This is a genomic window from Chiayiivirga flava (genome assembly GCF_014202825.1).
Classification (GTDB): domain Bacteria; phylum Pseudomonadota; class Gammaproteobacteria; order Xanthomonadales; family Xanthomonadaceae; genus Chiayiivirga; species Chiayiivirga flava.
Window position 1 is genome coordinate 314,915 of sequence record NZ_JACHHP010000003.1, and the last position, 230,686, is coordinate 545,600.

General features: G+C 69.3%; 195 protein-coding genes, 1 other RNA gene and 1 pseudogene (2 of these 197 cut by a window edge). 107 read left to right on the forward strand and 90 right to left on the reverse strand.

Going from position 1 to position 230,686, the window contains the following annotated elements; translation table 11 throughout:
- The 3 genes in view from HNQ52_RS09870 to HNQ52_RS09880 are tightly spaced (at most 31 nt apart) and all read right to left on the reverse strand, a layout consistent with a single transcriptional unit that may run on beyond the window.
- Positions 1-317 carry the start of a DUF72 domain-containing protein gene (locus HNQ52_RS09870; RefSeq protein WP_183961184.1) on the reverse strand. The gene continues 463 nt to the left of window position 1, outside the view, so only the first 317 of its 780 coding nucleotides appear in the window; the start codon lies at positions 315-317; its stop codon lies beyond the left edge, outside the window.
- 31 nt (positions 318-348) lie between these two features.
- A complete protein-coding gene (locus HNQ52_RS09875) occupies positions 349-1,644 on the reverse strand; it encodes a lipopolysaccharide biosynthesis protein (RefSeq protein ID WP_183960967.1) in 1,296 nt (431 codons plus the stop codon).
- Entirely contained in the window at positions 1,634-2,590 is a 957-nt protein-coding gene (locus HNQ52_RS09880) for an NAD-dependent epimerase/dehydratase family protein (protein WP_183960968.1), read from the reverse strand. Before HNQ52_RS09880 ends, HNQ52_RS09875 begins: the two co-directional genes overlap by 11 nt.
- 170 nt (positions 2,591-2,760) lie before the next feature.
- Here HNQ52_RS09880 and gmd point away from each other — a divergent pair, with 170 nt between their 5' ends.
- Positions 2,761-3,822: a GDP-mannose 4,6-dehydratase gene (gene gmd / locus HNQ52_RS09885; RefSeq protein WP_183960969.1), complete on the forward strand. Its 1,062-nt coding sequence runs from the start codon at positions 2,761-2,763 to the stop codon at positions 3,820-3,822.
- Between the two features lie 293 nt (positions 3,823-4,115).
- Here gmd and HNQ52_RS09890 read toward each other — a convergent pair whose 3' ends face one another.
- Positions 4,116-5,279, reverse strand: a complete 1,164-nt coding sequence (locus HNQ52_RS09890; RefSeq protein ID WP_183960970.1) for a glycosyltransferase — start codon at positions 5,277-5,279, stop codon at positions 4,116-4,118.
- Positions 5,280-5,335: 56 nt separating this feature from the next.
- Here HNQ52_RS09890 and HNQ52_RS09895 point away from each other — a divergent pair, with 56 nt between their 5' ends.
- Complete coding sequence (locus HNQ52_RS09895; RefSeq protein ID WP_183960971.1) at positions 5,336-6,517, forward strand: glycosyltransferase family 4 protein; 1,182 nt, start codon at positions 5,336-5,338, stop codon at positions 6,515-6,517.
- 22 nt (positions 6,518-6,539) lie between these two features.
- Here HNQ52_RS09895 and HNQ52_RS17165 read toward each other — a convergent pair whose 3' ends face one another.
- From HNQ52_RS17165 to HNQ52_RS09920, 5 genes are all read right to left on the reverse strand, one after another.
- Positions 6,540-8,366 carry an O-antigen ligase family protein gene (locus HNQ52_RS17165; RefSeq protein WP_183960972.1) on the reverse strand — a complete coding sequence of 609 codons (1,827 nt, stop codon included), beginning with the start codon at positions 8,364-8,366 and terminating at the stop codon, positions 6,540-6,542.
- Positions 8,356-9,780, reverse strand: a complete 1,425-nt coding sequence (locus HNQ52_RS09905; protein ID WP_183960973.1) for an FG-GAP repeat domain-containing protein — start codon at positions 9,778-9,780, stop codon at positions 8,356-8,358. The genes HNQ52_RS17165 and HNQ52_RS09905 overlap by 11 nt, the downstream gene beginning before the upstream one ends.
- 7 nt (positions 9,781-9,787) lie before the next feature.
- The gene (locus HNQ52_RS09910; protein ID WP_183960974.1) at positions 9,788-13,282 is read right to left on the reverse strand and encodes an Ig domain-containing protein; all 3,495 of its coding nucleotides are present in this window, start codon (positions 13,280-13,282) and stop codon (positions 9,788-9,790) included.
- 14 nt (positions 13,283-13,296) lie between these two features.
- Positions 13,297-14,517 carry a hypothetical protein gene (locus HNQ52_RS09915; RefSeq protein WP_183960975.1) on the reverse strand — a complete coding sequence of 407 codons (1,221 nt, stop codon included), beginning with the start codon at positions 14,515-14,517 and terminating at the stop codon, positions 13,297-13,299.
- A 152-nt stretch (positions 14,518-14,669) separates the two neighbouring features.
- Positions 14,670-16,271 carry a diguanylate cyclase domain-containing protein gene (locus HNQ52_RS09920; RefSeq protein WP_183960976.1) on the reverse strand — a complete coding sequence of 534 codons (1,602 nt, stop codon included), beginning with the start codon at positions 16,269-16,271 and terminating at the stop codon, positions 14,670-14,672.
- Between the two features lie 214 nt (positions 16,272-16,485).
- Here HNQ52_RS09920 and HNQ52_RS09925 point away from each other — a divergent pair, with 214 nt between their 5' ends.
- From HNQ52_RS09925 to HNQ52_RS09935, 3 genes are read left to right on the forward strand one after another with little or no spacing between them, the layout of a single operon-like run.
- Positions 16,486-17,292, forward strand: a complete 807-nt coding sequence (locus tag HNQ52_RS09925) for an SAM-dependent methyltransferase (RefSeq protein WP_183960977.1) — start codon at positions 16,486-16,488, stop codon at positions 17,290-17,292.
- A 53-nt stretch (positions 17,293-17,345) separates the two neighbouring features.
- The gene (locus tag HNQ52_RS09930) at positions 17,346-17,624 is read left to right on the forward strand and encodes a hypothetical protein (protein ID WP_183960978.1); all 279 of its coding nucleotides are present in this window, start codon (positions 17,346-17,348) and stop codon (positions 17,622-17,624) included.
- 20 nt (positions 17,625-17,644) lie between these two features.
- The gene (locus HNQ52_RS09935; RefSeq protein ID WP_183960979.1) at positions 17,645-19,447 is read left to right on the forward strand and encodes a GGDEF domain-containing protein; all 1,803 of its coding nucleotides are present in this window, start codon (positions 17,645-17,647) and stop codon (positions 19,445-19,447) included.
- A gap of 34 nt (positions 19,448-19,481) precedes the next feature.
- Here HNQ52_RS09935 and purU read toward each other — a convergent pair whose 3' ends face one another.
- Entirely contained in the window at positions 19,482-20,336 is an 855-nt protein-coding gene (purU, locus tag HNQ52_RS09940; protein ID WP_183960980.1) for a formyltetrahydrofolate deformylase, read from the reverse strand.
- Positions 20,337-20,527: 191 nt separating this feature from the next.
- Here purU and HNQ52_RS09945 point away from each other — a divergent pair, with 191 nt between their 5' ends.
- From HNQ52_RS09945 to HNQ52_RS09965, 5 genes are all read left to right on the forward strand, one after another.
- Positions 20,528-21,247 carry a YebC/PmpR family DNA-binding transcriptional regulator gene (locus HNQ52_RS09945; protein WP_183960981.1) on the forward strand — a complete coding sequence of 240 codons (720 nt, stop codon included), beginning with the start codon at positions 20,528-20,530 and terminating at the stop codon, positions 21,245-21,247.
- Positions 21,248-21,342: 95 nt separating this feature from the next.
- Positions 21,343-22,266, forward strand: a complete 924-nt coding sequence (locus tag HNQ52_RS09950) for a DUF808 domain-containing protein (protein ID WP_183960982.1) — start codon at positions 21,343-21,345, stop codon at positions 22,264-22,266.
- A gap of 123 nt (positions 22,267-22,389) precedes the next feature.
- Positions 22,390-23,148, forward strand: a complete 759-nt coding sequence (locus HNQ52_RS09955; protein ID WP_183960983.1) for a CsgG/HfaB family protein — start codon at positions 22,390-22,392, stop codon at positions 23,146-23,148.
- Positions 23,145-24,173 (forward strand): hypothetical protein, encoded by a 1,029-nt coding sequence (locus HNQ52_RS09960; protein WP_183960984.1) that lies wholly within the window; start codon positions 23,145-23,147, stop codon positions 24,171-24,173. Before HNQ52_RS09955 ends, HNQ52_RS09960 begins: the two co-directional genes overlap by 4 nt.
- Positions 24,174-24,278: 105 nt before the next feature.
- A complete protein-coding gene (locus HNQ52_RS09965) occupies positions 24,279-26,612 on the forward strand; it encodes a TonB-dependent receptor plug domain-containing protein (protein ID WP_183960985.1) in 2,334 nt (777 codons plus the stop codon).
- Positions 26,613-26,655: 43 nt separating this feature from the next.
- On the opposite strand, the gene HNQ52_RS17170 is transcribed toward HNQ52_RS09965, so the two are convergent.
- Positions 26,656-27,003 (reverse strand): YkgJ family cysteine cluster protein, encoded by a 348-nt coding sequence (locus HNQ52_RS17170; protein ID WP_343059296.1) that lies wholly within the window; start codon positions 27,001-27,003, stop codon positions 26,656-26,658.
- 298 nt (positions 27,004-27,301) lie between these two features.
- On the opposite strand from HNQ52_RS17170, the gene HNQ52_RS09975 reads away from it, so the two are divergent.
- The 11 genes from HNQ52_RS09975 (at position 27,302) to HNQ52_RS10020 (ending at position 35,986) form a co-directional block, all read left to right on the forward strand.
- Positions 27,302-27,790: an NUDIX hydrolase gene (locus tag HNQ52_RS09975; protein WP_183960987.1), complete on the forward strand. Its 489-nt coding sequence runs from the start codon at positions 27,302-27,304 to the stop codon at positions 27,788-27,790.
- A gap of 35 nt (positions 27,791-27,825) precedes the next feature.
- Positions 27,826-28,218 (forward strand): VOC family protein, encoded by a 393-nt coding sequence (locus HNQ52_RS09980; protein ID WP_183960988.1) that lies wholly within the window; start codon positions 27,826-27,828, stop codon positions 28,216-28,218.
- A 74-nt stretch (positions 28,219-28,292) separates the two neighbouring features.
- The gene (locus HNQ52_RS09985) at positions 28,293-29,042 is read left to right on the forward strand and encodes a hypothetical protein (RefSeq protein ID WP_183960989.1); all 750 of its coding nucleotides are present in this window, start codon (positions 28,293-28,295) and stop codon (positions 29,040-29,042) included.
- A 145-nt stretch (positions 29,043-29,187) separates the two neighbouring features.
- On the forward strand, positions 29,188-30,645 hold the full coding sequence (locus tag HNQ52_RS09990) for a transglutaminase-like domain-containing protein (protein ID WP_183960990.1): 1,458 nt from the start codon (positions 29,188-29,190) through the stop codon (positions 30,643-30,645).
- Positions 30,642-31,559, forward strand: a complete 918-nt coding sequence (locus HNQ52_RS09995; protein WP_183960991.1) for an SdiA-regulated/phytase-like domain-containing protein — start codon at positions 30,642-30,644, stop codon at positions 31,557-31,559. The genes HNQ52_RS09990 and HNQ52_RS09995 overlap by 4 nt, the downstream gene beginning before the upstream one ends.
- Before the next feature lie 703 nt (positions 31,560-32,262).
- Positions 32,263-33,126, forward strand: a complete 864-nt coding sequence (locus tag HNQ52_RS10000) for an SPFH domain-containing protein (RefSeq protein WP_183960992.1) — start codon at positions 32,263-32,265, stop codon at positions 33,124-33,126.
- A 25-nt stretch (positions 33,127-33,151) separates the two neighbouring features.
- Entirely contained in the window at positions 33,152-33,334 is a 183-nt protein-coding gene (locus HNQ52_RS10005; RefSeq protein ID WP_183960993.1) for a type II toxin-antitoxin system antitoxin, read from the forward strand.
- Positions 33,334-33,513, forward strand: a complete 180-nt coding sequence (locus HNQ52_RS10010; protein WP_183960994.1) for a DUF4177 domain-containing protein — start codon at positions 33,334-33,336, stop codon at positions 33,511-33,513. Before HNQ52_RS10005 ends, HNQ52_RS10010 begins: the two co-directional genes overlap by 1 nt.
- A 24-nt stretch (positions 33,514-33,537) precedes the next feature.
- On the forward strand, positions 33,538-34,920 hold the full coding sequence (locus tag HNQ52_RS10015) for an alpha/beta hydrolase (RefSeq protein WP_183960995.1): 1,383 nt from the start codon (positions 33,538-33,540) through the stop codon (positions 34,918-34,920).
- Positions 34,921-34,955: 35 nt separating this feature from the next.
- Positions 34,956-35,078, forward strand: a complete 123-nt coding sequence (locus HNQ52_RS17440) for a hypothetical protein (RefSeq protein ID WP_281378002.1) — start codon at positions 34,956-34,958, stop codon at positions 35,076-35,078.
- Positions 35,079-35,149: 71 nt separating this feature from the next.
- Positions 35,150-35,986, forward strand: a complete 837-nt coding sequence (locus HNQ52_RS10020) for a M15 family metallopeptidase (protein ID WP_183960996.1) — start codon at positions 35,150-35,152, stop codon at positions 35,984-35,986.
- A gap of 255 nt (positions 35,987-36,241) precedes the next feature.
- Here the strand turns inward: HNQ52_RS10020 and HNQ52_RS10025 are convergent, their stop codons facing one another.
- From HNQ52_RS10025 to cysZ, 15 genes are all read right to left on the reverse strand, one after another.
- Positions 36,242-37,201, reverse strand: a complete 960-nt coding sequence (locus HNQ52_RS10025) for an acetyl-CoA carboxylase carboxyltransferase subunit alpha (RefSeq protein ID WP_183960997.1) — start codon at positions 37,199-37,201, stop codon at positions 36,242-36,244.
- 46 nt (positions 37,202-37,247) lie between these two features.
- Positions 37,248-37,634: a PIN domain-containing protein gene (locus HNQ52_RS10030; protein WP_183960998.1), complete on the reverse strand. Its 387-nt coding sequence runs from the start codon at positions 37,632-37,634 to the stop codon at positions 37,248-37,250.
- Positions 37,631-37,879 carry a type II toxin-antitoxin system Phd/YefM family antitoxin gene (locus HNQ52_RS10035; RefSeq protein ID WP_183960999.1) on the reverse strand — a complete coding sequence of 83 codons (249 nt, stop codon included), beginning with the start codon at positions 37,877-37,879 and terminating at the stop codon, positions 37,631-37,633. The genes HNQ52_RS10030 and HNQ52_RS10035 overlap by 4 nt, the downstream gene beginning before the upstream one ends.
- 43 nt (positions 37,880-37,922) lie before the next feature.
- Complete coding sequence (dnaE, locus tag HNQ52_RS10040; RefSeq protein WP_183961000.1) at positions 37,923-41,462, reverse strand: DNA polymerase III subunit alpha; 3,540 nt, start codon at positions 41,460-41,462, stop codon at positions 37,923-37,925.
- 141 nt (positions 41,463-41,603) lie between these two features.
- Positions 41,604-42,185 (reverse strand): YkvA family protein, encoded by a 582-nt coding sequence (locus tag HNQ52_RS10045; RefSeq protein WP_183961001.1) that lies wholly within the window; start codon positions 42,183-42,185, stop codon positions 41,604-41,606.
- Between the two features lie 167 nt (positions 42,186-42,352).
- On the reverse strand, positions 42,353-43,000 hold the full coding sequence (locus tag HNQ52_RS10050) for a ribonuclease HII (RefSeq protein ID WP_183961002.1): 648 nt from the start codon (positions 42,998-43,000) through the stop codon (positions 42,353-42,355).
- Complete coding sequence (lpxB, locus tag HNQ52_RS10055) at positions 42,987-44,282, reverse strand: lipid-A-disaccharide synthase (RefSeq protein WP_183961003.1); 1,296 nt, start codon at positions 44,280-44,282, stop codon at positions 42,987-42,989. Before lpxB ends, HNQ52_RS10050 begins: the two co-directional genes overlap by 14 nt.
- 17 nt (positions 44,283-44,299) lie before the next feature.
- On the reverse strand, positions 44,300-45,085 hold the full coding sequence (lpxA, locus tag HNQ52_RS10060; protein WP_183961004.1) for an acyl-ACP--UDP-N-acetylglucosamine O-acyltransferase: 786 nt from the start codon (positions 45,083-45,085) through the stop codon (positions 44,300-44,302).
- Positions 45,085-45,561, reverse strand: coding sequence for a 3-hydroxyacyl-ACP dehydratase FabZ (gene fabZ / locus HNQ52_RS10065; RefSeq protein WP_183961005.1), 477 nt, complete (start codon positions 45,559-45,561; stop codon positions 45,085-45,087). The genes lpxA and fabZ overlap by 1 nt, the downstream gene beginning before the upstream one ends.
- Before the next feature lie 131 nt (positions 45,562-45,692).
- Positions 45,693-47,327 (reverse strand): serine hydrolase, encoded by a 1,635-nt coding sequence (locus tag HNQ52_RS10070; RefSeq protein WP_183961006.1) that lies wholly within the window; start codon positions 47,325-47,327, stop codon positions 45,693-45,695.
- Between the two features lie 165 nt (positions 47,328-47,492).
- Positions 47,493-48,233, reverse strand: coding sequence for an acetoacetyl-CoA reductase (phbB, locus tag HNQ52_RS10075; RefSeq protein WP_183961007.1), 741 nt, complete (start codon positions 48,231-48,233; stop codon positions 47,493-47,495).
- A gap of 97 nt (positions 48,234-48,330) precedes the next feature.
- Positions 48,331-48,816, reverse strand: a complete 486-nt coding sequence (phaR, locus tag HNQ52_RS10080) for a polyhydroxyalkanoate synthesis repressor PhaR (protein ID WP_183961008.1) — start codon at positions 48,814-48,816, stop codon at positions 48,331-48,333.
- Positions 48,817-49,166: 350 nt separating this feature from the next.
- The gene (gene phbB / locus HNQ52_RS10085; protein ID WP_183961009.1) at positions 49,167-49,907 is read right to left on the reverse strand and encodes an acetoacetyl-CoA reductase; all 741 of its coding nucleotides are present in this window, start codon (positions 49,905-49,907) and stop codon (positions 49,167-49,169) included.
- An 86-nt stretch (positions 49,908-49,993) separates the two neighbouring features.
- Entirely contained in the window at positions 49,994-50,872 is an 879-nt protein-coding gene (gluQRS, locus tag HNQ52_RS10090) for a tRNA glutamyl-Q(34) synthetase GluQRS (RefSeq protein WP_183961010.1), read from the reverse strand.
- Positions 50,869-51,693 carry a sulfate transporter CysZ gene (cysZ, locus tag HNQ52_RS17175; protein WP_183961011.1) on the reverse strand — a complete coding sequence of 275 codons (825 nt, stop codon included), beginning with the start codon at positions 51,691-51,693 and terminating at the stop codon, positions 50,869-50,871. Before cysZ ends, gluQRS begins: the two co-directional genes overlap by 4 nt.
- Positions 51,694-51,774: 81 nt before the next feature.
- Between cysZ and htpX the strand changes: the two genes are divergently transcribed.
- The 4 genes from htpX to HNQ52_RS10115 all read left to right on the forward strand — a co-directional run bounded on the left by htpX (position 51,775) and on the right by HNQ52_RS10115 (position 56,116).
- Entirely contained in the window at positions 51,775-52,647 is an 873-nt protein-coding gene (gene htpX, locus HNQ52_RS10100) for a protease HtpX (RefSeq protein ID WP_183961012.1), read from the forward strand.
- 161 nt (positions 52,648-52,808) lie between these two features.
- A complete protein-coding gene (locus tag HNQ52_RS10105; RefSeq protein WP_183961013.1) occupies positions 52,809-54,170 on the forward strand; it encodes a sensor histidine kinase in 1,362 nt (453 codons plus the stop codon).
- Positions 54,171-54,230: 60 nt separating this feature from the next.
- A complete protein-coding gene (locus tag HNQ52_RS10110) occupies positions 54,231-55,175 on the forward strand; it encodes a hypothetical protein (protein WP_183961014.1) in 945 nt (314 codons plus the stop codon).
- A 134-nt stretch (positions 55,176-55,309) separates the two neighbouring features.
- Positions 55,310-56,116 (forward strand): hypothetical protein, encoded by an 807-nt coding sequence (locus HNQ52_RS10115; protein WP_183961015.1) that lies wholly within the window; start codon positions 55,310-55,312, stop codon positions 56,114-56,116.
- Positions 56,117-56,374: 258 nt separating this feature from the next.
- On the opposite strand, the gene HNQ52_RS10120 is transcribed toward HNQ52_RS10115, so the two are convergent.
- Positions 56,375-57,364 carry an LLM class flavin-dependent oxidoreductase gene (locus HNQ52_RS10120; protein ID WP_183961016.1) on the reverse strand — a complete coding sequence of 330 codons (990 nt, stop codon included), beginning with the start codon at positions 57,362-57,364 and terminating at the stop codon, positions 56,375-56,377.
- 96 nt (positions 57,365-57,460) lie between these two features.
- On the opposite strand from HNQ52_RS10120, the gene HNQ52_RS10125 reads away from it, so the two are divergent.
- Complete coding sequence (locus HNQ52_RS10125; RefSeq protein WP_183961017.1) at positions 57,461-57,739, forward strand: GNAT family N-acetyltransferase; 279 nt, start codon at positions 57,461-57,463, stop codon at positions 57,737-57,739.
- A gap of 330 nt (positions 57,740-58,069) precedes the next feature.
- Here the strand turns inward: HNQ52_RS10125 and hflD are convergent, their stop codons facing one another.
- From hflD to HNQ52_RS10140, 3 genes are read right to left on the reverse strand one after another with little or no spacing between them, the layout of a single operon-like run.
- On the reverse strand, positions 58,070-58,681 hold the full coding sequence (gene hflD, locus HNQ52_RS10130; RefSeq protein WP_183961018.1) for a high frequency lysogenization protein HflD: 612 nt from the start codon (positions 58,679-58,681) through the stop codon (positions 58,070-58,072).
- Positions 58,678-59,793: a tRNA 2-thiouridine(34) synthase MnmA gene (gene mnmA / locus HNQ52_RS10135; protein WP_183961019.1), complete on the reverse strand. Its 1,116-nt coding sequence runs from the start codon at positions 59,791-59,793 to the stop codon at positions 58,678-58,680. The genes hflD and mnmA overlap by 4 nt, the downstream gene beginning before the upstream one ends.
- A gap of 8 nt (positions 59,794-59,801) precedes the next feature.
- Positions 59,802-60,272 carry an NUDIX hydrolase gene (locus HNQ52_RS10140; protein ID WP_183961020.1) on the reverse strand — a complete coding sequence of 157 codons (471 nt, stop codon included), beginning with the start codon at positions 60,270-60,272 and terminating at the stop codon, positions 59,802-59,804.
- A gap of 140 nt (positions 60,273-60,412) precedes the next feature.
- On the opposite strand from HNQ52_RS10140, the gene clpS reads away from it, so the two are divergent.
- From clpS to HNQ52_RS10170, 6 genes are all read left to right on the forward strand, one after another.
- Positions 60,413-60,745, forward strand: coding sequence for an ATP-dependent Clp protease adapter ClpS (gene clpS / locus HNQ52_RS10145; RefSeq protein WP_183961021.1), 333 nt, complete (start codon positions 60,413-60,415; stop codon positions 60,743-60,745).
- Positions 60,746-60,879: 134 nt separating this feature from the next.
- The gene (clpA, locus tag HNQ52_RS10150; RefSeq protein ID WP_183961022.1) at positions 60,880-63,159 is read left to right on the forward strand and encodes an ATP-dependent Clp protease ATP-binding subunit ClpA; all 2,280 of its coding nucleotides are present in this window, start codon (positions 60,880-60,882) and stop codon (positions 63,157-63,159) included.
- 178 nt (positions 63,160-63,337) lie between these two features.
- A complete protein-coding gene (locus HNQ52_RS10155; RefSeq protein ID WP_183961023.1) occupies positions 63,338-65,245 on the forward strand; it encodes a hypothetical protein in 1,908 nt (635 codons plus the stop codon).
- A gap of 214 nt (positions 65,246-65,459) precedes the next feature.
- Positions 65,460-67,430, forward strand: a complete 1,971-nt coding sequence (locus HNQ52_RS10160) for a hypothetical protein (RefSeq protein WP_183961024.1) — start codon at positions 65,460-65,462, stop codon at positions 67,428-67,430.
- A gap of 91 nt (positions 67,431-67,521) precedes the next feature.
- Entirely contained in the window at positions 67,522-70,548 is a 3,027-nt protein-coding gene (locus HNQ52_RS10165; protein ID WP_183961025.1) for a hypothetical protein, read from the forward strand.
- A 301-nt stretch (positions 70,549-70,849) separates the two neighbouring features.
- A complete protein-coding gene (locus tag HNQ52_RS10170) occupies positions 70,850-72,838 on the forward strand; it encodes an SDR family oxidoreductase (RefSeq protein ID WP_183961026.1) in 1,989 nt (662 codons plus the stop codon).
- A gap of 174 nt (positions 72,839-73,012) precedes the next feature.
- Here HNQ52_RS10170 and HNQ52_RS10175 read toward each other — a convergent pair whose 3' ends face one another.
- Positions 73,013-73,504 carry a hypothetical protein gene (locus HNQ52_RS10175; protein ID WP_246387762.1) on the reverse strand — a complete coding sequence of 164 codons (492 nt, stop codon included), beginning with the start codon at positions 73,502-73,504 and terminating at the stop codon, positions 73,013-73,015.
- Between the two features lie 131 nt (positions 73,505-73,635).
- Here HNQ52_RS10175 and HNQ52_RS10180 point away from each other — a divergent pair, with 131 nt between their 5' ends.
- The 12 genes from HNQ52_RS10180 (at position 73,636) to HNQ52_RS10235 (ending at position 88,642) form a co-directional block, all read left to right on the forward strand.
- Entirely contained in the window at positions 73,636-75,801 is a 2,166-nt protein-coding gene (locus HNQ52_RS10180; RefSeq protein ID WP_183961027.1) for a hypothetical protein, read from the forward strand.
- Between the two features lie 40 nt (positions 75,802-75,841).
- The gene (locus HNQ52_RS10185) at positions 75,842-77,746 is read left to right on the forward strand and encodes an ATP-binding cassette domain-containing protein (protein WP_183961028.1); all 1,905 of its coding nucleotides are present in this window, start codon (positions 75,842-75,844) and stop codon (positions 77,744-77,746) included.
- Between the two features lie 445 nt (positions 77,747-78,191).
- Positions 78,192-79,511, forward strand: a complete 1,320-nt coding sequence (gene aroA / locus HNQ52_RS10190) for a 3-phosphoshikimate 1-carboxyvinyltransferase (protein WP_183961029.1) — start codon at positions 78,192-78,194, stop codon at positions 79,509-79,511.
- Positions 79,512-79,529: 18 nt separating this feature from the next.
- A complete protein-coding gene (cmk, locus tag HNQ52_RS10195; RefSeq protein ID WP_183961030.1) occupies positions 79,530-80,213 on the forward strand; it encodes a (d)CMP kinase in 684 nt (227 codons plus the stop codon).
- A 381-nt stretch (positions 80,214-80,594) separates the two neighbouring features.
- Positions 80,595-82,271 carry a 30S ribosomal protein S1 gene (gene rpsA / locus HNQ52_RS10200; protein WP_183961031.1) on the forward strand — a complete coding sequence of 559 codons (1,677 nt, stop codon included), beginning with the start codon at positions 80,595-80,597 and terminating at the stop codon, positions 82,269-82,271.
- 145 nt (positions 82,272-82,416) lie between these two features.
- Entirely contained in the window at positions 82,417-82,722 is a 306-nt protein-coding gene (locus tag HNQ52_RS10205; RefSeq protein ID WP_183961032.1) for an integration host factor subunit beta, read from the forward strand.
- Positions 82,723-82,898: 176 nt separating this feature from the next.
- Complete coding sequence (locus HNQ52_RS10210) at positions 82,899-83,210, forward strand: lipopolysaccharide assembly protein LapA domain-containing protein (RefSeq protein ID WP_183961033.1); 312 nt, start codon at positions 82,899-82,901, stop codon at positions 83,208-83,210.
- A gap of 19 nt (positions 83,211-83,229) precedes the next feature.
- The gene (lapB, locus tag HNQ52_RS10215; RefSeq protein WP_183961034.1) at positions 83,230-84,402 is read left to right on the forward strand and encodes a lipopolysaccharide assembly protein LapB; all 1,173 of its coding nucleotides are present in this window, start codon (positions 83,230-83,232) and stop codon (positions 84,400-84,402) included.
- Positions 84,403-84,409: 7 nt separating this feature from the next.
- A complete protein-coding gene (locus HNQ52_RS10220; RefSeq protein WP_183961035.1) occupies positions 84,410-85,429 on the forward strand; it encodes an MraY family glycosyltransferase in 1,020 nt (339 codons plus the stop codon).
- Positions 85,429-87,315, forward strand: a complete 1,887-nt coding sequence (locus HNQ52_RS10225; protein WP_183961036.1) for a polysaccharide biosynthesis protein — start codon at positions 85,429-85,431, stop codon at positions 87,313-87,315. The genes HNQ52_RS10220 and HNQ52_RS10225 overlap by 1 nt, the downstream gene beginning before the upstream one ends.
- A gap of 78 nt (positions 87,316-87,393) precedes the next feature.
- Entirely contained in the window at positions 87,394-88,278 is an 885-nt protein-coding gene (gene galU, locus HNQ52_RS10230) for a UTP--glucose-1-phosphate uridylyltransferase GalU (RefSeq protein ID WP_183961037.1), read from the forward strand.
- Positions 88,279-88,288: 10 nt separating this feature from the next.
- Complete coding sequence (locus HNQ52_RS10235; protein ID WP_183961038.1) at positions 88,289-88,642, forward strand: tRNA-binding protein; 354 nt, start codon at positions 88,289-88,291, stop codon at positions 88,640-88,642.
- A 319-nt stretch (positions 88,643-88,961) separates the two neighbouring features.
- Here HNQ52_RS10235 and HNQ52_RS10240 read toward each other — a convergent pair whose 3' ends face one another.
- From HNQ52_RS10240 to HNQ52_RS10250, 3 genes are all read right to left on the reverse strand, one after another.
- Positions 88,962-90,155 (reverse strand): acetyl-CoA C-acyltransferase, encoded by a 1,194-nt coding sequence (locus tag HNQ52_RS10240; protein ID WP_183961039.1) that lies wholly within the window; start codon positions 90,153-90,155, stop codon positions 88,962-88,964.
- 140 nt (positions 90,156-90,295) lie between these two features.
- Entirely contained in the window at positions 90,296-92,662 is a 2,367-nt protein-coding gene (locus HNQ52_RS10245; RefSeq protein WP_183961040.1) for a 3-hydroxyacyl-CoA dehydrogenase/enoyl-CoA hydratase family protein, read from the reverse strand.
- 228 nt (positions 92,663-92,890) lie between these two features.
- Positions 92,891-93,511, reverse strand: coding sequence for a TetR/AcrR family transcriptional regulator (locus tag HNQ52_RS10250; RefSeq protein ID WP_183961041.1), 621 nt, complete (start codon positions 93,509-93,511; stop codon positions 92,891-92,893).
- Positions 93,512-93,749: 238 nt separating this feature from the next.
- Between HNQ52_RS10250 and ndk the strand changes: the two genes are divergently transcribed.
- The 10 genes from ndk (at position 93,750) to moeB (ending at position 103,810) form a co-directional block, all read left to right on the forward strand.
- Positions 93,750-94,175, forward strand: a complete 426-nt coding sequence (ndk, locus tag HNQ52_RS10255; protein ID WP_183961042.1) for a nucleoside-diphosphate kinase — start codon at positions 93,750-93,752, stop codon at positions 94,173-94,175.
- 21 nt (positions 94,176-94,196) lie between these two features.
- Entirely contained in the window at positions 94,197-95,393 is a 1,197-nt protein-coding gene (rlmN, locus tag HNQ52_RS10260) for a dual-specificity RNA methyltransferase RlmN (protein ID WP_183961043.1), read from the forward strand.
- The gene (gene pilW / locus HNQ52_RS10265) at positions 95,380-96,153 is read left to right on the forward strand and encodes a type IV pilus biogenesis/stability protein PilW (RefSeq protein ID WP_183961044.1); all 774 of its coding nucleotides are present in this window, start codon (positions 95,380-95,382) and stop codon (positions 96,151-96,153) included. The genes rlmN and pilW overlap by 14 nt, the downstream gene beginning before the upstream one ends.
- Positions 96,150-97,148 (forward strand): RodZ domain-containing protein, encoded by a 999-nt coding sequence (locus tag HNQ52_RS10270; RefSeq protein WP_183961045.1) that lies wholly within the window; start codon positions 96,150-96,152, stop codon positions 97,146-97,148. The genes pilW and HNQ52_RS10270 overlap by 4 nt, the downstream gene beginning before the upstream one ends.
- Positions 97,149-97,251: 103 nt before the next feature.
- A complete protein-coding gene (locus HNQ52_RS10275; RefSeq protein ID WP_183961046.1) occupies positions 97,252-97,908 on the forward strand; it encodes a YfgM family protein in 657 nt (218 codons plus the stop codon).
- 3 nt (positions 97,909-97,911) lie between these two features.
- Positions 97,912-99,069, forward strand: a complete 1,158-nt coding sequence (bamB, locus tag HNQ52_RS10280) for an outer membrane protein assembly factor BamB (RefSeq protein ID WP_183961047.1) — start codon at positions 97,912-97,914, stop codon at positions 99,067-99,069.
- 350 nt (positions 99,070-99,419) lie between these two features.
- On the forward strand, positions 99,420-100,826 hold the full coding sequence (gene der / locus HNQ52_RS10285; protein WP_183961048.1) for a ribosome biogenesis GTPase Der: 1,407 nt from the start codon (positions 99,420-99,422) through the stop codon (positions 100,824-100,826).
- On the forward strand, positions 100,823-101,443 hold the full coding sequence (locus HNQ52_RS10290) for an NTP transferase domain-containing protein (RefSeq protein WP_183961049.1): 621 nt from the start codon (positions 100,823-100,825) through the stop codon (positions 101,441-101,443). Before der ends, HNQ52_RS10290 begins: the two co-directional genes overlap by 4 nt.
- A complete protein-coding gene (locus tag HNQ52_RS10295) occupies positions 101,440-102,672 on the forward strand; it encodes a molybdopterin molybdotransferase MoeA (RefSeq protein WP_183961050.1) in 1,233 nt (410 codons plus the stop codon). The genes HNQ52_RS10290 and HNQ52_RS10295 overlap by 4 nt, the downstream gene beginning before the upstream one ends.
- Positions 102,673-102,676: 4 nt before the next feature.
- Positions 102,677-103,810 (forward strand): molybdopterin-synthase adenylyltransferase MoeB, encoded by a 1,134-nt coding sequence (gene moeB / locus HNQ52_RS10300; RefSeq protein WP_183961051.1) that lies wholly within the window; start codon positions 102,677-102,679, stop codon positions 103,808-103,810.
- Positions 103,811-104,096: 286 nt separating this feature from the next.
- Here moeB and HNQ52_RS10305 read toward each other — a convergent pair whose 3' ends face one another.
- Positions 104,097-104,396: a DUF1244 domain-containing protein gene (locus HNQ52_RS10305; RefSeq protein ID WP_183961052.1), complete on the reverse strand. Its 300-nt coding sequence runs from the start codon at positions 104,394-104,396 to the stop codon at positions 104,097-104,099.
- Positions 104,397-104,449: 53 nt separating this feature from the next.
- Between HNQ52_RS10305 and folD the strand changes: the two genes are divergently transcribed.
- The 3 genes from folD (at position 104,450) to guaA (ending at position 108,748) form a co-directional block, all read left to right on the forward strand.
- Entirely contained in the window at positions 104,450-105,313 is an 864-nt protein-coding gene (gene folD / locus HNQ52_RS10310; protein ID WP_183961053.1) for a bifunctional methylenetetrahydrofolate dehydrogenase/methenyltetrahydrofolate cyclohydrolase FolD, read from the forward strand.
- A 233-nt stretch (positions 105,314-105,546) separates the two neighbouring features.
- The gene (guaB, locus tag HNQ52_RS10315; RefSeq protein ID WP_183961054.1) at positions 105,547-107,004 is read left to right on the forward strand and encodes an IMP dehydrogenase; all 1,458 of its coding nucleotides are present in this window, start codon (positions 105,547-105,549) and stop codon (positions 107,002-107,004) included.
- Positions 107,005-107,179: 175 nt separating this feature from the next.
- A complete protein-coding gene (gene guaA / locus HNQ52_RS10320; RefSeq protein ID WP_183961055.1) occupies positions 107,180-108,748 on the forward strand; it encodes a glutamine-hydrolyzing GMP synthase in 1,569 nt (522 codons plus the stop codon).
- A 156-nt stretch (positions 108,749-108,904) separates the two neighbouring features.
- On the opposite strand, the gene tsf is transcribed toward guaA, so the two are convergent.
- Both tsf and rpsB read right to left on the reverse strand, forming a co-directional pair.
- Positions 108,905-109,777 carry a translation elongation factor Ts gene (gene tsf / locus HNQ52_RS10325; RefSeq protein WP_183961056.1) on the reverse strand — a complete coding sequence of 291 codons (873 nt, stop codon included), beginning with the start codon at positions 109,775-109,777 and terminating at the stop codon, positions 108,905-108,907.
- A gap of 204 nt (positions 109,778-109,981) precedes the next feature.
- On the reverse strand, positions 109,982-110,944 hold the full coding sequence (rpsB, locus tag HNQ52_RS10330) for a 30S ribosomal protein S2 (protein ID WP_183961057.1): 963 nt from the start codon (positions 110,942-110,944) through the stop codon (positions 109,982-109,984).
- A 433-nt stretch (positions 110,945-111,377) separates the two neighbouring features.
- Here rpsB and map point away from each other — a divergent pair, with 433 nt between their 5' ends.
- The 5 genes from map to dapE are packed head-to-tail and all read left to right on the forward strand — an operon-like array spanning position 111,378 to position 117,359.
- Complete coding sequence (gene map / locus HNQ52_RS10335; protein WP_183961058.1) at positions 111,378-112,169, forward strand: type I methionyl aminopeptidase; 792 nt, start codon at positions 111,378-111,380, stop codon at positions 112,167-112,169.
- Complete coding sequence (glnD, locus tag HNQ52_RS17180; protein WP_343059309.1) at positions 112,166-114,787, forward strand: [protein-PII] uridylyltransferase; 2,622 nt, start codon at positions 112,166-112,168, stop codon at positions 114,785-114,787. The genes map and glnD overlap by 4 nt, the downstream gene beginning before the upstream one ends.
- The gene (dapD, locus tag HNQ52_RS17185; protein ID WP_343059310.1) at positions 114,739-115,749 is read left to right on the forward strand and encodes a 2,3,4,5-tetrahydropyridine-2,6-dicarboxylate N-succinyltransferase; all 1,011 of its coding nucleotides are present in this window, start codon (positions 114,739-114,741) and stop codon (positions 115,747-115,749) included. The genes glnD and dapD overlap by 49 nt, the downstream gene beginning before the upstream one ends.
- 4 nt (positions 115,750-115,753) lie before the next feature.
- On the forward strand, positions 115,754-116,131 hold the full coding sequence (locus HNQ52_RS10345; protein ID WP_183961059.1) for a Spx/MgsR family RNA polymerase-binding regulatory protein: 378 nt from the start codon (positions 115,754-115,756) through the stop codon (positions 116,129-116,131).
- Positions 116,132-116,183: 52 nt separating this feature from the next.
- Entirely contained in the window at positions 116,184-117,359 is a 1,176-nt protein-coding gene (gene dapE, locus HNQ52_RS10350) for a succinyl-diaminopimelate desuccinylase (protein ID WP_183961060.1), read from the forward strand.
- Between the two features lie 52 nt (positions 117,360-117,411).
- On the opposite strand, the gene HNQ52_RS10355 is transcribed toward dapE, so the two are convergent.
- The 6 genes from HNQ52_RS10355 to HNQ52_RS10380 form a co-directional block, all read right to left on the reverse strand.
- Positions 117,412-117,834, reverse strand: coding sequence for a hypothetical protein (locus HNQ52_RS10355; protein WP_183961061.1), 423 nt, complete (start codon positions 117,832-117,834; stop codon positions 117,412-117,414).
- Positions 117,835-118,173: 339 nt separating this feature from the next.
- Positions 118,174-120,423 carry a DNA topoisomerase IV subunit A gene (gene parC, locus HNQ52_RS10360; RefSeq protein ID WP_183961062.1) on the reverse strand — a complete coding sequence of 750 codons (2,250 nt, stop codon included), beginning with the start codon at positions 120,421-120,423 and terminating at the stop codon, positions 118,174-118,176.
- A gap of 135 nt (positions 120,424-120,558) precedes the next feature.
- Complete coding sequence (locus HNQ52_RS10365; protein ID WP_183961063.1) at positions 120,559-122,574, reverse strand: alpha/beta hydrolase family protein; 2,016 nt, start codon at positions 122,572-122,574, stop codon at positions 120,559-120,561.
- A gap of 121 nt (positions 122,575-122,695) precedes the next feature.
- A complete protein-coding gene (locus HNQ52_RS10370) occupies positions 122,696-123,754 on the reverse strand; it encodes a lipase secretion chaperone (protein WP_183961064.1) in 1,059 nt (352 codons plus the stop codon).
- A 19-nt stretch (positions 123,755-123,773) separates the two neighbouring features.
- Entirely contained in the window at positions 123,774-124,706 is a 933-nt protein-coding gene (locus HNQ52_RS10375) for a lipase family alpha/beta hydrolase (RefSeq protein WP_183961065.1), read from the reverse strand.
- A 466-nt stretch (positions 124,707-125,172) separates the two neighbouring features.
- The gene (locus HNQ52_RS10380; RefSeq protein WP_183961066.1) at positions 125,173-126,489 is read right to left on the reverse strand and encodes a metal-dependent hydrolase family protein; all 1,317 of its coding nucleotides are present in this window, start codon (positions 126,487-126,489) and stop codon (positions 125,173-125,175) included.
- A 249-nt stretch (positions 126,490-126,738) separates the two neighbouring features.
- On the opposite strand from HNQ52_RS10380, the gene kdpA reads away from it, so the two are divergent.
- From kdpA to HNQ52_RS10460, 15 genes are all read left to right on the forward strand, one after another.
- Positions 126,739-128,448: a potassium-transporting ATPase subunit KdpA gene (kdpA, locus tag HNQ52_RS10390; protein WP_183961068.1), complete on the forward strand. Its 1,710-nt coding sequence runs from the start codon at positions 126,739-126,741 to the stop codon at positions 128,446-128,448.
- A gap of 38 nt (positions 128,449-128,486) precedes the next feature.
- Positions 128,487-130,526 (forward strand): potassium-transporting ATPase subunit KdpB, encoded by a 2,040-nt coding sequence (kdpB, locus tag HNQ52_RS10395; protein WP_183961187.1) that lies wholly within the window; start codon positions 128,487-128,489, stop codon positions 130,524-130,526.
- Positions 130,527-130,553: 27 nt separating this feature from the next.
- Positions 130,554-131,159, forward strand: a complete 606-nt coding sequence (kdpC, locus tag HNQ52_RS10400; protein ID WP_425486490.1) for a potassium-transporting ATPase subunit KdpC — start codon at positions 130,554-130,556, stop codon at positions 131,157-131,159.
- A 313-nt stretch (positions 131,160-131,472) separates the two neighbouring features.
- Complete coding sequence (locus HNQ52_RS10405) at positions 131,473-134,151, forward strand: sensor histidine kinase (RefSeq protein ID WP_183961070.1); 2,679 nt, start codon at positions 131,473-131,475, stop codon at positions 134,149-134,151.
- A gap of 6 nt (positions 134,152-134,157) precedes the next feature.
- A complete protein-coding gene (locus HNQ52_RS10410; protein WP_183961071.1) occupies positions 134,158-134,844 on the forward strand; it encodes a response regulator in 687 nt (228 codons plus the stop codon).
- Positions 134,845-134,921: 77 nt separating this feature from the next.
- Positions 134,922-137,639, forward strand: a complete 2,718-nt coding sequence (gene leuS, locus HNQ52_RS10415) for a leucine--tRNA ligase (protein WP_183961072.1) — start codon at positions 134,922-134,924, stop codon at positions 137,637-137,639.
- A 53-nt stretch (positions 137,640-137,692) separates the two neighbouring features.
- Positions 137,693-138,331, forward strand: coding sequence for a glutathione S-transferase family protein (locus HNQ52_RS10420; RefSeq protein WP_183961073.1), 639 nt, complete (start codon positions 137,693-137,695; stop codon positions 138,329-138,331).
- 196 nt (positions 138,332-138,527) lie between these two features.
- Entirely contained in the window at positions 138,528-139,025 is a 498-nt protein-coding gene (locus tag HNQ52_RS10425) for an LPS-assembly lipoprotein LptE (RefSeq protein ID WP_183961074.1), read from the forward strand.
- Between the two features lie 16 nt (positions 139,026-139,041).
- Complete coding sequence (holA, locus tag HNQ52_RS10430) at positions 139,042-140,061, forward strand: DNA polymerase III subunit delta (protein ID WP_183961075.1); 1,020 nt, start codon at positions 139,042-139,044, stop codon at positions 140,059-140,061.
- A 4-nt stretch (positions 140,062-140,065) separates the two neighbouring features.
- On the forward strand, positions 140,066-140,704 hold the full coding sequence (gene nadD / locus HNQ52_RS10435) for a nicotinate-nucleotide adenylyltransferase (protein ID WP_183961076.1): 639 nt from the start codon (positions 140,066-140,068) through the stop codon (positions 140,702-140,704).
- Between the two features lie 134 nt (positions 140,705-140,838).
- Positions 140,839-141,231 carry a ribosome silencing factor gene (gene rsfS / locus HNQ52_RS10440; RefSeq protein ID WP_425486492.1) on the forward strand — a complete coding sequence of 131 codons (393 nt, stop codon included), beginning with the start codon at positions 140,839-140,841 and terminating at the stop codon, positions 141,229-141,231.
- A 112-nt stretch (positions 141,232-141,343) separates the two neighbouring features.
- Positions 141,344-141,814, forward strand: a complete 471-nt coding sequence (gene rlmH, locus HNQ52_RS10445; RefSeq protein ID WP_183961078.1) for a 23S rRNA (pseudouridine(1915)-N(3))-methyltransferase RlmH — start codon at positions 141,344-141,346, stop codon at positions 141,812-141,814.
- A 98-nt stretch (positions 141,815-141,912) separates the two neighbouring features.
- A complete protein-coding gene (locus HNQ52_RS10450) occupies positions 141,913-142,488 on the forward strand; it encodes a Maf family protein (RefSeq protein WP_183961079.1) in 576 nt (191 codons plus the stop codon).
- A gap of 72 nt (positions 142,489-142,560) precedes the next feature.
- Positions 142,561-144,042, forward strand: a complete 1,482-nt coding sequence (rng, locus tag HNQ52_RS10455; RefSeq protein WP_183961080.1) for a ribonuclease G — start codon at positions 142,561-142,563, stop codon at positions 144,040-144,042.
- Between the two features lie 30 nt (positions 144,043-144,072).
- Positions 144,073-147,951, forward strand: coding sequence for a YhdP family protein (locus tag HNQ52_RS10460; RefSeq protein ID WP_183961081.1), 3,879 nt, complete (start codon positions 144,073-144,075; stop codon positions 147,949-147,951).
- Between the two features lie 12 nt (positions 147,952-147,963).
- On the opposite strand, the gene HNQ52_RS10465 is transcribed toward HNQ52_RS10460, so the two are convergent.
- Positions 147,964-149,733, reverse strand: a complete 1,770-nt coding sequence (locus tag HNQ52_RS10465; protein ID WP_183961082.1) for a M14 family zinc carboxypeptidase — start codon at positions 149,731-149,733, stop codon at positions 147,964-147,966.
- A 148-nt stretch (positions 149,734-149,881) separates the two neighbouring features.
- Between HNQ52_RS10465 and HNQ52_RS10470 the strand changes: the two genes are divergently transcribed.
- A complete protein-coding gene (locus HNQ52_RS10470) occupies positions 149,882-151,333 on the forward strand; it encodes a delta-60 repeat domain-containing protein (RefSeq protein WP_183961083.1) in 1,452 nt (483 codons plus the stop codon).
- Between the two features lie 37 nt (positions 151,334-151,370).
- Here HNQ52_RS10470 and HNQ52_RS10475 read toward each other — a convergent pair whose 3' ends face one another.
- The 10 genes from HNQ52_RS10475 to ssrA form a co-directional block, all read right to left on the reverse strand.
- Positions 151,371-152,807: an aldehyde dehydrogenase family protein gene (locus tag HNQ52_RS10475; RefSeq protein ID WP_183961084.1), complete on the reverse strand. Its 1,437-nt coding sequence runs from the start codon at positions 152,805-152,807 to the stop codon at positions 151,371-151,373.
- A gap of 79 nt (positions 152,808-152,886) precedes the next feature.
- Positions 152,887-154,527: an acetolactate synthase large subunit gene (locus HNQ52_RS10480; protein ID WP_183961085.1), complete on the reverse strand. Its 1,641-nt coding sequence runs from the start codon at positions 154,525-154,527 to the stop codon at positions 152,887-152,889.
- An 84-nt stretch (positions 154,528-154,611) separates the two neighbouring features.
- A complete protein-coding gene (locus HNQ52_RS10485) occupies positions 154,612-156,204 on the reverse strand; it encodes a hypothetical protein (RefSeq protein ID WP_183961086.1) in 1,593 nt (530 codons plus the stop codon).
- A gap of 113 nt (positions 156,205-156,317) precedes the next feature.
- Positions 156,318-157,925: a hypothetical protein gene (locus HNQ52_RS10490; RefSeq protein WP_183961087.1), complete on the reverse strand. Its 1,608-nt coding sequence runs from the start codon at positions 157,923-157,925 to the stop codon at positions 156,318-156,320.
- Between the two features lie 187 nt (positions 157,926-158,112).
- The gene (gene thrC / locus HNQ52_RS10495) at positions 158,113-159,408 is read right to left on the reverse strand and encodes a threonine synthase (protein ID WP_183961088.1); all 1,296 of its coding nucleotides are present in this window, start codon (positions 159,406-159,408) and stop codon (positions 158,113-158,115) included.
- The gene (locus HNQ52_RS10500; protein ID WP_183961089.1) at positions 159,408-160,328 is read right to left on the reverse strand and encodes a homoserine kinase; all 921 of its coding nucleotides are present in this window, start codon (positions 160,326-160,328) and stop codon (positions 159,408-159,410) included. The genes thrC and HNQ52_RS10500 overlap by 1 nt, the downstream gene beginning before the upstream one ends.
- A gap of 261 nt (positions 160,329-160,589) precedes the next feature.
- Positions 160,590-163,097, reverse strand: a complete 2,508-nt coding sequence (thrA, locus tag HNQ52_RS10505) for a bifunctional aspartate kinase/homoserine dehydrogenase I (RefSeq protein WP_183961090.1) — start codon at positions 163,095-163,097, stop codon at positions 160,590-160,592.
- A 284-nt stretch (positions 163,098-163,381) separates the two neighbouring features.
- A complete protein-coding gene (locus tag HNQ52_RS10510) occupies positions 163,382-163,744 on the reverse strand; it encodes a VOC family protein (RefSeq protein ID WP_183961091.1) in 363 nt (120 codons plus the stop codon).
- Between the two features lie 81 nt (positions 163,745-163,825).
- Positions 163,826-164,137, reverse strand: a complete 312-nt coding sequence (locus HNQ52_RS10515) for a hypothetical protein (protein ID WP_183961092.1) — start codon at positions 164,135-164,137, stop codon at positions 163,826-163,828.
- A gap of 205 nt (positions 164,138-164,342) precedes the next feature.
- Positions 164,343-164,696: a transfer-messenger RNA gene (gene ssrA / locus HNQ52_RS10520) on the reverse strand.
- A gap of 140 nt (positions 164,697-164,836) precedes the next feature.
- Here ssrA and HNQ52_RS10525 point away from each other — a divergent pair.
- Positions 164,837-165,676 carry a sulfotransferase domain-containing protein gene (locus HNQ52_RS10525; protein WP_183961093.1) on the forward strand — a complete coding sequence of 280 codons (840 nt, stop codon included), beginning with the start codon at positions 164,837-164,839 and terminating at the stop codon, positions 165,674-165,676.
- A gap of 19 nt (positions 165,677-165,695) precedes the next feature.
- Here the strand turns inward: HNQ52_RS10525 and smpB are convergent, their stop codons facing one another.
- Positions 165,696-166,199 carry an SsrA-binding protein SmpB gene (gene smpB / locus HNQ52_RS10530; protein ID WP_183961094.1) on the reverse strand — a complete coding sequence of 168 codons (504 nt, stop codon included), beginning with the start codon at positions 166,197-166,199 and terminating at the stop codon, positions 165,696-165,698.
- Positions 166,200-166,270: 71 nt separating this feature from the next.
- Between smpB and HNQ52_RS10535 the strand changes: the two genes are divergently transcribed.
- Both HNQ52_RS10535 and HNQ52_RS10540 read left to right on the forward strand, forming a co-directional pair.
- Positions 166,271-166,702 carry a type II toxin-antitoxin system RatA family toxin gene (locus tag HNQ52_RS10535; RefSeq protein WP_183961095.1) on the forward strand — a complete coding sequence of 144 codons (432 nt, stop codon included), beginning with the start codon at positions 166,271-166,273 and terminating at the stop codon, positions 166,700-166,702.
- Positions 166,689-166,982 carry an RnfH family protein gene (locus tag HNQ52_RS10540; RefSeq protein ID WP_183961096.1) on the forward strand — a complete coding sequence of 98 codons (294 nt, stop codon included), beginning with the start codon at positions 166,689-166,691 and terminating at the stop codon, positions 166,980-166,982. The genes HNQ52_RS10535 and HNQ52_RS10540 overlap by 14 nt, the downstream gene beginning before the upstream one ends.
- Here the strand turns inward: HNQ52_RS10540 and HNQ52_RS10545 are convergent.
- The gene (locus HNQ52_RS10545) at positions 166,979-167,380 is read right to left on the reverse strand and encodes an outer membrane protein assembly factor BamE (RefSeq protein WP_183961097.1); all 402 of its coding nucleotides are present in this window, start codon (positions 167,378-167,380) and stop codon (positions 166,979-166,981) included. The genes HNQ52_RS10540 and HNQ52_RS10545 overlap by 4 nt on opposite strands.
- A gap of 209 nt (positions 167,381-167,589) precedes the next feature.
- Between HNQ52_RS10545 and fur the strand changes: the two genes are divergently transcribed.
- Positions 167,590-168,003 (forward strand): ferric iron uptake transcriptional regulator, encoded by a 414-nt coding sequence (fur, locus tag HNQ52_RS10550; protein ID WP_183961098.1) that lies wholly within the window; start codon positions 167,590-167,592, stop codon positions 168,001-168,003.
- Between the two features lies 1 nt (position 168,004).
- Entirely contained in the window at positions 168,005-168,526 is a 522-nt protein-coding gene (gene tadA / locus HNQ52_RS10555) for a tRNA adenosine(34) deaminase TadA (protein WP_183961099.1), read from the forward strand.
- Between the two features lie 17 nt (positions 168,527-168,543).
- Here tadA and HNQ52_RS10560 read toward each other — a convergent pair whose 3' ends face one another.
- From HNQ52_RS10560 to HNQ52_RS16905, 4 genes and pseudogenes are all read right to left on the reverse strand, one after another.
- The gene (locus HNQ52_RS10560; protein ID WP_183961100.1) at positions 168,544-169,056 is read right to left on the reverse strand and encodes a DUF2306 domain-containing protein; all 513 of its coding nucleotides are present in this window, start codon (positions 169,054-169,056) and stop codon (positions 168,544-168,546) included.
- 247 nt (positions 169,057-169,303) lie between these two features.
- The gene (gene arsB, locus HNQ52_RS10565; protein WP_183961188.1) at positions 169,304-170,347 is read right to left on the reverse strand and encodes an ACR3 family arsenite efflux transporter; all 1,044 of its coding nucleotides are present in this window, start codon (positions 170,345-170,347) and stop codon (positions 169,304-169,306) included.
- A gap of 22 nt (positions 170,348-170,369) precedes the next feature.
- Positions 170,370-170,879 (reverse strand): arsenate reductase ArsC, encoded by a 510-nt coding sequence (locus tag HNQ52_RS16900; protein WP_221282040.1) that lies wholly within the window; start codon positions 170,877-170,879, stop codon positions 170,370-170,372.
- A gap of 45 nt (positions 170,880-170,924) precedes the next feature.
- A pseudogene (locus HNQ52_RS16905) lies at positions 170,925-171,236 on the reverse strand (ArsR/SmtB family transcription factor); the annotation flags it as partial.
- Between HNQ52_RS16905 and arsH the strand changes: the two are divergent.
- Together arsH and arsN2 are read left to right on the forward strand one after the other, a co-directional pair.
- On the forward strand, positions 171,222-172,076 hold the full coding sequence (gene arsH, locus HNQ52_RS10575; RefSeq protein WP_183961102.1) for an arsenical resistance protein ArsH: 855 nt from the start codon (positions 171,222-171,224) through the stop codon (positions 172,074-172,076). The pseudogene HNQ52_RS16905 and the gene arsH sit on opposite strands and share 15 nt — an antisense overlap.
- On the forward strand, positions 172,034-172,543 hold the full coding sequence (gene arsN2 / locus HNQ52_RS10580) for an arsenic resistance N-acetyltransferase ArsN2 (protein WP_221282023.1): 510 nt from the start codon (positions 172,034-172,036) through the stop codon (positions 172,541-172,543). Before arsH ends, arsN2 begins: the two co-directional genes overlap by 43 nt.
- A gap of 68 nt (positions 172,544-172,611) precedes the next feature.
- Here arsN2 and HNQ52_RS10585 read toward each other — a convergent pair whose 3' ends face one another.
- On the reverse strand, positions 172,612-174,432 hold the full coding sequence (locus HNQ52_RS10585) for a sensor domain-containing diguanylate cyclase (protein WP_183961103.1): 1,821 nt from the start codon (positions 174,430-174,432) through the stop codon (positions 172,612-172,614).
- A gap of 189 nt (positions 174,433-174,621) precedes the next feature.
- Here HNQ52_RS10585 and HNQ52_RS10590 point away from each other — a divergent pair, with 189 nt between their 5' ends.
- The 9 genes from HNQ52_RS10590 (at position 174,622) to hisIE (ending at position 182,245) form a co-directional block, all read left to right on the forward strand.
- A complete protein-coding gene (locus HNQ52_RS10590) occupies positions 174,622-174,969 on the forward strand; it encodes a YerC/YecD family TrpR-related protein (RefSeq protein ID WP_183961104.1) in 348 nt (115 codons plus the stop codon).
- On the forward strand, positions 174,966-175,874 hold the full coding sequence (gene hisG, locus HNQ52_RS10595) for an ATP phosphoribosyltransferase (RefSeq protein ID WP_183961105.1): 909 nt from the start codon (positions 174,966-174,968) through the stop codon (positions 175,872-175,874). The genes HNQ52_RS10590 and hisG overlap by 4 nt, the downstream gene beginning before the upstream one ends.
- Before the next feature lie 146 nt (positions 175,875-176,020).
- Complete coding sequence (hisD, locus tag HNQ52_RS10600) at positions 176,021-177,331, forward strand: histidinol dehydrogenase (RefSeq protein ID WP_183961106.1); 1,311 nt, start codon at positions 176,021-176,023, stop codon at positions 177,329-177,331.
- Complete coding sequence (hisC, locus tag HNQ52_RS10605) at positions 177,328-178,407, forward strand: histidinol-phosphate transaminase (RefSeq protein WP_183961107.1); 1,080 nt, start codon at positions 177,328-177,330, stop codon at positions 178,405-178,407. Before hisD ends, hisC begins: the two co-directional genes overlap by 4 nt.
- Entirely contained in the window at positions 178,404-179,519 is a 1,116-nt protein-coding gene (hisB, locus tag HNQ52_RS10610; RefSeq protein ID WP_183961108.1) for a bifunctional histidinol-phosphatase/imidazoleglycerol-phosphate dehydratase HisB, read from the forward strand. Before hisC ends, hisB begins: the two co-directional genes overlap by 4 nt.
- Complete coding sequence (gene hisH, locus HNQ52_RS10615) at positions 179,516-180,142, forward strand: imidazole glycerol phosphate synthase subunit HisH (protein WP_183961109.1); 627 nt, start codon at positions 179,516-179,518, stop codon at positions 180,140-180,142. Before hisB ends, hisH begins: the two co-directional genes overlap by 4 nt.
- Positions 180,139-180,873, forward strand: coding sequence for a 1-(5-phosphoribosyl)-5-[(5-phosphoribosylamino)methylideneamino]imidazole-4-carboxamide isomerase (gene hisA / locus HNQ52_RS10620; protein ID WP_183961110.1), 735 nt, complete (start codon positions 180,139-180,141; stop codon positions 180,871-180,873). The genes hisH and hisA overlap by 4 nt, the downstream gene beginning before the upstream one ends.
- Complete coding sequence (hisF, locus tag HNQ52_RS10625; protein ID WP_183961111.1) at positions 180,867-181,637, forward strand: imidazole glycerol phosphate synthase subunit HisF; 771 nt, start codon at positions 180,867-180,869, stop codon at positions 181,635-181,637. Before hisA ends, hisF begins: the two co-directional genes overlap by 7 nt.
- Positions 181,634-182,245 carry a bifunctional phosphoribosyl-AMP cyclohydrolase/phosphoribosyl-ATP diphosphatase HisIE gene (gene hisIE / locus HNQ52_RS10630; RefSeq protein WP_183961112.1) on the forward strand — a complete coding sequence of 204 codons (612 nt, stop codon included), beginning with the start codon at positions 181,634-181,636 and terminating at the stop codon, positions 182,243-182,245. The genes hisF and hisIE overlap by 4 nt, the downstream gene beginning before the upstream one ends.
- A 140-nt stretch (positions 182,246-182,385) precedes the next feature.
- Here the strand turns inward: hisIE and HNQ52_RS17445 are convergent, their stop codons facing one another.
- The 6 genes from HNQ52_RS17445 to HNQ52_RS10660 form a co-directional block, all read right to left on the reverse strand.
- Positions 182,386-185,049: a hypothetical protein gene (locus HNQ52_RS17445; protein ID WP_221282024.1), complete on the reverse strand. Its 2,664-nt coding sequence runs from the start codon at positions 185,047-185,049 to the stop codon at positions 182,386-182,388.
- Complete coding sequence (locus HNQ52_RS10640) at positions 185,046-185,372, reverse strand: hypothetical protein (protein ID WP_183961113.1); 327 nt, start codon at positions 185,370-185,372, stop codon at positions 185,046-185,048. The genes HNQ52_RS17445 and HNQ52_RS10640 overlap by 4 nt, the downstream gene beginning before the upstream one ends.
- Before the next feature lie 599 nt (positions 185,373-185,971).
- Entirely contained in the window at positions 185,972-187,687 is a 1,716-nt protein-coding gene (locus tag HNQ52_RS10645) for a phosphate ABC transporter substrate-binding/OmpA family protein (protein ID WP_183961114.1), read from the reverse strand.
- Entirely contained in the window at positions 187,684-188,544 is an 861-nt protein-coding gene (locus HNQ52_RS10650; RefSeq protein ID WP_183961115.1) for a hypothetical protein, read from the reverse strand. The genes HNQ52_RS10645 and HNQ52_RS10650 overlap by 4 nt, the downstream gene beginning before the upstream one ends.
- Positions 188,541-190,187 (reverse strand): AAA family ATPase, encoded by a 1,647-nt coding sequence (locus tag HNQ52_RS10655; protein ID WP_183961116.1) that lies wholly within the window; start codon positions 190,185-190,187, stop codon positions 188,541-188,543. Before HNQ52_RS10655 ends, HNQ52_RS10650 begins: the two co-directional genes overlap by 4 nt.
- A 358-nt stretch (positions 190,188-190,545) precedes the next feature.
- A complete protein-coding gene (locus HNQ52_RS10660; protein ID WP_183961117.1) occupies positions 190,546-191,304 on the reverse strand; it encodes a PspA/IM30 family protein in 759 nt (252 codons plus the stop codon).
- Between the two features lie 279 nt (positions 191,305-191,583).
- Here HNQ52_RS10660 and HNQ52_RS10665 point away from each other — a divergent pair, with 279 nt between their 5' ends.
- Both HNQ52_RS10665 and HNQ52_RS10670 read left to right on the forward strand, forming a co-directional pair.
- Positions 191,584-192,036, forward strand: a complete 453-nt coding sequence (locus HNQ52_RS10665; RefSeq protein WP_183961118.1) for an Lcl domain-containing protein — start codon at positions 191,584-191,586, stop codon at positions 192,034-192,036.
- 96 nt (positions 192,037-192,132) lie between these two features.
- Positions 192,133-192,774, forward strand: a complete 642-nt coding sequence (locus HNQ52_RS10670) for a response regulator (protein WP_183961119.1) — start codon at positions 192,133-192,135, stop codon at positions 192,772-192,774.
- Between the two features lie 135 nt (positions 192,775-192,909).
- Here the strand turns inward: HNQ52_RS10670 and HNQ52_RS10675 are convergent, their stop codons facing one another.
- Positions 192,910-196,602, reverse strand: coding sequence for an Rne/Rng family ribonuclease (locus tag HNQ52_RS10675; protein WP_183961120.1), 3,693 nt, complete (start codon positions 196,600-196,602; stop codon positions 192,910-192,912).
- Between the two features lie 431 nt (positions 196,603-197,033).
- Here HNQ52_RS10675 and HNQ52_RS10680 point away from each other — a divergent pair, with 431 nt between their 5' ends.
- The gene (locus tag HNQ52_RS10680) at positions 197,034-197,993 is read left to right on the forward strand and encodes an RluA family pseudouridine synthase (RefSeq protein ID WP_246387763.1); all 960 of its coding nucleotides are present in this window, start codon (positions 197,034-197,036) and stop codon (positions 197,991-197,993) included.
- Between the two features lie 20 nt (positions 197,994-198,013).
- On the opposite strand, the gene HNQ52_RS10685 is transcribed toward HNQ52_RS10680, so the two are convergent.
- Positions 198,014-199,495, reverse strand: coding sequence for a CPBP family glutamic-type intramembrane protease (locus HNQ52_RS10685; RefSeq protein WP_183961122.1), 1,482 nt, complete (start codon positions 199,493-199,495; stop codon positions 198,014-198,016).
- Positions 199,492-199,830 (reverse strand): 4a-hydroxytetrahydrobiopterin dehydratase, encoded by a 339-nt coding sequence (locus tag HNQ52_RS10690; RefSeq protein WP_183961123.1) that lies wholly within the window; start codon positions 199,828-199,830, stop codon positions 199,492-199,494. The genes HNQ52_RS10685 and HNQ52_RS10690 overlap by 4 nt, the downstream gene beginning before the upstream one ends.
- A 93-nt stretch (positions 199,831-199,923) precedes the next feature.
- Here HNQ52_RS10690 and HNQ52_RS10695 point away from each other — a divergent pair, with 93 nt between their 5' ends.
- The 3 genes from HNQ52_RS10695 (at position 199,924) to HNQ52_RS10705 (ending at position 202,035) form a co-directional block, all read left to right on the forward strand.
- Positions 199,924-200,511 (forward strand): NfuA family Fe-S biogenesis protein, encoded by a 588-nt coding sequence (locus HNQ52_RS10695; RefSeq protein WP_183961124.1) that lies wholly within the window; start codon positions 199,924-199,926, stop codon positions 200,509-200,511.
- 22 nt (positions 200,512-200,533) lie between these two features.
- Positions 200,534-200,971 (forward strand): nucleoside deaminase, encoded by a 438-nt coding sequence (locus HNQ52_RS10700; protein WP_183961125.1) that lies wholly within the window; start codon positions 200,534-200,536, stop codon positions 200,969-200,971.
- Positions 200,972-201,135: 164 nt separating this feature from the next.
- Positions 201,136-202,035: a hypothetical protein gene (locus tag HNQ52_RS10705; protein WP_183961126.1), complete on the forward strand. Its 900-nt coding sequence runs from the start codon at positions 201,136-201,138 to the stop codon at positions 202,033-202,035.
- Positions 202,036-202,150: 115 nt separating this feature from the next.
- Here HNQ52_RS10705 and HNQ52_RS10710 read toward each other — a convergent pair whose 3' ends face one another.
- Positions 202,151-202,504 carry a c-type cytochrome gene (locus tag HNQ52_RS10710; protein WP_183961127.1) on the reverse strand — a complete coding sequence of 118 codons (354 nt, stop codon included), beginning with the start codon at positions 202,502-202,504 and terminating at the stop codon, positions 202,151-202,153.
- Between the two features lie 14 nt (positions 202,505-202,518).
- Complete coding sequence (locus HNQ52_RS10715; RefSeq protein WP_183961191.1) at positions 202,519-202,866, reverse strand: c-type cytochrome; 348 nt, start codon at positions 202,864-202,866, stop codon at positions 202,519-202,521.
- Between the two features lie 388 nt (positions 202,867-203,254).
- On the opposite strand from HNQ52_RS10715, the gene HNQ52_RS10720 reads away from it, so the two are divergent.
- The 3 genes from HNQ52_RS10720 to HNQ52_RS10730 are packed head-to-tail and all read left to right on the forward strand — an operon-like array spanning position 203,255 to position 210,977.
- Complete coding sequence (locus HNQ52_RS10720) at positions 203,255-204,424, forward strand: efflux RND transporter periplasmic adaptor subunit (protein WP_183961128.1); 1,170 nt, start codon at positions 203,255-203,257, stop codon at positions 204,422-204,424.
- Positions 204,421-207,885, forward strand: a complete 3,465-nt coding sequence (locus HNQ52_RS10725) for an efflux RND transporter permease subunit (RefSeq protein ID WP_183961129.1) — start codon at positions 204,421-204,423, stop codon at positions 207,883-207,885. The genes HNQ52_RS10720 and HNQ52_RS10725 overlap by 4 nt, the downstream gene beginning before the upstream one ends.
- On the forward strand, positions 207,882-210,977 hold the full coding sequence (locus HNQ52_RS10730) for an efflux RND transporter permease subunit (protein WP_183961130.1): 3,096 nt from the start codon (positions 207,882-207,884) through the stop codon (positions 210,975-210,977). The genes HNQ52_RS10725 and HNQ52_RS10730 overlap by 4 nt, the downstream gene beginning before the upstream one ends.
- A 408-nt stretch (positions 210,978-211,385) precedes the next feature.
- On the opposite strand, the gene HNQ52_RS10735 is transcribed toward HNQ52_RS10730, so the two are convergent.
- The 17 genes from HNQ52_RS10735 to asnS form a co-directional block, all read right to left on the reverse strand.
- Positions 211,386-212,735 (reverse strand): FAD-dependent oxidoreductase, encoded by a 1,350-nt coding sequence (locus HNQ52_RS10735; RefSeq protein ID WP_183961131.1) that lies wholly within the window; start codon positions 212,733-212,735, stop codon positions 211,386-211,388.
- Positions 212,725-213,984: a kynureninase gene (gene kynU, locus HNQ52_RS10740; RefSeq protein WP_425486493.1), complete on the reverse strand. Its 1,260-nt coding sequence runs from the start codon at positions 213,982-213,984 to the stop codon at positions 212,725-212,727. The genes HNQ52_RS10735 and kynU overlap by 11 nt, the downstream gene beginning before the upstream one ends.
- 99 nt (positions 213,985-214,083) lie before the next feature.
- Positions 214,084-214,386: a GIY-YIG nuclease family protein gene (locus HNQ52_RS10745; protein WP_246387764.1), complete on the reverse strand. Its 303-nt coding sequence runs from the start codon at positions 214,384-214,386 to the stop codon at positions 214,084-214,086.
- 79 nt (positions 214,387-214,465) lie between these two features.
- A complete protein-coding gene (locus HNQ52_RS10750) occupies positions 214,466-215,476 on the reverse strand; it encodes an amidohydrolase family protein (protein WP_183961132.1) in 1,011 nt (336 codons plus the stop codon).
- A gap of 280 nt (positions 215,477-215,756) precedes the next feature.
- Positions 215,757-216,287 carry a 3-hydroxyanthranilate 3,4-dioxygenase gene (locus HNQ52_RS10755; protein ID WP_183961133.1) on the reverse strand — a complete coding sequence of 177 codons (531 nt, stop codon included), beginning with the start codon at positions 216,285-216,287 and terminating at the stop codon, positions 215,757-215,759.
- A gap of 4 nt (positions 216,288-216,291) precedes the next feature.
- Positions 216,292-216,726, reverse strand: coding sequence for a Rid family hydrolase (locus tag HNQ52_RS10760; RefSeq protein WP_183961134.1), 435 nt, complete (start codon positions 216,724-216,726; stop codon positions 216,292-216,294).
- Positions 216,723-217,400: a carbonate dehydratase gene (gene can / locus HNQ52_RS10765; RefSeq protein WP_183961135.1), complete on the reverse strand. Its 678-nt coding sequence runs from the start codon at positions 217,398-217,400 to the stop codon at positions 216,723-216,725. Before can ends, HNQ52_RS10760 begins: the two co-directional genes overlap by 4 nt.
- On the reverse strand, positions 217,400-217,681 hold the full coding sequence (locus tag HNQ52_RS10770) for a hypothetical protein (protein ID WP_183961136.1): 282 nt from the start codon (positions 217,679-217,681) through the stop codon (positions 217,400-217,402). Before HNQ52_RS10770 ends, can begins: the two co-directional genes overlap by 1 nt.
- 3 nt (positions 217,682-217,684) lie before the next feature.
- The gene (locus tag HNQ52_RS10775; protein WP_183961137.1) at positions 217,685-219,142 is read right to left on the reverse strand and encodes an aldehyde dehydrogenase; all 1,458 of its coding nucleotides are present in this window, start codon (positions 219,140-219,142) and stop codon (positions 217,685-217,687) included.
- A 394-nt stretch (positions 219,143-219,536) separates the two neighbouring features.
- A complete protein-coding gene (nei, locus tag HNQ52_RS10780; RefSeq protein ID WP_183961138.1) occupies positions 219,537-220,337 on the reverse strand; it encodes an endonuclease VIII in 801 nt (266 codons plus the stop codon).
- 7 nt (positions 220,338-220,344) lie between these two features.
- Positions 220,345-221,133 carry an SDR family oxidoreductase gene (locus HNQ52_RS10785; RefSeq protein ID WP_183961139.1) on the reverse strand — a complete coding sequence of 263 codons (789 nt, stop codon included), beginning with the start codon at positions 221,131-221,133 and terminating at the stop codon, positions 220,345-220,347.
- Between the two features lie 4 nt (positions 221,134-221,137).
- Positions 221,138-221,881, reverse strand: a complete 744-nt coding sequence (locus tag HNQ52_RS10790; RefSeq protein ID WP_183961140.1) for a sulfurtransferase — start codon at positions 221,879-221,881, stop codon at positions 221,138-221,140.
- A 7-nt stretch (positions 221,882-221,888) separates the two neighbouring features.
- The gene (locus HNQ52_RS10795) at positions 221,889-222,251 is read right to left on the reverse strand and encodes a DUF6164 family protein (RefSeq protein ID WP_183961141.1); all 363 of its coding nucleotides are present in this window, start codon (positions 222,249-222,251) and stop codon (positions 221,889-221,891) included.
- 287 nt (positions 222,252-222,538) lie between these two features.
- Entirely contained in the window at positions 222,539-223,174 is a 636-nt protein-coding gene (locus HNQ52_RS10800; protein ID WP_183961142.1) for an FMN-binding negative transcriptional regulator, read from the reverse strand.
- A 113-nt stretch (positions 223,175-223,287) separates the two neighbouring features.
- Positions 223,288-223,593, reverse strand: a complete 306-nt coding sequence (locus HNQ52_RS10805) for a hypothetical protein (protein ID WP_183961143.1) — start codon at positions 223,591-223,593, stop codon at positions 223,288-223,290.
- A gap of 13 nt (positions 223,594-223,606) precedes the next feature.
- Positions 223,607-223,909 (reverse strand): hypothetical protein, encoded by a 303-nt coding sequence (locus HNQ52_RS10810; protein ID WP_183961144.1) that lies wholly within the window; start codon positions 223,907-223,909, stop codon positions 223,607-223,609.
- Between the two features lie 6 nt (positions 223,910-223,915).
- A complete protein-coding gene (asnS, locus tag HNQ52_RS10815; RefSeq protein WP_183961145.1) occupies positions 223,916-225,316 on the reverse strand; it encodes an asparagine--tRNA ligase in 1,401 nt (466 codons plus the stop codon).
- Between the two features lie 294 nt (positions 225,317-225,610).
- Here asnS and HNQ52_RS10820 point away from each other — a divergent pair, with 294 nt between their 5' ends.
- The gene (locus tag HNQ52_RS10820) at positions 225,611-226,363 is read left to right on the forward strand and encodes a DUF8198 family protein (RefSeq protein WP_183961146.1); all 753 of its coding nucleotides are present in this window, start codon (positions 225,611-225,613) and stop codon (positions 226,361-226,363) included.
- Here HNQ52_RS10820 and HNQ52_RS10825 read toward each other — a convergent pair.
- Positions 226,333-226,608: a polyhydroxyalkanoic acid system family protein gene (locus HNQ52_RS10825; protein ID WP_183961147.1), complete on the reverse strand. Its 276-nt coding sequence runs from the start codon at positions 226,606-226,608 to the stop codon at positions 226,333-226,335. The genes HNQ52_RS10820 and HNQ52_RS10825 overlap by 31 nt on opposite strands.
- Before the next feature lie 176 nt (positions 226,609-226,784).
- Between HNQ52_RS10825 and HNQ52_RS10830 the strand changes: the two genes are divergently transcribed.
- The 3 genes in view from HNQ52_RS10830 to HNQ52_RS10840 are tightly spaced (at most 4 nt apart) and all read left to right on the forward strand, a layout consistent with a single transcriptional unit that may run on beyond the window.
- Positions 226,785-227,429, forward strand: coding sequence for a cupredoxin domain-containing protein (locus HNQ52_RS10830; RefSeq protein WP_183961148.1), 645 nt, complete (start codon positions 226,785-226,787; stop codon positions 227,427-227,429).
- Positions 227,430-227,433: 4 nt separating this feature from the next.
- The gene (locus tag HNQ52_RS10835) at positions 227,434-230,070 is read left to right on the forward strand and encodes a protein kinase domain-containing protein (protein ID WP_183961149.1); all 2,637 of its coding nucleotides are present in this window, start codon (positions 227,434-227,436) and stop codon (positions 230,068-230,070) included.
- Positions 230,067-230,686, forward strand: partial view of a hypothetical protein gene (locus HNQ52_RS10840; RefSeq protein WP_183961150.1) — the 5' portion only. Its footprint extends 496 nt past the window's final position; 620 of the gene's 1,116 nt are visible here — the first part of the coding sequence; it begins with the start codon at positions 230,067-230,069; its stop codon lies beyond the right edge, outside the window. The genes HNQ52_RS10835 and HNQ52_RS10840 overlap by 4 nt, the downstream gene beginning before the upstream one ends.

Below are 230,686 nucleotides of genomic sequence, written 5' to 3' on the forward strand. Positions count from 1 at the left end.
TCGAAGAAGCGATCGAGGGCGGCGCCGCAGCCGCGCAGCCCGGCCTCGTGCGTGATCGCACGCGGCAGTTTCACGCTGAAGCGGAACGTGTCCGGGACACTCCGCGCCCAGCGCGCATAGGTGTCGCGGCGGTGGCTGCGATAGAACGAGGAATTGACCTCGACGCAGTCGAAGAGCGTCGCATACCGTGTCAGCACGCTGTCGCCCGCGCCGAACAGCGCGCGATGCCGCGCGCCGATGGCCCATCCGGCGCAACCGATGCGGACGATGGCCGGAGCGCGCCTGGGCGATGTCGATGCTTGCGTTGGCGTGCCCAGGTGCGCTCCGGCGGTCGGTCGATGTCCGACGCTATCGCACGGTCGATGAATCCGACCGCACCGCCGCGCGCCGCAGGATGACGCCACCGGCCGCCAGCTGCACCGCACCGCCGACCAGCCATGCCAGCCCACCCGCGGCGGCACCCCAGCGCGGCGCCAGCGTCAGCAGCACCAGCAGTTGCGCGATGAACGTGCAGCCCTGGATCGCCGCGAGCGCGCGGTAGCGACGCTGCGCGAGCAGCAGGGCGCCAGCCGGACCGGACAGCGCGAACAGCGCGGCGGCCGACAGCATGAGCTGCAGCGTCGGCGCGCCCGCGGCGGCGAGGCCCGCATCGCGCAGCCAGATCCGCAGCAGCGCTTCGGCCCACGGCACCGCGGCGATGCACGGCAGCGCGAGCAGCAGCGTGGTCGCCAACAGCATCGTCCAGGCCGCGCGGTGCGGATCGGCGGCGATCGCGATGCGCGGCAGGAAGGTGCGCTGCAACGGCATCTGCAGGTGCAGCACCGCGAGCAGCACGCTGCCGAGCAGGAAGTACAGGCCGTAGTCGTCGGCCGCCAGCTGCCGCGCGAGCACGATGCGATCGATCTGCGCCCCGGCGATGGCGAGCGCCGTCACCGTCGCGACGCCGGCGACCCCGCGCCAGCCGTCGTGGTCGGCGTCGACCGCGTGCGGTTCGGATGCCGGTGCGGGTTCCCGACGCCGGCGCCGCCGGTTCAGCGCGAACTCGACCGCGCTCACCGCCGCGAACGGCAGGAAATACGCCACCGCCGTCGCCTGCCAGTGCAACACCAGCAGCAACGCGAGCGCGTGCTTGAGCAGCGCGAATCCGGCCAGGCGCAGGTTGGCGAAGCGTTGTCGCCGCAGCGCGTGCCACACGCCGATCGCGGCGTTGTTGGCGAACTGGAACAGGAACTGCACCAGCGCCAGACGCAGCGCGGTCGTCGCGCCGCCGGGCAGCGGATCCAGCCACGACAGCGCCCACTGTCCCGCGACGAAGATCGCGAGCGCCGCCGCGCCGTACACGCGCAGGAAGCGCCGTTCGGCCAGATGCAACCGACCTGCCGCGGCGGCGCGCGCCGCATCGCGCAGCAGCAGCGGCGCGAGCGCGGCATCGAGTGCGAACAGCACGCCCTGCAGCGTGAGGCACCACGCCACCGTGCCCCACGCGACCGGGCCGAGCGCATGCACGTAGATCGGCACCAGCACCAGCGTGACCAGCGCCGCGAAGCCGAGGTAGGCGTAGCCCGATGCGAGATTGTCGAGCAGCGGCAACAGGCGCCACGCCCGTGCGGGCGGCGGCGCACCGTGCCCGGGCTCAGCGCGCATCGGGCAGCAGGCTCGCGATGGTGCGCGCCAGGGCCTCGTCGAACGGCACCGGTGCGCGGAAGCCGAGACGCTGCAGCGCCTCGGTGGCCAGCGTGGTCTCGGCGCAGAAGCGCCGGACGCGCGCGCGTGACAGCGCGGACGGGCGCCCGCGCACGCCGGCGATCGCGTCGAGCAGCGCCGCGCCGGCCAGCGCGACCGGCAGCGGCACGCGCGGCGGCGGCGGCAGCGACAGCTGCAGGCGAATCGCCTCGACCATGTCCGCGGTGCGAAGGTCGGGCGGATCGGCGTAATTGACCGTGTGCACGCCCGCAGCCAGGTCGAGCCTGCCGGCGACGAATGCGACGAGGTTGCCGACATAACCCATCGACTTCCGGTTGTCGCCGCGCCCGGGCAGCACGAAGCGCCGCCGCCGCAGATGGTCGATGAGGGTGAAGACGTTGCCGCGGTTGCCCTCGCCGAAGACCACCGCCGGCCGCAGCACGAGCAACGAGCGCGCGGAGTCCTGCGCGGCCCACGCTGCGTACACCGCCTCGGCATCGGCCTTGCTGCGCCCGTAGTCGGACGCGGGCCGCGGCGGCGCGGATTCGTCCGGGCGCGAGCGGCCCGGCCCGTAGACCGCGGCCGAACTCGCGAACACGATGCGCGGCACGCCGTGCAGCGCGGCCGCCGCCGCGATGTTGCGCGCGCCGCCGACGTTGACCTGCGCGTACAGCGAGCACGGCCGCACATCGTCGCGGTGTTCGGCGGCCAGATCGATCGCGCAGTCGCAGTGTGCGAGCGCGGCTGCCACGGCGGCGGCGTCGCGCACGTCGCCGTGCCGTAGCAACTCCGGATGCGCGAGGCTGGGCGCCTTGTCGAAGATACGCACCTCGTGGCCGGCGTCCCGCAGCGCGCGGACAAGACGCGTGCCGATGAATCCGCTGCCGCCGATGACGGTGATACGCATGCGCTGCCGCCGTTCCGGATGAACCCGCCGCGGCGCGCGTTGACAGCGGCGGCGCGCTCTGCAATCGTCGAAAATTCCCCGTCGCATCTTAACCGGGTTGCCATGATCGCGTGCGCCACGGCGGCGATGCCTGCCGCCTCCGTTGTCCGCTTCGCGCAGGCGCACGCCGCGTGAGCCGCACCGCGCTTGTCACCGGCATCACCGGCCAGGACGGTTCGTACCTGGCCGAGCTGCTGTTGCAGAAGGGGTACGCGGTGCATGGTGTGACCCGGCACGCGTCCTCGCTCAATCGCGCGCGGCTCGGGCATCTGACCGGAACCGCACTGACGCTGCACCACGGCGACCTCACCGATGCGCCGACCCTGCAGCGCCTGGTGCAGCAGGTGCGGCCGGACGAGATCTACAACCTCGCCGCGCAAAGCCATGTCGGCGTGTCGTTCGAGCTGCCCGGCTACACGATGGACTGCAACGCGCTCGGTACGCTGCGGTTGCTCGAAGCGGTGCGCACACTCGGGCTCGGCGGCACGACGCGCTTCTACCAGGCGTCGACCTCGGAAATGTTCGGCACGGCGGCGACGTCCCCGCAGACCGAATCGACGCCCTTCGAACCGCGCTCACCGTACGGCGTGGCCAAGCTCGCCGCGCACTGGATCGCGCGCAACTACCGCGAGGCGTACGGTGTGTTCGCGTGCTGCGGCATCCTGTTCAATCACGAATCGCCGCGGCGCGGCGAGAGTTTCGTGTCGCGCAAGATCACGCGCGCGTTGGCCCGCATGCACCTGGGCCTGCAGGACGTGCTGGAGCTCGGCAATCTCGACGCGGAACGCGACTGGGGCCACGCGCGCGACTACGTCGAGGCGCAGTGGCTGATGCTGCAGCAGCCGCAGCCCGACGACTACGTGATCGCCACCGGCAAGCGGCACTCGGTGCGCGAATTCGTGGTGGCCGCCGCCGCGGCGCTGGATCTTGGCCTGCGCTGGGAAGGCGAGGGCGCCGACGAGCGTGCCGTGGCCGACATCGTGCCGTCGGGCAGCGGCATCCGTTCCGGCCAGACGGTGGTGCGGCTGGATCCGCGCCACGTGCGCCCGATCGACGTACCCGCCCTGTGCGGCGATGCCGGCAAGGCGCGCCACGTGCTCGGCTGGACGCCACGCACCGGATTCGATGCACTCGTGCGCGAGATGGTGGCGAGCGATCTCGCGCTGGCGCAGCGGGAGGCGCGCGCCGGCTGATGTGAGGGTGGGGCGACGACGGAGGGTGATCGGTTTCCGCGGCGCTTGCCCCCTTCCGCCTGCCGGCACCTTCCCCCGCAAGCGGGAGAAGGATTCCTTCGTTGCTGGACCGGATCGCCCATCGGTTGTCTGCCTGCCCGGGCGTCGGTCGACGTGTTCCTGCACCGCAACCGGGGGCTGGTCGACGTGATCCCTCCCGCAACAGGGGCGCTGGCTGGAATCTCCCTTCTCCCGCTTGCGGGGGAAGGTGCCGGCAGGCGGAAGGGGGCGGCTCTCGGCAGCAGGCTCCCCCACTACGCGCGCTCGGCCGCCGCGCGGTAGACAGCGACAAGTTCCGCCGTGAGCACGGCGCTGTCGTGCATCCGCCGCAAGTAGTCGCTGCCATTGCCCACCAGCGCCGTACCGAGCGAAGGATCGCCGGCAAGCAATCCGACGGCCGCGACCGTGGCTTCCGGCGTATCGGCGATCAGCAGCTCCCGCCCCGAAACGACCTGGAGCCCGGCTGCCGCCGTCGACGTGGCGATCACCGGCAACCCCCGGGCAAACGCTTCGAGGATCCGCATGCGGATGCCCGAGCCGATGTGCAGCGGCACGAGCGCGATCGCGCCGGCCGGAAATGCGGTACGCGCGTCGGCCGGGGCGCGATGCCACACGACGCCACGAGCGGCGACCAGCGTACCGCCGAACACGTGCAGGCGCGCGTCGGACACCGCCGCATGCAGCAGCGGTGCGACGTGCTGCACGCACCAGCGCGTGCCCTGCCTGTTCGGCCACCAGCCGGCGCTGCCGGCGACGGCGAGCGCGGGCGCGCCGGGCCGGGGTGCGCCTGCATCGAGCGTGGCGGGAAACGGCGGGGGAATGGCGACGATGCGCGCGCCCGGTGCCAGCGCACGCAGCGCATGCGCATCGCGCTGCGTGAGCGCCACCGTGCAGGCGCATGCGGCCAGCGCGCGTGCCTCGTCGCGACGCAGGCGCGCCGCCTCGAACCGCAGCGGCGCGAAGCGCCATCGCGCGCGTCCGACCTGTGCCCACAGGTCCGACTCCACGTTCTGCATGCGCAGCACCACCGGCACGCCGGCGGCATGCGCAGCGTCGCAATGTGCCAGCGCCTGCAACTGCTCGGCATGCACCACGTCCGGCCGATCGTCGCGCAGTGCGGCTTCGACCGCCGCGCTCACCCGTGCGTGGCGGTGCCTTGCGACCGTGAGCGAGGTGCGCTGCCGCAGCGCGCCTGCCGCGGCGCGCGCCCAGCTGCGTTGCGGCACGTGCACCGGCTGCGGTTCGCAGACGCTGCGCAAGGTGGCGAGATCTGCCGCGTCCGGCGGCGCATGCACCGGCGCGATCAGCCGCACGCGGTGACCCGCCGCGGCAAGTCCCTGCAACGTCAGCCACAGCGCCAGGCGCCCGCCGTCGTCCGGTGGCCAGGGCAGTTTGGTGGCGACGCAGAGGATCTTCACGATGGGGCGCGAGTGTAGTCGACAGCGCACGGGCCTGCGGTCAGACTCGCGCGGCCATGCGCGTGCTGTTCGCCACCAATCGATTGCCCGGCGCGCTCACGCGCGGCGACCAGCTGCGGGCGTTCGAGCACATCCGGCATCTGTCGCGGCGGCATGCGATCACGCTGCTGTGTTTCGACCGCGCCGCACCCGACGCGACCGCGCTCGCGGCACTGCGCCCGCACTGCGAAGGCGTGCTGCTCGCGCCGCGCGGCCTGCCGGGCATGCTGGCGCGCGGCGCGGCGGCGCTGTTCGGCGGACGGCCGCTGCAGGTGGCGCTGCACGACGGCGTGCCGCGCACGGTCGATCTGCCGCGCCTGTGCGCGACGTCGCGGTTCGACCTCGCCCATGTCCAGCTCGCGCGCCTCGGCGGTCTCGTCCGACGTCTCGCGCCGCTGCCCTGCGTGGTCGATCTGGTCGACGCACTGTCGCTCAACATGCTGCGGCGCGCGACGTACGACCGCAGTCCGCTGCGTCACGCCGCGCGGCTCGAGGCCGCCCGCCTCGCGCGCTTCGAGCGCGTCGTCTGCGCGCAGGCGCGGGCCGCGACGGTCTGCAGCGTCGCCGACCGCGCGGCCATCGGCGCGCCGGCGAACCTGCACCTCGTCGGCAACGGCGTCGATCCGCAGGCGTTCGCATTCCGTGCGCCGGAACGGCGCGCCGCGCGGATCGTGTTCGTCGGCAATCTCGGTTATTTCCCGAACGTCGACGCAGCCGTGTGGTTCGCGACACAGGTGCTGCCGGCGGTGCGCGCGCGCGTGCCGGAGGCGACGCTGCAGCTGGTCGGCGCCCGTCCCGCTGCAGCCTTGGCGCGGCTGGCACGCGAATGCGCCGGGGTCGAGCTCGTCGGCGCCGTGCCGGACGTGCTGCCGCACCTGCACAGCGCCGCCGTGGCCGCGGTTCCGCTGCGCGCGGGTTCGGGCCAGCAGCTCAAACTGCTCGAAGCGATGGCGGCCGGGACGCCGGTCGTCGCGACCTCGCCATCGGCCGCGGCCATCGATGCGCGCGACGGCGTTCATTTGCGCGCCGCCGACGACGCGGCGGCGATGGCGGACGCCGTGGTGCAGCTGCTCGGCGACGCTGACTTGCGCATGCGTCTGGCCGGCGCCGCGCGGGCGCATGTCGAGGCCTGCTGGACGTGGGCGCGGTCGGCGGATGCCCTCGAACGGGTGTGGCACCACGCCGTCGACGCGCGCTAGCCATCTGTCGAAAGCAGCGCTGCTAGCGCAGCGGCGGCGGCGCCTGCAGCCGGCCGGCACGCAATTGCGATTCGAGCCGCGCGACGCGCGCCGAAAGATCTGCGCGCATCGTCGCGGGCAGCGTCGCGAGCGCCAGCGGGCTGGCCCACGCGGTGCGCAGATAGGCCGCGTCGGCGCCGGCGCTGTCGCCGAGCACGGTGCGGGCGCGTCCGAGGTTGAGCGTGAGTTCGGCGCGTTCTCCGCGCGCGATCGCCCGCTCGAGCACGCGACTCGCGTCGTCGCCGCGCTGTTGCAGGATCAGCGCGATGCCGAGCAGCAGCGCCGCGCGATTGTCGTCGGTCGCGGCTGCCGCAGCGCGTGCCAGACGCTCAGCCTCCGCCACGGCGGCGTTGGCCGCGCTGCCGCGTTCGCGGCCGCGCAACACCGCTTCGAGTTGCGCGCTCGCGGCGGCGATCTGCCACTCGGCGCGGTAGCGGCCGGACTGCGGCCACAGCAGCGCAAGCACGAGCCCCGTTGCGACGACACGCAGCGCGATCGACGCGTGCGGAGCGGCGTCACGCGTGGCCGCGGCTGCCTGCGGTCCACGCGCCACCAACCGCCAAGCGCGCCCGCACGCGAGCAGCAGCAGCACGGCGGTGCAGGGGATCTGCAGCGGAAACCACGCCAGCGCGGCGACCGCGCCGGCGCTGAGCACCGCGAGCAGCAGCAATGGTTCGACCGCGCCGGGCGACTGCGCCAGGCGCAGCAGCGGCGCCCAGACCGCGGCGAAGGCGAGCAGTGCGAGCGCCAGCGCAGGCCAGCCCGCTTCGGCCGCGAGCTGCAGATAGTCCTGGTGCGCATGCGCGAAACCGGTGGCGGTCGACGGCGGCGGCAGGCGCGTGCCCAGTCGAATCTCTGCCGCAAAACGATGTGTCTGTGCCTGCGCCGCGAAGCGGCCGGGTCCGACGCCGGTGAGCGGATGCATACGCGCCATCTCCAGCGCCGCGGCCCAGGCCCCGAGGCGGTCGGTGGTGAGGCGCTGGTAGGTGGCCACGTCGGCGACGGCGCCGAAGGTCGGTGCGCGCAGCGCAGGCACGGCGGCCATGGTGGCGCCGAGCAGCACCGCCAGCGCTGCGGCACCCGCCAGCCGGCGCGCGCGCAGGCGCAGCGCGCCGAGCACGAGCAGCGCCGCGCCGAGCGCCATCGCGCTTGTGGCCTGCCGGTTGACCGCGATGCCCGCGCAGCAGACCAGCAGCATGGTCAGTGCGAGATGGCGAAGGCGCACGCTCCGCGTATTGAGCGCGACGGCGGCCGCCGCCGCGCCGAGCAGCGCGCTCGCCAGCGCGACGTACCCTTCGTTGCCGAGCAGCGCCCCGCCCGGCAGGCGACCGCCCAGATGCGAAACCGGCAGCGGCAACGTCCAGCCGCCGGCCTGCAGCAGCGACACGACGATGTTGAGGCCCACGGCGACGACGGCGACGCCGAACAGACGCACGCCGCCGACTCCATCGAGCGCGGAACTGGCACCAAGCGGCAGCAGCAGCGCAAACGGCAGCATGCCGCGCAGCCCGTGCCAGGCGGCGTCCGGGGCATCGGACGCCAGCGTCGCAACGCACAGCCACACGCCGAGCGCGGCGGCCGCGCCTGCGGCTATGCGTGCAGAACGCGACCACGGCTGCGTTGCATCGACGCGACTCCACAGCAGCGCGATCGCCCCGACACACGCACCGAGCGCGGCGGCGAGCCGCTGCGGCGCATCGAAGGCGGCGTCCGCGGCCGGGTCGACGAGCACGGCACTGCCGAGCAGCGCGAACGCGATCGACCACCGGACGACGCGCTCGCTGCCGCTGCGCCTGACGTCAGCGGCCACCCAGGGTCCAGGCCATGAAACCGCCGCCAAGCGTGCAGCCGCTCCGTCGCGCACCGGGCGTGTCGCCCGCGTAGCTTGCGAGAAGGTCTTGCTGCCCGTCGCCATCGAGGTCGGCCAGGGCGAGGTCGAAGATGTCGCAGCCGCGCATGGCCTCGGGCACCGGCAGCACCAGATCGCGGCTGAAGCCGTCTGCGCGTCCCGCGAACAGCAGGATCTCGCCGTTCTGGCGCGCCGCAACGAGGTCGGCGCGGCCGTCGCCGTCGATATCGGCACTCGCGAGCGCAACCACCGGCGTGCGCGAGCGCTCGCTCCACAGCGCGAGCGGGGTTTCGTTGCCGTCGGCATCGAACGCCACGTGCTGCAGCAAACTGCAGAATCGTCCGTCCTCGACCGCGCGCGTGGCGGTCACCGCGTCATCGCGGCCGTCGCCATCGAAATCGTGCAGTGCCACCGCAGTCACCGCAGCGTCCAGCGGCAGCGAGCGCAGTTCGCGCGAGCGCATCGTCGTGCCGCTGCCCATCTGCAGCACGAGGCGCGCGCCGCCGACCTGCGAGCCGAGCAGTGCATCCGGATGGCCGTTGCCGTCGACATCGCCGACGGCCAGGTCGTCGCCGAAGCCGCGCACGGCATTGGGGACCGCGGCTCGCTCCCAGTAACCGCCGCGATGCAGATAGAGCGCGACGGCCTCGGTCGACGGCATCTGCACGAACTGCGCCGGCCCTTCGTTGAGGGCAAGGATGTCGGTGTGGCCGTCGCCGTCCCAGTCGGCGAGCGCGAGACTGCGCGAAGTGAAGTCCGCACCGTCCGGGCCGGGTTCGCGCAGCCGCAGGCCTTCGCCCCACGGTGCGTAGTGGCCGCCTGCTTCGTTGATGAGCACCACCATGCCGCGCAGGTGCGAGGTCAGCACGAAATCCATGCGTCCGTCGCCGTTGAAATCGGTGGCGCGCACGTCGCCGTAGTCGTACGGCAGCGGCGGAAAATGCGCCTCGCGCCACGGCGCGAAGCGGCCGTGTCCGTCGCCGCGGTAGATCACCGGCAATGCGCGCCCCTTGCGCGGCGGACCGTGCAGCAGATCGACGTTGCCGTCGCCGTCCATGTCCGCAAGATCGAAGCCGTCGCGCCACTGGCCGCCGGTCGGAAGTCCGGTGGGCAGCGGCGTGGCGGCGAACAACGACGATGCCGGCAGCGTTGCCGCAGCGCAGACCGATTGCGCATCGGCGATGCGTTGCGCGGCGGGCGAGACCGGCGCGCCGGCACAGCCGGCGAGCAGCGGCAACGCGACTGCAATCGCGATCAGGCGTGCGACGAACCGCCGTCGCCGTGCGGCTGCACTGGGTGTCCGCATCGGTGCCAATGCCGCGCCGCCGCCATTGACGGCGGCGACGCGGAAGCGAACCCGCTCCGGTTCGCGCATGCGTCCGTCAGCGGCGCCGCAGCATCACGAACGCGACGCTGCCGAGCGCGAGCAGCAGCAGCATCAGACTCCAGCCCGACGCGGCCGGGATCACCGCGGGCACGGCCTGCGGCGTGCCCGGCACCACCACGATGCCGTACGCCTGCTGCGCGGTGAAACCGTTCGCATCGGTCACTTCCAGCGTGAACACGTAGTTGCCCGGCGCGGTCGGTCCGCCGGTCAGCAGGCCGTCGGCCGACAGCGTGAGGCCCGGCGGCAGGGCGCCGTCGACGAGCGCGAACGTGTACGGCGCAAGCCCGCCCGAGGCCGTGAAGATCACCTCGTACGCCTGGCCGGTCGAGCCGTCCGGCAGCGTGCCCGGGGCGATGGCGATCGCCGGCCCGCTCACGGTGACGGTGTAGGCGCGCGCGCCGGTGAAGGCATTGGCGTCGGTCGCCTCGATGGTGAACCCGAACGTGCCGGCCGCCGTCGGCGTGCCCTCGAGCGTGCCGTCCGGCGCCAGCGTCAGGCCGTCGGGCAGGGCGCCGTCGACGAGCGCGAACGTGTACGGCGCGGTGCCACCGCTGGCGGTGATCGTCTGGCTGTACGCCACGCCGCCGTCGGCATCGGGCAGGGTGGCCGGCGCCACGTCGATCAACGCCGCGTCGATCACCAGCGAGTAGTCGCGCGTGCCGGTGAAGCCGTTGGCATCGGTGGCTTCGACCGTGATCGCGAACGTGCCCGCCACGGTCGGCGTGCCGGACAGCGTGCCGTCGGCCGCCAGCGTCAGGCCGGCCGGCAGCGTGCCCGCGCTCAGCGCAAACGTGTGCGGCGCGGTGCCGCCGGTGGCGCTGAAGATCTCGCTGTACGGCACGCCGGCGTCGCCGTCCGGCAGCGTCATCGGGCCGAGTTCGATCACCGGCGCGATCACCTGCAACACATAATCCCGGGTGCCGGAGAAGCTGTTCGAATCGGTCGCCTGGATCGTGATCGCGAAGGCGCCGGCTTCGGTCGGGGTACCGGACAGCGTGCCGTCGGGCGCGAGCGCCAGTCCGGCCGGCAACGTTCCGCTCAGCACGAGGAAGCTGTACGGACCGATGCCGCCGCTGGCAGTCACGACCTGCGCGTACGGCACGCCGCCGTCGGCGTCGGGCAGCGTGGCCGGCTGCAGCACGATGACGGGCACGCTGCCGGTCGGCGTGTATTCGACATCGTCCCAGGCGCTCTCGCAGCCGGCATCGGCCGGGTAGTCGCTGGCGCCGTCGCCGTCGTTGTCGATGCCGTCCGAGCAGGCACGCGTGGTGGCGTTGGCGAGCTCGTTGTAGTCGTCCGCGCCGGCACAGCCCGGATCGCTGCCGTTGTCGGCGAGGCCGTCGAAGTCGTTGTCGAAACCGCCGTCGCTGCAGTCAGGACCCTCGAAATCGTCGTTGGCCGCGGTGCAGCCCGGCGAAAGCGGGAAGTCGGCGAGGCCGTCGCCGTCGTTGTCGATTCCGTCGCTGCACTGCGCCAGCGGCGGCGCGAATTCCGATGTGCCCGCCGCCGACTGGCAGCTCGGATCGGCCGGGAAATCGATCAGCGTGTCGCCGTCGTTGTCGATGCCGTCGCTGCAGGCCGTGGTTTCCGTCGGGAACGAGGCTGCGGCGCAGCTGTTGTCGGCGGGGAAATCGGTGTTGCCGTCGCCGTCGTTGTCGATGCCGTCGTTGCAGGCCGGCGCCTCGGTGTTGGCCCCCGCGTTGGCGCAGCCGACGTCGTCCGGGAAGTCGGTGAAGCCGTCGCCGTCGTTGTCGATGCCGTCGCTGCAGACCGGATCGGTTTCGTCGTTGTCGTTGGGTGCGAAGCAACCCATGTCGTCGGGGAAATCGGTGAAGCCGTCGCCGTCGTTGTCGATGCCGTCCGAGCACAGGCCCGCGTATTCGGTACTGTCGCCCGGGTTGAAGCAGTCGGGATCGCCGGCGCCGGGCACGAAGTCGACGAGGCCGTCGCCGTCGTTGTCGATGCCGTCGCTGCACTGGTTGTTGAAGTCGGCCTCGAACTGGTCCGCGGGCGACACGCAGAAGGTGTCGCTGCCGAAGTCGATCTGGGTGTCGCCGTCGTTGTCGGCGCCGTCGCTGCATTCGGGCGCTTCCAGCTGCGAGTACGGCGCGACGCAGCCGGCGTCGGCCGGATGGTCGGTGTTGCCGTCGCCGTCGTTGTCGATGCCGTCGCTGCATTCGGTCGATTCGAACTGGAATTCAGCCGTGGGGCAGGTGGTGTCGTCGGGGAAGTCGATGTCGCCGTCGCCGTCGTTGTCGATGCCGTCCGAGCACTGCGGGAACGTGAATCCGTTGGCGGGCGACTGATTGAAACGCGAGGTGATCGGACCGATGGCGCGCGCGCTGGTCTGGCCGGTGCCGCCGAAGTTGGCGGTGTAGACGTGGCTGACGAAGGCCTGGTTGCGGTTCTCGAACAGCGGATCGGCGCCGCTCACGTACAGGTTGTAGGCCACGAAGCCGGCGCCGAACGGAATCGCCGCCTGCGACGGGTTGCCCAGGTCGATCGACTGGGTGGCATACGGTGCGAACGTCGCCTGTGCGGTCTGGGAGAACTGTTCCTGCTGGTCGAACGCGAGCAGCGGCGGGCTGCCCAGATCGGGCGGCGGCGAACCGCACGCGAACGGCGCCACGGCGCCCGGATCGCGCCACACCTGCGCAGTGGTGCCGACGATCGCGTCCTGCAGCGAGTAGCGGCCGACGTACGCGCCCGGCAAACCTTCGCGGTTGTCGGCGCCGCTCGCGCCGACGAGGCGGCCGTAGAACGTGTAGTCGACGAGCGGCGGATTGCCGGGATTCGGGTCCGGCGTCGGGGTGCCGTCGGTGGCCGGCGCGGTGGCGCTGGCTTCGATGTGCACCAGGGTGTCGCCGTAGGCGACGCCGGACGCCGGCTCGATGGTGGCCTGTTCGCCCCACAGCACGTTGTCGTTGCGTGCGATGCCGTTGCCGCCGAGCACGAAGTATCCGGCATCGCCCGGCACCGCGGTGCCGCAGCTGCCGACCACGTCGATGGTGGCGTAGCCGCGCGCGCGACCGTCGCCGTGCGACGTGCCGCCGCACTGGCCGCCGAGCAGGCTCGATGCCGCGCCGGTGTGCGCATTGCGCAACCCGGTGAGCTGCGCGCCGGCAACCGGCGCGGGCGGCAGCGTGGCCGCGCACGATGCGAACCCGCCGGCGCTCGACGCCGGCAGCGTGCCGTCGGCAAACAGCGCATGCAGGTCGATCTCGGTGACGCCGTAACCGGGCAGGCGCACGTCGAACGAGTACGTCGCCACGCCGCGGTCGGTCCACAGGGTCACGTGCGCCAGCTGCTCGGTCGGTGAGGCGTTGCCGAGCGTGACGACGGTCCGGCGCCCGTTCGGCGCGGTATCGATCTCGAAGTAGGGCAGCAGCAGCGTGGCGGCCGGCACGTTGTCCAGCGCGTCGATGGCGGCGGGCGCGGCGGGTGCGCAGGCCAGCAGCGCCAGGCCGAGGAGTTTCGCGAACGTCTTCATGGTCTGTCCTCGGCTCACGGAATGACGGGGCTGTCGTCGTAGGCGGCGTTGCCCAACTGGATGCCGGGGACCGAATAGGTCATGCCGCCGCCCGCGGGGTAGCCGCGCGGCGACTGTCGCAACATCAGCCACGACTGCCGGATGCCGCCAAGTGCGTCTGGCGGCGCGGAGGCCGGCAGGTTCAGATTGGCGAACAGCCAGCCGAGCGGGGCCGTGACGCCCAGTTCGCCGCCGGCGACCGTGCCGGACGCGAACGGGAACAGGTCGCCGGCCGGCGACGCCGTCGGCGCTCCGGCGTCGGTGAACACGAGGGCCTGGCGCTGGCCGCTCGGCAGTCCGGCGGGCAGGCCGCCGCACGCGAACGGTGCGGTGACCACGCCCGGATCGCGCCAGTAGTCGACCGTCGTGCGGTCGGCGGCGGCGCGTCCGGCCCAGGCCGTGGGCAGCGGTTCGCGGTGGTCGGCCGCGGTGAAGCCCACGAAGCGGCCGTAGAAGGTCTGCTTGTCGACGCCGTCGTCGGTGATCGGATTGCCGAAGCTGCTTTCGATGTGCACCGCCGACTCGGTGAACGCGACGCCGGTGTCCGGATGCACGATGGTGTAGTCGCCGAGCATCGTGTTCTGGCGCGTGGCGATGCCGTCGGCGAAATAGCCCGGCGAGGTCGGGTTGGCGCGGGTGCACTGGTTGATCGTGTCGACGGTCACGTAGCCGCGTGCGATGCCGTCGCCCAGATCGCGCGAGCCGCACAGCCCGCCGAAGTAGTCGGCCGAGGCCTGCCCGCTGTGTGCGCCGACGATGTCGCGGCTGAGGATGCTGCCGCTCTGGTAGTTCGGCAGCCTGCCGTTGCAGCTGGCGAAGTTGATGTCCTGCGAATACGGGCCCTGCGGCGAGATCGTGTCGTGCGGGTCCTGGCCGGCCGAGCCCGTGGTGGGCAGCACGCGCCGGAACAGATCGCCGAGGGCGATGTCCTCGGCGTCGTAGCCGGTGAGATAGATGTTGAAGTTGGCGGTGGGCAGGCCGAGGTCGGTCCACAGCGTCACGTTCAACAGCATCGCGGTGGCGCTGGCGTTCTGCAGCGTCAGGATGGTGTCGACGCCCTGCTCGGACGACGTATCGACCTCGAAGTGGGGGAACAGCAGCGTGGCGGCCGGCACGTTGTCGATGGTGCCGATCTCGGCCGACGCCGGCGCGCAGGCACAGGCGCACAGCAGCAAGGCAAGCAGTCGTGAAATCATGGATTGTTCCCCGAAAAGCGCAGCAAGGTCGAAATGCCCCGGACGCGATCGCCGCCCTCGAGGCGATGCCGGCGCAGCATACCACCCGGCAGCGCGGGCGATTGTGTCGAACCTGTGACGATCCGGTGCCGACCGCCACCGGGCGAGGGCACTCAGGCCGAGCGCTGGTTGCCGCGCCGCTCGCCGCGGTGTCGGTACAGCGCCGCGTCGGCGCGGGCGATGGTGTCGTCGAGCGCCTCGCCGTCCTCGCGCGCGGCCCAGCCGATCGACATCGCACACGGCGCGCCGGGCGCGGCGTCGAGCAGCTGCTGCGCAGCCGCGGACATGTCCTGCGCCGACTGCTCCTGCAGCAACAGCATGAACTCGTCGCCGCCCAGCCGCACCACCACGTCGTCGCGCCGCGCGTGCGCCTGCAGGAAACGCACGAATTCCACCAGGATCTCGTCGCCGCGCCGATGTCCCTCGCGATCGTTGATCGCCTTGAAGCCGTCGAGGTCGATCACGATGCAGCCCCAGTGCGCCGGTGCCCGGCGCTCGAACTGCGCGAGGAAGCGCCGGTTGCGTGCACCGGTGAGCGGATCGGTGAGGCTGGCGGTGTGCAGCGCCTCCTCGCGCCGCAGCACCTCGGTCACGTCCTGCGCGTGGCCGAGCACGAACGGCGCGCGCCCCGGCTCGGTGTGGAGCCGGTTCTGGAAGCGCAGTGCACGCCAGCGCTGGTCGCGCGTGGCAATGGTCATCACGCCTTCGAAGTGGCCATCGCGTTCGATCTGGGCAAGGTACAGGTCCACCGTGGCGGCGAACGGGTCGGGCACCAGATCGTGCAGCCGTTGCCCGACGAGCTCGGCCGGCGCGTAGCCCAGCGCATGCGCCGCAGCCGGGTTGATCGTTATGAGATGGCCGGCGAGGTCGTGCTCGCACAGCAGGCCCGGGCTGAGCTCGAACATCTCGCGGAAGCGCCGTTCGCTGGCGCGCAGCGCCTCCAGCGCGCGCTGCGAATCGGTGACGTCGCGTGCGATGACCATCGTCGCGGCACCGCGCCGATACGCGATGGGGTGGGCGCTGATGCACACATGCAGCAGGCGGCCCTCGCCGTCGCGCTGGCGCCACACGCGGGCGCCGTCCGCGTCGCGGCCGGCCGCGAGCGCGGCGCGCAGGTCGGCCTCGTCCTCGTCGGGCAGCAGTTCCGGCAGGCGCATGCGCAGCAGCGCCGCGCGCGGCCGCGCCGCGTGGCGCACCGCGGCGTCGTTCGCATCGAGGATGGCAAGGCTCGCCGCCTCGACGATCCAGATCGGATACGGGTTGTGCGCGAACAGCGCGCGATGTTCGGACTCGCTGTCGCGCAGGGTCCGCTCCAGCCGCACCCGCAGCACCGCGTGGCGCAGCACGCGCGCCAGTTCGTCCGGCCCGACCTTGCCCTTGCGCAGGAACTCCTGCGCGCCGCCGATCACCGACGCGATCGCGCTGTCGTCGTCGTCGAGCGCGGTCTTCACCACAACCGCCACGTCGGGATGGCGCGCGGTCATCGCACGCACCGACGCCACGCCGTCGGCATCCGGCAGGCCCAGGTCGAGCAGCACCACGTCGAGCGGCGGCGTCGCGTCGAGCCGCTGCAGCGCGTCGGCGAAGCCGGTCACGTGCACCACATCGAAGGGCACTCCGCAGCGCCGGCTGGCCTCGGCCAGCATGGCCTGGCTCACGAGCGCATCGCCGCGGCTGTCCTCCACCAGCAGCACGCGCAGCCGTTCCTCCCTCACGTCCGCCTCCGTGCGCCCCATGCCCGCGGCGCCGCGTTTGTGTCGGCCCCAAGCATACCGCCGCCCGACCGCCGCCGCGCCCGACGCGGGACGGACCGAACGGGCCGTCGCGGCGGTCGTGCGCCGCGCCCGCTGCCCGTGCACCTTGCACACGACTTGGCAAGTGCGCCGTCCGCCCGATAGATTGACGGTCTTACTTCGCGCGTGTGGCGGCATGACTCAGGGGCGGTTGGTCTGCGTGGGACTGGGCATGATGCTCGGCGCGCACGTGAGTCCGCGTTCGCGCGGCGAGATCGAAGCGGCGGACGTGGTGTTCGCGGCGGTGTCCGATCCGCTGGTCGAGCTGTGGCTGCAGTCCATGCATCGCGATGTGCGCAGCCTGCAGCCGCTGTACGCGCCGGACAAGTCGCGTGCCGACACCTATCGCGAGATGGTCGCCACGCTGCTGGACGAAGTGCGCGCCGGCCGCCGCGTCTGCGGCGTGTTCTACGGCCACCCCGGCGTGTTCGCGCAGGCCCCGCACCGCGCCCTCGCGCAGGCGCGCGACGAAGGCTTCGAGGCGCACATGGAACCGGGCATTTCCGCCGAGGACTGCCTCTACGCGGACCTGGGCATCGACCCGGGCACGTTCGGCTGCCAGCACCACGAAGCCACCCAGTTCATGCTGTACGAGCGCCGCATCGATCCGTCGGCCTACCTCGTGCTGTGGCAGGTCGGCATCGCCGGCGACCGCAGCCTGCGCCGCCGCGTCACGGCGCCCGCGTACCTCGCCCTGCTGGTCGAGCGCCTGCTGCGCGACTACCCGCCGGAGCACGCGGTGATCGTTTACGAAGCTGCTACCCTACCGATCGCGACGGCGCGCATCGAGGGGATGGCGCTGTCGCGCCTGGTCGATGCCCGCCTGAACCTGCAATCCACGCTGGTGATCCCACCGGCGCAGGCCATGCGGGGCGACCCGGCCATGCTCGAACGGCTGGACCTGCTCGATCGCGACATCGCGCAAGCGCAGGCACCGCGTTGAGAGCGTGGTTGCATGAGTGCGGTTTTTTTCTTTCATCAAACAGGGGTCATGCCATGTCCAATATCATCGGGTTTCTCGAATCCATCGGCCGCACGCGGCTGTCCGAGGCGCAGTACGCCGCCGCCGTCGCCACGCTCGACATCGACGCCGCGCAGCGCGACGCGCTGCTGCGCCGCGACGCGGGTGCGCTCAACGATCTGCTCGGCGGTCGCGCCACGCAGATGATGATGATGCTGTTCCCGGTCGAAGAGCCGCGGAAGCAGGACGACGAGCCGGCCGACGACGATCGCAAGGATCGCGACGAGCCGTCGGAGTCGATCCGCCGCCACTGATCTGGCGACGGAGGTCCGTCATGCGCGTGCGGTGGGTCCGGCTCGGACTGACGATGCTCTGCGCGCTGCTGCTGGCCGGGCCGATGCAAGGCAGCGCTTCGGACGACATCGAAGCGCTGCTGCAGCAGGCAGAATCGGTGCGCAGCGCCGATCCTGCCGCCTTCGCCGATCTGCTGCACCGCGCCAACGCGCAGGGCGACCGCGCCACGCCGCGGCAGCGCGAGCAGCTGACCTATCTCAACGCCTACGCCGAAGGCTTTGCCGGCCGCTACGACGCCGCGATCGAGGCCGCCCGCGGCCTGCTCGACAGCGCCGACGTCGAGATGCGCTTTCGCGCCGGCGCCTTCATCATCAACAGTTACGCGGTCACGCTGCGTTTCACCGAAGGCCTGCGCCAGCTGGAACAGACGCTCGCGCTGCTGCCGCAGATCGCCGATCCGCAGTTGCGGCAGCACGGCCTGGTGGTGGCCGGCGTGCTCTACAACCAGATCGGCCAGTACGAACTGGGCCTGCACTACGCCGACCTGATCCTGGCCGAGGCCGACGCGGCGCCCGGCCGCACGCTGTGTTTTGCCGACCAGCTGCGCGTGGAAGCGCTGCAGGGCCTGGGCCGGCTGCCGGGCGACGACGCCCTGATGGAACACGCCATCGAACGCTGTGCGGCGGAGGGCGAGCTCGTCGTGGCGACCTCGGTGCGCGCCACGCTGGCACGCAAATGGGCTGCCCAGGGCAAACGCGAGCAGGCCATCACCTACCTGCAGAAGCACCTGCCGGACGTACGCGCGACGCGTTATCCGCGCGTGATCGGCGAAGTCAACTCGCTGCTCGGCGAACTGCTGTTCGCGCACGGCGACCTGATCCAGGCCGAACGCCACGCGCGCGCCGCCGTCGCGCAGAGCGCCGGCATGGGGTATTCGCTGCCGCTGGTGGCGGCCTACCGCACGCTCTACGAGGTGGCGGACCGGCGCGGCGATCCGGTGGCGGCACTGAATCACTACCGGAACTTCGCCGAAGCCGACAAGGCCTACCTCAACGACGTCAACCAGCGCGAGGTGGCCTACCAGATCGTGCGCCAGGAAACCGAGCTCAAGACGCGCCAGATCGAACTGCTCGATCGCCAGAACCAGGTGCTGCAGCTCGAACAGAAGGTCGATCGGCAGGGGGTGCAGAACACCCGGCTCGTGGCCGCGCTGCTGGCGGTGATGCTGGTGTCGATCGGCTATTGGGCCTACAAGATCAAACGCGTGCAGCTCTCGCTCAAGCGCTCGGCCGAGACCGACGCGCTGACCGGCGTGCTCAATCGCCGCCATTTCAGCACGCTCTCGGAGCAGAGCCTCGCGGCATGCGAAAAGTCCGGCGACTGGGCGGCGCTGGTGATGTTCGACCTCGACCACTTCAAGGCGATCAACGACAGTTTCGGCCACATCGCCGGCGACTGGGTGCTGCAGCGCGTGACCGAGATCTGCGCGCCGTTCTGCCGGCCGATCGACCACTTCGGCCGCCTCGGCGGCGAGGAATTCGCCATCCTGCTGCACGGCGCGGACCTGCGCCAGGCCACGCGCCTGGCCGAAGACTGCCGCGTCCGCATCTCGCTGATCGACACCGCGCCGAGCGGTCACGACTTCCGTGTCACCGCAAGCTTCGGCGTCGCCAGCGTGGCGACCGCCGGCTATTCGCTGCAGCGGCTGCTCTCGCAATCGGACGAAGCGCTGTATCGCGCCAAGCACGACAACCGCAACTGCGTGCGCGTGCACACCGGCGACGCGCCTGCGACTGCCGCGCCGCTCGCGCCTGTCGCCAGCGCCGGCCTGCCGCTGCGCTGACGACCGCCGACGGGACGCGCGCGTTCGGCCACCCTCAGCGAAACACCACCGTCCGATGCCCGTTGAGCAGGATGCGGTGCTCCACGTGGCGGCGCACGGCGCGGGCCAGCACGAGCGATTCGGTGTCGCTGCCCACGCGCACCAGTTCGCGCGGGGTCATGGCGTGGTCCACGCGGGCGACGTCCTGTTCGATGATCGGACCTTCGTCGAGGTCGGCCGTCACGTAGTGCGCGGTGGCGCCGATGATCTTCACCCCGCGCGCGTGCGCCTGGTGGTAGGGGCGCGCGCCCTTGAAGCTCGGCAGGAAGCTGTGGTGGATGTTGATCGCGCGGCCGGCGAGCGCGCCGCACAGCGCCGGCGAGAGGATCTGCATGTAGCGCGCCAGCACCACGAGGTCGATGTCCTCGCGTTCGATCAGCGCGAGGATGCGCGCTTCCTGCGCGGCCCGGGTCGCGGCCGTCACCGGCAGGTGGTGGAACGCGATGCCGTACGACTGCGCGAGCGGCGCGAAATCGTCGTGGTTCGAGGCCACCGCGGCGATGTCCACCGGCAGCTGGCCGCTGTGGGCGCGGAACAGCAGATCGTTGAGGCAGTGGCCCTGGCGGCTGACGAGCACGAGCAGACGCGCGCGGCGACGGGCGTCGTGCAGTTGCCAGTCCATCGCGAAGGCGTCGCCGAGCGTTGCGATGCGTTCCCGCAGCGCGTCGCCCGGGATGGCCGGCGGCAGGTCGAAATGCACGCGCAGGAAGAAGCGCCCGGATTCCTCGTCGCCGAACTGCTGCGCATCGAGGATGTTGCAGCCAAGCTCGAACAGCAGGCCCGAGACGCGGAACACGATGCCGGGACGGTCCGGGCAGGCGAGGGTGAGGATCCAGTCGTTGTGCGGCATGCGGCGCGGTCTGCGGAGGGCGGTCGGCGGCCCGCGAGTGTGGCCCGGAAACGGCGTCCCGCCTAGCCGTTCGCCCGTCGCGCCGCGCCGCGGGCGTCGTCAACCGGCGCGTCATCCTCTACCATCGTCGACCCGGCCGGCCCGCGACGCGGTGCCCGGCGTTCCACCCCGACACACGAGCAGGAATCCGTATGGGCAGAGGCCCCAGCATCGAAGGCCGCAAGAACGCGGAAGACGCCAAGCGCGGCAAACTCTTCACCAAGCTGATCCGCGAGATCACCGTGGCCGCGCGCGGCGGCGCGGACCCCGCCACCAACGCGCGCCTGCGCGTGGGCATCGACAAGGCGCTCGCGGCCAACATGACCAAGGACACGATCGAGCGCGCCGTGCGCCGCGGGTCCGGCGCCGACGGCGCGGACGACATGCAGGAGCTGCGCTACGAAGGCTACGGCCCGGGCGGCGTGGCGCTGATCATCGATGCGATGACCGACAACCCGGTCCGCACCGTGGCCGAAGTGCGCCACGCGCTGAGCAAGAACGGCGGCAACCTCGGCACCAGCGGCTCGGTCGCGTTCCAGTTCGCGCGCGTGGGCGAGATCGTGGTCGCGACGCCGGACACGGCAAGCGAGGACAGGCTGGTCGAGGTTGCGCTCGATGCCGGCGCCGACGACGTGGTGGCCGACGCCGGGCACAGCACGGTGCTGTGCGCGCCGGACCAGACCGAGGCGGTGACCGCGGCCATCCGCGGCGCCGGATTCGCACCCGAACGCAGCGACGTGGTCATGCGCCCCGGCAATCGCGTGGCGGTGGACGCGGACACGGCCGAGACGCTGACCGATCTGCTCGAGTGGCTCGAAGAACTCGACGACGTGCAGGACGTCTACCACAACGCGGACCTGCCGCAGACCTGATCCGCGCCCGTGCCGGCCCGGCGGCCGGCATCGCCGCTTGCGTTACGCGGCACCCGGGATGCGAGAATCGCGATCCGACTCCACGCGACCCGACCATGGCCTCCAGTCTCCTCGCCCTCATCGACGACATCGCGACCCTGCTCGACGATGTGTCGATCCTGACCAAGGTGGCGGCGAAGAAGACTGCCGGCGTGCTCGGCGACGATCTCGCGCTCAACGCGCAGCAGGTCGCCGGCGTGAACGCAGACCGCGAGCTGCCCGTGGTGTGGGCGGTGGCCAAGGGCTCGTTCGTCAACAAGCTCATCCTGGTGCCCGCGGCGCTGCTGATCAGCTGGCTCGCACCGTGGGCGGTGACGCCGCTGATGATGATCGGCGGCGCCTTCCTGTGTTTCGAGGGCGTGGAAAAACTCGTGCACAAGTTCCTTCACAGGCAAGACGACGCGGCCGAGCACGCGAAGCGACTGCAGGCCGTGGCCGATCCGGCGGTCGACATGGTCCAGTTCGAGAAGGACAAGATCCGCGGCGCGATCCGCACCGATTTCATCCTCTCGGCCGAAATCATCGTGATCACGCTGGGCACCGTCGCCACCGCGGACATCGCGCAGCGCATCGGCACGCTGTCGGCCATCGCGCTGATCATGACGGTGGGGGTGTACGGCCTCGTCGCCGGCATCGTCAAGCTCGACGACGGCGGGCTCTACCTGAGCCGGCGGCAGGGCGAGGGCGGGCTGGCGCGGCTGCAGCGCGCGCTCGGGCGCGGCATCATCGCGAGCGCGCCGTACCTGATGAAATTCCTGTCCATCGCCGGCACCGCGGCGATGTTCCTCGTCGGCGGAAGCATCCTCGCGCACGGCGTGCCGGCCGTCGGCCACGCGCTGGAGGCGATGGTGCCGGACGGCGTGGCGGGCACGCTGCTGATGATGCTCGGCGAGGCGGCGATCGGCATTGTCGTCGGCATCGTCGTGGTGGCGGCGGTGGAAGGCGTCCGCAGGCTGCGCGGCAAGCCGGCCGCGCATTGAGGTTGCATGGCATTCGGGCGGGCGCGGCGCCGCTGAAACGTTCGCGCGCGCTTTCGCGTTCCTGAAGACATGGTCCCGATCCGTCTCCCCATCCTTTCCCGCGTCCGTGCTCGCCGGCATCCCGTGCGTCAGGCGCTGGTGCTGGCCGCGCTATTGTCCGCCGCCAGCGCGGCGGCGCAGGCCCCGGCCGAACGCGATACCGCCAAACCCGTGCTCGGCGTGCTCAAGCTGCAGGACGAAACCGGCGCGATGCCGTTCCAGGGCGGTGTCGGCCGCGTGCTGACCAACATCCTCACCAACGAACTGGCCGCGCGGCCGGCCTTCACCGTGGTCGAGCGCCGGCGGCTCATGGCGATCCTCGAAGAGCAGGACCTCGCCGCGTCGGGCCGCCTCGCGCCCGGCGACGGTCCGAAGATCGGCCAGCTCACCGGCGCCGACTATCTCGTGATGGGCACGGTCACCGCGTTCCAGCGCGGGGTCGAAACCCGGTCCGGCAAGGCCAGGCTGTTCGGTGTCGGCGGCGGCAAGGCCTCGAGCACGGCCTATCTTGCGATCGATCTGCGCGTGGTCGACACCACCAGCGGCGAGATCGCGTTCGCGCGCACGATCGAAGGCCGCACCACGTCCACGCGCACCTCGGCCGGCATCTCGCTCGGCGCGGTCGACGCGGGCTACGAATCGTTCAAGAGCGAGGCGGACGCCAAGGTGGTGCGCGCCGCCATCGTGCAGATCACCGACTACCTCGAATGCGCAATGGTCCGACGCGACGGTTGCCTCGCGCAATTCGCCGACGAGGAAAAGCGCCGCGTCGACCGCACGCGCGGCGCCATCGAGATCGACGCCGATCCGGCGTCGTCGAGAACCAGGGATCGACGCCGATGAACATCGCCCGCACCGCGCTCCTGTCCGCATTCGCGCTCGCGACCGGCAGCGCCACCGCCGCCACCGTGCTCGAATACGACACCACCGGCACCTGCGCCACCGAGTTCGACCGCATGCGCTTCGATGGCCTGTACGCACGCATCGACCAGACCATGCAGGACACGCGCATGTCGACGATCTTCGACGACGGCGAGCAACTCATGCACATGCTGATGCACGACTCGCGCAACGTCATGACGATGGAATCGGACGACGACGCGATCGAATTCCAGAGCGATGTCGGCAAGAGCACGCTGTTTTTCGCCGCCAACCAGACACGGGCGCTGACCGGCATGGACACCAACCAGCTGATGGAACAGGCGCGCGCGACGCAGGCCGCGGCCTGCCCGGAACTGGCGCAGATGGGATTTGCCGATCCGGACTATGCCGACGCCGCCGCGCGCTGCGCGCAGACGATGCAGAGCGCCGCCGCCGACGGTGGCGCCAACCGCGCCGACAGCATCGGTGCGTTGATCGCGCAGGGCGGCCGCGAGCGCGATGCCGCCGGCCGCGCCGCGCCGCCGCCCGCCGCAGGCACGGCCTGGAGCACCACCCGCGTCGAACGCGACGGCCGCAGCGAGACCATCGCCGGCATCGACTGCGAGGTAAAGACCACGCGCCGCGGCGACACCGTGCTGCTGGAGGAATGCGTCGCGCGGCTCGACACGCTCGGCCTCGACCCCTCGCCGATGCGGCGCATCGAACGGATCGTGAGCATCGGCGAAGGCATGAGCGCGGGCGTGTCCGAGGTCTATCCCGACATGGATCCCGAGCGCGATCAGCCCGCCAGCCTCCCGCTGCGCCGTACCTGCTATGCCGACGGCAAGCAGACCGGCACCGCGACGCTGCGCATCCGCCGCGACGTGGAACTCGCCGCCGACGTGTTCGACATCCCGAAAGGCTACACGCCGTTCGACGCCGAGCTGCCGGACACGCACGGCATCGACTCGATGGACGTGGACGCGCTGCTGCAGCAGCGTCGCTAGGACCCCCGGCGGCGCGTGCCGAGCATCGGCCCGCGCCGCGCTGTCACATTGCCGCCACGCGGCGCGCGTAGAAAAGCCGGATTCACACCACCGGATCGCGCGTCCATGCGAAAGACCCTCCTGGCCCGCTGTGTCGCCCGGGCCACCGCCGTCACTCTCGGCAGCGCGGGCCTTGCGGCCGCACAGACACTGCCCGCACCGATGCCGGACGGCAGCACCGCGTTGTCGCTCGACCGCATCGTGGTGCAGGGCCAGATCACCTACCGCGACCGCCCCGACGCCATCGCGCCGACCCTGGTCTACGACCTCGAATACTTCCAGCGCTTCGAACCCAACACCGTCGGCGACATGCTCAAGCGCGTGCCGGGCGTGGCCTTCGTCGGCGCGGACATCATGGAGTTCGACGGCGCGCAGCTGCGCGGCCTGACCGGCGGCTACACCCAGGTGCTGATCAACGGCAAGCAGGTGCCCGGTGCGGGCGACGATCGTTCGTTCTGGGTCGACCGCATCCCGGCCGAAATGGTCGACCGCGTCGAGATCCTGCGCAGCAGCAGCGCCAATCGCAGCGGCGACGCCATCGCCGGCGCGATCAATATCGTGCTGCGCGACGCCTACCTGTTCGACGGCAGCTATGTGCGCCTCGGCGCCAACCGCTGGGACGACGGCGAGATCAACCCGACCTTCGGCGCGGTCACCAGCGGCGACGCGCTCGGCGGACGCATCCTCGCCGGCATCAACGTGCAGGATCGCTACCGCTCGAAGGAAAAGCGCTCGGATCGCTTCGCCGATCCATCGAGGGACGAACTGGTCAGTTTCGAGGACCAGGTCGAGGTCAAGGACGGCCGCGACTATTCGGGCAACCTGTCCTACACCGCCGAGGTCGGCGAGACCGACTTCTTCAGCGTCGACGGCTTCTACGTCAAGACCGATCGCGACGTAACGGAAGTCTCGCGCGAAGTCGAATTCGACGGCGACGACGTGATCGAAGCGAACGTCCCGGGCCTGAACCCGATCGACCAGCGGAACTGGGGCATCGGCGCCGAGTACGCGTTCGACATGGCCGGCGGTCGCACCAAGTTCGTCGCCGACCACGCCCGCTTCGAGGACGACAGCTCGGTGACCGAAGAGTCGCATGAGTACGTCAACGGCGAATGGGACGCGTCCGAGGCCGAAGCCGAGGCCGTCGACGCGAAGGACGACGAAACCGGCTTCAGGATCGCACACGAGCGTCCGTTCGGCGATGCGGTCGAGATGGAATTCGGCATCGACTACCGCACCAAGGAACGCGCCATCACCTACAGCTACTTCGCCTTCGAAGCCGAGAACGAAGGCGACCCGGTGGTGTACGAACCCGATGGCGTGGTCGCGAGCGTGATCGAGGAAGACCGTCTCGATCCCTACCTGATGTTTTCCGGCAACGCCGGCGTGCTGGCGTGGGAAGCGGGCGTGCGCTACGAGACCACCGATTCCGACATCCGCTACGTGGAGGACGGCGAGATCGAAGGCGCCGCGAGCAACGACTACGACGAACTGCTGCCGTCGCTGCACCTCAAGTGGGACGTGAGCGACAGCGACCGCATCAGCCTGTCGCTGGCGAAAACCGTCAAGGGCCCGAACTTCAACGAGCTGATCCCGGCCGTGCTCGACGGCGAGTTCGGCGACAACGACTACGTCGGCAACCCGCAGCTGGGCCTGGAAACCGCCCACGGCCTGGACCTGGGTTTCGAACATCGCCTCGGCCGGCGCGGCGTGGTCGGCGTGAACGTGTTCTACCGCGACGTGAAGGACCTGATCGAGGTGGTCAACACCGGCGAACCGAGCGAGGACGCGCTCGACAGCTATGCCGACGACATCGAGGAGTACATGGAGGAGAACGGCGTGAGCGAGGACGAAGCGATCGCCGCCAACCCGTTCGATCCGGACAGTTTCGTGTTCACCTCGGCCAACGTCGGCGACGGCACGGTCTACGGCGTGGAGTTCGACCTGTCGACGCCGCTGTCCGCGTTCGGGCTGGAGAACACCGGCGTGTTCGCGAACTATTCGTACCTCAAGAGCGAGGTCACCGATTTCCTCGGCGAGCGCCGCTTCAACGACCAGGCCAAGTCGGTCTACAACATCGGCTTCATCCAGGACCTGCCAAACGTCAGCGCGAGCTTCGGCGCGACCTACCGCAAGCAGGGCGATGCGTTCAGCCGCATATTGGCCGAGGAAGTGCTGATCCGCTACGGCGAGGATCTGGAGCTGTTCGTCGAGAAGCGTTTCGGCGACAGCGTGTCGGTGCGCCTGACGGCCGCGAACCTTCTGGACGCGTCGAAGGACGAATTCTTCGACAAGTTCGACAACCTCGGCGACCAGATCGCGCGCGATTACGACGAGTACGAAGTGGAAAGCGAAGAGGCAGGTCCCAGCTACCAGGTGGTGATGCGATGGGCGTTCTGACCGGAGCAGGACGCGCGCTGTCGCGCGCCTGCGCAGCGCGGCCTCAGGCCCAGGCGAACGGGATCAGACGTGGGCCGGAGCGGTCGTAGTCCTCGCGTTCGGCCACGCAGTAGGGACTGCCCATCGCGAACTTGCGGCACACGTCCGGACGTTCGTCGTAGATGCTGCAGCATTTGAGTTCGCGGTCGAGCGCAAGGCACCAGCCGTCCTTGCCGCGCGCCATCGTGTCCGGGCCGGTGACGCTGTGGCGGACGTAGCGCTCGGGCACCTCGTCCTCGGACGAGAGGATGACGGTGAGGCGGCAGCAGACGGCGGCGCAGGAGCCGCACGAGACCGACGCATCGATGCCGTCGTGTTCCTCGCCGTTGGCGATGTCGAAAATCGAAGTCACGGTCAGTCCTTTGAGTGCGGCGTGCCGGTGGCGGGCGCGCCGTCGTGCGACGGGTCGGGCGGGAGTCGCGACGCGCGGTGCGAGCGGTGGCAGCGCGCGGACAAAAAGCGGAAGGCGGGGACGTGTGGTGCGGTCGCGGGAACGCCGAGCGTCGAACGACATGCCGTGGCGCCGGCGGGGACGCGCGGCCGCAGGAAACGCGCCCCGGTCCGCAGTGTCGCAGGGCTCGGGTTAACCGCGTCTGGCCGTGGCCGGACGCGGCTATCATGACAGGTTTGACGCGGACGGATGTGCCCCGATGCCTTACACCCCCATCGTCGCCACGCTCGGCTACGTGCTCTCGCCCGATCGCCGCCGCGTGCTGCTGGTGCACCGCAACGCACGCCCGGACGATCAGCACCTCGGCAAATACAACGGCCTGGGCGGCAAGCTCGAAGCCGACGAGGACGTGGTGGCCGGCATGCGTCGCGAAATCCGCGAGGAGGCCGGCATCGAATGTGATGCGATGGTGCTGCGCGGCACGATCAGCTGGCCCGGATTCGGCAAGGCAGGGGAGGATTGGCTCGGATTCGTGTTCCGCATCGATGCGTTCGCCGGCACGCCGTACGCCAGCAATCCCGAGGGCACGCTCGAATGGGTGGAGATCGAACGCATCCTCGACCTGCCGCTGTGGGACGGTGACCGCCACTTTCTCCCGCTGGTGTTCGATGCCGACCCGCGCGCCTTCCACGGCGTGATGCCCTACCGCGACGGCGGCATGGTGTCGTGGACGTATTCGCGCCTCTAGTTGCCCCGTCCATCGAACCCCCTCGGACCGATCCCATGCCCCAGCACCTCGGCGCCATCGCGCTGCTCATCCGCGACTACGACGAGGCCATCGACTGGTACACCGGCACCCTCGGTTTCACCCTGGTCGAAGACACCGCGCTGAGCGCGGACAAGCGTTGGGTGCTGGTGGCGCCGCCCGGTGCCCCGCAGACCCGCTTGCTGCTCGCGCGCGCTGCCGATGCCACCCAGGAGGCCGCGGTCGGGAGCCAGGGCGGCGGCCGTGTCTGGCTGTTCCTGCACACCGACGACTTCGCCGCCGACCACGCCCGCATGATCGCTGCCGGCGTGCGTTTCCTCGAACCGCCGCGGCACGAGGCGTACGGCAGTGTCGCGGTGTTCGAAGACCTCTACGGCAACCGCTGGGATCTGCTGCAGCGGGCGGAGTGAGGGTCGCGGCAGAATCCGGCGGCGTTTTCCGTGACCTCCTGCAACGGGGCATCGCTCCGACGGAGGCGACGATGATGGCGTGGCGACGATCGATTCTGGTGCGCGCGGGCATGGGCCTGCTGTTGGCGGCCGCGGTCGCGGGCGCGACGGCGGCGGGGATCGATGGCGAGTACCGCGCCACGGTCGACGGCGTCGACACGCAGCTTTCGCTGCGTAGCGCCGGCGCCGACGTCTCCGGCACCTATGTCGAAGGCGCGCTGCGGCTGCAGGTCGCGGGCCGGCTCGAGGAGGACCGGTTGCTGGCCCGCGTGCGCGAGCCGTCCACGGGGCTGGACATCGCGGCGCTCGATGCGCGGATCGCAGGCGACACGCTGGACGCAAGCATCGACGCGCACAACCCGCTCACCGGCGAACGCAAGTCCGCGCGCGCGCTGTTCCGCCGCACGCTGCCGCCCGCGACGGACGCCGCGGCGACGGCCGTGCCGGGCAGCCTCGATCGCAGCCTGATCGGCACTTGGGTGAACGAAACCATGATCAACAGCGGAGGCGCCGACTTCGCCTCGTTCACGACGGTGATGACGATGCAGCTCGGCGCCGATGGACGCGTGTCGCAGTGGAGTCGCTCGGTGGGCGGCGGCGGAGACTGGAGCTACGACGGCGCCGGTCAGCTGCAGTACAGCGGGCGCTGGTCCAGCGACGGCGGCGTCCTGTACGTGCAGCTCGACGGTCAGGCCGGCTTCCAGCCGGCCGCGCGTTATCGCTTTTCGGACGCATATCTGGTGCTGGAGAACGACCGCGGACGATTGATCTGGCAGCGTCGCTGATCGTACGCGGCAGGGGTAAACCGGATCTCCGGCCGGCTCCGCTGTCGGCACCGCGTTTCCTGACCGATGCCGATCCGATGCGTGCCCGCCGGCGCGCAGCCGCATGCCGTCGTGGCATCATTCGTCCGTTCTTCCGGAGACCGGTTTGCGACGGATCGCCCTTGCCCTGTGCCTGCTTGCCGCCTGCGCCCTCGCGCGCGCGGAGGATCGCTGGTTCAGCGTGCACCTGGACGGGCGCAAGATCGGCCACATGCAGCAGTCGCGCGTGGAGGAAGACGGCGGTCGCGTGCGCAGCCGCCAGCTGCTGTCGATGACCCTCTCGCGCAGCGGCGACACCCTCACCATCCAGAGCGAGGAAACCACGCTCGAACTCGCCGACGGCACGCCGCTGGCGTTCGATTCGCGCATCGACACGGGCGGCAGCGTGACGCGCGTGCGCGGCGAAATCGAGCATGACCATCTGCGCGTCGCGATCGAGCAGCCGGGCGGGGTGGAGCGTCGCCATCTGCTCTGGCCGGCCGAGGCTCTGTTGATCGAAGGACAGCGCCTTGCGATGCAGCGCGGCGGACTGGCAGCGGGTACCCAGTTCGTGATGCTGGCGTTCGATCCGGGCTCGCTGCAGGCCTCGCAGCTGCTCACGCGCGTCGGTGCGCCCGAGACGGTCGCCGTGCACGACCGCACCGAACGCCTGGTGCCGCTGGCGCAGACGACGTGGCTCGACGGCGGCGCGATGCGATCGCAGGCCTGGGTCGATCCGGCCACGTGGGCGCTGCGCCGGCTGCGTTTTCCCGCCGTGGGGCTGCAGCTCGACGTGCACGCCTGCGACCGCGCGTGCGCGCTGGCGCCGGTGCAGCCGGCGGATGTGCTCGACGCGATGCTCGTGGCCGCACCGCGCGCGTTGCGGCGCGGCGATCTGGATGCGCCGCTCGCCTATCGGCTCGTCCTGCGCGAAGGCGAGGGTGACGCGCTCGCTGCGCAACCCGGACAGTGGATCGAACGCGACGGCGGCGAGCTGCGCCTGCGCGTGGATCCGGCCGGCGACGGTCGCGATCCGCCCGTGGCCGCGGACACCGCCGCCACGCGCTGGCTGCAGTCCGACGTTCCCGCCGTGGCGGCGCTCGCGCGCGAGGCCGCCGGCGACGCCCGCGGCGCGCGCGCCCGCATGGTCCGGCTCGAGGCCTTCGTGCGCGGCTACATCCGCACCAAATCGCTGCGTGTGGGTTACGCGTCCGCCAGCGAAGTGCTGCGCGACCGCGAGGGCGACTGCACCGAACACGCCGTGCTGCTGGCGGCACTCGCGCGTGCGCTCGGCATCCCCGCGCGCGTGGCCACCGGCATCGCCTACACGCCGGCCTACGGCGGCCGGCGCGACGTCTTCGTCCCGCACGCCTGGGTACTGGCGTGGGTGGACGGACGCTGGCAAGGTTTCGACGCGGCGCTGCGCGGCCATGACGCGGGTCACATCGCGTTTTCGTCCGGCGACGGCGATCCATTCCGCTTCTACGAGGGCCTCGAGTTGCTTGGTGCGGTGTCGATACGGGACGTGCGGCGTCTGGGCTGGCGCGAACGCGCGCAGCTGCGGCGGGAGCGGGCGGCGCGATGAAGGCGTCCTGCACGTTCGCCGCGCTGCTGTTGCCGCTGTGCATTGCCGCCGCGTCCCCGGCGCAGGACCTGACCGCGGCGCAGATGCCGTCCGGCACCGAGCTGCGCGCGCTCGTCACCGACGCGCGCGTCGACGAGATCAGCGGCATCGCGGCCTCGCGCCGGCATCCCGGACTGTTCTGGGTGCTCAACGACAGCGACCGCCCGGCCGAGATCTACGCGCTCGACGACAGCGGCGCGGTGCGTGCAACGCTCGCACTCGAGGGCGTGCGCAACGTCGACTGGGAAGACATCAGCAGCTTCGAGGTCGACGGCACATCTTGGCTGATGATCGCCGACACCGGCGACAACGGCGGTCTGCGGCGCGAACTGGCGATGCATTTCGTCGAGGAGCCTGCGGCCGTCGCCGACGCCACGGTGCCGGTGGCACGCAGCGTGCGCTTCGTCTGGCCCGACGGTCCGCGCGACTGCGAAGGCTCGGCGGTCGACGTGCAGCGCGGCGAGATCTATCTGGTCTCGAAGAAACGCATCCCGCCCGAACTGTTCCGCCTGCCGCTCGCGCCGCGTGGCGATGCGACGCTCACCGCCGAACGCGTCGGCACGCTCGCGGGCATCGAACAGCCCACGCCCGACGACCTGCGGCGAAACCCCGTCTACGGCCGTTACCGGGCGCAGATCACGGGCCTGGACATCGCCTCGGACGGCAGCTGGCTCGCGGCCCTGAACTACCGCCGCGTGTACCTGTGGCAACGCGTGCCGGAGGGCTGGGCGGCGGCAGTGACGCGACCGGCCCGCGCGATCGAGTTCCCGTGGATTCCGCAGGCCGAAGCGATCGGCTTCGACGTGGACAACCACGCGGTGTGGATCAGTTCCGAGCGCCTGCCCGCACCGCTGATGCGCCTCGAACTTCCCTGATGTCCTCTCCGCCGAGAGATCGTTCCGCCGGCGGACGGGTACCGAACGCCGCGCCGATTTTCCTTCTTCCCGCAGGAGAGGGTGCCTAGGCGGACAAGCACCGGGCGCCGCGATGTTCTTCCTTCTCGCGTCGGAGCAAAGGGTCGCAGTCGATGAGGCCGGGCGCTGCGATGCTCGTCCTTCTCCCCCCGGGAGAAGGAAACCTCTTCGATGCTCTTCCTTCTCCCCCCGGGAGAAGGTGCCGAAGGCGGATGAGGGAAGAGCGCTGCGGTTGTTCCGGTTGGTGAGTGCAGCGCCGCCCTTGCTTCAACCGGCGTGCGACATCGAAACGCGTTTCCCTCATCCGGCCTGCCGGCCACCTTCTCCCGACGGGAGAAGGAAACCTCTTCGATGCTCTTCCTTCTCCCTCCCGGGAGAAGGTGCCGAAGGCGGATGAGGGAAGGGCGCTGCGGTGTTCCGGTGGGGAGTGCAGCGCCGCCCTTGCTTCAACCGGCATGCGACATCGAAACGCGTTCCCTCATCCGGCCTGCCGGCCATCTTCTCCCCGGTGGGACAAGGAGCCTCTTCGCTACGGCACTTCGTTAAATAATTGATTTTTCGGTTAAAAACGAAAGATCGCCGAGGCGGTCACATCCGCATGCACACCTCGTCTTGCAATTTGATATCGAAATGATATCGTTAACACACCCTCTGGAGAGCCGCCATGAAAGAAGCGCCGATGTCCTCCCGCCCCGGAATTCCGGTCCTGTTCCTGATGCTCGTGCTCACGCTGGCGGTGGCCGCGGCATTCGTTTACGGCGCCAATACGAGGAGCGCGCCGGTTCTCGTCGGCACCGTGCTCGTCTCGATCGTGGTGTTTTTCGCCTGGTTCGGCTTCTACATGGTGGAACCCAACCAGTCGGCGGTGCTCAGCCTGTTCGGCAAGTATGTCGGCACGGTGAAGGACCAGGGCCTGCGCTGGAACAATCCGTTCTATTCGAAGAAGAAGATCAGCCTGCGCGTGCGCAATTTCGAGAGCGGCAAGCTCAAGATCAACGAGCTGGACGGCAGCCCGATCGAGATCGCCGCGGTCATCGTGTGGCAGGTGGTGGATTCGGCCGAAGCGGTGTTCAACGTCGACGACTACCAGAGCTTCGTCCACATCCAGTCCGAGTCCGCGCTGCGCGCGATGGCATCGAGCTACCCGTACGACCAGCACGAGGACGGCCAGATCGCGCTGCGCAGCCACCCGCAGGAAATCTCGCAGCATCTGCAGGAGCAGATCCAGGAGCGTCTGAGCAAGGCCGGTGTCGACGTCATCGAGGCGCGCATCAGCCATCTTGCCTACGCCGCGGAGATCGCGCAGGCGATGCTGCAGCGGCAGCAGGCCAACGCGGTGGTGGCGGCACGCACGCGCATCGTCTTCGGCGCCGTGAGCATGGTGCAGATGGCGCTGGAAGAGCTGAAGAAGTCGGGCGTGATGGAGCTCGACGAGGAGCGCCGCGCGGCGATGGTGAGCAACCTGCTCGTGGTGCTGTGCTCGGACCGCGCCACGCAGCCGGTGGTGAACACGGGCTCGCTGTACTGAGCCCGGCGTTTGCCAGGACACAGCGATGAGCGACAAGAAAGCCTACCCGCTGCGCATCAATGCCGAGGTCCTGGCCGCGATGCAGCGCTGGTCGGACGACGAACTGCGCTCGCTCAACGCCCAGATCGAATACGTGCTGCGCGACGCACTGCGCAGGAGCGGCCGCCTCGGATCGGCGGCCGCGCCATCCAATCCGGAGAACGACTGATGCATCACACCCGCTGGGAATACAAGGTCGAAGACCTCAAGGCCGGTTTCCTGTTCAAGGCGCTGGAGCCTGCGAACCTCACCGAGACCCTCAACCGCGAAGGCATGCAGGGCTGGGAGCTCATCAACGTCATCTCCGTCAACGGCACGATGAAAGCCTTTTTCAAACGTGCGCGCTGACGCGCCGCAGTCCGGGAGTACGCCATGAAAAAGATCGTGTTGATCGTGCTGTTGGCGCTGGGCGCTGCCTGGTTCGGCGGTCGCGCGCTGGTGCATCAATTCATGCCGGTCGCGGAGGCCGCGGCGCTCGACGCGGAGCATGCGCGTATCGCCGATGCTTTCCTCGATCATCTGGATGCCGGTCGCTACGACGACGCCCTCGCGATGCTCGACGCCAACGCACGCGAGGCGCTGGCGGGCGGCAAGCTGCAGGAAGTGTGGACCTCGCTGTCGTCGCAGCTGGGCGCGCGCACGTCCCGCAGTGCGCTGCGCGGCGAATCGGTCGACGGCACACCGGTCGCGACATCGACGCTGACGTTCGCCATGCTGTCGCTCGATGCACGCATCGCGGTCGACGCGGACCGCCACATCTCCGGCTTCCGCCTGGTGCCGGCGACCGCCGCGAGCACGCCGGCGGCACCGGTCGAGACCGCGGCCTTCGTCGAGACCGAGGCGATGCTCGGCGACGGTGCCCGGGCGTTGCCGGCGACGCTCACGCGCCCGCGTGCGAACGCACCGGTGGCCGCGGTGGTATTCGTGCACGGATCGGGCCCGCACGACCGCGACGAAACCGTCGGCCTCAACAAGCCCTTCCGCGACCTCGCGCACGGCCTGGCCGAGCGCGGCATCGCCTCGCTGCGCTACGAAAAACGCACCAAGGCGCGACCGGAGGATTTCGCGTCCGGCGATTTCGACGTCGACGACGAAGTGGTCGACGATGCGGCGGCGGCGGTGCGGCAGCTGCGCGACACCGACGGAATCGATCCGGCGCGCGTGTTCGTCGCAGGCCACAGCCTCGGCGCGCTGATGGCGCCGCGCATCGCGCAGCGCGCGCCGGAGGTGGCCGGGCTCGTGCTGCTCGCCGCGCCGGCGCGGCCGATCGCGGACATCTACATCGAGCAGATCGAATTCCTCGCCGCCGGCGACGGCAGCGTGTCCGACGACGAACGCGCGAAGCTCGACATCGAGCGCGCGAAGGCCGCGGCGATCGCAACGCTGACGCCCGATGCCCCCGCCGCGGACAACCTGCTCGGGCTTCCGGCGCGTTTCTGGATCGACCTGCGCGACTACGATCCCGTGGCCGTTGCCGGAACCATCCCGCAGCCGATGCTCGTGCTGCAGGGCGCGCGCGACTACCAGGTAACGCCGGCGGGCGATTTCGCACGCTGGCAGGCGGCGTTCGGCGACGAGACGCGCGTGACCTTGCGCGAATTCCCCGGGCTGAATCACCTCTTCATTGCCGGCACCGGTGCTCCGAATCCGCAGGAGTATTCGGTCGAAGGCCACGTCGATGCCGGCGTGATCGATGCCATCGCCGACTGGATCTCGGGCCTGCCCGGACGCAACGCCGCTGCGTCGTCGCGCTGACCTTCCGTGTTCGACTCGTCACCAGGAGATTGACCATGCTGCATGTCGCGAAAATGATCGAACGTCGCCTCGGCAACGACCGTCGCTTGATTCCGCAGTTGCTCGGGGTGTCCGCGCTGGCGCTGCTGGTGGGCCTGGCGATGGCCGCGCTGCGCTGACGGTGGCCACGGCCCGCATCGCCGACGGCGAGGTCGCTGACACCTGCGCCCGGGCTGGTTAAGCTCGCCGCATGCTGCAACGCGACTGGCGCCTGCTCAATTTCGACACCGTCGACGCCATTCCCGCGGCGCTGGCGCGTGGCCGCGCCAACGCGGTGGCACGCGCGCTGGCGCAGGCCGACTGGCTGCTGCGGCGCAAGACGGACGGCCGCTATCTTGCGGCGGTGCGGCTCGGGGTGTCGGCGCGCTGGCAGTTGCTGGCGCCCGCGAACGCGTGGCCGCGCGATGCAGCGTGCGGAACGCGAGGCCAGCGTGCGCAGACGGGCGTCGATGCATTGCAGCGGCGGCTGCGGGAGTTGGCGGCGCGACCCGCGTCGCACGCGACGTTGCCGCTCGATGGCGTGCGGCGGCATCTGGATGCGCTCGGAATTTCGGCCGACTACGGCCGTCGCCACGCGCTGGATCTGGTGCCCGAACCGCGCGTGCTCGCGTTCGCCGGATTCGATCGCTACCGCCGACCGCTGTTCCTGCAGGCGGCGGCGGCCGCGGCGTGGTCACGCATGCGCGCCGCGGCGGCGGCGGATGGCGTGCGGCTGGAGGCGATCTCGGGGTTCCGCAGCCACGCCTACCAGGCCGGCATCTTTGCGCGGAAACGCGCACGCGGGCAGGGCGTGGAGGAGATCCTGCAGGTCAACGCCGCGCCCGGCTACAGCGAGCATCACGGTGGATGTGCGCTGGACGTCGGCACGCCGGGCGAGCCGGCGGCGCAGGAATCGTTCGAAAAGACCGCGGCGTTCGCATGGTTGAAGATGCGTGCGGGTGATTTCGGGTTTGTGCTCAGCTATCCGCGCGGGAATCCACACGGCATCGTGTACGAGCCGTGGCATTGGTGCTGGCGGGCTTGCTGAAGCGTTCCATGTCTCGCGCGTTGGGTATGCTGCGGCGCGCGCAAGGTGGCGCCCTCATCCGCCTGCCGGCACCTTCTCCCGCGGGGAGAAGGATTCTCATGATGGATCCCTTGGACACGATGCGGATCACCGGAATTCGACAGCGCACGTCAAGCATCCCTTCTCCCTGCGGGAGAAGGTGCCGGCAGGCGGATGAGGGTGCCACACTGCAGCGTGCATCGACGCGTCACACGGCTGCCACGCACCGACAGGTCGTCAAGCCGCCTGATACCGCCCGTAACTGCGCATGCGGGCATACCGCTGCTCCAGCAACGTGTGCGTGTCCAGCCGTTCCAGCTGCTCGATCTGTCCCAGCAGCACACCTTTCAGGCGATCGGCCATCTCCTGCGGATCGCGATGCGCGCCGCCGAGCGGCTCCTTCACGATCTGGTCGATCAAGCCGTTTTCGAGCAACCGCGGCGCCGTCAGCCCGAGTTGCTCGGCCGCATCCTTCGCCCGCTCCGCGCTCTTCCACAGGATCGATGCGCAACCTTCCGGCGAAATCACCGAGTAGGTGCCGTATTCCAGCATCAGCGTGCGATCGCCGACGCCGATGGCCAGCGCGCCGCCCGAGCCGCCTTCGCCGATCACCGTGCAGACGATCGGCGTGCGCAGCTCCGACATCTCCAGCAGGTTGCGCGCGATCGCTTCGGACTGCCCGCGTTCTTCCGCCCCGACGCCCGGATACGCGCCCGGCGTGTCGATGAAGGTCAGCAACGGCAGCCGGAAACGCTCCGCCATCTTCATCAGCCGCAGCGCCTTGCGATAACCCTCCGGGCGCGGCATGCCGAAATTGCGCCGGATCTTGCTCTTGGTGTCGCGGCCCTTCTGCTGGCCGATGATCATCACCGGCTTGCCGTCGATGCGTGCCGGCCCGCCGACGATGGCGGCGTCGTCCGCATACGCACGGTCGCCGGCCAGTTCGTGGAATTCCTCGCACATCAGCTTCACGTAATCGAGCGTGTACGGCCGCTGCGGATGCCGCGCCAGCTGCGACACCTGCCACGGCGTCAGCGCGCGGAAGATCTCGGCGGTGCGGATCTTGAGCTTCTCGCGCAGCTTGCCGATTTCTTCCTCGATGTTGAACGCGCTGCCGTGGCTTGCGTGGCGCAGCTCCTGGATCTTGGCGTCCAGTTCGGCGATGGGCTGTTCGAAGTCGAGGAAGTTCGGGTTCATCGTGCCGGGGCGTCGAAAGCGGGGGCAGGGAGTATAGCGGCCACGGCTACCAGAGCGGATCGATGCCCAGCGCGGCGATCGCGGCGTCGCAGCTGACCAGGTGCGCATCCTCGATGTGCGCCTGCGCGGCCAGCATGCGATCGAACGGATCACGGTGCATGGCGCTGATGCTGCCGGCCATGAACGCATGCGCCCGCGTGATCGGCAGATGCGTGAAGCCGTCGGCGGCGCACAGCTCGTCGTAGCGCGGAATCACCGCGCGTGCCTCGCCGAGCTTGCCGAGGCGGTGCTTGATGGCGATTTCCCACGCGCTGGCGGCGCTGACCAGGACCACGTTGTCGCCGTCGCCGATGGCGCGGCGCGCCGGCGCCGACAGACGCGGATCGTCGGTGAACCACCACAGCAGAGCGTGCGTATCGAGCAGCAGCTTCACGACTGCTGCGCGCCCTGCGATTCCCATGCAAGCAATTCGTCCTCGGGCAGCGGATCGAGGAACGCATCGCTGATCCGCCCCTTCAGCCGACCCGGACGACGGATCGGCGCCGCCGCTTCCAGCGGCACGAGGCGCGCGTACGGCACCCCGGCCTTCGCGAGGATGATTTCCTCGCCGGCGTGGGCCTGCTCCAGCAGGCGCGAGAGGTGGGTCTTGGCGTCGTGGACGTTTACGATGGTGGCCATGTTTCGATGTTAGTCCACGGGTGGACTAACCGCAAGCGCCGCGTCACTCGCCGCGCGGCTCCGGGCGCGATGGCGTGCCGCCGATGCGCGCCAGCGACAGGCTCGGCGCCTGCACCAGCGGCAGTGCGTGCAATGCGGCGAGCAGTTCCGGATCGGCGCGGACGCCCTGTGAGCCGTTCAGTTCGACACGTCCGCTGGCGTTCGCCGTGATGAGGTCGATGCGCAGCGGCGTACGACCCGGTCGGAACGGCGCGAGGGCGGTGTTGAAGGCGTCGAAGGCGCCGCCGCTGCGCGCATCGAGCGTGAGGCTCAGCAGCCGTGCCTGCTGCGCACAGACCACCTTGAAGTCCCAAGCACAGCGCGCGCGCAGCGAATAGCCGCCGCTGAACTCGTCTTCCTGCAGGTAACCCTCGATCAGCAGGATGCGGTCGCGCGTGAGCAGGGAGCCGTACTCGTTGCAGGCGTCGCGGAAGAACGCCACCTCGAGCCGTCCGAAGCCGTCCTCGAACTGCGCGAACGCCACCGAGTCGCCGCGCCGCCGCACGTTGGTCACCTGCCCGGCGAGCACGAGCAGCCCGTCGTTGCCGCGCTTGAACTTGCGTTCCTCGAAGGCCTTGTCGAGTTCGTCGAGGCGGCAGGTGGCGAGCTGGCGCAGCAGGTCGCGCACCGGATCGAGCGGGTGGCCGCTCAGATAGTGGCCGAGTGTGTCGCGTTCGCCGGCGAGTTTCTGTTCCAGCGACCAGTCCGGCACGACGGGCAGCACCGGCAGCATCGGTTCGGGCGCGGTGCTGTTGCCGAAGATGTCGATCTGGCCGGCGGCGCGGTCGCGCGCGAGCTGCTCGGTCGCCTTCATCACCTCGGGCAGCTGCGCCATCGCGGTGGCGCGGTTCGGCGCGAGCGTGTCGACGGCGCCGGCGTGGATCAGCGCTTCGAGCACGCGCCGGTTGATCCTGGTCGAATCGACGCGGCAGCAGAAATCGAACAGGTCGCGGTATGGTCCGTTGGCGTGGCGCTCCTGGGCGATGGCGTCGCACGCGCCGTGGCCGACGCCTTTCACCGCGCCCAGGCCGTAGCGCAGCTTGCCCGGCGCGATCGCCTCGAACATGTAGTCCGAGCTGTTCACGTCCGGCGGCAGCACCTCGAGCTTCAGTGCGCGCGCCTCCACCAGGAAGTTCGTCACCTTGTCGGTGTTGTCCATGTCCGACGACAGCACCGCGGCCATGAATTCGGCCGGGTAGTGCGCCTTGAGCCAAGCGGTCTGGTAGGCGACCAGCGCGTATGCGGCCGAGTGCGACTTGTTGAAGCCGTACTCGGCGAATTTCTCCATCAGGTCGAAGATGCCGGTGGCCACCTGCGGATCGACCCCGCGTTCGGCCGCGCCGGCTTCGAACTTGGCGCGTTCCTTCGCCATTTCCTCGGGCTTCTTCTTGCCCATCGCGCGACGCAGCAGGTCGGCGCCGCCGAGCGAATAGCCCGCCAGCACCTGCGCGATCTGCATCACCTGTTCCTGGTACACGATGACGCCGTAGGTCGGCGACAGCACCGCTTCCAGCGAGGGGTGCGGATACGTGACCTTGGCGTTGCCGTGCTTGCGGTCGACCCAGTCGCGATCCATTCCGGATCCCAATGGGCCCGGGCGGAACAGCGCGGCGAGCGCGATGATGTCCTCGAAGCGGTCGGGTCTGGCACGCTTAAGCAACTCGCGCATGCCGCGCGATTCGAACTGGAACACGGCGACGGTGTCGCCGCGTGCGAACAGTTCGTAGGATTTTTTGTCGTCGAGCGGCAGCGTGTTGAGATCGAGCGGCGCTTCGTTGCTGGCGGCGCGCTTGCGGTTGATCGCCTTCACCGCCCAGTCGAGGATGGTCAGTGTGCGCAGACCGAGGAAGTCGAACTTGACCAGGCCCACTGCTTCGACGTCGTCCTTGTCGAACTGCGTGACGATGCTGCGCGCGGACTCGCCCTTGGCCGTGTGTTCTGCGAACAGCGGCGAAAAATCCGTCAGCGGCGACGGTGCGATGACCACGCCACCGGCATGTTTGCCGGCGTTGCGGGTGAGATCTTCGAGCTTGAGCGCGAGGTCGATGAGATCGCGCACGTCGTCCTCGGCCTCGTAGCGCTGCACCAGTTCCGCGCTGACCAGGTTCGAATCCGATTTCGACGCCTTGCTGCGGCCCAGCGCGTCCTCAAGGCCAATGCCGAGCGTCATCGGGATGAGCTTGGCGATCGAGTCGACGAAGCCGTACGGATGGCCGAGCACGCGGCCGGTGTCGCGCACGACGGCCTTCGCGGCCATGGTGCCGTAGGTGATGATCTGGCTGACGCGGTCGCGCCCGTACTTCGCGGCGACGTAATCGATGACCTGATCGCGCTTGTCCATGCAGAAGTCGATGTCGAAGTCGGGCATCGACACGCGTTCGGGATTGAGGAAGCGTTCGAACAGCAGGTCGTACGGAATCGGATCCAGATCCGTGATGCCGAGGGCCCACGCCACCAGCGAGCCCGCGCCCGAACCGCGGCCCGGGCCGACGGGAATGTCGTGGTCCTTGGCCCAGTTGATGAAGTCCGCCACGATCAGGAAGTAGCCGGGGAAGCCCATCTTGGTGATGACGTCGAGCTCGACGTCGAGACGTTCGACATAGCTCTCGCGCGTGTGTCCGGGCGCGACGGGGTTCTTCTGCAGACGTTTTTCCAGGCCCGCGTGCGACTGGCTGCGGATCCACGAATCGAGCGTTTCGTCCGACGGCACCGGGAACGCGGGCAGGTAGTAGGTGCCGAACTTCAGCTCGAGGTTGCAGCGCTTGGCCAGCTCCACCGAGTTCTGCAGCAGTTCGGGCAGGTCGAGGAAGCGCTCGGCCATCGCGTCGGCGGATTTGAGGTACTGGTCGGCGCTGTAGTCGCGCGGGCGTTTCGGATCGGCCAGCACGCGGCCGGTGGAAATGCAGACGCGGGCTTCGTGCGCTTCGAAATCGTCGGCGTCGAGGAAGCGCACGTCGTTGCTCGCGACGATGGCGCAGTCGCGGCGGTGGCCGAGGTCGAGCGCGGTGCGCAGGAATTCGTCCTCGCCGCTGCGCTGGGTGCGCACGGCCTCCAGGTAGAAGCGGTCGCCGAAGCTGCGCTGCCACACCTGCAGGCGCCGATCGGCCTCGTCGTCCCTGCCTTCGAGCGCGACCTGTCCGATGTCGCTCTCGCGGCCCGCGAGCACGATGAGGCCGGCGCTGGATTCGCGCAGCCATTCGGGGCGGATGGCCACGTAGTCGCCGCGGTGGCCTTCGAGGTAGGCACGCGACACCAGCTGCGCGAGATTGAGGTAGCCGGCATGGTTCTGGCACAGCAGCGTCAGCCGCGCCGGGCGCAGACCGTCTTCTTCCAGCCACAGATCGGAGCCGGCGATCGGCTTGATGCCCGCCTTCTCGGCAGCCTTGTAGAACTTCACCAGCGCAAAGAGGTTGCTCTGGTCGGTGATCGCGACCGCGGGCAGGCCGAGCTCCACGCAACGCGACACCAGCCCGGCGATGCGGATGGTCGAGTCCGTCAGCGAGTATTCGCTGTGCAGGTGGAGGTGGACGAAGCGGGGATCCATCGGGCCGTGCGCGGGTCGCGGGCAGGTGCGCGGGCCAGCGTAGTGCCGGGGGTGGGGCGGGGCAAGGCTTGACTTGTGGCGCGCTGGCCGGCCGGCCCGTCTCCCGCCGACGGCGGGGACGGTGCGTTGGCCGGTCGCGGGTCAGCGGATGTTGAAGCGCGTCGACGCGCGCCCGCGCGTGCCGTAACTGCGCTCGCCGGCATCGTCGTTCGCGCTGCTGCGTGGACGGTGCGAGAGTTTGACCATGCGGTCGATCAGCACGTCGCGGTCGCGCTGCCACTGGTCGCGATCGACGTCGGCCAGCGCCGGATAGGTGTCGCGGAACTGGCGGTAGTCGTTCCAGTCCTGCCATTCCTGCGCCGACGACTGCAGCGCGAGCCGGATCACGAGTGCGTCGTCGAGATAGCCGTAGCGGCCGACGTTGTCGGGAATCAGATCGTCGTTGTCGATGAAGTAGGCCAGCGCGCCGACGAAGTCGCGGCGCTGCTCCGGCGTCAGCAGCCAGCCGTCGTCGGTGACGAGGTCCGCCACGCGCGGGACGAGCGCGAGGACGTCCCGCAACGCGGGCGGGATGTCGCGATCGGCGAGCGCGGCGTGCATGGCACGCGCATCGTGCGCGAGCGTGGCCGTGTCGCCGGCGAATCGGTCGCCGGCGCCGAGCCACGCGTCGCGCAACGCATGCAGCGAGGGATCGTTGGCGGAAAGAGTGAGTTCGACGCGCATGGCAGTGGTCCCGTTGACGTGCAGTACATCGGATGCAGCAAGGGCGCATCCGGTTGCGGCCAGTGTGCGTTTGCTGCGATGCAATGACGCGTCCGGGAAGTCGCTGTGACTTCCGGCGACGATGTTGCCGCAGGTTCAGGAACCCGCGCGAAGCGCGGCGGGATGCGCTAGAACAGCCCCGGCGTGGCCGCACGGCGTACCGGCTCGTAGCTGCGCCGGTGTTCCGGGCACGGACCGTGGCGTGCGAGCGCGGCCAGGTGCTCGGGTGTGGAGTAGCCCTTGTGTCGCGCAAAGCCGTAGGCGGGGTACAGCGCGTCCAGCTCGACCAGCAGCCGGTCGCGCGTGACCTTGGCGAGGATCGATGCGGCGCCGATGGAGCGGCAGCGCGCATCGCCGCCGATCCACGCCTGCGCGGGGCAGGGCAGGTCCTTCGGCAGGTGGTTGCCATCGATGCGGGCGACGCCCGGCACATGCCCCAGGTTGCACAACGCATCGCGCATGCCGCGCATCGTGGCCTGGAAGATGTTGATGCGGTCGATCTCGGCCGCGGCCACCACCACGATGTGGTACGCAATCGCCGCGGCGACGATGCGCGGATACAGAGCCTCGCGCTCGGCTTCGGTGAGCTGTTTGGAATCGTTGATGCCGCGCACCCGGCGTTTCGGATCGAGGATCACCGCGGCGACCACCACGGGTCCCGCCAGCGGCCCGCGACCGGCTTCGTCGACGCCTGCGATCAGCGCGGTCTCGGCACGCGACCGCGGCGCGGGCGTGACCGCTGCCTCCGCCGCGAGACCAGGCTCAGCGAGCAGCATCGACGAACTCGGCGATGGCGTCGGCCGCGCGTGCGGATGCGTCCTGCCGCAGCGCGCGATGGATCGTGTCGAATCGCGGTTGCAGTGCCGCGATGCGTTCGGGATGCTCGAACCAGGCCAGCACCTCGCGTGCGATGTTGTCCGGCGTGCAGTCGTGCTGCATCAGCTCGGGCACCACGGTCTCCCCGGCCAGCGCGTTCGGCAGGCTGTAGCGATCTGTCTTCATCATCCCAAGGCCCATGACGATGGCGTAGGTCAGGGCGGAAATGCGATACGCGATGACCATTGGCCGCTTGGCGAGCAGCGCTTCCAGCGTGGCCGTGCCCGAGGCGAGCAGCACCACATCCGACGCGATCATCGCCTCGGACGCGTGGCCATCGAGAATCCGGCAATCCGGGAGCGCGACGCGCACCTGCGCGAGCAGGCGCTCGATGGCGCCGCGGCAGGCGGGATTTGCGGCCGGGATCAGCACGTGCAGGTTCGGGATGCGTTGCGCGACCTGCGCCGCGCCCTGCAGGAACGATTCTCCCAGGCGCGCGATTTCGCCCAAGCGCGAGCCCGGCAGCAGCGCAAGCACCGGCACGTCGTCCGACACGCCGAGTGCCGCGCGTGCGGCGGCACGGTCGGGATCGAGCGGCAGCGTATCGGCCAGCGGATGGCCGATGAAGCGCGCGTCGACGCCATGCCGCGCGTAGATCGGCGGTTCCATCGGAAACAGGCACAGCACGCGGTCGGCGCTGCGGCCGATCGTCGCGGCGCGGCCTTCCCGCCATGCCCACACCGACGGGCTCACGTAATGCACGGTGCGGATATTGCCGCGCTGCTTGAGCCTGCGCTCCAGTCCCAGATTGAAATCCGGTGCATCGATGCCGACGAAGACGTCGGGCTGCCACGCGAGCACGCGCCGCAGCGTTTCGCGGCGCAGGCGCAGCAGGCGCGGCAGGTGGCGCAGCACTTCTGCAAGGCCCATCACGGCGAGCTCGCCGCAGTCGTGCCAGGTCTCGACCCCGGCGGCCCGCATTTTCGCGCCGCCGATGCCGGCGAATTCCGCATCGGGCCAGCGTTCGCGCAGGCGCACGACGAGTTCGGCGCCGAGCAGATCGCCCGAGGCTTCGCCCGCGACGAGCGCGATGCGGGGGCGCCGTGGCGGGCGCCCGGGAATCGGGAATGGGGAATCGGGAATCGGAGCGGCGCGTTCCGGCAGCGCCGGGGCCGCGGCCGTGCCTGCATGGGCGCGATCGGGCAAGGGATCGCGACCACCGGCCGATTCCCGATTCCCCATTCCCGATTCCCGGCTCTTCACCGCACCAGCGAGCGTTCGCTGCGGTCGATGAAATCGAGCATCGTGCGCACGTCCGGCGCCGTTTCCGCGGCGATGGCCAGCTGCGTGCGCGCCTCCGCCAGCGGCAGTCCGGCCTTGTAGATGGTGCGGTAGGCACGCTTGATCGACTGGATGCGCTCGGGTGCGAAACCGCGGCGCTTGAGGCCTTCGGAGTTGATGCCGTGCGGCTCGGCATAGACGCCGGCCACGGTCACGAACGGCGGCACATCGCGGTTGATGACGCTGCCCATCGAGGTGAACGCGTGCGCACCCACCTTGCAGAACTGGTGCACGAGGGTGAAGCCGCCGAGGATCACGTAGTCCTCCACCACCACGTGCCCGGCGAGTGACGAGGCATTGGCGAACACGGTGTTGTTGCCCACCACGCAATCGTGCGCGATGTGCACGTAGGCCATCAGCCAGTTGTCGTTGCCGATGCGGGTGATGCCGTCGTCGTCCACCGTGCCGCGGTTGAAGGTGCAGAACTCGCGGATCGTGTTGCGATCGCCGATGACCAGTTCGGTGCGCTCGGCGTGGAATTTCTTGTCCTGCGGATCGCCGCCGATGGCGGAGAACGAATAGAACCGGTTCTCGCGGCCGATCTTCGTCGGCCCCTCGATCACCACGTGCGAGGCGATGTGCGTGCGATCGCCGATCTCCACGTCCGCGCCGATGACGCAGAACGGGCCGATGTGCACGTCCTCGCCCAGCTGCGCGGCCGGGTCGACCTGGGCGCTCGGATGGATCTGGGTGCCGGAGGCCATCACGGACCCCGTTCGGCGCAGAGGATTTCGGCGCCGGCCACTTCCTCGCCGTCGACCAGCGCGCGGCACACGTATTGGCCCATGCGGCGCAGCATGCGCTTCTGCTCCACTTCGAGCGAAAGCTGGTCGCCCGGCACCACGATACGCGAGAACCGCGCCTTGTCCACCTTCACGAGGTAATACAGCGGCTTTTCCTCGTCCGCCGGGCGGGGCGGGTTGGATAGCTGGGTCAGCAGGCCGGCGGCCTGCGCCATCGCCTCGATGATCAGCACGCCGGGCATGATCGGGTGGCCGGGGAAATGGCCCTGGAAAAACGGCTCGTTCAGCGTGACGTTCTTGATCGCGCGCAGGCGCCTGTGCGGTTCGATCTCCACCACGCGGTCGACCAGCAGGAACGGGTAGCGGTGCGGCAGCAAGTCCATGATGCGGGTCACGTCCACCGGCAGCGTGGGCATTGCCGTCGTCGAATCGGTCATCGAGTGGCTCCAGGAAACGAGAGGGTCGCGCGCGGGCGCAGGGCCGGCGGCGCAGGGCCACGCATGATCGCATGCGCGGCGCCCGCGACCAACCGAACCGCCCCGCGCTGCCGGCTCCGTGCCGGGAGCCGCTACTTGCGCGGACTGCGCATGCGGGCGCCGTTCTGTTCCAGCACGACCGCCACGATGCGGCCACCGGCATCGCGCTCGAACACCAGCGCCGCCGGCACCACGTCCCATTCGAAGCGGTCCGGCGCGGTGTTGTGCACGGGCAGCGGCGCCTGGCCGGTGAGCTGCGCGGTCAGCACGTCGCCGACGGCGCGCACGGCGATGCTGGCGCCGGGCTGGAAGGCACCGAAGTCGTAGTCGCCAACGTATTCGGCCAGGGCCTCAGCGCCGGGGAACAGGAACGTCGGCGCGGTGGCGTCGGTGCGGGCGATGCGCGTGTCGCGACCGTTCTGGTGCAGGGTCACGGCGACCACCTTGCCGGCCGCGTCGCGCTCGAAGCCGAGCCGGGCGTCGACGTCGGTGTAGACGAATTCGTCGGCGCTGCGCGCGACGATCGGCAGGAAGGTCTGGCCGGTGAGCCGCGCGCGCAGGCCGTCGTCGACGCGCACGATGGTGAGCCGCGCGTCGGGCGAGAGCGTGTAGACGCCGGTGTAGTCGTCGAGCGATTCGGTCGGGATCGCAATGCCTTCGGCCACCGGCGCCAGCGTGTCCTCGGCGAGGCTCGCGAGCCAGGCGTCGGGATCGGCCTTGGCGTTGCTTGCGAGCAGCAGCAGGGCGCGGTCGCTGTCCGGAAACACGCGCAGGTCGCTGCGGAAGCCGCCGGTGCCGCCGTTGTGCCACAGCGCAGGCTCGCCGCCGATGCGTGTGTGCACGATGGCGAGCCCGGATTTGCCGCCCGGTGCGTCCGCGTACGGCCCGACGAAACTCGCCCACACCGGTCGCAGCGGGCCATCGGCGCCCGCGAGCAAGGCGTCGGCGAAGCGCGCCATGTCGGCCGCGGTGGAGCGCAGCGCGCCGGCGCCGGCGAGGCTCGCGAAGGTCCAGTGCGGTGCTTTCGATGTGCCGTCCCAGCCCTGGGCCAGGCGGGCGGTGCGTTCGCTGTCGAGGGTTTGGGCGGTGTCGGGCATGCCGAGCGGCGTGGCGATCTTTTCGCTCACGAGCGCCGCCCAGGACGTGCCGTAGGCGCGTTCGAGCACCACGCCGAGCACTCCGATGCCGAGGTTCGAGTACGCCGAGGCGCACGGTGCCGGCGTGTCGATGGTCGCCGACGCGAGGTAGGCGAACAGGCGGGTGTCGTCGTAGTGCGCGTACGGGTCGGCCTGGTCCGCGTCGACGAACAGGTTGGACGGCAGGCGCGGCAGGCAGGAGGTGTGCGTGGCCAGCTGCTGCAACGTGATGGCACCGACGTCGCCGTCGTCGAACTCGACCGGCAGACGCTGCGCCAGCGTGTCGCCGAGGGCGAGTTTGCCTTCGTGCACCGCGTGCGCGAGCAGCAGCCCGGTGAACACCTTGCTGATCGAGCCGATCTCGAATTCGACGGCCTCGGGCGCCACCGGTGCGGTCGATGCGATGTGCGGGTCGCCGCCGAGCGCGAACTGCCACGCGCCGTCGCGTTTTTCGGCAAGAACCACAGCGCCGTTGCCCTGCGCGTTGGCCCAGGCGGTGGCGTGTTCGGCGAGTTCGGTGTCGGCAGCCGCGGCGGTCTGGCACAGGGCCAGCGCGAACAGCGGTGCGGCGAGACGATGCGATGTGCGCATGACGGGCTCTCCTTCGGGACGGATTCCGGACGTTGCCTTGCATGCAAGTGTGACCGCTCGGGCGGACGCTGTCGTGCGATGGTTTGGAGGAGAGTAGCGACACCGCGCAGGCGCGTCGCGCCAAGCGGACGCCTCGGGATCGCCCGCGCATCGATCCGCGACCCGTCAGAAGCTCATGAACATCCCGCCGTTCACCGGCAGCAGCGCACCGGTGATGTAGCCGGCGTCTTGCTCGCACAGGAACGACACCACCCGTGCGATGTCGTCGGGACTGCCGACGCGGCCCACCGGAATGGCCGCGACGATCTGGTCGCGGATGTCGCTGCGCATTGCGCGCGTCATGTCGGTGTCGACGTAACCGGGCGCGACGCAGTTCACCGTCACGCCGTGCCGCGCCACCTCGCGCGCGAGAGACATGGTGAACCCGTGCATGCCGGCCTTCGCCGCCGCGTAGTTCGTCTGGCCGAACTGGCCGGTCTGCGCGTTCACAGAGCTGATGTTGACGATGCGGCCGAAGCCGCGCTCGCTCATGCCCGGCACCACGGCGCGGCACAGGTGGAACACGGCGTCGAGGTTGATGCGCAGCACGTCATCCCACTGCGCGCGCTCCATTTTCACCAGGCGCGCGTCGCGGGTAATGCCGGCAGCGTTGACCAGCACGTCGACCGGGCGGTGGCGTGTGCCGATGTCGGCGATCAGTCGTTCGCAGTCGTCCGCGTCGCCGACATCGCCGGGTTCGAACGCGACCGGCAATCCGGCGAGGCCGTCGAGGAAGGCGTCGACACGCTCGGGATCGCCGCCCAGATCGGTCGCCACCACGCGGTGGCCCGCCTCCGCCAGCCGCCGGCAGATCTGCGTGCCGATGCCACCGATGCCGCCGCTGACCACGGCGAGGCGTTGCGTCATTGCTGCGCTCCGGAATGCGAAACGGGGAATTTATTGCGGCACAGCGCCATGTGTTGCGGCGCAAGGTGCCCGCCGCGGCGGGGCGGGCGGGGCGCGGTCAGCGCGTCGACTTCGGTGGCGGTTTTGCGCCGGTGCCGGCGGCCGGGATCGAGCCCACGAGGCCCTGCTGGAACGACTTCCACAGATCCAGGTTGCGCTCGGTGAGCTGGTTCAGCATCGACCACGGCGTCTGGCCGAGCAGGTTGTTGAGCTGGCTGCGGAACTGGGTCTGCTGCTCCAGGAACATCTCCATCGATTTCTCGAGGTAGCTGCCCATGAAGCCCTGCAGCGAGTCGCCGTAGAAGCGGATGATCTGGGTCAGCAGCTGGGTCGAGAACATCGGCTGCCCGCGCTCCTCGTGCTCGGCGATGATCTGCAGCAGCACGGTGCGGGTGAGGTCTTCGCCGGTCTTGGCGTCACGCACCTCGAAGGTCTCGCCGTCCACGATGAGCTGGCGCACGTCCTCCAGCGTGATGTAGCTGGAGATCTCGGTGTCGTACAGACGCCGGTTCGGGTATTTCTTGATGACGCGGACTTGTGCCATGCGGAATTCCGTGGGGTCGTGTTTTGCAGCGCGTCAGGAAATTCGAGTGAATACTCAGGATGGCGCAGCATCACCGCTGTTGCAAGTGCGCGACGCGGCCGGACGGCGTGATTCGGCACGTCTCTCCGGGGAGAGGGAGCCCGAAGGCCGGATCAGGGTTCGGATGGCGCGAATGGATGCTGCGGTCGTTCTGCACGAGGCTGCAGCACGCATGCGGCTGCGAGGTTTGCGTCCTTGCAGTGGACGACGATCACGCAGGATGCGCCGTCTCGTCCTTCCGGACCCTCACCCCAACCCCTCTCCCGACGGGAGAGGGGCTTGGATCGGCGGCTTGCGATGCGAGGGCCGGATCACCAGCCCATGTAGTGCCCGCCATTGGCCGACAGGTTCGCGCCGGTGATCCACGCGGCCTCGTCGGGAATGAAGAACGCCACCGCGTAGGCGATTTCCTCCGGCGTGCCGAGGCGGCCGGTGGGGATCTGCTGTTCGATCTTGGCGCGCACCTCGGCCGGCACGGCCATCACCATTTCGGTGGCGATGTAGCCGGGCGACACGGTGTTCACGGTGATGCCGAAACGGGCGTTTTCCTGCGCCAGCGAGATGGTGAAGCCGTGCATGCCGGCCTTCGACGCGGCGTAGTTCGCCTGCCCGTACTGGCCTTTCTGCCCGTTGATCGAGCTGATCTGCACGATGCGGCCCCACTTGCGGCTGCGCATGCCGTCGATCACCGGGCGCGTGACGTTGAAGCAGGAGTTGAGGTTGGTGTTGATGACCTCGTGCCACTGCTCGGCACTCATCTTGTGGAACGTCGAATCGCGCGTGATGCCGGCGTTGTTGACGAGGATGTCGATCGGGCCCAGCTGCCGTTCCACGTCGCGGATCATCGCTTCGGCGGCGGCGGTGTCGCCGACGTCGCCGTGCACGAGCGCAACCTCCGCGCCCGCCTCGCGCATCTTCGCCTGCCATGCCCGGGCGCGGCTTTCGTCGCGGTAGTTGGTGGCCACGCGGTGACCCATGTCGGTCAGCCGCTTGCAGATGGCGCTGCCGATGCCGCCGGAGCCGCCCGTGACGAACGCGATGCGTGATGCCATGTGTTCCCTCCCAGGAAATGTCGGCACGCTCGTGGCGGCGCGCTCGGCGGCATTCTACATCGGGCGGTCGGGGGGCGACTGCCGCATCAGGATGCGACGGCGCTGCGGTTGGCGCGCGGAATGCGCGCCGGATCGAAATGCCGGATCGCACGCTGCAGCAGCGCGTCGACCGATGTTGCGCCGAGCACGGCCTCCGGCGCCTGCCCGAGGAAACGCCACGCCATGCACAGGGCATCGATGCGATGCTCCCGGTCGAGCGGCAGCGCATGCAGCGACTTGCCGAGCTTGGCGCCGGCGGCGTCGAGTGCGAGCGGCAGGTGCAGATAGGCGGGCGTGGGATAGCCGAGCGCGCGCTGCAGCCAGATCTGTCGCGCGGTGGAGTCGAGCAGATCGGCGCCGCGCACCACTTCGGTGATGCCTTGCGCGGCATCGTCGACCACCACGGCCAGCTGGTACGCGTAGTAACCCTCGACCCGGCGCAGCACGAAATCGCCGACCTCGCGCCCGAGCGCCTGTCGTTGCGGACCTTGCAGGAGATCGTCGAAACCGATCCCGATGTCGGGCACGCGCGCGCGGATCGCCGCCGCACGCTGGACGTCGCCCGCGACGCAGGCGCGATGAATGCCGTCGCCGGCAGCAAGATCGCTGCGGCTGCAGCGGCAGTCGAACGCGAGCCCGGCGGCACGCAGCCGCTGCAGTTCGGCGTCGTACAGCGCGCCGCGTGTGCTTTGCCGCAGCACCGGCTCGTCCGATTCGAAGCCGAAATCGCGCAGCGTGTCGATCTGGCCGTCGGCGGCGCCGGGAATCTCGCGCGGCGGATCCAGATCCTCGATGCGCACCAGCCACGTGCCCGCGGCCTGCCGCGCGCGCAGCCAGCTCGCAAATGCCGCGAGCAGCGAGCCGAAGTGCAGCGCACCGGTCGGCGAGGGCGCGAACCGCCCGCGGTAGCCGGCCGGCCCGCTCACGCGGCGTCGGGCGGTGCCGGCGGCGCGACAGGGGCGGGCAGGGCCGCCGCATCGGCCCGACGCAATTCCAGGCACATCGCCGTCATACCGGCGATGCCGGCCGGAATCAGCGCGAAATTCAGCACCGGTACCAGTGCACAGCCCATCGCGGCAAACCCGAAGCCGAAGAACCGCCCGGGACGGGCACGCAAGTAGGCGCGCTGGTCTCGGAACGCATAGCCCCAGTTGCCGAGCGGGTTGCCGGCAAATTCCAGCGCCAGCAGCCAGGCACCGAGCAACAGGCCGAGCGGCACCGCGAGCACGCCCACGAACGGCACCAGGCCGAGCAGGAACACGCCCGCCACGCGCGGCAGCACGTAGCCGAGCTTGCGCAGTTCGTCCTTCAGGGCGCGCCGCATCGTGGCCGTCCAGCGTTCGCCGGCGTCCTGCGACGGCGAACTGCCGGTGAGCGCGCGTTCGACCCGGTCGGCCAGCAGGCCATTGAATGGCGCGAGCAGCAGGTTGCCGACGATGGTCGCGCTGAAGAACGCAATCACCAGCAGCACGATCGCGGTGATCGGGTACAGGATCCAGCGCAGCCAGCCGACCGCCTCGGGCAGCCAGCGGTCGAAGGCGGCGTCGAGCCCGTAAAACGCCGCCGCGGCCGCAAGGCCGAACAGCACCACGTTGCCGAGCAGCGGAATCAGCATGAAGCCGCGGATGCCCCGCCGCCCAAGCAGCGCGAACCCGCGCAGCAGGAAGGCCGGGCCGGACAACGGCTCGGCGACGAGGGCGCGCGCCGAGGCGAGCGTTGCGGCAGACGAAGCGGGGGAGGTGGTCATGGTCTTGAATTGCTCTTGCCGGGCTATCATCTCACCGGACGGTCCGGACCGGACCTGCGTGACCACGGAGGCGTTACCCACATGATGCGCATTGCCCTGTTCCTTGCGACGAACCTTGCCGTGCTGGTGCTGCTGGGCATCGTCATGAGCGTGCTGCAGAACGTGTTCGGCATCCAGCTGGGCAATACCGGCAGCCTGCTCGTGTTCGCGGCCATCTTCGGCTTCGGCGGTTCCTTCATCTCGCTGGCGATGTCCAAATGGATGGCCAAGCGCAGCACCGGCGCGCAGGTCATCACCCAGCCGCGCAACGAGAGCGAGGCGTGGCTGGTCAACACCGTACGCCGCCAGGCCGAACAGGCCGGCATCGGCATGCCGGAGGTCGCGATCTACGACGCGCCCGAAATCAACGCCTTCGCCACCGGCATGAACCGGAACTCGGCGCTCGTGGCCGTGTCCACCGGCCTGCTGCGCGCGATGGACCGCGACGAGGCCGAAGCCGTGCTCGCACACGAAGTGAGCCACGTGGCCAACGGCGACATGGTGACCATGGCACTGATCCAGGGCGTGCTGAACACCTTCGTGATCTTCCTCGCGCGCGTGGTCGGGCGCGTGATCGACGGCATGATCAGCGGCAACCGCGACGATGGTCCGAGTTTCTTCTACTACATCATCGTGTTCGTGCTCGACATGATCTTCGGCATCCTCGCCTCGATGGTGGCGATGTGGTTCAGCCGCTGGCGCGAGTTCCGCGCGGATGCGGGCGGTGCGAACCTCGCCGGTCGCCCGAAGATGATCGCCGCGCTGGAAAAGCTGGCCCAGACTTACGGCCACACCACCCTTCCGGACCAGGTCCGCGCCTTCGGCATTTCCGGCGGAGTCGCGCACGGCCTGAAGAAGCTGCTGATGACGCATCCGCCGCTGGCCGAGCGCATCGCGGCGCTGCGCAACGGCTGATCCTCACGCAACAGTGCCACTTGCCCTCTGGAAAAACCCGCCGACCGGCGGGTTTTTTCTTGCTGGCGCAGGTGCGTGCTGCGGACGGACGATCGTGGCCGGACACGCCGGCGTTGGCAGGTACACGCCCACCGCCGCTGCGTTGAACGCATAATCCCCGGATGGCCGAACTCCACCCCCGCCGCAGCCCGCGTCCCAGCGGCGAAGGCCTGACAGGTTTCAGCTTCGAGCGCCGTGTGCTGCTGGGCGGGCTCGCGATCGCGCTGCCGATGACGTTGCTCTGCGGGGTGCTGCTCTGGCGCAGCGGCAGCAGCGGCCTGGCATGGTCGGTGTTCGCGCTGGCGCTGGCGGCCACGCTGATCCTCGCCACGCGGCTGCGGCATCAGGTCGTCTATCCGCTGTACACCTTGTCGAACCTGCTCGAAGCGCTGCGCGAAGGCGACTACAGCCTGCGCGGCTCGCGCGGCTCGCGCCGCGACGCGATCGGCGACGTGGTCTGGGAAGTCAATACCTTGTCGCAGACGCTGCGCGATCAGCGCCTCAAGGTCGAAGAGACCAGCGCGCTGCTCGGCAAGGTCATCGCCGCGATCGACATCGGCCTGTTCAGTTTCGACGACGAACACCGCCTGCGCCTGATCAACCGGGCCGGCGAACGCCTGATCTCGCAGCGTGCCGGCGCCGCGCTCGGCCGCCCGGCCTCGGCGCTGGGCCTCGACGACCTGCTCGCGATCGACGGCAGCGCCACCCTCAAACGTGCCTTCGGCGGCAGCAGCGGACGCTGGGACGTGCGCCGCTTCACCGTGCGCGAAGGCGGCAAACCGCACGACCTGCTTGTGGTGACCGACCTGTCTCGCGCGCTGCGCGAGGAAGAACGGCAGGCCTGGCAGCGCCTCATCCGCGTGCTCGGGCACGAACTCAACAACTCGCTGGCGCCGATCAAATCGATGGCCGGGACGCTGTCGAGCATGCTCGCGGTGCGGCCGCTGCCCGAGGACTGGAGCGAGGATGCCGAGCATGGCCTGCGCGTGATCGGCGACCGCGCCGATGCCCTCGGGCGCTTCATGGTCGGCTATTCGACGCTGGCGCGGTTGCCGCCGCCGCGACGCCAGCCGGTGGAACTCGAACCGTTGCTGCGACGGGTCGTGGCGCTGGAGCAGCGCCTACCGGTGCAACTGGGCGACGGCCCGGCGCTGACGATTTCGTTGGATCCCGACCAGATCGAGCAGGCGCTCATCAACCTCGTGAAGAACGCGGTGGAAGCCTCGTTGCCGCAGCACGGCGCCGTGGCGCTGCGCTGGTCCGGCGGCGGCGAGTCGGTGCGGATCGAGGTGCTCGACGAGGGCCTTGGCCTGAGCAGCTCGGACAACCTGTTCGTGCCGTTTTTCACCACCAAACCCGGCGGCTCCGGCATTGGCCTCGTGCTCGCGCGCCAGATCGTGGAAGCGCACGGCGGCGCGCTGACGCTGGAGGACCGCCGCGACCGGCGCGGTTGTGTCGCGAGGATCGAACTTCCGTTGCAGTGAGCCGTCCAAGCGCAGCCGGCGCGCCGCCCGGCGCCGCCGGTTTGCGACAGGGGTGGTCCGATGACGCGTCGAATGCTGAGCATCGTGGCCGTTCTGTCGCTCGCGTGCGTGATGCTGCTGGCCGTCGACACCGGACAAGACGCGCCACGGTCCACGGCGGAAGCATCCCCGACGCAGTCGTCGAGCGCGAAAGTGGCGAGGTCCGACGCGGCAGACCACAGACGTGCGTCACTACCGGAGATACCGCTCACGGCATTTTCGAGCAATCGCGCCACGCTCGAGGCGATGGCACGGGCCGGCAGCGCCGAAGCGGCGCAGCGCCTGGGCGACGTGCTGCGCGGATGTGCACCGGACGCAGACGGTCCGCTTGCGATCGCGGTGCATCGAAGGCTGTCCGGTCGCGACCGCGTCGGAACCCCTGGAAACCGGGACGGCGTGCAGGTCGTCGCGTTCGATCCGCAGTTCGGCGTCGACCTCGGCAACCTCGGCGTTCTGCCGCCGAACACCTACCTGATGCCCGATGAGGTCGAGCGGGTCAGCCTGTGCGACGGCGTTCGCGACTACACCGATGCCGACCGCGCCGCTGCGTACCACTGGCTGGTGCTTGCCGCCGATCTCGGCGCACCGCGCGCGATGGCGATGCGGTTCGACATCGAACTCGAACACATCGGCAGCACTGCTGCCGCTCGCATCGATCAGGCCGGTCGCCTGATCGCGCTGCGGCCACGCGCGAGTGCGATGCTGCGGCGCGCTGCCGACACCGGGAACCGGCATGCACTCGCACGCATGTCGCAGGCGCACGCAAGCGGCGACCTTGCCGCGCGAGACGACCTGCTCGCAGACGCGTACGCCGTGGCGGCCGACGAAATGTCCGCGCGGGCCGGTGCGCCCGGCACGCAGACCCTGCAACGCCTGCGCGCGGCGGGCGATGCGGTGCGGCAGGCACAGGTGGAGGACGCCGCGCAGGCGATCCTCGCCCGCTGCTGTGCGCCGGAATCACCATGACGCGGCGCATCCGCGGGGCGATTGGCGCTGCATGTCTGGTATTGCTTGTCGTGTTCGCGTGGAGGGCAGGGACGCCGCATCGCGTGCCGGGCGACGACGAGGGCGCATCGCGCATTGTGCCGTCGTCGCGGTCCGTGCTCCTGCCCGACGCCGAAGGTGCGCGCCGCGCTCCGCTGCCCGCCGTTGCGCCGCGCGCGCCACGCAGCTTTGTCGCGTTGCGCACCGACGCGGAGGCCGGAGATGTCGGCGCGCAGATCGACCTCGGCGTCTGGCTCGCGCGGTGCATCACGCAAGGCGAGCCCGGCTATGCCGATACGATTGTCCGCCAGTACGAGGCTACGGCCGCGAGCGGTCTGCCCGGCACGCAATGGCGCGGTGCGCTGCTCGACCAGCAGCGCACCGTGCGCGACAGGCTGCTGCTCGAACACGCCGACTGCGTGCTGCTGGCCGAATCCGGCATCGAGCCCTCGCACGTGTGGCTCGAACGCGCCGCCCGCAGCGGCGATATCGAAGCGAAGGTGGCGTACGCCGCACGCGCGCTGGACGAGTTCGTCCGCGTCGACGCCGACGTGGCCGGCGGCACCGTGCACTACCTCGACAATCTCGAGGAAATCGTCCGTCGCCGCGACCTCGGGCGGCGCTGGCTTGCCGATGCGCTGCGTGCCGGCAGCGTCGACGCGCTGCAGCTGCTCGCGCGCGCCTACGCAGGCGATCATCCGCTGTATCCACCCGATCCGCGCCAGGCCGCCATTCACCGCCATGCGCTGGCGCTCGCGCAGGCGCGTTTGTCGGGCGATGCGGCCCAGCTGCGCAGCGTGTGGCACGGTGGTCCGCAAGGGATCGCCGACGAAGGACTCGGGCCGGCCGATCGACCGGCGATCGACGCTGCCGCACGGCGCATTTACCTGCAATGGTTCGGCCCGGATCCCGAGGAAGGCTGAGCGTACCGGGCGCGTGCGGCATCCGGATCGTCGTGCCTTGCAATCGGCGCCTCGGCATTCGGTCTCGGACGACGGTGCCTTCGCCGGAAGACTGCAGGATTGTTCACCGCCGTTGCGCTGCGCGTGGTCGCTGCATGGGCGCCGCGAAGACGGCTCCCGCCGCCGCCGGCACGCGCGCGAGCGCGAGCGCGCGGAAGATCGTCGAACAGATTCCGCCCGCATCGCCGCCGGCGCAGTGCCGGGCGGTTCGACGACCGATCAGAGGCTGTCGCGCACCTGCGCTGCGAGCTCGTACGAACGCAATCGCGTGGCGTGGTCGAAGATGTGGCCCGCGACGATCAGCTCGTCGGCGCCGGTCTCGTCGATGAAGCGTCTCAATGCCGGCCGGATGCCGTCCGGCGTGCCGACGAACGAGCACGCCAGCGCCTGTTCGATGTGCTGGCGTTCGGACAGCGACCAGACGTCGTCCATGCCGTCGATCGGCGGCTGAAGCTGGCCCGGACGGCCGCGGATGAGGTTCAGGAACTGCCGCTGCTGCGAAGTGAATGCACGCTGCGCGTCGGCGATGCTGTCGGCGGCAACGACGTTGATGCCGACCATCGCGTACGGTGCGGCGAGGCGTTCCGACGGCTGGAAGCGGTCACGGTAGATCTGCAGCGCCGCCTTCAGTTGCGCGGGTGCGAAGTGCGAAGCGAACGCGAACGGCAGGCCGCGCGCGGCGGCGAACTGCGCGCCGTAGAGGCTGGAGCCGAGGATCCAGATCGGCACGTCGAGGCCGGCGCCCGGTACCGCGCGCACCGGTTGGTCGGCTGCGGCCGGCTCGAAATAGTGGAACAGTTCCTCGGCGTCCTGCGCGAACACGTCGATGTGCGGATCGTGCCGATGGCGCAGCGCGCGCGCGGTGCGCTGGTCGGTGCCCGGCGCCCGGCCGAGGCCGAGATCGATGCGGCCCGGATACAGCGACTCGAGCGTGCCGAACTGTTCGGCGACAACCAGCGGCGCGTGGTTCGGCAGCATGATGCCGCCGGCGCCGACCCGGATGCGCGAGGTGGCGCCCGCCACATGCCCGATCACCACCGCCGTCGCGGCACTCGCGATGCCGGTCATGTTGTGGTGTTCGGCCAGCCAGTAGCGGTTGTAGTTCCAGCGCTCTGCGTGCTGCGCCAGATCGCGCGTGTTGGCGAAGGACTGCGATGCAGTGCCGCCGGCACAGATGGGTGCAAGATCGAGAACGGAAAAGGGAATCATGGGTGGCCCGTGCGGTGGCGCGGCGCGGCGTGGGTCCGCGCTTCAGCGAAGACGCTGTACATTGCCGTCCTGCCCGCCCATTTCAAGGAGCAAGCCATGGCGTTCGACATTGTCCACGACCGTCTCACGCATCGATTCACCGTTGCGGTGGACGGGGAGCTGTGCCTGCTCGAGTACCACCTCAACGACGGCGTGATGACGATCACCCACACCGGCGTGCCCGACGCGGTGGGCGGGCGCGGCATCGCCGCGTCACTGGTCACGGCGGCCTTCGATGCCGCGCGCGAAGAGGGCTGGAAGGTGGTGCCGCGCTGCGCATACGCCGAAGCGTATGTTCAGAAGCATCGCGCCGAGATCGGGGATCTGCTGGCCTGAGGCCCTGGAGGTTCGGTGCCCGGACGCCTGAATACGTCTGTGGATGCCGGGCGACGCGTGTTCCGCACGATGCTGCGGGAAGATTCGTGGGGCTCGCCCTCATCCGCCTGCGTTCGGCCGGCGGTAGCTGCCTCACCCTTCTCCCGGCGGGAGAAGGACGCTGCGATGTTGCGCCTCGGTTGCAACGCGGGCGATCAGCCTCGATTCCTTCTCCCATCGGGAGAAGGTGCCGGCAGGCGGATGAGGGCGTCACCTCGCCGGCTTACTCGACGCTCGGGTCAAGGTAGGTTCCTGCGACAGACGACGGACGCGCGGTGCCCCGCAACGCCACTACGACTCGCGCGGCAGCCAGCCCCGCGCCGCGTGCAGGATGGCACGCCGCCGCAGCAGCAGATCCCAGTAGCTGCCGCCGAGCTGGCGCCACAGCACCGCCGAGCGCATCGCGGCCAGCAGCGCGGCGCGGATCTGCGCCACCACCATCGGCTGTGCCAGTTGCACCGGGTTGCCCTGCACCAGGACACGCGGGCTGAGCGTGCTGACGGTCTGCGCATACAGGTCGCCGAGGCGCTGGACCACGGTCGGATGTCCGATGCCGAAATGCTCGCGCTGGCGCTCGATGTCGCCGACGCCATCGCGCAGGGTCTTGAGCAGGTCGGCACGGCCGACGAGCTTGCGTTCCACGTGCAGCAGCGTTACGGCCATGCGGCTGCAGCTGGCGTCGCGCGCCGGGCCGCCCTGCAACTGCGCGATCAGCGCGTGCAGTCCGGGCACCATCAGTTGCGCATCGCCGTAGACCGCTTCGGTGCTGTCGGCATCGATGCGGAACAGCGTCGCGAGCGAGGCTTGCAGCGTGTCGCCGTCGGCGGTGCCCGTCTGCGCGAACGACTGCGCGAGCTTCAGCCCCTGCATCACGCCGGCCAGCGCGAGCGCACGTTCGTTCATGCGGCCACCCGTGCGGCGGCGCCGCCGGCAAGGCCGCCGAAGCGCGCGTCGGTGGCGTCGATGACCGCGCCGCCGAGGCATTCCTCATTTCGATAGAAGACCACCGACTGCCCCGGCGTCACCGCGCGCTGGGGCGCGTCGAAGCGCACGTCGAGGCCGCCGTCGTCGCCCACCCGCACGCTGCAGGCCTGGTCGTCCTGGCGGTAGCGGGTCTTCGCGGTGCAGTCGAACTCGACGGCGGGCGGTGCGGCGGCCGTCCACGTCGCCTGCGACGCCACCAGGCGGCGCGATTGCAACCACGGTCCGTCATGGCCCTGGTCCACGTACAGGATGTTGCCGGCAACGTCCTTTCCCACGACATACCACGGCGCCGCGGCGCGACCGCGCACGCCGCCGAGGTTCAATCCCTCGCGCTGGCCGAGCGTGTAGTAGAAGACACCGCCGTGCCGGCCGAGCACGCTGCCGTCGTCGGCGGAGCGGATGTCGCCCGGCTGCGCGGGCAGGTAGCGTGCGAGGAATTCGCGGAAATCGCGCTCGCCGATGAAACAGATGCCGGTCGAATCCTTCTTCGCGTGCACCGGCAGGTCCGCGGCCTGCGCCAGCGCGCGCACCTCGGCCTTCGGCAGGTCGCCGATCGGAAACAGCGTGGCGGCAAGCGCTTCCTGTCCGAGCGCATGCAGGAAATAACTCTGGTCCTTGCCGGCATCGGCGGCGCGCAGCAAGCGCCAGCGGCCGTGCGAGCGATCGACGCGTGCGTAATGGCCGGTGGCGATGCGTTCGGCGCCCAGCACGCGGGCCTCGTCGAGGAACGTGCGGAACTTGATCTCGCGATTGCACAGCACATCGGGGTTCGGCGTGCGCCCGGCGCGGTATTCGGCGAGGAAATGCTCGAACACCCCGTGCCAGTACCGGTCGGCGAAGTTGCGCGCATGGAACGCGATGCCGAGCCGGCCGCAGACGGCGACGGCGTCGCGACGATCGTCTTCCGCGCGGCAGTCGCCGCTGCCGTCGTCGTTCCAGTTCTGCATGAAGAGGCCGGAGACATCGTGGCCTGCGCGCTGCAGCAGCAGGGCCGCGACGGCCGAATCGACGCCCCCGGAGACCCCCAGCATCACCCGGCTCACAGGAAACTCCGCACCGCCGACAGCGGCAGCCGCGCACCGCCGAGCCAGTCGTCCACCACGCCCGCGACCAGCGGGCTGCGCAGGCGCGGGGTGGCTTCGCGCAGTTCCCCGGGCGTGAGCCACAACACGCGTTCGATGCCGTGATCCAGCGGCAGGCCGGCATCGTGGCGCAGCGGTTCGGCCGCGAACGCCACGCGGATGAACGCGCTGCCGTCCGGTGCGTCCCACCGGTACAGCCCGATGAAATGGGACAATCGCACCTCCCAGCCGGTTTCCTCGCGCGTCTCGCGCAGCGCGGCCTCGACCAGGCTTTCCCCCGCATCCAGATGCCCGGCCGGCTGATTGAGCACCAGCGCGCCACGCACCCGCTCCTCCACGAACAGCAGGCGGCCGTCGCGCGGCACCACGGTGGCCACGGTCACATCGGGGCGGAACACATCGACGGGTGCGGCGGTCGGTGGCTTCATTGCATCCGGGCGGGACAAACGATACGGAATGTTACATGACCGCAGCGTCGCGCCGAACCGCGCGACGACCCGCGCCGGACACTTGCGGGCAGCGGTTAGACTTCCCATATAGTGGCCCCGGAAACAGCGACGTTCTGACGATGAGCAACGGTACCGACAAAGACAGCGAGAGCGGGCAGGGTTACGGCCTTGCGGTGGAAGCCGCCAAGCCCGAAGTGGCCAAGCCGCCGATGTATCAGGTGGTGCTGCTGAACGACGATTACACGCCGATGGACTTCGTGGTCGAGGTGCTGCAGGTGTTCTTCAACCTGAACCGCGAGCTCGCCACGCAGGTGATGCTGCACGTCCACACGCGCGGCAAGGGGGTGTGCGGGGTCTACACGCACGAAGTGGCGGAAACCAAGGTGGCGCAGGTCAACGAGTTTTCGCGCCACCACCAGCATCCGCTGATGTGCGCGATGGAACCGGCGTGAGTCTCCGCGCGCCGGTGGCGCGCGTGGCGATGCCGACGCTGGCGCAAAGATTGCAACGCGGCGACGGCGCCCACAGATAGCACCGAAGCACGCGACCGCATTGAGGTCGCCACGAATCGGAAAGGCAGGCAGCGATGTTCAGCAAGGATCTCGAATACACCATCGGCCAGTGCTACAAGCAGGCGCGCGAAAGCCGCCACGAGTTCATGACGGTCGAACACCTGTTGCTGGCGCTGCTGGACAATCCGTCCGCGGCCGGCGTGCTCAAGGTCTGCGGTACGGACACGGGCAAGCTCGGCAGCGAGCTCAAGAACATCATCTCCGAAACCGTCCCGGTGCTGCCGGCCGAGGATTCGCGCGACACGCAGCCCACGCTCGGGTTCCAGCGCGTGCTGCAACGCGCGGTCTACCATGTGCAGTCGTCGGGACGGAAGGAAGTCACCGGCGCCAACGTGCTGGTGGCGATCTTCGGCGAGAAGGATTCGCACGCGGTCTACTTCCTCAATCAACAGGACGTGAGCCGGCTGGACGTGGTGAACTACATCTCGCACGGTGTCGCCAAGATCGGCCAGGACGCGCCGAAGGCCGACGGCGACGCAACCAAGGAAGGCGAGGGCGGCGAGGACGGCAAATCCGCCAATCCTCTCGGCGAATTTGCCACCAACCTCAACGACCAGGCACGCCTGGGCAAGATCGATCCGCTCATCGGTCGCGCCGAGGAGGTGGAGCGCACGATCCAGGTGCTGTGCCGTCGCCGCAAGAACAATCCGCTGTATGTCGGCGAGGCCGGCGTCGGCAAGACCGCGCTTGCCGAAGGCCTCGCCAAGCGCATCGTCGAAGGCGACGTGCCGGAGGTGCTGTCGGCGGCGACGATCTATTCGCTCGACCTCGGCGCGCTGGTGGCCGGCACCAAGTACCGCGGCGATTTCGAGAAGCGCCTCAAGGCCGTGCTCGCCCAGCTCAAGAAGGAGCCGAACGCGATCCTCTTCATCGACGAGATCCACACCATCATCGGTGCGGGGTCGGCGAGCGGCGGCACGATGGACGCGTCGAACCTGATCAAGCCCGTGCTCGCGTCCGGCGAGCTGCGCTGCATCGGCTCGACCACGTTCCAGGAATACCGCGGCGTGTTCGAGAAGGATCGCGCGCTGGCGCGGCGCTTCCAGAAGATCGACGTGGTGGAACCGTCGGTGGCCGATGCCATCGAGATCCTGCGCGGGCTGAAATCGCGCTTCGAGGACCACCACCACGTGCAGTACACGTCCGATGCGCTGCGCGCGGCCGTGGATCTGTCGGTCAAGCACATCAACGACCGCCTGCTGCCCGACAAGGCCATCGACGTCATCGACGAAGCCGGCGCGCGCCAGCAGCTGCTGCCCGAAGACGAGCGCAAGACGACCATCGACGTCGCCGAGATCGAGTTCATCGTCGCGCGCATCGCGCGCATCCCGGCCAAGCAGGTGTCGGCGTCGGACAAGGACGTGCTGCGCAACCTCGAACGCAACCTCAAGATGGTGGTGTTCGGCCAGGACGAGGCGATCGATTCGCTGACCTCCGCGATCAAGATGGCGCGCAGCGGCCTGGCCAATCCGGACAAGCCGATCGGTGCCTTCCTGTTCGCCGGCCCCACCGGCGTCGGCAAGACCGAGGTCACTCGGCAGCTCGCGATGCAGCTCGGCATCGAGCTGATCCGCTTCGACATGTCCGAATACATGGAAGCGCATTCGGTGTCGCGCCTGATCGGTGCGCCTCCGGGCTACGTCGGCTTCGACCAGGGTGGCCTCTTGACCGAGAAGATCGTCAAGACGCCGCACTGCGTGCTGCTGCTCGACGAAATCGAGAAGGCGCATCCGGACATCTTCAACATCCTGCTGCAGGTGATGGACCGCGGCACGCTCACCGACACCAACGGGCGCGAGGCCAACTTCCGCAACGTGGTGCTGGTGATGACGACCAATGCCGGCGCGCAGCAGGCCGCGCGCCGCACCATCGGCTTCGTGGAACAGAACCACGCCACCGATGCGATGGAAGTGATCCGCCGCGCGTTCACGCCGGAATTCCGCAACCGCATCGATGCGATCGTGCAGTTCCGCAGCCTGGACTTCGATCACATCCTGCGCGTGGTCGACAAGTTCGTCATCGAGCTCGAAATGCAGCTGCACGAAAAGCACGTCGCGCTCAATGTCGATCCCGAGGCGCGGCGCTGGCTCGCCGAGCACGGCTTCGATCCGCAGATGGGCGCGCGTCCGATGGCGCGCGTGCTGCAGGACAGGATCAAGCGGCCGCTGGCGGACGAGTTGCTGTTCGGCAAGCTGGTCGGCGGAGGGCGCGTGGATGTGTCGGTGCGCGAGGGCAAGTTGCACATCGAAACGCAGGCCGAGCCCGAAAAACTGCTGCCCGCCACGGTCGACTGACCGGCGGACCCCGCCAGGCGACGGCCGGACACCCGTTCCGGCCGTTCGTCGGCCACCCGATTGATTCGCGGCCGGCACCCGGCCACGATGCGGTGCCCGTCGCGGACAGCAGTGCGCCGGAGGCCGCCCGGACGTGTGCTCCGGGTCGTGTCCAATCCGTCCCGCAGCAGGCCCTGCCATGCGCCGATTCGCTGTCCCCGCTGCCCTTGTCCTCTGCGTGTGCGCGGCGATTCCGCCGCTGGCTGCGGCGCAACCGCGCGCCGACGCCGTGGCCGATGCGTCGACGCACGGCACCCTCGTGCTGCGTCCCAATGCCGACGTGCTGCGCGGGCTCGGCATCGAACTGGCGGGCGGACTGGTCCAGGGCGACACCCGGCGATTCGGCATTGCGCCGCGCGCGCCGTTGACGGTCGAGTTGCGCGACGGCGGACCGACCGCCGTCGGCGACACGCCGATCGCGCTGCCGGCGCTGGTGCTGCGACGCGCCGACGGCGTGCGTTCGCCGCCGCTGTCGCTGCGTTCCGCCGACGGCGGCGTGCGGCGCTGGCGTGTCGTCGACGACGCGGGCGCGGTCTGGCTGCGCATCACCCAGGCCATGCGTTCGCCCGATGGCGCCAGCGCGTTGTCGCTGCTGACATCGGACATGCGGGTCGGCCCGGCGCTGGCGGCGTGGGCGGGCGACGTTGCTGCCGCCGGCCTGCCGTTCGCGAATGCGGAGCTGCATCTGCCGCTGCGCCTGCGCGCTGCCGACAAGAGCGAGGCGGCCGGCAAGTCGTGCACGGTGCCGAACTGGCCCGGCACCCCGGGGTTCGTCACCGACGTGATCCTCACCAACATCGACGACATCGACGTCATGCGCTGCCGCAACCTGTCCGACGCGGACGAGCCTTGCGATGGCCCCGGCGGCGCGCCGGGCGAGCTCGTCGTCGTGCCGTCGGTGACGCTGCGCAACAGCAGCGCCGCGAACGCGAGCGAGGTGCCGTGGTACACCAAGTTCACCGGCAATTTCCCGCCGTACGACAACGACCAGCACCCGTTCCTGGTGTGGAACCTGTATCGCCTCGACGCCGAAGGCCGCATCGACCAGATCGCGCGTTCCGGCCTCAAGCATGCCTTCGCGACGGCCAACGACGCGTGTGTCGAGCCGTGCAACAACCAGCACATCCTCGGCCGCGGCTGCGAGGACCTGTACAACTCCTTCAGCAACGACGCCAATGCGTTCCTGTCGCCGCGGCGCGAGGTGATTCCGTCGCGCGGCATCTGGGGTCGCTGCGGCTCGGTGTTCGACGATGGCCTCGATGCGCTCGGCGTCGGCACACCGGGTTGCGATTCGGCGCAGGACGCCGCGCCCGCCAACGACGGCTACCGCGAACGCATGGTGGTACGCGAGTCCGACCTCGACCCCGCATTGCACGCCGGTGCCGAGTATCTCGTCGACAGCTGGTACGTGGTGCGCGACGACATCGACCTGTTCAACACGATGGGATCGCGCGCGCTGGTACCGGTATGGTTCGGCACGCGTTGGGACTTGAGCGGCTCGCCGCCGGCCTACACCCAGGGCAGCGTGCTCGATCGCTGGCTCGAGCGTGCGCCGGCCGGGGTCGTGCGCCAGCGCCGGCTGATCGAGACCGCCGAAGGGCGCGTGCTCGTCGCGGTGCGTGTCCACCGCAACGCCGAAGCGCGGTACGTGTACGACTACGCGATCATGAACTACGACCTCACGCGGCCGATCACCAGCGGCGCCGAACCCGACCTGCAGGTGCTGCGCAACCACGGGCTCGCGCAGATCACGCTGGCGCTGCTGCACGGCGCCACGGTCGACGTGCACGACTACCGCGACGGCGATGCGTCGGCCGCCAACGACTGGCCCGGCACCGTCGGCGCCGATGCCGTCGCGTGGGAAGCACCGGACGCGCAGGCCTACCTCGAATGGGGCAGCCTCGTGACGCTGCGCCTGGAAAGCGCGGCCGCGCCCGGCCCCGGCCTGCTGCAGCTCGCGATGGCCGAAGCCGGCATGCCGGCATTCCAGACCGCGTCGGTGCTGGTGCCCGATGCATCGCAGCTGTTCCGCGACGGCTTCGACTGAAGCGCGCGCCCGGACAATGCAAACCGCACGGACAGTACGCCGCCGTGTGGAGCGATGAGCGTCCCGTGTTGCCGCGCCCCCTGCGTCGGCCGGGTTTTTTCGCTTAGACTTGACGACGGACCGCTGCATACGGTCCGGGAACGTGCCAGGGAGCAACGCCTCCGACAGGTGCGATATCTGCCGCCGACGCGCGGCACGACCGGGGAGAGGACGGGTGCGATCCGGGATTGTCGCGACACTGCTTGGAGTGGTGCTGGGAGGGTCGATCGTCGCCGCGGTGTTCGCGGCCGAGCCACCGTCGCCGCATCACCCGCCCACCGACCCGCACCTGGCCGGAACCATCGCCGGCTTCATCGATTTCACCCCGCGCGGCACCCAGCCCGGTCTCGCATTCCCCTTGCTGGGACCCAGCGAATGCGCGAGCTGCCATCGCAACGCCGAGGCCGAGGTGCACTATCCGGCGGCGAGCTGGTCGGGGTCGATGATGGCGAACGCCACACGCGACCCGTTGTTCTGGGCCGCGCTCGACGTGGCCAACCAGGATGGCAGTGAAAACGGCGCCGAAGGCATCGGCGACTACTGCCTGCGTTGCCACACCCCGAACGGCTGGTACAACGGCCGCGTGCGCAAAGTGCGCGACGTCAGCGGCAGCACGGTGGAGGCCGACGACATCGTCGACGGCTACGACGGCTGCATGCTGCGCGGCGACCACGACAACGGCGACATCGCCAACAACGACTACAGCGGCATCGGCTGCCAGTTCTGCCATCGCAACCAGGCCACGGGCCCGCTGGGCGAACCGTCGTTCCTGGAAAACGCCGACATCTGGCTCGACGACGTCGAATGCGACTCCAACGGGGACGGGTTCGGCGACGGCGAGCCGTGCCGTGCCGGCCCCTACGACTACCCGCTGACCGAGCCGGGCTTCGAAGGCTTCGAGCCGCCGCACGCGTGGGCCGTGTCCGACTACCACGCCGACAGCGCCCTGTGCGGCAGCTGCCACGACGTCACCACGCCGATGCTCGAAAGCGGTCCGTTCCGCACCCTGATCCTCGACGACGGCACGAATGCCGGCAACGACACCGGTCTGCCGTACCCGGTGGAGCGCACGTACAGCGAGTGGCAGAACAGCGACTATGCAAGGCTGGTCTTCCGCGACGGCATCGAAGCGGTAGGACCCATTCCCGGCAAGCGCCTCGCCACCGGCGCCACGTGCCAGGACTGCCACATGCGCCAGGCGCAACCGCAACCGCTGGAGCCGGAGGCGGATCTGCTGGTCTGCTTCTTCGGCCCGCCGCGCAACGGGAACCTGCCGGTGCACGAGTTCGTCGGCGGCAACACCTGGATTCCGCAGATTCTCAAGGGCGAGCTGCCGGGGCTGTCGCGCGACATCGCCTTCGACCAGACCACGGCCTGGGCCAACGAGTTGCTCGCCGAGCGCAGTGCCGTGCTCGAGACCACGGTCCGCACCGCCGGCGCGAACACGCTGGCGGTGGACGTGAGCGTGTTCAACCTCGCCGGCCACAAGCTGCCGACCGGCTACGCCGAAGGCCGCCGCATGTGGCTGGAGGTGGAGGTGCGCGACGCGAGCGACGCGGTGCTGTGGCACAACGGCGCGTGGGATCCGGCCACAGGCGATCTGGACGTCGACGCGCAGACCAAGATCTACGAGATCAAGCAGGGCATCTGGAACGCCGGCACCGGCACCTGCGACACCACCGACGCGAAGGGCCGCGAGATGTTCCATTTCGTGCTCAACAACTGCATCGCCAAGGACAACCGCATCCCGCCGCTAGGCTTTACCGCGGCGGACGATCCGGAAATGGCCGCCTACGGCACCAGCTACACGCCCGAACGGCCCGGTTCCAACCGCAGCGCCGCCTCGGACCGCACCAGCTACACCGTGCCCCTGCCCGAAGGCGCGAACGGACCGTTCACGGTGCACGCACGCCTGCAGTTCCAGCTCGCGAGCAGGGAATACATCGAATTCCTGCGCAACGAAGCCGACGAGAATGCGTTCCCCGCGGAAAACGACCTGTGCGCGGACGGTCCCGGCCGGCCGTTCACGGTGGGGCCGCAGGACAAATCCCGCGGACAGTACATGTACGACCTGTGGAGTTCGCCGGCCTACGGACGCTCGCCGCCGGTGGAAATGGCCAGCGCACAGGCCAGCACCGCGCCGTAGTTCCGGATCGTTCCGTTTCCGAGGAAAGGATGCCTCGTCCGCCGGCGTAGCCGGCGCTTCCACCCATGAAGAACAACGAGGGTTGATCGCGATGAAGAAGCTGTTGGTGTTGCTGGTTTCGGCCCTGGTGGCCGGCCCGGTGGTGGCGCAGGGCACGACCGCTGCGCAGGGGATCGGGTCCGCGGATCCCGCGGCCGCGATCGCGCCGAGCGGCACGTGGAAAGTCTGGGGCGGCGAGATCGCCTTCGCGTGGAACTTCGACCTCATGCGCGACTTGGGCATCGAGATCGCCGCGCCCAAGGCCATGCTCGACGAGGGCGTCGACCGCATGCAGCGGTTCGCGCTGCGCGACGCCACCGGGATCGATTTCGCGGTGAAGAACGGCAATTTCGAAGGCTTCGTGCGCGGCAGCCTGGCGATGTCCGGCGGCTACGACCTGCAGATCGGCAAGCAGACGATCTCGCTGCGCGACGCCCGCCTTGCCGTGCGCGAGGACAACCCGTTCCAGCTCGACCTGGTCGCCGCCGACGGCCGCGTCTGGTTCTATGTCGATCGCCTGATGTACGGCCTCAACCGCGCGGGCAACACGCTCGACGTGCAGGCCATGGATCTGCGCGTGTCCGGCGCGCTGGCCGACCTGCTGGACGATCCGGGCAGCGAGGGCATGCCGGTCGCCGGCCTCCGCATGCAGTCGTATGTCGTGCGCGGCGGCTTCGCCGGCGTGACCAAAGGCTTCGGCTGCGGCAGCAGCAGCAAGTGGCCGGGCGACCCGGTTCCCGGAGCGCCGGGCCAGTCGTACCGGGCCGACGTCTTCATGAACGGCTTCAGCATGTCGTACTCGCGCAAGGATGCGCAGGCCAACGGTCCGGGCGGTACCGACGGTCTCGTGGTGTACACCCCGTCGTCGACGCTGCGCAACAACAACGCGAACGGCAGCGCCACGGCCACCATTCCCGGCGATCCGCTCGGCACCAGCAGCTCGATCTGGGCCGCCGATGTGCCGTGGCGCCAGAAGTTCAGCAGCAACTGCGAGCCGTACGGCAACGACCAGCATCCGTACCTGATCTGGAACCTGTATCGCATCGACGCGCTCGGCCGCATCGAGCAGGTGGGCCGCTCGGGCGTGAAACACGCGTTCCTCACGATCAACGTGGGTTGTTCGGAAAATCCCGGCGACGGGCACATCCTGGGCCGCGGCTGCGGCGACACCTACGGCACCGGCAACAACGACAGCCAGGGCGACCTGGGTCCGCGCCGCGAGCTGCTGCCGGCGACCGGCGTCTGGGGACGCTGCGGTTCGATCTACGACGGCAACTGCAACGGCAGTTCCGACGATTTCAACGGCTACAGCAACTTCGATCACCGCCTCAAGGTGCGCGAGAGCAAGATCGATCCGGGCGAAGCGGCGAACGCGGGCGCCACGTACCGCTTCGAGTCCTGGTACATCGTCCGCGACGACATCGACATCTACAACACCATGCAGACGCGGACCGCGACCTTCGCATGGAACGCAGGCGCCAACCGCTGGGACGTGGGCAACGGCAATCCGCTCACGCTCGGCCCGGCGATCGACCGCTGGGTCGCGCCGGGGACGGCCGATCCCAATCAGCGCAACACCGAGCTGGTGATCGGCAAGGCGCGCAGCAAGGTCGCGGTGAAAGTCACCGATCTTGGCGGCGGCACCTTCCGCTACGACTACGCGGTGATGAACTTCGACTACGCCCATGCCGTCACCGAAGGCAGCGAACCGAACCTGCGCGTGCTGTCCAGCGACGGCTTCACCGCGTTCTCGCTGCCGGTGTCGGCCGCGCTGGACGTCACGGACATCGAATTTTCCGATGGCGACACCGACAGCGCCAACGACTGGACGCTGGTCGACGAACCCAACCGCATCACGTGGACGGCACCGGCCGACAATCGCCTCAACTGGGGCACCCTGTTCCGCTTCAGCATCACCGCCAACGCCGCGCCGATCGAAGCGCCGGCACGGCTCGCCAACGCGCAGGTTGCGCCGGTGCAGACGTTCGATGCGCTCTCGCTCGTTCCGCAGAGCGAAGCGGTCCAGACCTTTGCCGTGGGCGGTGCGCTGTCCGGGCTCGCGCCGGGCGGCAGCATTTCGCTTCGCCTCAACAGCGGCACGCCGCTGGTGCTGGACGAGGATGGCGCATTCGCGTTCGCCAACGAGGTGATCGAGGCAGGCGCGTACGAGGTGAGCATCGTCACCCAGCCCGCGACGCAGACCTGCACCGTCGACAACGGCAGCGGCACCATCGCCGGGGCCGACGTCACCGACGTGCTCGTCACCTGCGTCGACCTGCCGCCGCCGACCTACACCGTGGGCGGCAGCGTCAGCGGACTGGGCGGAGGCCGCACCGTCTCGCTGCAGCTCGACGGCGGCGAAACCCTGAGCGACGTCGCGAACGGCCCGTTCGGATTCACCACGCTGCTCGGCAGTGGCGAGACCTATTCGGTGACCGTGTCCGACGTGCCGGCGGATCGTGTCTGCGAAGTGCAGAATGGCAGCGGCACCATCGATGACGCGGACGTCGTCAACGTGCTGGTGCAGTGCACCGCAGTCCCGTCGTATCGCATCGGCGGCACGGTGTCCGGGCTCGATGGCAGCGTCGGCCTGCAGCTCAACGGTGGCGAGACGATCCAGCGCTCGGTCGACGGCGCGTTCTTCTTCGCGGGCGAGGTGCAGAGCGGCCAGCCGTACTCGGTCGCGATCACGAGCGAACCGGCCGGTCAACGCTGCAGTGTCGAAAACGGCACGGGCACGGTTGCAGGATCGGACGTCACCGACATCGCGGTGGTGTGCAGCGCGCGGTCGACGCACACAGTCGGCGGCACCCTGTCCGGGCTGCCGGCCGGGCGCAGCATCGCGTTGCGCCTCAACGGCGGGCCGGCGCTGGTGCTGTCGTCGAGCCCCACCTTCACGTTCGCGCAGACGTTGTTCGACGGCGCCGAGTACGCCGTGACGATCTCCAGTGCGCCCGCGGGACTGGAATGCACGGTCGAGAACGCGACCGGGATCATCGAGGGCGCGAACGTCACCGATGTGGCCGTGACCTGCCGCGAACCCGGGCAGGTGATGCCGTTCGTCGACGGCTTCGAGTGATCGCGCGTCGCTGACGCGCCTGCGCGCCGGATCGCGGCCATCGCGATCCGGCACGGTGCGCGGCGCAACGCCGCGCACCTTCCGGCACCGGGCCGCGGCCAGTGCCGACTGCCGCCGCACCGCATGCGCGCGGTGCTGCAATCCGACGCCCGATGCTGCGTTGCCGCACACATCCGCGGCACCCGCACGGCAAAGTCCTAGGCAGAATCCCGGCGCACGGCTATCTTTGGCGCGGGAGCACCATGCGCGTCCGTACGGCTGTCTGCAGCGGCGGATGTCCGATCATCGGGGGAGGGAACACATGTCGTATTTCGTCACCGGCGCCACCGGTTTCATCGGCCGCCATCTCGTCGCCAACCTGCTCAAGCGCAAGGGCGACATCCACGTGCTGGTGCGGCGCGAGTCGAAGCAGAAGCTCGACGACCTGATCGAGCGCATGGACTGGGACGCGGCACGCATCAAGCCCGTGTTCGGCGACCTCGAGAAACCGAAGCTCGGCCTCACCGCCGCGCAGATCAAGGCGCTCGCCGGCAAGGTGAAGCATTTTTTCCACCTCGCGGCCGTCTACGACATGGCTGCGGACGCGCAAAGCCAGCAGATCGCCAACATCGAGGGCACGCGCCACGCGGTGCAGCTGGCCGAGGCGATCAAGGCCGGCTGTTTCCACCACACCAGTTCCATCGCCGTCGCGGGCCTTTACCCCGGCGTGTTCCGCGAGGACATGTTCGACGAGGCCGAAGACCTCGATCACCCGTACTTCCGCACCAAGCACGATTCGGAAAAGGTCGTGCGCGTCGAATGCGCGATCCCGTACCGCATCTACCGCCCGGGCGTGGTCATCGGGCATTCGAAAACCGGCGAGATCGACAAGATCGACGGCCCGTACTACTTCTTCGGCCTGATCAAGAAACTGCGCCAGACGCTGCCGCCGTGGATGCCGACGATCGGCATCGAGGGCGGCCGCATCAACATGGTGCCGGTCGACTATGTCGCCGATGCGATGGACCACATCGCCCACAAGGCCGGGCTCGACGGCGGCGTGTTCCATCTCACCGATCCGGCGCCGCGCCGCATCGGCGAAGTGCTGAACCTGTTCGCGCGCGCCGGCCACGCGCCGCAGATGACGATGCGCCTGGACGCGCGCATGTTCGCCTTCATCCCCGCGCCGGTGCGCATGGCGCTCGGCAACCTGCCGCCGGTGAAGCGCTTCATCGGCATGCTGCTGCGCGATCTTGGCATCCCGCGCGAGGTGGTGAAGTTCGTCACGTACCCGACGCGTTTCGATTCGCGCGAGACCGAGCGCGCCCTCAAGGGCAGCAGGATCCGCATCCCGGACCTGGAAGAGTACGCCTGGCGGCTGTGGGACTACTGGGAGCGGCACCTGGATCCGGCGCTGTTCGTCGACCACACCCTGCGCGGTCGCGTCGGCGGCAAGGTGGTGCTGATCACCGGCGGGTCGGCCGGCATCGGCAAGGCGGCCGCGCTGAAGGCCGCCGCCGCGGGCGCAAAGACCATCATCGTGGCGCGCGGGGAGGAAGAACTGTTTGCCACGCGCGACGAAATCGTCGCCGCCGGCGGCGAGTGTTTCGCCTACACCTGCGATCTTGCCGACATGGCCTCGTGCGACGCGCTGGTGGCGAAGGTGATGGAAGACCACGGCGGCGTCGACGTGCTGGTGAACAATGCCGGCCGCTCGATCCGCCGTTCGATCGAGCTCAGCTACGACCGCTTCCACGATTTCGAACGCACGATGCAGCTCAACTATTTCGGCTCGCTGCGCCTGATCATGGGCTTCCTGCCCGGCATGACGGAAAAACGCCGCGGCCACATCATCAACATCAGCTCGATCGGCGTGCTGGCGAACTCGCCGCGCTTCTCCGCGTACGTGGCGTCCAAGGCCGCGCTCGATGCCTTCAGCCGCTGCGCGCAGGGCGAGCTCTCGGGCAAGGGCATCGCCTTCACCACGATCAACATGCCGCTGGTGAAGACCGCGATGATCGCGCCGACCAAGATGTACGACAGCGTGCCCACGCTGAGCCCCGACGAAGCCGGCGATCTGATCGTGCAGGCCATGATCGAACGTCCGAGCCGCATCGCGACGCGCCTGGGCATCTTCTCCAGCGTGCTCAACGCGGTGGCCCCGAAGGCCTACGAGATCGTCATGAACACCGCGTTCGAGCTGTTCCCCGACTCCGCGGCGGCCAAGGGCATCAAGGGCGTGCGCGGGGGCGAGCAGGCCACGAGCGAGCAGATCGCGTTTGCGGCGCTGATGCGCGGGGTGCACTGGTAGCGGCGGCGGCGGCGGCGCGCCGTCCTGCCCGATACCCGTCGTCCCGGCGAAAGCCGGGACCCAGCGACGTGGCTTTGGATTCGATGGGTCGGATGAGCCGGCAACGCCACTGGGTCCCGGCTTTCGCCGGGACGACGGTGGGTTCATGCGTCCGCTTGTGCTGTGCTACGACGCTCAAAACGCGTCCGTCTCCCCCGTGAACTCCTTTTCGATCAGGTCCGCACTCGCCGCCGCCGTATCGATCGCACTGTCGAGCTGGTCCGCCGACGCATCCGCCGGAATCTTCACGACGAACACCGCATACCCGTCGCCCTGCTTGACCCAGCTGCCGAGGATCACCTCGTGGCTGTGTTCCAGCAGCCGGTTCGCCACCTTCGCCGGCAGCATGCCCTTCTCCAGCGACTGGTAGCCGTTCGACCAGATCTCGCGCACCGCCAGTCCGTCGACGCGGTGCACGTTCGACATCACGTAGACCAGCTGCGTGCGGCCGTCGCCCATGTCGACGGTGATGGCGTAGTCGTTGTCCTCGTCCACCTCGTACGGCGTGCCGCGCGCTTCAAGATGGCGCTTGACCAGCGGATCGGCCTTGTCGGCGGCAGACGCCGGCGCGGCCAGCAGGCTTGCGCTCAGCAGGAGCAGGAGCAGGAGCGGCGAGGGCAGGTTCATACGGACGTTCCGGCGTGGGCGTGGTGCGTAGTCTGAGCGCGGCCGGGCATGAACGTCCACCGCGGCGCACGCTTCGCAGGCGGCGGCGCTTGCGGCATGCTGACGGACACCGCTCACGGGGGAACACAGCCATGGCACGAGGTCCTGCCCGCCGCACCGCGCGCTGCCTGGTCGTGCTGGTGCTGGTGCTGTATGGCGCCTACCTCGTTGCGGCGAACCTGTTCATCAACTCCCCGCTCGCGGCGCCGCTGCTCAACCGCAAGCCCGAGCGCTTCACGATGGACTGGTCGTGGGGGCTGAGCGCGTGGCCGGGGCAGGTGGTGTTGTGGGATCTGCATCTGCGCGGACAGGCGCGGCACATCGTGTGGTCGGTGGAGGCGGGGCGTGCATCGGGTTACATCGCCGCGTTGCCGTTCGCGCGGCGCACGCTGCGCGTGCCGCTGGCGCGCGCGAGCGACCTGCGCGTGGCGATCGAGCGCGTGCCGGACGAACTGCCGCCGGCCGAGGCGCGCGACAACGGCTTCGTGCTGGAGTTTCCCGTCATCCGGTTCGATACGCCGCTGCAGGCGACGATCGAAGGCGTCGCGATCCGCGGCCACGCGCAGGGACAGGCCGGATGGCGGCAACAACTGCGCGGTGGCCCGATGCAGGTGTTTGCGTCCAGCGTGCACATGACGCAGACGCAGATCGCGCGCAAGGACCAGGCCTGGCTGCACGCGGTGGATTTCACCCTCGACGCCCGGGTCGACGAACACCGTCGCCGCGACTCTCCAGGGCTGGGACTGCTGCAGCACCTCGTCGCGCAGCTGCGGCTGCAGGGGGTGACCAACACCCTGGCCATCGACTACCGCGACCCGGTCCCGGCCTGGTCGTTTTCGCCCGGCGCCGGCACCGTCGTGGCCGACCTCACCCTCGATCACGGGATCCTCGCGCGGGGCGGATCCCTCGCGCTGCTGCTGCCGGTGCACGCTCGCCTGCAGGACGGCAGCGAAAACAGCGGCGATGCCGACCTGCGGTTTTCGGTCGACGACGGCCTGCGCCTGCAGGCCGCGGTGCCGCCGATCGACGTGCTGCGCTCGGATGCGAAACTCGACCTGCGCCTGCCCACGCGCGACCTGCCGCTGCCGCCGTGGGACGCGCAGCTGCGTCGCATCGACGGCAGCGCCACGCTGCATTCGCGTTTCGACTCGCTCGGCTGGATCACGCCGATGCTGGAACGGCTCAAGGGACTGGAACTCGACGGCAGCGGCGAGGTGCACGCTGTCGTGCAGATCGTCGACGGCACGCTGGCGCAGGGCACCTCTGTCACGGTCGACCGCGCCGACATGCATCTGGTGGCCTTCGAGCACCGCGTCAGCGGCCTCGCGCACGCGCAGGCGGATGTGGTCGCGGACGAACGCCTCGGCCAGCGCGTGCGCGCGAAGGTCACGTTCGACCGCTTCGACATCGCCGCGGCGGATGCGCCCACGTCCGCGCTCGGTGCCGGCGGCAACCTCGTGGTGGACCTCGACGCCGGCGGCGCACTCGACACGCTGCGCGACAACATCGCGGTGCGGATGCAGTTCGACGACGCACGGCTGCCGGACCTGCGCCTGTTCAACCGCTACCTGCCGGCACACGGCGTCGAACTGCTCGCCGGCACCGGCACGCTCGCCGCCACCATGCACATGGACGCGCAGAAAAACACCAGCGGCGGCCGCATCCGGCTCGACACGCAACGGTCCGGACTGCGCGTGGGCGATCTCGCGTTCACCAGCGACGTGGCCGTCGACGCGCGCCTCGCCGACGCGGCCCTCGGCGACATGCGCTTCGAGGCCGGCGGCAGCACGGTGTCGCTGCGGAACGCCCGCATCGACTCGCCCAAGGGCGAGCGCGACAGCGCGTGGTGGGCCACGCTCAAGCTGCGCGAGGGCGACATCTCGCTGTCGCGTCCGCTGCTGGTGCGGGCGCGTGGCGAGGCGACGATGCGCGACATCGGTTTCGTGCTGTCGCTGTTTTCGGCGAAGAAGGATTTCCCGAAATGGATCGCGCGCCTGCTCGACGCGGGCGAGGCCACGGTCGAGGGCCAGCTGCATCTGGTCGAAAAGGAAGTGGTGGTGGACCGCGTGGTCGCGAGCAACGACCGCTTCGACGTGCAGGCCCGCCTGCGACTGGGCGAGGGCAAGCCGACCGGTGACCTGTACGCGCGCTGGGGCGTGCTCGGACTCGGCATCGAGCTCAAGGCCGGCGAACGCGACATGCGTGTCGTCGGCGCAAAGAAGTGGTTCGAGGCGCAGCCCAACTACCTGCCGGAATAGCGGCGCCGCATCGTCTGCGCGCATTCGTTAGAATGCCCGGATGCCCCTGATCACCCTGAACGACGTCGACTACAGCGTCGGCGGCCCGCTGCTGCTCGAACGCGTGGTGCTGTCGATCGAGCCGAACGAGCGCATCGCCCTCATCGGCCGCAACGGCGCCGGCAAATCCACCCTGATGCGCCTGCTGTACGGCGAGATCAAGCCCGACGACGGCGAGGTGCGCGTGCAGAACGGCGTGCGCATCGCGCGGCTGGAGCAGGAAGTGCCGCACGGCGCGGCCGGCACCGTGTTCGATGTAGTGGCCGATGGCCTCGGCGATGTCGGCCACTGGCTGGCGGAATTCCATCACCTGAGCCATGCCGACGACGTCGACATGGTCGCGCTGTCGGCGGTGCAGGCGAAGATCGACGCCGCCAACGGCTGGTCGCTCGACCGCAGCGTCAGCGACACGCTCGACACGTTGAGTCTCGACGGCGACAAGGACTTCGCCGCGCTGTCCGGCGGCATGAAGCGCCGCGTGCTGCTGGCGCGCGCGCTGGTGTCGTCGCCCGACCTGCTGCTGCTCGACGAGCCGACCAACCATCTGGACATCGAGGCCATCGACTGGCTCGAAGCCTTCCTCAAGAGCTGGACCGGCAGCCTGATCTTCGTCACGCACGACCGGCGTTTCCTGCGGTCGCTCGCCACGCGCATCGTCGAGATCGATCGCGGCCAGGTGACGAGCTGGCCGGGCGACTGGGCCAACTACGTGCGCCGCCGCGAAGAACGCCTCAACGCCGAATCGGTGGAAAACGCGCGCTTCGACAAGTTTCTCGCGCAGGAGGAAGTGTGGATCCGGCAGGGCATCAAGGCTCGCCGCACGCGCGACGAAGGCCGCGTGCGCAGGCTCGAGCGCATGCGCAGCGAGCGCGCGCAGCGGCGCGAGCGGGGCGGCAATGTCAGCCTGGACCTCGCATCGGCGGAAACCTCCGGCAAGAAGGTCATCGAGGCAAAGGACGTGGCGTTCGCCTACGGCGACCGGGTGCTGGTGCGCGATTTCGGCGGCACGATCCTGCGCGGCGACCGCATCGGGCTGATCGGCCCGAACGGCAGCGGCAAGACCACGCTGCTCAAGCTGCTGCTCGGCGAACTGCAGCCGAGCGCGGGCGAGATCAGGCGCGGCACCAATCTCACCATCGCGTATTTCGACCAGTACCGGGCCACCCTGCGCGAGGACTGGAATGCGCTCGACAACGTGTCCGAAGGCGCGGACTTCATCGAGGTGGGCGGCAAGCGCAAGCACGTGCTCGGCTACCTGCAGGATTTCCTGTTCACGCCCGAGCGCGCGCGCGCGCCGATCACGCGGCTGTCGGGCGGCGAGCGCAATCGCCTGCTGCTGGCCAAGCTGTTCGCGCAGCCGAGCAACCTGCTGGTGATGGACGAACCGACCAACGACCTGGACGTCGAGACGCTGGAGCTGCTGGAAGAACTGCTCGGCGAATATCCCGGCACGCTGCTGCTGGTGAGCCACGATCGCGACTTCCTCGACAATGTGGTGACCTCCACGCTGGTGATGGAAGGCGACGGCCGCGTCGGCGATTACGTCGGCGGCTATACCGACTGGTTGCGGCAGCGCGCACGGGCCGCGGTGCGGCAGGTGAACGTGGCGGCGGCGCGACCGCGCGACGCGGCGGCCAAACCCGCGCCTGCGGTCACGGCGGCAGCGTCGGCTCCCGCCGCGGCCAAGAAGAAGCGCAGCTTCAAGGAGCAGAAGGAGCTCGAATCCCTGCCGGCGCTGATCGAACAGCTGGAAGCCACACTGGCGACGATGGCCGCGCAGATGAACGAGCCCGGGTTCTACCAGCGCGACGCGACACTGATCGTCGCGCACGGCGACCAGCTCTCGCGCACGCAGGCCGAGCTCGAGCGCGCGTACGCGCGCTGGGAATCCCTCGAATCCGGCTGACCTTGTCGGAGCCGACCGAGCGCTCCGCTGTTTCCTTCTCCCGTCGGGAGAAGGACCGCTGGACTGTCGCCCTCCTGGCGTCACTGGATTGCCGCAGCGTCGCCAGCCTGAATTCCTTCTCCCGGCGGGAGAAGGTGGCGGCAGCCGGATGAGGGAGCCACGCGCACATCTCTGGGACGTTGATCGGATCCTGCGTCGTGGCTTTCGCTTCGTCAGACCCGTCTGTATTCCGAACAGACGACTCGCCCTCATCTGCCTGCCGGCATCTTCTCCCGACGGGAGAAGAGACTCGGGCTGGCACGTCGAGGCAGGCGGCTGTTGTTCGCCTCGCTGTCGTTCGCTTCACTGACTACCGAATCGCCGTTGCTTGATTCGCCCGCCACGTGACGTCGCACCGCCAATGCTTCACTCTGTCGCTCTTCCGGCATCCACCGACAACAGCCCCATGACCCACTCCCGCGAAGACTGGACCGCCTCCGCCGCCACCCGCCCGCTCTCGGGCGAACTGCGCGTGCCCGGCGACAAGTCCGTGTCCCACCGCGCCATCATGCTCGGCGCGCTGGCCGACGGCATGTCCACCGTCACCGGCTTCCTCGAAGGCGAAGACACGCTCGCCACCGCAGCGGCATTCCGTGCGATGGGCGTGCGCATCGACAGCGAAGGCGAGGGCAGGCGTATCGTGCACGGCGTCGGCCTGCACGGTCTGCAGGCGCCGACGGCGCCGATCGACTGCGGCAACGCCGGCACCGGCATGCGCCTGCTGGCGGGCCTGCTCGCGGCGCAGGCGTTCGACAGCGTGCTGGTGGGCGATGCGTCGCTCTCGCGCCGCCCGATGAAACGCGTCACCGAACCGCTGGCGGCGATGGGCGCGTCGATCGACAGCGAATCCGGCGGACTGCCGCCGCTGCGCATCCGCGGCGGCCAGCGTCTGCGCGGCGTCGATTACACCCTGCCGGTGGCGAGCGCGCAGGTGAAATCCGCGCTGCTGCTCGCCGGGCTCTACGCCGACGGCGAAACCGTGGTGCGCGAGCCGCACCCCACGCGCGACTACACCGAGCGCATGCTCGCGACGCTCGGCTGGCCGATCGACTTCGAACCCGGCCTCGCGCGGCTTGGCGGAGGCCATCGCCTGCAGCCGGCGCAGATCGCCGTGCCGGCGGACTTTTCGTCGGCCGGGTTCTTTCTCGTGGCCGCCACGCTGATCCCCGGCTCCGATCTGGTGCTCAAGGCGGTCGGCATGAACCCGCGCCGGACCGGGCTGCTGTCGGCACTGCGGCTGATGGGCGCGGACATCGACGAACTCGATCCGCGCGTCGAGGGCGGCGAGCCCGTCGCCGACCTGCACGTCCGCCACGCCCGGCTCCACGGCGTAGCTGTGCCGGAGCATCTGGTTCCCGACATGATCGACGAATTTCCCGTGCTGTTCGTCGCCGCTGCCTGCGCGATCGGCACCACCACGGTGTCCGGTGCGGCCGAGCTGCGGGTCAAGGAATCGGACCGCATCGCCGCCATGGCCACGGGCCTGCGCGCCTGCGGCATTCGCGTCGACGAAACGCCGGACGGTGCCGTGATCCACGGTGGCACCGTGCAGGGCGGGGAGATCGACAGCCACGGCGACCACCGCATCGCGATGAGCTTCGTCGTGGCCGGGCAGGTGGCCCGCGATGAGATCCGCGTGCTCGATTGCGCCAACGTCGCGACCTCGTTCCCGGGCTTCCGCGCGCTGGCGGGCGCGGCCGGCATGGCGCTGCGTTCGGCCGGCTGACGCCGCTACCATGTCCGCATGACCGACATCCCCATTCTCACCATCGACGGCCCGTCCGGCGCCGGCAAGGGCACGATCAGCCGCGCCGTCGCGCAGCGTCTGGGCTGGCATTACCTCGACTCGGGCGCGCTGTACCGCGCCATCGGCGTGGCCGCCGGCTGGGCCGACGAGGATCTGGCCGACCACGTCGCGCTGATGCGACTGGCCTTCAACACCCGCATCCAGTTCGTCACCGACGCCGGCCACGAGCCGCGCGTGCTGGTGGACGGCGTCGACGCAACCCACGAGTTGCGCACCGAAACCGCCGGCGCGGCGGCGTCCGCGATTGCCGCCATTCCCGAAGTGCGCGCCGCGCTGTTCGAGAAACAGCGCTCGTTCCGCCAGCCGCCGGGCCTGGTCGCCGACGGCCGCGACATGGGCACCGTCGTGTTCCCCGAGGCCCCATACAAGGTGTTCCTCACCGCCAGCGCCGAGGAGCGTGCCGAAAGGCGCCATAACCAGTTGAAGCAAAAGGGGCTTGAGGTTACACTTGACGGTCTGTTACGCGAGATCCTCGCGCGTGACGCCCGCGACGCCCAGCGCGCCGTGGCTCCGCTCAAGCCCGCACCCGATGCGGTGCTGGTGGATACCACGGGCGTGCCGATCGACGCGGTGGTCGAGCGCGTGCTGTCGCTGCTGCCGGAATCGCTCCGGGCGCACTGAGCATCACGCGGCGGGATGACCGGGCGGTGACATCGCCCACGCCATTCGCGCGGACGGGGTCGGTGCACCGGAAATTCCACGGACTCGGAGCGGCATCTCCAAAGCCGTCGTCCCGGCGCAAGCCGGGACCCAGTGACGTTGCCCTGGTTTTTCAGAACCGACGCCACTGGGTCCTGGCTTGCGCCGGGACGACGAGCAGAATGTTCTTCATCCGAGTATCAGGACGCAGCAAGCAATGACCGCCAGGACGGCAGTCGAAACCCAACCCCCGCCGCAATCCCGCGTCGGGTCAACCCTGGTGCCCCGGCACCGCACAACGGTGGTTCGTGACGCGCCCGCGCAGGGCCAACTCGCGAACCGTGTGTTCAACAGAGAAGATTTATGACCGAATCATTCGCAGAACTGTTCGAAGCCAGCGAAACCATTTCCAAGCTCAAGCCCGGCGCCATCGTCATCGGCACGGTCGTGGAAGTGCGCAACGACGTCGTGGTGATCAACGCCGGGCTCAAGTCCGAAGGCATCGTCCCGATCGAACAGTTCCGTAACGACGCCGGCGAAATCGACGTGGGCGTGGGCGACCAGGTGAAGGTCGCGCTCGACTCGCTCGAAAACGGCTTCGGCGAAACCGTCCTGTCGCGCGAGAAAGCCAAGCGCGCCATGGTGTGGGACGAACTCGAGGAAGCGATGGAAGCCAGCGCCACCGTCACCGGCCGCATCAGCGGCAAGGTCAAGGGCGGCTTCACCGTCGACATCAAGGATGTCCGTGCGTTCCTGCCCGGCTCGCTCGTGGACGTGCGTCCCGTGCGCGACCCGGTGTACTTGGAAGGCAAGGAACTCGACTTCAAGATCATCAAGCTCGACCGCAAGCGCAACAACGTGGTCGTATCGCGCCGCGCCGTGGTCGAGAGCGAGTTCTCGGTCGAGCGCGAGCAGCTGCTCGAGAAGCTGCAGGAAGGCGCGGTCGTCGCCGGCGTGGTCAAGAACCTCACCGACTACGGCGCGTTCGTCGACCTCGGCGGCATCGACGGCCTGCTGCACATCACCGACATGGCGTGGAAGCGCGTGCGCCATCCGTCCGAAGTGGTCAACGTCGGCGACGAGCTCCAGGTCCGCGTGCTGAAGTACGACCGCGAGCGCAACCGCGTCTCGCTCGGCCTCAAGCAGCTCGGCGAAGATCCGTGGGACAACATCTCGCGTCGTTACCCGACCGGTGCGCGTCTCATCGGCAAGGTGTCCAACGTCACCGATTACGGCTGCTTCGTGGAAATCGAGCCGGGCGTCGAAGGCCTGGTGCACGTGTCCGAGATGGACTGGACCAACAAGAACGTCAATCCGTCCAAGGTGGTGCAGGTCGGTGACGAGTGCGAAGTCATGGTGCTCGACGTGGATGAAGAGCGTCGCCGCATCTCGCTCGGCATCAAGCAGACCCGTTCCAATCCGTGGGAAGCGTTCGCCGCGATCCACAAGAAGAACGACAAGGTCTCCGGCCAGATCAAGTCGATCACCGACTTCGGCATCTTCGTCGGTCTCGACGGCGGCATCGACGGCCTCGTGCACCTGTCCGACATCTCCTGGAACGCCACCGGCGAAGACATCGTCCGCCAGTTCAAGAAGGGCGATACGGTCGAAGCCGTGGTGCTGGCGGTGGACCCGGAACGCGAGCGCATCTCGCTCGGCATCAAGCAGATGGAGCAGGATCCGTTCGGCCAGTTCATGGCGAGCAATCCGAAGGGCACCATCGTCACCGGCACCGTCAAGGACGTGGACGCCAAGGGTGCGACCATCGACCTGGGCGAAGGCATCGAGGGCTACATCCGCGCCAACGACATCGCCAAGGAGCGGGTCGAGGACGCGACGCAGCACCTGAAGGTCGGCGATACGGTCGAGGCCAAGCACGTGGGCATGGATCGCAAGGGTCGCACCCTGCAGCTGTCGATCCGCGCCAAGGACGAGGCCGAGCTCGCCGAGACGCTGTCCGACTACCAGAGCGCGTCGGGCGGCACCACGAAGCTGGGTGCGCTGCTGCGCGAACAGCTGAGCGGCAACAAGTCCGAGTAAGTGCGTGGGTGGCGCCCGGCCCGGACGGGTCGGGCGTTGCCGGATCCGGCGGCGACCGGATCGAACGTGTACCGCGGAGCGGCCCGGCGACATCCGGGCCGCTCCGATTCACTCTTGCAGATTCACTGTCGGACCCGCGACTGGCATGACCAAATCCGAATTGATCGAGGCATTGGCCTTGCGTCAGGTGCACCTGAAGTCCGACGACGTCGACCTGGCGGTGAAGACCCTGCTCGAACAGATGAGCGGCGCGCTGGCCGGCGGCGAACGCATCGAGATCCGCGGCTTCGGCAGCTTTTCGCTGCATTTCCGCCCGCCGCGCATCGGTCGCAACCCCAAGACCGGCGACTCCGTCGCGCTGCCGGGCAAGCACGTGCCGCACTTCAAGCCGGGCAAGGAACTGCGCGACCGCGTCAACGGCGTGACGCCGCTGCCGCATACCGCGGACTGACGCCCTCGAACCGTATTCGCGGTGCACGCGACGTTCCGTCGGTTGCCGCTGCGTGCCGTCGATCGCAGCACCGGCAGTGCCGTCCGGACGCACCGTCCGCAGACGCGAACCACGGCACGACCAAGCCGATGCACTTCGGCTAAGCTTCCACGATCCATCGCGGAGTGCCGCTGCCGATGCGCATCGTTTTTCTTCTGCTTGCCTTCGTGTTTCTCGCTGCCGGCGTGGTCTTCGGCGCGTTGAACCCGGAGCCCGTCACGGTCGATTTCTACTGGGTGCAGCTGCCGGTGTCGGCCGGCTTCGCGTTGCTGCTCGCCGCGCTCGCGGGAGCGGTGCTGGCCGGGCTGGTGCTCACCGTGAGCGTGATCTGGCCGTTGCGCGCGCGCCTGCGGCGGCTGCAGCGACGTTCGCCCGCATTTGCCATCGATCCGGCGGTCGTGCCGTCCGATGCGCCCGATCCGGAATGGACGGTCTCGCGCACGCCATGATGCCGGACCGCACGCGCGCATGAGCGAACTTGCGTTGGTCTTCCTGCTGCTGCCGGTCGCGGCGCTGACCGGCTGGCTCGCCGGACGGCGCGGCAGCGAGCGCAGCAGCGGCAGGCGCGTCAGCACGCTGTCCACCACGTATTTCCGCGGCCTGAATTTCCTGCTCAACGAGCAGCCGGACAAAGCGATCGAGGTCTTCCTGCAGATCGCCGAGGTCGACAAGGACACGGTGGAGACGCATTTCGCGCTCGGCAACCTGTTCCGCCGTCGCGGCGAGGTGGACCGCGCCATCCGCGTGCACCAGAACCTCATCGCGCGCACCACGCTGACCGACGAGCAGCGCACGCAGGCGGTGATGGAGCTGGGCGAGGACTACATGCGCGCCGGCCTGCTCGATCGCGCCGAGGCGCTGTTCGACGATCTGGTGAAAGCCGATGCCTCCGCACCGAAGGCGCTCAAGCACCTGATCTCGATCTACCAGCAGGAGCGCGACTGGGCCAAGGCCATCGACCACGCGCGCCGCTACGAGAAAGCCACCGGCGAGCCGATGGGCAAGCTGCTCGCCCAGTTCCAGTGCGAGCTCGCCGAGCAGGCGCGCGCGCGCGGCGACCTCGACGCGGTGCGCACGCACCTGCGTGCCGCCTACGCCGACGATTCCAACTGCATCCGCGCCGGCATCATCGAAGGCCAGCTCGAACTTGCCGCCGGCAACGACGCCGGCGCCATCCGCGCGTTCGAGCGCGTGGCGCGGCACGATGTCGACTATCTGCCCGACATCCTCAAGCCGCTGCTCGCGTGTTACGAGCGCAGTGCCGAGCGGCCGCGCGCGCGCGCGTTCCTCGCCGAGATGATCGAGCGTTATCCGGGCGTGTCGCCGATGCTCGCGCTGGCGCGCCTGATCGAGCAGGACGACGGCCACGCCGCCGCCACCGAGTTCCTCACCCGCCAGCTGCGCAGCCGGCCCTCGGTGCGCGGGCAGGGCGCGCTGATCGATCTGAGCCTGGCGCAGCGCAGTCCGGCCGAACGCGAAACGCTGCTGGTGCTGCGCCAGCTCACCGAGCAGCTGGTCGCCAGTGCGCCGACGTACCGCTGCAACCGCTGCGGCTTCGGCGCGCGTTCGCACCACTGGCAGTGCCCGAGCTGCAAGAACTGGGGCAGCGTCAAGCCGATCCACGGCGCGACGGGCGAATAGGGCCGCGATGTTCGCCGCGCTCGGCCCGGGACTGTCGGTGGCGGGGCTTGCGCTGCTCGCCAGCGCACTGCTCACGGTCGCGGCGTTGCGCTACGCGCGCTGGCGCCGGATGCTCGACCAGCCTGGACGGCGGCGCATGCACCGCGAAGCCACCCCGCGCGGCGGCGGCATCGCGATCGTGCTGGTTGCCGCTGTCGCGGCGCTGCTTCTGTTGCCGCAGCCGATCGGCGGCGCATTTGTCGCAAGCCTCGCGCTTGTGGCCGGCATCGGCTGGATCGACGACCATCGGCCGCTGTCGGCCGGACTGCGGCTGGCGGTGCACCTGTTTGCGGCGCTGCTGTTCGTCGCGGCACTTTGGCCGCCGGAGACGTTGCGGACAGGGCGCGATGTGCTCGTGTTCGGCACGGCGGTGCTTGGCCTCGCCGGTGCGATCAATTTCTGGAACTTCATGGACGGCAGCAACGGCCTGGTCGCCAGCCAGAGCCTGTGGGTCGCCGCCGGCCTCGGCGGCGTGCTCGCGGCGCTCGGCGCCACGCCGTGGACGCTGTGCGCGCTGGCGCTGGCGGGCGCGTGCCTCGGCTTTCTGCCGTTCAATTTTCCGCGCGCGCGGATCTTTCTCGGCGACGTCGGCAGCGGCGGGCTCGGGTTCGCATGCGGGGCCCTGTGGTTGGTGGCATTCGAGACCGACCGCAGCGCAATCTGGTGGCTGCTGCTCCTGCCCGCCGTGTTGCTCGCGGATGCGGGTCTGACCCTGCTGCAGCGCGTGGTGGGCGGACGCCGTTGGTATACTGCGCATCGCGAACATCTTTACCAGTGGTGCATCCGCAGCGGCGCGAGCCACGCGCGCGTCGCCGGCATGTACATGGGCTGGAATCTGCTCGTGGTGTTGCCGGCGATGCTCGCCATGCTGCGCTGGCCGGCGGCGAAGGCCGGCATTGCCCTGGCGGTGCTGGCTGCGACCGCGATGCTGTGGCTGGTCGGCAAACGTGCGGTCCTGCGCCGCGTCAGGAACCCGGTATCGCGCTGATGCGTTTCAATGCCCTCATCGGAGCCATCCATCCGCGTCTGGCGGTCGTGCTGCACGACCTCGTGATGGTGTGGCTGGCGTGGTATGTCACCAACGTGGTGCGCTACAGCATGGTGCCCGGCGCCGATCCGGTGCCGCTGTTCGCGATCGAACTGCCGTTCGTGCTGCTGGCACAGGCGCTGGTGCTGTGGTGGACCGGCCTGTACCGCGGCCTGTGGCGTTTCGCAAGCGTGCCGGACCTGTGGAACATCGCGCGCGCCGGTGCGCTCGGTGCGCTCGCGATCACGCTGACCCTGTTCCTCGTCACGCGCCTGGCCAACGTTCCGCGCGCGGTGCTGCTGCTGTATCCGTTGACGCTGCTGCTGTTTCTCGGTGGTCCGCGCATGTTGTACCGCCTGTGGAAGGACAGCCGTTACGGCGACAGCGATCGCACGCCGGCCAAGCGCGTGCTCGTGCTCGGTGCCGGCCGCGCGGGCGAGGCGCTGGTGCGCGAGTTGCGGCGCGAGAACCGCTTCCGTCCCGTCGGCTTCGTCGACGACAACCGCCAGCTGCGCGGCGCCAAGGTGCACGGCGTGCCGGTCATCGGCGAACTCGAACGGCTGCCCGAGATCGCCAAGCAGGTCGCGGCCGAGATGCTGCTGATCGCCATGCCCAGTACCAGCAACGTGCAGATGCAGCGCGTGGTGGCGCTGTGCGAGGCCACCGGCCTGCCGTTCCAGACCGTGCCGCGCCTGCAGGACGTGGTGGAAGGACGTTCGAGCTTCAACCAGCTCAAGGAAGTGGCGATCGAGGATCTGCTCGGACGCGATCCGGTGTCGCTGGACTGGACCGCGATCCGGACCGGGCTTGCCGGGCGGCGCGTGCTGGTGTCCGGCGGTGGCGGATCGATCGGTTCGGAACTGTGCCGGCAGATGGCGCGGCTCGGCGTCGAGTCGCTGTGCATCGTCGAGGTGTCGGAATACAACCTCTACCGCATGGAGCAGGAACTGCGCGCCGAGTTTCCCGATCTCGTGCTGCAGACCGTGCTCGGCGATTGCGGCGACGCCGCCGTGATCGACCACGCGATGGCGCTGGCCTCGCCGCAAGCCGTGTTCCATGCCGCTGCGTACAAACACGTGCCGCTGCTGCAGGAGCAGTCGCGCGAAGCCTTCCGCAACAACGTGCTCGCCACGCAGACGGTGGCCCTGGCGGCGGTGCGGCACGGCGTCGAGAGCTTCGTGTTGATTTCCACGGACAAGGCCGTGAACCCCACCAACGTGATGGGCGCGAGCAAACGCGTCGCCGAGTTGCTGTGCCAGACGCTGGCGCGCGAAAGCGCCACGCGCTTCATCACGGTGCGCTTCGGCAACGTGCTCGATTCCGCCGGCAGCGTGGTGCCGCTGTTCCGCGAACAGATCCGCCGCGGCGGCCCGGTGACGGTCACGCACCCGGAGATCACGCGCTACTTCATGACCATTCCCGAGGCCTGCCAGCTGATCCTGCAGGCGGCGACGCTGGGGCAGGGCGGCGAAATCTTCGCGCTCGACATGGGCGAGCCGGTGCGCATCCGCTATCTTGCAGAGCAGATGATCAAGCTGACGGGCAAACATCCCGAACGCGACGTGCAGATCGTCTACACCGGCCTGCGCGCCGGAGAAAAACTGTTCGAGGAGCTGTTCCACGAACAGGAGCACTACCAGCCGACGGGGCACCCGAAGATCATGCTCGCGCAGCCGCGCGAACTGCCGCGCGCATCGCTGGAAACGGCGCTGCACCACGGCCGGCAGGCGGTACTGCGTTACGACCGCGCCACGCTCGACCGCTTGCTGCAGGAACTCGTGCCCGAGTTCGTGCCCGGCTCCGGCGGTGGCGCGGAGGTGATTTCGATCAATCGTCGCACCAGTTGATTCGACCTGCTCGGCGCGCACACGATGGCGCGTTCCCTGCATGAGTCGCTCTCCGCAAGACCGCACAAGGAGTGATGGATGTTCGGACCCGTTCGCAAGGCAGTCTTCCCGGTCGCAGGCCTGGGCACGCGTTTCCTGCCGGCCACCAAGACCGTGCCGAAGGAAATGCTGCCCGTCGTCGACAAGCCGCTGATCCAGTACGCCGTCGACGAGGCCATCGAGGCCGGCTGCGACACGCTGGTGTTCGTCACCAACCGCTACAAGCATTCGGTGGCGGATTATTTCGACAAGGCCTACGAGCTGGAGCAGAAGCTGGAGAAGGCCGGCAAGACGGAATTGCTGGCGCTGATCCGCGACATCCTGCCGCGCCACGTGCGCGCGGTGTTCGTGACGCAGGCTGAAGCACTCGGCCTCGGCCATGCGGTGCTGTGTGCGAAGCCGGTGATCGGGAACGAACCGTTTGCGGTGCTGTTGCCGGACGACCTGATCTGGAACACCGGCCCGGGTGCGCTCAAGCAGATGGTCGATCTCTCGCAGGCGCAGAACGCCAGCGTGATCGCGGTGCAGGACGTGCCGCGCGCGCAGACCGGCAGCTACGGCATCGTCGCGGCGCCGGAGTTCAACGGCCGCCACGGTGCCATCGAACAGATCGTCGAGAAGCCGAAACCCGACGTGGCGCCGAGCACGCTGGCCGTGGTCGGACGGTATGTGCTGAGCCCGCAGGTGTTCGGGCTGCTGGAGAAGACGAAGCCCGGCAGCGGCGGCGAGATCCAGCTCACCGACGGTATCGCGGCCCTGCTGCAGCAGGAAAAGGCGCTGGCGTATCGCTTCGAAGGCCGGCGGTTCGACTGCGGCAGCCGCATCGGCCTGATCGAGGCGACGATCCGTTTCGCGCTCGACCACGAGGATCTCGCGGACGAGGCGCGACGCTACATGCGCGCGGCGCTCGACGAGACCAACTGAGGCGCGAGCGATGACCGAGCCGGTGGCCGCGCCAGCGACGATTTCGTGGGCGCAGTTCGAGGACGTGCTGCTGTGTGCGGGCACGGTGCTGCGGGTGGAGGATTTCCCCGGTGCGCACAAGCCGGCGTGGAGGCTGTGGGTCGACTTCGGGCCGTATGGCGTGAAGAAGACCAGTGCGCAGGTGAAGGCGATCTACTCGGCCGAGGAATTGGTTGGCCGGCAGATCGTCGGCGTGATCAATTTTGCGCCGAAGCAGGTGGGAAGTTTCATGAGCGAGTTCCTGCTTACCGGGTTCCAGACGGAGGAGGGGATCGTCGTGACGGCGATCGAGCGGCCGGTGCCGAACGGGGCGCGCCTGGTCTGAGCTGCAGTCTCTGCGCTTCGCCCAAGCCGAGAGCCGCGAGCCTGAATTCCTTCTCCCGTCGGGAGAAGGTGCCGGCAGGCGGATGAGGGCGAGTCGGTGCGTGCTGGTCCATAGCTGTCGTCGGTGCGGGCTGCCTTGAAGGCGCTCTGCGCGTGCTGCGTCGGGGTGCCTGACGTGGCTCGCCCTCATCCGCCCTGCCGGGCACCTTCTCCCGTCGGGAGAAGGAACGCTTCGTTTTGCGCTTCGAATCCTGAGTCGCAGCGAAAATGAAAAGGGCGGCCGAAGCCGCCCTGATCACTCGCACGGTTGTCAGCTGCAATCAGAGCGCTTCGAACACCCCCGCAGCGCCCATGCCGGTGCCGATGCACATCGTCACCATGCCGTACTTCTTGTTGTGGCGCTTCATGCCGTGCGTGATCGTCGCCGTACGCACCGCGCCGGTCGCGCCGAGCGGATGGCCGAGCGCAATCGCACCACCCAGCGGGTTGATCTTCGACGGATCGAGGCCAACGTCACGAATCACCGCCAGCGCTTGCGCCGCAAACGCTTCGTTGAGTTCGATCCAGTCGAGCTGGCCCTTTGTCAACCCGGCCTGCTTCAGCGCCTTCGGAATCGCCGCGATCGGGCCGATACCCATCACTTCCGGCCGCACACCGGCCACCGAGAAACTCACGAACCGCGCAAGCGGCGTCAGCCCGTAGTCCTTGATCGCCTGTTCCGACGCCAGCAGGATCGCCGCCGCACCATCGCTCATCTGCGAGCTCGTGCCCGCGGTCACGCTGCCACCGTTGCGGAACACCGCACGCAGCTTGGCGAGGCCTTCGAGCGAGGTATCCGCACGCGGACCTTCGTCGTTCTCGATCAGCGCCTTCTTCACCCGCACGGCATTGCCGGCGAGATCGGGAAAACGCGAGATCACCTCATACGGCGAAATCTCGTCGCGGAATTCACCCGCAGCGACGGCTTTCAGCGCCTTCTGGTGCGAGGCCAGCGCAAACGCGTCCTGGTCTTCGCGGCCGATGTTCCACTCCTCCGACACCTTCTCGGCCGTGATGCCCATGCCGTAGGCGATGGCGATGTTCTCGTCGGAGAACGCCTTCGGCGACATGCTCGGGTGGTGGCCCATCATCGGCACCATCGACATCGATTCGGTGCCGCCGGCCAGCATCAGGTCGGCGTTGCCGAGGCGGATCTGGTCGGCCGCCAGCGCCACGGCCTGCAGGCCGGACGAGCAGAATCGGTTGATGGTCTGCGCGGCGATGACGTTGGGCAGGCCGGCCAGCAGCAGGCCGATGCGCGCCACGTTCATGCCTTGCTCGCCTTCGGGCATGGCGCAGCCGATGATGGCGTCGTCGATGCGCGTGGGGTCGATGCCCGGCGCCTGCGCGACGACGCTTTTCAGCACGTGCGCCAGCAGCTCGTCGGGGCGGGTGTTGCGGAACGCGCCGCGCGGCGCCTTGCCGACCGGGGTGCGGGTGGCGGCGACGATGTAGGCGTCCTGGATTTGTTTCATGGCTTTCTCCGAAAGCGTGATTCGGGATTCGTGATTTGTGATTCGAAAGCTTGTGATTCGTGATTCGTGATTGGTGATTCGAAAGAGCGAGCGTGCTTCTACGAATCCCTAATCCCGAATCACGAATCCCGGAAAGCCGCTCAGTTCCTGAGCGGCTTTCCCGTCTTGAGCGTGTGCAGGATGCGCGCCTGCGTCTTGGGCATCTGCGCGAGCGCGACGAAGTGTTCGCGTTCCAGGCGCAGTAGCCAGTCCTCGTCGACCAGCGAGCCGCGGTCGATCTCGCCGCCGCTCAGCACGGTGGCGATGCGCTTGGACACTTCGAAATCGTGCTCGGAGATGAAACGGCCTTCGAGCATGTTGACCAGCATCATCTGGAACGTGGCGATGCCGACGTCGCCGGCCACCGGGATCTGGCGCGCCGGCAGCGGCGGGCGGTAACCCGATTCGGCGAGGCCGCGTGCCGTCGCCTTCGCCACGTGCAGCAGTTCGAAGGCGTTGAACACCACCACGTCGCTCTCGCGCAGCAGCTTCAGTTCCTTGGCTTCGAGCGCGGAGGTGGAGGTCTTGCCCATCGCCACGGCTTCGAAGTAGGGCTTGAGGCCGGTGTAGAGATCGCCGCTGCCGATGGCGCGGCCGACGCGTTCGGCGATTTCCTTCAGGCCGCCACCGGCCGGCAGCAGGCCCACGCCTGCTTCCACGAGGCCGATGTAGCTCTCCAGCGCCGCGACCGTGCGCGCGCTGTGCATCTGGAACTCGCAGCCGCCGCCGAGCGCGAGGCCACGCACCGCGGCCACCACCGGTACCAGCGAATACTTGATGCGCTGGCTGGTTTTCTGGAAGTCCGCGATCATCGCGTCGAAGCCGGCGATGTCGCCCGACTGCAGCAGGCCCATCGCGCCGGTGAGGTCGGCGCCGGCGGAGAACTGCTCGCCGGACTGCCAGATCACGAGGCCGGCGAAGTTCTTCTCGGCCTCGTCCACGGCGCGCTGCACGCCGTCGATGACGCCCTGCGAGACGGTGTTCATCTTGGTCTTGAAGCTCAGCACCGCGATGCCGTCGCCGTCGTGCCACATGCGCACGGCATCGGTTTCGAACACGGTTTGACCCGGGTCGAACGTCTCGCCGAGCAGCGGATCGGGGAAACGCTGGCGCTGGTAGACGGCGAGCTGGCTGCGCGGCAGCACGGTGTCGCGTGCCGGCGAGTAGCTGCCTTCGGCGGTGTGCACGCCGTCGCGGCCGTCGAACACCCAGTCCGGCAGCGGCGCGTTGGCCATGGTCTTGCCGGCGGCGATGTCTTCGGCGATCCAGCCGGCCACCTTTTTCCAGTCCGCCGCCTGCCAGGTCTCGAACGGGCCGAGTTTCCAGCCGTAACCCCAGCGGATGGCGAAGTCGACGTCACGCGCGGTTTCGGCGATCGAGGCGAGGTGGAAGGCGCTGTAGTGGAACAGGTCGCGGAACACCGCCCACAGGAACTGCGCCTGTGGATGCTGGCTTGCGCGCAGCTTTTCGAACTTCTCGACCGGGTTTTTCAGCTTCAGGATTTCGACCACTTCCGGCGCGGCTTCGCGATCGGACGGGCGGTAATCCTGCGTCGAGAGATCGAGGACCACGATGTCCTTGCCGACCTTGCGGAAGATGCCGGCGCCGGACTTCTGCCCGAGCGCGCCCTTCGACACGAGCGCCTGCTGCCACTCGGGTGCCTTGAAGTACTGGTGCCACGGATCGTCCGGCAGCGTGTCGTGCATCGTCTTGATGACGTGCGACATGGTGTCGAGGCCGACCACGTCGGCGGTGCGGAACGTCGCCGATTTCGGACGGCCGATCAGCGGGCCGGTCAGCGCGTCGGCTTCGTCGAAACCGAGGTTGAAGGCGGCGGTGTGGTGCATCGTGGAGAGGATCGAGAACACGCCGATGCGGTTGCCGATGAAGTTCGGGGTGTCCTTGGCATAGACCACGCCCTTGCCGAGCGTGGTGACGAGGAAGGTTTCGAGGCCTTCGAGCACGTCTTTCGCGGTCTTGCGGCAGGGGATCAGTTCCGCGAGGTGCATGTAGCGCGGCGGGTTGAAGAAGTGCACGCCGCAGAAACGTTCATGCAGCGAGGCGGGCAGGGCATCCACGAGGCTGTTGATCGACAGGCCCGAGGTGTTGCTCGCGATGATCGCGTGCGGGGCGATGTGGGCCTCGATCTTGTCGTAGAGGTCCTTTTTCCAGTCCATGCGCTCGGCGATGGCCTCGATGATGAGGTCGCAGTCGCGAAGCAGGTCCAGGTGCTGGTCGTAGTTCGCGGCGGTGAGCGCGGCGGCCTTGGCCTTGGTCGCGAGCGGCGCGGGCGAGAGTTTGCCGAGGTTGGCGATGGCCTTGTCGACGATGCCGTTCGGCGCGCCTTCTTTCGCGGGCAGGTCGAACAGGATGGTGTCGACGTCGGCATTGACCAGATGCGCGGCGATCTGCGCGCCCATGACGCCGGCCCCGAGCACGGCGACCTTGCGGATACGGAGTTGGGGCATTGCGGTGTTCCCTATGCGAGCGGTGGAGGTGGGTGGACGAGTTGTTTGCTTGGTACGGATCGATTTCGTTGGGCTGCATGTCGGCCGCGACGGTTCACTCTCTCCGTCGTCCCGGCGAACGCCGGGACCCAGTGACGTGTTTGTTGTCGATGGGCCGGCGTAACGTCGCTGGGCCCCGGCGTTCGCCGGGGCGACGGTCACGGTGTGTGGCGGGCGTGTGAAGTTTGCTCATGGAGCGCGGAGGCCCGCAGCGACGAAGGCAACGAGTTCAGTCGCTGCACGCTCGCAATGCGCCTGCTCGGTCCCGGTCGTCGCGCGGCGCAGGATGCCGAAATCCGCCATCGCATACGTCAGCGCACCGGTGAGGAAATCCAGCCGCCAGTACAACTGTTCCTTTGCCAATCCCGGCACGCACTCCATGATCGTGCGCGAGAATTCGCGCAGCACATGCCCGTAATGTTCGGACAGGAACTTGCGCAACCGCTCGTTCTTCTCCGCGTACGCCCGCGCCAGCACGCGCACGAAGGCCGCACCGCCGTCGCTGTCCAGGCTCATCGCCAGCGGCGGCTCGACAAAGGCGCGCAGCACCGCTTCCAGCTGCACCGGCGCCTGCTCGCGCGCCGCGGCCAGCGCAGTCATGCGCGCGCGGCTCATGTCGTCCATGCGGCGGCGGAACACCTCGGCGACAAGGTTTTCCTTCGACCCGAAGTGGTAGTTCACCGCGGCAAGGTTGACATCGGCCCGACTCGTCACCAGACGCAGCGACGTGCCCGCGAACCCGTGCTGCGCAAACAGCGCCTCGGCCGCATTCAGGATGCGTTCCTTGGTGGAAAAGTGCGGGGTCGTCATGCGGTCGGACGGGTGCCTGATTCAAACGTTTGTTCGAGTCGATGGTAGCTGTCGTCGACCGTCCCGGTCAAACGCCCGTTTGAGCCGTCGTGAGGCTCGGTGAGGGGGTGTGCGGTTCGCCCGGTAGCGGTGAAAGACGTTGCAATTCGCGTCGTAACCCCCGGTTTAATGCCGAATTTCGGTGCTACAATCCCAGACCCTGAATGGGGGCATTCAATCAACAATCTGGAGACCCGGCATGGCGCTGGAGCGCACCCTTTCGATCATCAAGCCCGACGCTGTCGCGAAAAACGCGATCGGCGCCATCGTTGGCCGCTTTGAAGCGGCGGGACTGAAGGTCGTCGCAGCAAAACTCAAGCAGCTCTCGCGCAAGGAAGCCGAAGGCTTCTACGCGGTGCACAAGGAGCGTCCGTTCTTCGGCGCGCTGGTCGAATTCATGATCTCCGGCCCGGTCTTCATCCAGGCGCTGGAAGGCGAAGGCGCGATCCAGAAGAACCGCGACCTGATGGGCGCCACCGATCCGAAGAAGGCCGACAAGGGCACCATCCGCGCCGACTTCGCCGAGTCGATCGACGCAAACGCCGTGCACGGGTCGGACAGCGCCGAGAATGCCGCGATCGAGATCGCGTACTTCTTCGCCACCACCGAAGTCGTCTCGGCCTGATTCCCGATCGAGCCTGATGCGATGAGCGCGGTCGAGACCACCACCACGCAGATCACGGTGCCGGACACCCGGACCAATCTCTTCGGCCTCGACCGCGTCGGGCTGGAACGGTTTTTCGCCGAGAAACTCGGCGAAAAAACCTACCGCGCCCACCAGATCATGAAGTGGATGTACCACCGGCACGCGACCTCGTTCGCGGAGATGACCGACCTCGGCAAGGCGCTGCGTGCCAAGCTCGAAGAGGTCGCCACCATCGTCACGCCGACCGTCGTGTTCGAGAAGCCGTCGGTCGACGGTACGCACAAGTGGCTGCTCGGCATGGACACGAGCAACGCCATCGAAACCGTGTTCATTCCCGACAAGGGCCGCGGCACGCTGTGCGTGTCGAGCCAGGTCGGCTGCGCGCTGAACTGCCAGTTCTGCAGCACGGCCACGCAGGGTTTCAACCGCAACCTGTCCGCCGCCGAGATCATCGGTCAGGTGTGGGTGGCGGCGCGGCACCTGGGCAACATCCCGCACAAGGACCGCAAGCTCACCAATGTCGTGATGATGGGCATGGGCGAGCCGCTGATGAATTTCGACAACGTGGTCACCGCGATGAGCATCATGCGCGACGACCTCGGCTTCGGCCTCGCCAACAAGCGCGTGACTCTGAGCACCGCCGGCATGGTGCCGATGATCGACAAGCTCTCGGAGGCCAGCGACGTGTCGCTCGCCGTGAGCCTGCACGCCGCCAACGACGACCTGCGCACCAGCCTCGTCCCGCTCAACAAAAAGTACCCGATCGCCGATCTGATGGCCGCGTGCACGCGCTACGTGCAGCGCAAGAAGCGCACCTCGATCACGTTCGAATACACCCTCATGAAAGGCGTCAACGACCAGCCCGCGCATGCGCGCGAACTGGTGCGGCTGATGCGCCGGTTCACCAACGAGCTGCAGGATTCCGACGCGGCCAAGGTGAACCTCATCCCGTTCAACCCGTTCACCGGCACGCGCTTCGAGCGCAGCACGGAGACCGACATCCGTGCGTTCCAGAAGATCCTGCTCGACGGCAAGGTGCTGACGATGGTGCGCCGCACGCGCGGCGACGACATCGACGCCGCCTGCGGCCAGCTCAAGGGCCAGGTGATGGATCGCACGCGCCGCAACGCGACGTTCCGCAAGTCGCTGGAGGCGGGCCGCGCGGGCGGCGAAGGAGACATCGATGCGGCCGCATGACGCGCTGTGGCTGGCGGTGCTGCTCGCGCTCGGCGGCTGCGCGAGCGGCGGCGGCGGACGCACGCCGGCGCGCGCCGACGTCGATTCGCCGTCGCAGCAGGCGGCGCAGATGCAGGTGCAGCTCGGGCAGGGATACCTGCAGCAGGGCAAGCTCGAAACCGCGCAGGAACGCCTGCAGCGTGCTCTGAAGCTCGATCCGCGCAACGTCGATGCGCACACCATGCTCGCGGTGCTCAACGAGCGCATCAACCGGCCCGAGATCGCCGAATCGTTCTATCGCAAGGCGACCGAACTCAAACCCGACGGCGGCGCGGTCAACAACAATTACGGCGCCTTCCTGTGCGGCAAGGGCCGATACGCGGAAGCCGACACCTATTTCCAGCGCGCGCTTGCCGATCCGTTCTACAAGACGCCCGGCGATGCCTACGGAAATGCCGGCACCTGCGCGGCCAAGGCCGGCCAGCCGGACAAGGCGCTCGCCTACTTCCGCAACGCGCTCGAAACCCAGCCCACGAACGCGATGGCGCTGTTCGAGATGGCGCGCATCAACTACGAGAAAAACGACAACCTGCGCGCGCGTGCCTTCATGCAGCGGCTGGAGGCGGTGACGCCGCCCGAGCCGCAGATCCTGGAGCTCGCCGAACGCATCGAACTGCGCCTGGGGGACAGGTCGGCGGCGAAGAAGTACCGCGACCGCCTCGAGCAGGAATTTCCCGACTACGAACCGGTCACCACGACCGAAGGATCGCCTTCGCCATGATCGACAACGTCCAGGACGAGCGTCAGCCGCAGCTGCCGCACCTCGACCTGCCGCTGGGGCTTCGGCTGCGCCAGGGGCGCGTGGCCGCGGGACTGAGCGTCGCCGAAGCCGCCGAGAAGCTGCGCCTGCGCATCGCCATCGTGGACGCGATGGAGCGCGAAGACCTGACGGCGCTCGGCGCCTCGGTCTACGTGCGCGGCTACTACACCAGTTACGCCCGCATGCTCGGCGTGCCGATGGCGCTGGTCGATGCCGGTCTCGCGCGCGAAGCGTTGCCGGTGGCGCCGCAGCTGCACACCACCTCGCGCCTGTCGCACGGCCGCTATCTGTTCGATCGCTACGCCCGGCGCGCGGTGTACGTGGTGCTGACCGCGTCGATCGTGTTGCCGGTGATCCTGCTCGCCACCCGCGATCATCTGCCCGATCGCCAGGCACTGCTGACCCCGCTCGACGCGCCGATCGCGCTGCCGGACGCCTCGCGCGTGGCTGGCGACGACGCCGTGGCCGGGTTGCCGACGCCGGATGCCTCGGTGACCGGCGCGCAATCCCAGACCGTGCCGGGCGTGCTGCCACCGGCCGTGGTTCCGCCGGCTGCGGCCAGCCGCGAATTCCCGGTGATGGCATCGCTGACTCCGTTCTACAGCCAGAACCAGGCCCGGCCCGAAGCGCCCGCGCCGGAGTCGGCCCCGGACGCGCCCGACGCCGCTCCGGCCGACGCCACACCGGCCGGCGGTGCGCTGCGCCTGGCGTTCGAGGGCGACAGCTGGGTGGAAGTCACGGGCCACGACGGCAGTCGCCTCGCCTACGGACTGATGCGCGCCGGCGAAGCACGCGACTTCGCCGCGGCCGACGTGGCGCGCGTGTCGCTCGGCAATTCGGAGGCGGTCCAGGTGCGCATGAACGGCGCGCTAATGGATATCTCGCCCTATCGCCGGGCCAACGTCGCCCGGTTTACGGTATCCTCCGACGGTTCGCTGGCCCCGGCCGGCGGCTGATCGCGGCGGCGGTCCGCCACGCCGCGCGACCCGGCGGCGCGACACCTTTCCGAACCCACCCGCGTGGGCACCGTCCGGTGCCCCGATGACACGGATTTGATGCATGGCACTCGAGTTGATGGACGAACACGAACAGGGCGAGAAGGTTCGCGCCTGGCTGCGCCAGAACGGCGGCGCGATCATCGGTGGCGTCGCCATCGGCCTTGCGCTGATCTTCGGCTACCAGTGGTGGGAGCGCAGCAAGGTCGAGCACAAGCTCACCGCGGCGTCCACGTACCAGGCGCTCGCCGATGCGGTCGAGGCCAAGGACGACGCCACGGCCAATACGCTCGCCGCCGAGCTGACCGACAAGTTCGCGGACACGCCGTACGCCGCGCTCGCCGCGATGCGTCTGGCCGGCGCGAGGATGCAGGCGGGCAACGCGGCCGACGCCGCGTCCACGCTCGAGAAGGCGCGTGGCGCTTCCGACGATGCCGCGCTGCAGGCGCTGATGGACCTGCGCCTGGCGCGCATCGAAATCGGCGAAGGCAAGGCCGAGGGCGCACTCAAGCGTCTGGATGGCATCAAGGATGGCGCGTTCCCCGGCCTCGTGGCGGAAGCGCGCGGCGATGCGCTGTTCGCGCTCGGCCGCAGCGACGACGCGAAGACCGCCTACCAGGATGCGCTGACCGCGCTCGACACCGGCGCACCGAACCGCATGCTCGTCGAGATGAAACTCGCCGATCTCGGCGCGGCGCCGACCGCACAGCCGGAGGTCTGACCGATGCGCCGCCCCGTTCTGCTGCGTGCGGCCATCGTGCTGGGACTGCTTGCGCTCATCGCCGCGTGCGGCGGTTCCAAGAAGGAAAACGTCGAGCCGCCGGCCGAACTCACCGAGTTTTCCCCCACCGTCGATGTCTCCGAGGTGTGGAGCCGCAGCATCGGCGACGGCGAGCGCCTGCTCAGCCTGCGCCAGCATCCGGTGGTGAGCGGCGGGCGCGTGTACGCCGCCGACGTGGAGCGGGGCGAGGTGGTCGCGCTCGACGCCGCCAACGGATCGGAACTGTGGAGCGTCGAAACGGAATTGCGCCTGTCCGGTGGCCCGGGCGTCGGCGAAGGCACGCTTGCGGTCGGCTCGCTCAAGGGCGACGTGATCGCGCTCAATCCGGACACCGGCAGCGAGCGCTGGCGCGCGAAGGTGTCCTCCGAAGTGATTTCGACGCCGGCGATCGCCAACGGCGTGGTCGTGGTGCGCTCCAACGATGGACGCGTGTTCGGTTACGCGGCGACTGACGGCGAGCGCCGCTGGGTCTACGACCGCGGCGTGCCGTCGCTGACGTTGCGCGGCAACGGCTCGCCGATGGCGGCCGACGGCGTCGTGTACCTGGGCTACGACAACGGCCAGGTGGTGGCGCTGCGCATCGAGGACGGCGTGCAGCTGTGGGAACAGACCGTCGCCGTCGGCGAAGGCCGCACCGAGCTCGACCGCATGGTCGACATCGACGGCGAGATGATCGTCGATTCGGGCGAGCTGTTCGCGGCCTCGTTCAACGGCCAGGTGCTCGGCATCGCGCTCGACGGCGGACGCCCGCTGTGGAACCGCGAAGTCTCCAGCTATGCCGGCCTCGCGCTCGGCGGCGAGAAGATCCTGCTCAGCGACCGCGACGGGACCGTCTGGGCACTCGATCGCAGCACCGGCTCCGCGCTGTGGAAACAGGAAGCGCTGGCGCACCGCTGGCTCAGCACGCCGGCCATCCACGGCAACTACGCCGTGTTCGGCGACCTGGAAGGCTACCTGCACTGGATCTCGCTGGAGAACGGCGAACTCGCCGCCCGGCAGCGGCTCGACAAGGAACCGATTCGCGCCACGCCGCAGGTCGAAGGCGACATGCTGTATGCGGTGTCGATCGAAGGGCAGCTGGGGGCGTTTCGCATCAACTGACCTGGCGAGGGTGGGTGGCGCGGGTTGATGCGAGCAAGCGCCCCCTTCCGCCTGCCGGCACCTTCCCCCGCTGTGCGGGAGAAGGGTTCTTCGAACAAACTCGGATGTATCCCGATACGCGCCTCGTGTGCCGTTGCATGCAGCTGAGCGATCCTTCTCCCGCACAGCGGGGGAAGGTGCCGGCAGGCGGAAGGGGGCTTTCGAAGCCGCTCCCGCCCATCTCCCCGGCGACGCTGCGCACGCTCCCGCAGCCGCCCACCGCACGCCTGCGCTAGCATGCGCAGCACGCGCACCCGCATTCATCCCGTGCGCGCCACCGCGCTCGCTCATCGCTTTACCGAGGTTCAACCATGCTGCCCCTGGTCGCGCTGGTCGGCCGACCCAACGTCGGCAAATCCACGCTCTTCAATGCACTCACGCGCACCCGGGACGCCCTGGTGCACAACCAGCCCGGCGTCACGCGGGACCGCAACTACGGCGTGTGCCGCCGCATCGACGGCCGGCCGTTCGTGCTGGTCGATACCGGCGGCCTGAGCGGCGAGGAAGACGGCCTCGCCGGCCTCACCGCGCAGCAATCGCAGGCCGCGATCGACGAAGCCGACCTGATCCTGTTCGTCGTCGATGCCAAGGACGGCGCACTGCCGCAGGACGAAAACATCCTCGCCGGCCTGCGCCGCACCGGCAAGCCGGTGCTGCTGCTGCTCAACAAGATCGACGCCAGCGACGAACACGACGCACGCGCCGATTTCGCCCGCTTCGGATTCGCCGACGTGCTGCCGCTGTCGGCGGCGCACCAGCGCGGCGTCGACACGCTGCTCGAGGTGATCGAGCGCGAACTCCCGGCCGCCGATCCCGCCGATAGCGCGCAGGTGCTCGAAGAAAAGGACCGCATGCGCCTTGCCATCGTCGGCAGGCCGAATGTCGGCAAGTCGACCCTGGTCAACCGCCTGCTCGGCGAAGAACGCGTCATCACGTCGGATGTCGCCGGCACCACGCGCGACTCGATCTCCATCGACATGGAGCGCGACGGCCGCAAGTACCGCCTCATCGACACCGCGGGCGTTCGGCGCAAATCGAAGGTCGAGGACGTGGTCGAGAAATTCAGCGTCATCAAGACGCTGCAGGCCATCGACGCGAGCCAGGTGGTGATCGTGCTGCTCGACGCCAGCGAAGGCGTGACCGATCAGGATGCGCACGTGCTCGGCCACGTGCTCGATGCCGGCCGCGCGCTGGTCGTGGGCGTCAACAAGTGGGACGACCTCACGCCCTACCAGCGCGAACAGATGAAGGTGCAGCTCGACCGCCGCCTCGCGTTCGTGACGTTCGCGCCGCAGCTGATGATTTCGGCCAAGCACGGCTCCGGGTTGAAGGAACTGCTCAAGGCGGTGAATGTGGCGTACCGCTCGGCCACGCGCGTGTTCAGCACGTCCGAGCTCACGCGTGCGCTGGAGATCGCGGTGACGTCGCACCAGCCGCCGATCGTGCGCAACGCCGCGGCGAAGCTGCGGTTCGCGCACCCGGGCGGCAGCAATCCGCCCACCATCATCATCCACGGCACGCGCGTCAAATCGCTGCCGGACAGTTACAGGCGTTATCTCGAGAATTTCTTCCGCCAGCGCTTCAAACTCGTCGGCACGCCGCTGCAGCTCGAATTCCGGCAGGGCGAGAATCCGTACGCGGACAAGGTGAACACGCTCACCGAAGCGCAGCAGAAAAAGCGCATGCGTCTGATGCGGCACGTCAAGAAGCAGCAATGAGCGTCCCCGGCATCGCGGTCGGCATCCTCGCGGGCGGCGAGGGTACGCGGTTCGGCGGGGTCGACAAGGGCTGGATCGAGCGCGACGGGCGGGCGCAGATCGAGCATGTGCTGCAGGCGGTGGCCGCGAACAGCGCGGCGCTGGTGGATGCGGGATTCCCGGCGATCGCCCTGGTGATGGTCAGCGCCAACCGCAACCTCGAACGCTATGCCGCGGCGCTCGACGGTGCGGGTGATGCGTCGGCGGTGGTGCCCGATCGCTGGCCCGATTACCCCGGCCCGATGGCCGGCATCGCGAGCCTGCTCTCGCGCCTGGACCGCAGCGAGCGCCTGCTGACCGTGCCGATCGACCATGCCGACCTGCCGCACGATTACGCGCTGCGCATGCTCTCGTCCGGCACCTCGGCCGACGATTTCGTGGTGGCCAGCGACGGCGACGGCGTGCAGCCGATGTTCGCGCTGTATCCGGGCGCCCTGGGCGCGGTCTTCGTCGCCGCCTTCGAGGCCGGGGAACGCTCGGTCAATCGCTGGCAGCGCGTCCACATGCCGCGCCTGTGCCATTTCGCCGGACACCGTTTCGGCAACCTCAACGCGCCGACCGATCTCCCGCCCGCATGAGCCATCTCGCCCGCATCGCCTTCGATGAAGCCGCCGCCATCCTGCGGTGCCTCGGCACCGAGCGACGCCTGCCCGCGACGATGCTGCCGCTGGCGCAGACGCGCGGCATGGTGCTGGCCGGCGCGATCGATGCGCCGATCGACCTGCCGTCGTTCGCCAACTCCGCGATGGACGGCTACGCCTACCGCGCCGCCGACGTGTCGGGCGACGCGCCGCGCGCGCTGCGCGTGGTCGACACCCAGTTCGCCGGCGCCGCGCTGCAGCGCGCGGTGGGCGAGGGCGAATGCATCGCCATCATGACCGGCGGCGTGCTGCCCGAGGGCGCCGACACCGTCGCGATCCGCGAGAACGTCGTGCGCGACGGCGACACCGCACGCATTCCGGGCGGGCTCGCGCGCGGCACGAACGTGCGCGACGCCGGCAGCGATTGCCGCGTCGGCGCGCGCGTGGGAACAGCCGGCACCACCGTCACGCCGGCGCTGATCGGCCTGCTCGCCGCGCTCGGCTTCACCACGATTCCGGTCTACCAGCGCCCGTCGGTCGCGGTGTTCAGCACCGGCGACGAACTCAAGCCGCCCGGCACGCCCCTCGCGCCGGGCGAGATCTACGACAGCAACCGCGCCCTGCTGCAGGCCGCACTCGCCGAGCAGGGCATCGCCACGCTGGCGTGGCCGGCGCTGCCGGACGATCCGGTCCGCATGCTCACCGCACTGCGCGACGCGGCCGAGGCCTACGACGTGGTCATCACCTGCGGCGGCGTGTCGGCCGGCGACAAGGACCTGCTGCCCGGCCTCGTCGCCGAGCACGGCCGCATCCACTTCTGGCGCGTGCGCATGCGGCCCGGCATGCCGGTGCTGTGCGGCGAACTCGGCCGCGCGCTGTACCTCGGCCTGCCCGGCAACCCGGTGTCGGTGCTGGCGAATTTCCACGCGCTGGTCACGCCGCTGCTCGACGCGATGCAAGGCCGCGAGGACGGCGTCGCACCGCTGCACGCCAGGCTCGCCGATCCGCTCAGCAAACGCCACGACCGCCTCGAGTTCCGCCGCGCGCTGCTGTGGTGCGACGCGGACGGCCAGCTGCGCACCCGCGCGCACCCGGCGACGGGCTCGCACCAGCAATCGGGAGCGGCCGAGTCGAATGCGCTGCTGCGCATCGAGGCCGACGCGACCGTTCTGCCGGCCGGTGCGAGCGTGCCGGTGTATCCGTACGCCCCGATCCGTCCCGGCTGACGCCATGCGCGACACCGCAGCCATCGAGCAGCTCACCCCGCGCGACGCTTTCGAGCGCGTGCGCGAGGGCGCGCGCCTCATCGACGTGCGCGAAGACGACGAACGCGCGGCCGGTGTCGCCCAGGGCGCGGACGGCGTTCCGCTCGCGCGCCTGCTCGAACGCCCGCAGGCGTTCGCGCCGCTACCGCACGCGCCGCTGCTGCTCATCTGCGCGAGCGGCGCGCGCTCGCTGCGTGCCGCGCAGGCGCTGGCCGCGAGCGGCTATGCGCGCGTCGCGTCGGTGGCCGGCGGCACGCAGCGCTGGCTCGCCGAGGGGCTGCCGATGGCCTCGCCGGTCGATGCCGATTTCCTCGAACGATACTCGCGCCATCTGCTGCTGCCGCAGGTCGGGTTTGCCGGGCAACGGCGCCTCGAAGCGTCGCGTGTGCTGCTCGTCGGCGCCGGCGGGCTCGGGTCGCCGGTGGCGTTCTACCTCGCCGCCGCCGGCGTCGGCACGCTGCGCATCTCCGACGACGACCACGTCGACCGCAGCAACCTGCAGCGCCAGATCCTGCACACCGAAGCGCGCGTCGGCGTGGCGAAAGTCGCCTCGGCGCAGCGCGCGCTCAACGCGCTGAACCCGCGGGTGCGCATCGAGGCGGTGCCCGACCGCGTGACCTCGGCCAACATCGATGCGTTGCTCGCCGATGCGGACGTCGCGATCGACGGCAGCGACAGCTTTGCCGTGCGTTACCTGCTATCGGATGCCTGCGTGAAGCACGCGAAACCGCTGGTCTACGGCGCGGTGCAGCGCTTCGACGGCCAGGTCAGCGTGTTCGACGCCGGCCGCCGCCGCGGCGCGGCCCCGTGTTACCGCTGCCTGTTTCCGCAGCCGCCGCGGCCCGAGGACGCGCCCAATTGCGCCGAGGCGGGCGTGCTCGGCGTCTTGCCCGGCATCGTCGGCCTGCTGCAGGCGAACGAGGCGATCAAGCTGCTGCTCGGCATCGGCGATTCGCTGGACGGGCGGCTGTTGAGCTTCGATGCGCTGGCGACGACATTCCGCGAAACGCGTCTGCGCGCCGATCCGGATTGCCCGGTCTGCGCACCCGGGCGCGAATTTCCCGGCTACATCGACTACGGCGCGTTCTGCCGCGCCTGATTGCAGGCCGCATCGCTCGATGATCCCGCGCCGGAAGCCCCTTTCCCTCCGGGAGAGGGGTTGGGGTGAGGGTTCGGCAAAGCCTCGAGGCTGGACTGCGCCGCGACATCGGCCAGCATGTGGAACGCTCTCGCACCGGTCTGCCGAAATCCGCAACACCATTTATCGACAGAGTCCGTCCTGCCACGGTTCGCTTCGATCGGACCCTCATCCGGCGCTGCGCGCCACCTTCTCCCGGAGGGAGAAGGGCAAGCGTGCTGCGCTTCGTCGATACGACACAGAAACCCTATCCGTGCGCCTTCTGCGCCGCCTCGAACGCCGCCAGCTGCTCCGGCGTCGCATCCCGCTGATGCTTCGCCTTCCACTGCGCGAACGGCTCGCCGTACACATGCTCCCGCGCCGCCTCCTTGTCGACGGGCGTGCCCGCAGCCTCCGCCGCTTCCTGATACCAGTTCGACAGGCAGTTCCTGCAGAACCCCGCCAGGATCATCAGATCGATGTTCTGCACATCGCTGCGTTCACGCAGGTGCTGCAGCAGGCGGCGGAACGCGGCGGCTTCGAGTTCGGTGGTGTTCGGCGTGGTCATGCTGTCGTCGCATCGGCGATAATTGCCGGTCACTGTAACGAACGGAACCGCTGATGTCCGCCCGGATCCTGGACGGCAAGGCCATCGCCGACGATCTCCTCGATCACCTGCGCGTGCAGGTGCGCGCGCGCGAAGCCGCGGGCCGCGCCGTGCCCGGGCTGGCCGTGGTGCTGGTGGGCGACGACGCCGCGTCCGCGGTGTACGTGCGCAACAAACGTCGCGCGGTCGAGCGCGTCGGCTTCCGCAGCTTCGATCACGACCTGCCCGCGGACACCCCGCAGGCCGACCTGTGTGCGCTGATCGACCGCCTCAACGCCGATCCCACCGTGCACGGCATCCTCGTGCAACTGCCGCTGCCGCCGCACATGGACGCGCAGATGCTGCTCGACCGCATCCATCCGGACAAGGACGTGGACGGCTTCCATCCGGCCAACGTCGGGCGCCTTGCGCTGCGCCAGCTCGGGCTGCGTCCCTGCACGCCGAAGGGGATCATCACGCTGCTGGCGCATACCGATCGGCCCGTGCGCGGCACGCAGGCGGTGGTGGTGGGCGTGTCGAACCATGTCGGTCGGCCGATGGCGCTGGAATTGCTGATCGCCGGTTGCACCACGACGAGCTGCCACAAGTTCACGCCGCGCGAGACGCTGCAGCGGCATGTGGGCGAGGCGGATATCGTCGTGGTGGCCGTGGGTCGGCCGGGTGTGGTGCCGGGCGAGTGGGTGAAACCGGGCGCGGTGGTGATCGATGTCGGCATCAACCGGCTGGCGGACGGCTCGCTGGTGGGCGACATCGGCTTCGATGCGGCGCGTGCGCGGGCCTCGTGGATCACGCCGGTGCCGGGCGGGGTCGGGCCGATGACGGTGGCGACGCTGATGCAGAACACGGTGGAGGCGGCGGCGATCGCGGATTCGCGCTGAAACGCGCCGACTCCACATCTTCCGTCGTCCCGGCGAAAGCCGGGACCCAGTGACGTCCGCGTTCCGTCGGGCGCCGTCGAGGACACGCAGAGCAACGCCACTGGGTCCCGGCTTTCGCCGGGACGACGGGTGAAAGAGTGGCGTCGACGCAAGCTTGAACCACAACATTTTGTGCCCGCGGCCCGCCCGGAACCCGCTATAATGGCGCGCTTCCCTCTCCCCGGAACCGCACCATGCTGCGCATCCAGGCCGAAGCACTGACCTTCGACGACGTCTCCCTGATCCCGGCCCACAGCATCGTGCTGCCGAAAGACGTCTCCCTCGGCACCCGCCTCACGCGCGGCCTCACGCTGAAGATTCCGCTCGCCGCCGCGGCGATGGACACCGTCACCGAAGCCCGTCTCGCCATCGCGATGGCCCAACTCGGCGGCATCGGCATCGTGCACAAGAACCTGCCCATCGACCGCCAGGCGGCCGAGGTGATGCAGGTCAAGAATTTCGAAGCGGGCGTGATCCGCGAGCCGTTCACCGTCGGGCCTGAGGCCACCATCGGCGATGTGCTCAAGCTCACCCGCGCGCGCAACATCTCCGGCGTGCCGGTAGTGGACGGCGGCAAGCTGGTCGGCATCGTCACCAGCCGCGACATGCGCTTCGAGACGCGTCTCGATCATCCCGTGCACCACATCATGACGAAGAAGGATCGCCTCGTGACCGTGGGCGAGGGCGCCAGCGACGACGAAGTGCTGTCGCTGATGCACAAGCACCGCATCGAGAAGGTGCTGGTGGTCAACGACGGCTTCGAGCTGCGCGGCCTGATCACGGTGAAGGACATCCAGAAGGCGCGCGACAATCCCGAGTCCGCCAAGGATTCGGACGAACAGCTGATCGTGGGCGCCGCGGTCGGCACCGCGGGCGATACCGAGCAGCGCGTCGAGGCCCTTGTCGCGGCGGGCGTGGACGTGATCGTGGTCGACACCGCGCACGGTCATTCGCAGGGCGTGATCGACCGCGTCGGCTGGGTCAAGAAACGCTACCCGAACGTGCAGGTGATCGGCGGCAACATCGTCACCGGCGATGCCGCGCTGGCGCTGATGGACGCGGGCGCCGATGCGGTGAAGGTCGGCATCGGCCCGGGCTCGATCTGCACCACGCGCATCGTCACCGGCGTCGGCGTGCCGCAGATCACGGCCGTGGGCATGGTGGCCGAGGCGCTGCAGAATCGTATTCCGCTGATCGCCGACGGCGGCATCCGCTACTCCGGCGACATCGCGAAGGCGCTGGTCGCCGGCGCGAGCACGATCATGATCGGTGGCCTCTTCGCGGGCACCGAGGAAGCGCCCGGCGAGGTCGAGCTGTACCAGGGCCGCAGCTACAAGAGCTACCGCGGCATGGGCTCGCTCGGTGCGATGCAGTCCGGCTCGAAGGATCGTTATTTCCAGGACACGTCGGACGCCGACAAGCTCGTGCCGGAAGGTATCGAAGGCCGCGTGCCGTACCGTGGTTCGCTGCGTGGCATCGTGCACCAGCTGGTCGGCGGCATCCGCGCGGCGATGGGCTATGTCGGTTGCGCCACCATCGACGAGATGCGTACGAAGCCGCAGTTCGTCACCGTGACCAACGCGGGCTCGCGCGAAAGCCATGTGCATGATGTGCAGATCACGAAGGAACCGCCGAATTACCGGATGGGGTGAACCCTGTCAGCAAATAAACCATTACCCCGTCGTCCCGGCGAAAGCCGGGACCCAGCGACGTTCGCTCTTCGCTCGACCGGTCGAAGCAAGGCCAACGTCACTGGGTCCCGGCTTTCGCCGGGACGACGGGATATTGTTATCCAGTTCGTACATTCCACTCGACGCTCGGCACCCCATGACCGACCTGCACACCGACAAGATCCTCATCCTCGACTTCGGCGCGCAGTACACGCAGCTCATCGCGCGCCGTATCCGCGAGATCGGCGTCTACTGCGAAATCTGGGCGTGGGACCACGATCCCGCCGAAGTCGCGGCCTGGGGCGCGAAAGGCATCATCCTCTCCGGCGGCCCCGAGTCCACCATCAAGCCGACCTCGCCACGCGCCCCGCAGCAGGTCTTTGATGCCGGCGTGCCGCTGCTCGGCATCTGCTACGGCATGCAGACGATGGCGATGCAGCTCGGCGGCAAGGTCGAGGGCGAGCACCATCGCGAGTTCGGTTATGCCGAGGTCGAAGTCACCACGCAAAGCGCGCTGCTGGACGAACTGAAGGACCACGCCGGTTCGCCGCCTCGGCTCGACGTGTGGATGAGCCACGGCGACCGCGTCACCGCGCTTCCCGAGGGATTCCATTCGATCGCGCGCACGTCGAGCCTGCCGATCGCGGCCATGGCCGACGAATCCCGCCGCTGGTACGGCGTGCAGTTCCATCCGGAAGTCACGCACACCAAGTCCGGCGAAGCGCTGCTGCGCCGCTTCGTCGTCGACATCTGCGGCTGCGAGACGCTGTGGACCGCCGCCAACATCATCGACGACCAGATCGCGCGCGTGCGCGAGAAGGTCGGCGAGGACGAAGTGCTGCTCGGCCTCTCCGGCGGCGTCGATTCCTCGGTGGTCGCCGCACTGCTGCACAAGGCCATCGGCGACAAGCTCACCTGCGTCTTCGTCGACACCGGCCTGCTGCGCTGGCAGGAAGGCGACCAGGTCATGGCGACGATGGCGCAGAACCTCGGCGTGAAGGTGATCCGCATCGACGCCGCGGATCGCTACTTCGATGCACTCGCCGGCATCGACGAACCCGAAGCCAAGCGCAAGATCATCGGCCGCCTCTTCGTCGAGATCTTCGAGGAAGAAGCCGGCAAGCTCAGCAACGTGAAGTGGCTGGCGCAGGGCACGATCTACCCGGACGTGATCGAGTCGGCCGGCAGCAAGACCGGCAAGGCGCACGTCATCAAGAGCCACCACAACGTCGGCGGCCTGCCGGCGCACATGCGGCTGGGCCTCGTGGAACCGCTGCGCGAACTGTTCAAGGACGAGGTGCGTCGTCTCGGCGTGGAACTCGGCCTGCCGCGCGAGATGGTCTACCGCCATCCGTTCCCGGGCCCGGGCCTCGGCGTGCGCATCCTCGGCGAAGTGAAGCGCGAATTCGCCGAGCTGCTGGCGCAGGCCGACCACATCTTCATCGACGAATTGCGCCAGAGCGGGTGGTACGACAAGACCAGCCAGGCCTTCGCCGTGTTCCTGCCGGTGAAGTCGGTGGGCGTCGTCGGCGACGCACGTGCCTACGAGTGGGTGATCGCGCTGCGCTGCGTCGAGACCATCGACTTCATGACCGCGCACTGGGCGCACCTGCCGTACGACCTGCTCGGCCGCGTGTCGAACCGCATCATCAACGAACTGCGCGGCGTGTCGCGCGTGGTCTACGACATCAGCGGCAAGCCGCCGGCGACCATCGAGTGGGAATGAGCGCGCCGCGCGTGCCCGGCAGGCGACACGGGTCCCTGCACGGGTGATCGTCCGCTGCGACCCGCACCGTGCGGCCGCCGCCGAAAGGCCGGTCGCGCAACGAAAAAGGCCGCGCGATGCGCGGCCTTTTCGCGGCACGAAACCGGCGCGGGCGGCTTACGCCAGACCCGCCTGCTTCATCACCTCGGCGGCGTAGTCCTCGACGACCTTCTCGATGCCTTCGCCGACCGCGAGGCGCGAGAACGACACCACCTCGGCGCCGGCGGACTTGAGCACGGCCTCGACGGTCTTGTCGGTGTCGAGCGCGTACGGCTGGCCGTAGAGCGTGACGTCGTTGACGATCTTCGCCATCTTGCCGCTGATGATCTTCTCGAGGATGTCGGCGGGCTTGGCGCGATCCTTGTCGGTCATCTTGGCGAGCTCGATTTCCTTTTCCTTGGCGAGGAAGTCGGCCGGCACGTCGGACGCCTTGTTGTGCGGCGGGTTCATCGCCGCCACGTGCATCGCGATGCCCTTGGCAAGGTCCGGCGTGCCGCCCTTGAGGTTCACCAGCACGCCGATGCGGCCACCGTGGATGTAGGCGCCCACGTTGTCGCCCGACACGCGCGCCACGCGGCGCACCTGCACGTTTTCGCCGACCTTCGCGACCAGCGCCTGGCGCGCTTCGTCGACGGTGCCGTTGCCGAGCGGGGCGGCCTTCAGCGCCTCGGCGTCGGTGGCGCCGCTCTTGAGCGCGGCCTGCGCGACGGCATCGGCAAAGCCGAGGAAGTTCTCGTCCTTGGCGACGAAATCGGTTTCGGAGTTGACTTCCACCAGCACGGCATTGCCGCCGTCCTGCGCCGTCACGATGCGGCCTTCGGCGGCCACGCGGTCGGACTTCTTGTCGGCTTTCGCGAGACCGGTCTTGCGCAGGTGTTCCATTGCGCCGTCGATGTCGCCGTTGAGTTCGGTGAGTGCCTTCTTGCACTCCATCATGCCGGCGCCGGAGCGCTCGCGCAGTTCCTTGACCAGGGCGGCGGTGATTTCCATGGTGTCCTCGATCCTTGCATGCTGCGGCCACGCGCGATGGCGCAGGGCGGGCAGCGGGGTGAACGGAAGTCGTATCAATGCGGCGCCGGGCCGGGAATTCAACCGGTCGGCGTTGCGGTGGCGGTGGAGCTGCGCCGCGGACGTGGGACCGCGGCGCGTTTCGCGGTCGCCGCGCGATGATCGCGCGGCGATGCGAACGTGGTGTTACTCGGCGGCGGGTGCGTCGGCTGCCGGTGCGTCGGCAGCGGCGGCGGGCGCATCGGCCGGCTTCGCCACCGGGCCGGTGCGGCGCTGGTTGGGGTGCGACGGCGCCTTCTTCGCCGGCGCGCCACGGCCGCCCGGGCCACGGTCGTTGCGATCGTTGCGGCCGCGGTCGTTGCGGTTGCCGCGGTCGTCGCGACGCTCGCTGCGCTCGGGCTTGGCGATCGGGTTGCCGTCGGCGTCGAGCTCGACGAACTCGTCGTTGCCGCGCGCCATGATCGGCGCGGCGGCCTTGCCCTCGAGCACGGCGTCGGCCGCGGCGCGGGTGTAGAGCTGCACGGCGCGGATGGCGTCGTCGTTGCCCGGGATCGCGTAGTCGACCAGCGACGGGTCGTAGTTGGTGTCGACCACGGCCACCACCGGGATGCCGAGCTTCTTGGCTTCCTGCACGGCGATGTTTTCGTGGCCGATGTCGATCACGAACAGCGCGTCCGGCAGGCCGTTCATGTTCTTGATGCCGCCGAGCGACTTCTCGAGCTTCTCGCGCTCGCGCTGCAGCTTGAGCACTTCGTGCTTGACGAGCTTGGCGAACGAGCCGTCGGTCTCGCCGGCTTCCAGTTCCTTCAGGCGCGCGATCGACTGCTTGACCGTGCGGAAGTTGGTCAGCATGCCGCCGAGCCAGCGCGAGTTGACGTACGGCATGCCGCAGCGCACGGCTTCTTCGCCGACCGATTCGCGCGCCGAGCGCTTGGTGCCGACGAACAGGATGGTGCCGCGCTTCTGCGCCAGGCCCGAGATGAAGTTCATCGCGTCGCCGAACAGCGGCACGGTCTTCTCGAGGTTGATGATGTGGATCTTACCGCGCGCGCCGAAGATGTACTGGCCCATCTTCGGGTTCCAGTAGCGGGTCTGGTGGCCGAAGTGGACGCCGGCTTCGAGCATCTGGCGCATGGTGATCTGGGGCATGGTGGAACCTCGCGAATGGGGAGCGCCGCCGCGCGCTGGCGGTCGGGATGCTCCGGGGTTGGGCCTCCACGTGGCGTCCGCTGCCGAACCCTGCGTGTGGCCAGGGCACCCCGGAGCGGGCTGATCGCCGCGTGTGTGGATTCGCCGATGACGTGCGGCGTGGACGGTGGCCCGGTGCAGGCAGGGCGACACAGCCGCGCATTGTAGGCCAGCGGCGGTTCCGGGGCAAGCCGCCGGGGGGCTTGGGTTTCCCCCTCGCGTCGTCCCGGCGAACGCCGTGAACCTGCGACGTCCGCCGGGTCTGCGGACGATCCGGCTTCGGCAGTTCCCGGAAGGCCGGAGCAACGTCACGAGGTCCCGGCGTCCGCCGGGACGACGGAATGGGAGGACGGTGCATTTTCTTTATTGCGCACGTCTGCGCGATAATCGGGCCATGCCAATCATCATCAAATCCGCCGCCGACATCGAGAAGATGCGCGTCGCAGGCCGCCTCGCGGCCGAAGTCCTGCAGGTCGTCGCGCCGCACGTGAAGCCCGGGGTCACCACCGCCGAGCTCGACCGCATCTGCCACGACCACATCGTCAACGTGCAGCAGGGGATTCCCGCCAATGTGGGCTACGGCGGCGGCCACGGCCGCATTCCGTTCCCGGCCACGATCTGCACCTCGGTCAACAACGTCATCTGCCACGGCATCCCGAGCGAAACCAAGGTGCTGAAGGACGGCGACATCGTCAACATCGACGTCACCGTGATCAAGGACGGCTGGCACGGCGACACCAGCCGCATGTATATCGTCGGCAAGGCCAGCACGCTGGCGCAGCGCCTGGTCGACGTCACGCGCGAGGCGATGTGGCGCGGCATCCGCGAAGTGAAGCCCGGCGCCACGCTCGGCGACGTCGGACACGCCATCCAGCGCTACGCGGAGTCCGAGCGCTTCAGCGTGGTGCGCGAGTACTGCGGCCACGGCATCGGACAGGTGTATCACGAGGAGCCGCAGGTGCTGCATTACGGCAATCCGCGCAGCGGCGTGCGGCTGGAGGCGGGCATGGTGTTCACCGTGGAGCCGATGATCAACGCCGGCGCGCGCCACACCCGGTTGCTGCCCGACGGCTGGACCGTGGTCACCAAGGATCGCTCGCTGTCGGCCCAGTGGGAGCACACCGTCGCCGTCACCGACGACGGCTTCGAGGTACTCACGCGCGTGCCCGGGGACGACAACGGGTGAACGCGCCGGGGTCGCCCCTGCTGCCGGATGCGGCGCCGGGCGACGCCAGCGCGTGGCGTCGCGCCACGCGGCAGTCGCTGGAGGACAACCAGCGCGAACTCGCCGCGGCCTTCGACCGCGGCGATGACATCGACGATCTGCTCGCGCGACGCGCGCTGGCCGTCGACCGTGTCGTGGTCGGGGCCTGGAACCAGACCTTCGCCGCCGCGCCGGGCCTGGCGCTGATCGCGACCGGCGGCTATGGCCGCGGCGAGCTGTTCCCGCGCTCGGACGTCGACCTTCTGCTGCTGGCCGAAGACGATGTGCAGGATGCGCAGAAGGCCGGCATCGAGGCCTACTTCGCGCTGCTGTGGGACGTGGGCCTTGCGCCCGGCCACGCGGTGCGCAGCGTCGCGCAGTGCGTGACCGCCGCGCGCGAGGACGTGACCGTCGCCACCGCGCTGCTGGAGGCGCGCCCGCTGGCCGGCGACACCGGCGCGCAGACGCAGCTGCTGGCCGCGATGCGCCTGCCGGACCTGTGGCCGCCGGCCGCCTTCCTGGCCGCCAAGCGCGACGAATGGTCGGCGCGCCACGCACGCTACAACGACACCGCCTACAACCTCGAACCCAATCTCAAGGAAGGCCCTGGCGGGCTGCGCGACCTGCACACGCTCGCGTGGCTGGCCAAGCGCATCTTCGGCATCACGCGGCTCGACGAACTCGTCGCGCTCGGCGCGCTCGGGCCGGACGAATACGACATCCTCGACACGCGCCGCCGCGCGCTGTCGCGCCTGCGCTACGGTCTGCATCTGGTGGCCGATCGGCGCGAGGAACGCCTGTTGTTCGACTACCAGAAGGCGCTCGCCGCACGCGTCGGGCTTACCGACGAACACCGCGACAACCTTGCCGTCGAGCAGCTGATGCAGGGTTTCTTCCGCAGCGCGGCGCTGGTGCAGCGCCTCGGCGAGCGCCTGCTGCAGCGCTTCGACGAAAGCCTGCGCGAGTCGCAGGACGTCGCCCCGATCGACGACGATTTCGTCCGCATCGATCACAGTCTTGCACTGCGCGACACCGACCTCCTGCACCGCCGCCCGCTGACCATCCTGCAGCTGTTCCGCACCTGGCAGCAGAACCCGGCGCTGCGCAGCCTGCACTCGGCCACGGCGCGTGCGCTCGGCGAATCGCTCTCGCGCATCGACGAAGTGTTCCGTGCCGACCCCCGCGTGCGCGCCGCCTTCATGACCCTGCTGCGCGATCCGCAGGCCGTGCCCACGCTCGAGCGCATGTCGCGTCTGGGCGTGCTCGGACGCTACCTGCCTGCATTCGGGCGCGTGGCCGGGCGCATGCAGTACGACCTGTTCCACGTCTACACCGTCGACGAACACACGCTGGCGGTGCTGCGCAACGTGGCGAGTTTCGCGCGGCCCGATTCGGCCGAACGCTTCACGCTCGGGCACGAGCTGTGGCGCGAGCTGCGCAAGCCGGAGCTGTTGATGCTGGCCGGGCTGTTCCACGACATCGCCAAGGGCCGCGGCGGCGACCATTCCGTGCTCGGCGCGATGGACGCGCGCGATTTCTGCGAAGCGCACGGCCTGTCGGCCGGCGACACCGATCTCGTCGTCTGGCTGGTGCGCCAGCACCTCACCATGTCGATCACCGCGCAGCGCAAGGACATTTCCGATCCGGAGGTCGTCACCCAGTTCGCCGGCCTCGTGGCCGAGCGCGAGCGCCTGGATTACCTCTACCTGCTCACCGTGGCGGACATCGCCGGCACCAGCCCCAAGCTGTGGAACGCGTGGCGCGATCGGCTGATGGCCGATCTGTACACCGCCACGCGCTTCGTGCTGCGGCGGGGCCTGGAGCACAAGCTGCACGCGGACGAACGCATCAGCGAAACCCGTGCCGCGGCGCGCGAGCGGCTGCAGGATCTGGGCATCGACGATGCGGTGATCGATCGCGTCTGGCAGGAGTTTCCCGACGACAGTTTCCTGCGGTATCGCGCCGAGCAGCTCGCCTGGCAGACGCGCGGCATCGCGCAGACCGGCAGCGCCGGCCTGCCGCTGGTGCTGGCGCGTCCCCACCAGCGGCCCGGTGCGCTGGAGGTGTTCGTCTATTCGCCCGATCGCGACGGCCTGTTCGCCACGGTGGCGGCCACGCTCGACCGGCTCGGGCTGTCGATCGTCGATGCACGCGTCGTCAATTCGCTCGCGGGCATGAGCCTGGACACGTTCCAGGTGCTCGACGCGGGCACCGAGTTCGTCGCGCCCGAACGCCGTGCGGCCACCATTTCGCAGACGCTGCGCGAGGCGCTGCGCCAGCCCGCGCTGCGCGCGGTCCCGGCGAAACGCGCAATGCCGCGCCAGCTCCGGCATTTCCGCGTGCCGACGCAGATCGAGTTCACGCCCGCGGGCGAACGCACCGAACTCACCCTCGTCTGCAGCGACCGTCCCGGCCTGCTCGCGCAGGCGGCGGCGGTGCTGCGCGAGCACGGCCTGCGGGTGCACGACGCGCGCATCGCCACCTTCGGCGAGCGGGTGGAGGATTTTTTCCAGCTCACCGACGAGGCCGACCGGCCGCTGTCGCCGGCCCTGTGCGAACGCGTGTCCGCCGCGCTGCGGACCGTGCTCGACGCGCAGTAGCGGTCGCGCCGTCGGCGCCGGGGCGGCTTTTCGGCGTCAGGAAAGTGCAGGCAAACCCCGCGCGGGCACGCGCCGCGCGACCAGCTAAACTCCGCGGCTCGAACACCTCACGCGAGCCCCGCATGCCCCGCACCAGGAAGCCCCAGCACGAACTGCAGCCGACGATCGAAGACGCCTGGGAGCGCCGCGCCGCGCTGACGCTGGCCGAGATCGACGGCAGCACGCGGCCGGAGGTCGAGCGCGTGATGGATGCGCTGGAAACCGGCGAGATCCGCATCGCGGAACCGGTGCGCGGCGGCTGGGCGGTCAACGAGTGGGTCAAGAAAGCGGTGCTGCTGTATTTCCGCGTCAACGAAATGCAGCTGATCGAATCCTACCCGGCGCCGTTCTGGGACAAGGTGCCGGCGCGTTTCGCCGATTTCGACGACATCGCCTTCCGCGAACTCGGCGCCCGCATCGTGCCCGGCGCCGTCGTGCGGCGCGGGAGCTACCTCGGCCGCGACGTGGTGCTGATGCCGAGTTTCGTCAACATCGGCGCCTTCATCGGTGCCGGGACGATGGTCGACACCTGGGCCACCGTGGGATCCTGCGCGCAGATCGGCGCGCGTTGCCATATCTCCGGCGGCGCGGGGATCGGCGGCGTGCTCGAACCGCTGCAGGCCGCCCCGACCATCATCGAGGACGACTGCTTCATCGGCGCGCGCTCGGAAGTGGTGGAGGGCGTCATCGTCGAGCAGGGCAGCGTCATCGGCATGGGCGTGTTCCTCGGCCAGTCCACGCGCATCTACGATCGCGCCACCGGCGAGATCAGCTACGGACGCGTGCCGGCAGGCAGCGTGGTGGTGTCCGGTTCGCTGCCGGCGGCCGACGGCACGCATTCGCTGTATTGCGCGGTGATCGTGAAGAAGGTCGATGCGAAGACGCGGTCCAAGACCTCGATCAACGAACTGCTGCGCGGCTGAGACCATGAGCGAGCCCACACGCGTTTACGGCCTGGACAACTGCGACACCTGCCGCAAGGCGCGCAACTGGCTGCAGCGTTTCGAGGTGCCGCACGTCTTCACCGACTACCGCAGCGAACGCACCGCGCCGGATACGCTCCGTGCCTGGGCCGACCGGCTCGGCGGCTGGGACGCGCTGATCAACCGCGCCTCGACCACGTGGCGCACCCTGCCGCCCAATCGCAAGACACCGGCGAGCGCGCCGGAATGGCTGTTGCTGCTGAAGGAGTATCCGCAGCTGGTGAAGCGGCCGGTGGTGGTGACGCCCGACGGCGTGGTGTCCGTCGGCTTCAGCGACACTCTGTTCAAGAAGCGGTTTGCAGCAGCGAGCAGGAGCGCATGATTCATTCGCTGCTCTCGTCGACCGTGACCCGGGGATGACGGAGGACTGCATCATGTCCAACGTCCTCGATCTGACTTGCGAGCTGATCCGCCGCCGTTCCGTCACGCCCGACGACGCCGGATGCCAGGCCCTGATCGCCGATCGCCTGCGTGCCGCCGGTTTCGGCATCGAACAGCTTCCGTTCGGCGACGTGCGCAATCTGTGGGCCACGCATGGCTCGGGCGGTGCGCCGGTGCTGATGCTGCTCGGCCACACCGACGTGGTGCCGGCCGGCCCGCGCGAGGACTGGCAGACCGACCCGTTCGAACCGGTGGTACGCGACGGCGTGCTCTACGGACGCGGCGCGGCGGACATGAAAGGAAGCGTGGCGGCGATGGTCTGCGCGCTCGAAGCCTTCGTCGCCGCGTATCCGGACCACGACGGCACCGTCGCGCTGCTGCTGACCTCGGACGAGGAGGGAGAGGCGATCCACGGCGTGCGCAGCGTGGCCGAGTGCTTCCGCGCCACGGCGCAGCGCGTGGACTATTGCCTGGTCGGCGAGCCGTCCTCGTCGCGCACCGTCGGCGACACGGTGAAGGTGGGCCGGCGCGGCTCGCTGTCCGGCGCGCTCACGGTGCACGGCGTGCAGGGTCATGTCGCGTATCCGGACAAGGCCGACAATCCGATCCACCGCTTCGCCCCGGCCTTGCTGGAGCTTTCGCAGCGGCAGTGGGATGCGGGCAGCGCGGATTTTCCGCCGACGCGCTTCCAGGTCTCGAACATCGCGGCCGGCACCGGGGCCAACAACGTGATTCCGGGCGCGCTGGAGGTGCAGTTCAACCTGCGCTTCTCGACTGCGTGGACCTCGGCGGCGCTGCGGGCCGAGATCGAGTCCGTGCTGCAGCGGCACGGACTGCGCTTCGACCTGCGCTGGCACGTCTCCGGCGAACCGTTCCTGACCGCGCCCGGCGCGCTGCGCGACGCGGTGCGGGACGAACTGCTGGACAGGCTCGGCCAGGCGCCGGAGGAAAGCACCGTCGGCGGCACGTCGGACGGGCGGTTCATCGCGCCGCTTGGCGCCGAGGTGGTGGAGCTGGGGCCGGTCAACGCGAGCATCCACAAGGTGGACGAATGCGTCCGCGTCGATGCGCTGGACGTGCTGGCGGACTGCTACGCGGGCATCGCCCGGCGGCTGCTGGTGACGGCCGAGGCCGTCGCGCCCGGGTCCGAACCTTCGTCCCCCACATGAAAAAAGCCGCGCAAGGCGCGGCTTTTCCTGGTCATTCCCGATCCGGATCCTTTCAGGCGATCGCGATCTCGGTATTGGCGCCGGCGGCGTAGGTGCCCTTCAGCAGGCCCAGCAGGCCGAGCACTTCGCGGTGGATGTCGAGCAGGTTGCGGTGCTGGGAGTCGCGCGTTTCGTGGTAGACCACGGCAAGCCACATCGCGATGCCGCGCAGCTTGAGCTGCGGCACGCGCGAGCGGGCCTTCACGAACGACTGCGAGGCGGCGTCGCCCCACGGCTGGTAACGGTCGACGTTCTCGCTGCCGTACAGGTGCGGGATCGGTTCCTTGGCCGCGTTCTGGATCTCGGCCATCGCCAGCTGGCCGACGGCGCGCTGCGCGGTGACGGGCAGGGCCTGCACGATGCGGCGGATTTCGCGCGCCTGGCGGTTGAGGGTCAGGTATCGGCTCAGCACCAGCATGCGGATCAACAGCTTCATTTCTACCTCGCCTCATCGGCTCCGTGAACAGGCGGCGGTAGATCGCCTGCAAGCGACCTTCCCCCTTCGTCAGAACGTCTCGTCAGAACACCACCACTGGGCGCGTCGCGGTGCGACGCATCGCGTCACCTAATGACGCGGCCGGACGAATATTGACAGATCGTTCCCGGATTGCCTAGCCCTAGCACAGCGTGCGAAGGGCGGCACTGAACGCCTCGGAACTGCCGACAGACGGGCTCGCATGGCCGATGCGAGGTCGAAGTTTTCCGACGATCTGCCGTTCCGCCGGTCAAGGAGTGACCGGCCGCGGCGCGACGCGAACCGCACCGCGCCGCCGTTTCATGCGGTTTCCACGGCATCCACGCGCTGGAACCCGCGCGGCAGCTGGTTGCCGCGGTTGGCGCGCGCGCCGCCGTAGGCCTGCAGGTCGCGCCAGCTCAGGGTGAGCTTGCGCTGGCCGCAGAACAGCGTGAGTTCGCCGCCGGCGCGCACGCTGGCCACGAGATTCACGCGCTCCTCGCCCGATTTGAGTTTGGCCGGCGGCACCTGGATCAGCTTGTTGCCCTTGCCGCGGTCGAGTTCGGGCAGTTCGGCGATCGGGAACGCCAGCAGGTGCCCGGCCGTGGTGATCGCCACCACGAGGTCGGTGGCGGGGTCGTGCACCGGCACCGGCGGCAGCACCGGCGCGCCCTTGTCCGGGTTGATCAACTGCTTGCCGGCCTTGTTGCGGCCGAGGAAGTTCTCGAAGCGCGTCACGAAGCCGTAGCCGTAGCCGGACACCAGCAGGAAACGCTGCGCGGCGTCGCCGATCGCGGCGCCGACGAAGGTCGCGCCGGCCGGCGGTGCGAAGCGGCCTGTCGCCGGCTCGCCGTTGCCGCGCGCCGAGGGCAGCGTGTGCGCGCCGGTGGAGTAGGCGCGGCCGGTGGAGTCGAGGAACGCCACCTGCTGGTTGCTGCGGCCGCGCACGGCCTGCTGCAGGGCATCGCCTTCGCGGTACGAGAGGCCGGCCGCGTCGACGTCGTGGCCCTTGGCCGCGCGGATCCAGCCCTTGGCCGAGAGCACCACGGTCACCGGTTCGCTCGCCACCAGTTCGGTGTCGTCCAGTGCCTGTGCCGCGCCGCGTTCGACCAGCGGCGAACGGCGCGCGTCGCCGAATTTTTTCGCGTCGGCCAAGAGTTCGTCCTTAACCTTCTTCTTGAGTTTCGGCTTCGAGGCGAGCGTTGCGATGAGCTGTTCGCGTTCCTTCGCAAGCTCGTCCTGCTCGCCGCGGATCTTCATTTCCTCCAGGCGCGCGAGCTGCTTGAGGCGGGTTTCGAGGATGTAGTCGGCCTGTTCCTCGCTCAGCGCGAAGCGCGCGATCAGCGCGGCGCGGGCGTCGTCCTCGGTGCGGATGATGCGGATCACTTCGTCGAGGTTGAGGAAGGCGATCAGCAGGCCGTCGAGCAGATGCAGGCGGCGTTCGACCTTGTCCAGGCGATGCCTGAGCCGGCGCGTGACGGTGTCGACGCGGAACGCCAGCCATTCGGTGAGGAAGGCCTTGAGGTTCTTGACCTGCGGTCGGCCGTCGAGCCCGATGATGTTGAAGTTGGCGCGGAAGCTCTTTTCCAGATCCGTCGTCGCGAACAGGTGGCCCATCAGCTGTTCGGCGTCGATGCGGTTGGAACGCGGCACCAGCACCAGGCGGATCGGGTTGGCGTGGTCTGATTCGTCGCGCAGGTCCTCGAGCCACGGCAGCTTCTTGGCGCGCATCTGGGCCGCGATCTGCTCGATGACCTTGCTCGGGCTCACCTGGTACGGCAGCGCGGTGATGACGAGGTTGCCGTCCTCGCGCACGTACACGGCGCGGGCGCGGATGCTGCCGTTGCCGGTCTCGTAGAGTTTGAGCAGGTCGGCGGCGGGGGTGATGATTTCGGCTGCGGTGGGGTAGTCGGGGCCGCGCACGTGTTCGCACAGGTCGCGCACCGACGCATCCGGGTCGTCGAGCAGGCGCACGCAGGCGCTGACGATCTCGTTGAGGTTGTGCGGCGGCACGTCCGTGGCCATGCCCACCGCAATGCCGGTGGTGCCGTTGAGCAGCAGATGCGGCAGGCGCGCGGGCAGCCAGCTGGGTTCCTCCAGCGTGCCGTCGAAGTTGGCGGTCCAGTCGACGGTGCCCTGGCCGAGCTCGCCGAGCAGCACCTCCGCGATGGGCGTGAGCTTGGACTCGGTGTAACGCATCGCGGCGAAGGACTTGGGATCGTCGGGCGAACCGAAGTTGCCCTGGCCGTCGATCAGCGGGTAGCGGTACGAAAACGGCTGCGCCATCAGCACCAGCGCCTCGTAGCAGGCGCCGTCGCCGTGCGGGTGGAACTTGCCGATCACGTCGCCCACGGTGCGGGCCGATTTCTTCGGCTTGTTGCCGGCCGACAGGCCGAGCTCGCTCATCGCGTAGACGATGCGGCGCTGCACCGGCTTGAGCCCGTCGCCGATGAAGGGCAGGGCGCGGTCGAGCACCACGTACATGGAGTAATCGAGGTAGGCCTTTTCGGCGTACTCGTGCAGCGGGATCTGTTCGAAGCCGTGGAACGTGGGACGGGTGAGATCGGTCATGCGGGCGGCGGGCATCGGGCGCGGGGAATCGGCGATTGTAGCGAGTGTGTGCCGACAATCTGCGGACCCGCCGTCGCAGCGGCCGCGACGGCGGCCGCGCCCGGCGCCACAGCAGGCGCCGGGCAGGGGCGTGCGTCAGCCGTCGGTCGAGCCCGTCGGCGCGGCGGCCGTGGCGGCGGCCGGGGCCGCGTCCTTGCCGATGTGGCGATCCATGAATGCCACCAGCCGCGTGTAGTAGTCCTCGACATTCGCGCGCAAGAAGTAAGTGTGGCCTTCGCCCTTGTAGACCTTCGCGTCCACCGGCACGCCGGCGGCGCGCAGCGCGTTCTCCATGCGCTCGGTGTGGGTCGGCGGGGCACGCTCGTCCTCGGCGCCGGCCGAGAGCAGCACCGGCACGCGGATCTTGCCGGCCTGCACCAGCGGCGAATCCTCGGCGAGCCGGTCCAGGTCCATCACGTCCTTGAGATAGTTGCGCCCCCACTGCACCGACGCGGTGTCGCCCACATGCAGCATCGTCCGCAGGTCGTACACCCCCACGTTGCCCGACGCGCAGCGATACAGCGCCGGCTCGCGCGCCGCGCCCATCAGCGCCGCGTAGCCGCCGTAGCTGCTGCCGTGGATGCAGATGCGCCCGGCGTCGGCGATTCCCTGCGCGATGGCCCAGCGCGTCGCGTCGGTGACATCGTCCTGCATCAGCCGGCCCCACTGCTTGTAGCCGGCGTATTCGAAGCCCGCGCCGTAGCCGCCCGAGCCGCGGAAGTTGGGTTGCAGCACGGCATAACCGCGCGTGGCGAGCAGTTGGGCTTCGGTGTCGTAAGTCCAGGTATCGAAGATGCCGAAGGGGCCGCCGTGCGGCATCACCACCATCGGCAGGTTCTTGCCGTCGCTGCCGGGCGGCAGCGTGAGGTAGCCGTGGATGCGCGTGCCGTCGCGCGCCTCGAAGTCGATCGGCTGGACCTTGCCGAGGGTTTCCGGATCGATGCGGCTGCTCGCGGCGGTGACGAACGCGGCCTTTTTCGTTTTCAGGTCGAGCGAATAGATTTCGCCCGAGTTGCGATCGCCCGCGACCGTGAACAGGGTCGTGCCGCCGTCGGCTGTGGCGCGGCGCAGGCGCACGGTCTGGCCCGGGAAGCTGGCCTGCAGCGCGCGGTGCAGACGGGCCGCGTCGGAGTCCGGATCGAAGTAGATGGCCCGCGGCAGGCCCGGTGCCACCATCACGCCGATCGGCGCGTCGTCGTACGGCGAATACAGCACCTCGTACGGATCGGCGATGCTGTCGCGTGCGGCCTCCCGCATCGCGCGCGTGGCCGGGTCCATCGCCTGCACCGATCTGGGGCCGCTGGTCTCGTCGACCAGCAGATAGGCCACCGCATCGTCGGCGGAGAAGCCGAGCGGGATCATCAGGCGCTTGCTGACGGACTGGTCGTTGAGCAGCACCCAGTCGCTGTCGTCATCGGGGCGGTAGTAGAGCTTGCTGACGTTCTGCACGTCTTCGCCGCGCGCGAAGCGCACCCGCTGCGCGTGGTCGAGGGTGAAGGACGCGCGTGTCACCGGGGCGCTCGCCACCTTGATGCGGCGGCCGTTGCGCACGTCGAGGCGATCGACCTGGGTGTAGCGCGCTTCGCCGTCGCCGAACGGGAAGCTGGCGATGAAAACGTCGGTCGGATCGTCCTTCACAGGTTCGATCAGCGTGGCGAAGATGCGCTCGGCCTTGCGCCGCTGGATGCGCGACTGCGCGCTCGGCTGCGAGTCGCCCGCGCGGTAGCCGACGAGGTTGGCGTGGTTGCCGCCGTCGACGTCGATGCCGTAGAGCTCGCCGGTCGGGATCGGCGCCTTCAGGTCGCCGTATTTCTGCCCCATCGAGTAGACCAGTCGTTCGGGGCCGATCCACTCGAGGTCGGCGATGTGGGTGTTGCGCCCGGCCTGGATCGCGCCGACGCGGGACATGTCGGACAAGCGCAGGGTCAGCAGGCCGGTGCGATCGCCGAGCGGCACGGTGAGCGCGAGGTAGTCGCCGGTCGGCGACAGCTTGATCTGCTCGATGTCGAAGTCGGCGTCGGCGGCGAAATCCTCGATCGAGGGCGGCGCGCCAAACGCGGGGGCGGTGCAGGCAAACGCCAGCACGAAGGTTGCAGCAAATCGAAAACGCATGTCGAACTCCATGGAAACTCGCGCAGGTGCTGCGACGACAGTGCGCGATCTCCCACCGCGCGGCGCATTTTTTGTCGGGATCGCCGCGCCGCGCAGCGGCGCGGATCACGAACGGCGCGGATCAGCCGCCCGGCGGCAGCGCACCGATGGCGTCGAGCGCGTCGATGCGGCGGCGTTCGTGGTCGGCGAAGCTGCGTTCGCGCAGCGTGGCCAGGCGTGTGGCGCGCGATGCGGGGTCGAGCGACGTATCCGATCGCAGCGCGTCGCGGCTGCGGACGTAGTCGTCGATGCGCCGTTGCCACGCGGCGCGGTCGGCGTCGAGAGCTGCGAGGCGGGTCGCTGCGTCGTCGCCGAAAAGTGCGCTGCGTTCGGCGTGGCGGGTGGCCGGGTCGGCCGCGAGTGCATCGAGTTGGCGGGTCTGTTCGCCGGCAAGTTCGGCATCGGTGAAGCGTGCGCGGGCGTCGCGCTCGTCGGGCGGCTGCCGGGCGTCGATGTCGGCAAGCAGCGCGTTGCGTTCGGTGGCGTCGAGCGTCGGGTCGCCGACCACCGCGAGCCGTTCCAGGCTCAGCGCCTGCGCCGCTTCCTCGGCACCGAACATGGCGTCGGCATCGGCACCGAACCACTGGCGGCGCAGCGCGATCAGCGCGTCGAGATACGCAAGATCGTCGAGGCTGCCGTCGATGCGTGCGGCGGCCTCGCGCAGGCCGATGTAGCGATCGAACAGCGCGAGCGCGTCCGCCGCGGCGGCAGCGCCGTGTGCGTCGCGCTGGTCGGCCGCGAAGAGACTGCGGATGTCTGTAAGTTCGAATTCGCCGGTCAGCGCGAGATACCACTCGAACAGGCGGCGCAGCTCTGCGTTGGCGACAACCCGGCCAGCGGCGTCGAGTGCGAGGGCACCGTCCGGCGTGGTGCCGCGCAGGCTGCTTTGCGCAAACCGCGTGCGCAGCGCGGCGATGGCGTCTTCGCGTGGTTCGTGCGAGGGCGGGGCGGGAGCGTCGGACCGGCCCGAAGCCGGCGCTGGGTCCGGCAGCGCCGTTGCCGCACGGACGTGCTGCTCCGCGGGATAGGCCTGCGTCGCCGGAGCGGCGCCACGCCAGAACGGCAGCGTGACGCCGACAAGAACCGCAACGCCCGCGCCGAGCACCGGCAGTGCACGACGCGGTAGGCGCTGCATGGTCATCGTACCCGCTCGCGATGGCTCACAGCCCGGCGTTTTTCAGCCGGTTTGCGTGCGCACGGATCACCGACACCGGATCGGACGCAAACAGCCCGCGCAGGCCGAACACCTGGTTCACTTCGTCGAGGTGGTTCCACGCGTAATCGTCGCGCAGCACGGTGCCCAGGTGCGACGAGCAACGCCCGACGAGCCCGTCGTTCTGTTCGCTGCCGAAGAACAGGCTGCCGGCGATCAGCAGGGCGTCGCTGGCGTCGAACGCATTGGTCCACACGCTGGTGCCGCCCCACGAGTAATAGCGCACCCCGTTAACCGTGGCCGGGCCCTGGCCGCAGCTGCTCGCCGGCAGACCCTGCGGATGCAACGCGTTGAATGTTGCCGCGCCGCGCGAGGACAGCGAGGCGAGCGCGCCGAGCGCGTCCTGCGGATCGTTGTTGCCAGAGAGCACGGCGATGAAGGTGGACAGCGCATTGACGAAGCCCGCCACGAGCGGTCGCAGCGGCGAACCGGGCGGCAGCGTGGTGTCGAGCGCGTCGGCGACCTTGCTGCCCTTGTGCGGGCTGCCGACGGAAGTCACCGAGGCGACGAGGTCCGGCCGCACCGAGGCCACGTAGCGGATGGTCGGCCCGCCGTGGCTGTGGCCGACGAGGTTGAACTTCGTGTGGCCGTACAGTGCGCGGTACGTGTCCAGATCGCGGATCAGCTGCTCGCCGCGCACCTCGCTGAAGTTGCTGGCCGAGACGCTGGCGACGTAGACCTTCGCGCCGCCGCTGCGCAGGCTGGCCGGTACGCCGTACCAGTAGTCGTACACGCCGAGGATCGAATCGAAGCCAAGCAGGCCGTGCACCAGCACGATGGGATGCTTGGTCTTCGTGTAGGTGGTCTGCGCGACCGCGAGCGTTGAGACGGCGCAGAGCAGCAGCGCTGCGCCGAGGCGCAGCAAGGTGAGTCGTGGCATTGCGGTGCCCTCCCAGGCGGAAACCGCCGCGGTCGAGAGCCGCGGCCGGAATCGTTCACCGTACGTGACGGTATGGATCGACAGTACGGTGCCGGATGGAGAGCCGCAAGCTGCGGTGCAGCAGGGTGGTCGTCGGGAGCGGGTGCAGATTGCGCGTTGGGCAGGAACGTCGAGTCTGCGTGAGAGGTGGCTCCCTCATCCGGCTGCGTTCGGCCGGCGGTAGCCGCCTCACCCTTCTCCCGGCGGGAGAAGGAGTTCAGGATGTGGCGCCGCGGTGTGCCTGACCTGCGGCAGCGAAGAAGTCGCCCAACGAAAGAAGACGCCCAACGAAGCGTTCCTTCTCCCGCCGGGAGAAGGTGGCGGTAGCCGGATGAGGGAGCCCCGCCCCGCATCGCCCAGCCTGTCGTCCGTATCGCGCGCCTGTCGTCCGTATCGCCGCGCCTGTCGTTCGCATCGCCAGGCCCGGTCAGTCCTTGTAGACCACGCCGTCCTTCATCACGAACTGCACGTCGAGCACGGCGTTGATGTCGGCCGCGGGGTCGGCACCGAGCGCGATGATGTCGGCGCGCTTGCCGACTTCGATCACGCCCTGGTCGTCGACCCCGAGCACCTCGGCCGCGCGGATCGTCGCGGCCTGCAGCGCCTCGCCGGCCGGCATGCCGGCCTCGACCATGTAGAGGAACTCGCGCGCGTTGTCGCCGTGCGGGCCCACGCCCATGTCGGTGCCGAAACCGATCTTCACGCCGGCCTGGTAGGCGGTCGCGAACGTGCGCTGGATCTGCGCGCCCATCTGGATGGCCTTTGGCCGCACGATCTCGGGGAAATAGCCGTCGATCTTCGCTTTTTCGGCGACGAAGCGGCCGGCCGAGATCGTCGGCACGTACCAGGTGCCGTGCTGCTTCATGAGGTTCATCACTTCCTTGTCCATCATCGTCCCGTGCTCGATGCTGGTGACGCCGGCGAGCACGGCGCGCTTCATGCCCTCCTTGCCGTGTGCGTGCGCCGCGACGCGGTAGCCGTAGTCCTTGGCGGTGGCGACGACGGCCGCAATCTCGTCTTCGGTGAATTGCGGCGCGTCGGCCGATTTCGCGTACGACAGCACGCCGCCGGTGGCGGTGATCTTGATCACGTCCGAGCCGTCCTTGTAGCGCTGGCGCACGGCGCGGCGCGCTTCGTCCGGCGAATTCACCACGCCGTCGGTCGGGCCCGGTGGGCCCATCAAATGCGCGAGGCGGGCGTTGATGCCGTTGCTCGGATCGGCATGGCCGCCGGTGGTGGCGATCGACTTGCCGGCGGCGTAGATGCGCGGGCCGCGCACCAGGCCCTGGTTGATCGAATCGCGCAAGGCCAGCACCACTTCGCCACCGAGGTCGCGCACGCTGGTGAAGCCGGCGTTGAGGGTTTTTTCCGCGAAACCCACGGCGCGGAAGGCGTAATGCTCGGGGTTGAGCCGGAAGCCTTCGGAGTAGGAGTTCGGGCTCGACTGGCTGGTGAGGTGCACGTGCAGGTCGGTCCAGCCGGGGCTGCAGGTGCGTTCGGAGAAATCGAAGCGGTTGAACACGCCAGTGGTGTCCTTCGCTCCCGGGTCCGAGTAACCGGGACCGTCCGGCCGGCCGGCCACCACCTCGGCGATGCGTCCCTCGCGCACCACGACGGTGTGTGCGCCGAGCGTCCTGCCCGAACGCGCGTCGAACAACTTTCCGCAGCGCAGCACGCTCGTCTCGGCGTGACCGGCGGCCGAAGCCGAAAGCAGCAGCGCTGCGGCGATGAGACGTGACGTCATGGCGGACTCCCCTGGGGTGAATCCCGATGGTAAACGACGCGACGCGTTTTACGCGTCCTTTACGCCAGGGCGCAGTGCGATGGATGGAGGCTTTACGCGCCCGGCGCGCACAGTGCCGACCACTCCATCCCAGGAATTCCCATGCCGACCTGGCTCACCGCGTGCTGTCTTGTCGCCTCCGCGGTCGCTGCGCTGTATCTGCTCGCAGCCATCGTGTTCCCCGATCGGTTCTGACGCGCAGGACCTGTCATGACCGAATCACTTCTCGTTTTCGGCGCCGCGCTGCTGCTTGCGTGGCCGCTCGGTCGCTACCTCGCGGCCGTGATGCGCGGCGCGCCGATGCGCGGCGATCGTTTGTTCGGACCGCTCGAACGCCTGCTGTTCCGCGCGATGGGTATCGATGCGATGCGTGGCATGCGCTGGCGCGGCTACGCGCTGGCCTTTCTGCTGAGCAACCTGGTGCTGGGCGTGTGCGTGTGGCTGCTGTTCATGGCGCAGGGCGTGCTGCCGCTGAACCCGGACGGCGTACCCGGCATGCGCTGGGATCTGGCGCTGCACACGATGGTGTCGTTCCTCACCAACACCAACCAGCAGCATTACTCGGGTCAGGCGCAACTGAGCTACCTGTCGCAGATGGTCGGCATCGTCGGGCTGCAGGTGGTGACGCCGATGATGGGGCTGGCGCTGGTGGTTGCGACCTTGCGCGGATTGTTCGGCGGGCGTGATGCGGTCACGCGCAACGAAGGCGAGCCGCGCGATCTCGGGAATTTCTGGGTCGACGTGACGCGTGCCAGCGTGCGCGTGCTGCTGCCGCTGTGCCTGTTGTGGAGCGTGCTGCTGACCTCGCAGGGCGTGCCGGCGACGCTCGAAGGCGCACGCGTCGTCACGCCGGTCGACCAGAGTGCCGGCATGGCGGAGCAGGTGATTCCGGTCGGTCCGGTCGCGCCGATGGTGGCGGTAAAGCAGCTCGGCACCAACGGCGGCGGCTGGTACGGCCCCAACAGCAGCGTGCCGCTGGAGAATCCGACACCGTTTTCCAATGCGCTGGAACTGCTCGCGATCGTGCTGCTCCCGATGGCGGTGGTGTTCATGGTCGGGCCGTTCACCGGGCGGCGAAAGCTCGGCTGGCTCGTGTTCGGCTGCATGGTGCTGATGTCGGCGCTGTCGACCGGTGCCTCGCTGTGGTCGGAGTCCGCTTCGTCCAGCGCTGCGCCTGCCGCGCTGATGGAAGGCAAGGAAGTGCGTTTCGGGGTCGAGACGTCGGCACTGTGGTCGACGTTGACCACGCAGACGTCCAACGGCTCGGTCAACGCGATGCACGATTCGCTCGCGCCGCTCACCGGCGGCGTGTCGATCGTGAACATGCTGGTCAACGCGATCTGGGGCGGCGTCGGCTGCGGCCTGCAACAGTTCCTCGTGTACCTGCTGCTGAGCGTGTTCCTCGCCGGGCTGATGACCGGACGCACGCCGGAAGTGTTCGGCCGCAAGCTCGAAGCGCCGGAAGTGCGCCTGCTGGCGCTGCTGGTGGTGCTGCAGCCGGTCGTCGTGCTCGGACTGACGGCGATCACGCTGCTGCAGCCGCAGCTCGCCGGCACGTCCAACCCCGGCTTCCACGGCATCGGCCAGGTGTTCTACGAATACGTATCGGCCTTCGCCAACAACGGGTCGGGCTTCGAGGGTCTGGGCGACGCGACGCCGTGGTGGAACCTGAGCGCGACGCTGGCGCTGATCCTCGGCCGCTATCCGGCACTGATCGTGCCGCTGGCGATCGCCGGAATGCTCGCAAAGAAGCGCGTCGCGCCCGAAGGTGCCGGCACGCTGCCGATCGAAACACCGACATTCGCGCTGACCGTCGTGGCCATCGTGATGATCCTCACGGTGCTGCAGTTCATGCCCGCACTGGTGCTGGGTCCGATTGCGGACCATCTGAGCATCGCCGCGTCCGGAGGCCAGCCATGAGCGACCCGCGTACACCTCTGCCGCTGCCCGAGGTCCGGATGCAACCCGTGCAATCCCTTCCGTCCACGCCGCACCGCACCGCGCTGCTCGATGCCGCCGGCTGGCGCGCCGCCGGCATCGCGGCCTTCGCCAAGCTGCATCCGCGTGCGATGCTTGGCAGTCCCGTCATGGCCGTCGTGCTTGCCGGCACGCTGCTCGCGGCGGTGCTGACGGCAAGCGGCCACGCGCCGTTCGGGTTCGGCATCGCGGTGACGGCCATCCTGTTCGTCACCGTGCTGTTCGCGAACTTCGCCGAGGCCGTGGCCGAAGCGCGCGGTCGCGGCCAGGCCGCATCGCTGCGCAGCGCACGGCGCGACCTGATGGCGCGACGCATCGTCGGCGCGAACGAGGAACGCGTCGCCGCGAGCGCGCTCAAGCCCGGCGACCAGGTGATCGTCTCGGCCGGCGAATGGATTCCGTCGGACGGCGAGATCGAATCGGGCTTCGCCACGATCAACGAATCGGCCGTCACCGGCGAGTCCGCGCCGGTGTTGCGCGAGGCCGGCACCGATCGCTCCGGCGTCATCGGCGGCACCAAGGTGCTGACCGACGAAATCGTCGTGCGCATCACCTCCGAACCCGGCCACAGTTTCCTCGACCGCATGATCGCGCTGGTGGAAGGCGCGAGCCGGCAGAAGACGCCGAACGAGATCGCGCTGACCATCCTGCTGGCGGCGATGACACTGACGTTTCTCGTGGTGGTGGTGACGCTGCCGGCGCTGGCATCGTTCGTCGATGCGAGCATCGAGCCGCTGCTGCTGATCGCGTTGCTGGTCTGCCTGATTCCGACCACCATCGGCGGCCTGCTGCCCGCCATCGGCATCGCCGGCATGAACCGCGCGCTGTCGGCCAACGTGCTGGCGAAATCCGGCAAGGCGGTGGAGGTGGCCGGCGATATCGACACGCTGCTGCTCGACAAGACCGGCACGATCACGCACGGCGACCGGCAGGCCACGCAGTTCCATCCGGTCTCGGGCGTGACACGCGAGCAACTGCGCGATGCGGCGCTGCTGGCGTCGCTGGCCGACGTGACGCCGGAAGGCAAATCCATCGTCGCGCTGGCGCGCAGCCTCGGCGCCGGTGCGGTCGAGGCCGAGCATGCGAACTTCGTCGGCTTCAGCGCGAACACGCGCATGTCCGGCGTGGATCTTCCGGGCGGGCGTGTGCTGCGCAAGGGGGCGGTCGATGCGATCGAACGCAACGTTGCGGCGCTGGGCGGCAGCGTTCCGGCCGAGCTGCGCGCGCGCGTCGATCAGGTGGCGCGTGGCGGTGCGACGCCGCTGGTGGTGGCCGACGGCCACAACGTGCTCGGCGTGGTGGCGTTGTCGGACGTGGTCAAGCACGGCATCCGCGAACGCTTCGCCCGGCTGCGCGCGATGGGCATCCGCACGGTGATGATCACCGGCGACAATCCGCTGACCGCCGCGGCGATCGCGGCCGAAGCCGGCGTCGACGACTTCATGGCCGAGGCGCGTCCCGAGGACAAGCTCGCGCGCATCCGTGCCGAACAGCAGGGCGGGCGCCTGGTTGCGATGGTCGGCGACGGCACCAACGATGCGCCGGCGCTGGCGCAGGCCGACATCGGGCTTGCGATGAACTCCGGCACGCAGGCCGCGAAGGAGGCCGGCAACATGGTCGACCTCGATTCGGACCCGGCCAAGCTGCTGGAGGTGGTCGAGATCGGCAAGCAGCAGCTCATCACGCGTGGCGCGCTGACCACGTTCTCGCTCGCGAACGACGTGTCGAAGTATTTCGCCATCCTGCCGGCGCTGTTCGCCGCGGCCATTCCGCAGATGGCCGCGCTCGACGTGATGCGGCTCTCCAGCCCGCGCAATGCAGTTCTGGCCGCGCTGATCTTCAACGCCCTGATCATTCCGGCGCTGATCCCGCTCGCGCTGCGCGGGGTGCGATTCACGCCGCGCAGTGCGGTGTCGCTGCTGCGGCGGAACATGCTGATCTACGGTCTGGGCGGCGTGCTGTTGCCGTTTGTCGCGATCAAACTGATCGATCTGCTGCTTGCTGCCGGGTTCGGCGTCTGAGGAGTGACCATGAATGCAACGTCTTCCATGCCTGTCGATGCCGCGGATTCCCCCGGCGCCGTGTCCGATCGCGTCGGGGCGCGGGCGCCGCTGGTGTTCGCGCTGATCGTCTTGCTGGGGTTCGGGCTACTGTATTCGCTGGTGGGCACGGGGCTCGGGCGGATGCTGTTTCCGATGCAGGCCGGCGGCAGCGTCATCGAACGCGACGGGATGGCCGTGGGCTCGGCGCTGATCGCGCAGCCGTTCACCGATGCGCGGTACTTCCAGCCGCGTCCGTCAGCTGCGGGCTACGATGCGAGGGCCGCCAGCGGCAGCAACCTGGCGCGCAGCAACCCGGCCCTCGCCGAGCGCATCGCCGGCGCGCGCGCGGCGGTGGCCTTGCGCGACGGCGTTGCCGAGGCGGACGTGGTGCCCGACCTGCTGACGCAGTCCGGCGGTGGGCTCGATCCGCATCTGAGTCCGGCGGGCGCGAGGCAGCAGATCGCGCGCGTGGCGCGGGCGCGTGGCCTGCGCGAAGACGAGGTTCTGGCGCTCGTCGAGGCGCATACCGAAACGGAGCAGTTCGGTGTGTTCGGCGCGGCGCGAGTCAACGTCCTGCACCTCAACCTCGCACTCGATGCGCGTTCGCGATGAGTCGAAGCGAACCGCCCATCAGGCACAATGCGCGCATGCTGCCTGCGGCGATCCACGTCTCCGTCATGTCGGCGAACGCCCGCAGCCGTCCGGGGACACACGCACGCCCCCGCCCGTCGTCCCGGCGAACGCCGGGACCCAGTGACTTTTCTTGTTTTTTCACCGATCAGGCAATACGAAGCGGGCAACGTCGCTGGGTCCCGGCGTTCGCCGGGACGACGGGAGAGCCGGGCGTCGCGGGAGGTCTGGGCATCACGCGGCAGATCGCATCGCCGCCATATCCGACGGCCGTGTCGCACCTCGGCGCGCCGCCATGACCGAGCCCCGCGCCGATCGCGCCGATGCCCTGCTCGGCACCCTGCAGCGCCAGCGCGGCGGCCAGCTCAAGGTCTTCCTCGGCGCCGCGCCCGGCGTCGGCAAGACCTACGCAATGCTGTCGGCCGCGCAGGCGCTGCGGGCGCGCGGGGTCGATGTGGTGGTCGGTGTCGTCGAGACGCACGGCCGCAGCGATACCGCCGCGCTGCTCGACGGACTCGACGTGCTGCCCCGTCGCCGCATCGAGTACCGCGGCCGCACGCTGGACGAGTTCGATCTCGACGCACTGCTCGCACGCCGCCCGCAGCTTGCGATCATCGACGAGCTCGCGCACACCAACGTGCCCGGCAGCCGGCACGAGCGCCGCTACCAGGACATCGAGGAACTGCTCGACGCCGGCATCGACGTCTACACCACGGTCAACATCCAGCACCTGGAGAGCCAGAACGATGTCGTGTTCCGCATCACCGGCGTGCGCGTGCGCGAGACCGTGCCGGATGCCTTCCTCGACCGTGCCGGCGACATCGTGCTGGTGGACCTGCCGCCGCGCGAACTGATCGAGCGGCTGGGGCAGGGCAAGGTCTACGTGCCAGAGATGGCGGCGTCCGCGCTGCAGTCGTTTTTCTCGCCGTCGAACCTCACCGCGCTGCGGGAACTTGCCGTGCAGCAGGTGGCCGACCGGGTCGATGCGGACCTGCGCGAGCACCTCGCCGCGCGCGGCATCGGACCGCTGCCGATCCGCCGCCGCGTGCTCGTGGCCATCGACGGCAGCGACAACAGCGAGTACCTCGTGCGCGCCGCGCGCAAGCTGGCCGAACGCCGGCAGTCGCCGTGGACGGTCGCGTTCGTCGATACCGGCGTCGGCGCCGAGCGTCGTCTCGCGGTGGAGCGCTGCCTCGCGCTCGCGCGCAGGCTCGGCGCGGAAACGGCCTTGCTGCGCGGCGCGTCGGTGGTGCAGGAGCTGCTGACGTGGGCACGGCGGCATGCGGTGTCGAGCATCGTCATCGGCCGCACGCGCGAGCGGCCGCTGGCGCGCATGTTCAACCGCACGCTGACCCAGCAATTGCTGCAGCAGGGCGCGCATTTCGAGTTGACCATCCTCAATACGCCGGCGGCGCGGGCCAAGTCGCGGCGCCTGCTCGGTGCGCCGGCGGGCGAGCGCCCGACGCTTCGCGAATACGGCATCGGCATCGCCGGTGCGGCGCTCGCGACCGGCATCGCGTGGCTGTCGGATCGTTTCATTTCGCTCGACGATCTGTCGGCGATCTTCATCACCGCGGTGCTGGTGGTTGCAACGCGCACGCGCATGGCAGTGGCGGTGCTGACCGCGCTGCTGTGTTTCGTCGCCTACAACTTCTTTTTCATCGATCCGCGCCTGACGCTGACCATCGGCGCGCGCAGCGGCATGGTGACGGTGCTGCTGTTCCTCGCCGCCGCACTCATCGCCGGCCGCCTCGCGACTCGCCTGCGCGCGCAGGTGCTGGGCCTGCGTGCGGCGAATGCGCATGCCGACGCGCTGCAGACGCTCGGGCGGCGCCTTGCCACGGCAGGCGATGACGGCGAGATCATCGCCGCCGCATTGCGAGCCTTGCGCGAGAACGTCGACGCCGACGTGGTGCTGCTGCAGCCCGATCCGAACGGCGCGGACCTGCGCGCCATCGCCAGTGAACCCTCCGGCGCGCGCCTCGACGCCGTCGCGCTTGCCGCCGCGGACTGGGCCGCAAAACACCGCCAGCCCGCCGGGCGCTACACCGACACGCTGCAGGCCGCGCACTGGTGGCTGCAGCCGGTCGTCGCCAACGACACCACGCTCGCCGTCGCCGCGCTGCGCTGGCCGGACGACAGCCCGCGCCTTGCGCCCGAAGTCGAAGCCCTCGTCGGCGCGATGCTGCAGGACGTGGCTCAGGCGCTCGCGCGCGTACGCCTCGGCGACGCGCTCGAATCCTCGCGCCTGCAGGGCGAAACCGAGCGCCTGCGCGCGGCCTTGCTGGCATCGGTCTCGCACGACCTGCGCTCGCCGCTGTCGGCCATCGTCGGCAGCGCCGAGAGCCTGATCGCCTACCGCGACAACCTCAGCGTCGACGACCAGCGCCAGCTCGCCGAAGCCATCCTCAGCGAAGGCCAGCGCCTCGACCGCTACATCCAGAACCTGCTCGACATGACCCGGCTCGGGCACGGCGCGCTCAAGCTCGAGCGCGACTGGGTGGCGCTCGAAGAGATCGTCGGCACGGCGCTCGCCCGGCTGCGCAAGCTGCACCCGCAGCAGCCCGCGCACGCCGCGCTCGCGCCGGACCTCCCGCTCCTGTACGTGCATCCGGCGCTGATCGAGCAGGCGCTGTTCAACATCCTGGAAAACGCCGCGAAATTCTCGCCGCCGGGCGAGGCGGTGACGCTGGACGCGTCGCTCGTCGACGGCCGCCTGCGCATCGACGTCGGCGACCGCGGCCCCGGCATTCCGGATGCCGAGCGCAGCCGCATCTTCGACATGTTCTACAGCGTCGCGCGCGGCGACCGTGGCGCCAAGGGCACGGGCCTGGGCCTTGCGATCTGCCAGGGCATGATCGGTGCACACGGCGGCAGCGTGGAGGCGCTGGCCGGGCGCGATGGTGTCGGCACCACCATCCGCATTACCCTGCCGCTGGTCGCCCCGCCTCCGGGAGCGGCGCAGGACGACTGATCCGCCATGCCGCAGCGCATCCTCGTGATCGACGACGAACCGCAGATCCGCCGTTTCCTGGGCATCAGCCTGCGCGCGCTCGGGTTCGAGGTGGGCGAGGCCGACAGCGGCGGCGCCGGACTGGCGGACCTCGCCACGCGCGGCGCCGACGCCGTGGTGCTGGACCTCGGCCTGCCGGACCGCGACGGCCGCGACGTGCTGCGCGACCTGCGCGGCTGGTCGAAGGCGCCGGTGATCGTGCTCTCGGTGCGTTCGAGCGAATCGGAAAAGGTCGCGCTGCTCGATGCCGGCGCCAACGACTACATGACCAAGCCCTTCGGCGTGCAGGAACTCGCCGCCCGCCTGCGCGCACTGCTGCGCGAGCGCAGCGCCGACGCCGCCGGCACGCCGGTGGTGTTCGACGACGGCCGCCTGCGCATCGACCTCGCCGCCCGCCGCGCCACGCTCGACGGCGCCACCCTGACCCTGACCCGCAAGGAATGGGCGCTGCTGGCCGCGCTGCTGCGCCACGCCGGCCGCGTGGTGACCCAGCCGCAGCTGCTGCGCGAGGTCTGGGGCGCCGACCACGACGAGGACACGCACTATCTGCGCGTGCTGGTCGGGAAACTGCGCCAGAAACTGGGCGACGACCCGGCCGCGCCGCGCTACGTCGCGACCGAACCGGGCGTGGGGCTGCGCTTCCTCGCCGGCTGAGGCGCAAACCCGGCGCCTGCGTTGAGCGTCTTGATGCACTGCGGTACGCTGGCGTACTCGTTTTTTCGCGTGCCCCCATGCAAGACACCTACGATCCGAACGCGGTCGAAACCGCAGCGCAGCACTACTGGCAGACCACGCGCGCCTTCGAGGTGACGGAAGATCCGTCGAAACCGAAATTCTTCTGCCTGTCGATGCTGCCGTACCCGTCCGGGGCGCTGCACATGGGTCACGTGCGCAACTACACCATCGGCGACGTGATCAGCCGCTACAAGCGCATGACCGGCCACAACGTGCTGCAGCCAATGGGCTGGGACGCGTTCGGCCTGCCGGCGGAAAACGCCGCGATCAAGAACAACACCGCGCCGGCCAGGTGGACCTACGCCAACATCGAGCAGATGCGCGCGCAGTTCGCCACGCTCGGCTACGCGCTCGACTGGTCGCGCGAGTTCGCCACCTGCAAGCCCGAGTACTACGAGCACGAGCAGCGCATGTTCGTGCGCCTGTTCGAGAAGGGCCTCGTCTACCGCCGGAATTCCATCGTCAACTGGGATCCGGTCGACCAGACCGTGCTGGCCAACGAGCAGGTCATCGACGGCCGCGGCTGGCGTTCCGGTGCGCTGGTCGAAAAACGCGAAATCCCGCAGTGGTTCCTCAGGATCACCGCGTATGCGCAGGAATTGCTTGACGAACTGGACAACCTGCCGGGCTGGCCGGATGCGGTCAAGACGATGCAGCGCAACTGGATCGGACGCTCGGAAGGGCTCGAGATCGCGTTCCGGCTGGAGGACTCCGACGACAGCGTGCACGTGTTCACCACGCGCCCGGACACGCTGATGGGCGTGACCTTCCTGTCCGTCGCCGCCGAGCATCCGATCGCGCTCGCCGCGAGCGAGGGCTATGACGCGTTGCGCGACTTCATCGCCGAGTGCCGCCGCGGCGGCACCGCCGAGGCCGACCTCGAAACGCAGGAAAAACGCGGCGTCTTCACCGGGCGCTACGCGATCCACCCGATCACCGGCGAGCGCGTGCCGATCTGGGCCGCGAACTTCGTGCTGATGGGCTACGGCACCGGCGCCGTCATGGCCGTGCCCGGTCACGACCAGCGCGACTGGGAATTCGCGCAGAAGTACGAGCTGCCGATCCGCATGGTGATCCTGAGCGCGGATGCCGCCGAGGGCCTGCGCGAGGTGCGCCACGATGTGCGCACCCATGCCGACCCGATGCAGGCCGCGCTCGGCGAACGCGACGCGCTCGACGTGTACGACACGGGCGAGGCGGTGCGCGAGGTGGAGGAATTCGAGCGCCGCGTGATGGAGGAGGGCGCTTACACCGAGCACGGCATCCTGGTCAATTCCGGCGCGTTCGACGGCCTGGATTTCCGCGCCGCGTTCGACGCGATCGCGACGCAACTGGAAGCGCAGAACGCCGGCCAGCGTCGCGTCAACTTCCGCCTGCGCGACTGGGGCGTGAGCCGCCAGCGCTACTGGGGCTGCCCGATCCCGATGGTGTTCTGCACCGCCTGCGGCGATGTCGCGGTGCCGGCGGAGCAGCTGCCGGTGCGCCTGCCGGAGGACGTTGCGTTTTCGGGCGTGGTGTCGCCGATCAAGGCCGATCCGGAGTGGCGCAAGACCACGTGCCCGAAGTGCGGCGGCCCGGCCGAGCGCGAGACCGACACCTTCGACACCTTCATGGAGTCGAGCTGGTACTACGCGCGCTACACCTCGCCCGGTGCGTCGGACATGGTCGATGCACGTGCGAACTACTGGCTGCCGGTCGACCAGTACATCGGCGGCATCGAGCACGCGATCCTGCATCTGCTGTATTTCCGCTTCTACCACAAGCTGCTGCGCGACGCGGGGCTGGTGCACACGGACGAGCCGGCGACGAACCTGCTGTGCCAGGGCATGGTCATCGCCGAGACCTTCTACCGCGACAACGCCGATGGTTCGAAGGACTGGATCAACCCCGCGGACGTCGCGATCGAACGCGACGAGCGCGCGCGCGTGATCGGTGCGCGCCTGATCGCGGACGACGCGCCGGTGCACATCGGCGCCACGGAGAAAATGTCGAAGTCGAAGAACAACGGCGTCGACCCACGCGTGATGGTCGAGAAGTTCGGTGCCGATACCGTGCGCCTGTTCTCGATGTTCGCGGCGCCGCCGGAACAGTCGCTGGAGTGGAACGAGGCCGGCGTCGAAGGCATGGCGCGGTTCCTGCGCCGGGTCTGGGCGCAGGTGCACAGGCACGTGGCCGACGGCGCGGCGCCCGCGCTCGATGTGTCGTCGCTGACGCCGTCGCAGAAGACCCTGCGCCGCCAGCTGCACGAAACCATCCAGAAGGTCGGCGACGACTACGGCCGCCGCCACAGCTTCAACACCGCGATCGCGGCGGTGATGGAACTGCTGAACCATCTGGCGAAGTTCGACGACGCCACGCCCAACGGCCGCGCCCTGCGCCAGGAGGCGCTCGTCGCGGTGGTGCTGCTGCTGAACCCGATCACACCGCACGTGAGCCACGCGCTGTGGCAGGCGCTGGGCCACGGCGAAACGCTGATCGACGATCTGCCGTTCCCGACGCCCGATCCCGCCGCGCTCGTGCGCGATGCGGTGACGCTGGCCGTGCAGGTGAACGGCAAGCTGCGCGGCACGATCGAGGTGGCGCCGACCGTGTCGAAGGACGAGGCGCAGGCCCTCGCGCTCGCGGAACCGGGCGTCGCACGGTTCCTCGACGGCATGACCGTGAACAAGGTCATCGTGGTGCCGGGCAAGATCGTCAACATCGTCGCGTCGTAGCGGATCGTCCTTCTCGCGCGGCGGGAAACAATCCACACCGGAAGGCGGACCGAATGAGCACCACCAGCGACACCCCGATCCTCTACGCCAGTCCGCTCTCGGGCTTCTCCTACAAGCCCGCGCTCGCGATGGGCCTGATGCGGCTGGACTACGAGCTGCGCATCGTCGACCTCACCGTGCCGCGCACCGAGCGCCGCGCCGATTTCCGCGCCGTGGCGCGTTTCGGCGAGGTGCCGGTGCTGCTCGTCGACGGGCTTGCGATCGCGCAGTCGAACGTGATCCTCGAGTACCTCGCCCGGCGCGAGAGCCGACTGCACGAAGGCGACGAGAGCCAACGCATCCGCGTGCGCGAGTGGCTGGCGTGGGAAGCCAACCGGATCGGGTTGAACCTCGCGCACGCCGGCGCGGCACGCACGCGCGGCGGCTACGTGCCGCAGGTGCAGGCCTGGTACGAGACCCGCAGCGAGGCGGACCTGGACCATCTGGAGCGCGTGCTCGAACGCGGCGGTTTCCTCGTCGGCGATGCCGTGACGATCGCCGACGTGGCCTGCGTGGCGTACCTGCTCTGGCCGGGGCACGCCCCGGATCTGGCGCGCTGGCCCAATGTGAAGGCGTGGATCGGGCGGATCGAAGCGCTGGACGGCTTCCGTTCGCCGGCGCAGGTCTTCGTCGACCTCGGCGCGGAGCGCTGAAGCGCAGCCGGGCGGCGCAGGCCGGGTGCCGCTGGTCGGCGACTCGCGCCGATATCGATCGGTGCACGGACCGTCGACAGGACCACCTCGATTTCGCGGCCGCCATCGAAGGACCGCCGGGTCTGCGGACCGCGGGGCGGACGTCGGGCGTCGTCGTGCTTCATACTGTGCGCTTTCCGCCCGTGTCCGCGCATCGATGAATCCGAGCCCCGTCCTGCGTTGCCTGCTGATTGCCGGTTGCCTGCTGCTGTCCGCCTGCGGCTTCAAGCTGCGGCAGGAAATCGCCCTGCCGTCGTCGCTGTCCGCGATCAAGGTCAGCGTCGCCGATCCGTACAGCCCGCTCCAGCGCAATCTGGAGGTCGCCCTGCGTCGCTCGGGCGCCACGGTGGCGGAGGGCACCGATGGCGTGGCGGTGTTGCGCGTGTTCCGCAACAGCCTGCAGCGCCTGCCGCTGTCGGTCGGCGACACCGGCCGCGTGCAGGAGTACGTGCTGCGCTACGTGGTGACGTTCGAGCTGGTCGACGCGTCGGGGCTGGTGGTCGTGCCGCGGCAGGACGTGCAGCTGGAACGCGACTACAGCTTCGACACGATCCAGGCCCAGGGCACGCCCGGCGAGGAAGAGGTGATGCGGGCCGAGCTCGAGCGCGAGATCGTGCAGGCGATCCTGCGCCGCGTCGACGCGGTGCTGCGCTGAGCCTGCGCCGCGTGCCGTGCCGCTGAGCCTGCCGCAGTTCGAACAGCGCCTTGGCGGCGACACGTTGCCGCCGGCGATCCTGCTGGCCGGCGCGGAGCCGCTGCTGCTGCTCGAAGCCGCCGACGCGGTCCGGGCCCGCGCGCGAACGCTCGGTTTTGCCGAGCGCGAGGTGCACGACGTGGAGACCGGCTTCGACTGGGACGCGCTGCGCACGAGCTTCGCCAGCCTGTCGCTGTTTTCCGCGCGCCGCCTGATCGAACTGCGCCTGCCCACCGGCAAGCCGGGCAAGGAAGGGGGCGACATCGTCGCCGGGTTCTGCGCCAACCCCGTACCGGACCTGTGCCTGCTGGTGAGCGCCGCGCAGTGGAGCCGCGCGCACGAGACCGCATGGGTGAAGTCGGTCGAGCAGGCCGGCTGGTTCGTCCCGCTGTGGCCGCTGAAGCCGAACGAACTGCCGGGCTGGATCGGCCGGCGCCTGCGGCAGCGCGGCGTCGATGCCGGCCCCGACGCCGTCGCGGCGCTGGTCGAACGGGTCGAGGGCAACCTGCTGGCGGCGGCGCAGGAGGTCGACAAGCTGGCCCTGCTGAAGCCGCCGGGCAGGCTCGATGCCGAAACCATGCTCGGGCTCGTTGCCGACAGTGCACGCTACGACGTGTTCCGCCTCACCGACACCGCGCTCGCCGGCGACACCACGCATGCGCTGCGCATGCTCGCGGGCCTGCGCGGCGAGGGCGAGCAGGTGCCGCCGATGCTGTCGTGGATCGCCTCGCAGGTGCAGCTGCTGGCGCAGTTCTCGGCCGTGGCCGAGCGCGGCGGCAACCTCGGCCAGGCGATGCAGCAGGCACGGATGTGGGATTCGAAGCAGGGCCTGTTCCGGCGCGCGCTGGGGCGCGGCAACGCGCGCCATTTCGAACGGCTGCTGGCCGACTGCGCGCGCATCGACCGCATCGCCAAGGGGCGCGCCGGGGGCGACGCCTGGCTGGAGCTGGAGCGGCTGATCGTCGGCATCGGTGCGCCGCGCGCCTTGCCCGGCTGAGGCCGTGCTCACCGCACTCTACGGCGGCGCCTTCGATCCGGTGCACAACGGACACCTCGCGGTGGCGCGTGCCGCGGCGGCGGCGCTCGAGGCCGACGTGCGCCTGCTGCCGACCGGCGATCCGCGCCATCGCGCGCCGGCGCATGCCAGCGGGCCGCACCGGGTCGCGATGCTGCGCCTGGCGGTCGCGGGCAGCCAGGAGCTGACGGTCGATACGCGCGAGATCGATCGCGCAGGTGCGAGCTACTCGTTCGACACCCTGCGCGAACTGCGCGGCGAACTCGGCGACGAGGCGCCGCTGGCGCTGATCGTCGGTGCCGATGCGCTGCTCGGGCTGCCGCGCTGGCACCGCTGGCGCGAACTGTTCGGGCTCGCGCATTTCGTCGTGGCCGAACGGCCCGGCGTCGATCTCGACGCCGCCTGCGCGGGCGGGGAGCTCGGCGACGCGGTGCGCGGCCGCTGGCTCGGCAGCGCGGCGGCGCTGCGCGCGGCGCCGGGCGGCGGGTTGCTGCGCCTGTGGTTGCCGCTGCAGCCCGAATCCTCCAGCGCCGTGCGGGCCGCGGTGGCGGCCGGGGCGTCGATCGCCACGGCGGTTCCGCCGGCCGTGGCCGCCTACATCGCGCAGCACGGACTGTACCGCTGACCTGCGGTGGCGCCGGCCGCACGGACGGCGCGCAGGCTTGCATCGGGTGGGAAATTCTGGCCCTATACTGACCACGGCGATGGCGCGCCGCGCTGTGCCGACACCCGAGAGGTCGCCCCAATTTGACTCCGCGCCTGGCCGCAGTGCCCCGCAACGCCCCCGCTCCCGCCCCCGACCTGCGCCAGCAGGTCCTTGCCGCCCTCGAGGAACTGAAGGCGCGCGACGTCCGCGAAATCGACGTCCGCGGCAAGACCGGCATCACCGACTTCATGGTGATCGCCTCGGGCACCTCCTCCCGCCACGTGAAATCGATCGCCGACGAGGTGATCCGTTACGCCAAGCGCATCGGCAACCCGCCGATCGGCGTCGAAGGCGAGCGCGAGGCGGAATGGGTGCTCGTGGACCTGGGCGACGTGATCGTCCATGTGATGCTCCCGCGCGTGCGCGAAACCTACCTGCTCGAGCGGCTGTGGACGGTCGGCGACGACGCGCCGCCGTCGGACGACGAGTTCGTTTCCACGCATTGATCGGCGTGGCGCTGTCCGCGCGCCACCGGCGGCAGGCGGCGCTGCGACGTCCGCACGCCGCCGTAGCGACCTGCGGTGCGCCGCACGGGCCGCGGCATGCGGCGCAGCCGGGATGAAGGCGAAGCTCGTCGCGGTGGGCGAGGGCGCACCGGCGTGGGTGGCCGAGGGGTTTGCCGAGTACCGCAAGCGCCTCTCGCACTGGCTTCCGCTCGAACTGATCGAGATCGCGCCCGGCCTGCGCGGCAAGGGCCGCGACGCCGCCCGTGCCACCTCGGACGAGGGCGCACGCGTGCTCGCCGCGGTGCCGAAACAGGCGCACATCGTGACACTCGACGGCCGCGGCAGACCGCATTCGTCGGAGCAGCTGGCGCAGCGGCTGGAGCACTGGCGCGGCCTCGGGCGCGATCTGGCACTGCTCGTCGGCGGGCCCGAGGGCCATGCCGAGGCGGTGTCGGCTGCCGCGAGCGAATCCTGGTCGCTCGGACCGCTGACCCTGCCGCACATGCTGGTGCGCCTGGTGGTGGCCGAGCAGCTCTACCGCGCCGCATCGATGCTGGCCAACCATCCCTACCATCGGGCGTGACCGGGCGGCGGCCGGATGCCGCCCACATCGGCCGTCGCGAGCGTGCGTCCCAACGTTTCCGCAACACGCCGCACAGCCCGACTTGTTAAGCTCACGCGATGCTGTATCTCGCCTCGCAATCGCCCCGCCGCCGCCAGTTGCTCGACCTGCTCGGCTACGACTTCGGCACCCTCGACCTCGACATCCCCGAACACCGCGCCCCCGGCGAACCGCCGCAGGACTACGTCAGCCGCGTCGCACGCGAAAAGGCCGGCGCCGGCCTGCTGCAGCTCGGCGGCGTGGCCGGTGCCGTGGTGCTGGGGGCGGACACCGAGGTGGTCCTCGACGACACCGTCTTCGGCAAGCCCGTCGATGCCGCCGACGCCCACCGCATGCTGCGCCAGCTCTCGGGCAAGACGCACCGGGTCATCTCCAGCGTCTGGCTGGTCGGCGCCGGACGCGAACGCCAGGCCGTGTCGGTGTCGCACGTGCGCATGGCCGCGCTCGACGATGCCACCATCGCGGCCTATGTCGCCAGCGGCGAAGCGTTCGGCAAGGCCGGCGCGTACGCCATCCAGGGCCGCGGCGCGGCGCTGATCGAGCACCTCTCCGGCAGCCACTCCGGTGTCATGGGCCTGCCCATGTTCGAAACCGCGGCGCTGCTGCGCGACTTCGGCCTGACGCCGCGTGCCTGACCCCCGCCTCCGCACCCGCACGGTCCGGCCGCACGCCGATTCCCCCTTTCCGACGCACCACGCCCGGCCGCCATGTCCGAAGAAATCCTGATCAACGTCACCCCGCGCGAGACCCGCGTCGCGGTGGTCGAAAACGGCATGCTGCAGGAAGTGCACATCGAACGCACCTCCAGGCGCGGCTACGTCGGCAACATCTACAAGGGCCGCGTCATCCGCGTGATGCCCGGCATGCAGGCGGCCTTCGTCGACGTGGGCCTGGAGCGTGCGGCGTTCCTGCACGCGTCCGACGTGCTGCGCGCCGCGCCGCTGGACCTCGCCGGCGACGAACCGCCGCTCCCGCCGCAGCCCACGCCGCCGATCGCCGAGCTCGTGCGCGAAGGCCAGGACGTCGTCGTGCAGGTGGTGAAGGACCCGATCGGCAGCAAGGGTGCGCGCCTGACCACGCAGCTGAGCATCCCGTCGCGTTACCTCGTGCTGCTGCCGTACGGCCGCGTGCTGGGCGTGTCGGCGCGCATCGAGGACGAAGCCGAGCGCGCCCGCCTCAAGTCCATGCTCGGCGAGCTCATCCGCGAAGCGCCGTTCGGCTACATCGTGCGCACCAACGCCGAAGGCCAGCCGGGCGAGGCGCTGGCCGAGGACGTGGCGTACCTGGGCAAGGCGTGGAGCGCGATCCAGGCCGCGATCGGCACCTCCCGCGTCGGCCAGTGCGTGTACGAGGATCTGTCGCTGCCGCTGCGCGCGCTGCGCGACCTGATGCGCGACGAGGTCGAGAAGGTGCGCGTGGATTCGCGCGAGACGCTCGAACGCATCCAGCAGTTCGCGCACCAGTTCATGCCCGATTTGGCCGAGCGCATCGAACATTACCCGGGCGAACGCCCGATCTTCGATCTCTACGGCGTCGAGGACGAGATCCAGAAAGCCATGCAGAAGGAGGTGCCGCTGAAGTCCGGCGGCTACCTCGTCGTCGATCAGACCGAGGCGATGACCACCATCGATGTCAACACCGGCGCGTTCCTCGGGCACCGCAACCTGGAGGACACCGTCTACCGCACCAACCTCGAAGCCGCGCAGGCTGCCGCGCGGCAGCTGCGGCTGCGCAACCTCGGCGGCATCATCATCATCGATTTCATCGACATGACCGACGCCGAGCACCGCCGCCAGGTGCTGCGCCAGCTGGAGAAATCGCTCACGCGCGATCACTCCAAGTCCACCGTGTACGAATTCTCGCCGCTGGGTCTGGTCGAGATGACGCGCAAGCGCACCACCGAGAGCCTCGAGCGCCAGCTCTGCGAACCGTGCGGCACCTGCGGCGGGCGCGGCAGCGTGAAAACCAGCGAAACGGTGTGCTACGAGATCTTCCGCGAGATCACCCGCGCGGTGCGGCAGTTCGATGCCGAGAAACTGCTCGTGCTGGCCTCGCCGAAGGTGGTGGCGAAGATCCTCGAGGAGGAATCCGCGGCGGTGGCCGAGCTCGAGGAGTTCATCGGCAAGACGATCCGCTTCCAGCCGGACGAACAGTATGCGCAGGAGCAGTATGACGTCGTGCTGCTCTGAGTCCGCGCGCCGCCGCGACGCCGGTCGCGCATGACCACGCCCTGGCGGCGGCGCGCCCGCCGCACGCGCCGCGTGCTGGCGTACGGGACCGCGACGCTGCTGATCCTCGCGGCCGTGGCGGTGGCACTCGCCAACCAGTTCCTGCCGTTGATCGCGCGCCATCCCGAGCGCGTCGCGGCCTGGCTGTCCGAACGCATCGGGCAGCCGGTGACGCTCGATGCGGTGACGGCGCGCTGGAGCCGCTCCGGGCCGCTGCTGACGGTCGACGGACTGCGCCTGGGCAGCGGCGACGACGCGTTCGAGGTGGCCCACGCCGATCTGCTGATCCGCATCTATGCCGGCGTCCTGCCGAACGTGCCGCTGACCGAGCTGCGCCTGCGTGGCCTGGATCTGCGCCTGGCACGCGATGCCGACGGCAGGTGGAAGCTCGACGGACTGAGCGCCGCGCCGCAGCAGGCATCGCCGCTCAAGCGGCTGGAAAACGTCGGCGAGCTGCGCGTGGAGCAGGCGCGCCTGCGTCTGAGCGATGCGGAGTCGGGCCGCAGCTGGGACCTGCCGCGCATCGACGCACGCCTGCGCGCGATCGGCGGCCGCTTCCGGCTCGGCGTGCGTGCCGCGGGCCGCGGCGACGACGGCACGCTGCACGCCGTCGCCGACGTCACGCACGATCTGCGCAGCGGCCGCCTCTACCTGGAGGGCCGCGCACGCGACTGGCTGCCGCTGCTCGGCGACGGCGCCATCGCCGGAATCGACGTACTGCAGGCGAGCGGCACCGTGCAGGTGTGGGCCGACGTGGGCGACGGCGCCCTGCAGTCGGCGCGTGCCGAACTCGCGCTCGCTCCGCTGGTGCTGCGTGGCGCCGCGCCGGTGCAGATCGCCGATCGCAGCTTCGAGCCGCGCTACGGCATCGAGAGCGTGCGGGGTGCGCTGCGCTGGCAGCGCGACGCCGACGGCTGGCGCGCGGACGCCGCCGATCTGGTGTTCGACAGCGGCGACACCGCGATGACGGTCGGCGCGCTGGCGGTGCGATCGAGCGCCGCCGACGGCTGGCGCGTGCGCGCCGACGCGCTGGAAGTGTCGCCGCTGCTGTCGCTGTTCATGCTGAGCGAGCGGGGCGCGCCGGGCTTGCGCCGCTGGCTGTTCGAGGCTTCTCCGCGCGGCCGCATCGATGGCCTGGACCTGCACTGGCGCGATCGCGCGCAGTTCGACGTGCGGGCGACCGTGACGGGGCTCGGCTGGCAGCCGGCCGGATCGATGCCGGTGCTGCAGGGCGTGACCGGCCGCATCGACGGCGATGCGCAGGCGCTGCGCCTGCAACTGACGCCCGGCGCCTGGCGGGTGGAGGTGCCGGGCGTGTTGCGCGGCCCGTTCGTGCCGCAGGTCGATGGCGAGATCCTCGCCTTCCGCACGGCCGACGCGTGGCGCATCGAGACGCCTGCGCTGCATCTGATGGAACCGGACTACCAGATCGCGCTGGCGGGCGGCATCGAGCTGCAGGACGACGGATCGCGCCCGCTGCTGGATCTGCGCGCCGATGTCGGCGCCGCGCCGATCACCGCGGCGAAACGTTTCTGGGTCATCAACAAGATGCCGCCGAAGGCGGTGGAATGGCTCGACGAAGCCTTCGAGCAGGGCCGCGTCACGCACGGCAGCGCGCTGTTCCGCGGCGACGCCGACGACTGGCCGTTTGCCGCCGGCGAAGGTCGCTTCGAGGCACACGCCGACGTGGCCGACACCCGCCTGCGCTTCCGCAACGATTGGCCGGTGGGCGAAAACGTCAACGGAAGCGCCACGTTCGTCAACGCCGGCCTCACGTTCGATGTACGCGGCACACTGACCGGCAACAGCATCGCGTTCGCGCGCGGCGGCATCGAGAACCTGCGCGACCCCATCCTCGCCATCGACGCGGAAGGCGAGGGCACCGGCGGCACCCTGCTCACGCTGCTGCGCCGCAGTCCGCTGCAGGAGAAATTCGGCAGCTATCTCGACGGCCTGAGCATCGGCGGCGAGGCGCGCGTGCAGGTAGGCCTGGTGCTGCCGCTGAAGAAGGAACTGGGCGAGCCGCGCGTCGAAGGCCAAGCGGACCTCGTGCGCGCGGACCTGCGCGACAGCAAGTGGGATCTGGCATTCGATGGCGCCAGCGGCCGCGTGCGCTTTTCCGAGAAGGGATTCTCCGCCGAGGAACTCAATGTCGGTTTCGGCGGCGCCGTGGCAACGCTCAACGTGGCGGTGGGCGACTACACCTCGTCCGAGGCGTGGATCGCGCAGGCCAGCCTGCGCGGGCGCTTCGGCGTCGATGCGTTGCTCGCGCCGCGCGAGGCACTGCACTGGCTGCGCCCGTGGCTGCGCGGCGAATCGAACTGGGTGCTGGAATTGAGCGTGCCGCGTGGCGACGGCGCGCGCGCGGCGGTGCAGAACCTGCGCGTTGCCTCCGATCTGGTCGGCACCGCGATCGACCTTCCCGCGCCATTGCGCAAACCTGCCGAAGAACGCCTGCGCCTTGTGCTCGATGTCGGACTGCCCACCACCGACGGCGCCATCGATCTGCATCTGGGCCAACTGCTGCGCCTGCGCGGCAGGCTGTCGGATGCGTCGGGGTTTGCCGGTGTCGCGGCGTTCGGCGATGCGCCCGAGGTGCCGATCCCGACCACCGGTCTGATCGCCGTCGGCCAGGTCCCGGTGCTCGATGCCGCAGGCTGGGCTGGCGTTGCGCTGTCGGGCAGCGGCTCCGGCGGCGGCGGACTCCTGCGGGCGGACCTGCACGCCGGCGAACTCGACGTGCTCGACCGCGCCTTTGCCGAAACCCGCCTGCGCTTCGAACGCGACGGCGACGAATCGATCCGCTTCGATCTTGCCGGCGCCACCCTGCAGGGCAACGTCACCGTGCCGTTGCGCGACCTGCCGACCCGCGGCATCAGCGCGGACTTCGAACGTCTGCACTGGCCCAGCGCCGCGCCCGGCGCCGGCGCGACGCCGGTGGCGACCGATCCCGCAGCCATCCCGCCGCTGCATCTGCAGATCGCGGACCTGAAGTTCGGCGATGCGCGGCTGGGGCAGGCGCGCCTTGAAACCTATCCGACGCCCGAAGGCATGCACGTCGAACGGCTGGAAACCAAATCGCAGGACATGGAACTGCACGCGCGCGGCGACTGGACACGCATCGACGGCCGCGAACGTTCGAACTTCCGCCTCGATTTCTCCTCGCACGATCTGGGCGCGATGCTGGTCGCACTCGGCTTCTCCGAACTGATCGACGGCGGCGACACCGTGGCCGAACTGCAAGCCACGTGGCCCGGTGCGCCCTCGGCGTTCGACTTCGAGCGGCTCGACGGCCGCCTGTCCACCACGGTCGGCAAGGGTCGCGTGCTCGAAGTGGAACCCGGCGCCGGTCGCCTGTTCGGGCTGCTGAGCCTGACCGAAATCCCGCGTCGCCTCGCGCTCGACTTCAGCGATTTCTTCAAGTCCGGCCTCGCGTTCAACCAGATCTCCGGCAGCTTCGTGCTCGACGGCGGCAACGCCTACACCGAGGACCTGCGCATCGACGGTCCCGCCGCCGAAATCCAGGTGCGCGGACGCACCGGCCTCAAGGCCAAGGACTACGACCAGACGATGGAAGTGCTGCCCAAGGCCAGCAGCATGCTGCCGGCCATCGGCGCACTCGCCGCGGGCCCGGCCGGCGCGGCCATCGGCGCGGTGGCGCAGGCGGTGCTGCAGCGCCCGCTGAAGCAGATGACGCGCAAGTACTACCGGGTGCAGGGCACGTGGGCGGAGCCGGTCATCGAAACCATCGAACGCGGCGCCGAGCCTGCGGGTCCGGCACGCCAGGCGCCGGACGCGCCGCCGGGCAATGCACCAAACGCGGAGCCACCCGCTCAGGCTCCGCCGGCCGAGCGCAGCCGGCGGCGCTGAGCGTCGCCGCACTCAGTCCAGCACGCGCTCCGAGCGCATGACCGGATACAGGTTCAGGCGCTCGTCGTACGCCGAATGACGGCGATAGAAGAAATCCAGGCGCGCGTTCGGGTCGGCGGCGAAGGCCGCATCGGCGTCGAGCTTGCGCGCGAATTCCTCGCGCAGCGCGGGATCGGCCGCCAGCTGCACGCGCGCCACGTCCTCGGCCACGTAGGCTTCCATGTACTCCTTCTGCTCGAAGGCCTGGTTGAAGAATCCCCAGGCGGCGAGCGAATCGCGCGCGCGCGGCTCCAGCAGCGTCATCAGCAGCCGCGACTTCGGCTGCGCGATCGGAACGAACAGCGCGCCCGCGCCGACATCGCGCCGCTCCTCGCGCCATTCGCCCTCCAGCACCAGGGTCTGGTGGCTTTCGAGCGGCGCGGCGGCGAATGTCGTCTTCGTGGCGCGGAACGTCTGCAGCGGCACCGCGCGGCCTGCGACATCGAGGCGGCGGTAGGCGATTGCGTGCGCATCGAGCTTGCGCGCCACGAGGTCTGCGAACGCCGCCGGGACCACGTATCCGCCGCGCGGTGCTTCGATGGCGAGCGAGGGCCGCATGTCGTCGCGCATGGGCACGTTCCACACCTGCGGCTTGCTGTCGTCGTAACGCGTCATCAGCGTGCCCGAGATTTCCGACGGCATGCGGGTGTATTCATAGCCGCGAAACGCGATCGTGCGCACTGCATCGCCCGGGGCATATTCGAGCGCCACCGGCGTGCCGCCGAGTTCACTCGCCGCGGCATCGGCCGCGCCGGCGGCACGCAACCAGGACGCGCCGTCGCGCGCGGCCAGTGCGAGCGTGTCGACGATCAGGTTGCGCGTGATCCGCACGCGCACCGGGTACGGCTTCCACGAATGCGTTTCGAGCAGCATGCCGAAGCGGTTGCGCAGCCAGTAGTAGCCGGTGGAAAAACGCGCGGCCGAGACGCTGTCGGCGAAGCCCGACATGGGATCGTCGGATTTCACGAACGAGGGATAAAACGCGAGCGGCAGCGACCCCTGCGCCGTCAGCGTGCGCAGCAGGTCCGCGGTGAGCGCCTTGCCGGCCGTACGCAGGCCCGCGTCGCCGGCGTAGAGCGGCTCGGTCTGCACCGACATGTCGTGTTCGAATTTCGCGCCGTCGGTGACGTGCAGATCCACCGTCAGGATCGGCTCCCAGCGGTTCGCCAGCGCCAGCATCGCCTGCATTTCGGGTGCATCGACCTTCACATAGTCGCGGTTGAGGTTGAAGTTCTGCGCCGTCGTGCGCCAGCCCATCGCCTCGGGGCCGTTCTGGTTGGGACGGTTCCAGCGTCCGAAGCGTTCGTGGCCATCGACGTTGAAGACCGGCACGAACAGCACGACGACCTTGTCGAGCGCGCCGCGCGCCGCGTCGCCGTCGAGTACCTCGCGCAGCGCGAGGAAGCCCGCATCCTTGCCGTCGATTTCGCCGGCATGGATGCCGGCCTGGAACTGCACCACGGGCAACTGCTTCGCGCGCGCGGCGGCGGGGTCCAGCGCGCCGCTGCGCGAGACCACCAGCAGTTTCATCGGGCGGCCCTCCGGCGTTGTGCCGAAGGTTTCGCAGCGCACCGCGTCCGGGTGGCGCTGCGCGAAGGCCTCGCACAGCGCGACGGTTTCGTCGTAACGACCGGTCTGCCGGTACGCGGAGCGCTCGCCGAGCGTGGCCAGATCGTTGGCCGGCGAGAGTGCCGGCAGCAGCGCCACGCACGTGGCGGCGACAAGGGTGCGGAGTGTGGGCATGGGCGCGGGCGCAGCGGGAAAGCGCCATGGTAGCAACGCGCGACATACGCCAAGGCGGCATGCGGCGGAGCGTTGTGGCAGCATGCGGCGCTGCCGCGTCCGGCCGGGGGACGGCGGCGTGGCCCACACGTCCTGCCGGGAGTCCGCGATGCATCCGAATCCGTTGCGCTGGCTGCTTGCCGCAGCCCTGTGCCTGCCCTTCATCGCGGTCGCGGCCGTGCCCGGCGACGAGGCCGAGGGTTCGCCGGCCTTCGTCGACATCGCCGGGGCCGACGTCGAAGGCGCCGTGGCGGTGGCGGTGCAACCGGACGGCAAGATCCTTCTCGCGGGCGGTGCGCGCGTGGGCGACAGCGTGCAGATCGCGTTCGCGCGGACGTTGCCCGACGGCACGCCGGACGCGGGTTTTGCCGACGGCGGCCAGCGCCGCGTCGGCTTCGGCGGCGACACCGACAGCATCGCGAGCTGGATCGGCGTGCTGCCCGACGGCCGCATCGTCATCGTCGGCAGCGTGGTCGACCCGGACACCGCCACCGTGTCGATCGTGGTGATCCGCCTGCTCGCCAACGGCGAATTCGACACCACCTTCAGCATCGACGGTCGCGCGCGCTTCGGCGAGGACATCGGTGCGTTCTGCGGCTTTCCGTTCGCGTTCGACAGTGTGACAACCAGCTGCGGGGTCGCGCTGTTGCCGGACGGCAGCGTCGTGCTCGCCGGGGGTGCCACGCAGCCCGAGCCGGCGGGCGCGGCCAAGGGTCTGGTCGGCTTCGGAGCCGGCGTGCTGCTATACAAGATCCGGCCCGACGCCACCCCCGATCCGGGCTTCGGCGTCGCCGGGCGGCGCTTCTACGGCCACGTGCCCGGGCACCCGGACACGGTGTTCTACGGCCTGCTGACGTCGCTGGTCCGGCGCGACGACGGGCGGCTGCTGCTGGCCACCGGCGGCATCGCCGCAGGTTCGGAGCAGCCGACGATCGCGCTCGCGCAGTTCCGTGCCGACGCTGCGCCGGACACCGCGTTCGGCGATGGCGGCGCCACGCTCGTGCCGACCGAGATCGGCGACGCCTTCATCGCCAGCGGTCTGCGGCTCACGCGCACGGGCCGCATCATGGTCGGCGCGGTCGCGATCCTCAGCGGCGTGCGCGCCTTCGTGGCGGCGCGTTTCCTCGCCGACGGCACGCCGGATGCGAGCTTCGGCAGCGGCGGCGTGGCCGGCGTGTCCTTCGACCTCTCCGGCAACCCGGACAGCGACGACACCGCCGCCGCGCTGCACGTCGACTCCGCAGGCCGCGCCTACGTGATCGGCCACGCGGAAATGCCGCCGTTCGAGGGCCAGGTGAACTACGACGTGGCGATCGCGCGCTTCACGCCCGCCGGCCAGCCGGACACGGCATTCGCGCCGGGCGGCAAGGCGACGTACGGCTACGACATCTCGGCCGGCGGCTCGCCGTTCGTCGTGCTGCGCGAGCGCGCGGCCGACGTGGCCGTGGACGGGCAGGGCCGCATCGTGGTGGTCGGTTCGAGCGAAGGCCCGGGCGACCTGGACGGCATGCAGCTGCGCACCATCTACACCGACGACCTGTTCCGCAACACCTTCGAGTGACGCCCGGCGCGCCGAGGCGTCGGCCGGGCGCGCGGCCTCACTGCGGGTCGCGGATGACCAGCAGCCGGATTTCGGTCATGTCCTCGATCGCGAAGCGCACGCCTTCGCGGCCGAGGCCCGAGTCCTTCACGCCGCCGTACGGCATGTTGTCTACGCGCCAGCTCGGAACGTCGTTGATGACGACACCGCCGACCTCGAGCACGTCCCACGCGCGCATCGCCTTGTGCACGTCGTTGCTGAAGATGCCGGCCTGCAGGCCGAAGCGGCTGGCGTTGACCTGCTCCAGCGCGTCTTCGAAATCGTCGAACCGGTAGAGCGAGGCGACCGGGCCGAACGCCTCCTCGGCGTGCAGTTTCACGTTGGTCGGCACATCCTCCAGCACGCTGGGTTCGAGCATCGTGCCGTCGCGCGAACCGCCCTGCAGCAGGTGTGCGCCGGCGGTCACCGCCGCGTCGATCCAGCCTTCCAGGCGCACGGCCTCGGACTCGGAGATCATCGGACCGATGAATGTCTCTTCCTTGCGCGGATCGCCCATCTTCAGCGCCTTCACCGCGGCGACGAACCTGTCGCGGAACTGGTCGTAGATGTCGGCATGCACCAGCACGCGCTGCACGCCGATGCAGCTCTGTCCGGACTGGTAGTAGGCGCCGAAGATCACGCGCTCGACCACATGGTCGAGATTGTTCTTCTGGTCCGCATCGACGATGACGGCGGCGTTGCCGCCCAGTTCCAGCACCACCTTCTTGCGCCCGGCCTTTGCCTTGAGCATCCATCCAACGTCCGGCGAGCCGGTGAAACTGAGCAGCTTGAGGCGATCGTCCTCGGTGAAGAGATCGGCGCCGTCGCGGTGCGCGGGCAGGATCGAGAACACGCCGTCGGGCAGGTCGGTTTCGGCCAGCACCTCGCCGATGATCAGCGCGCCGATCGGCGTGCGGCTCGCGGGTTTCATCACCCACGTGCAGCCGGCGGCGATGGCCGGCGCGATCTTGTGCGCGGCCAGGTTGAGCGGGAAGTTGAACGGTGCGATCAGCGAGCACGGACCGATCGGCACGCGCTTCCACATGCCGCGGTAGCCTTTTGCGCGGGCCGAGATTTCGAGGTTCATCACCTCGCCGCCGATGCGCACCGCTTCCTCGGCCGCGACGCGGAAGGTGTCGATCAGGCGCGAGACTTCGCCGCGCGAATCCTTGATCGGCTTGCCGGCCTCGATGCAAAGCGCGATCGCCATCTCCTCGGCGCGCTCGGTGAAGCGCTGCACGCAGTGCATCAGCACCTGCTGGCGGCGGTATGGCGCAAATGCGGCCATCGCCGCCTGCGACTCCACCGCCGCAGTGATACCTGCATCGATGGCCTGCGTGTCGGCAAGCGCGACGCGGGTCGCGACCTTGCCGGAGAACTTGTCGGTCACCTCCAGATCGGTGTTGGCGAAGACGGGCTTGCCGGCGAGGTAGTAGGGATAGGTGTCGTTGAGCATGTGCTCATCCTCCATCGGATCGAAAAGGGCGGTGGACGGTCCTGCAATTGCAACCCGGTGCGACGCGAGGCGACGGAACTCAGACGCTCGCGCTCAGCGCGCGAATCTCGTGATTGAGGATACGGTCGTTGTCCGAATAGTCGACCGGCACCTCGATCAGATCCACGCCCGGCATCGCCAGCGCACGTTCCAGCAGCCCGGCGAAGTCGTCGGCGGATGCCGGCCGGTGCCCGCGCGCGCCGTAACTCTCGGCGTACTTCACGAAGTCGGGGTTGCCCGTGTCCATACCGAAGTTGGGAAACTCCATGTGCGCCTGCTTCCACTTGATCATGCCGAACGCATCGTCGCGCAACACGATGACGACGAGGTTCAGATGCAGGCGGACGGCGGTTTCCAGCTCCTGCGAGTTCATCATGAAGCCGCCGTCGCCCACCACCGCCACGACATTCCGGTCGGGGAACACGATCTTGGCCGCCATCGCCGACGGCAGCCCCGCGCCCATCGTGGCGAGTGCGTTGTCGAGCAGCAGGGTGTTCGGTTGCCGGCAGCGGTACTGCCGCGCGAACCAGATCTTGTAGATGCCGTTGTCCAGGCAGACGATGTCGCGCTCGCCCATCACGCGCCGCACGTCGGCCACGATGCGCTGCGGGTACATCGGAAAGCGCGCGTCGTCGGCGCCGTCGCGCAGTTGCCCGGCGAGCGCGGCGCGGACGGTGTCGAACCAGGAAAAATCCCAGTGCGGCTGCGGTTCGAGCCGCTGCTTGAGCCGCCACACCGAGTTGGCGATGTCGCCCACGACCTCGATCTGCGGGAAGTACACCGTGTCCACCTCGGCGCTGAAGTGGTTCACGTGGATCACCGTGCGGCGGCCACGGTTCATGAAGAACGGCGGCTTCTCGATCACGTCGTGGCCGACGTTGATGATGCAGTCGGCGCGCTCGATCGCGCGGTGCACGAAGTCCCCGTCCGAGAGTGCCGCGTTGCCGAGCCAGAGCGGATGGGTTTCGTCGACCACGCCTTTGCCCATCTGCGTGGTGAAGAACGGAATGGCGAGCTTGTCGACGAATTCGCGCAGCATCTTGCTGGTGGTGCGGCGGTTCGCGGCGGCTCCCACCATCAACAGCGGACGCTTCGCGTTGTCGATCGCCTCGACCGCATTGGTGATGGCCTTGTCGTCTGCCACCGGTCGGCGCGACGCGCTTTTCGGGATCAGGATGGCATCGGTCGGGTCGCCCGCGATGTCTTCGGGCAGCTCCAGATGCGTGGCGCCGGGCCGTTCTTCCTCGGCCAGCCGGAACGCCTCGCGCACGCGCGCCGGAATCGTGTCGGCCGAGACGATCTGGCGGGTGAACTTGGTCAGCGGCTTCATCATGTCGACGATGTCGACGATCTGGAAATGCCCCTGCTTGCTCGACTTGATCGGCTTCTGCCCGGTGAGCATGCACATCGGCATCGCACCGAGCTGCGCATACGCCGCCGCGGTGACGAGGTTCGTGGCGCCGGGTCCGAGGGTGGAGAGGCAGACGCCGGCCTTGCCGGTGAGGCGGCCGTAGGTGGCCGCCATGAAACCCGCGGCCTGTTCGTGCCGGGTCAGGATCAGGCGGATAGTGGACGTGCGCAGCGCCTCGAGCAGATCGAGGTTCTCCTCGCCCGGAATGCCGAACACGTACTCGACACCTTCGGCTTCAAGCGCACGGACGAACAGGTCCGATGCCTTCATGCGACGCTCCCGCGATGGCGATCCCGGAAGCATAGCGGCTCGCGCACGCCACGCGTGCACACGCGTGCGGGGCGTGACTGCGGGTCAGCGCGTGGTGTCGACCGCGGGCCGCAGCGGGATGCGGAACAGGTAGACCGGTTCCGGAAACGGCCCGTCGAGATTCACGCCACTGATGCGCGTGGCGCTCATGTTCCACGGCAGGATGTCGGCGATGTCCGTCGGCCCCGATGGTGGCGAGCCGAACCCGCCGAGATTGATCAGGCTGCAGTCGGCCGTGTCGTCGCCGAGTCCGACCTCGCATGCGATCGACGAGGCATAGGACCCGCCGCCGAACTCGGACGGCGGGCCCCACTGCTCGTCGGGGACCGCGATCAGGGCGGAGTAGGTTTCGCCATCGAGGCTGACGGTTTCCACATCGGCGAACGTGTAGGCCGACGACTTGAAAAACGGAGGCGCGTCGATCGGCGTCGTCGCGTAGACACTCGTCTGCGCCCAGGCGCCCCCGAGTGCCGGAAGCGCATGTGGCCCGAATTCCTCGGCCAGCGGATCGCCGGCAAGCGGCTTGTCCAGGTAGTCCGCCCCGAACGGCAGCAACGACAGCGCCAGCGGCGCGTCATCGCCGATGGTCAGTCGCGCACGCGTTGCGCCGACGAATTCGAGGCGCATCGACCGGGTCGAATCGATCTGCGGATCGGTGTGTTCGCACGCGATGCAGCTGCCGCCGGCGAACGTGACGAGGTCGGCCTCCAGCACGTCGCCGACGGGGGCACCGGTGGCGAGCGACCACGTGGCGTTGCCGTCGGCGTCGTAGCCGTAGACACCGACGGCGATCAGGTCCGGGCGCACGTCGATGGTCACGCCTTCTCCGAAGCGACCGGCGATCTGCCAAATGCCCGACTGCGGTTCGTTCGGAGTCGACGGCACACGGAAGCCGATGGCCGTGGTCGGTGCGCCGGCGATGCGCATCGCGGACAGGTCGGCGGGATCGAACCGTGCTCGCTCGCTGGGCGGCAAGGTGTCGTGGTGTGCGTACAGCAGGCACAGGCTGGGTGGATCTTCCGCGGCCGGGTTCGCACCGCACGCGACCGAGTAGTCGCCGCCGTCGAGAGTCCCATCCGCAGGTTCGGTGGCGAAACTCGCGCCTTCGTCGGTGATCTGCATGCTGATGAACGTGACATCGATGCTGCCCATGCCGCCCGGCGCGGTGTCGGAAAAGACCCAGCGCCCGCAGAGGTCGGGAATCGCGTCGGTCGTGCCGCTCGCGCCCGCAAGATCCAGACCCTCGACGTAGTCCGCGCCGAACGCAAGCTGCCGCATCGGACGCGCCGGGCCGTCGCCGATGGACACGGTGCCGGCCGCACTGGCCTGGAACTGCAGCGTCACGGCAAGCGAATCGACCGCTGCAGGCGATCCATCGCCGCGGGCGAACCGCGTCAATTCGACGGCGAGCACGCCGTCCACCAAGGCCCCGGCGCCGGAGTACCAGGTGCCGTTGCCGGCATCGTCGTAGGTGTAGAGCCCAACGCCGATGGCATCGTCGCGCACATCGAGCGTGAGGCCGGAGCCGTTGGCGCCGTCGATCTGCCAGACGCCGTCGGCGGGAACCCACACCTGCGCCGACGCGGTGGCGGACAGGCCTGCAAGCAGGACGGCGAGCAGCGGTAATTTGGTTGCCATCGTTCTGTCTCCATCGGATGCGAGGGCCGTCACCGTCGCAGCGGTCGGCCTCCGGTACTGCTGCGATTGCAGCGATTCTCCCACCGTGTGAACGCGGCGTCCTGCGACGCAGGTCACGGCGTATCGCTGGCCGTCGGCAGCTGGAAGCCCCACACCGTGGCATCGAGGCCGCCCGTGCCGGTGCCGATGTAGCGTGTGCCGCTGAGGTCGGAGAGATCGCCGACGGCGTGCGATTCGAACGCGGGCGGATCGTCGATCTCGCTGTCCTCCACGGCGCGGTAGAACATCTCGCACGTGGCCACGGCCGCACCGCCGAAGGTGCCGCAGTCGAGCGAGCGCTGTTCGTTGAACGGTTCGGGCACGAGGCCGCGCGCGATGTCGGCGGCGCGGGCGGAGATGCGCGCCGCGTGCACGCCGTCGTCCGCCGGCGTGACCTCGTGATCGATGAAGTCGAGTGCCACGCCGGCATCGGGTTCGCGCTGCGTCGCGACATCGCTCTGCGTGAAGGCCCAGCGGCCGCTCAGCCGCGGCACCGGATGCGGACCGAAGTCGATCTCGAGCGGATCGTTCTCCATGGGCGACTGCACGTAGCCGGTGCCGTACGGCAACAGCACGAGCGTGATCGGATCGGCGTTGTCGATCACCAGAAGGGCGCGCGTGGCGCTGACGAACTGCAGCGACAGCGCACGCGTGACCGTCTGCGCCTCGGGATCCTGCTGCTCGCACGCAAGGCAGCTGCCGCCGCTGAATGCCGTCAGCGTCGCGGCGAGCGTGTTCTGCACGATCGGACCCTGTGCGAGCGACCACGTGGCGTTGCCCTCGGCGTCGTAGGAAAACAGTCCGACGGCAGCGCCGTTCTCGCGCACGTCGAGGGTCATGCCCGAGCCGTTGCGGCCCACGATCTGCCAGATGCCCGGTTGCGGCGCCGCCTGCACATCGGCGGGAATGCGGAAGCCGAACACGTCGCCGAATTCGTCGGTTCCGGCGGCGCGGTTCGGCGACAGGTCGCGCGGATCGAAGCTGCCTACCAGGCGCGGCACATCGCCCGATTCGACCGGCAGGATGCCGGCGACGAGATCGCAACGCGTGCTGGCTTCGAACGGGGCACAGCGCATCTCGTACGTGCGCAGTGCATCGGGACGCCCGTCGACGGGGTAGTCGATCGAGCGGAACAGTGCGGTGCGGCCGTCTTCGGACACGGACGAAACCGCAAACTCGACGTCGTAGGCCGACGACAGACCCATCGCTTCGCTCGGTCGCGTGGCGAACAGCCAGTGCCCACGCAGGTCGGGCAAGGCGTGGGCCGGGAGGCCTTGCGGTGTCCAGCCGCTCATGTAGTCGGCACCGAACGCCAGGTGTTCGGTCGCGATGTTGTTGGTGCCGTCGAAGCTCAGCGTCGCGTGCGTGCTGTCCGAGAAGGTCAGACGGAACTCGCGCGGCGCACCCACCGCCTCGACCACGCCGGGCGCCGTCTCCCGGTAGAGCGACAGGTCGGTGTCGAGCACGCCGTCGACGAGCTGGCCCGCACCCGAGTACCACACGCTGTCGCCGTCTTCGTCATAGGTGTACAGACCGATGCCGACGGTGCGGTCGCGCACATCCAGCGTGAGGCCCGACCCGTTGGACGCAGGGAACCGCCAGACGCCTTCGGCAGGAAGCGGTACCTCGGCGTGGGCGCTGTGTGCGATGCCGCAGGCGGCGAGAAAGACGAATCTGCGCATGGAATCACTCCGGAAGCTGCCGGCCGCGCCGGCGAATCGACATCGAGTGTTGCATGCCGCACGGCGCACACGCGCACGCGTTAGCGCGCCGTAAGAAAAACCTTCATGGTTCGTTACGTCTTCGGCGCACGCGTCGCGCACGCTGCACTGTGGGCGGTCGATGCGCCATGCAGAACGCATGTGCCGCTCAGCCGCGCAGCAGTTCCTGCACGAAGGTCGCATCGTCGGCGGGCATCGCCGTGGCGGACGCGGGTCGGGACAGAAGGGCGGCGAGCGCCGGCGGCGGCGGCACGCGCGCGCCGACGAGTGGCTCGACGATGGTGTCGAACTTCGCCGGATGCGCGGTCGCGGCCACCGCCCAGATGCCGTGCGCGCGCCCTGCTGCGCGTTCGCGCTGCAGGGCGTGCACGGCGGTGGCGGTGTGCGGGCAGATCGCGAAGAAGTGCGCGTCCCACACGTCCTGGATGGTTCGCGCGATGGCGTCGTCGTCGACCGCGATCGCGCGCAGACCGGCACGCAGCGCGTTGTCGTCCGGCGTGAGCCAGCGCAGGCGCTCGAAATTGCTCGGCGCACCGACATCCATCGCGTTGGCGAGCGTCGCCACGCTCGCGCGCGGCGTGTACGGCGCACCGTCGAAGAACTGCGGAAGCACGTCGTTGGCGTTGGTGGCGAGCAGCACCTTGCCGATCGGCAGCCCGATCCGCCGCGCGAGGATGCAGGCCATGGCATTGCCGAGGTTGCCGGTGGGAATCGCGAAGTTCAGCACGCCGCCGTGCGCGCGCCGGTGCTCGAGCGCAGCCTTGGCGTAGTAGCTCATCTGCGGCAGCAGGCGACCCAGGCTGATGCTGTTGGCCGAGCTCAGCGCCACGCGCGCCTGCAGTGCCGTGTCGCCCAGCGCGCGTTTCACCAGCGCCTGGCAGTCGTCGAAGCTGCCGGCCACGCGCAGCGCACGCACGTTGTCGCCGAAGGCACCGAGCTGATGCGCCTGGCGCGGCGAGACGCGACCGTCGGGATAGAGAATCACCACGCGCAGTCCGGGCGCGCGGTGGAACGCGCCTCCGACCGCCGCACCGGTGTCGCCCGAGGTCGCAACGATGATCGTGAGCGGTGTCTGCGCGCCCGCGCGCAGGCGTGTCAGGCAGGCAGCGAGGAAGCGCGCGCCGAAATCCTTGAACGCGGCCGTGGGGCCGTGGAAGAGTTCGAGCAGGTGCGTGTCGTCGCCCAGCGGCCGCAGCGGCGCGGGCACGTCGAAGGCCTCGTCGCAGATCGCGTCGAGCTCGGGCGCGAGCGCGTCGCCTGCGAAGAACGGCCGCAGCAGCGTGGCGGCGATCTGCGGCAACGTGACGCAGTCGGCGAAATCCGCGGGCGACAGCGAGGGCAGGGTGTCCGGCACATAGAGCCCGCCGTCCGGCGCGAGGCCCGCGGCGATGGCCTGCGAGAGCGTAACCGCCGGTGCACCGCCGCGCGTGCTGACGAAGCGCATCACAGCACCTCCGCGCGCGGGCCGTTGATCGGCGACACCCAGCCTTCGCTCGCGACGCCGATGGCGTCGAAGGCTGCGCGCATCGGCATCAGCGCGGCCTGCGCCGCGTCGCGCGTCTCGAACCAGGCGAACACGCTGGGTCCTGCGCCGGAAATGCTCGAACCCATCGCGCCTGCGTCGAGCGCAGCGCGCTTGACCGCCGCAAAGCCCGGGATGAGCGACGCGCGGCGCGGTTCCACCAGCACGTCCGCGAGTCCGGCGCGGACGAGTGCGGCATCGCCGCGCAGACAGCCGGTGAGCGTCAGCGCAAGGTTCGCGTTCTGCGCGACGAAGTCCTTGAGTTCGTACGCGCCGCGCAGCGCCTCGCGCGCGTGGCGCGTTTCGAGCACCTGCTCCGGATGCACCAGCACGCAGTGCCAGTCGTCCGGCACGCGGATCGAAACCAGTTGCGTTGCGGTGGCCAGCGTGAGGCCCCCGAGCAGCATCGGGCCGACGTTGTCGCCGTGGCGGCCGCCGCTCGCGACGGCCTCGCCATCGACCGCGAAACCGTACAGCTCGGCGCGCGTCAGCGGTGTGTCGAGCAGCGCATTCGCGGCGACGAGCGCGGCCACGCTCGACGCGGCGGAGCCGCCCATGCCCGATCCGAGCGCGATGCCCTTGTCGATCTCGATCTCGAAGCCGCAGGGCAGGGCCAGCGCCTCGCGCAGCGCGATCAGCGCGCAGCCCGCGGTGTTGTGCTCGGCATCGAGCGGCAGCGCGGCATCAGTGCCGCGGATCGCGGCGATGCGCACGCGCGGCTCGTCGATGCGGCGCACCGTGGCCGTGTCGCCGGGGCCACGCAGGGTGTGGCCGAGCAGGTCGAAGCCGACGGCGACATTGCCGACGCTGGCGGGGGAGAACGCGGTGGCTTGGTGGGGCATGGGATCGTTCGTGGTCGTTTCGTGATGGCTCAGGAGCGCGCCCCCTTCCGCCTGCCGGCACCTTCCCCCGCTTTGCGGGAGAAGGATTCCAGTGAGGGCAGGCAACACGCGCCGGGAGCCGTTGTTTCTATAAGTGGTGCGAAGAGACTCCAAGTTACCCGGCTTTGCAGCGAAGAAATCCTTCTCCCGCAAAGCGGGGGAAGGTGCCGGCAGGCGGAAGGGGGCAAGCGCAGCGACACAGTCTCCGCCACGCAAACGCCATCAGACCCGCGCCCCCAACGCCGTCGCCACGCGCAGCAGATCGGCAAACACCCCGGCCGCCGTCACATCGGGCCCGGCCCCCGGCCCCTGCACCACGAGCGGGTTGTCGCAGTAGCGCCGCGTGCTGAACAGCACGATGTTGTCGGTCAGCTGCAAGTGCGCGAACGCATGCGACGCCGGCAGCGCGCGCAGCCCGACCTGCGCGCGTCCTTCGCGATCGAACGCGGCCACGTACCGCAGCACGTTGCCCTGCGCCTGCGCGGCGGCGAAGCGCGCCCGCATCGCGTCGTCGAAATCGCCGAGGCGATCGAGAAATTCCTGCGCCGACACGGCGACCAGTTCCGGAGGGATCAGCGATTCCACCTGCACATCGTCGAGGCTCAGCGCGTATCCGGCTTCGCGCGCGAGGATCACGAGCTTGCGCGCCACGTCGGTGCCGGAGAGGTCGTCGCGCGCGTCCGGTTCGGTGTAGCCGAGCGCGTGCGCTTCGCGCACCAGCTGCGCGAACGGCAGCACGCCGTCGTAGCGGTTGAACAGCCACGCCAGCGTCCCGGAAAAGATGCCCTCGACGCTATGCAGCTCGTCGCCGGTGTCGAGCAGGTCGCGCAGGGTCTGGATCACCGGCAGGCCCGCGCCGACGGTGGCCTCGTAGCGGAATCGCGCGCCGCCCGCCGCCGCCGCCGCGCGGATCGCGTGGTAATGCGGCAACGGCCCGGCGCCGGCCTGCTTGTTGGGCGTGATGACATGGATGCCTGCCGCGAGCCAGTCCGGATACTTCGCGGCGACCGCTGGACTTGCGCTGCAATCGAGGATGGCCGCGTGCGGCAGGTGTGCGGCATGGACGTGGGCGACGAAGGCGTCGAGATCGCTCGGCGTCGCGGCGTCGAACTTGGCGCGCCAGTCGCCGCTGTCGTGTTCGCCGAGCCAGGCGCGGCGACTGTCGGCGATGCCGCGCAGGCGCAGGTCGAGATTTGTGTCTCGCAGCAGCCGTGGCGCGGACTGTGCGATCTGGTCGAGCAGCGCCGCACCGACCTTGCCCGGACCGATCACGCCGAGCGAGATCGTCTGCGGCGACAACCAGAACCCGGCGTGCGCGGCGCGCAGCGCGCGCGTGGCATCGGCCGCGGCGATCGCCACCGAGATGTTGCGTTCCGACGCGCCCTGCGCAATCGCGCGCAGGTTCACGCGTGCACGCGCCAGCGCGCCGAGAAAGCGTGCCGCGACGCCCGGCGTGCCGGCCATGCCGTCGCCGACGGCCGCGAGCACGCTGATGCCCGCTTCCAGCGTCACCTTCTGGATCTGGCCCTGCGCCAGCTCCGGCGCGAACGCGCGCTCCAGCGCCGCACGGCCGGTCTGCGCCTGCGCCGCGCGCACCACGCAGCAGATCGAATGTTCCGACGAGCCCTGCGAGATCATCACCACGGAGACGTTCGACGCATGCAAGGTCGCGAACACGCGTTCGGCCGTGCCGGGCACGCCGATCATGCCGCTGCCCTCGACGTTGAGCAGCGCGAGATCGGACACGAGCGACAGGCCCTTGGCCGGCAGCAGCGCGGCGGTGTCGCCGGCCGCGTCGATGCGCGTGCCCGGGTGCGCGGGATTGAAGGTGTTGCGGATCACGATCGGCAGGCCGCGCGCGATCGCCGGCGCCATCGTCTGCGGGTGGATCACCTTGGCACCGAAATAGGCCAGCTCGCAGGCTTCGTCGTAGGAGAGCTTCGGCAGGTACACCGCGTCCGGCACCGCGCGCGGGTCGGCCGACAGCACGCCGTCGACATCGGTCCAGATGTGCAGTTCGGCGGCCTCGAACAGCGCGGCGAAGATCGCGCCGGAAAAATCGCTGCCGTTGCGCCCGAGCGTGGTGGCCGCGCCTTTCGCGTCGCGTGCGACGAAGCCCGTGACCACCACGCGTGCCTGCGGATGTTCGTGCCGCCACGCGGCGAGCCGGCGCGCGCTGGCGTCCCAGTCGACCACCACGCCGAGCTCGTTGCGGCCCACTTCCATCACGTTGCGCGCATCGAGTACGGCCACGTCGTCGCCGGCGGCGCGCAATGCGTCGGCCAGCAGCCGCGCCGACCAGACCTCGCCCAGGCCGTGCACCCGTGCCAGCGCAGGTTCGCCCGACGCGCCGAGCAGGGTGAGCGCGGCGAGGATCGCATGCAGATCCTGGAACTGCGCATCGAGCCATGCCAGGGTGATGTCCGCGTGCGTGCCGAGCAGGGTTGCCGCCGCGGTGCGATGTTTTTCGTGCAGCGCATCCCAGTGCGGCTGCCAGTCCTCGCCGGCCACGGCGGCGTCGCCGAGCGCGATCAGCGCATCGGTGACGCCCTGCATCGCCGACACCACGGTCACCTGCACGGCGTCGTCGCGCCCGCGCAGCAAGCCGGCCACGTGCGCGTAGCGCTGCGCGCTGGCGAGGCTGGAGCCGCCGAACTTGTGCGCGACCGTCGTCGCCAGAGATAGGACGGCCGCGTGCTGCGGGGACGGTGCTGGATCGAGCGCGCTCATCGGACCTCCGGTTGAGGCCCCGCTCGCGTCGGACGGGGTTCGCTGCCGCGGCCCGCATCCTCGTCGAGGTGCGGGGCCGGGTTCGTTTATCTGTCCACGGCCGGACGCACCCTGCGACGGGTGGTGGTCGCGGTAATCGACGTGGGCGTCGGTGACGTGTTGCGGGGCAGCATCGGGCTAGAAGAACCCGGCAGGGTGCGGCCTGTCAAGCGCTGCGTGCGGCGGCGGGCGCCGGCCGCGCTGCAGCAATCGGGGCGCGTCGGCGCTTCGTCGGCGGGCAGGGCTCATTCCGTCGGCGCCGTCGCCTGGCCGATCCACAGGCGATTGCCGTCCGGATCGTCGAACCGGAACTCGGTCATGCCGTAGAACGATTCCTCAAGGTCCGGAACCTGCACGCCGTTGGCGCGGATCATCCGGTGGTACGCCACGATGTCGTCCGGATACAGGTACAGCACCGATGCGCGCGGCAGCGACGGCGCCACGTTGATCGATTCGTCGAGCATGATCCGGCACGCGTCGAACCGCAGCATCGCCCAGCGCCAGCCGTCGTTGCGCTGCTCGACCTCGAAGCCGAGCAGGCAATAGAACGCGACGCTCGCCGGCATGCTTCGCACCGGCAGCATCGGGACGATGCGCGTCATCTTCATCGCAACCACCAGAATTGGCCTTACATCGTGACAGCATACCGCGTGCGCGATGCGGGGATCGCCGCGTCGCGACCGCGTCCGCTACGGCAGCGTGAACCTGCGCGTCGCTCGCAGCGGCCACAGCGAGGTGAACTTCACGCCGCCCACGAGGCGATACGCGGCCGACACCCCCGCGTCGACGCCGAACCCCTGCAGCACCTCGCGCGCGCGGCGGAACGTGTGCCGCGGATCGGCGGTCAGCATGAAGAGATTGATCTCCTTCGCGCTGATGTCGTAGCCCTCCAGTTCCACCGCAGCCCCGAGCGCCGCACGCAGCGCATCCTCGACCGTGGCGAGGAAAGCCTCGTCCGCGAGCGACTTGCGCCACAGTTTGATGACGAGCTGTTGTTTCAAGGTTGTGCCCCGGTGGCTGCCTGGGTTTGCGCCGTTCGGTCGCACGCCGATCGGGAGCCCGGGTGCACTCTAGCCGATCCGGTCGATCGCCCGGCGTGGGGCCACGCCGGCGCCGGCGAACAGCCGATCGATGTTGTCGCGTGGCCGCTGTGTGCGCCGAATCCCGGAAAAGAAAAGGCCCGGAGGTGATCCGGGCCCATTCGATTGGTGGAGGTGGCGGGAGTCGAACCCGCGTCCGGAAGCACTCCATCCCCGGCACTACATGCTTAGCTCGGTGTTAGGTCTCGTCCGCGGGCAGCACACCGTGCAAGGCGCACCCGAAGACCAGTCTGTTGTGATCTAGCCAGGTGCTGACAGACAGCCACCCCCGGCGATTCCGTGATAATGACCCTACATCCACGAGCACGGACACAAGTGGGTTCGGGGCTAGGCCTTAAGCGGCCAGTGCGTAGACGTCGTCGTTCGCGTCTAAAGGTTTGCAGCTGGATTAACGAGGAAAGCTACCCCCTCGGCATGCGCCAGGTGATTTCGCGACCCCCGTCGAAACCGGTACACCCCCGGGGGAAATCACTGCAACTGACAAGACCGAGTGTAGGGGCGGGGTGCGGTGGACTCAAGGGGCAGCGCGCGTCGACGCGGATGCGGTTCAGCGCCGCGACGCGCTTACACTGTGCGGCTTGAGTATCGAGCGAGGTGGGCGTGGGGCATATCGTCTGGTTGGCGTCGTATCCGAAGTCCGGCAACACTTGGCTGCGCGCGTTCCTGGCCAATCTCATCGCGGACCGGCGCGACCCGCTGCCGCTGGCGGAGCTTGCGCGCTACTGCGAGGACGAGGCGCTGCCCGAGCACTATTCGGCACTGGCTGGGCGGCCGAGCGCGGAGCTCGATTTCGACGAGATCACCCGCCTGCGCCCGCAGGTGCACGCACGGATCGCCGCCAGCCACGCCGGGACGGTGCTGGTGAAGACGCACAACCGCGCAGCCAGCATCGACGGCTACCCGCTGCACAACCCGGACGTGGGCGCGGCGGCGATCTACATCGTGCGCAATCCGCTCGACGTGGCCGTGAGCATGACCGAACACTTCGGCCTGACGCTCGACGAGGCCATCGATTATCTCGGCGCGGACAACGCCGGCACGCTCAACGATGCGTTATACGTGTCGCAGTCGCTCGGCGCGTGGTCGCAGCACGTGGCGAGCTGGGCCGACCAGGCCGGGCCGCGCCTGCTGGTGCTGCGCTACGAGGACATGCTGGAGAAGCCTGGCAAGACGCTGGCGAAGGCGGCGCGCCTGGTCGCACCCACGGCGGATTCGGCGCGCATCGATCGCGCGATGAAGCACGCGAGCTTCCGCGAACTGTCGCAGCTGGAGCGGCGCGACGGCTTCGCCGAGCGCTCGGCCAAATCGACCAAACAGTTCTTCCGCGTGGGTCGCGCCAACCAGTGGCGCGAGGTGCTGAGCCGGGCACAGGTGGAGCGCGTGGTGGCGGCGCATCGTGTGCAGATGGCGCGCTTCAAGTACGTGCCGCCCGGCTACTGAGCGCGCGGCACGGGCCGCATCAGGCTTCGCGGTTGTGCCGGCGCATGGTGCGCTGCTTCTCGAGCTTCCAGTCGCGTTCCTTGCTGGCGTTGCGCTTGTCGTGTTCCTGCTTGCCCTTGGCCAGCGCGATCTCGACCTTCACTTTGCCGCTTTTCCAGTACATGGCCGTCGGAATCAGGGTGTAGCCGTCGCGCTCCACGCGGCCGATCAGGCGATCGATCTCGTGCGAATGCAGCAGCAGCTTGCGCGTGCGGCGATCGTCGGCCAGCACGTGGGTGGAGGCCGAGATCAGCGGCACGATCTGCGCGCCGAACAGGAAGATTTCGCCGTTCTTGACGATCGCATAGCTCTCGGCGAACGCGATGCGCCCGCCGCGCAAGGCCTTCACCTCCCAGCCCTGCAGCATGATGCCGGCCTCGTAGCGATCCTCGAGCGAGTACTCGTGGCGTGCGCGCTTGTTGAGCGCGATCGTCGAGCTGCCGCTCGATCCGCTATCCTTGCCGTTCCTGTTTTTCTTCGTCATCGTGAGTTCCTGGAATCGTCCGATTGTCGCCGAAGCGGCCGGCGCGGGCGAGTGCGGGTGGAAGGGGCACCATGCCACGTATCCAACGCAGCGCGCTGGTCGGCTGCAGCGCGCAGCAGATGTTCGACCTGGTCAACGATGTGGAGGCGTATCCGCAGCGTTTCGAGTGGTGCGAAGCGGCGCAGGTGCGCGAGCGCACGGCCGATGCGCAGGTGGCTCATCTCGACGTGCGCCTGGGCGCGCTGCGCACCGCGTTCGCCACGCGCAACACGCTGCTGCCGCCCGAGCGCATCGAGATGCGCCTGGTCGACGGGCCGTTCCGTGCGCTCGCCGGCGTCTGGGAGTTCCGGGCACTGGGCGACATCGGCGTCAAGGTCAGTCTGACGATGGACTTCGAGGTGGCCGGCAAGCTGGTGGGCTCGGCACTCGCGCTCGGATTCCAGCATCTGGCCGACCGCATGGTCGACGATTTCGTGCGCGAAGCCACGCGTGTCTGCGACTGAGCCGGCCGACGACCTGCGGATCGAGGTGGTGTACGCGCTGCCGCACATCGTGCACGCACGCACGCTGCGCATGGCGGCGGGAAGCACGGTGGCGGACGCGGTGGCGGTGTTCCTGCGCGACGACCGCGTGGCACTGGCCCACGACGGTGTCGGCATCTTCGGGCGTCGCTGCGATGCCGCAACGCCGCTGCGCGACGGCGACCGGGTGGAGCTCTACCGTCCGCTCGTGGCCGATGCCAAGCAGGTGCGCCGCGAACGCGCGCGGCTGGGCAAACGCTAGCGCCGCTGCTGGCGGCGGGCGTTGTCCTTTTCCTTGTCGCGCGGCAGGTTGCCGTAGCGGCGGGATTCGCGCATCAGCTCCTCGTCCTGCTCCGGGAAATAGTCGCCCTCGATGGTGGCGAGCGCATCGCCGTCGAAGGTGAGTACGAGGTTCTTGATTTCCGGATCGCGTCCGCGGCGGCTGACCGTGGCGATGTAGTCCCAGCGCGACTGGTGGAACGGATCGGCCACCATCGGCGAGCCGAGCAGCGCGTGCACCTGACGTTTGTTGAGGCCGGGTTCGAGCTGTTTGACGCTCGCTTCGTCGAGCAGGTTGCCCTGGTGCACGTCCACCTTGTAGATGAGGCCGCAGCCGCCACACAGCATGGCGACGAGCAGGGCGAGGAAAAGCTTGGGCATGCGTGCAATCCGCGGTTCCGAATCGCGCGGATGATACACTACGGCCCGCTCGGGAACTGAATGGCCAGCCGCGCGCGACGCGTCGCCAGCGCGCCGTTCCGAGGCTCCGACCGTCCTCCGCCGACCGGCGCTGCGCGCCGGTCCCGGCCCGATTCGATCACTTCCGTGCGGCGCGCCGGCGCCGCGCGCCACGACGATGGAGCATCGCCATGGAATCCCAGGAACTGCGCAAGGTCGGCCTGAAGGTGACGCATCCGCGCATGCGCATCCTCGACATCCTCGAACGCGCCAGTCCGCGCCACGTCACCGCCGAAGACATCTATCGCCAGCTCATCGAGCACGACGAGGACATCGGCCTTGCCACCGTCTACCGCGTGCTGACCCAGTTCGAGGCGGCGGGCCTGGTGCTCAAGCACAATTTCGAGGGCGGGCAGGCGGTGTTCGAGCTCGATCGCGGCCACCACCACGACCACATGGTGGACCTGGACAGCGGCAAGGTGATCGAATTCACCAGCGAGGAGATCGAGCGCCTGCAGCACGAGATCGCCGAGCGCCACGGCTACGTGATCGAGGAGCATTCGCTGGTGCTGTACGTGCGGCGCAAGCGCGGCGCGGCGAGCTGAAATGGCGTCCGCGCCGGACGCCGCCGAGCCCGCGCCCGCGTCGCCGTTCGACGCCGCCGACGCGCGCTGGATGCGCCATGCGCTCGATCTTGCCGCGCGCGCCGAAGCGCAGTTCGACGAGATCCCGGTCGGTGCGGTGCTTGTGGGCGCCGACGGCGCGCTGCTCGCGGAAGGCCACAACCGCACCATCGGCGACCACGATCCGACCGCGCACGCGGAAATCGTCGCGCTGCGGGCCGCCGGTCAGGCGCTGCACAACTACCGCCTGGTCGGCACCACGCTGTACGTGACGCTGGAACCGTGCGCGATGTGCGCGATGGCGCTCGTCCATGCGCGCGTGGCGCGCGTGGTGTACGCCGCGCCCGACCCGAAGACCGGCGCCGCCGGCAGCGTATTCGATCTGCTCGGCTCGCCACGCCACAACCATCGCATCCGCATCGATGCGGGCCTGCTCGGCGACGAGGCCGGCGCGCGGCTCACCGCGTATTTCCGGCGCAAGCGCGGCAAGAGCGTCGCGCCGTAGCGCGGCGCCGTGGCTCGTCAGGCCGGCGAAGGCGCCGCGGCGTGGATTCGTCGCAGCCGCCGCAGCCGTCGCAGCTGCAGGGTCGCGATCACCAGGAACACGAGAAAGGTGCCGCCGACCAGCGTCTTGAGCTTCGGATCGTCCGGGCCGGTGATGTACGGCGCGTCCACCGGCAGCCGCACCAGCGTTTCGTTGAAGCCCGGGATGAAGTGGAAGAACACCGTCAGCGAGAACGCGAGGGCGGCGAAGCAGTCGCGCCAGCTTCCCGGCGCGGCGCCGCGCTCGGCGACGATGGCTGCGGCGAGTGTGAGCAGGGTGACGATGCTCAGCACATGCGCTTCGTTGAATCCGCCGTGGCGGAAGATGAACAGGCCGGTGATGGCGGCCGCCGCGGTCCACGCGACGTACGCCTTGCCCAGGCCCGTGTTCCAGCGGATGTCGCGCCGGCGCACGAGGTAGGAAAGACCCAGGCCCAGGGACATCAGGCTGATGGCGGTGTGGAACAGCCCGAAGGCGGTAATGCCGAGCATGCGCGTGAGCCTCGCTGGGTGCCGGTTGCGCCGCGGCCGGGGCATCGGCGGCTGCCGCGGAACAACATTGAAGAAAAGAGCGGAATCGCTCGGGCGCGCCACGCCGTCGCGCTCCGTCGGCAGCATGCGCCCGGCGCCGGGGCGGAACATCCGCTGATGCGGGGACCTGTGAGGCACCCGTTCGGGTGACGACATCGCCCTGCATCGTGGCGGCAGCGTGTCCGCCGCGGTGCTGCGAACTTGCGCGCTACGCGTCGCGGACGCCGCCGCGTCCGGACTCGTACCATCGCCTGGAGCGCCTGACGATGTGGACCACCGACAGCATCACCGGCACCTCGATCAGCACGCCGACGACGGTGGCCAGCGCCGCGCCCGACTGCACGCCGAACAGGCTCACGGCGGCGGCGACGGCCAGTTCGAAGAAATTGCTTGCGCCGATCAGCGCCGACGGTCCCGCCACGCAGTGCGCCACGCCGAGCCTGCGGTTGAGCAGGTACGCCAGGCCCGAGTTGAAATACACCTGGATCAGGATCGGCACCGCGAGCAGGGCGATGACCAGCGGCTGTTCGAGGATCTGCCGGCCCTGGAAACCGAACAGCAGCACCAGCGTCAGCAGCAGCGCCGCGAGCGACACGGGTCCGAGCGCTGCCAGCGCCCGCGCCAGCGCGGCCGCGCCGCCGCGTGCAAGGATCAGCCGCCGCACGATCGCCGCGATGACCACCGGCACCACGATGTAGAGCAGCACCGACAGCAGCAGCGTGTCCCACGGCACCGTGATGGCCGACAGGCCGAGCAGCAGCGCCACCAGCGGCGCAAACGCCACCACCATGATCGCGTCGTTGAGCGCCACCTGGCTCAGGGTGAAATTGGGTTCGCCGTCGCACAGGTTGCTCCACACGAAGACCATCGCCGTGCACGGCGCGGCCGCGAGCAGGATCAGGCCGGCGATGTAGGCGTCGATCTGCTCCGCCGGCAGGTAGGGCGCAAACAGGTGGCGGATGAAGATCCACGCCAGCAGGGCCATCGAGAACGGCTTGACCGCCCAGTTCACGAACAGCGTCACGCCGATGCCTTTCCAGTGCCGGCCGACCGTGCGCATCGCGCCGAAGTCGATCTTCAGCAGCATCGGAATGATCATCAGCCAGATCAGCAGCGCCACCGGCAGGTTGACCCTGGCGATTTCCATCGCGCCCAGGCGCGCGAATGTCGGTGCGAAGACGTGGCCCAGCGCCGTGCCCACCACGATGCAGGCCGCGACCCACAGGCTCAGGTAACGCTCGACGACCCCCATGCGTGGCGCGGAGACGCGAGACTCAGTCACGGGTTGTCCCCGCCTGGATCGCACCGATGCGATCGAGCGCCGGTCCGAGCGCGTCGGGCTCGGACCACACCGCGTCGGGAAGGTCGATCAGGGCACGCAGACGCGCCTTGATCGTGGCGTGCGCCTGCGCGAACGCCGCTGCCTTGTCCGCATCGCTGCCCTCGACGGCGGCGGGATCGGGCAGGCCCCAGTGGCTGCGGTGGAAGTCGCCGAAAAACACCGGACACGCTTCCGCCGCGGCGCTGTCGCAGACCGTGACCACCACGTCGAGCCGCGGTGCACCGTCGCCGGAAAACGCGTCCCAGGACTTGCTGTGCAGGCCGGCGGTCGCGATGCCCTCGGCCTGCAGCTGCGCGACGGCGAACGGATGGATGCGGCCGGTGGGCTGGCTGCCGGCGCTGAACGCTTCGAAGCGGCCGCGCCCCCAGGCGTTGAGGGTGGCTTCGGACAACACGCTGCGGGCGGAATTGCCGGTGCAGACGAACAGGACGCGATGCGGCATGGCGGGGGACTCGGGAGGGGCGGGCAGGGGGGCAGGGGCGCAGCCGCCGACCGGAGCGCAGGTCATATCGCCCGAGCCGGCGCAGCAGTTGCGCGTCAGGTACTCGATCAGGCCGTTCATCGCAGCGTAGTTGGCGCGGTAGCGCACGTAACGGCCGCGCGACTCGCCGTCGACCAGGCCGGCCTGGCTCAAGTCCTTGAGATGGAACGACAGCGTTGCCGGCGGAACCTGCAGCGCCTCGGCGATTTCGCCGGCCAGGCGTCCGGCCGGACCGGCCTCGACCAGCAGCCGGAACACCGCGAGCCGGGTGGCGTGGCCGAGCGCGGTCAGGGCCGCCAATGCATGTGTCGTTTCCATTGTTGTAGAATAATCGAATCTTCTTGGAGGTTTCACGTGTCGGCCGAACTTCCCCATCTCGATCCCCGCCGTCTGCCTGTCGTGGATCCGGCACTGCTGGCCCCGCCCGGCGGCAGCACGCATCCGCCCCGCATCCTCCTCCTGTACGGCTCGCTGCGGCCGCAGTCCTTCAGCCGCAAGCTCGCGCTGGAAGCCGAACGCCTGCTCCGCCATCTGGGGTGCGAGACCCGCGTCTTCGATCCGCACGACCTGCCGGTGCTCGACAGCGTCGCCGCGGACCATCCGAAGGTGCGGGAGCTGCGCGCGCTGTCGCTGTGGTCCGAGGGTCAGGTGTGGGTGAGCCCGGAGCGTCACGGCGCGGTCACCGGCGTGTTCAAGAACCAGATCGACTGGCTGCCGCTCGAGGACGGCAGCGTACGCCCGACGCAGGGACGTACGCTGGCGGTCATGCAGGTGTGCGGTGGTTCGCAGTCGTTCAACGTGGTCAACGCGCTGCGCGTGCTCGGGCGCTGGATGCGCATGGTGACGATCCCCAACCAGTCCTCCGTGGCCAAGGCCTGGCAGGAATTCGACGCCGACGGCCGCATGAAGCCGTCGGCGTTCTACGAGCGCGTGATCGACGTGATGGAGGAACTGGTGAAGTTCACCTGGCTGGTCCGCGACCGCAGTGCCTACCTCGTCGATCGCTACAGCGAACGCAACGGTGCGAACGCGTCGACGGTGCTCACGGCCGCGGCGGGCGTGGTGGAACCCCGACCGCTGGCAGCGGACGACGAGCCGCCTCCGAAGCAGATCGCATGCAAGCCACCGGTTGCCGGCGCGCGGGCGTGCTGCGCGTGACGATGACGCCGTTCCCGCCCCCGCGCATCGACGCCGCACGCGCGGATGACCTGCAGCCCATTCACGCCCTGCTCGTGTCGGCCGGTCTGCCGATCGACGATGTCGATATCGCGTTGCTCGCGGATTTTCTCGTGGTCCGCGGCGCGGGCGGTGTGGTCGGTGTCGTCGGCCTGCAGCGTGCCGGCGACGCCGCGCTGCTGCGGTCGCTCGCGGTCGCACCGCAGAGGCAACGATCGGGCCTGGGTGCTGCGCTGGTCGATGCCGCGGAAGCCGCCGCCGAGGCGCGCGGGATTGCCGCCCTGTTCCTGCTGACGACATCGGCCGCGCCATTTTTCGCCACCCGCGGCTATGCGCAGATCGAGCGCGCCGCGGCGCCGCCGGCGATCCGATCGACCGCGCAATTCGCGCAGCTGTGCCCGGCGTCGTCCGTGTTGATGGTCAAGCCCGTGCAGCGACGGCCACGCTGACGTTCGATCCCGCCGGTGCGGTTGCCCGGCGTGCAACGCAGCCGCTGCCGCGCCGCGCGCTGCGCCCATTATTTCCGCGACGCGCCGTAGGTGGAGATCTCGATCCGGTTGCGTCCGCCGCGCTTGGCCGCGTACAGGCGGGCGTCCGCGCGGCGCAGCAGGTCCTGCGCCTCGCACGGCGTGCCGGTCGGCACGATGTGCAGGCCGATGCTGATCGTCAGATCCACGCGGTGCGGGTCGGTGAGGATCGGGCGTTGCTCGATGCCGGCGCGCACGCGTTCGGCCACGGCCATCGCGGCGTCGGCATCGATGTGCGGCAGCACGATGGCGAATTCCTCGCCGCCGTAGCGCGCGAGGATCGCGTCGTCGTTCGCCACCGCCTGCGACAGGGCCGCCGCCGTCGCGCGCAGGCAGGCGTCGCCGACGGAATGGCCGTAGCGGTCGTTGATCGATTTGAAGTGGTCGATGTCGATCATCATCAGCGCCATCGGCGTGCGCTGCGCGTCCACGTCGCGGCAGACGCGCGCCAGCGCATCGTCCAGGTGGCGGCGGTTGTACAGGCCGGTGAGGCCGTCGCGGCGGGAGAAATCGTCGAGCCGGCGGTTCGCGTCCTCCAGGTGCTGCAGCGCGGCGTCGAGATCGGCGGTGCGCGCCTGCACGCGCGATTCGAGTTCGCTGCGCGCTTCACGCTGGATGCGCTCGTTCTCCGCGGTGAGCGCGTTGATGCGGTAGGCCAGCGCCAGCGAGAGCAGGATCATTTCCGCCGCCGAGCCGATCTGGATGCTGTATTCGGTGAGCGGCACCTTCGGCAGGATGCCCAGCGCCACCGCGGCGTAGATCATGGTGCCGATCAGCAGGATGCTCCACGCCAGCGCGAACTGCCGCGCCGGCGCGTACGAGCGCATGCTGCCGAACGCGGCGATCAGGATCACGGGCGCCACCGCCAGCGACAGCAGCGTCTGCAGGCGGATGACGACGCTGTACGGCGCGACCAGCGCGGCCAGCGCCAGCGCGAGCGCAAACGCCATGCACAGGCGCAGCAGCAGGTCGAACAGCGGCGCGCGTCGTGCAAGGTCGAGGAAGCGGCGACTGAACTGCATCACCGTGATCATCGAGAACGACACGCTCAGCAGCGTTGCAAGGTTGCCCCAGTGCGGCCACTGCGGCCACAGGTGCTGGAACGCGAGGCCGTTGAGGCACAGCAGCATCAGGCAATAGCTGGCCCCATACAGCGCGTACCAGAGGAAATTGCCGTCGCGCACCGAAGCGAACAGCAGCAGGTTGTAGAGCGTGAGCGCGACGAGGATGCCGTAGTAGAGGCCGAGCAGGAGACGGCTGGTCAGTTGTCCGGCGAGATAGGCGCGCGGATCGGCCAGCAGCAGGGGCACCTGCATCGAGCTCTGCGACTCGACGCGCAGGTAGAACGTCGCCGACGCGCGAGGCGCAAAATCGACGAGGAAGTTGAGGTGGCGATCGGCCAGATCGCGCGTGGCGAACGGCGTGCGGTCGCCGCCGTCGCGCCGGGTGACGGTGCCGGCGGCATCGATGCGGAACAGGGTCACGTGATCGAGCAGGGCATAGTCGATGACGAGGACGCGGCGCACCGCCTCCGGCAGGGTGTTCTCCACCTCGAAGCGGAACCAGTACGCCCCCTGCGCATAGCCGAACGTGGTTTCGCCGGGCGCGAGCGCGCGGAAACGCGCCGTTGTTCCCGGCGCGCGGACGGCGTCGAGATCTGCGGCATGGTCGGCGTTTTCGAGCACCTGCGTGGCGGGGGTGAGGTCGAGGACGGGCGGCGTGCCCGCGTCGAGCAGTACGCGCGCGTCCGCGTCCGGACACGCGCCCAGCAGGAGCAGGCACGCAAGCGCGCCAGCCCGCAACAGCTTCATGGTGAGGTCGGTGACTCTGGATTCCCGCTGCGAGCATACGCAGGTATCGCCATGCGGAGTGCACGGATTCGCGCGCAACTGCCCGCCGACACAAGAGTTTGCAGCTCCGGAGGCAGTCGGCGCGAAAGATGTTTGCCATTGTAATAGCGCATTAATACAATGCGCGTCCCGCCCCGGACCACGCTGCGAATGAAGCGCCGCGCCCTGCAGCCCGATGCCGCCCCCACCGATGCGCTCGACGCCTTGTGCGATGCGCTGCTGACCGCGCGCTCGCGCGCCGACGTGCGCGCGCTGCTGGTCGACCTGTGCACGCCGGCGGAACTCGAAGCGCTGTCGGACCGCTGGCATGTCATCCCGCTGCTGCTCGACGGCCTGCCGTACCGCGAAATCCACGATCGCACCGCCGTCAGCGTGACCACCATCGGCCGCGTCGCCCGCTGCCTGATGCACGGCGCCGGCGGCTACCGCAGCGCGGCCGCGCGCCTGGGCCTGGCCGATCCCTCCATCCTGTCCGCCACCGGAATCGACGCCCGATGAGCAACAAACCCCGCGACCGCCTGCGCGTCGCCACGCAGAAATCCGGCCGGCTCACGGATGCCGGCCGCGATCTGCTCACCCGCTCGGGGCTTTCGTTCCGCGAAAGCCGCGACCGTCTGTTCTGCTACGGCGAATCGCTGCCGATCGATCTGCTGCTGGTGCGCGATGACGACATTCCGGGCCTCATCGCCGAGGGCACCTGCGATCTCGGGTTCGTCGGCCGCAATGTGCTGGAAGAGCAGCGCCTGGAGCGCACGCGCCGCGGCGAGGCGGCGCCGTTCCGCGAACTGCGCGCACTGGGATTCGGGCGCTGCCGGCTGTCGATCGCCGTGCCGCAGGACATGGCCTGGGCCGGTCCGCAGAGCCTCGCCGGCCTGCGCATCGCCACGTCCTATCCGCAGCTGCTCGGCGACTGGCTCGATCGCCACGGCATCGCGGCGCAGGTGGTGATGCTGTCGGGTTCGGTCGAAATCGCGCCGCGTCTGGGCACGGCCGAAGCGATCTGCGACCTCGTGTCCTCCGGCGCCACGCTCGCGGCAAACCAGTTGCGCGAGGTGGCCACCGTGCTGGACAGCGAAGCGGTGCTCATCGGCCCCGCGCAGCCGTTCGCGGACGAACGCGGCGACCACGCCGACCTGCTGCTGCGCCGCCTCGACGGCACGCTGCAGGTGCGCGACAGCAAGCTGCTGATGCTGCATGTGGATCGAACCGCGCTCGACGCCGTGATCCGTCTGCTGCCCGGCATCGACACCACGCCCATCGTCACCGCCCTCGACGGCCGCAGCGATGCGGTGGCGCTGCAGGCCGTCTGCCAGGGCGCCATCACCTGGCAGCACCTGGAAGACATGAAACGCGCCGGCGCCCGTTCGATGCTCGTGCTGCCGGTGGAGCAGATGCTGGCTTGAAGTCGGGATTCGGGATTCGGGATTGGTGATTCGAGATTCGAGATTCGACAATCCCACGCCCGCCATCACGAAGTCACCGCGACCCTTGCTTCAGCTCTTGCGAATCACGAATCACCAATCACGAATCACGAATCACGACCCAACCAATGCACATCCACGACTGGAACGCCCTCGACGAACCCGCCCGCGACGCCTTGCTGCGCCGACCGGCGCAGCGCGATGCGTCGGCGCTGCGCGCGGACGTGGCACGCCTCATCGCGCAGGTGCGCGCCGACGGCGACAGTACGCTGCGGGCGCTTACCCGGCGCTTCGACGGCTGCCAGCTCGGGCCGCTCGACGTCACCGAGGAGGAATTCGACGCGGCCGAGGCCCGGGTGCCCGCCGATCTGCGGGCCGCCATCGTTGCCGCGAAGGCGCGCATCGAAGCCTTCCATCGCGCCGGCATGGCGCAGCCGTACGTGATCGAAACCGCGCCCGGCGTGCGTTGCGAGCGGGTGCTGCGGCCGATCGCGCGCGTCGGCCTGTACGTGCCGGCGGGCTCGGCGCCGCTGCCGTCGACCGCGCTGATGCTCGGCGTGCCGGCGCAGCTGGCCGGGTGTCCGCAGGTCGTGCTGTGCAGTCCGCCGCGTGCCGACGGCAGTGTCGATCCGGCCGTGCTCGCGGTCGCGCGGCTGTGCGGCGTCAGGCGCGTGTTCAAGCTCGGCGGCGTGCAGGCGATCGCGGCGATGGCCTACGGCAGCGACACCGTTCCGCGCTGCGACAAGCTGTTCGGACCGGGCAACGCATGGGTCACCGAGGCCAAGCAGCAGGTGTCCACCGACCCGGACGGCGCCGCGATCGACATGCCGGCCGGCCCATCGGAAGTGCTGGTGATCGCCGACGCGGGCGCGGACCCGGAATTCGTCGCGGCCGACCTGCTGTCGCAGGCCGAGCACGGTCCGGACTCGCAGGTGCTGCTGCTCAGCGACAGCGATGCGATGCTGGCCAGCGTGGCGCGGGAAATCGCGTCGCAGGCGCAAACGCTGCCGCGACGCGAGATCGTCGATGCGGCGCTGGCGCACGCGCGGCTGGTGCGGGTGCGCGACATCGCACAGGCACTGGACGTGTCCAACCGCTACGCGCCGGAGCATCTGATCCTCGCGCTGCGCGAACCGCGCGCGTGGATCGATGCGATCGAAAGCGCGGGCTCGGTGTTCCTCGGCGACTACGCACCCGAGGCGCTCGGCGACTACTGCAGCGGCACCAACCACGTGTTGCCGACCTACGGTTTCGCACGGGCATGGAGTGGCGTGTCCGTGGCGAGCTTCCAGAAGTCGATCACGCTGCAGCAGGTCGACGCCGAGGGTCTGCGCGGCATCGGCGGCGACGCCGCGACGCTTGCGCGCGTGGAGCAGCTGCACGCGCACGAGCGCGCGGTCACGCGCCGCCTTGTGCGCATCGCGGAGACGCCGGCATGAGCGTGCTCGACCTCGTGCGGCCGGATCTGCGCGACTTCGCAGGCTACAGCTCGGCGCGCCGCGCCGGTGTCGGCGGAACGGTGTGGCTCAACGCCAACGAAAACCCGTGGCCCGGTCCGGTGGACGCCGGGCAGGGCCTGAACCGCTACCCGCAGCCGCAGCCGGCGGCGTTGCGCGACGCGCTCGCCACGCTGTACGGCGCGGCGCCGGAGCAGGTGCTGGTCGGCCGCGGCAGCGACGAGGCGATCGACCTGCTGGTCCGCGCCCTGTGCCGGCCGCGGATCGATGCGGTGGTGATCGCGTCGCCGGTGTTCGGCATGTACGCGGTCAGCGCGCGGTTGCAGGACGCGCCGCTGGTCGACGTGCCGCTGATCGACGGTGCGGATGGATTTGCCGCCGATCTGGATGCCATCGGCGCTGCCGCGCTGGCGCGCGGTGCGCACCTGGTGTTCCTGTGCAGCCCGTCCAATCCGACCGGCGAGGCCGTGCCGCTGCAGGCCATCGCGGCACTGGCGCGCCGCCTCGATGGCCGCGCGGTGGTCGTGGTGGACGAGGCCTACGGCGAATTCTCCGACCAGCCATCGGCGGTGTCGCTGCTTGCGACGCACCCGAACGTGGCGGTGCTGCGCACCCTGTCGAAGGCGCATGCGCTTGCCGCCGCACGCATCGGCACGCTGATCGCGGCGCCCGAGCTGATCGCCGTGCTGCGCAATTGCCAGGCGCCGTATCCGCTGCCGACACCGTGCGTGACGCTGGCGCTCGATGCGCTGGCGCCCGCGTCGCTCGTGCGCACGCGCGAGCGTGTGGCGCGGCTCGTGGCCGAGCGCGAGCGCCTGCGCGTCCGGCTCGCCGATGTCGCCGGCGTGCGCCGCGTGTACCGCTCGCAGGGCAACTACCTGCTGGTGCGGTTCGACGACACGGACGGCGCGTTCGCACGCCTGCTCGCCGCCGGTGTCGTGGTGCGCGACATGCGCGCCAACCCGGCGCTGCACGACGCACTGCGCATCAGCATCGGCACGCCCGACGAAAACGACGCGGTGATCGCCGCCCTGCACACCGAACGAGCCGCCGCATGACCCGCATCCTCTTCATCGACCGCGACGGCACCCTCATCGAGGAGCCGCACGACTTCCAGATCGATGCGTACGAGAAACTCCGCTTCGTGCCGAACGTGATCCCGGCGCTGCTGCGGCTGCGCGATGCGGGGTTCGAGTTCGTGCTGGTGACCAACCAGGACGGCCTGGGCACCGACAGTTTCCCGCGCGCGACCTTCGAGGGCCCGCATGCGCTGATGCAGCAGATCCTCGCCTCGCAGGGCATCGTGTTCCGCGAGGAACTCATCGACACGAGCTTTCCGCACGAGAACCTACCGACGCGCAAGCCGGGCATCGGCCTTGCGCTGCACTATCTGCGCGACCGTTCGATCGATCTGGCGGGTTCCGCGATGGTGGGCGACCGCGATACCGATCTCGAATTCGCCGCCAACCTCGGCGTGCGCGGCTTCAAGCTCGGCCCGGGCCTCGACACCTGGGACAGCATCGCGCACGTGCTCGCCGATGCGCCGCGCACGGCGGCGGTGGCGCGCGCGACGCGCGAGACGCGCATCCGCGTCGAGGTGGACCTCGATCGCAGCGCCGAGCCGCGCATCGCCACCGGGCTCGGCTATTTCGACCACATGCTCGAACAGATAGGCAAACACGGCGGTTTCGCGCTCACGCTCACCTGCGAGGGCGACCTGCACATCGACGAGCACCACACGGTGGAGGACAGCGCGCTCGCGCTCGGTCAGGCGCTGCGCCAGGCGCTGGGCGACAAACGCGGGATCGGTCGTTACGGCGCCGCGGCCCAGGCGGCGGACGCGACGCTCGGCGACCTCGACGCTCGCGGCGAGATCCTGCTGCCGATGGACGAAGCCATCGCACGCGCCGCGCTGGATTTTTCCGGGCGCCCGTATTTCGTGTTCGACGGCGTCTTCCCGCGCGAACGCGTCGGCGAACTGCCGACCGAGCTCGTCCCGCATTTCTTCCGCTCGCTGTGCGAAACCGCCGGTCTCAACCTCAACCTCACGGTGCGCGGCGACAACGCACACCACATGGTCGAGGCCTGCTTCAAGGCCACCGCGCGCGCGTTGCGTCAGGCAATCCGCCGCGACGGGCGCGAGCTGCCCAGCACCAAGGGCACGCTGTGAGCGGCGTGGTGCTCATCGATGCCGGGGGCGCCAACATCGGCTCGGTGCGTTATGCGCTGCAGCGCCTGGGCGTCGACGCGCAGCTGAGCGGCGACGCGGCGACGATCCGCCGCGCCGAGCGCGTGATCCTTCCGGGCGTCGGTGCCGCGGCACCGGCGATGGAGCGGCTGCGCGCACTCGACCTGGTCGACACGATCCGCAGCCTCACCCGGCCGCTGCTCGGCATCTGCCTCGGCATGCAGCTGCTGTTCGAGCACTCGGACGAGGCGGGCAGCATGGCGACGGAGGGCGCCGGCGTGGCCTGCCTCGGCCTGCTGCCGGGCACGGTGACGAAGCTGCCCGCGGCCGCCGGCATCCGCATCCCGCACATGGGCTGGAACACGCTGCTGCCGCGCCGTGCCGACGCGCTGCTCGACGGCATCGCCGCGGGCGACCATGCCTATTTCGTGCACAGCTACGCCGCGCCGGTCACCGACGACTGCATCGCGACGTGCGCCCACGGCACGTCGTTCGCCGCCGTGGTGCGGCGCGGCCGTATCGCCGGCGCGCAGTTCCATCCCGAGCGATCGGCGCAGGTCGGCGCACGCATCCTGCAGAATTTCCTTCGCATGGACTTCGAATGAGCCTCACCGTCTATCCCGCGATCGACGTGCGCGAACACCGCGTCGTGCGCCTGCGGCAGGGCGACTACGCGCAGGAGACGCGCTACGCCCACAATCCGCTCGAGCTTGCGCAGCACTATGCCGCCGCCGGCGCAACGTGGCTGCATCTGGTGGACCTCGACGCCGCGCGCCACGGCGGCTACACGCTGTCCCCGCTGGTGCGCGCGATCAAGGCCACCACGCCGCTGCGCGTGCAGACCGGCGGCGGCGTGCGCGACGAAGCCGACGTGCGGCATGTGCTCGACGCCGGCGCCGACCGCGTGGTGCTCGGCAGCGTGGCCGTGCGCGACCCGGCACGCGTGGCGGGCTGGATCGCAGGGTTCGGTGCCGAGCGCATCACCGTCGCGCTCGACACGCGGCAGGACGCCGACGGCATCTGGCGCATGCCGCTGCACGGCTGGACCGAAACCTCGCCGACCACGCTCGACGAATTGCTGCACGTCTACGCCGCCTCGGATCTTCGCCACGTGTTGTGCACCGACATCGGGCGCGACGGCATGCTCGCCGGCCCGAACCTTGCGCTGTACGGCTACCTGCGCGAACGCGCGCCGACGCTGCAGCTGCAGGCGTCCGGCGGCGTGCGCGATGTCGGCGACGTGCGCGCGGCCGGCGCCACCGGCTGCGCCGGCGTCGTGCTCGGCAAGGCCCTGCTCGACGGCCGCCTGGACCTGCGCGAGGCGCTCGCATGCTGAGCCGGCGCATCGTGCCGTGCCTGGACGTGCGCGACGGCCGCGTGGTGAAGGGCGTGCGCTTCCGCGATCACGTGGACATGGGCGATATCGCCGAGCTCGCACAACGTTATCGCGACGAGGGTGCGGACGAGCTGGTGTTCTACGACATCGCGGCGAGTCCCGAAGGTCGCAGCGTGGATCGCGGCTGGGTCGAGCGTGTGGCACGGCTGATCGACATCCCGTTCTGCGTGGCCGGCGGCATCCGCAGCGTCGACGACGCTCGCGCGGTGCTGCATGCGGGCGCGGACAAGGTGTCGATCAACACGCCCGCGCTGCAGCGGCCGGCGCTGATCGGCGAACTGGCCGATGCGTTCGGGGTGCAGTGCGTCGTGGTGGGCATCGACAGCCAGCGCGATGCGGACGGCCAGTGGCGCGTGCGCGCGTTCACCGGCGATCCGTCGATGACGCAGGCGCTGCAGCGCCGCACTCTCGATTGGGTGGAGGAGGCGCAGGCGCTCGGCGCGGGCGAGATCGTGCTCAACTGCATGGGCGCGGACGGCGTTCGCGGCGGCTACGACATCGAGCAGCTGCGTGCCGCACGCGCCGTGTGCCGCGTGCCGCTGGTGGCGTCCGGCGGGGCCGGCGAGATGACGCACTTCCGCGATGTGTTCGAGCAGGCCGACGTCGACGCGGCACTCGCGGCCAGCGTCTTCCATTCCGGGTCGATCGCGATCCCGGCGCTGAAACGGTCGCTGCGCGCGGCAGGCATCGAGGTGCGGGCATGAGCCCGGTCGCGTTCGACGGCGACATGCTCGACTGGGCAAAGGCACCGGACGGCTTGCTGCCGGCCATCGTGCAGGATGCGTCCACGCACCGCGTGCTGATGCTCGGCTACATGAACCGCGCGGCGCTCGCGGCCACGCTCGCGAGCGGCCACGTGACGTTCTTCAGCCGCAGCAGGCAGCGGCTGTGGATGAAGGGCGAGGGCAGCGGGCACGTGCTGTCGCTGGTGTCGATCCGGGCCGATTGCGACGCCGACACGCTGCTCGTCCAGGCGACGCCGCGCGGACCGACGTGCCATCTGCAGCGGACCAGCTGTTTTCCGGATGCGCCGGGCGATGCCTTGGCGGACCTCGATGCGCTGATCGCGTCGCGCAGCGTCGAGCGGCCGTCGGGAAGCTATACGACGAAGCTGTTCGACGCCGGCGTGAAACGCATCGCGCAGAAAGTGGGCGAGGAGGGCGTCGAGACGGCACTGGCCGCCGTCGCCGGCGACGACGCGGAACTGCGCAACGAGTCCGCCGACCTGCTGTACCACCTGCTCGTGGTGCTGCGCGCGCGCGGGCTGGGGCTGGTCGACGTACTGGAGACATTGCGCGACCGGCAGGGGTGATCGGATCGGCGCGGCGCGTGAACGTCGTGGCTCCGGCAACCGGCGCGGGTGCGTTCCGCAGACGAAAAAAACCCCCGGCAAGACGCCGGGGGCCGGAGCACACGACCCGGGATGCGCGCGGCATCCCGGACACGCGGCGACTACGGGACGCAGATCGCGTAGACCGTGATGCCGATGTTCTGGTTGTTGTTGTAGGCCACGATCGTCCCGGTCCAGGCGCCGCTGGTCGACGGCCAGTTGCGGGCGATCTGGTAGTAGGACGTATTGGTGGTGTTGATCCCCCCGCCGATCACGCGCGGAGTCTGCGCCGGACAGGTGGCCGTTGCCGACAGCGTTTCCAGATTGTCCAGATCGGTGTTGCTGTTGGTCGCGGTCACGATGTTGACCGTGGTCTGGGCAAAGTTGCCGCCCGGACCCTGCGCGCCTTGCGGACCCTGCGGACCGACCGCACCGGCGGGGCCGGTGTTACCGACCGGACCTTGCGGGCCGGCCGGGCCGGTCAGGCCGATGGGACCTTGCGGGCCCACGGCGCCGGTGAGACCGATCGGACCCTGAGGGCCTGCCACACCCGCCGGACCCTGTGCGCCCGGGGCGCCGGTTTCGCCGTCGGCGCCCGCGGGTCCTTGCGGCCCCGGGGCGCCGGTGTCACCGGCGGGGCCCTGTGGACCGGCCGGACCGACAGCACCCGTCAGGCCGATCGGGCCCTGCGGGCCTGTCGCGCCGATGTCGCCGGCGGGGCCTTGCGGGCCAGCCGGACCGACAGCGCCGGTCAGGCCGATCGGACCTTGGGGACCTTCCGCACCGGCCGGGCCCTGCGGACCGGTCGCTCCGGTGTCCCCGGCGGGGCCTTGCGGGCCGGCCGGACCGACGGCGCCGGTCAGACCGATCGGGCCTTGGGCGCCTTCCGCACCGGCCGGGCCCTGCGGACCTTCCGCTCCGGCCGGACCTTGCAGACCTGTCGCGCCGGTGTCACCGGCGGGTCCCTGCGGGCCGGCCGGGCCGACAGCACCGGTCAGGCCGATCGGTCCCTGCGGACCTTCTGAGCCGGCCGGACCTTGCGGACCTGTCGCGCCAGTGTCACCGGTGGGGCCTTGCGGGCCAGCCGGGCCGACATCACCGGTCAGGCCGACGGGTCCTTGCGGACCTTCCGCGCCGGCCGGACCTTGCGGACCCGTCGCGCCGGTGTCACCGGCGGGGCCTTGCGGGCCGGCCGGACCGACCGCGCCGGTCAAACCGATTGGTCCCTGCGGACCTTCTGCGCCGGCCGGGCCCTGCGGACCTGTCGCGCCGATATCACCGGCGGGGCCCTGCGGGCCGGCCGGGCCGACAGCACCGGTCAGGCCGATCGGTCCCTGCGGACCTTCCGCGCCGGCCGGACCCTGCGGACCCGTCGCGCCGGTGTCACCAGCGGGGCCTTGCGGGCCGGCCGGGCCGACACCACCGTTCAGGCCGACCGGTCCCTGTGGACCTTCCGCTCCGGCCGGACCTTGCGGACCGGTCCCGCCGGTGTCACCGGCGGGGCCCTGCGGGCCGGCCGGACCGACCGCGCCGGTCAAACCGATTGGTCCCTGTGGACCTTCCGCTCCGGCCGGACCTTGCGGACCGGTCCCGCCGGTGTCACCGGCAGGGCCCTGCGGGCCAGCCGGACCGACAGCGCCGGTCAGACCGATCGGACCTTGGGGGCCTTCCGCACCGGCCGGGCCCTGCGGACCGGTCGCGCCGGTGTCACCGGCGGGGCCTTGCGGGCCGGCCGGGCCGACATCACCGGTCAGGCCGATCGGGCCCTGCGGACCTTCCGCACCGGCCGGGCCCTGCGGACCTGTCGCGCCGGTGTCACCGGCGGGGCCTTGCGGGCCAGCCGGGCCGACATCACCGGTCAGGCCGATTGGTCCCTGCGGACCTTCCGCGCCGGCCGGACCAACATCACCGGTCAGGCCGATCGGCCCCTGCGGACCTTCCGCACCGGCCGGGCCCTGCGGACCTGTCGCGCCGGTGTCACCGGCGAGGCCTTGCGGGCCGGCCGGACCGACCGCACCGGTCAAACCGATTGGTCCCTGCGGACCTTCCGCGCCGGCCGGGCCCTGCGGACCTGTCGCGCCGGTGTCACCGGCGGGGCCTTGCGGGCCGGCCGGACCGACCGCGCCTGTCAAACCGATTGGTCCCTGCGGACCTTCGGCACCCGTCGGGCCTTGCGGACCGGCCGGGCCGACATCACCGGTCAAGCCGATGGGCCCTTGCGGACCTTCCGGCCCGGTGTCGCCCTGCGGTCCCGCCGGGCCGGCTTCGCCAGCCGGGCCCTGCGGACCGGCCGCCCCGTCCGCGCCCGCCGGGCCCACCTCGCCCTGCGCGCCGGCCTCGCCCTGAGGGCCCATGTCTCCCTGGGGCCCCTGCGGACCAATCGGCCCGATCGCGCCTTCGGCCGCGTTGAGAGCCCACTGCGCCACCGGCGCGGTGGAGATGGGCTGGCGCGGCAGTGCAGAGCCGTCCACGCTCACCTGCAGGTAGGTCTGTTCGCCGGTGAAGGCGCCGGGAAACGCGAGATTGATGCTGAACACGCCGCGCACCACCGGGTAGTCCGGCTCGTTGATGGTGCTGCCGATCTGGGTGCCGCCGTTCTGCTCGGTCCAGAGCGAGAAGGCGAGGTCGCGGGTGCCGTTGACGGCGGCGCCGTTCTGCTCGAGGCGGCCCTGGTAGACGAAGTCGGGCAGCTGCATGGCCTTGTCCGCACCCGGAGCCGCCAGCGCGGCGGCGCCCGGCACGGTGAGCGCAAGCGACAGCGCAAGAAACAGTGTGCGGTGGTTCATGGTGTGCAACCCTCTTGGTCGTTGCCTTCAAAGCTGTCCTTGAAGAGCGTGAAAGTGCCGGTGGAAATCGGGGAGGTACCGACCGTGGCGGGGAATCCGCTGGTGATCCGGTAGGTGCCGTCGGACACGGTGCCTGCGGCGGGTTCGCCGACGGTGCTGACGAGCGCGTAGCAGTCGTTGCTGGACACGGCGCCGCCGCTGGCGGTGGTGCCGTTCCTGAGGGTGTAGCCGCCGTCGCCGGCCGACGCGAAGCCGGCGAGCGAGGCGGCGACGAGCAGTGCGAACGCACGTCTCGCATGTCGCCGGGTGCTGGGTGGTTTCATCCGTGTCCCCTGTGGGCGGCTGCCGCAGGCAACCGCCGTCGTTTCGGTGAATTGCGGGCAAGCCGGGACCGCCGCGCGGCGCGGGGCCGTGCGTGGAGGCGTTGCGGAATGCGGCCGGCGGGCCGCGGCGGGATTCGCGCGGGCTAGCGGTTGGGCGGTATGCCGCGCGGGTCCGGGGCGAGGCCGGCGCACGGCCGGTCCGGCGGTGCCAGGCACCGTGGCGTGATCTTCTGCAAGCAGACCCCCTGTCGATCTGTTGGCGTTTTGATGTCGCGGTTGCGCGGATCAACCGGGGCGAAAATTTATGAGAAGCCGATCACATTTCCCGCGTTGTGCAATCTTCCCGCACCAAATCGTGAAATTGAAGCGGTTAAGTGTGAAGAAACATCACGTTATCGGAAAGTGTGAATCCGTTCTCTGACATCGGTCGGCAGTGTGTGGCCGGGCACGCCAGAAAGTGCCGGCGGGCGTCGCATGGTCGACGCGCCAGGGCGCAGAGCGCCATTTTCGGGGCCCGGAAACGACACACGCGCTCGCCGGAGCGAACGCGTGTGCGGGTGTGCAGCCATGCGCGGTGGCCCGCGCGGACACTCAGGGCGTCATTCGAGCGTGAACCACTGCACCTCGACGCGGCGGTTGAGGTCGCTGTCGGGTCCTGCCGGTTCTTCCCAGCCGCGGCCGACGAGCTCGATGCGCTCCGGCCCGATGTTCGGATACTTCTTCACCAGCGCGTCGCGCACGGCCTGCGCGCGCTGGCGCGACAGTTCCATCGCCTTCAACGCCATGCTGCGCACCAGCGGCTGGCCGCCCTGCTTCTCGAATTCGGCCAGGCGCGCGTTGTCCACGTGCCCGCGCAGCAGCACGATCGAGCCCGGGCTCACCTGCAGGAAGTTCTTGATCGTCTCCAGGTAGCCGACGTTTTCCTGCGCGCTGTTGTCGAGGTTCGACGAGTTGGGCTCGAAGAAGAAGCGGATGTCCTTGGACAGCAGCGCGTCGCCTTCGAGCGAGACGTTGCCGCCGGTCTTGATCGGCGCGATGGCGATGGTCTGTCCGGCGAATTCGCTGGCCTTCTGCAGCGCATCCAGCGCCGTGGTGTCGACGAAGCGCGCCGGGTCCGCCGGGTTCCGGATCACGTTGCCATAGGCGAGCACCGACGACTGGAAGATGCCCTGGAACGAGCCGGCGGCGTCGATCTGGCCGCTGAAGAACGCGAGGTTCTCGGGCAGGTTGGACAGGTGCACCTTGGCGAGCTCTTCCTTCGTGTCCGCCTCGCTCCACGAGAAGGCCTTGGCGATCACGGCGAGGTTGCGCTCGGGCTCGTCGCGCACGCGGCGGTTGCCGTCCAGCAGGCCGTGCACGAGGCCCTTGACCCATTCGGGCTTGGCCTGCGCGAAGCCCTTGTTGACCAGCAGCAGGTCCGCGACGATCAGCAGGTTGCGGTTGGAGACCAGCGTCTTCGCGCTGCCGCCGGACGCCGCGACCACTTCGTCGGTGCGCGGCGACCAGCCCACGCAGCCGTTGAGCCGCGGCCGGCCGGTGCCGAGTTCGGCTTCGTACGCGTCGCAGGCGACGAACGCGTCTTCGTAGAACACCAGGCCCAACTCGCCGGCGGCCGGGCGCGCGTCCAGATCGCGCAGCACCTTCACGGGCACGCCGGCTTCCGAGGCCAGATAGCGGATGAAGAATTCGCTTTCGTTGAACTGCGAGGCCGCGAGGATCTTGCCCTTGAGCTGGTTGATGCTGGTGATGCCGCTGTCGACCACGACCTGGTCTGCGCCGCGCGAGAAGCCGATCTGCGCCGGCACCGTCACGTCGAACTGGCGGCCGAGCACGGCGAGCACGTCGGCGGTCGTCACGCTGGCGGCGACGCGGCCGTTGTTGAGTTTCGACCAGCCTTCCTCCTCGCTCAGCGTCAGGCGTACCTGGAAGCCATAGTTGCGCGCGAAAAACGAATCGGGGTTCGGCGCGAGCCCGCCGTTGGCAACGATGAGGCCCGCATAGCCTGCGTACTCGCTCATGTCGACATCGACGATGTCGCCCTGCGGCTGGTACGGCGCGGGCTGGTCGAGCGTGGGCGTGCCGGTGACCGGTTCGATCGGATCCGGCGCGTCGCCCGGCGGCGTCGCGGGCGCATCGTCTCGGTCGTCCGCGGGCGTGTTGGCCGTGGTGCGGTCGCGCGGCGTGTCGTCGCCGCCCATGTCCTTCAGCGCCAGCCAGCCGCCCAGGCCGAGCAGCGCAAGCACCAGCAGCACGGTGATGAACTTGCCGGCGGCGTTGCCGCCTTGATGGCGCGTGTGACGCGTGCAGGATTTCATCGCGATTCTCCTTCGGATACGGCGGTGCGGGACGTGCGGCCGCGCAGCACGTGACGTGGCAGCGAGGCGGAGTCGTTGAAATCGAGCGAGCCGATGAGGTCGCGCTGGCTGTCGAGCCAGCGGTTGGCTTCGTTGAACGAGGCGGTGAGTGCGTCGAGCGAGCTGCCGATGCGCGATTCGTCGGTGGCGAGCAGGGTCTGTTCGCGGATCAGCGCCACCTGCTGGTCGATGCGCGAAAGCTCGGCGTCGATGCGCTCCTTGCGCCGCGCCGCTTCGATGTGCGCGGCCTGGCGTGCGTCGATGACGGCCTTCTGCTGCTCCAGGCTGCGGCGCAGGTCCGGATCGACATCGCTCGCGGCGAGGCGTGCATCGATCGAGGTTTCCTGGTCGGCGAGCCGCGCGCTTTCCTTCTTGGCGGTGGCCACCACGCGCGAGATCGCCTCCAGTGCCGACAGCAGGCGCAGATGCAGCCAGACGAGCTGTTCCACGCTGTCGGCGTGCGCCGCCATCACCGGGCTCTTGTCCAGGCTCGCGACGATGTCGCTGGCGCGTTGCTCGAGCGCCGCCTGGCGCGCGCGGTCGGCGGCGTCGAGCGGATCGAGCAGGGCGCGGTAGCGCTGCTCGTCCGGCTGCAGCGCGCGCACCTTCGCATCCACCGTGGCGCGGAACCGCTTGTTGTTCGCCAGCCACGCGAGGTACGCGATCTCGAGCCCGGCGCCGACGATGAAGAAGCCCGGGCTCAGCACCGCGCCGAGCATCGCGAACGTGGCCAAGCCGAACCAGTTCGGCGGGATCGGCATGCCGAACGGCCGCGCGGTGAACGCGGCCCACCAGTACGACGGCGGCTTCGTCGTCACGCGGCGCCTCCGAGGTGGCGCAGCTCTTCGGGCACGAAGGCCATGTCGGTGGCTTCGCGGATGGCGATGCGCATCTGGAACTCCATCGTGTCGGGCGGCACCGGCGGCTGGTAGCCGTGCAGGCTCTGTTCGAGTGCGGCCAACGACTGCATCGGGCCGGTGCGCACCAGGCGATACACCTTCACCGCCAGCGCTTCGGCGGCACCCGGCGTGAGCAGGGTCGGCAGCGGCAGATGCGCGATCGCGTCGGCACCGGGCGCGATGTCGAAGCGCTTGAGCAGCGCGTTGAGCAGCGCTGCGCTCTCGGCCACGGTGGTGGTGGGCAGCAGGGGAATCTTCACGTCGACGCGGCCCGGGCGCTTGAGATCGACTTCGATCAGGTCCGGGCGCGACGAGGCGAGGATCCACATCAGCCGGCCGCGGTTGTCCGAATCGCTCATTTCCTGCGCGATCATCGAGTAGATGCGGCCGGACAGGCCGCTGTCGCTGCTGCCCGAGTCGCGCCGGCCGAGGGTCTGGTCGGCCTCGTCGACGAACACGATGCAGCGACCGAGCGCGCGGATCAGGCGGAAGATCTTCTCGAGGTTGCCTTCGCTCGATCCGACCCAGCGATCGCGGAAATTCTTGAGCTTGACCACCGGCACGCCGGCCTCGCCCGAGAGGCATTCGACGAGATACGTCTTGCCGGTGCCGACCGGCCCGCAGAACAGGTAACCCATCGGCAGCGCGCGCAGGTCGGCCGCGCGCCACAGTGCGATGTCCTGGCGCAGCCAGGCCTTCAGCGCCGGTGTGGAGTGATAGTCGTCCAAGGTGCGGTGCGATTCGATGAACTCGATGAGATTCGAGGCATCGCCTTCGATCAGCTCCTTCTTCGCCAGCGCCCAGTCCGTCGGCCCGAGCACCTTGCCCTCGTGCGCGCGGCGTTTCACCAAGCTCTGCAGCGCGCTCACGCTGACGCCGGACAGCGCGTCGGCGGCCTGTGCATCGCCCTGGTTCACATCGAAGGCGCGGGGATGGTCCACGCGCAACTGTGCGAGCGCGCGCTGCAGCACGGCGGCATCGGGCAGCGGCACGCGGATGCGCGACACGCGCGGGTTGAACGCGACCTGGGGATGCAGGTCGTTGAGGTTGTCGGCGATCAGCAGGGTGACGAAGTGCTGCTCGGCGAACGGTGCCTCGGAGGCGAGATCGCGCACCAGGCTTGCAAGGCCCGCGACCTCGAAATCGCCCTGGCGGCTGCCGGGCATCAGCTGGTCGGCGCCGCGCACGATGAAGGCGATGTGTTCGTCGTCGCCGCGCCCGAGCGCGCGCAGGTTGGCGCGGTAGCGCACGTAGCGCGCGACCACCTCGACCGCGGCGCGCGGATCGCGCGGCCAGGGTTGCAGTTCCTTCGCCGCGGGCCACTGCTGCACGCGGTCGGCGCCGCGCAGCACCGCGAGGCCGTTGCCGGCGTCGTACGAGAACACGACGTGGAAGCCGGCGAGCAGTTGCGCATCGATGAATTTCGTGAGTCCGACGAGGTGGCCCTGCAGCGGGAAGCGGTCGGAGACCGCGCCGTACAGCACGAACTGGCTATGCGCGCCGCTTTCGTAGGCGAGGGCGAGCTCGCGGATCCAGGCGGGGCAGTCGGCGTCGAGCGTCATTGGGCGGTCGGTTTCGTGGCTCTTGAGGTGCTTCTCGCCGTCATGGAAAGGACGGAGGGCCGCAGGAACGATGGCGGAGGCTGACTCTTGCTTTGGCTTTTGAGCCCTTTCCCTTCCCCCTTGATGGGGGAAGGGTTGGGATGGGGGTGGCTCTTGATCCTGGTTCTCGAACGACTCGCGTTGGAAATCAGCGGCGGGCGGCAATCAATGTTCAGGCAGGCGCGATGGTGTAGTAACCACGGGTGGATCGGTCAGGACACGCCACGTGGCGGGCTTCGCCGGACCCTCTCCCCAACCCCTCTCCCGGGGGGAGAGGGGCTTTCGCTGGGCGGGCGGTGACGCGCACACGACGCGGACGCTACGCCGATTCGCTGCCCGCTTGCGGCGTCGCTGCGCCCATCGTGCGCGATGTCGCCGGTGCCGCCGGCGCCGCGCCTTCGATGCTGAGGCCTTCGGCCGCGGCAAAGTCCGCCAGCGCCTGGTCCGCCAGTGCCTGCTGCTCGGATTCCTTGAGGTTGATGTCGGTCATGTCGACCGAATCTTTCGCCACGCGCGCGCGGCCGGCGGCCTTGGTGCGTTCCTCTTCCACCATCTCGTGCAGGCGGTTGAGGGTGTCGCCGGAGCCGCCGATGGTGCCGATCATGCCGGCGGCCATTTCGTTCATTTCGGCCAGCGCGTTTTTCATCTTCATGTCGTTGATCGCGCCCTTGAGGCTTTCGATCTTGGCGCGCGCGGCGTTCATCGCCACGTCGCGGGCCTTGACGAGGTTCTTGTAGGTCTCGTCGGCCTGCGCGGCCTGCTTGCGGTTTTCGTCGAGCTCGCGCGTGACCGTCTGCAGGCGCAGCGCGAGCTGCGCGGCCGCGGCCTGGTTGCCGGCGCGCAGGTGCGCCTTGGTCTTGGCGCGCAGGTCCGCCTCGTCGGCCTCGAGCTTGCGCACCTGGCTCATCAGACGCTCGGCCAGCCCCGCGTGGGCGGCCAGACTCTGGTTGTAGCTGCCGATCTGCTTGCGCAGGTTTTCCTGCTCCAGCTCCAGCAGGGCTTCGGGGTTGCGCTTCTCGATGCCCTTGATGAAGAGCGAAAAGAAGCCGCGGACGATATTGGCCAATCGGGTGAACATGCCGGCTCCGTCGGAGGGTGGACGCGGGGATTCTCGCAGCTTCCGGCCGCGAAGTGGGCGCAGATGCCTGTCAGGACGCGGTTTCGCCGCGAACGTGACGGCCGCCACCTTCCCACGCGGAACGGCACGGCGCGGGGACAGGCGGGCACTCGCTGAGCCGCGCGCTGCCTTGCTGCGTACGCCTTGGCAACGACGGCGCAGAACGGGCGCTGCGCCGCTCCGTCCGACACATCACACCACGACGCCAACACGACACCACGACACCACGAGGGGACCGCCATGACGACGAAAACGCGGATGCTGGCCTGTCTGTGCATCGCACTCCTGCCGCAGCTTGCGGCGCACGCGGCGACCGCATCGACACGCCTGGAGACGGTGGACGACAAGGTGCTGCGCGACAGCACGACCGGACTGCGCTGGATGCGCAAGGACAGCGGCTACGCGGTCGACTGGTTCGCCGCGCGCGACTACTGCGCCAAGCTCGGCCCCGGCTGGCGCCTGCCCGCGGCGGACGAGCTCGACCGCATCGGCGAAGCCGTTCGCGCCGTCACCGCCGGCTGCAGTGGCACGGCCTGCGCCGCAGCGTCGCCGCTGAAGCTCGGAGACGGCTGGATCTGGAGCGACACGTTCAACGGCATATCCGATGCCATCGCCGTGAACCTGCTGCGCGGCGAGCGGCAGGTGACCTATCGCGCCAAACGCCAGCGCGCGCTGTGCGTCGGCGGCGCGTGATCCGGGCCGCGGCGATGCCGCGCCGCGCGAGGGCCGGCACGTTATCCTTGGCACGATCTGCGCGGACGGCCGTCCGTGCGGAAGCCCGGGGCTGACATGATCCGCGTCTATCTGATCGACGACCACGAACTGGTGCGCACCGGCTTCCGGCTGGTGCTGTCGCAGCAGACCGACATCGTCGTGTGCGGCGAGGCGGGCACGGGCGAGGACGCGCTCGCGGCGCTGCGCGACGTGAAGCCGGACGTGGTGCTGTGCGACCTGCATCTGCCCGGCATCAGCGGCCTGGAGGTGACCGAGCGCATCGTGCGCGGCGGCTGGCAGATGCGCGTGATCGTCGTGTCGGTGCAGGAAGACGGCCCGATGCCGCGCCGCCTGCTCGAAGCCGGCGCCAGCGGCTACCTCAGCAAGGGCGCGCCGGCCAGCGAGCTGCTGCGCGCGATCCGCGACGTGGCGCGCGGCAAGCGGTACCTGGGCGTGTCCATCGCGCAGCAGCTGGCGTTCGGCAGCCTCGCGGCCGAGTCGTCACCGTTCGATGCGTTGTCGCCGCGCGAGATCGAGGTGGCGATGATGCTGGTGCAGGGGCTGCGCATGGCCGAGATCGGCAAACGCCTGAACCTCAGTGCCAAGACCATCGCCACGCACAAGTACAACCTGTTCGAGAAGCTCGGCCACGACAGCGTCGCCGCACTGACGAAGCTTGCGCTGCAGCACGGACTGATCGAGACCGGAAACGCCTAGTGTGCGGCTGCGCGGCCCAGGTCCGGGCGCGCGCAGACCGTGGCCAGCGCGTCGACCGTTGGCGCAGAGCGGGCAGAGCAGGTCTACGCCTCGGATGCGGTCCCGGCCCGCGGTGCGCGGGCCGGGCGTGGCGCATCAGACGTTTTTCGGCGCGTCCGCCGGGTCGGCAGCGAGATCGTCGGGCGCCGCATCCTTCGGCGGCGCGGGTGTCGGCTGCGGCGCCGCTGCCGTCGCGGCGACGGCTGCCTTCGGCATGTCGGGCGGGGGGACGAGCACGGCCGATTCGCTGCGCAGCGGCGGTGCGTAGAGCGCGCTCGCCACTGCGTGCGCGATCGAGGCGCGTGGTGTCGGCGCCGGCGCCGGCGCCGGTGCGACCGACGTCGGCGCGGTCCCCGGACGCGCATCGGGCGCCGCGGCGCGCGGTGCCGGCTCCCGCGACGGCACGGCCGGTGCGTCGCCCGCGGGCGGAACGGCGGCGCGTGGCGCGGAGGCGGGTGCTGCCGTGCCCTCGGCCGCGTTCGCTTCGCCGCCGGCCGGCCGGGACGCGGTGCTGCTCGCCGTGATGGAGGCGACGGCGGCTGCCGGTGCCTCGGCCGCGTGCGTTGTCGGCGACGCACGCGGTGCCGCGACCGCGGCCGCGTTCGCAACGGCCCGCTCCGACGCGGACGACAGCGATGGCGCGTTAACCGCGGCGCTCGGCGCAGGCGCGACCGGCGAAGCGGGGATCAGGGAGGCCGCCTCGGGCACGGAGGCGCGGTCGGCAGGCGGGGTCGATGCTGCGGGCGGCGTCGGCGAAGGAGCCGGAGCCGCCGCCGGCGCCGGCGCCGGTGCGGGCACGCGGGACGGGGCCGGAACGTGCGGCGATGCCGACGCTGGCGGTGCTGCGACCGCCGAGGCCGGTGACGTGACGCCGCCGGACGCAGTATTCGCCTCGGCATCGTGCGACGCCGGTGCCGGGCTGTCTGCGGTCGACCGCGACGCGGGTCGCGCGGTGCTGCCGCTCTCCGATGCGTCGACCGACGGCGGCGTGGCGCTCGCGCGTGCGGTCGAAGCGACCGCCGCATCTGCCGCCACCGGAACGTCGGTCGAGCCTGCCGCGGCCGTCGTCGTCGCGGCTGCGGCCGTTGCAACCGGAGCCGGCGCCACGGCAGCGCGGGATGCAGGAGCCGGAGCCGGCGCGGGTGCGGGTGCCGGCGCGGGTGCCGGCGCAGGCCGCGGCGCGTGTGCCGATGCAGTCGATGCAGCCGGGACGACGCCATCGGCCGCATCACCCGTGCGCGCGGTGGAGACGGGACGCGGCGCCGACGCGGTTGCAGCGCCCGACGTTGCCGCCGTCGGGAGCGTCATTTCCTCGTCGTCCTCGTCCTCGTCGTCGAAGTCAAGCTCGCTCTGGCCGGCGACGCCGGCGGTGCCGCTGTCGGTCGTTGCGCCATCCTGGCGTCGACGGCGGCGACCGCCGCGGCGGCCGCGACGGCGGCGTGCCGGCGTGCCGTCGCCGTCGGCATGCGCTGGCGCGTCGGTGTTCTCGGTTGCGGCCGTGGTGCCGCTCGCTTGCGCGGCCTCCGCGGCAATGGACGCGTCGGGCGCCGCCGACGGCGGAAGCGACACCGTGCCGGCGGCGCTCAGAGCCTCGTCCGCCACCGCGAGCGATGCGGTCGCCGCTGCCGGACGCGGCTCGCGCGGAGTGTCCTTGCGGGCGTCGCCGGCATCCTTGTTGCGGCCGCCATCGTTGCGCTGCGCATCGGCCGCGCGCGGCTCGCGCGCCTGGCGCGATTGCTGGCGGGCTTCACGCTGTTCGCGACGCTGCTGTTCGCGCTGCTTCTGCGCCTCGCTCTGGCCGCTGCCGTTCTGAGCGGCGGCGGGCTGCGCCTTCTGCGACGCAGCTGCCTGCTGCGTGCCGCCTTGCGCGCCTTGCGCGTTGCGTCCGCCCTGCGACGACGAGCCGCTGCGGTTGCGTTCGCCGCGGTGACCGTCGCGGCGCTGTCCGTCGCGGCCGCCATCGCGCCCGTCTCGGCGCGAATCGTTGCGGCCACCGCGCGCTTCATGGCGCTTCTCGCCGCCGGCAGCGGGCTTTGCGGGTGTCGCCGCCGGGGCAGGGGCGCCGCGGAAGAACCGGATCATGCGCGAGAACAGGCCTTCGCTCGATGTCGGCACGGCCACGGGCGCGGTCGCCACCGGCGCGGGCGCCGGCTCCGCCACATCCTCGCGTTCGGCGCGCACCGGCGCGGGCGCATGCGGCTTCACCGCAGTCACCGCCGGCAGCACCGGGATGTTCAGCTGCGCCTTCGTCAGCGCGTGCGTTTCCTGGCGGCGCGGCGTCACTCGGTGGTAGCTCGGGCGCGCGTTTTCCTCGACCAGTTCGTTCTCGCGCAGGCGCTGCACGTTGAAGTGCGGCGTTTCCATCTGCGAGTCGGCCACGATGATCACCGGCACGTCGTGCCGCTTCTCGATCTCGGCGATGCCGCGGCGCTTCTCGTTCAGCAGATAGTTCGCGATCTGGTGCGGAACCTGCACCAGCACCTGCGCGGTGTTGTCCTTCATCGCCTGTTCTTCGATCAGGCGGATGATCGACAGCGACAGCGACTCCACGCTGCGCATGCGACCGTGGCCCTCGCAGCGCGGGCACACGATCTGGCTCGATTCGCCCAGGCTCGGACGCAACCGCTGGCGGCTCATCTCCAGCAGGCCGAAACGCGAGATGCGCCCCACCTGCACGCGCGCGCGGTCGTGCTTGAGCGCGTTCGCGAGACGGTTCTCGACATCGCGCTGGTGCTTGTTGGAGCTCATGTCGATGAAATCGATGACCACGAGGCCGCCGAGATCGCGCAGGCGCATCTGGCGGGCGGCCTCTTCCGCGGCTTCGAGGTTGGTGTTGAACGCCGTTTCCTCGATGTCGCCGCCCTTGGTGGCGCGCGCGGAGTTCACGTCGATGGCGGTCAGCGCCTCGGTCTGGTCGACAACGATCGAGCCGCCGGACGGCAGCCGCACCGTGCGCTCGTACGCGCCCTCGATCTGCGATTCGATCTGGTAGCGGTTGAACAGCGGCGTGCTGTCCTTGTACTGCTTGAGCTTCTTCAGATTCTGCGGCATCACCTGCTGCACGAACTCGCGGGCGTCGTTGTAGACCTCCTCGCTGTCGATGAGGATCTCGCCCACGTCGGCGCGCAGGTAGTCGCGCAGCGCGCGGATGATGAGGCGCGATTCCTGGTAGATCAGGAACGGGGCGGGCTTGGACAGCGCGGCGTCGGTGATCGCCTTCCAGGCCTGCAGTAGGTAGTCGAGGTCCCACTGCAGCTCTTCCGCGTCGCGGCCAACGCCGGCGGTGCGGATGATGATCCCCATGTCGTCGGGGATGTTGAGCTGGTCCATCGCCTCCTTCAGCGCGGCGCGGTCGTCGCCTTCGATGCGGCGCGACACGCCGCCGGCGCGCGGGCTGTTGGGCATCAGCACCATGTAGCGGCCGGCCAGCGAAATGAACGTGGTCAGGGCCGCGCCCTTGTTGCCGCGTTCTTCCTTGTCGACCTGCACCACCACTTCCTGGCCTTCGCGCAGGAGTTCCTTGATGGTGGCCTTGTTCGGATTCACCCCGTCGATGAAGTAGTCCGACGAGATTTCCTTCAGCGGCAGGAAACCGTGGCGCTCGCCGCCGTATTCCACGAACGCCGCTTCCAGCGACGGTTCCAGCCGCGTGATGCGGCCCTTGTAGATGTTGGACTTCTTCTGTTCCTTCGACGGTTGCTCGATGTCGATGTCGTACAGGTTCTGTCCGTCGACGATGGCGACGCGCAGCTCTTCCTGCTGCGTCGCGTTGATCAGCATTCTCTTCATTGGATTGTCATTCCTCACGCGCTCTCACCGCGAGGAACGCCGGGGGTCCGCGCCCGACATCGGGAGGCGACCGCCGCGCCTTGGCGCAGGCCGTCGCCGTGCAGATTCACCAGCGCCTCAAACCGCCGGGCATTCACCCGCGGGAGCGCTATTCAAAACAAAACAAAAAAACCAAATTCCGGATCGCGCGCCTGGCGCACGACCGGATCCCTGCCGGACACCCTTGCGTCGGAGCGCCCGTGCGGACTGCCTGCTTCGGAACAGTCGCGATGCGTTTAAACTCGCTGTCGTGCCGGGCACGACGCGGTGGTTGAACGCATGCGGACCTGCCCCGAAACTCGCGCCACCCGCTGAAGATTTGTTGTGCAAATCTTTGAGCGTGAAGCGAAATCAGACCTTTCTCGCCCCTTCAGTGTAGCAATCGAATGACAATGGCGGCAAACGGGCCCAAAACCCCGTCGACGGGGGTGCGTCTGGTCCGGGTCGATCCTGAACGGGCCGGACAGCGCATCGACAATTTTTTGCTCGGGCAGCTCAAGGGTGCGCCCAGGTCGTTGATTTATCGCATATTGCGTACCGGCGAGGTGCGCATCGACGGCCGCCGGGCCAAGCCGGACACGCGCCTTGCCGGTGGCGAGGAGGTGCGCATTCCGCCCGTGCGCCTGGAGGCCCCGACCGACCACGGCGAGCCACCGAGCGGGCCGATGGAGCGCGTGGCCGAGAGCATCGTCTACGAGGACCGTGCCCTGCTGGCCCTGAACAAGCCCAGCGGCATCGCCACCCACGGCGGCAGCGGCATCAGCTTCGGCGTCATCGAACTGTTGCGCAACCTGCGGCCGGACCAACCGCTGGAACTGGTTCACCGGCTCGACCGGGACACGAGCGGGCTGCTGGTGATCGCCAAGAAACGCTCGGCCCTGACCGAGCTGCAGCGGCTCATCCGCGAAGGCCTGCTCGAGAAGCGCTACCTGACCTTGCTTGTGGGCGCGCTGCCGCAGAAAAAGTTCAGCGTCAACCAGCCGCTGCTGAAGTCCACGCTGCAGGGCGGCGAGCGCATGGTGCGGGTCGATCCGCAGGGCAAGGCATCGCTGAGCCACTTCCGCCTGATCGAAGGGGCCGGGGCGCACAGCTACACCGAGGTGAAGATTGACACCGGCCGCACGCACCAGATCCGCGTGCATTCGGCGTTTGCCGGTCACCCGGTCGCGGGCGACGACAAGTACGGCGACAAGGCGGCGAACCGCGTGCTGAAGCAGGCCGGACTCAAACGCCTGTTCCTGCATGCCGCGTCGCTGAAGTTCGCGCTGAAGGACGGCGAACAGGAGTACGTGCTGAACGCGCCGCTGCCGGACGAGCTGAAGAACGTGCTGGAACGGCTGGACAAGGACTGACCGCGTCGCGGGCGTTCCGCTCACGGTGCCATGAGATAGCGTCCGCCCACTTCCGCCGACCGCAGCAGCCACGGCGGCAGATGCCCCACCAGAAGCAGACCGAGCACCGCATGGCTCGCCGCCAGCGGCAGCAACGCGCGATGCCGGTAACCGAGCCAGGCCCAGGCGCTGCCGCCGGCAAAGGTTGCCAGCATCAGTCCGAAGTTGGGCAGGTGCAGCAGCGCAAAAAGGGCACCTGCGGCGAGGGCGGCCGGCAGCGGATCGGCGAACAGGCGACGCGTGCGCGGCGCGAGCGTGCGGAGCAGCAGCCACTGCTGCAGCACGGCCCACAGCGGATACCGCCAGTAGCGGTCCGGCGCCGCGGTGCGCGACGGTTCGCCGTCGCCGAGCAACAGCCCCAGGCCGATCACCGCCAACCCGGCCAGCAGCGTGAACATGGCGCTGGCGCGCCAGGCAGGTACGGTGCCTAGCACACGCCAGCCGGGTGATGGATCGCGCAGCGCGCAGGCGGTGGCCAGCGCCAGCACGAAGACGGCGGCGATCGGCGGCGGCACGTCGTCGCCGGGCCAGCCGGCGCCGAGCAGCGCCACCGGCACGCAGAGCGCGAGCGCGAGTTCGAACGCCGCGGCGCGCCGGGTGCGTGCGGCCGGGTGTCGGCGCGTGGCCAGCGCGAGCACGAACGCAACGGCGGCCGTCAGCAACAGCAGCCACGGCAGTGCGCCCACGGCATCGAGCGGGAGCAATGCGGCCAGCGAGAGACCGCCGGTCGCCGCGGTCACGACGCTGCCCGGCCGCTGCAGCAACAGCGCGTCGCGCCACCACAGCATGCGCTCCGGTGTCGCCATCGGCGGCGCGGTGAATCGCGCCAGTCGCACCGGGCAGCGCGCCAGCGTCTCGTCGACGGATTCGAACGTCGCGCAGACACCGGGCGCGAGCTGGCTCGGCGGTTGCAGCGCCAGCGACGTCAGCCGCACCTGCGCGGGGACGGGGGTTTCGAAATGCAGTTGCAGGCCGTGCAGCGGCGCATCGCCGATGGCCCGCAGCGGCAGCGTCCGCGCGTCCGGCTGCGGCGGAAGCGGCGCCGTGGCCCAGGCCGGATAGGTGCCGTCGCGTTCGCCGAGCAGCGTGATCGCGAGTCCGGCATCGCTGCCCGCCGTCAGGCTCGCCGTCGTCACCAGCGCTGGATCGATGCGCTCGCCGTGCAGCGCGAGCGCCAGCGAGCCCGCCGGCGGCAGCACGCGCACGCGCAGTCCGTCGCCGTCGCGCGCGAGGATGTCCAGATTGCGGCTGGCGGGCGCGATCACCGCGCCGCGGTCGGAAAACGCCCAGCGCCACGGCGTCGATCCGCTCGACCACAGTGCCGCGCGCTGCAGCGCTTCGCGTTCCAGCCATGTCGCGACGATGGCGTGCGACAGCGCCCAGAACCCGAGCACGACGCCGAGCGCCGCGACCGCGGCCGCCAGCGCGCGGCGTCTCCCCGATGGCGCCGGTGCGGCGGTCAAGCGGGCGCGTCGGCCCCGAGGCGCTCGGTCTTGGCCGCGCAGATGAGATCGTTCTGCGACAGGCCGCCGACATCGTGCGTGGAGAACGTCACCACGCAGCGGTCGTAGTGCACACCGAGGTCCGGATGGTGGTCTTCGCGATGCGCCACGTACGCGAGCGCGTTCACGAACGCCATCGTGCGGTAGTAGTCCTTGAACCGGAATGTCTTGCGGATCGCGGCACCGTCGTCGACGATCTCCCAGCCCGGCGGCAGCCGGTTGCGCACGATGTCCGCACCGAGCCGATGGGCGTCGCCCTTGCGCGGCTGGCAGTGCTGATCGACGAGATCGGTCATGGCGTGCGTCTTCGTGCGTGTGCGTGGACGCCGAGTATAACAATCGCGCGCATGCGCCTAGAATTGGCGCGTGTCCACCCCGATATCCGAGCGATGATCGAACTGAGCGCCGCCGCGCAGACCCACTTCCGCCGCCTGCTGCAGACCCAGGGCGGCGACGCCGTCGGCATCCGCCTGTCCGCGCTCAACCCGGGCACGCCCGCCGCCGACGCGCGGCTCGAGTTCTGCGAGCCGGTCGATCTGCTCGGCGACGAATGGATCATCGATTGCGACGGCTTCTCGGTGTATGTCGAAGCCCGCAGCGTGCCGTTCTTCGATGGCGCCGACATCGACTACGTCCCGAGCGCCACCGGCGGCCAGCTCAACATCCGCGCGCCGCGCATGAAGGGCAGCGTGCCCGGCGCGGACGCATCGCTCGTCGAGCGCGTGCGCTACGTGCTCGACGCGGACATCAACCCGCAGGTTGCCTCGCACGGCGGCCGCGTCAGCCTCGAGGAGGTCACCGCGCAGGGCGTGGTGGTGCTGCGTTTCGGCGGCGGCTGCCACGGCTGCGGCATGGTCGATGTCACGCTCAAGCAGGGCGTGGAAAAAACCCTGCTGGAAAAGGTGCCCGGCGTCACCGCGGTGCGCGACGCGACCGACCACGCCAGCGGCCAGACGCCGTACTATAAGACTGCCTGACAAGACTGCCTGAGGCCGACCGATGGACGAGTTCATGGGCGCTGCGATCGCCGAGGCCGAACTCGGCGTCGCCGAGGGCGGCATCCCGATCGGGTCGGTGATCGTGCACGCAGGCCGCATCATCGGCCGCGGGCACAATCGCCGCGTGCAGAACGGCAGCCCGATCCTGCACGGCGAGATGGACGCCTTCGAGAACGCCGGCCGCCAGAGCGCGCAGACCTACCGCGAATGCACGCTCTACACCACGCTGTCGCCGTGTTCCATGTGCTCCGGTGCCATCCTGCTGTACGGCATCCCGCGTGTGATCATCGGCGAGAACCGCACCTTTCTCGGTGAGGAGAACCTGCTGCGCAGCCGCGGCGTGCAGCTCACCGTGCTCGACGACGCACGCTGCGTGCAGCTCATGCACGAGTTCATCGAGCGCTCGCCGCAACTGTGGAACGAGGACATCGGCGAGTAGCGCGCCGCGCGGCCGCGGCCGCGAAACATTTCGTTCAGTGACGCCTCTCTACGCTTGCGCGCTTTCCATCCGGGGCGCGGGGCTTGAGCGGGCAGGGGACGCATCTCAGCGCTGAAGCAGCGGCCATCGACGCGTCCGGTTTCGTGTTCTCCGCCCGGCCCGCCGTGCCGACCTTCGGGCCGCGGCCACGACTGCGGCGGCGGGTGCTTGGCCTCGTGGTGGCCGTGCATCTGGTGGTGTTGATCACGCTGCTGTGGCCGCCGGCGCCGCGCGATACATCGCAGCAGTCCGGCTTGCGCATCGAATTCATCAACGTGCCTGCGACCGCCCCGGCACCGCCTCCGCAGTCGCCGTCCCCGCGCCGCGCGGCGACACGTCCGGCGCAGGCGTCGATGCCTCGCGCTGCGCCCGCACCTGCGCCGCAGTCCGCGCCGCCGAGCGACGCTGCGCTCCAGGCCGTCGAGGTGGCGCCGCGCACGTCGGCGGTCGAGGCCGTGGCCGCGCGTGCCGCCTTGTTCGACGACACCGGCAGCATCGTCGTTCCCGATGCCGCGATCGAGGAACTGCGGCGCAACGTCGCGGACGATCGCGTGTTCGATTACCAGATCGCCGGCCTCGCCAAGGCGGCCACCGCGTTCGACCGGGCATCGCCGCTCGTCTACGAACCGAGCCGCTTCGAAGCCGGCATGCGCCCAACGCAGGACATGCTGACCGAGCTGCTCGACCGCGCCGTGGCCGCCACCACGATGAGCGTGTCGATTCCGATTCCCGGCGATCCGCATCGCCGCATCGAATGCAAGGTGGCCATCCTCGCGATGGGCGGCGGCTGCGGCATGACCGGCTTTACCGGGTTTGTCGAGGAGGACGATCCGGACACGCTGAACCCGGAGGAGGAAGCGCAGTGCGCGGCCTGGTGGGAGAAGATCACCACTGCCACGCAACAGCAGGCCTGGCTGCAGACCCGCAAGCTCTACGATGCGAATTGCCGCAAGCCGCCGGAGACGCGACCGCGATTGCCCGACAGGAGTGAATCGAGCGGAAAGAGTGAAGCGAGTGGAGAGTGAAGAGGGGTGAGAAGCGAGTGAGAGCGTCGGAGTGCGGCGCGCTCGGCAGCGCCGCCTTTACTCACGTCTCACTCCTCTTCACTCTCCACTCGCTCTGCAGCTTCAGCGCCGCGCGTTACTTCAGATGGCTGAGATCGTCGAGCGGGCCCGTCTGGCTCGCGAAGTAGGCCGCGAGGTTGGCGATGTCCTCGTCGCTCAGCGTGGTGGCAAAGCCGGCCATGATCGCGTTCTTGCGCGCTCCGGACTTGTAGTCGTGCAGGGCCTTGGCCAGGTAGTCGGCGTACTGGCCGGCGATGTTCGGATACTGCGGATCGCCGATGCCGTTGCCGTCCGGTCCGTGGCAGGCCTGGCAGACCACCGACTTGGCCTTGCCGGCCTCGATGTCGGCGGCGGTCGCCGCACCGCCCGCGAACAGGAACGCGGCGGCCACGGCAAAGGAGAGCCGGCGGACGTTGCTCGAATCGATCATGGAATGGAACCGGCTCACTTGTGGTCTCCCACCTTGTGCGTGGAGAGGTAGGCGGCGATGTCCGCGATGTCCTGCGCGGTGAAGCTCTCGGCCTGCGCGCGCATGGTCGGATGGCTGCGTTCGCCCTTCTGATATTCGGTCAGCGCCGCCACGATGTAGTCGTAGTTCTGGCCGACGATCTTCGGCACGTGGTAGTGCGGGTAGATGTTCTTGTAGCCCGGGATGCCGTGGCAACCGGTGCACGTGTAGACCTTCAGCTCGCCGGCGGCGGCGTCGCCTTTGACGGAAACGGGCTGCTGGGCGGACGCGGGCAATACGAACGCGGCGAGCGCGAGGCAGGCGGCAAGTCGGAGGGTCGGCATCATCGGCTGGGTTCCGGCGCGTGAACGGGAGACGGGCGGCGCGCAAACACGTGCACACCAAAAGTCCGGAATTATACGGCGGCCGTCACGACTCGACCAGACATCGTCCGTGCCGCGCCCGTGCCCGCCGCAGCAATCGTCATGCGGCTGCGTCACCCTGTCGAACGAACGCCGCGTTCCGCGGTCCGCTGCAACGCAACCGTCGGCCGCGTCGAGGCATCTGTTCCCGGCGCGTCACGAACAGAACCGAGGCCAGTCACTGTGACTAGCGACACGCGCGCCGAAACGAATCGGACACCAGACTGCGCGCATTCCGGTCGCCAGTGATTGACACGTTCGGTGTTGTAGATAACTATATCACCAGTGCAAGCCCATCCAAGGCGTCCCCATGAATCCCCTGACTTCGGCCAACTCCATGAATACCCTAAGGAAGATCGTCCTCGCCGTGGCCATTGCCGGCCTCGCGGCCTGCGGCGGCGGCACCCAGGACGCCGCAAAGGACGCCAGCGCGAACGCCGGAGCCGGTGCGGCCGGCAAGGACGAGAAGACGCAAACGTCGGTGCCGGTGGAAACCGCGCAGGTGGCCAAGCGGCCGATCCAGGCGAGCTACAACGGCACCGCGTCGCTCGAAGCGCCGAACGAGGCGCAGGTGGTGGCCAAGACCTCCGGCGTGCTGCTCAAGCTGCTGGTGGAAGAAGGCGACCGTGTCCGCGCCGGCCAGGTGCTGGCGAAGATCGACCCCGAGCGCCCGCGCCTGGAAGTGCAGCGCGCCGAAGCGCTGCTGCGCAAGCTCGAAGCGGAAATGAACCGCTCGAAGGAACTCTACGACCGCAAGCTGGTCGCGGCCGACCTGTACGAGAAGATCCGCTACGACGTCGCCACGCAGAAGGCCGCGTACGACATGGCGCGCCTCGAACTCTCCTACACCGACATCGTCGCGCCGATCGACGGCGTGATCGCGCAGCGGTCGGTCAAGCTCGGAAATCTGATTCAGCTCAACTCGAGCCTGTTCCGCATCGTCGATGCCGCGCAGCTCGAAGCCGTGCTCAACGTGCCCGAACGCGAACTGGCCACGATGAAGGCCGGTGCCGCCGTCGCCATGCAGGTGGACGCACTGCCGGGCAAGACCTTCAACGGCATCATCGACCGCGTGAGCCCGGTGGTGGACGCAGGCTCGGGCACCTTCCGCGTCACCTGCGCGTTCGCAAGCGACGACCAGCTCAAGCCCGGCATGTTCGGGCGCGTGGCCGTGGTGTATGACGAACGCGCCGATGCGCTCACCGTGCCGCGCAGCGCGCTGCTCGAAGACCAGGGCGAAACCGCCGTGTTCGCGGTGCGCGACAACACCGCCGTGCGCGTGCCGGTGCAGATCGGCTATCTGTCCGGCGACCTTGCCGAAATCCGCAGCGGCCTGGCCGAAGGCGAATCGGTGGTGACTGCCGGCAAGATCACGCTGCGCGACGGGACAAAGGTCGAAGTGCTCAACGCCGCGCCCGTTCCCGAAGCCGCCATCGCGCAGAGCGGCAACGGCGCCAGCACCGCTTCGGTCACGCCATGAGCCCCGATCCGTCGAATCCGCCCCGCCGCGCGGGGCACGGGGGCGGCTTGGTCGAAACTTCGGTGCGCCGCCGCGTCACCGTGTTCATGGTGTCGATCACGGTGGTGCTGTTCGGCCTGATTGCGCTGTCCGACCTCAAGGTCAACCTGCTGCCGGACCTGAGCTACCCCACGCTCACCGTGCGCACCGAATACACGGGCGCTGCGCCGTCGGAAATCGAAACGCTGATCTCCGAGCCGGTGGAAGAGGCCGTCGGCGTGGTCAAGAACCTGCGCAAGCTGCGCTCGGTCTCGCGCACCGGCCAGAGCGACGTGATCCTCGAATTCGCCTGGGGCACGGACATGGACCAGGCCGGGCTCGAGGTGCGCGACAAACTCGAAATCCTGAGCCTGCCGCTCGAGGCCAAGCCGCCGGTCCTGCTGCGCTTCAATCCCAGCACCGAACCGATCGTGCGTCTGGTGCTCACCGGCACCGAGGCGGCCACCGGCAACGCCGAGGCCGAGCTGATGCGCCTGCGTCGCTTCGCCGACGACGAACTCAAGAAGCGCCTGGAGCCGGTGGCCGGCGTCGCCGCGGTCAAGGTCGGCGGCGGTCTCGAAGACGAAGTGCAGGTGCTGATCGACCAGCAGAAGCTCGCGCAGCTGCGCCTGCCGATCGAAACGGTGATCGATCGGCTCAACAAGGAAAACGTCAACATCTCCGGCGGTCGCCTCGACGAGGGCACGCAGCGTTACCTCGTGCGCACGATCAACCAGTTCGCCGGCATCGAGGAAATGCGCAACCTGCTCGTCACCACCGGCAGTGGCGGCACCGACAACAGCGCCGCACAGGAAGCGGCCGCGGCCGCGTCGCGCATCGCCGCGCTGTCGCCGGAAGCCGCCGCCGCGTCCGCCGCCGCCAGCGCAGCCGCGCAGCCGACCAGTGCCGGTCCGGCCGGCGGCTTGCCCGTGCGCCTGCGCGACATCGCCACCGTGGAGCAGGGCTACAAGGAACGCGAGGCCATCATCCGGCTCGGCGGCGAGGAGGCGGTGGAGCTGGCCATCTACAAGGAAGGCGACGCCAACACCGTGAATGTGGCCGACGCGGTGCACGTGGCACTGGACCGATTGAAAAACGATCTGCCGGCCGGTGCGAAACTCACCGTCGTCGAAGACCAGGCCATCTTCATCCGGCAGGCCCTGCACGACGTGCGTTTCGACGCACTCATCGGCGGCACGCTCGCGATCCTGATGATCTTCTTCTTCCTGCGCGACGGCTGGAGCACGTTCGTCATTTCGCTCTCGCTGCCGATCTCGATCGTCGCGACGTTCTTCTTCATGGGCCAGTTCGGCCTGAGCCTCAACGTGATGTCGCTCGGAGGGCTCGCGCTCGCGACCGGCCTTGTCGTCGACGATTCCATCGTCGTGCTCGAATCCATCGCCAAGGCGCGCGAACGCGGCCTCGGCGTGCTGCAGGCGGCCGTCACCGGCACGCAGGAAGTCAGCATGGCGGTGATCGCGTCCACGCTCACCAACGTCGCGGTGTTCCTGCCGCTGGTGTTTGTCGAAGGCGTGGCCGGGCAGCTGTTCCGCGACCAGGCGCTGACGGTGTCGCTCGCGATCCTGATGTCGCTCGCGGTGTCGCTGACGCTGATTCCGATGCTGTCGGCGCTCAAGGCCACGTCGCCGCTCGGCTACGCGCCCGAAGCGCCGTACGTGCGCCCGCCGGCGCACAACGCGGTGGCGCGTGGCTTCAACGCCGCAAGCCACGGCATCGCGCGCGGGCTCGGTGCGATCGCCTTCGCCGTCTCGTGGCTCGTGGTGAAACTCTTCCGCGGCCTGCGCGTGGTGTTCGGCACCGTGCTGTCGCGGATCGGCGATGTGGTGATGCTGCCGTACAACCACGCCGCCGCGGCCTACGCACGGCTGCTGCCGGGCGCGTTGAACCGGCCGGCGCTGGTGCTGGGCGTCGCTCTCGCCGCCTTCCTCGGCGCGCTCGCGCTAGTGCCCACGCTCGGCCTGGACCTGATCCCGCAGCTGGCGCAGGACCGCTTCGAGATGACGGTGAAGTTGCCCGCCGGCACCCAGCTGCGCGACACCGATGCGCTGGTACGCAGCATCCAGTCCGAACACGAATCCGACGACGGCATCCAGGCGCTGTACGGCGTGAGCGGGACCGGCACGCGCCTCGATGCGAATCCGACCGAGTCCGGCGAGAACATCGGCAAGCTCACCATCGTCATGGAGCGCGGCCACGACGCGCAGACCGAAGCCCGCCTCACCGAAGGCCTGCGCGAGACGATGCGCAAGTACCCGGGCGCCGAAGTGAAGTTCGGCCGGCCGGAGATCTTCAGCTTCTCCACGCCGCTGGAAATCGAACTGCGCGGGCAGGACCTCGGCGAGCTGCAGCAGGCCGGCACGCAGTTGTCGAAGCTGCTGCAGGGCTCGGACCGCTTCGCCGACGTGAAGTCGACCGTGGAAGACGGCTTTCCCGAAATCCAGATCCGCTTCGACCAGGAACGCGCCGCCGCGCTCGGCCTCACCACGCGCCAGATCGCCGACAACGTCGTGCGCAAGGTGCGCGGCGAAGTCGCCACGCGCTACAGCTTCCGCGATCGCAAGATCGACGTGCTGGTGCGCGCGCAGGAGTCCGACCGCGCCTCGGTCGACGACATCCGCCGTCTCATCGTCAACCCGGAAAGCGCGCGTCCGGTGACGCTCGATGCGGTGGCCGAGGTGGTCGCCACCACCGGCCCGAGCGAGATCCACCGCGCCGACCAGGTGCGCGTGGCCGTGATCTCGGCCAACCTGCGCTACGGCGACCTCGGCAGCGCCGTGGCCGAAGTCCGCGAACTGGTCGCGCAGAATCCGCTCGCGGCCGGTGTCGGCATGCACATCGGCGGGCAGGGCGAGGAACTGACCGATTCGCTGAACTCGCTGATCTTCGCGTTCACGCTTGCGATCTTCCTCGTGTACCTCGTGATGGCCTCGCAGTTCGAATCGTTGCTGCATCCGTTCGTGATCCTGTTCACGATCCCGCTGGCGATCGTCGGTGCGGTACTGGCGCTGGTGCTGAGCGGCTCGTCGATTTCCGTGGTGGTCTTCATCGGCTTGATCCTGCTGGTGGGCATCGTGGTCAAGAACGCCATCATCCTGATCGACAAGGTCAACCAGTTGCGCGAAGAGGGCGTGCCGAAGGTGCGCGCCATCATCGGCGGGGCCACCTCGCGCCTGCGTCCGATCGTGATGACCACGCTCACCGCGCTGCTCGGCTTCCTGCCGCTCGCCATCGGCCACGGCGAGGGCACCGAAGTGCGTGCGCCGATGGCGATCACCGTGATCGGCGGGCTCGCCGTGTCCACACTGCTGACGCTGTTCGTCATCCCGGTGGTCTACAAGCTGCTCGACCGCAGGCCCGACGCGTTCTACGTGCAGCGCGCGAAGCCGATCATGGACGCCGGCGCGGCGGAGCAGCCCGCGTGACCGTCGCGGAGCTCAGCCTCAGGCGGCCCGTCACCACGGTGATGTTCTTCGTGTCGCTCGTGGTGATCGGGCTCATCGCCGGCATGCGCTTGCCGCTGGAACAGTTTCCCGAGATCAACGCGCCGTTCCTCGGCATCAACCTCCCGTACCCGGGCTCGACGCCGGAGGAAGTGGAGCGCACCCTGGTGCGGCCGGTGGAGGAAACGCTTGCCACGTTGCCGGGCATCAAGCGGCTGCAATCGAGCTCGCGCGCGGACGGCGGCGACGTCTTCATCGAGTTCAGCGACTGGGACCGCGACATCGAAATCGCGGCCTCCGATGCGCGCGATCGCATCGATGCCATCCGCGCCGACCTGCCCGACGATCTGCAGCGCTACTTCGTGCAGAAATTCTCGACCAGCGACGAGCCGGTGCTGCAGGTCCGTCTTGCGGCACCCACGCGCGACCTGCGCGATTCATACGATCTGATCGATACCCGGCTCAAGCGCCGCCTCGAACGCCTGCCCGGCATCGCGCGCGTGGAAATCTCGGGCGTGTCGCCGAACGAAATCGAGGTGGCACTCGATCAGGATCGCCTGTCCGCCCACGGCATCAGTCTCAACGAACTCGCCGCCACCTTGCAGGCGGTGAACTTTTCCGTGTCCGCCGGCACCATCGACGAAGGCGACCGCCGCCTGCGCGTGCAGCCCATCGGCGAGATGCGCACCCTCGACGAGCTGCGCGAGCTCGTCATCGGTGCCAACGGCCTGCGTCTGCAGGACGTGGCCGACGTGCGGCTCAAGCCGGCGCGCATGGACTACGGCCGCAGGCTCGAAGGCCGGCCGGCGATCGGCATCGACGTGTACAAGGAACGCAGTGCGAACCTCGTCGACGTGTCGCGCCGTGCGCTGGCGGAAATCAACGCGATCGGCGAGGAACCCGACTTCGAAGGGATCCAGCTCACGCTGATCCAGGACCAGGGCGAAAGCGTGACCTCGTCGCTGATGAGCCTGGGCGAGGCCGGCATCATCGGCCTGGTGCTGTCGGTGGCGGTGCTGTTCTTCTTCCTGCGCCACTGGCCATCGACATTGATGGTGACGCTCGCGATCCCGGTGTGCTTCATCATCACGCTCGGCTTCATGTATTTCTTCGGCATCACGCTCAACATCCTGTCGATGATGGGCCTGCTGCTGGCCGTGGGCATGCTTGTCGACAATGCCGTGGTGGTGGTCGAGAGCATCTACCAGGAGCGCGAAAAATATCCGGACGATCCGCGCCGCGCGTCCATCGTCGGCACCAGGAACGTCGCCATCGCGCTGTCGGCCGGCACGCTGTGCCACTGCATCGTGTTCGTGCCGAACCTCTTCGGCGACACCAACCAGATCAGCATCTTCATGGTGCAGATCGCGGTGACCATCACCGTCTCGCTGCTGGCCTCGTGGCTGGTGGCGATCAGCCTCATCCCGATGCTGTCGGCGCGCCTCAAGACACCGCCCGCGGCGACGGCGAAAGTCGGCGCCATCGCGCGCTTCCAGGACCGCTACGCGCGCCTGCTGCGCTGGACGCTGCAACACCGCGGCTGGAGCGTGCTGGGCATCCTGCTGATCATCGGCGTGAGCATCGTGCCGATGACGATGACCAAGTTCGACATGTTCCCGAACGACGGCGGGCGCGAATTCAACATCTTCTACCAGTGGAAGGGCGCGTACACCCTGGAGCAGATGTCCGACGAGGTGAAGAACGTCGAGGACTGGCTGCAGCAGCATCGCGACGAATACCAGATCACGCAGGTCTACTCTTGGTTCAGCGAGCAGGGCTGGGCCAGCACCAAGCTCACCCTGCGCGACGAAGGCGGCGGCCTGCGCGACGTGGAAGAGATCAAGGAAGCGATGCGCGAGAAGCTGCCGAAGTCCGCGCGCGCCACCATCGGCTTCGATGGCGGCAACGGCATGGGCGGTGGCGAGGAAGGGATCCGCGTCTCGCTGGTCGGCGACTCGGCGCAGACGCTCAAGGAACTGTCCGCAGCGATCGTACCGATGCTGGCCGAGCACAAGGAACTGCGCGACGTGCGCGTCGACACCGGCGACGAAAACAGCGAGCTTGCCGTGAGCGTGGACCGCGAACGCGCCGCCAGGTATGGCTTCTCGGCGCAGGAAGTGGCGCAGTACGTGGGCATTGCCCTGCGCGGCACGCCGCTGCGCGAGTTCCGTCGCGGCGATGTCGAGGTGCCGGTGCAGGTGCGATTCGCGGGCGCGGACGATTTCCGCATCGAAGATCTCGCGGGCTTCACCCTGCGCGCGCCGAACGGCGAATCCATTCCGCTGCTGTCCGTGGTGGACGTGGACGTGCGGCCCTCCGCCACACGCGTCAATCGCGTCGACCGCCAGACCACGCTCGATATCCAGGCCAACCTCGGCGAGGGCGTCACCACGCCCGATGCGCGCAAGATCATGGAAGCCGCGATGAAGACCGTCGCGCTCCCGCCCGGCTACCGCTACACCTTCGAAGGCGCGTTCCAGCGCGACGACGAGGCCGGCGCGCAGATGGGCTTCAACATGCTGATCGCGCTCGTCATGATCTACGTGGTGATGGCCGCGGTGTTCGAATCGCTGCTGTTCCCGGCGGCGATCCTCAGCGGCATCCTGTTCTCGATCTTCGGCGTGTTCTGGGTCTTCGCGTTCACCGGCACCACGTTCTCGATCATGGCATCGATCGGCATATTGATCCTGATGGGCGTGGTGGTGAACAACGGCATCGTGATGGTGGAGCACATCAACACGCTCAGGCGCGCCGGCCTCAGCCGCACCGACGCGTTGGTGCAAGGCTCGCGCGACCGCCTGCGCCCGATTCTGATGACGATGGGCACGGCGATCCTCGGCATGATTCCGATCGCGCTGTCGAACACGCAGATCGGTGGTGGCGGGCCGCCGTATTACCCGATGGCGCGGGCGATTGCGGGTGGCCTGGCGTTCTCGACAATCGTGAGCCTGCTGTTCCTGCCGACGATCTACGCGATGCTGGATGATCTGCGGTTGGCGTCTGCGCGGGTCGTGGCGCGGGCGCGCGGCACCGATCCGGTGGTGGCGCAGGCGGCGTTGCGGCCGACGCTGTAGCGGCGCGCTACAGCAGCGCCGGCGCCCGTTTCGCTCGTCATCCCTGCGAGGGCTGGGATCCAGTTCTTCGCCACCATTGCGAGGCCCCAATGGCTGGATCCCTGCCTTCGCACACTGCTGTCCGGGGAAAAAACCAAGCCCCATCATCCGTCGTCCCGGCGAAAGCCGGGACCCAGTGACGTTGCTCGGTTTGCCCGCGATTTCAGTCGGAACCAGGAAACGTCACTGGGTCCCGGCTTTCGCCGGGACGACGAGGATGGGATGGTCCGGACGTCGAGTTGTGCTCCGGCTTCGTAGTGATGGAAGCCTCATCACAACACGCAACGCGGCCCATGGCACCGATTTTTAACCGGACAGCGGTGTGCCTTCGCAGGGATGACGACCTAAAGAAATGATGAGCTGAAATAGTCACGACAGCGGCGAGAGGCGCTCACGCACGAGCGTATCCGCCCGTTCAAGATCGACGTCGTCGATGCTCGCGGCTCCCCGCGTCGCCTCTACCAGCAACGCCCGTTGCAGATTTCCCCGCTCCAGCGCCACCGCATACGGCGTCAAGCCGAACGTCACCATCGCGTACCGCGGCACGAACCGGCCCGGATGCCGCTCCGCCAGCAACCGTTCGAGCTCACGCTGCAACAGGTAATCCGCGTCGTCCACGCGATCGCGCATCTCGATGTAGTTCTCCAGTGCCATGTGCTGGATCGCCAGCGCATTCGGTTTGCGCTCCGCTTCGAACGCCGCGAACGCCGCACCGAAGTCGCTCGCGGCATCAATATGCCGCACCAGCGCCACGCAATCCTCGAAGGCGCAGTTCATACCCTGGCCGTGGAACGGCACCATCGCATGCGCCGCATCGCCGAGCAGGACCGCAGCGCCACCACGGTGCCAGCGATCCAGATACAGCGTGCCGAGCATGCCCACGGGATTGTTGACGAAGTCTTCGCCCAGCTCAGGAATGTGTTCGAGCGCATCGGCGAAATCCCGCTCGAACAGCGCGCGCGCCTCCGGCACCGTGTCGATCGTCGCGAAGCTCGGATCGCCCTCGTTCGGCAGGAACAGCGTCACCGTGAACGTGCGTTCGGTGTTCGGCAGCGCGATACACATGTAGCCGCCGCGCGGCCAGATATGGAGCGCGTTCGGCTCGATGCGCCAGCCACCGTCGGCGGCTGGCGGGATTTCGAGTTCCTTGTAGCCGTGGCCGAGCGGTTCGAAGCGTTCGCCGAGGGGCGTGTCGCGTTGCATCGCGGCGCGAAGTGACGAGCCCGCGCCGTCGGCGCCGAGCAGGACGTCGAACGGACGTGTTTCACGCGTACCGTCGAAGGTAGAGGTGTCAAACGTCTTGCCTTCGAAGTCGACGCCATCGAAGCGCTGATCGAAATGCACCTTGGCACCGCTGGCTTCCGCTGCGTCGAGCATCATCAGCACCAGCCGGCCGCGATGCACCGACCAGATCACTTCGCTGTCATCGCGACCGTATCGCTGCAGCTGGGTGCGGCCATCGGCGAAGTGCACCATGCGGCCGCGCATCATCACGGCTTGCTCCATCACCTGCGTTTCGAGCCCTGCCTGGCGCAGCGCGTCGAGGCCGCGTTCGGCCAGCGCGAGGTTGATCGAGCGGCCGCCTTCGTAGCCCGCGAGTCGCGGATCGGGCCGCTTCTCGAATATCTCGACCTGCCAGCCACGCCGCGCCAGCAACACGCCCAGCAGCGCGCCGGCGAGGCCCGCGCCGATGATGGTGATGCGAAGATCAGGTTGCATCGCGCCAGGCCTCGATGGCCGAGACGAGACGCTCGGCATCCGCGAAACGGTTGTAGAGCGGCGTCGGCGACACGCGGATCACGTCCGGTTCGCGCCAGTCGCCGATGATGCCGCGTGCTTCGAGCCACGCGAACAGATCGCGCCCGCGCTCGCGGCCTGCGATGACGCGCAGCGAGAGCTGGCAGCCGCGGCGTTGCGGTTCGCGCGGGGTGAGGATGTCGAGCGTGTCGGCGAGGCGTGCGCGGATCAGCGCGTCGAAATGTGCGGTGAGGCGCTCGGAGCGTTCGCGCAGCGCGGCCATGCCGGCGCGCTGGAAGATGTCGAGCGAGGCGCGCAACGGGGCGAGGGCGAGGATCGGCGGATTCGAGAGCTGCCAGCCATCGGCGCCGGGCGTCGGCACGAACTCGGGGCCCATGCGGAAGCGCGTCGATTTGTCGTGGCCCCACCAGCCGGCGAAGCGCGGTCGGTCCGTGTTCGCGTGGCGCTCGTGCACGAAGGCACCTGCGACGGCGCCCGGGCCGGAGTTGAGGTACTTGTAGCTGCACCACACGGCGAAGTCGGCGTTGCTGTCGTGCAGCTGCAGCGCGAGGTTGCCGACGGCGTGGGCGAGGTCGAAGCCCGCGACCGCGCCTTGTGCGTGCGCGAGGCGCGTGATCGCTGCGAGATCAAAGGCCTGCCCGGTGCGGTATTGCACGCCGGGCCACAACACGAGCGCGAGGCGCTTGCCGTGTGTCGCGATGGCGTCGGCGATCGCGGCGTCGGAGAAGGTGCCGCCGGGTTCGTCGGGTGCCAGTTCGATCAGCACGTCGGCGGGATCGAAACCGTGGAAGCGGATCTGCGACTCGACCGCGTGGCGGTCGGACGGGAAGGCGCCAGCTTCGATCAGGATCGCCGGGCGCTCGGCGGTCGGGCGGTAGAAGCTCACCATCATCAGGTGCAGGTTGGTCGTCAGCGAATTCATCGCGACGACTTCGGCCGGTTTGGCGCCGACGACGGCAGCGAGGCCGTCGCGGACGAATTCGTGGTAGTCCATCCACGGGAATTTGCCGCGGAAATGGCCTTCGACGGCGAGGGTGCCCCAGTAGTCGAGTTCGTCGACGAGGAGCTGGCGCGTGGCACGGGGTTGCAAGCCGAGGGAGTTGCCGCAGAGGTACAACGTCTCGCCGTCGGCGTGGGGTGGGATCAGGAATTCGTTGCGGTAGGTCGAGAGTGGATCGGCCGTATCCAGCGCAGCACTGTCCTTCCCGATCGTCTCGCTCTTTGTCTCAACAATCACCGCAACCTCCACGAATCCGAATCAATCCAACAACGTCATTCCCGCGAATGCGGGAATCCAGCGACCTTGCTCCTATCCCGCGATATCCGACCACAAGTCCCGCCACCACACGTTCTCCCGCTCTATCAGCGCGATCTTGTCGGCGCGCCGCCATTTCTTGATCCGCTTCTCGCGAAGGATCGCGGACTCCATCGTTTCGTGCAGCTCGTACCAGACCAATTGCGCGACGTGATACGACTTCGTGAAGCCGCTCACCTCCGACTCCCGATGCTGCCAGATGCGCTGCACGAGATTGCTCGTGACGCCGGTGTACAGCGTGCCGTTGCGATCGCTCGCAAGGATGTAGACGGCGGGCTGGCGGGTACGGGAAGGCAAGGTCGCTGGATTCCCGCATTCGCGGGAATGACGGTGGGGGAGGTGACGGAGTGGAGTGGATGGGCGGACTCCGTTCGACTTACGCGAAACGCGACGCGGGAAGGCCGAGCCATTCCAGCGCCGTACCGTGATACAGCTGCGCCTGCGACAGCGCATCGAGCTGCAACGCATCGATGCCCGATCCCGGCGTCTGCTCCCCGAGCGGAAACGGATAGTCCGTCCCCAGCATCACCCGCTCGATCCCCACCGTATCGACGAGATACCGCAACGCCCGCGCATCCGCCACCCACGAATCGAAGAACAACCGCGGCAGATACTCCCGCGGATTGCGCGGATTGTCCGTCGCCACCAGATCCGGCCGCATATTGAACCCGTGCTCGATGCGCCCGATCGTGTACGGAAAACTCCCGCCGCCGTGCGCCAGGCACACCTTCAGCTTCGGCAGCCGCTCCATCACGCCGCCGAAGATCAGGCAACACGCCGCACGCGACTGCTCCGCCGGCATGCCGACCAGCCACGGCAGCCAGTATTTCGGCATCGTGTCCGTGCCCATCATGTCCCACGGATGCACAAGGATCGCCGCGCCCAGATCGTTCGCCGCCTCGAAGAATTCGAACAGCTCCGGCGCATCCAGATTCCAGTCGTTGATGTGCGAGCCGATCTGCACGCCCTGCAGCCCCAGCTGATCCATGCAGCGCTCCAGCTCGCGCACCGCCAGCGACGGCGACTGCAGCGGCACCGTGCCGATACCCGCGTAGTGCCGCGGAAACGCATTGCAGGTCTCCGCGGTGTGATCGTTCAACGCGCGATGCAGCGCGAGCGCCTGATGCCCCGGCGCCCAGTAACTGAACATCACCGGCACCGTGCTGATCACCTGCACCTGCACACCGAAGCGCTCGTAGTCGTCGATGCGCTCCTGTGCATCCCACGTCTTCGACCAGATCTCGCGGAAGAACTTGCCGTCCTTGTAAATGCGATGGCGACCGTCGTCGGTGTGGTGGATCACCGGGAAGCGCGGGTCGCCGAATTTTGCGGCGAGGTCCGGCCAGTCGCGCGGCAGGTAGTGGGCGTGGGTGTCGATCTTGAGCATCGGGCGATTCTAGTGGGTTCGCAGTGCGATGCTGTTGTGCGATGCGATCAGTTCCGCACAGCAGGCGATCAGCATCGTGGCCGTTACCGCCGACACTGGACGAGCGACGTCCTGAGCAAAGTCCGTGCGTGTCAGATGTAGAAGCCTTTCACCGTCGTCCCGGCGCATGCCGGGACCCAGTGACGTTGCTTGGTATTGCGTCCGGCCGTTCGAGTAGAACAACGCCGCTGGATCCCGGCGTTCGCCGGGACGACGGTGGGGAGCCGGGGTCGATCGCGGATCAGGTGTCCGGAAATTCGTACTTCTGCGGCGCCGGATGCACCGTGCCGCACTCGCTGCAGGTGCGGTGGTCGAGCGAGCGGTAGAAACGCTCGAACACGGCCGGAAAATCCTTCTCGATGTCGACGAGCGGGAAAAACTCCTCGTACACCTTGTGGTTGCAGCGCGGGCAGTACCACTGCAGCCCGTCGAGCTCGTGCGGAAGGCGACGGCGTTCGATGACGAGGCCGACGGAGTTGGCTTCGCGTTGCGGCGAGTGCGGCACGCGCGGGGGCAGCAGGAAGATTTCGCCGGCGCGGATGGGGATGTCGCGCGGGGCGCCGTCTTCCTGGATGCGCAGTGTCATGGCGCCTTCGAGCTGGTAAAAGAATTCCGCGCCTTCGTCATAGTGATAGTCGATGCGCAGGTTCGGGCCGCCGACCACCATGACGATGAAATCGCCGGCGTAGACCACCTTGTTGCCCACCGGCGGTTGCAGCAGGTGGCGGTGCTCGTCGATCCAGCGTTGGAAATCCAGCGGCATCGGCAGCATGGCGTCAGTCCTTGCGCGGCGCGAGCGAGGCGACGCACTTGAGTTCGATCGCGATCGGCGTCGGCAGCGCGGTGATGCCCAGCGTGGTGCGGCAGGGTGCGGTGTCGATGTCGGGGAAATGCTCGGCCCAGATGGCGTTGTAGGCCTTGAAGTCACGGGCAATGTCGGTGAGGTAGACGGTGACATCGACGAGGTCTTCCCAGCGGGCGCCGGAGGCTTCGAGTACGGCGCGCACGTTGGCGAACACCGAGTGCGTCTGCGCGGCGATGTCGTAGCGGCGCAGGCGGCCGTCGGCGAAGTATTCGTTGCCGGGGATGGCGTCGCTGCCGGGCGTGCGCGGGCCGATGCCGGAGAGGAACAGCAGATCGCCGACGCGGCGGGCGTGCGGGTAGGCGCCCACGGGCCTGGGTGCGGTGTCGGTGCGGATGGCCTCGCTCACGCGTCGCGGCCCGAGTTGCGCACGGTGGTGAGCGCGGTGTCGTACGCGCTTGCCACTTCGTCCGGCGCCGATACGTCCATGCCGAGGCGATGCAGGCGGCCGTCGTGCAGGCCGTACACCATGCCGTGCAGGCTCAGGCGCTGGCCGCGGTCCCACGCGTCGCGCACCACCGTGGTCTGGCAGGCGCTCAGCGTCTGTTCGATGGTGTTGAGTTCGCACAGGCGGCCGTGGCGCACGGTGTCGAGGTCGAAGGTGCCGAGCAGTTCGGTGTGCTTCTGCGCCACGTCGCCGACATGGCGGATCCAGTTGTCGGCCAGCCCCACTCGCGTGCCGTGCAGCGCCGCGTGCACGCCGCCGCAGCCGTAGTGGCCGACGACGAGGATGTGTTCGACGCGCAGGATGTCGATTGCGAACTGCATCACCGAAAGGCAGTTGAGGTCGCTATGCACGACGACGTTGGCGATGTTGCGGTGGACGAACACCTCGCCCGGCGCGAGGCCGAGGATCTGGTTGGCGGGCACCCGCGAATCGGAACAGCCGATCCACAGGTACTTGGGCGCCTGCTGCTGCGAGAGGCGGCGGAAGAATGCCGGGTCGTCGCGGCGCACGCCGTCCGACCAGCTGCGGTTGTTGGCGAGGATCGCGGCGAGGCGCTGGCGGGTTTCTGCGTCCATCAGTTCGACCGGAACGACATGCGAGCGACGAGGAGACGGCTGAACCAGGCAGTGAACGCGATGGCAGCTCCGCCAAGCATGGGGGTCAGGCCCACGCCGAACGCGAGCACGACCGCTTGGGGATAAAACGCACGAGACGTCCCGTAGGGCTGTGGAATATTCCACCACCCGATCATCATGAGCGCCAGTACGACAGCGGCGACGATGACGCCGAAAACGATCAGCGCGATGCCTACGCGCAGCGCGATCGAAAGACCATCGATGACCGCGTCCTTCCTCATTCGTCATACCTCGATGCAGACATTTTTTGCCTCGGTGAAGAATCGCATGGCCTCGAAGCCGCCTTCTCGGCCCAGGCCGGATTGTTTCATGCCGCCGAACGGTGTGCGCAGGTCGCGCTTCATCCAGGTGTTGATCCAGACGATGCCGGCGTCGAGGTGGGCGGCGACGCGGTGGGCGCGGGCGAGGTTCGTGGTCCAAACCGAGGCGGAGAGGCCGTAGTCGGTGGCGTTGGCGAGGTGCAGGGCGTGGTCTTCGTCGTCGAAGGGTTGCAGGGTGACGACGGGGCCGAAGATTTCTTCGGTGTTGCTGCGGCAGTCGGGGCCGAGGTCTTCGATGACAGTGGGCGCAATGAACCAGCCGTCGGCGCAGCGGCCGGCGGGCGACGCGCGTTCACCGCCGCAGAGGATGGTGCCGCCTTCTTCGCGTGCAACGTCGATGCAGCGCATCACCTTGTCGAAATGCGCCTGCGAGACGAGCGGGCCCTGCTGCGTGCTGGCGTCGAGCGGATCGCCGACACGCAGGGCGCGGGCGCGCTCGACGAGGGCGCCGCGGATTTCGGCGTAGATGCTGCGTTCGATCAGCAGGCGCGAGCCGCAGAGACATATCTGGCCGCTGTTCTGGAATGCGCTGCGCACCAGCGTGTCGATGAGGCCGTCGCGCGGGGCGTCGGCGAAGACCAGCGTGGCGTTCTTGCCGCCGAGTTCGAGCGAGGTTTTCTTCAGTGCCGGGGCACACGCCGCGACGATCGATCGGCCCACGGCGGTACTGCCGGTGAAGCTGATCGCCCTCACCTGCGGATGGTCGACCAGCGCCTGGCCGACGCGCCCGCCGAGGCCGTGCACGATGTTGAACACGCCGGGCGGGAATCCGATTTCCGTCGCGAGCCGGCCGAGCATCGTCGCCGTCAGCGGCGTGACCTCGGACGGCTTCGCGACCACGCAGTTGCCGGCCGCGAGTGCAGGCGCGATCTTCCACGTGAAGAGATACAGCGGCAGGTTCCACGGCGAGATGCAGCCGACGACGCCGAGTGGGGTGCGAAGCGTGTAGTTCAGGCCGGCTTCGCCGTGGTGGGACTCGCTCGCGAACTGGGTGGCGGCGGCAGCGAAGAACCGCAGGTTGGCGACGGCGCGCGGGATCTCGATGTCGCGGGCGAGGGCGAGCGGTTTGCCGGCGTCCTGCGATTCGGCGCGGGCGAAGGCGTCGATGCGTGCTTCGAGGGCATCGGCGAGGCGGTCGAGCCAGCGGGCGCGCTGCGAGTTCGGCAGCGCGGACCACGGGGGGAACGCGTTGCGTGCAGCGCGGACGGCGGCGTCGACGTCATCGGCGGTGCCGCTGGCGAGGCGTGCGATCGGGGTGGCGGTGGAGGGGTCGAAGACGTCGAGCCAGTCGGTGGCGGATACGCCGTGCGCATCGCCGCCGACGAGATGGTGCAGGTCCGGAAGGGTTGTGTCCCGAGTCATCGGTACAGTGTAGCGGGGTGCGGTTCGTGCGGAGCATGGCGGGGGCGATTGGGCGCGGCTGTCGCGTGGTCATTGACCGGGATGGTCGGTCAGGTTATTGCGTGCCACGCGTTCGATGCCGCCTTATGCGTCGCAACGAAGTCAGTGCAGTTGGTTCTGCCGAATCCTTTCATACGTCATTCCCGCGAATGCGGGAATCCAGCGCCCTTGCTCGGTTTTCCGGCTCGCTGGCCAAGTCAAAACCAAGAAGGGGCGCTGGATTCCCGCATTCGCGGGAATGACGGTTGGGGGTGGTGCGGGGTCGTGCGGGATGCGGGGCTTCGTTTCCGCCGTAGAAAGCCGAAACAGCGTGACTGTAAAGGATGGCACAGAGGTCAGAGCGCATCTGACCAAGTCACACCTGACACTGCGGACACCAGTACAACCGCCGACTCGCAAGCTCCTCGCGTTTGATAGCGGTGTCGCACACTTCGCATGGCAACCCCGCGCGATCGAACACCCGAAAGCGAAACGCATCCGCCGTCCGCGTCACCGCCCCATGCGCACCACGCTTGTTCCGGCTGCGATAACTCTCCCGCGGCACGACCAGCAACGCCTTCGACAACGCCGTGATCTGCCGCTTCCCCAGATCCCGCGGCCGCTGCTGCGGCGCGATCTTCGCGCGGAACAGCACTTCCGACCGCAGGTAATTGCCCATGCCGGCGAGGAACGCCTGCTGCAGCAGCAATGCCGGCAGCCCGCGTCCGGCGAAGCGCGGAGCGCGCAGCCGCTCGGCCACTTCGGCAGACGTCAGCGATTCGTCCAGCACATCCGGGCCGAGTCCCGCGAGGAAGGGATGCTTGTGCACGTCCTTCGTCGGCCACATCGAGATGTCGGTGGCGGAGTAGAGCAGGATCGCCTTGTCGTCGGTCTCGAACGCCACGCGCAGCGAGCGCGTCGTCTTCGGGCGCTTGCCGGCGGCGGCGACCTTCCAGATGCCGTACAGCTGGTTGTGCGAGTACATCGTCAACCCGCCCTCGAAGCGGATCAGCAGCGCCTTGCCGTGCGGCGTGATCGACTCGATGCACTGGCCGACGAGTTCGTCCTCGTATTTCTGAAGCGCTGGCGGCGCGAAATGCACCGAGCGCAGCGGCCTGCCGATGACGGCGGCGGCCAGCGCATCGGAGGCGCGGCGGATTTCGGGGCCTTCGGGCATCGTGGCGTCAGATCGACTGCATGCGCCCGCCGTCCACCGCGAGGCTCACGCCGCTGATGTAGCCTGCCGCAGGCGAGGCGAGGAAGGCGATGGCGTTGGCGATTTCCGACGGTTCGGCGAATCGCGCCAGCGGCACGGTGCCGAGCATGGTCTTCGCGATCTCGTCCTGTGGCTTTCCGGTGCTCGCGCTGCGGTCGTGAAGGATCTGGTGGAGGCGGCCGGTGCGGGTGTAGCCGGGCAGCACGTTGTTGACGGTGATGTTGAAGCCACCGAGTTCCTTCGACAGCGTTTTCGCCCACGCGGCGACCGCGCCGCGGATGGTGTTGGAAACGCCGAGATTGGCGATCGGTTCGCGCACCGAGGTCGAGATGACATTGACGATGCGGCCCCAGCCCGCCGTCCGCATGCCGGGCAGCAGCGCCTGCACGCAGGTCTGCGCGGCGATCAGATGTTGCTGGAAGGCCGCCAGGAAGGCCGCAGCGTCCGCCGTGTGCGCGGCGCCGCCCGGCGGGCCGCCGCCGTTGTTGACGAGGATGTGGAACGGGTGCGCGCTCGCGGCCGCATCGAGCAGCGTGCGCAGCGTGGCCGCATCGTTGGCATCGGCGGCGATGAAGCCGTGCCGCTGCGTCGCATGCGTGCGCGGCAGCGCGTCCACCACCGCACGCAGCGCGTCCTCGCGTCGCGCGAGCACGGTCACATCCGCGCCCATGCCTGCGAGTTCAAGCGCGGCGGCGCGGCCGATGCCTTCGGAGGCGCCGCAGACGAGGGCGTGTTTGCCGGTGAGATCGAGGTCCATCGGGTCAGGCTCCGGTGTCGTGCAGCGGGCGCAGGTCGGGGTCGAGTGCGATGCGTTCGTCGAAGACGAAGCAGCGGCCGTCGTAGCCCGCACCGCCCACCTGTTCGAAGTAGTTGAGGATGCCGCCGTCGAGTTGCAGCACGTGGTCGAAGCCGTTGTGCTGCATCCACAGCGCGGCCTTCTCGCAGCGGATGCCGCCGGTGCAGAAGCTGACGACCGTTGTATCGGCGAGATCGTCGCGATGCGATTCGAGTGCGGCAGGCAGGTCGGTGAAGTTGTCGATCGGCAGCGTGAGCGCGTCGCGGAAGGTGCCGTGCCCGAATTCCTCGCGGTTTCGCGTGTCCAGCAGCACGAGGCGGCGTCCTTCGTCGTCAGTGCCGCGTTCGATCCAGCGTGCGAGTTCGGCGGGGGCCACCGACGCCGGGCGCACATGATCGAGCGGAATCGCGTCGTCGCGGCGGAAGGCGATGATTTCGCGCTTGCACTTCACCTTCAGCCGCGCGAACGGCACGTGGTTGCTCCAGCTGCGCTTGACGACGAGATCGGCGAAGCGCGTGTCGTTGCGCAACATCCCCAGGAGATCGTCGATGGCCCCCTCTGCGCCTGCCAGAAACAGGTTCAGCCCTTCCGGCGCGACGAGCACGCTGCCGCGCAACGCAAGTGCGTTGGCACGTGCATGGATACGGCCGGCCAAGGCGGCGGCATCGTCGATTGCGACGAAACGGTACGCGGCGATGTTGAGAATCATCGGCGCATCACATCAGCACGAAGAACGGCCACGCGGTGAGTGCGGCGAAGAACAGTGCAGCGAGCAGGAACACGACGACGCGCAGCGGGTGGTGGCGCAGCACCGTCAGGAAGGTCTCGGCGCGGCCTTCGGCGCGTGCCGCCGCGCGTTCGGCGCGGGCGCTCGCTGCACGCTCGGTCTGGAACGTCGCCAGCAGTTCGCGGGCGCGCGGCAGGTCGTCCGCATGCTTGAGCCAGATGCCCCCGGGCGAGACGCCCCAGAGACTGGCACGGGTTTCGTACCAGGCGAGGTCGGCTTCATCGAGCAGGGCGCGGATGGCGTCGGCTTCGTCGTCGGGAACGTTGCGCAAGTGGAGGAGCAGGGTGGACATGCGGGGATTGTCGCGGGCGGCGTACGTGCGGGAGGCGGCGCAGGGTGCTGTCATCATATTGTTTCGCGTCTTGCTGCGCGCGCGGAGCGATGGACGCGGCTGCTGTCCAATCTCCCGTCGTCCCGGCGAAAGCCGGGACCCAGTGACGCTCTCGGTTTGCCGTCGCCTCGGTTAAACCAGGAAACGCCACTGGGTCCCGGCTTTCGCCGGGACGACGGGGAGGCGGGCTGTACGGCCGGGGTGGATGTCACCGCGCGTGGAAAAGACGTTTGTGGGCGAATCTCGCATCAGCTGCCGCGGCGATGCAGGCGCGACTGCATCAGGTCGGCGACGGCCTGCTCGCGCTCGCTGCCGGTGCGGCGCAGGCCGTCGATGGCGCCCCGCACGTTCGCGGCGGGGTGGTTCTGGTTGAGCTTGAACTTGAGCGCAATGCGTTGCGGGCGGAAGCGGAAGCCGACGATGCCGCGCAGCTGCACGCGCTCGGCCTCGTTGCCGGGATCGAAACGCCAGTCGCCGCCGATGCTGGCTTCGAAGCGCTGGCTGAGGCGATCGACGAGGTCGGCGAGCGAGGCTTCGTCGTCGAACGGCTCGAGCGTGCCGTACAGGTGTGCGACGGCGTAATTCCACGTCGGCACGCGGGCGGCTTCGAGCTTGTCGGCGTACCAGCCCGGCGAAATATAGGCATGCGGGCCGTGCACGATCATCAGCACCTCGCCGCGGTGCTTCACCTGCGGGTTGGAGCGCGCGTGGTGGCCTTCGATCAGCACGTCGTCGCCATCGCGGCGGTACAGCACGGGCAGATGCGAGGCGAACGGTGCACCGCTGTCGTCGACACTCAGCAGCGTGACGAAGGAGTCCTGCGCCAGCAGGGCGTCGAGTGCCGCGAGGTCGGTTTCGGCGAAGCTGCGCGGCAGGTAGGTCATGCGGGTGGACAACGGGGTGCGGAGGGCGGGGGATGGGGCGCTCGAAACTCGCGCTCCCGGCATCGCGACGACGGTGCCGCGGGGGGGGGGGGGCGCAGAACGAACGCCTCGTCTCAGGCGTGGCCGCCGAGCGGCTGGATCATCGCTTCTCGCAGCGTTTCGTCGTCGTCGGCGCGCGGCGGGGAGATCTCGTCGAGCGAGAAACCCATCGCCAGTGCGTCCTCTTCGTCGAGGCCGTCGAAGGCGCGGAACTCGGCGTCGAGCAGCGCGTTGCGCGCGCTGTCCTCGCTGTCGTACGGCAGGGTGCGGCCGTCGCAGTCGAACACCTGCGCCACGCCGGAGTCGAGCACGCGCAGGCGTGCCCACACCGCCGTGTGGCCGAGCACGGCGATCCACCATTGTTCGATCACATGCGACATCCGAGTGCTCCGATCAGCGCGTGCCGAAGATCAGGTAAAGCACGCCCGCCGCAACCAGCGCGAGGATCATGCTCCACAGCGCGAGGAAGGCCGGGGTGGCGAGTCCGCTCAGGCCCGTGTCGCGCAGGCCGCGATAGCGGCCGCGCAGCAGCCATGCCAGTGCCGCCGGCGAGGCGAAGGCGAAGTCGCCGAAGCTCGAATGCAGCGCGCCGTGCCGATCGCGCAAGTGCACCAGCGCCATCGGCCAGAAGAACGCGAACGCCATCGCGCCGGAGATGGCCACCGCGATGCAGATGAGCGCGAGGAACATGCCCATCGCGGATCAATACTCCGCGGTGCCGGGCGCGCGCGGGTAGGGGATCGCGTCGCGGATGTTCGACAGGCCCGCCACGTACACGACGAGGCGTTCGAAGCCGAGGCCGAAGCCCGCGTGCGGCACGGTGCCGTAGCGGCGGAAGTCGCGGTACCAGCCGTAGTGCGCCGGGTCGAGGCCGAACTGCGCCATGCGCGCGTCGAGCACGTCGAGGCGTTCCTCGCGCTGCGAACCGCCGATGATTTCGCCGATGCCCGGCGCCAGCACGTCCATCGCGGCGACGGTCTTGCCGTCGTCGTTGAGGCGCATGTAGAACGCCTTGATGTGCTCCGGGTAGTTCATCACCACCACCGGGCGGCCGACGTGCTGCTCGGTCAGCCAGCGCTCGTGTTCGGTCTGCAGGTCCAGGCCCCATTCGACCGGGAATTCGAACTTGTGGCCGCTCTTCTGCAGCAGCGACACGGCCTCGGTGTAGTCGATGCGTTCGAAAGGTGCATCGACGAAGGTCTGCAGGCGCGAGACCGCGGTTTTCTCCACGCGTTCGGCGATGAAGGCCATGTCGTCCGCACGCTCGTTGAGCACCGCGCGGAACAGGTATTTCAGGAAGGCTTCGGCGAGGTTGGCGTCGTCGTTGAGATCGGCGAATGCGATCTCCGGTTCGATCATCCAGAACTCGGCCAGGTGGCGCGTGGTGTGCGAGTTCTCGGCGCGGAAGGTCGGGCCGAAGGTGTAGACCTTGCTGAGCGCGAGGCAGTAGGCCTCGACGTTGAGCTGGCCGGAGACGGTGAGGAAGGTTTCCTTGCCGAAGAAGTCGCGGCTGAAGTCCACGGCGCCCGAGGCGTCGCGCGGCAGGTTGGCCATGTCCAGCGTGGAGACACGGAACATCTGCCCGGCGCCTTCGGCATCGGACGTGGTGATGATCGGCGTGTTGATCCAGTAGAAGCCCTGCTCGTGGAAGAAGCGGTGCACCGCCTGCGCGAGGCAGTGGCGGATGCGCGCGACCGCGCCGAACAGATTGGTGCGCGGGCGCAGGTGCGCCACTTCGCGCAGGAATTCGAGCGAATGCGCCTTGGGCTGGATCGGATAGGTTTCCGGGTCTTCGACCCAGCCGCTGACCTCGATCGACGTGGCCTGCAGTTCGAACGACTGGCCCTGACCCTGCGACGGCGTCAGCGTGCCGGTGGCGATCACCGCGCAGCCGGCGGTGAGGTGCTTCACGTCGTTCTCGTAATTGGCCAGCGTGGCCGGCGCCACGACCTGGATCGGATCGAAGCACGAGCCGTCGGACACGTTGACGAAGGACAGCCCCGCCTTGCTGTCGCGCCGGGTGCGCACCCAGCCGCGGACGGTGACTTCGCTGCCGGCGATGGAACCGCCCGCAAGCGCCTGCTGGACGCTGACAACCGACATGCCTTGAACCTTGGCGCGAGGCGCCGAAATGGGGTTGGCAATCATAGCGAATGCGGGTGCAGTCGGGCAGGGCGTTGCAGGACGATGCCTCGGACGGGGCGAACGTGGTCCTTGACAAGATTGCCCGACGCTCGCAGCGATGGGCTGCATTTCATGGTTCACGGGATGGTTTCATATAGCGCGACCGTGGATGAATTTTCACCATGCACATGCTTGACTTGGATCGCCTGCTGCCACATTGATGCGCTTCGGCGCCACCGCCGCGCTCTGTCCGGAAGTCATTTGCAGCCCCACATGACCAGCTCACCTGCCCTCGAACATCGTCTATCGCAACTGCTGGCAGCCAACCGCCGGCATCGCGATCCGAAGCTCGAACCGCGCAACCGCTCGCCGTGGTTGAAGAAGCTGCAGCGCTGGCAGGCAACGCGGCTGGCGCGCACGTTCGAGGATTTCGTCGCGTCGCCCGCAACGCGGCCGGGCGCCGAATTCTTTCTTACCGATCTGTACGGCGATCACGACGTCACCGCGCGCGACCGCGGCGTCGAACGCGTGATGCCGATGATGAAGAAACTGATGCCGCCCGAACTGCTGGCCACCGCGGCCGACGCGATCGAACTTGCGGTGCTGAGCCACGCCTTCGATCTGCGCGTGGCGACCGAGCTCGAAGCCATCGCCGATCCTGCCGCGCCGCTGCAGACGCAGGATTATGCCGAGGCCTACCGCCGCGCCGGTCTGCGCCGGCTGCGCGGTCGCCAGGTCGATCTGGTGGTGGCGATCGGTGATGCGCTCGAACGCGCGGTGCGCAAGCCCTGGCTGTCGCGCCTGCTGCGCATTTCGCGCCTGCCCGCGCGTGCCGCGGGCCTGGGCGATCTGCAGGCCTTCCTCGAACGCGGATTCGCCGCGTTCCACGCGATGCAGGACGCGCCGGCCTTCATGCAGGCGATCGCCGCGCGCGAACGCGAGGCGTCGCGTCGGCTGTTCGCGCGCGATGCGGATCCGTTCGGCTTCGGCAAACCTCAGGCGAACTCGCGCTCGAGCACGCGGTGAATCTCGCTTTCGATCGGACCCTTCAGCGCCGAGAGCAGAAAGCCCAGGTTGACCACCACGCGCACCTCGTCCTTCGCCAGCCGGATCTCGCCGTTGACGCCGCTGCGGGTGAATTCCAGCGTGTTGCCCTTCCAGCCGCAGGCCACCTGGAAGCGTTCGCCGATCTTCTCGGCCACACGATCGACGGACGCCTTCGCGTCCTTCATGGATTTGTTGTGCCGCTGGACGATGTCGATGCTCGGCATGGAAGGCTCCGGTCGGAAGCGGTCGATTCTGCTACGCACGGCGTCGCGCCGCCAGCGGCGGCACGGCGCAGGCGCGGTTTTGGCTATCATGCCGACGGTCCGGGCGAATGAGCGCCGCGGACGAGGGGTGCACGATGCCAGCGAGGGGCGCACGAACGATGCTGCGAACGGTTGCCATGTCGATCGCGCTGCTGCTGGCGCTGCCGGCCGGCGCCGCCGTGGTCGAAGGCCGCGTCGCGCTGACGGTGGACGGCAAGCCGCTGCGCGCCGAGGAAGCACGCGAGGCCGTGGTCTACTTCCGCGCGCCGGGACTTGCGGCCCCGACCCCGCGCGCGGACTACGAGATGCGCACCGAGGGCAAGCAGTTCATGCCGCGCGCGCTGCCGGTGCCGGTCGGCGCGACAGTGCGCTTCCCGAACTTCGATCCCATCCTGCACAACGTGTTCTCCGGCAGCGGCAGCGAGCGTTTCGACCTCGGCCTCTACGGCCGCGGCGACGGCCGCACCCAGCTGTTCGACACGCCCGGTCTGGTGCGCGTCTACTGCAACGTGCACCACGACATGGTCGGCCACATCCTGGTGCTCGATACGCCGCATTTCGCACGCCCCGACGCCGACGGCGGCTTCCGCCTGGAGGTGCCCGACGACGCCGACGGCGAGCTGTTCGTCTGGCACGAACGCGCCAGGCTGTGGCGACAGGCGATCGACACCCAGGCCATGGAGCCGCTGCGGATCGAGCTCGAACTGAGCCGCCCGCGCGTCCCGCCGCACACCAACAAATTCGGCAAACCCTATGGCGACGAGCGCGCTTCCGGATACTGAGCGCGTGCGCTGGCGGATGCCGCTCGGGTTGCGGATCTTCCTGCTGTGTGCGGCGTTGGTGGTGGCCGCGATCGCGGGCGCGGTGGCGCTCACGTGGATCACCGGCCATCGACTCGCGCTCGACGCCGCCGGCACCGCACTGGACAAGAGCGCCGAGGCGCAGACCAGCCAGACCCAGCAGCGCCTGCGCCTGCTGGAGCTCAGCCTGCTGCTGCTCGGCGGCGACGGCGCGCTGGTGAACTACGTGGCGGCGTCGATCGGCGCGGACGAACTCGGGCTCGGGGAAGGCAGCGGCCCGGACGTGGCGTCGCTGCGCGACCTGCTCGTCGAACGGCGCGAGCAGTTCGGTTTCGATCTGGGCCTGGTGCTCGACGCCGACGGCGGCGTGCTCGCACGCAGCGACACGGCCGAAGCCTTCGCCGAGAGCCTCGCGGCCGATCCGCTGGTGGCCGCCACGCGCGACAAGCTGGCCCCGCAGAGCGGCTTCTGGCGCGAGGGCGACACGCTCTATCAGGCCGCGGCGATGCCGCTGGCGCAGGATGGCGCCCTGGTCGGGTTCCTGCTGCTGGCGCAGCGCGTGGATGCCGCGCTCGCGGCCGACATCGCGCGCTCGTCGGACGCGCAGGTGGCGTTCTGGCTGCCGCGCGACGGTGGCCTCGCGCTGGCCGCCACCTCGCTGCCGGAGGCCAGCGCTGCGGCCCTGCAGCAGGCATTTTCCGCGCGCCCGGACTTGATCGAGGCGGTGCGGCTGGGGCAACCCATCGACGGCATCGCACTTGCGTTCGATGGCGGCGAGTGGCTTGCGCGCATCCGCCCGACGGCGGTGGAAGGCGAAGCCTCGCTCGGCGCGGTCAGCGCGCTCGCCTCGCCGGACGGGGCGATGGCAGTGTACCGACAGATGCTCGATCGCCTGCTGCTCGCGGGCATCGCGGCGATGCTGATCGCGCTGCCGCTGTCGTACTGGCTGTCGCGCCGGCTGCTGCGCGACGCACGCGCGCTGGCGGACGCAGCCGAACGTGCCGCCGGCGGCGATTACCAGGCCGATGTCGCGCTCGACGGCAAGGACGAACTCGCGCGTCTGTCGCGGGCGGTCGATTCGCTGCTGTCGGATCTGCGCGAGAAGCGCGACATCGAGCAATATGTCGCGAATTTCTCGCGTTTCCTGCCCGATGTGGAACGGGTGCCGCGCGCCGAACCCGAACCCGAGGCCGTGCCGCCCGAACGGCGCCTGGCCTGCTATCTCGGCGCCGAGTACGCGCCCGCGCCCGAGTCCGTCGACGCGACCACGCGCCTTGCCCAGGCCACGCGCCTGGCCGAGGCGCTGGCCGGCACCGCGCGCCAGCTCGGCGGGCAGTTGCTGCGCGGCGATGGGCAGCGCTGGGTACTGGCGTTCGAGGGCGCATTGGCGCTCGAGAACGGCATGCGCGCGGCGCGCGCACTGCTCGAGTCGGTACCGCGGGCCGGCTTCCGCAGTCCGGCACTGGCGCTGATCGAGGGCGAAACCGACAGCGGCACCGCCGCCGCGCGCAAGCGGACCTGGCCGGTGCTGGTCGGCATTCCGATGTACCAGATCGAGCGCCTGCTGTGCGAATCCGGCGCCGGGCGCGTGCTGCTCACGCGCGACATCGGCGAGCGTCTGCAGGGCGAGCGCGGTACCGCGTGGCTCAACATCGCGCATGGCGCGCTCAGCAACAAGCGTTTCTTCGCGCTCAATCCCGAGGCGCTCGCCGCGCTCGATGCCGTGCCGGCGAGCGATCCGCGCCAGACCCAGGTGCTGCCGACGCCCAACGATGCGTTGCCCGCCGTCGCGCAGGATCTGCGCCCCGGCGCGCGCTTCGGTGGCCGCTACAAGATCCTCAGCCTGCTCGGCGAAGGCGGCATGGGCGTGGTGTACAAGGCGCACGACCTGGATCTGCACGACGTGGTGGCACTGAAGATGCTACGCCCCGGCGTGCTGGCCGATCACCAGCACCTGGAACGCTTCAAGGAGGAGATCCGCCTCGCGCGCCGCATCACCCATCCGAACGTGCTGCGCACGTTCGATTTCGGCGAGTCCGACGGCCGCGTCTTCATCTCGATGGAGTTCGTGCGCGGTGCCACGCTGCGCGCGCTGCTCAACGAATCGGGGCGTCTGCCGTATTCGGCCGGTCTGCGCATCGCACGCCAGTTCTGCGCGGGGCTCGCGGCCGCGCACGAGGTGGGCGTGATCCATCGCGACATCAAGCCCGAGAACGTTATCCTCGAAGCCGGCGGCAATGCGAAGCTGATGGATTTCGGCATTGCGCGGCCGGCGCGGCGGGTCGAGCCGGGCCAGACGCAGCCCGGCATGTTCGTCGGCACGCCGCTGTATTCGGCACCCGAGCAGCTGGCCGGGCAGGAGGTCGACGCGCGCGCCGACATCTTCTCCACCGGCGCGATGCTGTCGGAAATGTTTTGCGGCGGCCTGCCGTTCGGCGGCGGCAGCACGGCGGAAATCTACCTGCAGCAGATGCAGCACGCGCCGGTGCAGCCGTCCCAGCTCTGGCCCGAGGTGCCGCCGGCGCTGGAACGCATCATCCTGCGCTGCCTGGCGCGCGATCCGGCGCAGCGCTACCAGAGCGTGGCCGAGCTCGGCGCCGACCTCTCGCAGTTGCGCGCATGACGACAGCCGCCGTGCTTCTCCGCCTGCCGTTGCTGGCCCTGCTGTGGGCAGCGCCGCCGCTGGCCGCGCAGGACGCGGCGGCTGCGGACCCGTTCGATCCGCAGTTCGAGTTCGACGACGCCGTGCCGGCCGCGTGGCAACCGTTCGTCGACCTGCGCCTGCGCGGCGACCACGTGCAGGGGCTGCCCGGCGGTCGCGACGATCTCGACCGGCTGCGCGCTCGCACCCGCGCCGGTACGCGCTTCGTTGCCGGAGAACGCTGGAGCGCCGCCGTCGCGGTCGAGGCTGCGCTCGGCACCGACGACAACGCCGACAACATCATCAACAACGACGTCGAAGTCAGCGACGACCTCAACCTCGACCAGGTCTGGGTCGCGTTCCAGGCGACGCCGGCGTTGCGGCTGCAGGCCGGCAAGGCGCCGCTGCCGATGCAGCTCAGCCCGATGCTGTGGGACGCGGACCTGCGCCCGACCGGCGTCGCGCTCGCGCTCGGCGGCACGCGCGGGCTCACCGACCGCTGGCAACTGCAGGCGGGCTGGTTCGCGCCGGATCCGCTCGATGCCGGCGGTGCCCGGGTCGGCATCGTGCAGGGTGCCTGGCACTGGAACGAGGGCGC

Excerpts from the sequence above, each read along its gene's own strand:
- HNQ52_RS10655 (WP_183961116.1), bottom strand. The coding sequence starts at position 190,187 with ATGACGCTCGACGCCGACTGCCCCGCCTGGATCCGCGAGCTCGCCCTC.
- HNQ52_RS10275 (WP_183961046.1), top strand. The coding sequence starts at position 97,252 with ATGGCACTCGAGTTGATGGACGAACACGAACAGGGCGAGAAGGTTCGC.
- purU (WP_183960980.1), bottom strand. The coding sequence starts at position 20,336 with ATGCCGCACAACGACTGGATCCTCACCCTCGCCTGCCCGGACCGTCCC.
- HNQ52_RS09915 (WP_183960975.1), bottom strand. The coding sequence starts at position 14,517 with ATGATTTCACGACTGCTTGCCTTGCTGCTGTGCGCCTGTGCCTGCGCG.
- HNQ52_RS09980 (WP_183960988.1), top strand. The coding sequence starts at position 27,826 with ATGCCCCAGCACCTCGGCGCCATCGCGCTGCTCATCCGCGACTACGAC.
- HNQ52_RS10750 (WP_183961132.1), bottom strand. The coding sequence starts at position 215,476 with ATGCTCAAGATCGACACCCACGCCCACTACCTGCCGCGCGACTGGCCG.
- HNQ52_RS10825 (WP_183961147.1), bottom strand. The coding sequence starts at position 226,608 with ATGCCGAGCATCGACATCGTCCAGCGGCACAACAAATCCATGAAGGAC.
- HNQ52_RS09960 (WP_183960984.1), top strand. The coding sequence starts at position 23,145 with ATGAACATCGCCCGCACCGCGCTCCTGTCCGCATTCGCGCTCGCGACC.
- HNQ52_RS17445 (WP_221282024.1), bottom strand. The coding sequence starts at position 185,049 with ATGAACCACCGCACACTGTTTCTTGCGCTGTCGCTTGCGCTCACCGTG.
- HNQ52_RS10175 (WP_246387762.1), bottom strand. The coding sequence starts at position 73,504 with ATGAACCTGCCCTCGCCGCTCCTGCTCCTGCTCCTGCTGAGCGCAAGC.
- HNQ52_RS10205 (WP_183961032.1), top strand. The coding sequence starts at position 82,417 with ATGACCAAATCCGAATTGATCGAGGCATTGGCCTTGCGTCAGGTGCAC.
- hisC (WP_183961107.1), top strand. The coding sequence starts at position 177,328 with ATGAGCGTGCTCGACCTCGTGCGGCCGGATCTGCGCGACTTCGCAGGC.
- dapE (WP_183961060.1), top strand. The coding sequence starts at position 116,184 with ATGTCCAACGTCCTCGATCTGACTTGCGAGCTGATCCGCCGCCGTTCC.
- HNQ52_RS10425 (WP_183961074.1), top strand. The coding sequence starts at position 138,528 with ATGAATCCGAGCCCCGTCCTGCGTTGCCTGCTGATTGCCGGTTGCCTG.
- HNQ52_RS10035 (WP_183960999.1), bottom strand. The coding sequence starts at position 37,879 with ATGGCCACCATCGTAAACGTCCACGACGCCAAGACCCACCTCTCGCGC.
- HNQ52_RS10420 (WP_183961073.1), top strand. The coding sequence starts at position 137,693 with ATGAGCACCACCAGCGACACCCCGATCCTCTACGCCAGTCCGCTCTCG.
- HNQ52_RS10225 (WP_183961036.1), top strand. The coding sequence starts at position 85,429 with ATGCGTTTCAATGCCCTCATCGGAGCCATCCATCCGCGTCTGGCGGTC.
- HNQ52_RS10165 (WP_183961025.1), top strand. The coding sequence starts at position 67,522 with ATGAAGAAGCTGTTGGTGTTGCTGGTTTCGGCCCTGGTGGCCGGCCCG.
- kdpC (WP_425486490.1), top strand. The coding sequence starts at position 130,554 with ATGCCTGTCGATGCCGCGGATTCCCCCGGCGCCGTGTCCGATCGCGTC.
- HNQ52_RS10545 (WP_183961097.1), bottom strand. The coding sequence starts at position 167,380 with ATGCCCAAGCTTTTCCTCGCCCTGCTCGTCGCCATGCTGTGTGGCGGC.
- HNQ52_RS10680 (WP_246387763.1), top strand. The coding sequence starts at position 197,034 with ATGGCGGCAAACGGGCCCAAAACCCCGTCGACGGGGGTGCGTCTGGTC.
- thrC (WP_183961088.1), bottom strand. The coding sequence starts at position 159,408 with ATGCGCTTCGTCAGCACGCGCGGCGGTGCACCGGCGGTTACGCTCTCG.
- HNQ52_RS09930 (WP_183960978.1), top strand. The coding sequence starts at position 17,346 with ATGTCCAATATCATCGGGTTTCTCGAATCCATCGGCCGCACGCGGCTG.
- hisD (WP_183961106.1), top strand. The coding sequence starts at position 176,021 with ATGCACATCCACGACTGGAACGCCCTCGACGAACCCGCCCGCGACGCC.
- HNQ52_RS10590 (WP_183961104.1), top strand. The coding sequence starts at position 174,622 with ATGAAGCGCCGCGCCCTGCAGCCCGATGCCGCCCCCACCGATGCGCTC.
- arsN2 (WP_221282023.1), top strand. The coding sequence starts at position 172,034 with ATGCAAGCCACCGGTTGCCGGCGCGCGGGCGTGCTGCGCGTGACGATG.
- HNQ52_RS10235 (WP_183961038.1), top strand. The coding sequence starts at position 88,289 with ATGACCGAGCCGGTGGCCGCGCCAGCGACGATTTCGTGGGCGCAGTTC.
- HNQ52_RS10700 (WP_183961125.1), top strand. The coding sequence starts at position 200,534 with ATGGACGAGTTCATGGGCGCTGCGATCGCCGAGGCCGAACTCGGCGTC.
- can (WP_183961135.1), bottom strand. The coding sequence starts at position 217,400 with ATGGACGCAGAAACCCGCCAGCGCCTCGCCGCGATCCTCGCCAACAAC.
- HNQ52_RS10125 (WP_183961017.1), top strand. The coding sequence starts at position 57,461 with ATGGCGTTCGACATTGTCCACGACCGTCTCACGCATCGATTCACCGTT.
- HNQ52_RS10720 (WP_183961128.1), top strand. The coding sequence starts at position 203,255 with ATGAATCCCCTGACTTCGGCCAACTCCATGAATACCCTAAGGAAGATC.
- HNQ52_RS10770 (WP_183961136.1), bottom strand. The coding sequence starts at position 217,681 with ATGAGGAAGGACGCGGTCATCGATGGTCTTTCGATCGCGCTGCGCGTA.
- clpA (WP_183961022.1), top strand. The coding sequence starts at position 60,880 with ATGTTCAGCAAGGATCTCGAATACACCATCGGCCAGTGCTACAAGCAG.
- HNQ52_RS10670 (WP_183961119.1), top strand. The coding sequence starts at position 192,133 with ATGATCCGCGTCTATCTGATCGACGACCACGAACTGGTGCGCACCGGC.
- HNQ52_RS10585 (WP_183961103.1), bottom strand. The coding sequence starts at position 174,432 with ATGAAGCTGTTGCGGGCTGGCGCGCTTGCGTGCCTGCTCCTGCTGGGC.
- HNQ52_RS10290 (WP_183961049.1), top strand. The coding sequence starts at position 100,823 with ATGAGCGTCCCCGGCATCGCGGTCGGCATCCTCGCGGGCGGCGAGGGT.
- HNQ52_RS10810 (WP_183961144.1), bottom strand. The coding sequence starts at position 223,909 with ATGGGCATGTTCCTCGCGCTCATCTGCATCGCGGTGGCCATCTCCGGC.
- HNQ52_RS10725 (WP_183961129.1), top strand. The coding sequence starts at position 204,421 with ATGAGCCCCGATCCGTCGAATCCGCCCCGCCGCGCGGGGCACGGGGGC.
- HNQ52_RS09965 (WP_183960985.1), top strand. The coding sequence starts at position 24,279 with ATGCGAAAGACCCTCCTGGCCCGCTGTGTCGCCCGGGCCACCGCCGTC.
- HNQ52_RS10470 (WP_183961083.1), top strand. The coding sequence starts at position 149,882 with ATGCATCCGAATCCGTTGCGCTGGCTGCTTGCCGCAGCCCTGTGCCTG.
- HNQ52_RS10660 (WP_183961117.1), bottom strand. The coding sequence starts at position 191,304 with ATGTTCACCCGATTGGCCAATATCGTCCGCGGCTTCTTTTCGCTCTTC.
- asnS (WP_183961145.1), bottom strand. The coding sequence starts at position 225,316 with ATGTCGGTTGTCAGCGTCCAGCAGGCGCTTGCGGGCGGTTCCATCGCC.
- HNQ52_RS10560 (WP_183961100.1), bottom strand. The coding sequence starts at position 169,056 with ATGCTCGGCATTACCGCCTTCGGGCTGTTCCACACCGCCATCAGCCTG.
- guaA (WP_183961055.1), top strand. The coding sequence starts at position 107,180 with ATGACCGACCTGCACACCGACAAGATCCTCATCCTCGACTTCGGCGCG.
- HNQ52_RS10270 (WP_183961045.1), top strand. The coding sequence starts at position 96,150 with ATGATCGACAACGTCCAGGACGAGCGTCAGCCGCAGCTGCCGCACCTC.
- HNQ52_RS09985 (WP_183960989.1), top strand. The coding sequence starts at position 28,293 with ATGGCGTGGCGACGATCGATTCTGGTGCGCGCGGGCATGGGCCTGCTG.
- HNQ52_RS10345 (WP_183961059.1), top strand. The coding sequence starts at position 115,754 with ATGAGCGAGCCCACACGCGTTTACGGCCTGGACAACTGCGACACCTGC.
- der (WP_183961048.1), top strand. The coding sequence starts at position 99,420 with ATGCTGCCCCTGGTCGCGCTGGTCGGCCGACCCAACGTCGGCAAATCC.
- hflD (WP_183961018.1), bottom strand. The coding sequence starts at position 58,681 with ATGAACGAACGTGCGCTCGCGCTGGCCGGCGTGATGCAGGGGCTGAAG.
- arsB (WP_183961188.1), bottom strand. The coding sequence starts at position 170,347 with ATGGGGGTCGTCGAGCGTTACCTGAGCCTGTGGGTCGCGGCCTGCATC.
- HNQ52_RS10050 (WP_183961002.1), bottom strand. The coding sequence starts at position 43,000 with ATGCTGCTCGCTGAGCCTGGTCTCGCGGCGGAGGCAGCGGTCACGCCC.
- HNQ52_RS10355 (WP_183961061.1), bottom strand. The coding sequence starts at position 117,834 with ATGAAGCTGTTGATCCGCATGCTGGTGCTGAGCCGATACCTGACCCTC.
- HNQ52_RS10045 (WP_183961001.1), bottom strand. The coding sequence starts at position 42,185 with ATGCGCGTCGAACTCACTCTTTCCGCCAACGATCCCTCGCTGCATGCG.
- fur (WP_183961098.1), top strand. The coding sequence starts at position 167,590 with ATGGAATCCCAGGAACTGCGCAAGGTCGGCCTGAAGGTGACGCATCCG.
- HNQ52_RS10475 (WP_183961084.1), bottom strand. The coding sequence starts at position 152,807 with ATGCTCAACGACACCTATCCCTACTACCTCGCCGGCAAGCCCGTCTTC.
- HNQ52_RS10510 (WP_183961091.1), bottom strand. The coding sequence starts at position 163,744 with ATGAAGATGACGCGCATCGTCCCGATGCTGCCGGTGCGAAGCATGCCG.
- tadA (WP_183961099.1), top strand. The coding sequence starts at position 168,005 with ATGGCGTCCGCGCCGGACGCCGCCGAGCCCGCGCCCGCGTCGCCGTTC.
- HNQ52_RS10295 (WP_183961050.1), top strand. The coding sequence starts at position 101,440 with ATGAGCCATCTCGCCCGCATCGCCTTCGATGAAGCCGCCGCCATCCTG.
- hisB (WP_183961108.1), top strand. The coding sequence starts at position 178,404 with ATGACCCGCATCCTCTTCATCGACCGCGACGGCACCCTCATCGAGGAG.
- lapB (WP_183961034.1), top strand. The coding sequence starts at position 83,230 with ATGAGCGAACTTGCGTTGGTCTTCCTGCTGCTGCCGGTCGCGGCGCTG.
- rpsA (WP_183961031.1), top strand. The coding sequence starts at position 80,595 with ATGACCGAATCATTCGCAGAACTGTTCGAAGCCAGCGAAACCATTTCC.
- HNQ52_RS10675 (WP_183961120.1), bottom strand. The coding sequence starts at position 196,602 with ATGAAGAGAATGCTGATCAACGCGACGCAGCAGGAAGAGCTGCGCGTC.
- phbB (WP_183961007.1), bottom strand. The coding sequence starts at position 48,233 with ATGACGCAACGCCTCGCCGTGGTCAGCGGCGGCATCGGTGGCATCGGC.
- HNQ52_RS10110 (WP_183961014.1), top strand. The coding sequence starts at position 54,231 with ATGACGCGTCGAATGCTGAGCATCGTGGCCGTTCTGTCGCTCGCGTGC.
- rlmN (WP_183961043.1), top strand. The coding sequence starts at position 94,197 with ATGAGCGCGGTCGAGACCACCACCACGCAGATCACGGTGCCGGACACC.
- HNQ52_RS10785 (WP_183961139.1), bottom strand. The coding sequence starts at position 221,133 with ATGGACCTCGATCTCACCGGCAAACACGCCCTCGTCTGCGGCGCCTCC.
- HNQ52_RS09925 (WP_183960977.1), top strand. The coding sequence starts at position 16,486 with ATGACTCAGGGGCGGTTGGTCTGCGTGGGACTGGGCATGATGCTCGGC.
- HNQ52_RS10015 (WP_183960995.1), top strand. The coding sequence starts at position 33,538 with ATGAAAAAGATCGTGTTGATCGTGCTGTTGGCGCTGGGCGCTGCCTGG.
- HNQ52_RS10480 (WP_183961085.1), bottom strand. The coding sequence starts at position 154,527 with ATGAAGGCATCGGACCTGTTCGTCCGTGCGCTTGAAGCCGAAGGTGTC.
- HNQ52_RS09935 (WP_183960979.1), top strand. The coding sequence starts at position 17,645 with ATGCGCGTGCGGTGGGTCCGGCTCGGACTGACGATGCTCTGCGCGCTG.
- phbB (WP_183961009.1), bottom strand. The coding sequence starts at position 49,907 with ATGGCATCACGCATCGCGTTCGTCACGGGCGGCTCCGGCGGCATCGGC.
- HNQ52_RS10025 (WP_183960997.1), bottom strand. The coding sequence starts at position 37,201 with ATGAACCCGAACTTCCTCGACTTCGAACAGCCCATCGCCGAACTGGAC.
- HNQ52_RS10775 (WP_183961137.1), bottom strand. The coding sequence starts at position 219,142 with ATGACTCGGGACACAACCCTTCCGGACCTGCACCATCTCGTCGGCGGC.
- HNQ52_RS10180 (WP_183961027.1), top strand. The coding sequence starts at position 73,636 with ATGGCACGAGGTCCTGCCCGCCGCACCGCGCGCTGCCTGGTCGTGCTG.
- HNQ52_RS10735 (WP_183961131.1), bottom strand. The coding sequence starts at position 212,735 with ATGCAACCTGATCTTCGCATCACCATCATCGGCGCGGGCCTCGCCGGC.
- dnaE (WP_183961000.1), bottom strand. The coding sequence starts at position 41,462 with ATGGATCCCCGCTTCGTCCACCTCCACCTGCACAGCGAATACTCGCTG.
- HNQ52_RS10370 (WP_183961064.1), bottom strand. The coding sequence starts at position 123,754 with ATGACCATGCAGCGCCTACCGCGTCGTGCACTGCCGGTGCTCGGCGCG.
- HNQ52_RS10755 (WP_183961133.1), bottom strand. The coding sequence starts at position 216,287 with ATGCTGCCGATGCCGCTGGATTTCCAACGCTGGATCGACGAGCACCGC.
- hisG (WP_183961105.1), top strand. The coding sequence starts at position 174,966 with ATGAGCAACAAACCCCGCGACCGCCTGCGCGTCGCCACGCAGAAATCC.
- HNQ52_RS10305 (WP_183961052.1), bottom strand. The coding sequence starts at position 104,396 with ATGACCACGCCGAACACCACCGAACTCGAAGCCGCCGCGTTCCGCCGC.
- HNQ52_RS10005 (WP_183960993.1), top strand. The coding sequence starts at position 33,152 with ATGAGCGACAAGAAAGCCTACCCGCTGCGCATCAATGCCGAGGTCCTG.
- HNQ52_RS10800 (WP_183961142.1), bottom strand. The coding sequence starts at position 223,174 with ATGACCTACCTGCCGCGCAGCTTCGCCGAAACCGACCTCGCGGCACTC.
- HNQ52_RS09975 (WP_183960987.1), top strand. The coding sequence starts at position 27,302 with ATGCCTTACACCCCCATCGTCGCCACGCTCGGCTACGTGCTCTCGCCC.
- HNQ52_RS10450 (WP_183961079.1), top strand. The coding sequence starts at position 141,913 with ATGCTGTATCTCGCCTCGCAATCGCCCCGCCGCCGCCAGTTGCTCGAC.
- HNQ52_RS10120 (WP_183961016.1), bottom strand. The coding sequence starts at position 57,364 with ATGATTCCCTTTTCCGTTCTCGATCTTGCACCCATCTGTGCCGGCGGC.
- HNQ52_RS10170 (WP_183961026.1), top strand. The coding sequence starts at position 70,850 with ATGTCGTATTTCGTCACCGGCGCCACCGGTTTCATCGGCCGCCATCTC.
- HNQ52_RS10365 (WP_183961063.1), bottom strand. The coding sequence starts at position 122,574 with ATGCGTTTTCGATTTGCTGCAACCTTCGTGCTGGCGTTTGCCTGCACC.
- HNQ52_RS10795 (WP_183961141.1), bottom strand. The coding sequence starts at position 222,251 with ATGTCCACCCTGCTCCTCCACTTGCGCAACGTTCCCGACGACGAAGCC.
- thrA (WP_183961090.1), bottom strand. The coding sequence starts at position 163,097 with ATGAGCGCGCTCGATCCAGCACCGTCCCCGCAGCACGCGGCCGTCCTA.
- phaR (WP_183961008.1), bottom strand. The coding sequence starts at position 48,816 with ATGGCACAAGTCCGCGTCATCAAGAAATACCCGAACCGGCGTCTGTAC.
- HNQ52_RS09945 (WP_183960981.1), top strand. The coding sequence starts at position 20,528 with ATGGGCAGAGGCCCCAGCATCGAAGGCCGCAAGAACGCGGAAGACGCC.
- HNQ52_RS09880 (WP_183960968.1), bottom strand. The coding sequence starts at position 2,590 with ATGCGTATCACCGTCATCGGCGGCAGCGGATTCATCGGCACGCGTCTT.
- mnmA (WP_183961019.1), bottom strand. The coding sequence starts at position 59,793 with ATGCTGGGGGTCTCCGGGGGCGTCGATTCGGCCGTCGCGGCCCTGCTG.
- HNQ52_RS10000 (WP_183960992.1), top strand. The coding sequence starts at position 32,263 with ATGAAAGAAGCGCCGATGTCCTCCCGCCCCGGAATTCCGGTCCTGTTC.
- HNQ52_RS10500 (WP_183961089.1), bottom strand. The coding sequence starts at position 160,328 with ATGCCCCACCAAGCCACCGCGTTCTCCCCCGCCAGCGTCGGCAATGTC.
- bamB (WP_183961047.1), top strand. The coding sequence starts at position 97,912 with ATGCGCCGCCCCGTTCTGCTGCGTGCGGCCATCGTGCTGGGACTGCTT.
- HNQ52_RS10490 (WP_183961087.1), bottom strand. The coding sequence starts at position 157,925 with ATGCGCAGATTCGTCTTTCTCGCCGCCTGCGGCATCGCACACAGCGCC.
- HNQ52_RS10240 (WP_183961039.1), bottom strand. The coding sequence starts at position 90,155 with ATGAAACAAATCCAGGACGCCTACATCGTCGCCGCCACCCGCACCCCG.
- map (WP_183961058.1), top strand. The coding sequence starts at position 111,378 with ATGCCAATCATCATCAAATCCGCCGCCGACATCGAGAAGATGCGCGTC.
- HNQ52_RS10820 (WP_183961146.1), top strand. The coding sequence starts at position 225,611 with ATGACCAGCTCACCTGCCCTCGAACATCGTCTATCGCAACTGCTGGCA.
- hisIE (WP_183961112.1), top strand. The coding sequence starts at position 181,634 with ATGAGCCCGGTCGCGTTCGACGGCGACATGCTCGACTGGGCAAAGGCA.
- HNQ52_RS10485 (WP_183961086.1), bottom strand. The coding sequence starts at position 156,204 with ATGGCAACCAAATTACCGCTGCTCGCCGTCCTGCTTGCAGGCCTGTCC.
- HNQ52_RS17440 (WP_281378002.1), top strand. The coding sequence starts at position 34,956 with ATGCTGCATGTCGCGAAAATGATCGAACGTCGCCTCGGCAACGACCGT.
- ndk (WP_183961042.1), top strand. The coding sequence starts at position 93,750 with ATGGCGCTGGAGCGCACCCTTTCGATCATCAAGCCCGACGCTGTCGCG.
- HNQ52_RS10645 (WP_183961114.1), bottom strand. The coding sequence starts at position 187,687 with ATGAAATCCTGCACGCGTCACACGCGCCATCAAGGCGGCAACGCCGCC.
- kdpA (WP_183961068.1), top strand. The coding sequence starts at position 126,739 with ATGACCGAATCACTTCTCGTTTTCGGCGCCGCGCTGCTGCTTGCGTGG.
- lpxA (WP_183961004.1), bottom strand. The coding sequence starts at position 45,085 with ATGGCCTCCGGCACCCAGATCCATCCGAGCGCCCAGGTCGACCCGGCC.
- HNQ52_RS10250 (WP_183961041.1), bottom strand. The coding sequence starts at position 93,511 with ATGACGACCCCGCACTTTTCCACCAAGGAACGCATCCTGAATGCGGCC.
- pilW (WP_183961044.1), top strand. The coding sequence starts at position 95,380 with ATGCGGCCGCATGACGCGCTGTGGCTGGCGGTGCTGCTCGCGCTCGGC.
- HNQ52_RS10665 (WP_183961118.1), top strand. The coding sequence starts at position 191,584 with ATGACGACGAAAACGCGGATGCTGGCCTGTCTGTGCATCGCACTCCTG.
- smpB (WP_183961094.1), bottom strand. The coding sequence starts at position 166,199 with ATGACGAAGAAAAACAGGAACGGCAAGGATAGCGGATCGAGCGGCAGC.
- HNQ52_RS10805 (WP_183961143.1), bottom strand. The coding sequence starts at position 223,593 with ATGTCGCATGTGATCGAACAATGGTGGATCGCCGTGCTCGGCCACACG.
- lpxB (WP_183961003.1), bottom strand. The coding sequence starts at position 44,282 with ATGGGGAATCGGGAATCGGCCGGTGGTCGCGATCCCTTGCCCGATCGC.
- HNQ52_RS10695 (WP_183961124.1), top strand. The coding sequence starts at position 199,924 with ATGATCGAACTGAGCGCCGCCGCGCAGACCCACTTCCGCCGCCTGCTG.
- hisF (WP_183961111.1), top strand. The coding sequence starts at position 180,867 with ATGCTGAGCCGGCGCATCGTGCCGTGCCTGGACGTGCGCGACGGCCGC.
- HNQ52_RS10210 (WP_183961033.1), top strand. The coding sequence starts at position 82,899 with ATGCGCATCGTTTTTCTTCTGCTTGCCTTCGTGTTTCTCGCTGCCGGC.
- kdpB (WP_183961187.1), top strand. The coding sequence starts at position 128,487 with ATGCAACCCGTGCAATCCCTTCCGTCCACGCCGCACCGCACCGCGCTG.
- arsH (WP_183961102.1), top strand. The coding sequence starts at position 171,222 with ATGTGTCGTTTCCATTGTTGTAGAATAATCGAATCTTCTTGGAGGTTT.
- HNQ52_RS10405 (WP_183961070.1), top strand. The coding sequence starts at position 131,473 with ATGACCGAGCCCCGCGCCGATCGCGCCGATGCCCTGCTCGGCACCCTG.
- HNQ52_RS10535 (WP_183961095.1), top strand. The coding sequence starts at position 166,271 with ATGCCACGTATCCAACGCAGCGCGCTGGTCGGCTGCAGCGCGCAGCAG.
- folD (WP_183961053.1), top strand. The coding sequence starts at position 104,450 with ATGTCCGCCCGGATCCTGGACGGCAAGGCCATCGCCGACGATCTCCTC.
- rpsB (WP_183961057.1), bottom strand. The coding sequence starts at position 110,944 with ATGCCCCAGATCACCATGCGCCAGATGCTCGAAGCCGGCGTCCACTTC.
- HNQ52_RS16900 (WP_221282040.1), bottom strand. The coding sequence starts at position 170,879 with ATGCCGCATCGCGTCCTGTTCGTCTGCACCGGCAATTCCGCCCGCAGC.
- htpX (WP_183961012.1), top strand. The coding sequence starts at position 51,775 with ATGATGCGCATTGCCCTGTTCCTTGCGACGAACCTTGCCGTGCTGGTG.
- fabZ (WP_183961005.1), bottom strand. The coding sequence starts at position 45,561 with ATGACCGATTCGACGACGGCAATGCCCACGCTGCCGGTGGACGTGACC.
- rng (WP_183961080.1), top strand. The coding sequence starts at position 142,561 with ATGTCCGAAGAAATCCTGATCAACGTCACCCCGCGCGAGACCCGCGTC.
- HNQ52_RS10380 (WP_183961066.1), bottom strand. The coding sequence starts at position 126,489 with ATGACGTCACGTCTCATCGCCGCAGCGCTGCTGCTTTCGGCTTCGGCC.
- HNQ52_RS10790 (WP_183961140.1), bottom strand. The coding sequence starts at position 221,881 with ATGATTCTCAACATCGCCGCGTACCGTTTCGTCGCAATCGACGATGCC.
- HNQ52_RS09905 (WP_183960973.1), bottom strand. The coding sequence starts at position 9,780 with ATGCGCGAACCGGAGCGGGTTCGCTTCCGCGTCGCCGCCGTCAATGGC.
- HNQ52_RS10715 (WP_183961191.1), bottom strand. The coding sequence starts at position 202,866 with ATGCCGACCCTCCGACTTGCCGCCTGCCTCGCGCTCGCCGCGTTCGTA.
- HNQ52_RS10105 (WP_183961013.1), top strand. The coding sequence starts at position 52,809 with ATGGCCGAACTCCACCCCCGCCGCAGCCCGCGTCCCAGCGGCGAAGGC.
- HNQ52_RS10465 (WP_183961082.1), bottom strand. The coding sequence starts at position 149,733 with ATGCCCACACTCCGCACCCTTGTCGCCGCCACGTGCGTGGCGCTGCTG.
- HNQ52_RS09910 (WP_183960974.1), bottom strand. The coding sequence starts at position 13,282 with ATGAAGACGTTCGCGAAACTCCTCGGCCTGGCGCTGCTGGCCTGCGCA.
- HNQ52_RS10220 (WP_183961035.1), top strand. The coding sequence starts at position 84,410 with ATGTTCGCCGCGCTCGGCCCGGGACTGTCGGTGGCGGGGCTTGCGCTG.
- leuS (WP_183961072.1), top strand. The coding sequence starts at position 134,922 with ATGCAAGACACCTACGATCCGAACGCGGTCGAAACCGCAGCGCAGCAC.
- HNQ52_RS10070 (WP_183961006.1), bottom strand. The coding sequence starts at position 47,327 with ATGCGCACATCGCATCGTCTCGCCGCACCGCTGTTCGCGCTGGCCCTG.
- HNQ52_RS10460 (WP_183961081.1), top strand. The coding sequence starts at position 144,073 with ATGACCACGCCCTGGCGGCGGCGCGCCCGCCGCACGCGCCGCGTGCTG.
- HNQ52_RS10010 (WP_183960994.1), top strand. The coding sequence starts at position 33,334 with ATGCATCACACCCGCTGGGAATACAAGGTCGAAGACCTCAAGGCCGGT.
- HNQ52_RS10710 (WP_183961127.1), bottom strand. The coding sequence starts at position 202,504 with ATGATCGATTCGAGCAACGTCCGCCGGCTCTCCTTTGCCGTGGCCGCC.
- HNQ52_RS09995 (WP_183960991.1), top strand. The coding sequence starts at position 30,642 with ATGAAGGCGTCCTGCACGTTCGCCGCGCTGCTGTTGCCGCTGTGCATT.
- cmk (WP_183961030.1), top strand. The coding sequence starts at position 79,530 with ATGACCGACATCCCCATTCTCACCATCGACGGCCCGTCCGGCGCCGGC.
- HNQ52_RS10690 (WP_183961123.1), bottom strand. The coding sequence starts at position 199,830 with ATGACCGATCTCGTCGATCAGCACTGCCAGCCGCGCAAGGGCGACGCC.
- HNQ52_RS10245 (WP_183961040.1), bottom strand. The coding sequence starts at position 92,662 with ATGCCCCAACTCCGTATCCGCAAGGTCGCCGTGCTCGGGGCCGGCGTC.
- HNQ52_RS09950 (WP_183960982.1), top strand. The coding sequence starts at position 21,343 with ATGGCCTCCAGTCTCCTCGCCCTCATCGACGACATCGCGACCCTGCTC.
- guaB (WP_183961054.1), top strand. The coding sequence starts at position 105,547 with ATGCTGCGCATCCAGGCCGAAGCACTGACCTTCGACGACGTCTCCCTG.
- hisA (WP_183961110.1), top strand. The coding sequence starts at position 180,139 with ATGAGCCTCACCGTCTATCCCGCGATCGACGTGCGCGAACACCGCGTC.
- HNQ52_RS10020 (WP_183960996.1), top strand. The coding sequence starts at position 35,150 with ATGCTGCAACGCGACTGGCGCCTGCTCAATTTCGACACCGTCGACGCC.
- galU (WP_183961037.1), top strand. The coding sequence starts at position 87,394 with ATGTTCGGACCCGTTCGCAAGGCAGTCTTCCCGGTCGCAGGCCTGGGC.
- HNQ52_RS10830 (WP_183961148.1), top strand. The coding sequence starts at position 226,785 with ATGTCGATCGCGCTGCTGCTGGCGCTGCCGGCCGGCGCCGCCGTGGTC.
- HNQ52_RS10410 (WP_183961071.1), top strand. The coding sequence starts at position 134,158 with ATGCCGCAGCGCATCCTCGTGATCGACGACGAACCGCAGATCCGCCGT.
- aroA (WP_183961029.1), top strand. The coding sequence starts at position 78,192 with ATGACCCACTCCCGCGAAGACTGGACCGCCTCCGCCGCCACCCGCCCG.
- HNQ52_RS10140 (WP_183961020.1), bottom strand. The coding sequence starts at position 60,272 with ATGAAGCCACCGACCGCCGCACCCGTCGATGTGTTCCGCCCCGATGTG.
- moeB (WP_183961051.1), top strand. The coding sequence starts at position 102,677 with ATGCGCGACACCGCAGCCATCGAGCAGCTCACCCCGCGCGACGCTTTC.
- parC (WP_183961062.1), bottom strand. The coding sequence starts at position 120,423 with ATGACCGATCTCACCCGTCCCACGTTCCACGGCTTCGAACAGATCCCG.
- HNQ52_RS10155 (WP_183961023.1), top strand. The coding sequence starts at position 63,338 with ATGCGCCGATTCGCTGTCCCCGCTGCCCTTGTCCTCTGCGTGTGCGCG.
- clpS (WP_183961021.1), top strand. The coding sequence starts at position 60,413 with ATGAGCAACGGTACCGACAAAGACAGCGAGAGCGGGCAGGGTTACGGC.
- HNQ52_RS10375 (WP_183961065.1), bottom strand. The coding sequence starts at position 124,706 with ATGCCACGACTCACCTTGCTGCGCCTCGGCGCAGCGCTGCTGCTCTGC.
- nei (WP_183961138.1), bottom strand. The coding sequence starts at position 220,337 with ATGCCCGAAGGCCCCGAAATCCGCCGCGCCTCCGATGCGCTGGCCGCC.
- tsf (WP_183961056.1), bottom strand. The coding sequence starts at position 109,777 with ATGGAAATCACCGCCGCCCTGGTCAAGGAACTGCGCGAGCGCTCCGGC.
- HNQ52_RS09895 (WP_183960971.1), top strand. The coding sequence starts at position 5,336 with ATGCGCGTGCTGTTCGCCACCAATCGATTGCCCGGCGCGCTCACGCGC.
- HNQ52_RS09875 (WP_183960967.1), bottom strand. The coding sequence starts at position 1,644 with ATGCGCGCTGAGCCCGGGCACGGTGCGCCGCCGCCCGCACGGGCGTGG.
- rlmH (WP_183961078.1), top strand. The coding sequence starts at position 141,344 with ATGAAGGCGAAGCTCGTCGCGGTGGGCGAGGGCGCACCGGCGTGGGTG.
- cysZ (WP_183961011.1), bottom strand. The coding sequence starts at position 51,693 with ATGACCACCTCCCCCGCTTCGTCTGCCGCAACGCTCGCCTCGGCGCGC.
- HNQ52_RS10640 (WP_183961113.1), bottom strand. The coding sequence starts at position 185,372 with ATGAAACCACCCAGCACCCGGCGACATGCGAGACGTGCGTTCGCACTG.
- HNQ52_RS10185 (WP_183961028.1), top strand. The coding sequence starts at position 75,842 with ATGCCCCTGATCACCCTGAACGACGTCGACTACAGCGTCGGCGGCCCG.